Source organism: Streptomyces sp. F63, assembly GCF_018070345.1.
In the GTDB taxonomy this organism is placed as follows: Bacteria; Actinomycetota; Actinomycetes; order Streptomycetales; family Streptomycetaceae; genus Streptomyces.
Genome location: NZ_JAGPXX010000008.1, coordinates 1 through 227,910 on the forward strand (window position 1 = coordinate 1; position 227,910 = coordinate 227,910).

The following is a 227,910-nucleotide window of genomic DNA, read 5'->3' on the forward strand; positions in this document are numbered from 1 at the left end:
GACCCGGACCCCACCCCGACGGACCCCGAGCCCACGCCCACCGACCCCGTGCCCACCCCGACGGACCCCTCCCCCTCGCCGGTGACCGGTGACACCTTCCATCTGCGTCCGGGCGGAGTCCTCGCCACCACCGCGGCCACGGCCCCGGCCACCGACACCCTCGCCTCCGCCGAGGGGGCCAACTACGACGGCATCCCGCACAAGCCGCTGGTCTACGAGGTGCGCAACGTCAACGGCACGCTGAAGGGCGGCGGCGCCTCCACCGACTTCCGCCTCAAGGTCGACGCCGGTGTGTACGTCGGCCTCGGCCAGCAGGTCCGGATCTCCTACGACCTGACCGGCGACGGCTCCTTCGACCGCGTCGAGACGTACCGCTACTTCGCCACCGACCCCCTCCCCGGCTACGAGGACTACACCCCCGCCCGCACCGGACCGCTCTCCTCCTCCGGCACCCTGGGCGACCTCCGGGGAGGGACCGTCCGCGCCGAGGTCTGGAGCGCCATCGGCAACGCCCCGTCCACGCTCCAGGTGGGCACCGGCTCGGTCCTGACCATCCCCTTCCGTTAGGAGCCGGGCCCGGCCGGCGGCGACCCCACGGCCCCGGTCCGGCGGTGAACGTCCGGGATCACCCGGTGTCAGGCGGGTGATCCCGGACGCGATCCGCGTACGGCTCCGCGCCCGGGAACCGCACGCAGCACTTCCGGCTACTCCGCGACCGGCATGACCGCCACACCGAACCCCTTGTAGGTGCCGGGCCGCGTCGTCGCGATCTCCCACCCGGTGGTGGTGGCGAGCATGGCGGCGTGAACCGCCGGCCAGCCATCGGCGGGCCAGAGCGCCTGGGCCAGCCGGCCACAGGCGTCGGCCGTGATCCGGTCAAGGGTGTGGACGTCCACCCCGGGGAACTGCGCGAGGTGCGGGGAGACGCCGGCACGGTGCCGGACGGCTTCCGCGACACACATCGCGGGGGCCGCGATGGTGTAGTCGGGGCGGCTGTGCGCCCGGACGATGTAAGCCGAGAGAAGCCGGTTGCCGGAGCCCGCGGCGGTCAGGGCGTGGTGGTCGAAAATGATGCCCTTGCTCATGCGGCACCCGCGCCCCCGGCTGAGCGCCGAGCCTCGGTGCGGGCGATGCTGGCCGCGATCATGCCCTCGGCCTCGGCGAGTTCCTCGTCGCTGAGGCGGGCGCCTCCGAGAAGATTCTCCTCCGCATAGGCCCGGACTCTTGCCGCTTGCCGGTCACGCTCTATGCGGTAACGCGCGGTTTCGTTGAGCCAGGCGGAGACCGAGGACGTCTGGCCACTGGCCACCAGATCCTGCACCGCGTGCAGAAGTTCGGGATCCAGGGTCACGGAAACGGGCTTCTTCGGCGCCTTCTCGCTCATGACACGATGCTATGCGACCCCCATGTGATTCCCTCGCATGACCGCCGGAGAGGCCGTCGCGCACTCGCCGGGCCCTCGCGCACGTGGCCGGAACGGAGCAGTGTTCCCGGTGCCGTTCGGGTAGGGTGGCCGGCATGTTCGCGCCTTCGAACCAGAACTGGTGGTGGCCCGCTGAGACGGCGGCCCACCTCCTCGCGCGCACCCACTGAACCTCTCACCGCGAAGGCCGCCCCCGGGGCGGCCTTCGGCGTTTCACGGACGGCCGTCCCTCCGCAGCCCACGGAAGGACCGCCCGCCATGGAACGATCACCCCGCGCCGCCCGCACCCCCGCCTCCGCCCTTCCCCCCGCTTCCCCCGGCCCCTCCCCCGCCACTCCGGACCTCGCCGGCTTCCTGGAGTCTCCCGCAGCCGTCGTGGCGCGCCTGCTGAGCCCGGGCGCTCCGCCCTTCGCACTGCTGCGCCGCCGCACACCGGGACGGGACGAGGACGTGGTCGAGGTCCTCACCGGCCCCGTCCAGCACGTCGAGCGGCTGGCCGACATCCCGCTCGGCGTGGGGCCCGCCGGGGACGGAAGCCCCGTCACCGACGCCCTCGCCCTCATTCCCTTCCGCCAGATCCGCGAACGCGGCTTCGACGTGCGGGACGACGGGACGCCGCTGGCCGTCCTCCGCCCCGAGCAGGCCCTCGAACTGCCGCTCGCCGCCCTGCTGGACGCCCTGCCGCGGCATCCGGTGCGGGTGGAGAACGGGGCCTTCGACGTGACCGACGACGCCTACGCGGAGATCGTGGAGCGCGTCGTCCGGGACGAGATCGGCCGCGGCGAGGGCGCCAACTTCGTCATCCGCCGCACCTTCCGCGGTGAGATCCCCGGCTTCGGCCCGGCCGACGCCCTCGCCCTCTTCCGGCGGCTGCTCGCCGGGGAACGCGGCGCCTACTGGACGTACGCCGTGCACACCGGTGAGCGCACCCTGATCGGCGCGAGCCCGGAGGTCCATGTGCGGATGTCCGGCGGGACGGTCGTGATGAACCCCATCAGCGGCACCTACCGCTACCCGCCCGGCGGCCCCGGCCCCGAGAGCCTGCTGGACTTCCTGCACGACCGCAAGGAGGTGGAGGAACTGTCCATGGTCGTGGACGAGGAGCTCAAGATGATGTGCACCGTCGGCGACCGGGGCGGCGCCGTCATCGGGCCGCGGCTGAAGGAGATGGCGCATCTCGCGCACACCGAGTACGAGTTGCGCGGCCGCAGCTCCCGGGACGTCCGGGAGGTGCTGCGGGAGACCATGTTCGCGGCGACGGTCACCGGCTCCCCGGTGCAGAACGCCTGCCGCGTCATCGAACGGCACGAACCCGTCAGCCCGCACGACCCGGACGGCCGCGGGCGCGGCTACTACGCCGGCGCGCTCGCGCTCCTCGGACGGGACGCGGGCGGCGCGCAGACCCTCGACTCCCCCATCCTCATCCGGACCGCCGACATCGCCCCGGACGGCCGGCTGCGGGTGCCGGTCGGCGCCACCCTGGTCCGCGGCTCCGACCCGCGCGGTGAGGTCGCCGAGACGCACGCCAAGGCGGCCGGCGTCCTCGCCGCGCTGGGCGTGCGCCCGGCCCCCGGCGGCCCGGACGGGCCAGGTGAGCCGGGCGGCCCGGGCGGGTCCGCGCCGCCCCGGCTCGCGGACGATCCGCGGGTGCGGGCCGCGCTCGACGCCCGGCGCGCCTCCCTGGCGCCGTTCTGGCTGCGGATGCGGACGGCGGAGGACCCGGCGGCACCCGCCGCCCCGCCCGGCCCCGCCCTCGCCGGACAACACGCCCTGGTCGTCGACGGCGAGGACACCTTCACCGCCATGCTGGCGCACCTGCTGCGCTCCACCGGTCTCGCGGTGACCGTCCGGCGCCACGACGAGCCGGGACTGCGCGAGGCGGCGCTCGCCCACCGCGGCCCGGTGGTCCTCGGCCCCGGCCCGGGCGACCCGACCGACGCGGCCGATCCCAGGATGCGCTTTCTGCGCGCCCTGGCCGCCGGCCTGGTGCGGGACCACCGGCACGGGCTGCTGGGCGTCTGCCTCGGCCATGAACTGCTCGCCGCCGAACTGGGCCTGGAGATCGTGCGGAAGGCCGTGCCGTACCAGGGCGCGCAGGAGCGGATCGACTTCTTCGGCCGCGCGGAGACCGTCGGCTTCTACAACACCTTCACCGCGCGCTGCGGGGCGGCGGAGGCACGGGACCTGGCCCGGCGCCGCGTGGAGCTGAGCCGCGATCCGGTCACCGGCGATGTCCACGCGCTGCGCGGTCCCGGCTTCGCGGGGGTGCAGTTCCACCCGGAGTCGGTGCTGACCCTCGACGGGAGGTCCGTGGTCGGAAGTCTGCTGGCGGCCGTGCGGAGGCGGCCGGGCAGCCCTGCGGACGTATAGGCGGTCGCGGCGCGCCCGCAGCGGTGGGAGCCCCGGTCGCCGCGGCACGCCGGGGCTCGCAGTCCGGCGCCGGCGCGCCGGCTGACCGCGGACGCCGGTCACGGGCACCGCGGTGGCCGCGGTCCCGACCGGTGAGCGGCCGCGGCGGGCGGAGCCGTCCGCCGCACGAACGGCGCCCCCCGCGCCCACCGCGGTCACGCGGTCGCCCCCGCGTCCCGGGGACGGGGGCGGGGGCGGCCGGGGCCCGGCTACTCCTCCGGCTCCGGTTCCTCCTCCCCGGCCTTCCACAGCTCCTCGAACCGCTTGATGCGCCGGGCCACCCGGTCCTCGCGCAGGTCGAGGGTGGTCTTGGCGTTCATCCCGCGCAGGTCCGGTTCGACCTCGTAGGACAGGGAGTGGTCGAAGACGATGAAGTCGTTGGTGGTGTCGATCCCCGCGGTCGGCGGGAGCTCCGACAGGGCGAGGACGCGCACCTCGATACCCAGGCCCTTCTGGTGCTCCACGACTTGCAGCAGTTCCTCGTCGATCTCCTGCGGTGTGTTGACGATGAACAGCCGCCGGATGCTCACCCCGTGCTCGTGGATCGCGTCGCGCTGGGCCCGCAGATAGCGTTGTCCCAGCTCGGTGGGCCAGAAGTCGTGGTCCACGGAGGTGCTGGTGGCGTCGATGGTGCCGGAGGCGCAGTGGGTGAGTGTCACGATCCAGTCGTGGTCCTCCCCGTCGTAGTCGGCGTGCTTCTGGTGGAGGTTGGCCATCAGGGTGCCCAGGCGGGTGACCTCGGCCTGGGCGAACGCCTTCAGGATGTCGGGCCCTTCGGAGCCGACGATCGTGGCGTTGCGCACCAGCCGGGTCACCCCGTCCGCCCGCAGGGCCGAGCCCTCGACCAGGCCGAACAGCTCGGTGGCGTGGTTGATCTTGGCGAAGCCCTCGGCGACCAGCTCCTTCATCTCGGCGTTGTGGCGGGTGAGGCTGTACTCCACGGCACCGAGCCGGCGCTCGAAGTCCACCATGTACTGAACGATCATGGCTGCTCCGGCGACGAAGACGGAGACCGTCAGCTTCCAGACCTCAGGTTGCTCGACGGCGTTGGTCAGGGCGTAGGTGAAACCGCCGATCAACGCGGTGATCAGAGTCTTCAGCAGGAACGGCGGAATGCCGGCCTGCTGCGGCGGGCCCAGGGCGGCCGCAGCGGCCGGTGCTCCCGGTGTTCTCGTCGATGCGTGCATCTGTCGTCCAACTCCCCCGGTCGGGTCCGCGCGTGCCCGCACCCCCGTCAGCGTGCCGTCAGGGCTTCGCGCAGCAACGGAATGGCCTGCAGGGCGAGCTGATCCCTGATGCGCTGGACCAGCGTCCGCCACTGCCGGGTGAATCCGGGCTCCCGCTCAAGCACCTCCCACAGCGGGCCCAGGGTCGTGTCCACTCGTGCTCTCGGCATCCACAGGTGCAACAGATGGTCCACGGCCGGGCGGAGCGCCATCACGGCCTCGTGCCCGTCCACCGATCCGAGCCGGCTGCGCTCGACCATCCGTACGAGGGTCGTGAGCAGCCAGTCGTGCAGGGCCAGGTCCTCGCAGAGTCCCGCGCAGGCGGCCGGTTCGGTGCGCTCCGGCAGCCGCAGTTCCACGGTCCGCAGCCCGTCCTCGGCGAGGGTGAAGCGCTCGATCGACGGTCCGTCGCCGTCCCGGGCCCGTAACGCCGCCCAGCGCAGCCTGGTGCGCCGGGACTTGAAGGGCGGCCGCTGGTCCAGGAGCGGGTGCCGCAGCAGATCGCCCAGGAGCCGTTCGGAGATCGCCCCCAGGTCGAGCTCGCCGGGCAGCCGGCGGTCGGCCAGTACGCCGTCGGCGACGGCCCGCGCCGGCAGCCGGCCCAGGGGCTCCACCACACCGGGCCGGACGAGGTAGTGCCCCCAGGGGCGGCGCGGCTCCGCGCCGCGGCCCGGGCAGCGGAAGTACGCGGTGCTCTGGAGCACCCGGCCCTCGGTGAGCACCGCGCGGGCGGCGACCGTGCCGACGGCCCGCACCCTGGCGCCGGTGGCCGTGGGCAGCCGGCAGTCCACCCCGGTGAGGACGTCCGGGGACACGGCGTGCAGATTGGGGCGCTCGGAGATCCGTACCCGCTCGTCCGCCCGGATGCGGAGCAGTTCGCCCGCGGCCGCCGCGGGCAACGACGCGAAGGTCTGGAGCAGGCAGGTGCGGACCTCGCCACAGACCAGCACGGTCTCCCCGCTGTCTCCGGGCGGCCGCATCTCAGGGCCCCGCGCAGAAGACGTGGGAGACGCGGTCGGCGATCTCGTCCGGGAGCGTGACCTTCTCCCCGGCGGAGCGCTCGGCGACCTGACGGAGCGCCCCGGAGTCCACCTCGATCTGGCCGAGGATGACGCGGACCGCGTGCTCGACCGGCAGGAAGCGGGAGGGCAGCACGGAGCAGGTGCGGTAGGCGGCGAACGGCTGGGCCGCGGGGTTGAGCCGGGTCAGCGGCGCCAGATCGGCCCAGTCCCGCGGATAGCCGCCGTCCGGCCGGGCCCGGGGCTTCAGCACGGGTTCGCCGCGGTGCCGGAGGAGTCCCAGCCGGGCCAGTTGCCAGACGGCGGCGAGGAACGGGCAGGACCAGGTGCGGCGGCCGTCGCGGTCGTCCCACAGTTCGACGTCCATGAAGACGGAGTGGCGGCGGGCGGCGGTCTCCGCCGGTGGCTGCCAAGAGGGCGGAAGGTCGTTGGCCATCGCCTCCAGCCGTTCCACTCCGGGGGTGCGTTCGCCGTTGGCGAGCCAGCCGATCTCCTTCACCGGCGGACGGGAGCCGTCGCTGCCGGGCGGCGGCGACTCGACGAGCCGGTGCTCGACGGCTTCGGCGAGACGTACGCCGTCGGCCACGTCGCAGGCGGATTCACGGGCCAGATAGTCGATGGTCAGCCCGCAGCGCTCGGCCTCGGTCAGCACGAGGGGGACGAGCTCGGCGGGGGAGGAGAAGCGGCTGAAGTAGTCGTCGACGAGGAAGCAGGTGCTGACCCGGGGCCGTGCGCGCCCGCCGTTCGCGGCGGAGGCGCGGACCGCGTCCACCCAGGGCCGCACCTGGCTGAAGTGCTCGCGCAGCCGCTCGGGGCCGGCCTCGAAGTCCTCCATGTACAAGTGGCCGATCTCCAGCGAGACATGGGAGAAGGGCACGGACTGGGTGCGGTGGTCGGCCGTCGTCTCCCGGAAGACCGCGTCCGTCACAGCTGCCCCCACGACGCGTCGTCGGTGAGCTTCCCGGCGAGCTCTTCGAGGGCCTGCAGGGTCTCCATGGTGGCGATCCGGCTGGCGAGGACGTCCTCGTCGGTGATGAGCTGCTCCCGCCACTGCAGGACGGGTTCCAGCGGTACCGAGCCGAGCAGCCGGGTGTAGCCGATGTCGAGGTCCGCGGCGAGCACGTCGAGGTCCTGGTCGCACTTGCGCATCCAGGCGGACTGGGCGGGCGGCACCTGGGACCACAGCGGCGACTCGGGGTCGGGCACCGCGGCCCGGACGAAGCGGATGGCTCCGGTGAGCCGCGCCTCGTCGTGCCCGCGGGCGATGCCGCCGGCGACGATGCCCCGGCCGCCGAAGACCAGTCCGGCGGCGGCGATCACATGCTGGCGGGTCCAGCGGTGGTAGACGAGCCAGCGGGCCGGGACCGAGCGCATCTCACGGCGGGAGGTGGCCTCCAGGGCGAGGTCCACGGCGTAGCTGCGGCCGGCGCTCAGGTCGACCACGACGACGTCGAATTCGCCGTTCAGGCGCAGGAGCAGATCGACGCAGCGGCGCAGGGCGTCCCGGCCGACGGTGAACTCGCCGCCGCTGCGGTCGCCGGGCAGCAGGACGAGGTTGCCGGAGCCGGCCGGACGGTGGCGCAGCACCTCGTGCTCGGTCTCGGCCCAGACGTCGATCCGCACGGGTTCGGTGTTCCGGCCCCGGAGGTACGAGTGGAGTCCGCCGGCCTCGACGCCGCGCAGCGCGCCGGGCACGTCGAAGACGGCGGCGGCCGTGGGGGAACCGAAGTCGAAGTCGAGGTAGCAGACGTCGTCCCCGGCCAGCGCGCGGCGGTAGGCCAGATTCGCGCTGGTGACGGAGCGGCCGGTGCCTCCCTTGTCGGAGGCCGCGAAGACGATCACGGCTCACACTCCCCGGGAGGCCGTCTGCCGGGCCAGGGCCAGGGTGTCGAGTTCGCCGAGGGCCTCCGTGCTGAGCGCGCAGGAGGTGCCGGGCCGTTCATCGAGGATCTGCCGGGCCCGGGCGAGTTTGACCTCGATGCCCTTCAGTGCCATGCCGCGCGATCCGTCGGCCGTGGAGGTGGGTTCCAGCTGCTCGTTGCCGAGCAGGTGGGTGGCCTCGCTGAGCAGATCGCGGGCGAGGGTGGTGAGCGTGGAACTGCGGATCGGCGGCTGGATGTAGAGCTGGCGCGCGGCGACCATGCACTCGGTGACGCGCTCCGTGATGCTCCAGGACATCGCCCAGTTCCGGTCCGGCGAGTCGGGGAAGACGGCGTGGATGTTGTCCCAGAGGCCCGCGGTCTCCCCGCCCCGGATGCGGCGCTGCCACAGATGGTCGAAGATCCGCTCGGCCAGCCGCAGCAGCCGGTCGTGGGAGGAGATGCTGCGGGACAGGGAACACAGCTGGACGGTCCGCTTGAGCAGCTGGGCGGAGAAGTCCGGCATCGACCACTGCATGGGCGGGCCGAGCACCTCACTGCCCTGGAGGGGCATGGCCACACCCGGGTTGTGGAGCTCGACGGCCGAGTCGCCGACCTTCATGCGGCTGGTGATGCGGCCGCGTTCGGCGAGCCGCTGCATGACGTCGACGGTGCGGGTGAGGTCGTCGTCGGTGGCGCGGCGGCGCACCAGGTCGTGGACCAGGATGGCGGCGACCGAGAGCGAGAAGTACTCCGACTCCTGCCGCTGGCCGGTGGTGCGCCAGGGGATGTCCTCCAGTGGCCAGCTGCCGTCCCCGAACCGGGCGATGCCCGACCAGTACTGCTGAGTGATCTCCCACCGGAGCCGCAGCGCCTCGGCGAGACGCTGCTGTTCGGCGTTGAGCAGTCCCAGGGTGAGGGTGCGGTCGGAGAAGAGGTCCTGGATGCCGTCGAGGGCGACGACGGTGAAGTAGAGGTACGGCGTGGGCCGGGCGACGCCGTCGGGCTGCGGCCCGATCTCGCTCTCGGTCTCGACCGGCGGGGCGTCCTTCACGAGGCTCCAGGCCCAGCCGCACTCGAAGAGCTGGGAGTCGTCGTCGAGGCCGTCGGCGACCTCGACACCGAGGGAGATGCTGTCCCGGATCGTGGAGCGCAGTGCCTTGAAGCGGCGCTGGAACTGCTGGGCGGCGATGCGCTCGGAGACGCGTCCCTGTCCGAGGAGCCTGCTGAGGGTGCGGCCCTGGGGGGCCTCGGCATCGAACACGTTGACCGTGAAGGAGCGGAGCAGGCTCACCATCGCGGCGGTGAGCCGGGCCTCGGTGGCGGTTCTGAGTTCCTCGGCCAGTGCCTGCACTTCGGCACGGCGGGGTTTGCTCAGATAGACCTTGATGAAACCGAGGGTGGCCAGGGAGAGCGTGATCGACAGCGAGAAGGAGTCGACGACCCCCAACTGCCTTTGCTGTTCGGTGAGTTCGTCTGCCGGGTTTCGGGGGTCGAAGTAGTGGCCACCGGCGAAGCTGGGCCTCTTGTCGTCGGTGGTGTGCGTGGTCATGAATTCGGCGACAGCCGAAAGGATCTTTGCCGGGATCTCCAGACGGCTGCCCGCGGCCTGCAGGGCCTCCCGGACGTCACGGTCCGTGGTGTCCGGATCGTCCAGGCGGAACGCGGGGAACTCCGTGGCCGGGTACAGGATGCAGAGCAGGCGTTCGGCATCCGCGACCGTGCTGTACCCCCCTGATTTCCCCCAGTCCCATTCCCCGTCCGGGAACGAATAGCGCGCGATGGCCCGCCAGATGTCCAGCAATTGCTGGCGCGGCTTGATCTGCATCCCCCAACCCCTCACCCGGGCCCGCCCCCGTATCGTGTTCACCGGAAAGCGGGCCGCTCTTCACCGATGTGCGCGCGTTCACGCGAAACGATTAAGTGGAACGACGCCGCCCGCAAGCGACGATCATTCCTTTGTAACCCTTGCGCAGGGGGCGGTTTCCGGGGATACCGATACGGGTGATCCGGATTTCGCCGCCGGAAAAGGGAGCCAGCCCCTCCCGTACCTGCTCCTCCTCCACACTGCAGGCCGGGAAGGCCTCTCCGCCGACCGTGTAGCCCGTGGAGCCCTCCATGAAGGCGGCCGCGAACGGCGCCCCCGGAAGCAGGCACTCCGCGAAGCGCCGCACCCCCTCCCGGAACTCGTCGTGGGAGGTCGTCATCGACTCGGCCACGAAGAACATCGTGCCGACGCCCCAGCGCCGCTCCGGGAGATCGAACAGGTTGCCCTGCTTCGGGCGGGCCACCAGCCGCAGCCTCGCCCGGGGATCCTCGATCCCGGTGTACGGCTCCACCTCGCGCAGGACGTCCCAGAAGGCGTCCCAGTTGGCCTCGTAACCGGGGATCTGACGCTCCAGCCACTGCACGTTGGTCTCGGCCCGCTCAAAGAGCGTGACCTCCGAGCACCAGGGGAGCAGCGTGAGCGCGGGGTACAGATTGGCGCCCGACCCGACATCGATCCCGGGCACGGGCCCGGCCGCCGGGTGCAGCCGGAAATGGTCCCGGAAGTGATCCCGGACGATGCGGATGATCTGCTCGTCGTCGGAGCGCAGGTGGCGGTAGTTGTGCTCGACGTACGCGTCGGAATCGAACACGTTCCAGTCGGTCTCGCCATTGAGCTCTTGTGATTTCCCGCGCCCGGGATCAAACGTTCTCAGAACCATCTGCCAAGCGTAGCGAGAAACTCCGGCCCGGTCTTCGCTTTGAACAAGCCATACGGGGTTCGCGGAAGCACGGAACAGGCCCGGCGGGAGCACGGGGGGCGCGTCGGCGCAATGCGGCCTCTGGCCCGTTCCGGCCTTGAACGTCCTGTTCGGGGCCGGAATGCTGGTCTGACCGCCGGCCGTCGGCCACCCCGCCGGAAGGCGCACGCCGTCCAGCCGCGTTCCACCTGCACGGGTGATGACGCGTTGTCCCTGACCTTTTCACCAGGAAGTGGCGCATGACTGCTCTTTCCGGAGATCGATTACCGCTGTCCGCCGTCTCGGCGGTGTCCCTGGCCCCGGAGAGCCGGCCGCCATGGGTGAGAACGATCACCGAGGAGGATCTGCCGCCGCTGTCCCGGCTCGACGAGGACGTCTTCGCCGAACACGCCTACCCCTACTTCGTGCTGCGCCAGCTCTACGACCTGCACGGGGACCAGCTGCTGGTCCTCGACGACGGCGACGCGCTCGTGGGATACGTCCTCGTCGGCACCCAGTCCGACAGGAGCCGCAGCTGGATCCTCGGCCTCGGCATCGAGCGGAGGTCGCGAGGCCGCGGCTTCGGGCGGCAACTGATGGCCGAGGCCCTGCGCCGGCTGCGCGCGGCGGGGGTCGGCGAGGTCCGGCTGACGGTCGAGCCCGCCAACACCGCCGCGGTGGAGCTCTACGAGTCGATGGGTTTCACCCGGCTCGACCACCACGAGAACTACTTCGGCCCCGGCGACGCCCGGCTGGTCATGAGGCTGCCGCTGCGGAGATGACGCGGCGGCGGGGGCGCGCTGCGCCGTGCGCGGTGCGCGCCCCCGCCGTGCGCCGGTGCCGGTGCGCCGTCAGGAGGCGCCGGCCGGCGGCCCGTCCGGGCGGCCCTGCCTGCGGAGCGCCTCGCCGGACTCCTCCCGGGCCCCGCCCCGGCCCTCCTCCGCACGGTCCGGGATCGCCTCCGTCCGCCCGCCGCCCTCCGGGGGCGGGGAGGGCAGGGTGGTCAGCCGGCCGAGCAGGTCGCGGCACGCCTCGTCCTCGGAGAGATACGCGCGCACGTCCTGGTCGCGTGAGCGCTGGCGGAGGCCGACGGCCCAGCCGTCCGGACCGGGCCGCAGGAAGAAGTACGCGTCCGACTGGAACGGGATGTCGTGCACGCCGGGGACGTCGTAGAAGGCGTCCGGGACCCGCTCTTCGCGCAGGGCCCGGACCAGTTCCCGTCTGTCCACGATGCCGTCCTTTCGTCGCGTTCACCCGTTCCGTGCGGTCGTCGGCGTCGGTCGAGCGCCCGGAGCTCTCCCGCGGCCACGAGGTGCGGGACGGGGAGGCCCGGCCCGCACCGGGGGCCGCCGGGCCGCCCGGACCGGGCGCGCCCCCGGGCGGCCTCCACCGTGCCGGACGCCGGGGTGGCGGTGCCGGGCGAGGGGAGCGCCCCGGGGAGGACGGCGAGGAGGTGGCTGCGGTGGCGCATGCGTGTCCCGGTGTGTCATGAGAGGGCCGACACGGGGATACATCGCCGTTTTCACCGGCCGGGCGGGGCACCCCGCACCGGCGTCAACCGGTCGGAGCAGCGCCGCCCCACGGGCGGGCCAAGCCCGCCGGTCCCGGCGGGCCACCCGGACGGGCGCGCCTACCGGCCGGCGCCGCCGGCCCCGCGGGCCCCGGGGACCAGGACGTTCTCGCTGGCGCGGCCGGCCAGGTAGTCGTCGATGTTGGCGACGGTGGTGTCGATGATCTGGGCCGTGGCGTCGCGCGTGTAGTACGCCTGGTGGGAGGTGACCAGGACGTTGCTGAAGGTCATCAGCCGGGCGAGGGTGTCGTCGGTGACCACCTCAAGCGACTTGTCGAGATAGAAGAGCCCGGCCTCGGCCTCGTAGACGTCCAGCCCGACACCCGTGAAGCGGCCCGCCTTCAGCTGCCCGATGAGGGCGCCGGTGTCGACGAGTCCGCCGCGGCTGGTGTTGACCAGGATCGCGTCGTCCTTCATGACGGACAGGCCGTGCCGGTCCAGCAGATGCTCGGTCGCCGGCAGCAGTGGTACGTGGAGGCTGACGAGGTCGGCCTCGGCGAGCAGCTCGGGCAGGTCCCTGCGGTATTCCATGCCGAGTGCGGTGCAGGCGCGGTTCTCCGCGATGTCCCAGCCGAGCAGCCTCATCCCGAAGCCGTGGGCGATCCGTGCGAAACACTCGCCGATCTTGCCGGTGCCGATCACCCCCGCGGTGCGGCCGTGCAGGTCACGGCCCATCAGCCCGTCGAGGCGGAAGTCGAAGTCGCGGGTGCGGGTGGCGGCCCGGACCACGCGCCGGTTGACGGCCATGGCCAGGGTCCAGGCGAACTCGGCCACGGAGTACGGGGAGTAGTGGGAGACCCGCGCGACGGTCATGCCGAGCTCCGCGGCCACGTCGAGGTCGATGTTGTTGAAGCCGGTGGCCCGCTGAGCGATCATCCGGGTCCCGCCCGCAGCGAGGGTGCGCAGCACCCCGGCGTCGAGCTGGGCGTTGACGCTGACGCTGACGATCTCGTGGTCGGCGGCGATGGGGGCGGTGTCCCCGTTGAGGAAGACATCCACGCAGCGGATGCCGTGCCGGCCGGCGAAGGCCCGCTCGATCATCGGCTTCTCGTCGTTCTGGACGCCGAAGGCGAGGATGTCCACGATTCTCCCGGTGCGAGCAGGTAGCGGCCGGCGGCAACGCCCTCGATGCTACAAGCCGTCCGGGGGGCCGGCCGCCCGCCGGGGAGGCGCCGGAGCGGCGGGCCGCGGTGGCGGTCCGCCGCTCCGTCCGGGGCCGGCCCGGTGTCAGCCGAAGAACACGCCCGCCTCGGCGTACAGTTCCGGGCTCACGGTCTTGAGCTTCGCCGTCGCGTCGTGGATGGGGACCCGCACGATGTCGGTGCCGCGCAGGGCGACCATCTTGCCGAAGTCCCCGTCGCGCACGGCGTCGATGGCGTGCAGCCCGAAGCGGGTGGCGAGCCAGCGGTCGTACGCGCTGGGCGTGCCGCCGCGCTGGACATGGCCGAGGACGGTGGTCCGCGCCTCCTGGCCGGTGCGGGCCTCGATCTCCTTGGCCAGCCATTCGCCGACGCCGGAGAGCCGGACGTGGCCGAAGGCGTCCTGCGAGCCGTCCTTGAGGACCATGTCGCCGTCGAGGGGCATGGCGCCCTCGGAGACGACCACGATCGGGGCGTAACGGATCTTGAACCGGGACTCGACCCAGGCGCACACCTTCTCCAGGTCGAAGCGCTGCTCCGGGATGAGGATGACGTTGGCGCCGCCGGCGAGCCCGGAGTGCAGCGCGATCCAGCCGGCGTGACGGCCCATCACCTCCACCACCAGGACCCGCATGTGGGACTCGGCGGTGGTGTGCAGCCGGTCGATCGCCTCGGTGGCGATGTTGACGGCGGTGTCGAAGCCGAAGGTGTAGTCGGTGGCGGAGAGATCGTTGTCGATCGTCTTCGGCACGCCGACGCAGTTGACGCCGTAGTCGTCGGCCAGCCGGGCGGCCACCCCGAGGGTGTCCTCGCCGCCGATGGCGATGAGCGCCTCGACCTCCAGCTTGGCAAGATTCTCCTTGATCCGGCGGATGCCGTGCTCGGCCTTGAGCGGATTGGTCCGCGAGGAGCCGAGAATGGTCCCGCCGCGCGGCAGGATGCCGCGGACCGCCGGGACGTCCAGCGGAACCGTGTCGGCCTCCAGGGGGCCCCGCCAGCCGTCGCGGAACCCGACGAACTCGTACCCGTGGTCCTGGACGCCTTTGCGGACGAGGCCCCGGATCACGGCGTTCAGTCCGGGGCAGTCACCGCCACCGGTCAGTACTCCGACCCGCATGGGATCTTCCCTTCGTGATCATTCTCCGTAGTCGCGCCATTACGCGCACACGGTAGTAGTGATCCAGATCACAGGGGATGGGAGCAATCGGGAGATTTCGCACTTTCACCGGGAGACCGGCCCCCGGCTTCACCCGGATGGCGGGACGGGCCCGGGCGGCACCCGGGACCGGCGGTGAGCTGACGGGCCGTCAGGCGTCGTCGAGGCCGCGCTCGATGGCGTACCGCACCAGCTCCACCCGGTTGTGGAGCTGGAGTTTGCCCAGGGTGTTCTGGACGTGGTTCTGCACCGTGCGGTGCGAGATGACCAGCCGCTCGGCGATCTGCTTGTACGAGAGGCCCTTGGCGACCAGCCGCAGGACCTCCGTCTCCCGGTCCGTCAGCCGGGGGGCGTCCGGAGCGGCGCCGGAAGGCGGCTCCGGTTCCGACGCCAGCCGGCGGTACTCCCCGAGTACCAGCCCGGCCAGACCCGGGGTGAAGACCGGATCGCCGGCGGCGGTCCGGGCCACCGCGTCCAGCAGCTCCGGCGCTCCGGCGGACTTGAGCAGATAGCCGGTGGCGCCGGACTTCACCGCCTCCAGGACGTCCGCGTGCTCGCCGCTGGCGGAGAGCACCAGCACCCGCAGCCCCGGCTGGGAGCCGACGAGCTGCCGGCAGACCTCGACCCCCGGCAGCCCGGGCAGGTTGAGGTCGAGGACCAGGACGTCGGGCCGCGTCGCACGGGCGCGCCGCACCGCCTGCGGGCCGTCCCCGGCGGTGGCGACCACGCTGTACCCGGCCGCCGCCAGGTCGCGCGCGACCGCGTCCCGCCACATCGGGTGGTCGTCGACCACCATCACCGTCACCGGTGCCGGTTCCGTCGTCATCGGTCCTCACTCCCCCGTGCGCTTCGCGGCATCCGCAGTTCCACTTCCGTGCCCTGTCCGGGCGGGGACAGCAGCTCGGCGCTGCCGCCCAGCTCGCGGAGCCGGCCGCGGATGGAGAGAGCGACACCGAGCCGCCCCTCCCGCTCCGCGTCCGCCAGCCGCCCCTCCGGGATGCCCGGGCCGTCGTCCCGGATGGTGACGACCACCTCGTCCGGCTCGTCCTCCAGCAGGATCCACGCCCGCGCCTCCGCGCCCGCGTGACGGTCCACGTTGTCCAGGGCGGCGCCCACGGCGGCGGCCAGTTCCTCCGCCGCGCGGGTCTCCAGCAGGACGGGCGCGCCCGGCTCGGCGAAGGAGACACGGGAACCCGCGCGGGCCGCGAGCAGGGTGCGCAGATCGCAACTGCCCTCCGCCACCCCGGGATCCGGGCCGGCCCCGGCCGCCGGCCCACCGCCGCGGCCACCGCCACCGCCGCGGCCACCGCCACCGCCGCGGCCACCGCCTCCCCCGTCCGCGGACGGGGCGCCTTCCGGGCCCGGGTACGGCTCCGCGGCGCCCCGGGGCGCGTTCGCGGCGGAGCGCCGGGCCGCGGGGACGAGGCCGCCGGCCACCAGGGTGCGCAGCGCCACCTCCTGCTCGCCCGCCATCCGCCCCAGCTCGGCCGCCTCCCCGCCGATCTCCGCACCGCGCCGCTGCACCATCGCGAGCACCTGCAGCACGCTGTCGTGGATGCCGCGGGCCAGCCGCTCCCGTTCGCGGGTGGCGGCGTCGACCTCCAGGGCCCGGGCGAGGGTCCGCTCACTCGCCCGGGCCACCTCCACGACGTAGCCGATGGCGACACTGGCGATCCACACCAGCAGGACGTTGTGCACGGTGTCCTGGGCGGGCGTGCCGCGCTCCACCAGGTTCGCCACGCCGACGACCGCGGAGGCGACCGCGGCCCAGCGCCAGCCGCCTTTCAGGGCGAAGCCCAGCACCGCGCCGGCCGTCCAGATGGACGGCAGGGTGGGGCCGCCCGCGGCGATGCGCTCGGCGGTGTCGACGACGGGCGTCAGCAGGATGCCGCCGACCGCCACGGTCAGGTCGGCGACCAGGAACCGCAGGGTGCAGCGCTCGGCGGAGGAGACCCGGCCCGCGGTCGCCAGCGTCCAGGCGGCGAGTACGGCGAGATAGGCGGCGGCACCGAGCGGGCGGGCGTACTCGTCGTGGTCGTAGCCGAACAGGCCGAGGGCGTAGAGCATGGTCAGCACCCGGTAGCCGGTCAGGGCCCGCCAGAGCGGCTGCTCCACGGACATCCGGGGCCCGCTCCGCCCGGGGGGCCGCCTCTCCCCGGCCGCCGCCCCGCCGCCGGGCCGTACGCGTGACCGCACGCTCGGTGCCATCTCCCCAACCCCCCTCGCCGGGACGGTTTACGTCCCGGAATCCCCCGGTGTGCCGGTCCTCCCGGCTCCCCCGGTCCCTTCCGGCTGTCCCGCCCTCCGGGCGCTCTCCGCGCCGGCCGGCGCCTTCTCCTCGTCCTTCCGCCGCTTCGCCGCCTCGGCGAGCTGCCGCTTGGCGACGTTGGCGTAGACGTCGACGTACTCCTGGCCGGACAGCTTCATGATCTCGTACATGATCTCGTCGGTCACCGAACGGAGGATGAAGCGGTCGTGCTCCATGCCGTGGTAACGGCTGAAGTCCAGCGGCTTCCCGATCCGCATCCCGGGGCGCATCAGCTTCGGTATGACCTTCCCGGGCGGCTGGATCTTCTCCGTGTCGATCATGGCGACGGGGATCACCGGCGCCCCGGTGGCCAGCGCGATCCGCGCGACGCCGGGCTTGCCGCGGTACAGCCGCCCGTCGGGCGAGCGGGTGCCCTCCGGGTATATCCCGAACAGCTCCCCGCGCTCGATCACCCCGACGCCGCTGCGGACCGCCGCCTCCCCCGCGGCGCGGCCGCCCGAGCGGTCCACCGGCAGCTGCCCGACCCCCTTGAAGAAGGCCGCGGTCAGCTTCCCCTTGACGCCCGGGGAGGTGAAGTACTCCGCCTTGGCGATGAAGGTCACCTTCCGGTCCACCATGGCGGGGAAGAAGAAGGAGTCCGAGAAGGAGAGGTGGTTGCTGGCGAGGATCGCCGGGCCCTCCGCCGGGATGTTCTCCAGCCCTTCCGCCCAGGGGCGGAAGGCGAGTTTCAGCGTCCCGCCGATGGACAGCTTCATTGCGCCGTAAAGCAACCGAGGACCTCCTGTGTGTGCGCCACGACTCTAGCCTGCCCCGCGGACGGTCCCGCCCGGAGGCGGCCTTCGGGCCTACCCGGTACCGGCGCCGTCGCGTACGGTGAAAACCGGCCGCGCCACCGGCCCGGCATCACCCGGCAGCCCCTGCCGGACCTCGCGCAACGACGACGAACAGGAGACCTCCGGTGCAGGTCCTCCCCGGAGCCGAACCGTTCCACCACGAGGGCGGGGACATCGGCGTCCTGCTCTGCCACGGCTTCACCGGTTCCCCGCAGTCCATGCGCCCCTGGGCGGATTTCCTCGCCGGGCGCGGATACACGGTGTCCCTGCCGCTGCTGCCCGGCCACGGCACCCGCTGGCAGGACATGCAGCTCACCGGCTGGCAGGACTGGTACGCCGAGGTCGACCGGGCCCTGCGGGGTCTCACCGCCCGGTGCCGGAAGGTCTTCGTCTGCGGCCTCTCCATGGGCGGCGCGCTCGCGCTGCGGCTGGCCGCCCGGCACGGCGACGAGATCAGCGGACTCGTCGTGGTCAACCCGGTGAACCGGGTGCACGGGCTGTCGGCCTACGCGCTGCCCGTCGCCCGGCATCTGGTGCGCACCACCAAGGGCCTGGCGAGCGACATCGCCAAGGGCGGCGTCCAGGAGGCCGCGTACGACCGGGTGCCGCTGCACGCCGCGCACTCGCTGCGCCGCTTCCTGCGGCTGCTCGACGCCGAACTGCCGCAGGTCACCCAGCCGTTGCTGCTGCTGCACAGCCCCCGGGACCATGTGGTCTCCCCGGCCGACTCCGCCCGTGTCCTCAGCCGCGTCTCCTCCACGGACGTCACCGAGACCCTGCTGGAACGCAGCTACCACGTGGCCACCCTCGACTACGACGCCGAGCGCATCTTCCAGGACTCCCACGCCTTCATCGGCCGGCTCGCGGCGGGCGACCCCCAGCGGGAAGGAACGGCGACCGGTGGCTGAGCGCGGTACCAACACGGGCCGCGACGACGGCTCCGGACCGTTCGACGAGGAGGCCGCCTGGGCGGCGATCGTGGCCGGATACGGCGAGGAGCCCGAGTTCCCCGGGGACGACCCGCCCGCGCGCGAACCGGCGCCCGGGCCCGGCGCGCTGCCCGGCTTCCCGGACGCGGAGAAGCCGCTCAAGCCGTTCCCCGCGGACTCCGGGGCGGGGCCGGAGGGGCCGGACCCGGGCGCGGCGGCGACGGCACCCGGCGGGCCCGGGCCGTCCGGGACCGGCCCGGAGAACGGCACGGGGCCGGGGTCCGCACGGCGGGGGCCCGGAGCCGGGGGGACGGATTCCCCGGGGGCGGCGGGTGCCTCCGGACCAGCGGACCCGGCGGATTCCTCCGGAACGGAGGCCACGGGGACCGGAGGATCCGGCTCCACCGGCGTCCGGGGCTCCGGGCCGGCGGACGGGGCGGGCCGGCCGCTGGGGTCGAGCATCGTCTTCCCGGCCGGCATGGGCCCCCGGGACTGGAGCCCGCGGGAGCCCGCCGAGCACGAGGAGGGCTCGGCGGGTGCGGACGAGGAGCACTTCGTCCCGCCCGAGCCGCCGCCCCTCCCGGAGGCCGACACCCCGACCAAGTTCGCCTGGCTCGCGGTGCTCGGCGGTCCCCTGCTGCTGATCGTGACCGTGCTGTTCCAGCAGCCGGTCACCTGGTGGATCGCGGTACTGGGGGTCGGCGGGTTCCTGGGCGGCTTCGCCACCCTCGTCGCCCGCATGCGGGACGACGACGAGGAGGACGACGACCCGGGCCGGGGCGCCGTCGTCTGAGCGCCGGGCCGGGGCACCGGGACCCCCGGGCCCCCGGCCCGGCCGGAAAGCCGGAATCCCCGCGGACGGGTGCCTTCCGTAAACGGCCCGGCGGGCCTACGGTGTTCTCCGAAGGCCTCCGTGCGATCGAGGTGGGTACCTCCGTCGCACGGGGGTCTTCGCCAATGCCGGGGCCGGTCACCGGTGCCGGCCCGGTGCCGGTGCCCCGGGGCCCTGCGCGGCTCTCCGCCCGCGGGCGGGGCGGCGGTCAGGGACGCGCCGGTGAACCACCGCGCCGGGCACCGGCCGGCGCCGCCGGGATCCGGAGGGCGGCCAGAACGGGGAGATGGTCCGTGGCGGCCCCGAGGTCGGCCCGGCGGACACCGGCGAGGCCGTCCGGGACCCCGCAGCCCAGGATCTCCACGCCGTCCGTGGCCAGCACCGCGTCGATGCGCTGGTGCGGGTCGGCGGGGGTCGAGGTGTACTCGCCGCCCCAGGGGGCTTCAGCCCAGGCGTCCCGCAGTCCGCCGGTGAGCCTGCGGAACGCGCGCCCGCCCGGCCGGTCGTTGAGGTCGCCGCCGACGACCGCGTGGGCCACCCCGGCCTCCCGCGCCTGCCGGTCCAGCACCTCCAGCAGCGTGCCGGCCTGTGCCTCGCGTTCGGCCGCCGCCAGGCTGAGATGGCAGCTCGCCGCCACCAGCCGGGCGTCCCCGAACCGCAGCACCGCGGTCGCGAAACCGCGCCGGTGCAGCCCGGGGGTGAGCGGCAGCAGGATGTCCTCGGTGCGCTCCACCCGGGCGCGGAGCGAGGAGAGGATCAACGGGCCGGTGGCCGTGGCCCCGCCCGTCACGTACACCAGCTCCGTGGCGCGGGCGAGCCGTGCCACGGCCTTGCGCCAGCGGAAGAACCGCGGCGCCTCCTGGACCAGGACGAGATCGGGGGCGCAGGCCCGGATCACCCGGGCCAGCGCCTCCTGATCATCGCGCATCGAGCGGATGTTGTAGCTGAGCACCCGGATCACCGCGGAGCCGTCCGGCTCGGTGCGGGAGGCGGGGAGATCCGGATCCGCCCCGCCGTCCGCCGCCGCGCCGCCGGGGCGTGGACCGTGCCCCGCCCCGGCCGGTTCCGCGCCGCCCGGCTCCACCGCGTTCATCCGCCCGGTCCCGCCGCCGGTCAGCCCTGGCGTGCCAGGTCGGCGGCGCCCACCAGACCGGCCTTGCCGCCGAGTTGCGCGGCGAGCACCTGGGCGTGCGGCCGCCACCGGCTGCCGACCAGCCAGCGCCGGAAGGACTTGCGGATCGGGTCCAGGACCAGGTCGCCCTCGTCCGAGACCCCGCCGCCGATGATGAACGCGGACGGGTCGAAGAGCGAGGCCAGATCGGCCAGTCCCGCGCCCGCCCAGCGGGCGAGTTCGCGGAACGAGTCGACGGCGACCGGGTCGCCCCGCCGCGCCGCCTGGCTGACGTGCCGGCCCTCGATGCCCTCCGGCGTCCCGTCGCCGAGGGAGAGCAGGATCTCCGCGTTCTCGGGGGTGGCCGCGGAGCGCTGGCGGGCATAGCGGACGAGGGCGCGCCCGGAGGCGTACTGCTCCCAGCAGCCCTGGCTGCCGCAGCCGCACAGCAGGCCGTCCGGGACGACCCGGACGTGCCCGAACTCCCCCGCGACGCCGAAGCGGCCGCGGCGGAGCTTGTTCCCGATGATGATGCCGCCGCCGAGGCCGGTGCCGAGCGTGATGCAGATGACGTCGTCGTGACCCGCGCCGGCGCCGAACTTGTACTCGCCCCAAGCGGCGGCGTTGGCGTCGTTCTCGACGACGACCGGGAGCCCCACCCGCTGCTCGACCTTGTCCTTGAGCGCCTCGTGACGCCAGTTGATGTTGGGGGCGAAGAGGACGGTGGCCCGCTTGTCGTCGACGTAGCCCGCCGCGCCGATGCCGACGGCCGTGACCTCGTGACCGGTGCTGACCGCGCGGACAGCTTCCGCGATGGCGTCGATGACGCCCTCGGAGGTCGGTGGGGTGGCGACCTTGCACGTCTCGAGAATCGAGCCCTCTTCGTCGACCACGCCAGCTGCGATCTTGGTGCCGCCGATGTCGACGCCGATGGTGAGTCCCATGTGTCCCTCAGTTGTCCGGTCGATCCCCGCTGCGTGACCAACCGTACCGGAGCCGTGGTCAGTCGAGGTCGATGCGCTGACTTCCGGACGGACCCTCGGGACCCTCCCGCCCCTCGGCGGCTCCGGGTTCCTCCCGGTCTCCGGCGGCGGCGGTCCCGGGGGAGGCTTCGCCGCCCCGGGTCCAGCGGCTCTCCTGGCCCTCCACGGCGGAGCGGTAGGCGGCGAGCAGTTCCGAACCGGCGGCGGCGAGGTGGTCGAAGACGTCCGGGTTGCGCTCCACGACCGGCTCCACGGCGGCCCTGGCCCGGTCCACGAGCTGCTGCACGGCGCTCTGCGCGGCCAGACCCGCGACCGGCAGCTGCAGCGAGGAGAGCTTGTCCGCCACGGCGTCGGCCAGCTTGCGCAGTTCCTCGGCGGCGCTGCCGGGCGGCGTGCCGTGCCGGGCGCGGCGGCGCGCCTTCTCGGCGGCGAGGTCCTCGGCACAGGCCGTGGACCAGGCGTCGGCGTCGGCGGCCGGGGCCGGGGCCGGCTCGGTGGCGGGGGCCCCGGCGGACTCGGTGGCCGGGCGCTCGGTGGGATCGCTCATTGCGGGCTCCTGCTGCGGGGTCGGTGGTGCGGCGCCTCGGCGGGCGCCCCCGCCTCCGACGGTACCGGAACCGCCGCCGATGGCCGCCGTCGCGCCGGGAGTCCCGGAGCCGGCGGAGCGGGGCGGCCGGTCACCGGGCGTCCCCGCTCCGGGGGTGCGGGGCTCTGGGGGGCGCGGGGCTCCGGGAGGTGCGGGGCTCAGGGAGGTGCGGGGCTCAGGGGGTGCGGGGCCACAGACCCGGTTCGGGCGCGAAGCGGACGCGCAGCTCGCCCCCGGACAGCCCGGCTCCGGACACGGAGCAGCGGCACAGCGCCGGCGGCAGCGGGACGATCCGGCGGAACGGTCCGGCGGCGACCACGAGTTCGTCCCCGCGCCGCACCAGTTCGACGTCCCCGCGCCCGGCTCCGGGGAGCGGGACGCGCCAGACCAGCACGCCCTCCTCCGCCCGCCGGTCCTCCACGGTCCAGGCCGGGGCGCCCGGCCACGGCGCCGGCGCGGGCGCGGGCGCGCGCTCCGGCTCGGCGGACGGCGCGGCGCCGTGCGGTTCCCCGCCGTACGGGGCCGGGCCCGCGGGTGCGCCGGGACGGTGCGCGGGTGTGCCGGGCGGACGGTCCCCGAGCGCGGCGGCCAGTGCGGTGAGGTCCTCGGGACCACGCGGTTCGCGCCCGAGGTGCGGCAGTTCGTACACGGCCGTGCCGGTCTCCGGGTCCGCCCACTCCTCGTACAGGGCCTTCAGGGCGGTCTGCTGTTCGCCGGAGAGGGCCGCGAGCCAGGGGTCGGCGGAGCCGGTGGGGAGCACCTTGCCGGCGACGACCGCTTCGACGCGGTGGCCGTGCAGGGCCAGCCCCGGACGGAGGCCGCGCAGTGCGTCGGCGGCCGCCGGGCCGGGCTCGGCGACCAGCAGCAGCGTGGTCGTCGGGGCGCTCAGGACCTCCTGTGCGGCGGCGAGTTCGGCCCGGGCACGGTCGGCGGCCCGGTAGAGCCAGGGGGCGGGCATCGGCACCCCGGCGAGCTGGGCGAGCACCGGCCGCAGGGCGCGGGCCGCCTGCCGCCGCGGGGGCAGCAGCCGGGCCAGGTACCAGCTCAGCTGTTCGGGGAGCGCCAGGACGGCCAGCGCCTCCGGGGCGGGCGGCAGGTCGACGACCACCAGGTCCCAGGCGTCCGGGGGCCCGGTCTCCGCCACCGGGCGCTCCCCACCGGACACGGAGGCGGAGCCGCGTACGGAAGCCGGGCCGACGGGAGCGGGGGCGCCGGCCGGGAGGTCACGGATCGCGCGGAGGGCCCGGAGGGCGGCGAGCCGGCCGGTGCCCGGCAGGATCGCGAGCTCGTCCCGGTGCAGCGGGGAGGCTCCCAGCAGGTCGAGTGCCGGTGCCCCGTGCTCCTGAAGGGCGAGGAGGTGCTCCCGCAGGTGCGGCTCCCCCTCGACGCGGGCCGCCCAGAGGCGGGGTGCGGCGGGAACGGGCACGGTCCAGGGGGCGTCCCCGGGGGCGTGCGGAGCCGGGCCGCGCTCCGGAGCGCGCGTGGCCGCGGCGGGCGCTGGGAGCTCGCACCCGAGCACCGCGTCCAGCGGGCCGGGCCCGCCGGTGGTCAGCAGCAGCACGCGCTGCCCGCTCCGGGCCGCGGCGAGGGCGGAGGCCGCCGCGGCGGTGGTGCGGCCCGCCCCGCCGGGGCCGGTCACCAGGACCGTGCGGACGAGGGGGCGCGTCACCTCAGGCCTGCGCGCCGCTCTCGACGCGCTTCTTCAGACCCGCGAGGGCCCGGTCGATGATGACCTTCTCGGCCTTGCGCTTGATCATGCCGAGCATCGGGATCTTGACGTCGACGGTCAGCTGGTACGTGACCTCGGTGCGGGCGCCCCCGTCGACCGGCGTCAGCCGGTAGGTGCCGTCGAGGGAGCGCAGCATCTGCGACTTCACCAGGGTCCAGCTCACCTCGTTCTCGCCGCTCCAGGTGTAGGCGAGGGTGTGGTCGTCCTTGATCGCTCCGGCGTCGAGCACCAGCCGGACCTGCTCCGCCCGGCCCCGGTCGTCCTTGGCCAGCACCTCGGCCTCCTTGACCTCTCCGGTCCACTCCGGGTAGCGGTCGAAGTCGGAGATCACCGACATGACCGCGCCCGGTGCCGCCTCGATCGTGATGTTCGAGCTGGTGTGTTCCGCCATCGCGGTGGCTCCTTCACTGCGGTCGGCTCCGGCCTGCGCCCCTGCCGGTGAAGGCTACCGCGCGCCGTAACCGGCCCCGCCCGGCCCCTCCCGCCGGTTCCGCGCCCCGCTCCGCCTGCCCGGGGACACGGTCCGCGCCGGTCACCACTCCAGGGCCCACGGCGTCCCGGTCGCGGCGAAATGGCCGACGTTGACGCACTCCGTGGCGCCCACGCGCATCCGGCGCACCAGCGGCTGGTGCACATGCCCGAACAGGGCGTAGCGCGGCCGGATGTCGCGGATCGCCTCCAGCAGGGCCGGGCTGCCCCGTTCGAAGCGGCGGGCCACGGTGTCGTAGCAGAGTTCGGGGACCTCCGGCGGGATGTGCGAGCAGAGCACGTCCACCTCGCCGAGCGCGGCGACCTTGGCGGCGTAGGTCTCGTCGTCGATCTCGTACGGGGTGCGCATCGGGCTGCGCAGCCCGCCGCCGACGAAGCCGAAGACGCGGCCGCCGATCTCGGTCCGCTCGCCGTCGAGCACCGTGACCCCGTGCGGGCCCGCGTACTCCGGCCAGAGCGCCGGGATGTCGACATTGCCGTAGGTGGCGTACGTCGGCCGGGGGAAGGCCGCGAACAGCTCGGCGTACTGCTCGCGCACCGCGGACTCGATGACGCGGCGCCGCTCCTCCTCCCCGCCGCCCAGCCCGGCCCACAGCCGGGCGCCGAACTCGCGGGCCTCCCGGTAGCGGCGGTCGGTGCGGAGCCCGACGATGCGCTCGGCGTTCTCCGTTCCGAAAAGCCGCGGAAATATCCCCCTGGAACGATCCGCGTAGTCCAGGAACAGCACGAGGTCGCCGAGACACACCAGGGCGTCCGCCCCGTCCCCCGCCCTGGCCAGGTCCGCGCTGTTCCCGTGTACGTCACTGACCACATGGACTCGCATGCGCCGGACCCTACGCCGTCCGCGGCACGCCGGGGAGACGGCCGCGGCCTGCGGCTCCCGACGGGCGGCGGGGGACCTGGACTACGCTTCGCCCAGCAACCCCGTGCCGCGGTCCGGTAGGTGCGACGCCCTGTGTGACGCATAAAACATCTGGGCGGCCCCCCTATCGGGGAACCAATACCGGTGGGTAACGTCCGGGTCGTCGTCCCCTTCCCCCTGATCAAGGACCGCGGCCGCGGCAGCACGCCGGTTACGACGTGGCAGCACCGGCGCCCGATGAGGAGCAGCAGTCTTGCGTGAGTTCAGCCTTCCGGCCCTGTACGAGGTCCCCGCGGACGGAAACCTGACGGATCTCATCCGACGCAATGCCGCGCTCCATCCCGAGGTGGCCGTTCTCGCGCGCAAGCGGGACGGCCGGTGGGAGGACGTGACCGCGAGGGACTTCCTGGCCGAGGTCCGGGAGACCGCCAAGGGCCTCGTCGCCGCCGGGGTCCGCCCCGGGGACCGTGTCGCCCTGATGTCCCGCACCCGCTACGAGTGGACCCTGCTGGACTTCGCGATCTGGACCGCCGGCGCCGTCAGCGTCCCCGTCTACGAGACCAGTTCCCCCGAGCAGATCGCCTGGATCCTCAGCGACTCCGGCGCCGTGGCCTGCCTCGTCGAGTCCGACGCGCACGCCGGCGCCGTCAACTCCGTCCGGGACCGGCTGCCCGGGCTGCTGCACGTGTGGCAGATCGAGCGCGACGCCGTGGGGCAGCTGCGCGCCGAGGGCACCGGGATCACCGACGCGGAGGTCGACGAACGCGCCTCGCTGGCGGACGCCGACTCCCCCGCCACCATCGTCTACACCTCCGGCACCACCGGCCGCCCCAAGGGCTGCGTGCTCACGCACCGCAACTTCTTCGCCGAGGCCGGCAACGTCGTGGAGCGGCTGCGCCCGCTGTTCCGCACCGGCGAGTGCTCCGTCCTGCTCTTCCTCCCCGTCGCCCACGTCTTCGGCCGGCTGGTCGAGATCGCCGCCGTCCTCGCGCCGATCCGCCTCGGGCACTGCGCCGACATCAAGAACCTCACCGACGAACTCGCCTCCTTCCGGCCGACGATGGTCCTCGGCGTCCCGCGCGTCTTCGAGAAGGTCTACAATTCCGCCCGCGCCAAGGCCCAGGCCGACGGCAAGGGCGGGATCTTCGACAAGGCCGCGGACGCCGCGATCGCCTACAGCCGCGCCCTGGACACCCCCGCCGGCCCCTCCCTCGGCCTGCGGATCAAGCACAGGGCCTTCGACAAGCTCGTCTACAGCAAGCTCCGCTCGGTCCTCGGCGGCCGCGCGCGGCACGCCATCTCCGGCGGTGCCCCGCTCGGCGAACGGCTGGGCCACTTCTACCGCGGCATCGGCTTCACGGTCCTGGAGGGCTACGGCCTCACCGAGTCCTGTGCCGCGACGGCGTTCAACCCCTGGGACCGGCAGAAGATCGGCACGGTCGGCCAGCCGCTGCCCGGTTCCGTCATCCGGATCGCCGACGACGGCGAGGTGCTGCTGCACGGTGAGCACATCTTCTCCGGCTACTGGAACAACGAGGCCGCGACCGGCGAGGCCCTCTCCGACGGCTGGTTCCACACCGGCGACCTCGGCACCCTCGACGAGGACGGCTACCTCGCCATCACCGGCCGGAAGAAGGAGATCATCGTGACGGCCGGCGGCAAGAACGTCGCCCCCGCCGTCATCGAGGACCGCATCCGGGCCCACGCACTGGTCGCCGAGTGCATGGTGGTCGGTGACGGCCGGCCCTTCGTCGGCGCGCTCATCACCCTGGACGAGGACTTCCTGCCGCGCTGGCTGGAGGAGCACGGCAAGCCCGCCGGCAGCACGGCCGCCGAACTGCGGGACGACCCGGAGCTGCTGGCCGCCGTCCAGAAGGCCGTGGACGACGGCAACGCGGCCGTGTCGAAGGCGGAGTCGGTCCGCAAGTTCCGCGTGCTGCCGGCCCAGTTCTCGGAGGAATCCGGGCATGTCACACCGTCCATGAAGCTGAAGCGGGCCGTGGTGGCGAAGGACTTCGCGCACGAGATCGACGCCCTCTACGCGAAGTAGCCTCCGGGCCGGCCCCGCTGTCCGGGCCGGTCACCGTGCGGCCGGACGGGCGGCCCCGGGCTTCCGGGCCGCCCGTCGGCGCGCGGGCGCCTCCCGGCCACGGGGGGGCGGCGGCCGGGAGGGAGCGTCCAGGCCCATCCGCCCGGCACGGCCCGGCACGGTTGCACGGCCCCGGACGCGGCACCGCCGCAGCCGAAGGGACCCCGGGGGTGCGGACGGACCGGCGGCCCCGGCGGCTCGCGGCCCCGGCGGTCCCGGTGCCCGGCGGTCCGGGGCCCCCGCCGTCCGGACGGCGGGCGGCCTCAGAGCAGGGAGGCCAAGCGGTCCGCCAGCAGGTCGCGGCGCCAGCGCTCCTCGATCCAGGCGCGCCCCCGCTCCCCCATCCGCCGCCGCAGCTCCGGATCGCGCAGGAGCGTCACGATCCGCTCCGCCGTGTCCGGCACGGACTCCCCGCGGACCACCCAGCCCGTCTCCCCGTCCAGCACGGCGTCCGGAGCACCGCCCGAGTCCCCCGCCACCACGGGCAGCCCCGTCGCGGAGGCCTCCAGGTAGACGATGCCGAGCCCTTCGACGTCCAGCCCGCCCCGCCGCGTGCGGCACGGCATCGCGAAGACGTCCCCCGCGCCGTAGTGGGCCGGCAGTTCCTCCCAGGGCACCGAGCCGGTGAAGACGACCGAGTCCGCCACCCCGCGGCCGGCCGCGAGCTTCTCCAGTTCCCGGCGGTACGGGCCGCCGCCCACGATCAGCAGCACCGTGTCCGGTACGGCCGCCAGGATCGCCGGCATCGCCCGGATCAGCGTGTCCTGCCCCTTGCGCGGGACGAGCCGCGACACGCACACCACCACGGGCCGGCCGGTGAGCCCCAGCCGCGCCCGCACCTCCTCGCCCCCCGAGCCCGGGTGGAAGGTCTTCTCGTCGACGCCCGGCGGCAGGTGCACCATGCGGTCCGCCGCCTCCGGGGTGAGCGCGGCGGCGATCCGGGAGCGGGTGTACTCCCCCAGATACGTCAACGTGTCGGTGCCCTCGCCGATCCTGCGCAGCAGCCGCCGGGCGGCGGGCAGTTGGGCCCAGCCCGCCTCGTGCCCGTGCGTGGTCGCGACGATGCGGCGGGCACCGGCCCGGCGCAGCGCCGGCGCCATCAGCCCGAGCGGGGCGGCGGCGCCGAACCACACCGAGGAGCAGCCGTGCTCCCGCAGCAGGTCCGCCGCGCGGCGGGTCACGCGCGGGGTGGGCAGCAGCATGCTCGTGCGGTCCCGGACGACGGGGAAGGGCTGCTCCGCGTCGAACCGGGTCACCTCGCTGCCGTCCTTCCAGGTGGAGGCATAGACGACGAGGCGGGCCGGGTCCAGGCGCAGCGCCATGCTGTGCAGAAAGGACTGGATGCCGCCGGGGCGGGGCGGGAAGTCGTTCGTGACGACCAGGGTCTTGTCCATCCCGGCCGACAGTACCGGGTCGCCCGGGGCGGGCTCCGGGGTGCCCGGGAACGGGCTCCGGGCCGGCAGCGCCATACCGCCGAGCCGGCTCCGGGGCCGGTCCCCAGGGCCCCGCCGCACGGCGGTACGGCTTCGCGGCACCGGGCACGGGATCCGCCCGCCCGATGGCCACGGGCGGGCCCGCCCCCCTCTGCGGAACCCCGCTGAGCCGCGGTACCCGCGGGGGGACCCGCTCAGCCGAGCCGGCTCTCCACATACGCGCGCCAGCGCGCCGTGAAGGCGTCGGCGCCGATGCCGAGCCGCTCGCGCAGCGCGGATTCCACGGCCCGGGTGCGGTCGGACCCGGCTTCGCCCACCGCCCGGTAGAAGGAGACCAGCGTCTCCTCCCCCCACTCCTCCGCGATCATCCGGCAGGCGAGCCATCCGGCCTCGTAGGCGCGGGCCAGCCGGCCGGCCTCCCCGGTGAAGGAGAAGTCCTCGTCGTCCGGGAGAGCCACGGGTGCGCGGCCCGCACGGACTTCGCGGGTCAGCTCGGGGGCGATGCGCGGCGCGGAGCGCTCCGTGCCCCGGTAGCCGGCCCAGTCGGCGAAGCCCTCGGAGAGCCACAGCGGTGTCGCCGGCGAGGTGTGGGCGCGGGTGGCGACGTGGGCCGTCTCATGGGTGAGGACCACGTCCTGCCCGGACTCGCCGAGGATGCCGTACGCGTCCGGGTTGACGATGACGCGGTCGGCGGGGCCGCTGCCGGGTGCGCCCCCGGTCCGGCCGGTGGTCACGGCCGCTATGCCGCGGTAGCTCCCCGGCGGATCGCCGAGCAGCTCCGCCATGTCCCCCGGGGAACGCGGAACGAGGACGACGACCCGGCGGGTCCAGACGCCGCGCCAGGCCGCGTCGACGGCGGGCACGGCCCGGTCGGCGGCGCGGGCGATGCCCCGCAGCCGGGCGCGGTCGTGGCCGACACCGAGCACCAGGCTGCGGCTGCCGCGGACGGCCGCGACCCGGCCCTGCTCCCACAGCGGTTCGGGGCCGTCGCCGGCCCGGTGCTCCGCGGCGACGTACCAGCGGCCGCCGCGTTCGGCGAGGGTGAGCCGCTGGTCGGCGGTGGCCGGTCCGGCGTCGTACCCGCCGAGCCGGTAGCTCAGCCGCACCCGGACGGCGAGGCGGCGGCCCTCGCCCGGCGCGGGCCGGAAACCGCCGGTGCCGGTGAGCTCGTACTCCCAGGAGGAGAGGGGGACGTGGGCGAGGTTCCGCAGCACCTCCCGCTGGCGGGCGCGGAGCCGGTGGGCGGAGGGGTCCACATCGGCGAGGAACGCCCGTTCGTCGCGGTCGAGGAGGGCTGCCGCGCGCCGGTCCAGCAGCCGCCGCACGCTCAGGTCGCCGGGGTCGGACCGGCCGCACCCGGGCAGCAGTGCGAGCACCGCCGCGAGCGTCAGTGCGGCGGCGCCCGCCCTTCCGTACCGCCCCGGCAGCACCACGCTCCCGATCGTACGGCCGCGCGCGCACCGCGGAGGCGCCCGGATCCGGGCGCCCTGACGGCGGACCGGGGACGGCGCCGGTCCTCAGACCCGGGTGACGGTGGCGTTCGGCATGAAGCCGACGGGGGCGTAGCGGACGGAGGCGCCGGGATGCGGGGCGTGCACGATCTGGCCATTGCCGACATACATACCGACATGGCTGGCGTCCGCCCGGTACGTGACCAGGTCCCCGGGGCGGGCCTCGCTGAGCGGCACCCGCCGGCCGGCGAACCGCTGCGCCTGGGAGGTGCGCGGAAGGGTCACCCCCGCCCGCTGGTACGACCAGTAGGTGAGCCCGGAGCAGTCGAAGGCTCCGGGGCCCGTGGCGCCCCAGACGTACGGCCGTCCGACGGCCGCCCGGGCCGCGGCCACGGCGGCCGCCGCCCGGGCGGACGCCGCGGTGCCGCCGCCGGGGAACTCCGTGCGGCCGCCGTCGCGGGCGGCCCGCCGGTGCGCCTCCCGCTCCTCGGGGCCGAGGGACTCCAGCAGGCGCTCCGCGCGGGCGAGCCGGGACTCGACCGTCCGCTTGTGGCGGCTGACGGCCTCCCGGCTGCGCTCGGCCTCGGCGAGCCGGGAGGCGGCGCGGGCCCGGTCCTTCCGCAGTGCGGTCTGCTCCCTCCGCAGGGAGCGCAGCTGCCCGGCCTGGCGTTCGCTGATGCGGTTGAGGGTGGCGGCCCTGGCGAGGTACGTGTCCGGATCGGAGGAGAGCAGCAGCCGCACTCCGGGGTCCACGCCGCCGGCACGGTACTGGGCACCGGCGATGGAGCCGAGGATGCCGCGGAGCCGGTTGACCCGTTCCTGGCCGCGGGCCACGCGGTCGGAGAGCCGTTCGGCCTCGGCGCTCAGCCGCCGGTACCGCTCCCCCGCGGCGTGGAACTTCTCCGTGGCCCGCTCGGCCTCGACGTGGAGCCGGCCGACCGCCGACCGCACCTCCTCCGGGGTGTCCCGGGGTTCGGCGGCCGCCGGGGCGATGGAGAGCGCCACGGCGGCCGTCGCCACCGCGGCGGGCAGCATCGTGATGCGGTTGGACTGCGTGAGGCCGGTCCTGCCGGCCCGGCGATGGGATGCCACTGCTGGCTGTGCTCCCTTCCGCTGGAGGTCCCGGAGGCGACCGGGACCGGAGAACTGCGGGCAGAGAGTAACCAGATGACACCGGAGGGTAAAGAGTCCGAATGAGGCCGGAAACGCTCCGTCCCCCCGGAGACGCAGGTCACCGAGGGGACGGAAAGAGCCGGCCGCCGCTCGATTCGCTCGAACGGGCGGTGTGCCGCACTAGCCGATCCGGACCCCGAACTGGAACGGCATGTTGTTGATCGACTCGTAGCGCACATTGGCCCCGGGCTTCGGGGCGTGCAGGATCTGCCCGTTGCCGGCGTAGAGGCCGACATGGTGCAGATCGCCGTAGAAGAAGACCAGGTCGCCCGGTTTGAGGGCGCTCTGGCCGATCCTCGTGCCGTCGTTGGCCTGGGCCTGTGAGGTGCGGGAGATGCCGACACCGGCCTGGGAGTAGGCCCAGGAGGTCAGCCCGGAGCAGTCGAAGGAGCTGGGGCCGGTGGCGCCCCAGACGTACGGTGCGCCGATCTTCGACTGCGCCGCGGAGAGGGCGGCGGCGGCGCGCTGCGACTCCGGGACGTCGCTGCCGAGGTCGACGCGCTGGCCGGCGGTGCGGTTGGCGCGGTCCTCCTTGGCGGCGAGCTCGGCGCGCTCCGCGGCCGTCAGGGTGTTGAGCAGGTCGCGGGCCGTGGCCAGCTTTCCCTGGATCTCGCGCTTCTTCTCGCCCAGCGCCTCGCGGGTGGTGTCGAGATCCTCCAGCTTGCCGGCGGCCTCGGCGCGCTGCTGCTGGAGTGTCCGCTGCTTCTCGGCGATCCGGCTGAGGGCCTCGGCCTGCTTGCCGCTCAGCTGGTTGAGCGTGGAGGCCCGTTCCAGATAGGAGTCCGGGTCGGAGGAGAGCAGCAGCTGCACGGAGGGGTCGATACCGCCGCCCCGGTACTGGGCCGTGGCCATCGCACCGAGGCCGTCGCGCAGGTCGTTCAGGTCCTCCTGGCCGCGGGCCACCTTGTCCTGGAGGTTGGAGACCTCCTTTTCGAGCTTCTCCTGCTTCTCCTTGGCACCGTTGTACTTCTCGGTGGCCATCTCCGCTTCTTCGTACAGCTTGTCGACCTTGGCCTTCACTTCGTTCTTGGAAGGCTGCGGTGCGGCCTGTGCGGCCTGTGAGGTGATGGCGACGGCTGCTGCCGCGGTGGCCGTGAGCACGCTGACGCGTGCGCGGCCCGGCTGCCTGGGTCGACGGTGGGACGCCACGGAGGCGATCTCCTTCTTCCTCCAGCCGCCTGCCGGGAGGACGGGACACGGCCCCGGCTCCGGTGTTCGGCTTCCGGGTCCTGCCCGAACATGCCGGATTCGGCGGTTCCTCCGCGGATATCCCGGATGGATGATCAACCGCGCGAAGGATCGGGCCCGACCTTAGTGACCTTTCCGTGATCGGTTCAAATGGTGATGCGAAAAAATTCCCGCCGAGAAGGTTTTTTTACCCGAAGTCCCACAGCCGGTGACAACGGTTCGACACTGCGTGCCACCCGGGGCCCCCGGAGGATCACCGGGCGACGGCCCACCGGGCCGGATCAGGTGCGCGCGAGCCGCTTCAGCAGCAGCGTCGACGCGACGGGGCGCGCGCCGGCGCGCGCCACTCCGTCCGCCACCTCACGGTCCGCGGAGACCACGACCACCGGGCGCCCCGGCGGCTCGGCGCGCACCAGGCGGCGGATCAGCTCGTCCGCGGTCTGCCCCGGCTTGCTGAACAGCACGCGCACACCGCGCGGCGGGGCCAGCAGCACCGGCGCGGCCAGCTCCGCGCCGTCGAACACACAGGTCATCTCCGCACCGGTCTGCGCGGCCAGCACCGCGAGCCCGCCCAGCAGCCGCAGCCGCTGCTTGTCCAGCGGCATCGTCGGATAGCCGGTCTTGGTGACGTTGTAGCCGTCGACCACCAGATGGGCCTGCGGCAGCGCGAGGAGCTGGTCGAGCAGCGCCGGATCCGTCTCGGAGAGCGCGCGGGTGGCGATGTCCTTCGGTGTCATCCGCCCCGGCTCCACCGCCTCCACGGTGTCCGCGGGGCGCTGCGCCGGGGGTGGCAGGGCCAGCTCGCGGCGGAGCCCCTGAGCCGCGTCCAGCACCGTGTCGAGCAGCAGCCGCACCCGCATGTCCTCGACGCTGCGGCCCTCGCGGACCGCGCGCCGGCCGGCTTCCAGAGCCGACTCGGCCTCCGCGAGCCGGGCCCGCAACCGCCGCGCCTCGCTGTCCGCCGCCGCCTTCTCCGCCGCGGCCGCGGCCCGTACGGCCTCCAGCTCGGCCGCGGCCTTGCGGAGCGCGGCCTCACCGCGCCGCACATCGCTCACCGCGCTGCGCAGCTTCCGGTGGAGGACGTCCGCCTCCTTGCGCGCGCTCTCCAGCTCGGCCCGGGCCCGGTCCGCCTCGGCGCGGGCGGACGAGCGGGCCTCGGCCAGTTCCTCCCGGAGCCGCCGCACCTCGCGGCCGGCCTCCTCCTCGGCCCGCTCGGCCCGGGCGCGCTGCACCTCCTCGCCGGCCGCGGCCACCAGCTTGGCCCAGCCGGCGGGCCGCAGTATGTAGGCCAGCGCGGCCACCTCCGCCGGGTCCGCGGCGGCCGGCGGTGAACCGGACTCCAGGGCCTCCGAGATCTCCGGACGGGTCTCGCGCAGCCGTTCACCGACCCGCTGCCGGAAGAGCGGATGGCTCTCCAGGGCGGCCGCCATGGCGTTGCCCGCGAACTTGGCCCGGCGGCTGGGGGTGAAACGGGCGTACTGCCGCAGCTGGGGCGGCAGTTCCGCCATCGTCAGACTGCCGAAGGCGTCCGCGACGAGGGCGACGACCCGGCGCCGGACACCCTCCGGCAGCGGCCGGTCGAGCACCTCCTCGGCGCCGGGGGACCCGTCCGCGTCCCCGGCGCCGCCGCCCGTGTGCTCCGCCTCCACCACCTGTCGCGCTCCGATCTCAGCCGCTCACACCGGGGCGGTCCACCAGTTCGATCCGGTCCACCGCGTTGCACCAGCGGCAGCGGACCGACTCGATCGTCTCACTGAGCACTTCCCGCTCCTCGACCCTGGGCTCACCCGCCAGGTCCAGATGCACGTACTCGACCGCTCTGCTGGAGCGCGTCACATCGAACCGGGTCAGGTTGCCGCACAGGGTGCAGCGCCACCGGGTCTCGCTCGTCGGCTGGGGAACGCCCATCGTGTCGTCCTCGATCTCTGCGTCTTCTGCGTCGTCTGCACGTTCTGGTCCGCGGTGCGCCGTCGAACTGCGGGTCGCTCTCCCGCAACCCTACGGCCTGCCCCTTGCCGCGCACCGGGGCCCGCCCCGGGACGGGCGCCCGGCGAGGCGTTCCGTCCGCCGGAGCCCGTTACGCGATGATCTGCGCATGCTGAGAAAGGCGCGCGGGCTCCTCGGCGGCGGAACCACCGGCACGGAGACGGGGACCGCCGGGGCACCGGACGGGAGCCCCGCCGTGGTGACCCGCACCCTGATCGCCCTGTGCTGCCTGTTCTTCGTACTCGGGCCGGTCTCCGGGCTCAACCCCGCCCACGGCACCGGCGACCGGCTGGTCACGGCGCAGAACGACCACTTCCGGCGCTGGGGGGTGGTTCCGGCCGAACTGTTCAGCGGCTCGCCGGAGGCCCTGCTCACCCCGCTGACCGCGTTCTTCATCCACGGCGGCTGGCTGCATCTGCTCGGCAACCTGCTCTTCCTCCACGTCTTCGGCCGCATACTGGAGGCCCGGCTGGGCCCGGCGCGTTACCTCCTGCTGCACGCCGGTACGGGCTACCTCGCACTGGCCGCCTTCGCCGCGGCCGACCCGGCCTCCGACCAGCCCCTGGTCGGGGCCTCCGGGGCCGTCTCCGGAGTGCTGGGCGCCTTCCTGCTGCTCTTCCCGCGGGCCAGGGTGACCAGCCTCTTCCCCTTCCTCTTCTTCCTGCCGCTGCGCTTCCCCGCCTGGGTGGTGCTGCCCTTCTGGTTCGCGCTCCAGTGGCTCGCGTCGTACGGCTCGGCGGAGGGCTCCGGAGTGGCCCACCTGGCGCACCTGACCGGCTTCCTGGCCGGCTTCCTCTGGGCGTGGGCCCGTCACGGGGGTGCGGCTAGAGTGAGCAGCGCAGACCGGGCGACCGAGGGAGACAGCCAGCCGTGATCACCGCGATCGTGCTCATCAAGACCAGCGTGGACCGGATCCCGGAGATCGCCGAATCGATCGCCGCCCTGGACAACGTCAGCGAGGTCTACTCCGTCACCGGCATCTACGACCTGGTGGCGATGGTCCGGGTGGCCCGGCACGACGATCTCGCCGATGTGATCCCCGGCCGCATCAACAAGATCGCGGGGGTCGAGGCGACCGACACCCATGTGGCGTTCCGCACCTACTCGCAGCACGACCTGGAGGCCGCGTTCGCCATCGGCCTGGACTCCTGAGAACCGGACGGCTGAAGGGCTCAACGGCCGGCAGCGGACCGCCGCCCGTCCGCGCCGGTCCGCCGGCCCCGGCGGGGACCGGCGGACCGGCGGACCGGCGGATCACGCGTGGCTCGCGGCGACCCAGCGCTCCAGCGTCCGAAGCGCGGCGCCGGAGTCGATCGACTCGGCGGCCCGGGCCATGCCCTGGGTGATCTGCTCGGTGAGCGGCGCGTCCCCCGGGTGAAGGGCGGCCAGGGCGGCGGCCGAGTTCAGCAGCACCGCGTCGCGCACGGGGCCCTTCTCGCCCGCCAGCAGCCGGCGCGCGACATCCGCGTTGTGCGAGGCGTCCGCGCCGCGGAGCGCCTCGACGGGCACCAGCTCGACGCCCACGTCCCGCGGGTCGAAGGACTCCTGACGCACCGTGCCCTCCCGCACCGTCCACACCTGCGAGGTGGCGGTGACCGTCAGCTCGTCCAGCCCGTCGTCGCCCCGGAACACCAGCGCGGAGGAGCCCCGCTCGGCGAGGACGCCCGCCATGATCGGCGCCATCCGGGCACTGGCCACCCCGGTCGCCTGCGCTCCGACGCGGGCCGGGTTGGTCAGCGGACCGAGGAAGTTGAAGGTGGTGGGAATCCCCAGCTCCCGGCGGGCTCCGGCCACGTGACGGAGCGACGGGTGGAACTTCACCGCGAAGCAGAAGGTGATCCCGGCCTCCTCGGCCACCTCGGCCACCCGCTGCGGCGTGAGTTCGAGGTTGACGCCGAGCTTCTCCAGCACGTCGGAGGCGCCGCTCGCCGAGGACGAGGCGCGGTTGCCGTGCTTGACCACCTTGGCACCGGTGCCCGCGACCACGATCGCGGACATGGTGGAGATGTTGACCGTCCGGGCGCGGTCGCCGCCGGTCCCGACGATGTCGACCGTGTCCCCGGGTACCTCGATCAGCCGGGCGTGCCCGTACATGGCGCGGACGAGCCCGGACAGTTCGGCGACCGTCTCCCCCTTGGCGCGCAGCGCGACAGCGAAGCCGGCGATCTGGGCGTCGGTGACCTCCCCCCTCATGATCCGGTCCATGGCCCAGGCGGTGTCGTCCGCGCCGAGGTCCCTGCCGTCGAGCAGCGAGGTCAGCAGGTCGGGCCAGGTGCGGGCCGCCACGCTGCCGCCGCCTGCCGGGGTCACAACGTTCATGGTCCGCTCCTGGAATCCACGGGAAAGGGTGGTGTGGGACCGGCTCGTGGCGGGCCCCGGCCCAGCCTAACGGGGCCGGGCGCCCGGGACGGGGCGGTGCCCGTACTCCGGACAACCCGCTCGCGGGCCCGCCGCCCCCGGCGGATCAGCGCCCCGGCGAACTCCGGGGCCGCCGCGCACAGCCCGAGGGCCCCGGTCCGCCCCCGAGGGGACGGGCCGGGGCCCTGGGCTGTGTGGCGACCGCGGGTGCGGCCTCAGTGGTGGCCGTGGCCGCTCTGGATCTCCTTGAACTCCTCCGAGGTCGCCTTCGGGATCTGGCTGCCCTCTCCGTACCAGCCGCGCGAGAGGCGGGCCCGGAGCTTCTGCCTCCGGGGCACCTTGCGCCGGACGCCGTTCTCATCGACCTCGGGGCCGATCTCCAGCGGCTTGGGCTGCTCGTGCTGGGTCAGAGTGAAGAGCTGCTGCTGCGAGAGCGGCTCGTGCACCTCGACGAACTCGCCGTGCGGCAGGCGCTTGATGATGCCGGCCTCGCGGCCGTGCAGCACCTTGTCCCGGTCCCGGCGCTGGAGGCCGAGACAGATCCGCTTGGTGACGATGAAGACGATCACCGGCACCACGAAGAAGGCGATCCGCACGAACCAGGTGACCGCGTTGATCGACATGTCGAAGTGGATGGCGAAGATGTCGTTGCCGCCGCCCAGCAGCATCACCAGGTACCAGCTGATCCAGGCCGCGCCGATGGCGGTACGCGTCGGGGCGTTCCGCGGCCGGTCCAGGATGTGGTGCTCCCGCTTGTCGCCGGTGACCCAGGACTCGATGAACGGGTAGACCGCGATCACGGTCAGCACCAGCGGGAAGACCACCACCAGCGGGATGGCCACGCCGAGGTTGAGCGTGTAGCCGCCCGGCAGCACGAACTCCCAGGCGGGCATGGCCCGGATCAGTCCCTCGGAGAAGCCCATGTACCAGTCGGGCTGGGCGCCGGTGGACACCTGGTCGGGCCGGTACGGGCCGAGCGCCCAGATCGGGTTGATGGTGAAGAGCGCGGAGAGGACCGCGATCACACCGAAGACCAGGAAGAAGAAGCCACCGGCCTTGGCCATGTAGACCGGCAGCAGCGGCATGCCGACCACGTTGGTGTTCGTCTTGCCGGGGCCCGGGAACTGGGTGTGCTTGTGGTAGAAGACCAGGATCAGGTGCGCCACCAGCAGGCCGAGCATGATGCCCGGCAGCAGCAGGACGTGCGCCGCGAAGAACCGCGGGATCACGTCGGTGCCCGGGAACTCCCCGCCGAACAGGAACATCGACAGGTACGTGCCGACGACCGGCGTCGCCAGGATCGCGCCCTCCATGAACCGGACACCGGTACCGGAGAGCAGGTCGTCCGGGAGCGAGTAGCCGGTGAAGCCGGTGAACATGCCCAGCACGAACAGCAGGAAGCCGAACAGCCAGTTGATCTCACGCGGCTTGCGGAACGCGCCCGTGAAGAACACCCGCATCATGTGCACGAACATGGAGGCCAGGAAGATCAGGGCCGCCCAGTGGTGGATCTGCCGGATCAGCAGACCGCCGCGCACGTCGAAGTTGATGTCGAGGGTGGAGGCGTACGCCTCCGTCATCCGGACGCCCTGCATCGGGACGTAGGCGCCGTGGTACTCCACCTCGGCCATGCTGGGCACGAAGAACAGCGTCAGGTACACACCCGTGAGGATGATGATGATGAAGCTGTAGAGCGCGACCTCGCCCAGCATGAAGGACCAGTGGTCCGGGAAGATCTTGCGCATGTTGGTCTTGGCCAGGGTGTAGATCCCCAGCCGTCCGTCCGCCCAGTCGGCGACCCGCTCTCCCGCGGGCGCCTTGCGCCGGTTGTCGGTCGCCGTACTCATCCGCGCTCCCAGAAACTCGGACCGACGGGCTCCGCGAAGTCACCGAGGGCTTCGAGGTAGCCGTCCTTGTTGACACCGATCCGCAGCTGCGGCAGGGCGTGGCCGGCCGGGCCGAAGATCACTCGTGCGCCGTCGGCCATGTCGAAGGTCGACTGGTGGCAGGGGCAGAGCACGTGGTGAGTGGACTGCTCGTACAGGGTGACCGGGCAGCCGACGTGGGTGCAGATGCGCGAGTAGGCCACGATGCCCTCGTGCGACCAGTCGAGCTCCTGCTTGTCCTTGATGTCCTCGGGCTGGATCCGGACCACCATCACGGCCGCCTTGGCGATCTCCACGTTGAAGTCGTGGTCGTCCTCCTCCAGGCCCTCGGGCTTGACGAAGGTCAGCGAACCGACGGGGATGTCCTCCGGGCGGAGCGGCTCGTTGGTGTTCTGGTTGACGAGCAGCTTCCCCTTGGCCCACAGGGTGTGCCGGAGCTTGTCGCCGGGCAGCGGACCGAGGTCGCGCAGCAGCACGACGCCGGAGAGCGGGACCAGGGCCACCGCGCCGAAGAGGGTGTTGCGGAGCAGCTTCCGCCGGCCGAATCCGGACTCGGCGGCGCCCTGCCGGAAGTCGGCCAGGACCCGTTCCTTGGCCTCGGACTCGGCACCGATCGGGTGCCGCTCGTCAGCGGTCTCCACGTCGGACATCAGCGTCCGGGCCCAGTGGACCGCGCCGGCGCCGATGCAGAACAGCGCGGTGCCGAGGGTGAGGCCCAGGGCGAAGTTCAGCGCGCTGACGTGACCGAACGGGAAGATGTACACGATCTTGTCGATCGGGAACACCACGTAGCTGGCGATGAAGCCGATCGTGGCCAGCATGGAGACGACGAAGAGGAGAGCGACGGTGCGCTCGGAGCGCTTGGCCGCCCGCTCGTCGACATCCTGGATGCGGGGCTGGTGCGGCGGCAGACCCGGGTCCGCGAACGGACTCTCCGCGGTCGCCACCGCGCCCCCGTGAGCCGTCGGCCGCTCACTCGGCAGGGATTCTTGGGACACGTCTTTGTTCGATCCAGTCTCGCTCATGACTTCCTGGCCTTTGCGGTCCGGGCGGCGACCCAGATGGCGACGGCGATCATCGCGCCGAGGCCGAAGGTCCAGGCGAACAGGCCCTCGGTGACCGGACCGAAGCCGCCCAGTTCCAGCCCGCCCGGGTTGGCCGAGTCGTCACTGTTGACCGTGTTGATGTAGGCGATGATGTCCCGCTTGTCCTGCTCGGGCACCGTCGTGTCGGGGAACACGGGCATGGCCTGCGGGCCGGTCAGCATGGCCTCGTACACGTGCTTGTCCGACACGCCGTCGAGATTCGGGGCGAACTTGCCGCCGGTGAGGGCGCCGCCCTGACCGGTGAAGTTGTGGCACTGCGCGCAGTTGGTGCGGAAGAGCTCTCCGCCTTTGGCGATGTCCGCGCCCTCGGGGTTGTACGCCTCCTCGGCCGGCACGGCCGGGCCGGGGCCGAGCGAGGCGATGTACGCGGCCAGCTGGTCGATCTCGGCCTGCGAGTAGACCACCGGCTTCTTCGGCGCCTGGGCGCCCGGCTGCTGCATGGGCATCCGGCCGGTGCCGACCTGGAAGTCGACGGCGGCGGCGCCGACTCCCACGAGGCTCGGGCCGTCGGGGGAGCCCTGCCCGCCCGTGCCATGGCAACTCGCGCAACCGGTGGTATAGAGCTGCTTGCCCTCCTTGATGGCAAGGGACTGAGCGGTGGTGTCGGCCTGGGCCTTGTCCGCGGGTGCGAACGCCGCGTACAGCCCCCCGGTGACCGCCAGCGCGAAGAGTAGGACGACAAGCGCCGCCAGCGGATGGCGCCGTCGTGCGGAGAGCTTTTTCACGGATTACCCCGGTGTCAGGATCTTCTGCGTCGATGCTTCTGGCTTGGTGTGGATGCGGGTCCTTCGGACCGTTTACTTGATCATGTAGATCGTGGCGAAGAGGCCGATCCAGACGACGTCGACGAAGTGCCAGTAGTACGACACGACGATGGCCGACGTGGCCTGCTCGTGGGTGAACCTCTTGGCCGCGTAAGTCCGGGCCAGGACCAGCAGGAAGGCGATGAGACCGCCCGTCACGTGCAGTCCGTGGAAGCCGGTGGTCAGATAGAACACCGAGCCGTACGGGTCCGACGAGAGCGAGAGGCCCTCGTGCTTCACCAGCTCGGTGTACTCGAAGATCTGGCCGCCGATGAAGACGGCGCCCATGATGAAGGTGACCACGAACCACGAGCGGAGCTTCTTCACGTCACCGCGCTCGGCAGCGAAGACGCCGAGCTGGCAGGTGAGGGAGGAGAGCACCAGGATCGTGGTGTTGGCCGCCGCGAACGGGAAGTTGAGTGCCTCCGCCTTTTCCGACCAGAACTCGGCTCCGGTCACCGATCGCAGGGTGAAGTACATCGCGAAGAGGGCCGCGAAGAACATCAGCTCGGAACTCAGCCAGATGATGGTTCCGACGCTGGTGAGGTTCGGTCGATTGACCGACGGGTGCGCGTGCCCGGTGTCTACTGTCGTTGCTGTCGCCACGACCGACATTATGTCGGTCGCTTATCCAGCGCTCACCCCGGGGGGTGCCGTTCGGTGTGTCAAGGCCGTACACGCTGCTCGTACGGCCCAGCCCGGGCGCTCCCCGGGACGGCGGAACGGGGGCCTCCGCAGCACCGGACGGCCCGGTTCCGCGGCCGGGCCGGGGCCGTTCCGCGGCCGGGCCGCCCCGCGGGGAGCCGGTCCGCCCGGCCCCGCCGGGATCGTGGATCCGCCCGCCCCTCCACCACCGGGGCCGCGGCGGAGTAGCATCCGCCGCAACGGCTCCACACAGCCGCCGTGCCGTCCGTACGCCGCAAGCCTGGAGGAACGATGCAGCCGACCGCCACGGTCCTGGTCTACAGCGACAACGCGAGGACGCGCGAGCAGGTACGACTGGCGGCGGGCAAGCGCCCGGCCGCCGACGTGCCGTCGGTGGAATTCGTGGAGTGCGCCACGCTGCCGGCGGTCCTGAGCGCTCTGGAGGCCGGCGGCATCGATGTGTGCGTGCTGGACGGCGAGACGGCGCCCGCGGGCGGCATGGGCGTTTGCCGGCAGATCAAGGACGAGGTCTTCGGCTGCCCGCCCGTCCTGCTGCTGATCGGCCGCCCGCAGGACGCCTGGCTGGCGACCTGGAGCCGGGCCGAGGCCGCGGTGACCCACCCGGTGGACCCGGTGGAGTTCGCCGGCGCCCTGGCGGGCCTGCTGCGCGCCCGGCCCGCCGTGGACGCCTGAGCCCGGGGGCTCACCACTGGGGGCGCAGCCGGGCCGGTTCGGCCGGACCGGCGCCCTCCCGTTCGGCGGGGCCGTGGAGGGCGCTGCCCGCCGACCACTTGGCCCAGTCCAGGTTCCAGTCGCCGAAACCGTTGTCGAAGGGTGTCATCGTCTCGCCCTCGCTGCCGACGACCTTGACGATGTCGCCGAGCCGCACGTGGTCGAAGAACCACTTGGCGTTGGCCATGCTCATGCCCGTGCAGCCGTGGCTGACGTTGGCCGAACCCTGCGAGCCGACGGACCACGGCGCCGCGTGCACGTACTCGCCGCTCCAGGTCACGCGGACGGCCCAGCGCACGGGCAGGTCGTAGGACTCGGCACTCCCCGCCGCGATGCCCACGGTGGTGCCGCGCATCCTGACGAAGGCCTCCTTGGCCAGGACGATCTTGGTGCCGTTGCGGGTCTCGAAGCCGGGCTTGCCCGTGGTGACCGGGATTCTCCGGACGACTCTGCCGTCGCGTTTGAAGGTCAGGGTGTGGGTGCGGGCGTCGGTGATCGCCTCCACCCGGGCACCGGTACGGATCCGCAGCGGCTTGGCGGCGCCGCCCCGGGGCTTCTTCCCCGCCTCGGCGCGGCCCAGGGCGCTGCGGACCTCGATCGTGGCGTGAGCGGGCCAGAAGTCGCGCGGCCGGTAGTGCAGGGTCTTCTCGTCCACCCAGTGCCAGGCGCCGGACACGCGGGGCTTGGAGACGACCTGCAGGGAGCTCTCGACGCGTCCGCGTGCCGCGCGGCCCCGGACGGGGCGGCTGAGTTCGGCGGTGATGGGCTGCCCGACGCCGTACGTGCCGCTCTCCGGGCCCAAGGTGACCCGCAGCCGGCGGTCGGCGGGCGCGGTCTCGAAGTGGATGACGCGCAGGCCCGGAGCCCCGCCTCGGTCCTCGGTGCTCACCCGGAGGGTGTAGCGGACGCCGGCGGTCAGCTGGGAGGTGCTGCGCCAGCGGGTTCCGTCGTCGTTGAGCTCGCCGCGTATTCGGTGGCCGGCGGTGTCGGTGGCGGTCACGTCGGTGATCCTGCCGCCGCCGTCCCTGGCGGCGATCTCCAGCGGCTTGTCGGGGTCGAGGGCGCGTCCCCCGTTCCCGTCGCCGCTGAAGGCTATCCGGTCGGTGGCGTCGTAGGGCTTGGCGGTCAGGGAGGGACCGGAGTCGCCGCAGGCGGCGGTGCCCGTGACCAGCCCGCCTATCAGCAGGCCGCTGCCCAGAACAGTGCGTATGCGCGGGTTGTGGTTCATGTGCCACAAGCTACGAAAACCCGGGCGGTACGGCGCGGCGGATGGGCCAAACGGGTAAGGGCCCGGAAGCGGCTGCTTCCGGGCCCGACCCGTGTGCGCTACGGCGGTGAACTACTGGGTCGCGTTCTCACCGCGGTAGTACTCGAACACCCAGCCGAAGAGTCCGATGAGGATGATCGGCGCCGAGAAGTACAGCAGCCACCAGCCGAAGACGACCCCCAGGAAGGCGAGCGCGGCACCGATGCCCAGCGAGAGCGGCTGCCAGCTGTGCGGGCTGAAGAAGCCCAGTTCCCCGGCGTCGTCCGCCACATCGGCGTCCAGGTTGTCCTGGGCGCCGGTGTCCACACGGCGGGCGGTGAAGGCCAGGTAGAAGCCGACCATGACCGTCAGGCCGAAGGCGAGGAAGAGCGCCGTGGTGCCGGCCGGCTCCCTCGACCAGAGGCCGTAGACCACGGTGACGGTGAGGAAGAAGAGCGACAGCCAGAGGAAGACACGTCCCTGGATCTTCACTTCGCGGCCTCCTTGTCACCGGCAAGGGCCTTGCCGGCCACCGCTTCCCGGGCTTCGAGCTGATCGATCTCCGCGATCTCCGGGTGGTGGAGATCGAAGGCCGGGGATTCGGAGCGGATCCGCGGCAGACTGAGGAAGTTGTGCCGCGGGGGCGGGCAGGACGTCGCCCATTCGAGCGAACGGCCGTAGCCCCAGGGGTCGTCGACATCGACCTTCGGCGCGTACTTGGCCGTCTTCCAGACGTTGTAGAAGAACGGCAGGAGCGACAGGCCGAGCAGGAACGAGGCGATCGTCGAGACCGTGTTCAGCGCGGTGAAGCCGTCCGCCGCGAGGTAGTCCGCGTAACGCCGCGGCATGCCCTCCACGCCCAGCCAGTGCTGCACCAGGAACGTGCCGTGGAAGCCCGCGAACAGCGTCCAGAAGGTGATCTTGCCCAGCCGCTCGTCGAGCATCTTGCCGGTGAACTTCGGCCACCAGAAGTGGAAGCCGGCGAACATCGCGAAGACGACGGTGCCGAAGACGACGTAGTGGAAGTGGGCCACCACGAAGTACGAGTCCGACACGTGGAAGTCCAGCGGCGGCGAGGCCAGGATGACACCGGTCAGACCACCGAACACGAAGGTGATCAGGAAGCCGACCGTCCAGAGCATCGGGGTCTCGAAGCTCAGGCTGCCCTTCCACATGGTGCCGATCCAGTTGAAGAACTTCACACCGGTCGGCACCGCGATCAGCAGTGTCATGAAGGAGAAGAACGGGAGCAGGACGCCGCCCGTGACGTACATGTGGTGCGCCCAGACGGTCACCGAGAGGCCCGCGATCGCCATCGTCGCGGCGATCAGGCCGATGTAACCGAACATCGGCTTGCGGCTGAAGACCGGGATGATCTCCGAGACGATGCCGAAGAACGGCAGGGCGATGATGTACACCTCGGGATGGCCGAAGAACCAGAAGAGGTGCTGCCACAGCAGCGCTCCACCGTTGGCCGCGTCGAAGATGTGCGAGCCGAACTGGCGGTCCGCCTCCAGGGCGAAGAACGCGGCGGCCAGCACCGGGAAGACGATGATCGCCAGCAGTGCCGTCAGCAGCACGTTCCAGGTGAAGATCGGCATCCGGAACATCGTCATGCCGGGAGCGCGCATGCAGATGATCGTGGTGATGAAGTTGACGGAACCGAGGATGGTGCCGAAGCCACCGAGTCCGAGGCCCATGATCCACATGTCGCCGCCGACACCCGGCGACCGAACGGCGTCCGACAGCGGGGTGTAGGCGAACCAGCCGAAGTCCGCGGCGCCCTGCGGGGTGAGGAAGCCGCCCAGCGCGATCAGGGAGCCGAAGAGGTACAGCCAGTACGCGAACATGTTCAGCCGCGGGAACGCCACGTCGGGCGCGCCGATCTGCAGCGGCATGATCCAGTTCGCGAAGCCGGCGAAGAGCGGCGTCGCGAACATCAGCAGCATGATCGTGCCGTGCATCGTGAACGCCTGGTTGAACTGCTCGTTCGAGACGAGCTGCGTGCCCGGGCGGGCGAGTTCGGCGCGCATGATGAGCGCCAGGACACCGCCGACACAGAAGAAGAAGAACGAGGTGGCGAGGTAGAGCGTGCCGATCGTCTTGTGGTCGGTGGTCGTCAGCCACTTCACCACCTGACTGCCGGGGCTCCTGGGGCGCACGGGCGGTGCGGCCTCAGCCGTCGCTGCGGCAGCGGCACCCTGGGGTTCGTTGAGGATGCTCATGGGTTGTTCGTCTCCGCATTCTTGGCGGCATCAGACTGGGTGATACCCGCAGGGATGTAGCCGGTCTGGCCCTTCTCCGCCAGGTCCTTCAGGTGCTGCTGGTAGCGCTCCGGAGAGACGATCTTCACGTTGAAGAGCATCCGGGCGTGGTCGACGCCGCACAGCTCGGCGCACTTGCCCATGTAGGTGCCCTCCTTCTCCGGAGTCACCTGGAAGGTGTTGGTGTGGCCCGGGATGACGTCCTGCTTCATCAGGAACGGCACCACCCAGAAGGAGTGGATGACGTCCCGCGAGGTCAGGATGAACTTGACCGACTCGCCCTTGGGCAGCCACAGGGTGGGGCCGGGGTTGCCGTTCTGGGGGTTGCGGTCGCCGGGGACACCGGCGTCGTAGACGCCCTCGGCGCCCTGCGGGACGCCCTCCAGCTTCTTCTCCGCGATGGAGGAGACCTCCTTGGGCAGCGTGCCGGGCGTCGCCGGGTCGCCGTCCACGTCCTCCATGTAGTTGAAGCCCCAGCTCCACTGGTAGCCCACCACGTTGATGACGTGGTCGGGCTCCTTGGAGGTCTTCAGCAGCTCGCTCTCGTCCCGCGCGGTGAAGTAGAACAGCACGGAGACGATGATCAGCGGGACCACCGTGTAGAGGGCCTCGATCGGCATGTTGTACCGGGTCTGCCGGGGAACCTCGACCTTGGTCCTGGAACGCCGGTGGAAGATGACACTCCACAGGATCAGGCCCCAGACGAGCGCGCCCACGGCGAGCGCGGCGGCCCAGGATCCCTGCCACAGGGAGAGGATCCGCGGCGCCTCTTCTGTGATGGGGGTGGGCATTCCGAGGCGGGGGAAGTCCTCGTATGTGCAACCGGTGGCGGTCACCAGGACCAGGCCCGCGGCAAGCGCCTGCGGCAGCTTCCGCCGCATCGGGCGCCGCGACGAGCGGTCGGAGCCGTTGGGACTCACGTAGCGCCTTCCCGAGAGTCTCGCCCGCCGACCTGCGGCCGTCTCTGCGTTCGGTCGCCGGCCCTTGTCGCGGGCAGGGGTTTGGATGTTTATGCGGACCAAACCCTACTGGACGCCATTTCACGTCGCGCGGGGAGGGTGCCCAACGCGCCGCGCGACTCCCCGAAGGTGGGGAACGCGGCCCTCCGCACCCCCGGAACCAGAGCCTCCGGCCCGTCCCGGGCCCGGGACGGACCCCGCTCGGGCGGCTGTCCGGGACGGGCGTGTCGGGCCCGCCGGGCAGGGGTTAGCGTCGGGGCGTGGCCTACTTCGACTCCGCTTCCTCCGTGCCGCTCCACCCCGTCGCCCGGCAGGCCCTGCTCGCCGCGCTCGACGAGGGCTGGGCCGACCCCGCCCGGCTGCACCGCGAGGGCCGGCGCGCCCGGATGCTGCTCGACGCGGCCCGGGAGACCGCCGCCGAGGCGGCCGGCTGCCGGCCCGACGAACTGGTCTTCACCTCCTCCGGCACGCGCGCCGTGTACGACGGGATCGCCGGCGCCCTCGCGGGCCGGCGGCGCGCCGGGCGGCATCTGCTGGTGTCGGCCGTCGAACACTCCTGCGTCCTCCAGTCGGCCGCCGCCCACGCGGCGGACGGCGGCAGCGTGGAGGAGATCGGCGTGGACCGCACCGGCCGGGTCGACGCCGGCCGCTACGCCGGCGCGCTGCGCCCCGGCACCGCGCTGGCCTGCCTCCAGTCGGCCAATCACGAGGTGGGCACCGAGCAGCCGGTGGCGGAGGTCGCCGAGGCGTGCCGGGCCGCCGGGGTACCGCTGCTGGTGGACGCCGCGCAGTCGCTGCCGTGGGGCCCGGTGGCCGGCGGCTGGTCGCTGCTGACGGCGAGCGCCCACAAGTGGGGCGGGCCGCCCGGGGTCGGGCTGCTGGCCGTACGGAAGGGCGTGCGGTTCGCGCCGCGCGGCCCGGTGGACGAGCGGGAGTCCGGCCGCGCCCCGGGCTTCCCGAACATCCCGGCGGTGCTGGCCGCGGCCGCTTCGCTGCGCGCCGTGCGGCAGGACGCGGAGGGCGAGGCGGCGCGGCTGCGGGCGCTGGTGGACCGGATCCGGGCCCGGGTGCCGGCGCTGGTCCCGGACGTCGAGGTGGTGGGCGATCCGGTGCGGCGGCTGCCGCACCTCGTCACCTTCTCCTGTCTCTATGTCGACGGGGAGGCCCTGCTGCACGGGCTGGACCGGCGGGGCTTCTCCGTCTCCTCGGGTTCGTCCTGCACGGCGAGCACCCTGGTGCCCAGTCATGTGCTGCGTGCCATGGGCGTGTTGTCGGAGGGCAATGTCCGGGTGTCCCTGCCGGCCGGGACCGCCGCGGAGGACGTCGAGCGGTTCCTCGCCGTCCTGCCGGAGACGGTGGCCGAGGTGCGCGGCCGACTGGGCGCCCCCCTGCCGGGGGACGCGGCCGCCGGCTCCCCCGGCATGCCGGCGCCGGAGCGGGCGGCTCCCGCGGCCGCCGCTCCGGAACGCGGAACCGCCGCGGACGGAACCGCCGCGGAGGAACCCGCGCTCACCGTGGACGCCCTGGGGCGGCGGTGCCCGATCCCGGTGATCGAGCTCGCGAAGGTCATCGGGGAGGTCCCCGACGGCGGAGTGGTCGCCGTCCGGGCCGACGACGAGGCGGCGCGGCTCGACATCCCGGCCTGGTGTGCCATGCGCGACCAGGAGTACGTCGGCGAGCGCCCGGCGGAGCGCGGTTCGGTGTACCTGGTGCGCCGCCGGGCGTGACGGGAGCCGGGGCGGCCCGGGAGGGAGCCGGGGCGGCTCAGGCCAGGTGGGTCCGGACCTCGGCCGCCGCCTCGTGGCCGTAGGCCTTGGTGAAGCGGTCCATGAAATGGGCGCGCCGCAGTTCGTACTCCTGGGTGCCGACGGTCTCGATGACGAGGGTCGCCAGCATGCAGCCGATCTGGGCCGCGCGCTCCAGTCCGACGCCCCAGGCGACGCCCGCCAGGAAGCCGGCGCGGAAGGCGTCGCCGACGCCGGTCGGGTCGGCCTTGGTCTCCTCCTCGGCGGTGCCGACCTCGATCGGCTCCTCCCCCGCCCGTTCGATCCGCACGCCGTTGGCCCCGAGGGTGGTGACGCGGGTGCCGACCCGGCCCAGGATCTCCTCGGCGGTCCAGCCGGTCTTGGTCTCGATGAGCCCCTTCTCGTACTCGTTGGCGAAGAGGTAGGTGGCGCCGTCGAGGAGTATCCGGATGTCCTCGCCGGTCATCCGGGCGATCTGCTGGGAGAAGTCGGCGGCGAAGGGGATGTTCCGGGTCCGGCACTCCTCGGTGTGGCGGAGCATCGCCTCGGGGTCGTTCGCCCCGACGAGGACCAGGTCCAGTCCGCCGACCCGGTCGGCGACCGACTTCAGCTCGATGAGGCGGGCCTCGCTCATGGCCCCGGTGTAGAAGGAGCCGATCTGGTTGTGGTCGGTGTCCGTGGTGCAGACGAAGCGGGCGGTGTGCAGCATCTCGGAGATCCGCACGGAGCCGGTGTCCACGCCGTGCCGCTCCAGCCAGGCGCGGTACTCGTCGAAGTCCGGCCCGGCGGCGCCGACGAGGACGGGGCGGACGCCGAGCTGGCCCATGCCGAAGGAGATGTTGGCGCCCACTCCGCCGCGGCGCACCTCCAGGGCGTCGACCAGGAAGGAGAGGGAGACCGTGTGGAGCTGGTCGGCGACCAGCTGGTCGGCGAAGCGGCCGGGGAAGGTCATCAGATGGTCGGTGGCGATGGAGCCGGTGACAGCGATACGCACGGCGGGCTTCTCCTGCGGGCGGCGGAAGGGGACAGCTCACGCTACCCGGTCCGGGCGCCGCGTCCGACCGGGGAAAACTACCCGATAGTAGGGCTTTCTCGACCAGGGGCGGGCTGCATACGGTGCGGGGAGACAGGCGTTCCGCCTGTGCGGTTCACAGCCCGGCCCAGGAGTCGTCATGCCGATCACATCGAACCACCCCGGATCCCCCGCGCTCTCGGCCACCGCGGACCCCACGCCGCTGGAGCTGGACGGCGGCCTGGCCGAGCTGCGCGGCGACTGTTCCCGGATGGTCCCGCACTGGCGGACGGCGGCCGCGGCCGCCGCCGAACCCGTTCCGCCGTCGCGGATCCACGGCATCCGGGTGCCGGCCTCCTCGGCGCGGCTTGTGGACGGAATGTCGGAGTACGGCGACTGAACCCGTCCGGATAACGGAATCCCGGAACCCGAAAAGGGGGAACCGTACGCTCCTCCGCTCCGTCCCATCGGCGTGTCCCGGTCAAGGGGCCCGAGATGAACCGATACGCGGGGGCGGCGCAGGCCGTCGTCCCGCGTCGAGCGGATCGATAGGAGCGATGCGGTGACCACCGAGCGATCCCCGGAGGACGCACCGGAGCAGCACGCCCCGGACAGGCCGCGGCAGCGGCGTTCCACGATCATCGCCGCGTCGGTCGCGGCGGCGGTGCTGCTCCTCGGCGGCGGCGGGGCGTACTGGGCCTCCACCGCGGGCGACGGCGGCGGCGCCCCGGCGGCGGCCGACCCCCCGCCGCTGCGGCTGGACGGATACGGCGAATCGACGGCGGAGGGGCCCGGGATCGCGCCCGGCGAGCCGGACCCCGCCGGCCGGTCCTACGTCGCGAAGGGCGAACTTCCGGACGGTCCGGACACCGCCGCCGTGCACCGGCCGCGGGGAGAGGTCGGCCGTGCCGCCGCGGAGCGGCTGGCGCGGGCCCTGGATGTGCCGGGCCGGGCGCGACTGGCCGGTGACACCTGGACGTTCGGGCCCCTCCGGGACGCGACGGGTCCGAAGCTGGACATCGCCCGGAACGCCCCCGGCACCTGGACGTACCGGCGCTACGGCCCGGGCGGCAGCGACAACTGCGCCGAGGCGCCGACCGCGCCGAAGGACAAGGAGGAGAAGGGGGAGAAGGGGGAGGGCTCCGGCTCGGGCAGTTCCTCCTCCCCCGCGTGCCCCGCCCCGCCCGACCTCAACGGCCGCGGCGAGCCCCTCTCCGCGGCGGAGGCGAAGCGGGCCGCCGGGCCCGTCCTCAAGGCCGCCGGTCTGGCGGACGCCGAACTGGACGCCGGTACCACCATGGGCGCCGTCCGGGTGGTGAACGCGAACCCGGTGGTGGACGGCCTGCCCACCTACGGCTGGCACACCGGCCTGCGGATCGGGCCGGAGGGCGACGTGGTCGGCGGCAGCGGCCATCTGGCCACGCTGGAGAAGGGCCCCGAGTATCCGGTGCTGGGCGCGGAGGAGACGCTGGAGCGGCTCAACCGGTCCGCCGGCGGCGGACGGGTCGGCATCGGCGGCTGTGCGTCGGCGGTGCCGCACGCGGACGGCGCCGAGCCGGCGGGTCCGTCCTGCGATGAGCCCCTCACCGCGCCGAGCACCCTGCCCGCGCCGATACGGTCCGGCCAGGACGACCCGGCGCAGGACGGCCCCGCCCCGGAGCAGGGCTCCGGGGGCGAGGACGCCCCGCGGAGCGACGAGCCGGGGCGGACGAAGCCCGCGAAGCCCGAGCCGGCCGCGGTGCGCGAGGCCGTCTTCGGTTACGCGACGCACTTCGTGGCCGGGAAGCAGGCCCTGGTGCCCGCCTGGCTGTTCGAGGTGGAGGCGCCGGGCGCCGGCGAGGGGGACACCTTCACGGTGACCTATCCGGCGGTGAAGCCGGAGTACATCGCGGGGAACGGCGGCTCCTCCGCCCCCGGGGACGAGCCGACCTCCGGACCCGCCGAACCGGGCGAACCGGGCGGGGACCAGGCCCTCACCCGGGCGGAGAGCTACAGCGCCGACGGCCGGAAGCTGACGGTCCGCTTCTGGGGCGGGGTCTGCACGGACTACGCACTGAAGGCCGAGGCCACCGGGAAGCGGGTCACCATCCGGATCACGGGCACCGAGAAGGAGCCCGGCCGGGCCTGCGTCAAGATCGCGGAGCTGATGGAGGAAACGGCGCAACTGGCGGAGCCCCTGGGCGACCGCCAGGTCGTGGACGCGGCGGACGGCGAGCGGGTCGCGCCGCAGAAGTGAGCCCTCCGGCCTCCCACCGCGGGGACGGGCCGGACACGCCCGAGGCGGCGGACCGTGTGGTCCGCCGCCTCCGGTGTGTCCCGCGTGCGCCGCCGGCCGGCGGCGGCGGTCAGCTGAAGGAGTCGCCGCAGGCGCAGGAACCGGTGGCGTTGGGGTTGTCGATGGTGAAGCCCTGCTTCTCGATGGTGTCGACGAAGTCGATGGAGGCACCGCCCAGGTAGGGAGCGCTCATCCGGTCCGTGACGACCTTGACCCCGTCGAAGTCCTTCACGACGTCGCCGTCGAGGGAACGCTCGTCGAAGAAGAGCTGGTAGCGGAGACCGGAACAGCCACCGGGCTGCACCGCGACCCGCAGCGCGAGGTCGTCGCGGCCTTCCTGCTCCAGAAGGGCCTTGACCTTGCTCGCGGCCGCGTCGGACAGGAGGATGCCGTCGCTCGCGGTGGTCTTCTCGTCCTGAACGGACATCTGCTTCTCTCCCGGGTTGTACGGATCGCTTGCCGTCGGCTCAACCCACGGCGCCCCGGATTCATTCCGGGCGGCGGTGTCGCCTTCACTTCCGCTGTTCATGCTCGCACACCCTCGCGGCGGGGACACAGTTCCGGCGGGCCGCCGGCCGCCGGACGGATGCGTCACATCGACACAAGCGCCATCGTCAAAGTGACGTGAAGCGGTTATGATAGATAGCGTCATTCAGACGAAAAGGGTGTCTGCAGAACAGGAAAAGGTGCGCAGTGACCACCGCTCAGCCTCTCGACGTGTCTCCGACACCGCTCGCTCTCCTCCTGCTCGGCCGCGAGGCCGACGCCCGGAGCGAACGCGGTGTGGAATGCCCCGGCGACCTGCCCGCGCCGTCCGACCCGGACCTCGTGGCCCGCGCCGCGGCGGCCAAGGCGAAGCTCGGGGACAAGGTCTTCGTCCTCGGCCACCACTACCAGCGGGACGAGGTCATCCAGTTCGCCGACGTGACCGGTGACTCCTTCAAGCTCGCCCGGGAGGCCGCCGCCCGGCCCCAGGCGGAGTACATCGTCTTCTGCGGTGTGCACTTCATGGCCGAGTCCGCGGACATCCTGACCGGCGACGCCCAGCAGGTCGTCCTCCCCGACCTCGCCGCCGGCTGCTCGATGGCCGACATGGCCGGCGCCGAGCAGGTCGCCGAGTGCTGGGACGTGCTGACCGACGCGGGCATAGCCGACTCGACCGTGCCCGTGTCGTACATGAACTCCTCCGCCGACATCAAGGCCTTCACCGGGCGCAACGGCGGCACGATCTGCACGTCCTCCAACGCCCGGCGGGCGCTCGAATGGGCCTTCGAGCAGGGCGAACGGGTGCTCTTCCTCCCCGACCAGCACCTCGGCCGCAACACCGCCGTACGGGACCTCGGCCTGTCCCTGGACGACTGCGTGGTCTACAACCCGCACAAGCCCAACGGCGGGCTCACCACCGAGGAACTGCGCGCCGCGAAGATGATCCTGTGGCGCGGCCACTGCTCGGTGCACGGCCGCTTCTCGCTGGACTCGGTCAACGAGGTGCGCGAGCGGGTGCCGGGCGTCAACGTGCTGGTGCACCCGGAGTGCCGCCACGAGGTCGTCGCCGCGGCCGACCACGTCGGGTCGACGGAGTACATCATCAAGACCCTGGAGGCCGCCCCCGCCGGCTCGAAGTGGGCGATCGGCACGGAGCTCAACCTCGTCCGCCGGCTGGCGAACCGTTTCGCCGCCGAGGACAAGCAGATCTCCTTCCTCGACAAGACGGTCTGCTTCTGCTCGACGATGAACCGGATCGACCTGCCGCACCTGGTCTGGGCCCTGGAGTCACTGGCGGACGGCACGGTCGTCAACCGCATCCAGGTGGACCCGGAGACCGAGAAGTACGCGAAGGCCGCGCTGGAGCGGATGCTCGCGCTGCCGTAGCCCGCGGGCAGAGGCGAGGGCCCGTCCCGCACCGGAGAGGTGCGGGACGGGCCCTCGTGCGTCGAACCGGGCGTCGAACCGGGCGTCGGGCGGTGCGTCCTCCGGCGTCAGACGCCGGCCGGTTCGGCCTCCCGGGCGCCGTCCCGCGAGCCGGATCCCTCCTCCCGCCCCCCGGCGGACCGCGCCCGCTTGGCGGCCCGCTTCGCCGCCCGGCGCTCCTTGCGGAGCTCGACCATCGCGTAGAGGGTCGGCACCAGCAGCAGCGTCAGCAGCGTCGAGGTGACCAGGCCGCCGATCACCACCACGGCCAGCGGCTGCGAGACGAACCCGCCGTCGCCGGTGACCGCGAGCGCCATCGGCAGCAGGGCGAAGATCGTGGCGAGCGCCGTCATCAGGATGGGCCGCAGCCGGTGCCGGCCGCCCTCGATCACCGCCTCGACGATCCCGTACCCCCGGGCCCGGTACTGGTTGACGAGGTCGATCAGCACGATGGCGTTGGTGACCACGATGCCGATCAGCATCAGCATGCCGATCAGCGCCGGAACGCCCATCGGGGTGCCGGTCAGCACCAGCAGTCCCAGCGCGCCGGTGGCCGCGAACGGTACGGACACCAGCAGGATCAGCGGCTGGACCAGCGACTTGAACGTCGCCACCAGCAGCAGGAAGACGATCGCGACGGCCGCCAGCATGGCCAGCCCCAGCGCGGAGAACGCCTCGTCCTGGTCCTGCGAGACCCCGCCGATCCCGGCCTCGGCGCCCTCGGGCAGCTCCAGCGCGTCGAGGGTCGTCCGGAGCTCGGCGCTCACCGCCCCCGTGTTGTCGCCGGTCGGCTTGGCGGTGACGGTCGCGGCGCGGGCGCCGTCGATCCGGGTGGTGCCGGCCGGGCCGGGCACCGACTCGATCTCGGCGACCTCCCCGAGCCGCACCGTGCCCGCGGGGGTGGGCAGCCGGAGCTTCCGCAGCCCGGCCTCGGTGGTGACGGGCCGTGCGGACTTCACCACGACGTCGCGTTCGGCGCTGCCGAGCACGGCCGTGCCCGCGGTGGTGCCGCGCACGGCCTGGGTGACCGCCTGGCCGAGCGTGCTCTCCGTGAAGCCGTACGCGGCGGCCTCCGGTTTGGCGGAGACGGAGATCCGGGGCACGGACCGGGAGAGGTCGCTCTGGACGTCCGTGACGCCGTCGAGCTCCGCCACCGCGTCGCGCACCCGGTCGGCCGCCTCGCGCAGCACCCCGGCGTCGGCCGCCTTGACGACGACGCTCAGGTTCTGGTTGCCGAAGCCGTCACCGGCGGAGACGGTGGTCTCCCCGATGCCGTCCCCCAAGTCCGCCAGGCCGCGGCGGATCTCGTCGACGACCGCGGCGGAGCCGTCCGAGTCCTTCAGCCGGACCTGATACGTCGCCTGGTTGGCGTCCCGGCCGCCGCCGAAGGCCGCCATGATGCCGGAGGAGCCGACGGTGACCTGGTGGTCGGCGACCCCGTCGATGCCGTCGAGCATCCGCTCGATCCTCCGGGCGGCCTCGTCCGAGACGGACAGGGCGGTGCCGGGCGGCAGTTCCTGCTTGATCGAGACGGTGTCGGTGTTCCCGGGGTCGAAGAAGTTGGTCTTGAGCAGCGGGGTGATGCCGAAGGTGCCGACGAGCACCACCGCGGCGATCACCAGGCTGGTGACCCGGCGGCGGGTGGCGAAGCGCAGCACCGGCACATAGGCGCGCTGCAGCCGGCTGCCCGCCTCCTTCTCCTCGGCCGCCCGGCGCAGCGCCTCCGGGCCGGGCCCCGCGCCGCCGTCCGCGGCCTCCGGGGCGCGCAGGAACCAGTACGAGAGCACGGGCACGATCGTCAGCGAGACGATCAGCGAGGCGAGCAGGGCGACCGTCACCGTCAGCGAGAACTCGCCGAACAGCGCGCCGACCATGCCGCCGACCAGCCCGACCGGCAGGAACACCGCCACCGTGGTGAGGGTCGAGGAGGTGATGGCCCCGGACACCTCGCGGACCGCGCCGATGATGGCCCGTTCCCGCTCCTCGCCGTAGCCGAGGTGCCGCTTGATGTTCTCCAGGACGACGATCGAGTCGTCGACGACCCGGCCGATGGCGATGGTGAGCGCGCCCAGCGTCAGCATGTTGAGCGACAGGTCACCGGTCCACAGCACCACCAGGGTGACCACCACGGAGAGCGGGATGGACACCGCCGTCACCAGCGTCGAGCGCAGCGACACCAGGAAGACGAGGATGACGAGCACGGCCATGACGAGACCGAGGAGCCCTTCGGTGGTCAGGCTCTCGACGGACTTCGACACCGCGGGGCCCTGGTCGCTGACGACGGCCAGCCCGGCACCGGAGCCCAGGCTGCGCTCCAGCTCGGGGAGTTTCTCCGCCACGGCCTCGGAGATGGCGACGGCGCTGCCGTCCTGGCCCATGGTGAGCACGACGCCGAGGCTGGGCTCGCCGTTGGTGCGGGTGAGCGAGGTGGCCTCGGCCGGCTGCTCCTCGACCTCCGCGACGTCACCGAGGCGGACCGGCTCCGCGGCCCGCTCCGCCCCGGTGGCGCCCGCGGCGCCCGCGGCGGCGGGGCCGCCCTGGCCGCCGGGCGCCGGGGTGAGGCGCAGCTCCTCGATCTCCTCCAGGCTCGTGTACCCTCCGCCGACCCGCACCGTCCGGTTCCTGCCGTCCTCGTCGAACGACCCGGCGGGCATCGTGGCGCCGTTCGCCCGCAGCGCCTGCGTCAGCGCGGCCGTGCTCAGCCCGGCCCGGGCGAGCTTCTTCTCGTCCGGGGTGACGGCGACGATCCGGTCGCGCACGCCCTCCAGGGTGACCCGGCCGACGCCCTCGATGTCCGCCAGCACCGGCAGCACCGAGCGCTCCAGGCGGCCGGCCAGCGCCTGCTGGTCCTCCTCCTCCGAGGTGGCGGCGAGCACGACGGCCGGGATGTCGTCCGTGGAGCCCGCGACGACCTGCGGGTCGACGCCGTCCGGCAGCTGGGCGCGGGCCCGGTTCACGGCCTGCTGGACATCGGCGACGATCCGGTCGGTGCCGTCCCCGTAGTCGAACTGCGCCATGATCACCGCGGAGCCCTCGCCGGCCGTGGAGGTGACGCCGGTGATCCCGTCGACCGCCTGGACGCCGTCCTCCAGGGGGACGACGACCTGCTTCTCCACCACGTCGGGGGCCGCGCCGGGGTACGGGGCGATCACCGACACCATCGGCAGTTCGATCGAGGGCAGCAGCTGCTGCTTGAGCTGGGGTATCGCGATGGTCCCGAAGACCACCGCGACGATCGCCACGAGGGCGACCAGTCCCCGTTGGACGAGGCTGATACGGGACAGCCAGGACATGGGTGCGGATCTCGCTTTCCGGAGGTTCGTCGGTTCCGGCTTTCCCGGGGCACGTCCCGGGAGGGCACGCCGGACGGCGCCGGACGGGCAGGGCCGGCCGGCGGGAGGGGCCTGCGGCCCGTCCCCACGATCCCCCACCGCGGCGGCGGCTTCGTCACCCCTCTGGGCGGTTCCGCCGGCCGCACGTACCACGGACGCAGTACGCGACGCGGCTCCGGCCGGGACCCGCCGCGCGGGTGGGGCCGGGCCCGCGCGCCGGGACGATCCGGGCCGGGGGCGCTACACCCGGGGCCGCACCAGGCCCGACTCATAGGCGATGACGACCAGTTGGGCCCGGTCGCGGGCGCCGAGCTTGGCCATCGCCCGGTTCACGTGGGTCTTCACGGTCAGCGGGCTGACGGTGAGGCGCTCGGCGATCTCGCCGTTCGAAAGACCCGCCGCGACCAGGCCCAGCACCTCCCGCTCCCGGCCGGTGAGGACGTCCAGCCGGCCGGCGCCCCCGTCGCCACCGTCGCCGCCGGCGCGGCCGTCCCGCGCGGGCGGCTCTCCCGGCGGCGCGCCCTGGGAGAGGAAGGAGGCGATGAGGGCGGTGGTCGCCGCCGGCGACAGCAGCGACTCCCCCGCCGCGACGGTGCGGATCGCCGCCAGCAGTTCCTCGGGCTCCGCCCCCTTGCCGAGGAACCCGGACGCACCCGCCCGGAGCGACTCCACCACGTACTCGTCCACCTCGAAGGTCGTCAGCATCACCACCCGTACCCCGGACAGCTCCGGATCGGCGCTGATCAGACGGGTGGCGGCGAGCCCGTCGGTGCCGGGCATCCGGATGTCCATCAGGACGATGTCGGCCCCGAGCTCACCGGCCAGCCGGACGGCCTCCGCGCCGTCGGACGCCTCACCGACGACCTCCATGCCCGGCTCGGAGTCGACGAGGATCCGGAAGGCGCTGCGCAGCAGGGCCTGGTCGTCGGCGAGCAGTACCCGGATGGTCATATGGCCCCTTCTCTCCGGCGCACGCGCCGGCGGGCGGCGTCCGCGGCGGACATCCCGTCGGCGGTGAGCGGCAGGCGCACGTGGACCCGGAAGCCGCCCCCGCGGTGCGGACCGGTCTCGCACACGCCGCCGAGCGCCGTCACCCGCTCCCGCATGCCGAGCAGGCCGTGGCCGCCGGGCGGGGCGGGGGAGGCGGGCTCCCCGCCGCCGGGGCCCGCTCCGCCGGCGCCGGCGGAGCCTGCGCGGCCTGCGCGGCCTGCGCGGCCTGCGCGGCCGGGGGCACCTGCCCCGTCGTCGAGGACGCTGACCTCCAGGACCCCCGCACCCCGCGCTATCCGGATCCGGGCCGCGGCGCCCTCCCCCGCGTGCTTGTGCGTATTGGTCAGCGCCTCCTGCACGACCCGGTAGGCGGTGAGGTCCACCGCGGCGGGCAGTTCCCCGGTCACGGCCGCGGCTTGTTCCGGGCGGCGGCTGAACCACGGGCCGCGCGGCTCGGTGGAGGACACCTCCACGTCCACCGGCAGTCCGGTCCGCACGAAGCCGCCGACCAACTGGTCCAGCACGCCCAGGCCGGGGGCGGGCTCGGTCGGCGCCTCCGGGTCGCCGTACTGCCGGAGCAGGCCGACGGTGGTGCGCAGCTCGTTCAGCGCCGATCGGCTGGCCTCCCGCACGTGAGCCAGCGCCTCCTTGGCCTGGTCGGGGCGGTTGTCCATGACGTGCGCGGCGACCCCGGCCTGCACATTGACCAGGGCGATGTGGTGGGCCACCACGTCGTGCAGCTCTCGGGCGATCCGCATGCGCTCCTCGGCCACCCGGCGGCGGGCCTCCTCCTCGCGGGTGCGCTCGGCCCGTTCGGCGCGCTCCCGGATGGCGTCGACGACGGCGCGGCGGCTGCGGACGGCGTCTCCGGCGGCCGCGGCCATGCCCATCCAGGCCGAGATGGCCAGGTTCTGCTGCCCGTACCAGGGGCGGGGCCCGAACACCGCGGCGGCCGTGGTGAGGGCGAGGACGGCCACGGCCCCGGCCCGCCAGGTCGTCGTACGGTCGGTGCGGGAGCCGACGGTGTACAGGGCGACGGCCGCGGTCAGCGCGATGGGCGTGCCCTCCTCGCCCGGTCCGGTGACCAGTTCGAGGAGGGTGAGCGCACTGGTGGTGACGAGGACCCGGGCCGGCATCCGCCGCCGCAGGATCAGCGCCGAGCAGGAGAGGACCGCGATGAGGACGCTGGAGACCTCGGGGGTGCGGTCCCCGAACCGGGGCTGCTCGTACGGCCTGTGGTCCACCGCCAGGCTGACGAGGACGAGCACGAGCACGACGCCGGCGAGCGCGGCGTCGAACGCGAGAGGGTGCGAGCGCAGCCAGCGCTGCGAGCGGGCCATGCCCGGACCGGCGGCGAGGGTTGTCACAGCAGCACACGGTACGGGGTCCGGCGGCCGCCCGTGACCGGCCCGGCCCCGGGACCCGCAGGTCCGGGGCGCAGCGGCTGGGGGCTGTCCGCCGCGCCCGCCCTCAGCTCGGGATGAGCCCCTCGTCGCCCAGCATCGCCCGGACCTCGTCCAGGGTCGCCTCGGGCGACGGGAGGATCAGCTCGGAGGGCTCCAGGGCGTCGTCCGGCAAGGGCTCCCCGAACTCCCGTACGGCGTCGAGCAGCGCGTGGAGGGTGCGCCGGAAGCCGGGTTCGTCGCCGCCCTCCATCTCCGCGAGCAGCTCGTCGTCCAGCTTGTCGAGCTCGGCGAAGTGGCTGTCGGCCAGCCTCACCTGCCCCTCCCCCATGATCCGTACGATCACGACGACCTCCTCTGCCGCTGGCGGCCCGCCGGGGCCGGTCCGGGTGCCCTGCTTCCGGTGCCCTGCTGTCCGGTGCCCCGCCGCTCAGTGCTTGCCGAAGTCCGGCGGGGACTGCTGCTGATTCTGCGGCTGTCCGCCCTGCGGCGCCTGCTGGGGCTGCGCCTGCGGGGACGGCGTCTGCTGGTCCTGGGCCCGGCCGCTCTCGATGGCCTGCTGCTGGGTGCTGCCACCGGCCAGCTCCGCCTTCATCCGCTGGAGCTCCAGCTCGACGTCCGTGCCGCCGGAGAGCCGGTCCAGCTCGGCCGCGATGTCGTCCTTCGCCATGCCCGTCGGGTCGTCCAGCGCCCCGGAGGCCATCAGCTCGTCGATCGCGCCGGCGCGCGCCTGGAGCTGCGCGGTCTTGTCCTCGGCACGCTGGATCGCGAGGCCGACGTCGCCCATCTCCTCGGAGATGCCGGAGAACGCCTCACCGATCCGGGTCTGCGCCTGGGCGGCGGTGTAGGTGGCCTTGATGGTCTCCTTCCGCGTGCGGAAGGCGTCGACCTTGGCCTGCAGGCGCTGGGCGGCGAGGGTGAGCTTCTCCTCCTCGCTCTGCAGGGTCTGGTGCTGCGTCTCCAGATCCGTCACCTGCTGCTGGAGCGCGGCCCGGCGGGACAGGGCCTCGCGGGCGAGGTCCTCGCGGCCGAGGGCGAGCGCCTTGCGGCCCTGGTCCTCCAACTTGCCCGACTGGTTCTGCAACTGGCCCAGCTGCAGCTCCAGCCGCTTGCGCGAGGTGGCGACGTCCGCGACGCCGCGGCGGACCTTCTGCAGCAGCTCCAGCTGCTTCTGGTACGAGTAGTCGAGGGTCTCGCGCGGGTCCTCCGCCCGGTCCAGGGCTTTGTTGGCCTTCGCGCGGAACATCATCCCCATCCGCTTCATGACACCGCTCATGGGTCTCGCGCGCCCCCTTCTCCGGGCTCGTCCTCGGGCAGTCCTCGGACCCACAGTAAGGGCCCTGCTTCCATTACCGCACTGATCGGCCCCGGATGCGCTCCTCCTGCAGGACGATCACGGGACGGCCTTCTCCGGCGCAGGGAGTAGGCCGTGGCCCCAGGGGTCTGGTACCCCGCCGCCGGCGACCCCCACCGGCCGGTACACCACCCCGCTCCCCGTACCGGGCCCGACCGTTGCGGGATCGTGCCCGGTACGGGTTGGGGTTCCGCCCCGGGAACCCCGTACCCTTGGGTTTCGTGTTCCGTAGCCGTTCCAAGGATGAGCAGGCCGCCACCCCCCGGGTGGCCGCGAGCTCCAAGCAGCCCCGCGACCCGCAGGCCCCCAAGGGCCGGCCCACGCCCAAGCGCGCGGTCGCCCAGTCGCAGCGCCGCACCGTGGCCGCCACTCCGGCCAACCGCAAGGAGGCCGCCAAGCGTGCCCGCGAGGCCCGCCGCGCGGAACTCGCCCGGCAGCGCGAGGCCCTCGCCAGCGGTGACGAGCGCCATCTGCCGGCCCGGGACAAGGGGCCGGTCCGGCGCTTCGCCCGCGACTTCATCGACTCCCGGTTCTGCGTCGCGGAGTTCTTCCTGCCCCTGGCGGTGATCATCCTCATTCTGAGCATGCTCCCGTCGATGCAGGTCAAGAACGCCTCGTTGCTGCTGTGGATGGGCGTCATCGTGATGATCGTGATCGACTCCATCGGCATCGGGGTCCGGCTGCGGAAGCAGCTGGCCGCCCGCTTCCCGGACCAGCCCCGCCGCGGAGCCGTGGCCTACGCCCTGATGCGCAGCCTGCAGATGCGACGACTCCGGCTGCCGAAGCCGCAGGTCAAGCGCGGAGAGCGGCCCTGAGCACGGACAGTGCAGCGGGGGCCGGCCGGACGACGGCGGAGACCGACTGGCAGCCCGAGGGGGCGGCCAACTGGCTCGGCGGTCCGGAGGGGATCCGCACCATCGTCCGCCGGGAGCTCGTGGCCCGGCAGCTGGAGGAGCAGATCGCCGCGCGCTTCCCGGTCGGGCAGCGGCTCCGGGTGCTCGACGTGGGCCTCGGGCACGGCACGCAGGCGCTGCGGCTGGCCCGGGCCGGCCACCGGATCACCGGCCTGGAGTCCCATGCGCCGCTGATCAAGGCCGTGCGCACCGCGCTGGCCGCCGAACCCGAGGGCATACGCGAGCGGTTCAAGCTGATCGAGGGCGACAGCCGCGAGACGGGTGTGCACTTCCTGCCCGGCAGCTTCGACGTGGTGCTCTGCCACGGAGTGCTGATGTACACGGAGCAGCCCGACCCGTTACTCGCCGGCCTCGCCCGGGTGCTGGCACCCGGCGGCCTGCTGTCGCTCCTCGTACGGAACGCCGACGCGCTCGCTATGCGCCCGGGACTGGCGGGTGACTGGGAGACCGCGCTCGCCTCCTTCGGCGCCCTCACCTACGCGACCCGGGCCGGCCGCACCGCCCGCGCCGACCGTCTCGACGCGGTCACCGCCACGCTCTCCGGGATCGGGGCCCCGCTGCAGGCCTGGTTCGGAGTGCGGGTCCTCACCGACCAGGTGGCCGACAACGCGCATCCCGGCAGCGTGCGGGAACTGGAACTCATGCTGGCCGCCGAGGACCGCGCCGGGCGCACCGACCCCTACCGCTCGGTGGCGGCGCTGCTGCATCTGTGCGGAGTCCGCGGCGCGCCGGCCGCGGAAGCGGCGACGGAGGCGTAGGCCGGGCGGACGCGGCACCGGGCGGCGGGGAAACGGGCCCCCGGGGAGCCGGTACGGCTTCGCCCCGCGTGAAAGGGATGGCAGGCTCGTCACTCACCCTCGCCACGCCGGGTGGCCGGGCCGGCCCGCGCGGTCCCGCCGGGGGACGGCGAGCACGGGCCGTCCGGCGCGCCGCCGCTGCGCCCGCCGCCCGCGCCGCCGCCCCGGATCAGCCCTCGGCGGCGCTGAGGCTCATCGGGCCGTAGACCTCCGTGCCGTCCTCGAAGAGGGTCACCTGCTCGGTGCCGCCCTCCAGGAGCTCCTTCCACACTTCGCCGATCCAGGACTCCGCGTCGCCCTGGGTGCTGAACTCGCCCGGCTCGACCGCGGGCACCGTCTCCGTCCCGTCGGACTTCTCGAACCGCCACGTCCACACCATGTACGCCTCCCGGCTGCCGGCTCCTGTGATGAGGTGCTGGGCCCACCCTAGAGGGCGGCGGCGACGGCGCCCTCCGGCGCCCCGGCCGGCCCGCCGCCGGGTGTCCCGCTCCGTCCGGGAGCGGACCGGAGCGCACCGGGGCGCGCCCGGCAGGCCGCGCGCGCCACCGGCCCCGGGACGCGAGACGATCAGGGCGTGGAACTCACTCTCCTCGGCACCGGGGCACCGGGCGGACTGCCGCTCCCGGGCTGCCCCTGCGCGTCCTGCGCGACGGCCGTCCGCGCGGACGCCCGGACCGCCACCTCGGTCTTCGTCGACGGCGCCCTCCTTCTGGACCTGACTCCGGACGCCGTGCCGGCCGCCGCCCGCGCCGGGCACTCCCTGCGGGGCGTACGGCAGGTGCTGCTCTCCTATCCGCGCACCGGCCCGGCCGCCGGGGTGCCCGCCGGGCTGCCCGCTCCCGGGCGGGTGCCGGAGGGCCGCGAGCTGGCGCTGATCAGCGGGCACCGGATCAGGGCGGTCCCGGTGGACGCTCCGGGCACCGGCTACTCGGTGACCGGGCCGGACGGGGACGAACTGCTCTATCTGCCCCCGGGCGCGGCACCGGCGGGCGGCCTGCCGCCGCGGCCGGCCCCGTACGACGTGGTGCTGCTCGACGTGCTGGGCCGGCCCGAGGCGCTGGCCCGGCTGCGGGCGGCCGGGGCGGTCACGGCCGCCACCGACGTGATCGGCGTGCACCTCGGCCACGGGGCCCCGCCGGGTGCCGAGCTGCACCGGCGCCTGGCGGCGGCGGGCGCCCGGACCGTACCGGACGGCACGACACTCGGCGCCCGGGAGCACGCCCCGCCGCCGGGCCCGCCGCGGCGCACCCTCGTGCTGGGCGGCGCCCGGTCCGGCAAATCGGCGGAGGCGGAGCGGCGGCTGGAGTCGTTCCCGGACGTCCTGTACGTGGCGACGGGCGGCACCCGCGACGGCGACCGGGAGTGGGCGGCGCGGGTGGCACTGCACCGCGAGCGCCGGCCGGGCGGCTGGCGGACCACCGAGACCTGCGATCTGGTACCGCTGCTGGCCGGTGACGGCCCTCCGCTGCTGGTCGACTGCCTCGCGCTGTGGCTGACGCACACGATGGACGCGGTGGGGGCCTGGGACGACGAGGTGTGGGCCGCCGGCGGCCGGGGCGCGCTGCGGGAGCGGACGGAGGAACTGGTCTCCGCCGTCCGCTCCGCCCGCCGCACCGTCGTGGCCGTCTCGAACGAGGTGGGATCGGGCGTCGTGCCGGCCACCGCGTCGGGGCGCCGCTTCCGGGACGAACTGGGCCGGCTCAACGCGGCCGTGGCGGCGGAGTGCGAACACGTCCTGCTGGTGGTCGCCGGACAGGCCCTGCCCCTGCGGGGCTGAGGCGCGGAGCCGGTCCCCGCGCGCCTTCCGGGGGCTCCGCACCCGCCCGCCCCCGGAACGCCCGGGCACCGGCGGCCGGCCTCCGGGCCGGGGGACACGGCTCCCGGACCAGTGCGGACCAGCGCCGCTCCCGGCGCAGGCCGCGGCACCGGTCCGCACCGGTCCGGACCGGTCGGCACCGGTCCGGACCGGTCGGCCGGGGCCGTGCCGTCAGCCGTCCGCCGCCCGTACCCCGCCGGTGGCGGAACCTCGCCCCGCGGCGCCCGGGCATGCGCCCGGCAACGGTAGTGTTCGGCGGATGAGCGGTCTGAATCTCGATGACTTCGGCAATCTGATCGAGCGCCCCGACTCCGGGGTACGGCGTGACGCCGAAGAGCGCAGGGAGCGGCTCGCGGTCCGGCCCGGGGCCCTCGGGCGGCTGGACGATCTCGGGGAGTGGCTCGCCGCCGCGCAGCACGCCGTCATCGTCAGGCCGGTCGAACGGCCCCGCGTCGTGCTCTTCGCCGGCGACCACGGGGTGGCCGCGCTGGGCGTCTCCGGCCGCCCCGCCGGCAGCGCGCACCGGCTGGTGCGCGCCGTCCTCGACGGGGAGAGCCCGGCGGCCGTCCTGGCCCGGCGGTTCGGAGCCGGGATACGCGTCGTGGACATGTCGCTGGACTGCGATCCCGGCGCGTTCCCCGAGGAGGTCGTACGCCACCGGGTGCGGCGCGGCTCGGGCCGGATCGACGTCGAGAACGCGCTCACCTCCGAAGAGGCCGAACAGGCGTTCCGTGCCGGGATGGCCGTCGCCGACGAGGAGGCCGACTCCGGCACCGACCTCGTGGTCCTCGGCGACCTCAGCGTCGGCGGTACCACCGCGGCGAGCACCCTCATCGCCGCCCTGTGCGGCACCGACGCCTCCGTGGTGACCGGCCGCGGCGGAGCGGGCATCGACGACCTGGCGTGGATGCGCAAGTGCGCGGCGATCCGGGACGCGCTGCGCCGCGCCCGGCCGGTCCTCGGCGACCAGCTCGCCCTGCTCGCTGCCACGGGCGGCGCGGACCTCACCGCCATGACCGGCTTCCTGCTCCAGTGCGCCGTACGCCGCACCCCGGTGATCCTGGACGGGGTCGTCTCCGCCGCCTGCGCACTGGTCGGGCAGCGCGTGGCCTTCCGGGCTCCGGACTGGTGGCTCGCGGGCCAGGCGAGCGGCGAGCCCGCACAGGAGAAGGCCCTGGACCGGATGGCCATGGACCCGCTGCTGGACCACGGGGTGACGGCGGGTGAGGGCACCGGCGCCCTGCTCGCCCTGCCGATGGTGCAGGCGGCGGCCGCCCTGCTGGCGGAGCTCCCGGAACGGCGCGAGGACCGGCGCGACGCGGCGGACGAGCCAGGGCCCGCCCCGGAGTCCGGGCCGGCCCGGGGAACGGACTCGGGGCCGGGAACGGACTCCGGTCCGGGAACGGACTCCGGTCCGGGAACGGACTCGGCGCCGGCCTCGGAACCGGAGCCCACCACCGCATCGGCCGCCCGGGAGACGCCCGGGGACGGAACAGCCTGACGGACGTCCGGACACCCGGCCTCGGGGCCATCGCTTCCGCCGGGCGGTCACCGGCCCCAGCACGCCCGTACCCGGAGAGAGCCGGGTTCCGGTATCCGGGTCCCTGAACTCCGGGCCCGGGCCCGGGCCCGGCGGCACCGCAACGCCGGAACACCGGGCGGCCGCACGCCGGGGGACGGACACCGGGCGGTGACCCGCACGCCGTCCCTCTTCCCGGCCGGCACGGCCGGCACAGGCGGCACGGGCGGCACAGGCGGCACAGGCGGCACAGGCGGCACAGGCGGCACAGGCGGCACAGGCGGCACAGGCGGCACGGCCGGCACGGCCGGCACGCGGGCAGGCCCGGGCCGCCGCGCCCGCCGCGCCCGCCGCGCGAGGACCCGGCCGGCATCCGCGCGGCACCGCCCATTGGCGGTCGGCGGGGCGCCGGATAACCTGCGCCGCGTGACCGAGCCGACTGCCGACGACCCGAGCCGTGCCGCGCCCCCGGGCGACGGCCCCGCTCCCGTCTCCCCCGCGGGGGGCTCCGCACCACCGGACGGCGAACCCGCCTCCCCGGGCCGGGACCTGCCCGCCGCCCGGGCGGCGGACGGTGCCTCCCGGGACCGGGACCCCACCGCCCCGGGCGAGGGGCTCTCCTCCCCGGCCGCGGAGCCCCGGGACGAGCGCCCCCCGCCGCCGGACGCGGGCCCGGTCCCCCCGGACGGCGGCCCCGCGCCTCCGACCGCCGCGCCTCCGCCCGGAAGGCCCGGGGCCCCCGGTGAGGGCGCGGCCACCCCGGAGGACGCGCTGCGCTTCGCTTTCGGCACGCTGACGGCGCTGCCGGTGCGCGTCACCCGCTGGGACCGGGCGGCGGCGCGGGGCGGCATGGTGTGCGCCCCGGCCGCCGGTGCCGTCCTCGGCCTCTGCGCGGGGCTGCTCGGGGGTGTCCTGCTCCTGCTGGGCGCCGGTCCGCTGCTCGCCGCAGTCGCCGCTGCCGCCGTACCGGCGGCGCTCACCCGCGGGCTGCACCTGGACGGTCTCGCCGACACCGCCGACGGCCTCGGCAGTGGCAGGCCCGCCGGGGAAGCCCTGCGGATCATGAAGCAGCCGGACATCGGCCCGTTCGGGGTCGTCACCCTCGTCCTCCTGCTGTTCGCGCAGACCGCGGCCCTGTCCGAGCTGTACGCGGAGGGCTGGGCGCCGGGCGCGGTCGCCGCCGTCGTGGCCGCGGTGGCCGCACGCGGCGCGCTCACTCTCGCCTCCCGTGCCGGAGTGCCCGCGGCCCGTCCGGGCGGTCTGGGCGCGGCGGTCGCGGGCGCGGTCCCCGTGCGGACGGCGTTCGCGGCGGCGGCCGTCGTCACGGCGGTGTGCGCCGCGGCCGGGGCGGTCCTCGGTCCGTGGGCGGCCGCGCGGACCGCGCTCGCCGTCCTGGCCGGTCTCGGCGCCGCCGAACTCCTGCTCCGCCACTGCCGGTCGCGGTTCGGCGGGGTGACGGGCGACGTCTTCGGCGCCCTCGCCGAGACGGCCGCGACGGCGACCCTGGTCGTGCTCGCCCTCGGCTGAACAACCGTACGGGAGGCGGCTCCCGGGCTCCTGCCCGCCGTTCCCGTCCGGGGCCCCGGGCCGGCCGGCGCCGGTCGCGGTCCGTTCCCCGGCGTATCTGTGTCCGTCGTCACGCCGCCGGACGGCGGGGGCAGACGGCGGAGGCAGACGGCGGAGCCGAAGGACGGAGCCGAGGACGGGCGGTCTCGGAAGAACCGCCCGCGATCCGCCGGGGCGTCAACTGCCGTACGGGGCCCCCGACCCGCACCCGCCCCGTCCCGCGCGGCCGGAGGCCGGGCGGCGGAAGGGCCGGCGGGCCCCGCCCGCCGCGTCCGGGCACTGAACGGGCCGCCCGGTGAGGGCTAGGGTTCCCGGTGAAGCACCCCCCACGCCCGTCCATCGGCGGCCGGCATCCGCCCGCCGCATACGATGCCCCGGGCGCGGCCGGCCCATCCATCGGCCGAGGAACTCAACGGAAGAGAGAGACCCCACCACCGTGACTGCACTGACTCTCAGCACTTCGTCCCCGGCCGCGCTCCGCGCGGACGCCATCGTCGTCGGCGTGGCCAAGGGCGCCAAGGGGCCCGTCCCGGCGGCCGGAGCCGAGGCCGTGGTGAAGGCCTTCGACGGCAAGCTGGCCGCCGTCCTGGAGACGCTCGGCGCCACCGGCGGCGAGGGCGAGGTGACGAAGCTCCCCGCGCCGTCCGGTCTCAAGTCCCCGGTCGTGCTGGCGGTGGGCCTCGGCGACGCCCCGGCCGAGGGCGGCCGCTTCGACGGCGAGGTGCTCCGCCGGGCAGCCGGTTCGGCGGCCCGTGCGCTGGCCGGTGCCAAGAAGGGCGGGTTCGCCCTGCCGGTCGAGGACGCGGACGACGCGGCGGCCGTGGCGGAGGGCGCGCTGCTCGGCGCGTACACCTTCACCGCGTACCGCTCCGCCCCGGCCGGCGGCCGGAAGAAGGACGACAAGAGCACGCCGCTGGCCGAGGTGACCCTGCTGGGCGGCAAGCCGCGCGACAAGGCGTTCAAGGCGGCGGCGGAGCGCGCGACGGCGCTGGCCGCCGAGGTCAACCGGGCGCGCGACCTGGTCAACATGCCGCCCAACGACCTGCACCCGAAGGCGTTCGCGGCGTCCGTGCAGGAGGCCGCCAAGGAGCACGGCCTGAAGGTCGAGGTGCTGGACGAGAAGGCGCTCGCCAAGGGCGGCTACGGCGGCATCCTCGGCGTCGGCAAGGGCTCGGAGAACCCTCCGCGGCTGGTCCGGATCGCGTACACGCACGCCAAGGCCAAGAAGACCCTCGCCCTGGTGGGCAAGGGCATCACCTACGACTCGGGCGGCATCTCCCTCAAGCCGGCCGGCCACAACGAGACGATGAAGTGCGACATGAGCGGTGCGGCCGCCGTGTTCGCCGCCGTCACCGCCGCGGCGCGGCTGGGTGTCGCGGTCAACGTGACCGGCTGGCTGGCGCTGGCCGAGAACATGCCGTCCGGCTCGGCGACCCGTCCCGGCGACGTGCTGCGGATGTACAGCGGCAAGACCGTCGAGGTGCTGAACACCGACGCCGAGGGCCGGCTGGTGCTCGCGGACGCCCTGGCCCGCGCCTCGGAGGAGAAGCCGGACGCGATCGTGGACGTGGCGACGCTGACCGGCGCGATGGTGCTGGCGCTGGGCAACCGCACGTTCGGGATCATGTCGAACGACGACGCCTTCCGCACCTCGCTGCACGAGATCTCCCAGGAGGCGGGCGAGCAGTCCTGGCCGATGCCGATGCCGGCGGAGCTCCGCAAGGGCATGGACTCCCCGGTGGCCGACATCGCCAACATGGGCGAGCGGATGGGCGGCGGGCTCGTCGCCGGTCTCTTCCTGAAGGAGTTCCTGGGCGAGGGCATCACCTGGGCGCACCTGGACATCGCCGGCCCGGCCTTCCACGAGGGCGCCCCGTACGGCTACACCCCCAAGGGCGGCACGGGTTCGGCGGTCCGCACGCTGGTGCGGCTGGCCGAGCGCACCGCGGCGGGCGACCTGGGCTGACGGGCCGGGCCCCGCCGCGGGCCGCCGGAGCTCCGCCGCGGAGCCCCGCCGCGGAGTTCCCGCCCCGTCGCCCGCCGGAGCGCCCGCGCTCCGGGCACCGCCGGCCGCCGCCGGACCCGGAACACCGGTCCGGCGGCGGCCGGTGCCGTTCCGCGGCGGCACCGGGAGGGCGCCCGGACGGCCCGGCCGGGGCCGCCCCCGGCCGTGCCGCGTTCGCCCGTCCGTTCGCCCTGGACGAAATCCCCGGGGGCATTCCCGCGCCCCTCCGGGGCAGATGCGGGGCAACCGACCAGTGTCCACCGGGCCCCGCGGCCCGCCCCCACCGGCCCTACGCGCAAGTAACCTCCTGCCTCGGCCGGACGGGCGTCCCGAGGACCGGCCCCGCGTCCCGTCGGCCGTCAACAAATGCGAAGATGTTGTCTCGGCAGGACAGGGCCCCGGCTCACGTACCGAGCGAGCCACACGGACGGGCTTGAAGAACTCAGCGGCCGAACAACAGCCGCCGCCCGGTCTCGGAAGACCGGCTCCGGCGCACCCATGCATGGAGGACGTGACGTGGCGAACGACGCCAGCACCGTTTTCGACCTAGTGATCCTCGGCGGCGGCAGCGGTGGCTACGCCGCCGCCCTGCGCGGGGCGCAGCTGGGCCTGGACGTCGCACTCATCGAGAAGGACAAGCTCGGCGGCACCTGTCTGCACCGCGGCTGCATCCCCACGAAGGCTCTGCTGCACGCCGGTGAGATCGCCGACCAGGCCCGCGAGGGCGCCCAGTTCGGCGTCCAGACGTCGTTCGACGGCATCGACATGGCGGGCGTGAACAAGTACAAGGACGGTGTGGTCTCCGGCCTCTACAAGGGCCTGCAGGGCCTGGTCGCCTCCCGCAAGGTGACGTATGTCACCGGCGAGGGCCGGCTGTCCTCCCCCACGTCGGTGGACGTGGACGGGCAGCGCTACGAGGGCCGGCACATCCTGCTGGCGACCGGCTCGGTGCCGAAGTCCCTCCCCGGCCTGGAGATCGACGGCAACCGCGTCATCTCCTCCGACCACGCGCTGACCCTGGACCGGGTGCCGAAGTCGGCGGTGGTCCTCGGCGGCGGTGTCATCGGCTGCGAGTTCGCCTCCGCCTGGAAGTCCTTCGGCACCGACGTGACCATCGTCGAGGCCCTCCCCCACCTCGTCCCCGTCGAGGACGAGAACAGCTCCAAGCTGCTGGAGCGGGCCTTCCGCAAGCGCGGCATCACCTTCTCGCTCGGCTCCCGCTTCTCGGGCGTCGAGTACACGAACGACGGGGTGAAGGTCTCCCTGGAGAACGGCAAGACGTTCGAGGCCGAGCTGCTGCTCGTCGCCGTCGGCCGCGGCCCCGTCTCGCAGGGCCTCGGCTACGAGGAGGCCGGGGTCGCCATGGACCGCGGCTACGTCCTCGTCGACGAGTACCTGCGGACCAACGTCCCCACGATCTCCGCCGTCGGCGACCTCATCCCCACCCTCCAGCTGGCGCACGTCGGCTTCGCCGAGGGCATCCTCGTCGCGGAGCGGCTGGCCGGGCTGAAGACCGTGCCGATCGACTACGACGGTGTGCCGCGCGTCACCTACTCCCACCCGGAGGTCGCCTCCGTCGGCGTCACCGAGGCGAAGGCCAAGGAGATGTACGGTGCCGACAAGGTCGTCGCCCTCAAGTACAACCTCGGCGGCAACGGCAAGAGCAAGATCCTGAAGACCGCGGGCGAGATCAAGCTCGTCCAGGTGCGTGACGGCGCCGTGGTCGGCGTCCACATGGTCGGTGACCGGATGGGCGAACTGATCGGGGAAGCGCAGCTGATCTACAACTGGGAGGCGCTGCCGGCCGAGGTCGCCCAGCTGGTCCACGCCCACCCCACGCAGAACGAGGCGCTCGGCGAGGCCCACCTGGCGCTGGCCGGCAAGCCGCTGCACTCCCACGACTGATCCCGGGCGCGCCCACATCCGCACCATTCGATAGGAGCAACCGAAACCATGGCGGTTTCCGTAACCCTCCCGGCGCTCGGCGAGAGCGTGACCGAGGGCACCGTCACCCGATGGCTGAAGGCCGAGGGTGAACGTGTCGAGGCCGACGAGCCGCTGCTCGAGGTCTCGACCGACAAGGTCGACACCGAGATCCCGGCTCCGGCGGCCGGTGTTCTCTCCTCCATCAAGGTCGCCGAGGACGAGACCGTCGAGGTCGGCGCCGAACTGGCCGTCATCGACGACGGTTCCGGCGCCCCCGCCGGGCAGGCCGGGGAGGCGGCGGTGGCCGCCGAGCCCGCCGCCCCGGGCGCCTCCCAGCCCGAGCCCGCCCCGGCCCCGGCCCCGCAGGCCGAGGCCCCGCAGCCGCAGGCCGCTCCGGCGCCGTCCGCCGGGGGCGCCGAGGGCACCCCGGTCACCCTGCCCGCCCTGGGTGAGTCCGTGACCGAGGGCACCGTCACCCGGTGGCTGAAGGAGGTCGGTGAGTCGGTCGAGGCCGACGAGCCGCTGCTGGAGGTCTCGACGGACAAGGTCGACACCGAGATCCCGTCGCCCGCCGCCGGCACCCTGCTGGAGATCGTGGTCGGCGAGGACGAGACGGCCGAGGTCGGCGCCAAGCTGGCCGTCATCGGCGCGGCCGGCCAGGCCCCGGCCGCCGCCCCGGCCCCGGCGCCCGCGCCGGCGCAGGAGGCCCCGAAGCAGGAGGCTCCCGCCCCCGCTCCGGCTCCCGCGCCGGAGCCCGCCCCGGCTCCGGCTCCGCAGGCCCCGCAGGCCCCGGCTCCGCAGCGCGCCGAGGCCCCGGCTCCGGAACCGCAGCCGGCCGCTCCCGTGCCCGCCCCGGCCCCCGCGCCGGCTCCGCGGGCCGCCGCCGAGCCCGGCGGTGAGGGCGCGTACGTCACCCCGCTGGTGCGCAAGCTCGCCGCCGAGCACGGCGTGGACCTGTCCTCGGTGAAGGGCACCGGTGTCGGTGGCCGCATCCGCAAGCAGGACGTCGTCGCCGCCGCCGAGGCCGCCAAGGCCGCGGCTCCGGCCGCCGCCGCGCCGGCCCCGAAGGCCGCCGCGCCGGTGCAGCCGTCCCCGCTGCGCGGCCAGACGGTGAAGATGAGCCGGATCCGCAAGGCCACGGCCAAGCACATGACCGAGTCCCTCAAGGTCTCGGCGCAGCTGACCACCGTGATCGAGGCGGACGTCACCCGTGTCATGCGGCTCCGGGCGCGGGCCAAGGAGCAGTTCCTGGCGCGCGAGGGCGTCAAGCTCTCCCCGATGCCGTTCTTCGTGAAGGCCGTCACCGAGGCGCTGAAGGTCCACCCGGCCGTCAACGCCAAGATCAACGACGACGAGACCATCACTTACCACGACACCGAGAACATCGGTATCGCGGTGGACACGGAGAAGGGCCTCTTCGTCCCGGTCATCGACAACGCGGGCGACCTGAACCTGGCCGGCATCGCCAAGAAGACCGCCGACCTGGCCAACCGCACCCGCAACGGCGGCCTCAAGCCGGACGAGCTCTCGGGCGGCACCTTCACGGTGACCAACACCGGCTCGCGCGGCGCGCTGTTCGACACCCCGATCCTCAACCAGCCGCAGGTCGCGATGCTGGCCATCGGGGCCACCGTCCGGCGTCCGGTCGTGGTGGACACCCCGGAGGGCGAGTCCATCGCCATCCGCGACATGGTCTACCTCGCGCTGACGTACGACCACCGCCTGGTGGACGGCGCCGACGCGGCCCGTTTCCTGGGGACCCTCAAGACCCGCCTGGAAGAAGGCGCGTTCGAGAGCGATCTCGGCCTGTAAGGGCTCCACGGCCCTCCGGCCATGGCACGGCGGCGCCCCCGTCCCGGTCCGTCCGGGCGGGGGCGCCGCCGTTCGCGGTCCCGGGTTCACGGCCCGGGCGCAGGGCCCGGGCGCAGGGCCCGTGACCGCCGGCCGGGAAGCCCCGGCATGATGGCGCCCATGCGCGCCGCCCGCCTGATCCGCATGGTCCTCCTCCTCCAGTCCCGGCCGTCGATGACCGGGGCCGAACTGGCGCGGGAGCTGGAGGTGTCGGAACGCACCGTCACCCGGGACGTGCTGGCGCTCTCGGAGGCGGGGGTCCCCGTCTACGCGGCGCGCGGCCGGGCCGGCGGGTACCGGCTCATCGGCGGCTATCGCACCCGTCTGACCGGTCTCGGCCGTGGGGAGGCGGAGGCGCTGTTCCTCTCGGGAGTGCCCTCCGCGCTCCGCGACATGGGCCTGGCGGACACCGCCTCGGCGGCCCGTCTGAAGGTGACGGCCGCGCTGCTGCCCGAACTGAGCGACACCCCCGCGAGCGCGGCGCAGCGCTTCCACCTGGACGCGCCGGGCTGGTGGCAGGAGCCGGTCACCCCGGACGTGCTCCCCGAGGTCGCGGAGGCGGTGTGGGGCGACCGGCTGCTGACGGCCCGCTACCGGCGGCGGGCGGAGGCCGGCGGCACCGAGGTGCACCGCACTCTGGAACCGTACGGGCTCGTCCTCAAGGCGGGCGTCTGGTACCTGGCGGCCCGGCCGGCGGACGCCGGGGGCCGCTCCCGGCCGGCGGCGGCCGCGGTCCCGGTGCCGGGGAGCCCCGGCGGGCCCGGGAAGACGTCCGGGGGCCGGCGGGACGAAGCCCCGGGGCGGGGCGGCGGCTGCCCCGGCCCCGGTGCAGGACGGTTCCGCGGGGCGGGACGCGAAGCCGGCGCGCCGGACGACGGAGCCCACGAACCGGGGACCGGTGGCGGAGACGGAGGCGGAGGAGACCGGACCGGTGCGGTACCCGGCGCCCGTCCCGGCCGGACGCGGGTCGGGACGCCCCGTGCGGAACCGCGTGCGGAACCGCGTGCGGAACCGGCGGCGGGCCCGGGGGCGGCGCCCGGCGACCGGGCGTACCGGGTGTACCGCGTGGAGCGCTTCGGCTCCGTCACCGTCTCCGGGGAGCGCTTCGTCCGGGACGAGGCGTTCGATCTGCCGGGTTTCTGGCGGGAGCGGGCGGCGGAGTTCGCCCGCGCGATCCTGCGCGACACGGTCGTCGTACGCCTCTCCGCGGCCGGGGCGCGGAAGCTGCCGCACGTCACCGACCGGGCGGCGGCGCGGGAGGGGCTCGCCGCGGCCGGGGAGCCCGACGGGCAGGGGCGGATCACCGTCACCCTGCCCGTGGAGTCGCTCGACGTGGCCCACGACCAACTGCTCGCCCTGGGCCCGGAGGCCGAACTGCTGGAGCCGCCGGAGCTGCGCGCCCGCTGCGCGGAGTCGGCGGCCCGCGCGGCGGCGCTGTACGGCCGGTAGCCGGAAGCCCGGGGCCCCTGACCAGGGACGCCGGGCCGCGGCCCGCAGCTCAGCGGTACTCCGCGTCGTCCGCCTCCCGGCCGCCCAGGGTCACCTCCTTGATGTACCGCCAGGCGTCCGGCCGGGTGCCGTCGGTGTCCGTGAAACCGTAGACGCGGGAGAGCTGCCCGCTGGACAGCGACTGCCCGTTCCAGCGCGCCACCTCCGGATCGGCGGCCAGCGCCGCGACGGCCCGGCCGACGAACACGGGTGACTCCGAGATGGCGAAGCCGGGCTCCTCGGCCACCCCGTCCCGCCAGTTCTCCTCCGTCACGCCGAAGTGGTCGAGCATCTGCTCGGAACGGAGGAAGCCGGGCGTGACGGCGACCGCCGTGCAGCCGTACTCCTTCAGCTCCGTGCCGAGGCCGAGGGCCATCCGCAGGGGCGCGTACTTGGTGAGGTCGTAGTAGAGGCTCTCGCGGTAGTCCCTGTTGGTCTCGGCGGTGCCGTCCGTGATCTCCACCAGCAGCCCGCCCGGGCGGCGGATCAGCAGCGGCAGCGCGTAGTGGCTGGTGACGATGTGGCTCTCGACGCCCAGCCGCAGCATGCGCAGGCCGCGGTCCAGTCCGATCTCCCACATCTTCTTCCCGAAGTCGACCAGGTGTTCGCCGCCCCAGAGGTCGTTGACGAGGACGTCCAGCCGCCCCTGCTCCCGCTCGACGCGCTCGGTCAGCGCGCGGACCTGTTCCCGGTCCAGGTGGTCGGTGGGCACCGCGATGCCCCGGCCGCCCGCGGCGGTCACGAGTTCGGCGGTCTCCTCGATGGTCTCCGGGCGGTCCACCTCGCTGCGCCGCTCCCGAGTGGTGCGGCCGGTCGCATAGACGGTCGCACCCCCGGCCCCCAGTTGTACGGCGATGGCGCGTCCCGCGCCGCGGGTGGCTCCCGCGACGAGCGCCACCCGGCCCGCCAGTCCGCCCTGTTCCTTCACCTGTGCCGTTCCTTCCGCCGTCCGTGCCGTCCGCACGGTTCCGTCTCCCGTGCGCACGGTTCCGTCTCCCGTGCGCACGGCACGACCCTGGCAGGCAATGCGGACATCTTCTGTCGTCTTTTCCGCGGCATCACGGGCGTGTCCCGCTCCGGCCTCCCGCGCCCCCGGCGGTCCCCCGATTTCCGGCTGATCGGCCCGGCTGATAACGACACGGCCGCATGCGGCATGCTGCGCGTGCGCGGCGGGTGGGCAGGGCCGATGCTGGTTCCGTGATGGACGAGACGGAGTTCTGGGCGATCGTCGACAGCTCCCGCGAGGCCGCCGGCGGTGACCCGGTGGAGCAGGCGGACGCACTGGTGCAGCGGCTGGTGCTGCTGGATCCCGAATCGGTCGTGGACTTCGCCCGGCACTTCGAGTCCCGGCTGGCCCGCGCCTACCGCTGGGACCTGTGGGCCGCCGCCCGGCTGCTGCTGGACGACCCCGGCGAAGAGGCGTTCGACGGGTTCCGCTGCTGGCTGATCGGGCAGGGGCGGCAGGTGTTCGAGGGCGCGCTGCACGAGCCGGACGATCTGGCGGAACTGCTGGAGGACTTCGACGACGAACTGGACGGCGACGGGGAGGACCTCGGCTACGCGCCCTACGAGGCGTACGAGCAGCTCACCGCGGTGGAACTGCCGGACCTCGGGCTGCCCGAACAGCCGGCCGAACCCGAGGGCAGCCCTCTCGGCCTGGAGGACCGTGCGGCGCTGGCGGAGCGCTTTCCCGCCCTCGCCGAGCGCTTCCCGCCCGCCCGGTGAGGCGCCGGACCGCCCTGCCCGGCGCCGCCCCGGGCCGTCCGTCCCCGCGCCGCCCTCAGCCCGTCCCGGGCCCCAGGGGGCGCCCCATCAGGACATCGTCGGCGTACTCCCCGTCCAGCAGGAACTCGCCCGGCAGCACACCCTCCACGGCGAACCCCGCGGACTCGTACAGCCGCCGGGCCGGAGTGTTGTGGCCCAGCACCCGCAGCGTGATCCGGACCGCGCCCTGCCGCCGCGCCTCGTCGCAGGCCGCGCCGAGGAGCGCCCGGGCGACCCCCCGGCCGCGCGCCCAGGTGTCGACCGCGAGGCCCTGGATCTGCCGGACGTGGGCGTTGGACGGCAGCCGGGTCGGCGGCACCAGCCGGATGTAGCCGGCGATCCGCGCCTGGATCTCGGCGACGAGCATCTCCTCAGGCCGGTGCGCCGCGTCGAAGAAGGCGGCGCCCGGAGCGGGAGGTTCCGGCTGCACGGAGTGCAGCCGCGACCAGACGCGGCGGTCGAGGTCGCCGAGCGCGGCCCCGTCGACGGGCAGGGCGGGACGGACCGTCACCGGGTGAACCGGACGTATGAGCGGTTCGGGCATGGGCGTCACTGTGCCACCGCCGCCCAATACCCGTCACCACCCGTGCCGCGGGGGCAGGATGGGCTCATGCGTATCGCGATCACCGGCGCCTCCGGCCTCATCGGTTCGGCCCTCCTCCGCTCCCTGCACGCCGAGGGAGGCCACGAGACCGTACGGCTCGTACGCCGGCCTCCCCGGGCACCGGACGAGGCGCGGTGGGACCCGGAGGGCGGTTCCGTGGACACCGGCGGGCTCCGCGGCTGCGACGCCGTGGTGCACCTCGCGGGCGCGGGGGTGGCCGCGCACCGGTGGACGGAGGGCTACAAGAAGACCATCCGGGACAGCCGGGTGCTCGGCACCGCCGCCGTCGCCCGGGCCCTCGCCTCGCTGGACACCCCGCCGCCCGTTCTCGTCTGCGGCAGCGCCATCGGCTACTACGGCGACACCGGCGACCGCGAGACCGACGAGAGCGCGCCGCCCGGTGAGGGCTTCCTCGCCGGGGTCTGCCAGGAATGGGAGGCCGCGGCGGCACCCGCCGAGGAGGCCGGTGTCAGGACGGCGTTCGCCCGGACGGGGCTGGTGGTGGCGCGCGAAGGCGGTGCCTGGGGACGCCTGTTCCCGCTGTTCCGGGCCGGGCTGGGCGGGAGGCTCGGCAACGGCCGGCAGTACTGGAGCTTCATCGCCCTGGAGGACCACATCGCGGCCCTGCGGCACATCATCGCCACCGGCTCCCTCTCCGGACCCGTCAACCTCACCGCGCCCGAGCCCGTCACCAACCGGGAGGTGACGGCGGCGATGGGCCGGGTGCTGCGGCGGCCGACCCTCGCCACCGCCCCCGCACCCGCGCTGCGGCTGGCGCTCGGCGAGTTCGCCGAGGACGTGCTGAGCAGCCAGCGCGTGGTGCCGCGCAGGCTGCTCGACTCCGGTTTCGCCTTCGCCCACCCGACCGTGGAGAGCGCGATCCGCGCCGCGCTGCGCTGACCGGACGGGCCCCCGCCGCCGTACGGGCCCGGTCCGGCCGCTCCGCCGCGGCTCCCGCGGCCCGCACGACGGCACGGTCCGTCATCCCGAGCCGCCGGGCCCCCGGCCCCCCGGTCCTCCGCGCGCCCGGGCCGGCCGCACGACGGCCGCGCCCCCGCGCCACCGGGCGCGGACCGGGCACGGCAGGGGTGGCCCGGAACAGCGGGGGCGCGGCCCCACCCGCCCTCCGCCCACCGGCGCTCTCTCCCCAACGCCCGTGCGCCCGTGCCCGGTTGGTGCGCGACTGTGCCGGACGGCAATCGTTCCTAGGCTCGGGGGGAAGGGGAAACCGGGTATTGCCGTCGCCGGTTGAGGGCATGAGGTCTCCAGCGACCGCAGGTGACCCGGTGAGGGACACAGCCGACCTCGGGGAGGGCACGTGCTCGGCACCGCACACGAGAGCGCCGCGCAGCAGGACGCCGCACAGCAGAACAGCGCGCGGAACCGCAGGGGACGCGGCGGCGCGGACCGGACGGACGTCGTCGTGGTCGGCGCCGGGCTGGCGGGGCTCACGGCGGCGGCCGGGCTCAGCAGCGCGGGCCTGGAGGTGACGGTCCTGGAGGCGGCGCCCCGCATCGGCGGCCGGATGGCCACCGAGGAGGTCGGCGGCTTCCGGCTCGACCGTCCGGGGCGGCTGCTCGATCCCTCCCTGCCGGCGCTGGCGAGCGCCCCCGAACTGGCGGATCTCGTCCTGCGCCCTCTCTCCCCCGGTCTGCTGGTGCACAGCGGGGGCCGCATCCACCGGTACACCGAGCCGCGGACCACGCGGACCACGCGGGGCACCCGGGCCGCTGCCCGGGCACTGGCCGGTGCCGCACGCGCCCCACGCACCCTCCGTGCGCCCCGCGCGCCGCGGGCCGCCCGCGCGAACGCCCTTGACCAGGCCCGCCTCGCCGGGTATCTCACCCGGCTGGCCGGGACCTCCACGGAGCGGCTGCTGGCCCGGCCGGAGCTGCCCGCCGCCGTGTTCCCCGGCAGCCGCGGCCTGCCGTCCCGCACGGTCGACGGCTACCTCCGGCCGCTGCTCACCGCGCTCCTCAACGATCCGGAGCTGACCACCTCCGGCCGCTGCGCCGATCTGGCGCTGCGCGGCTACGCCCGGGGCCGGCTCAGTCTCGTCGAGGGCGGTACGGCCGCCCTGACCGGTCTCCTCGCGGCCGCCCTGCCGCCGGGCACCGTGCGGACCGGGGTGCGGGCCGTGTCCGCCGCCACCAGTTCCGTCACCACCGACACGCAGGGCGAGATCGGCTGCCGCGCCGTCGTCGTGGCCACCGGCGCCCGCGCCGCGGCCGAGCTGCTCCCCGGCCTGCGGCTGCCCGGCTTCCACCCGGTGACCGTGCTGCACCACGCCGCGCCCGAACCGCCGGCGCGGGAGCCGGTGCTCCTCCTCGACGCCGACCGAACCGGGCCGGTGGCGCACTCCGTCGTGGTCAGCGCGGCGGATCCCCGGCGCAGCCCGGCCGGCCGCGCGCTCGTCTCCTCCACGGTCCTCGGCACGGCCGCGGGGGAACCGCCGGCGCTCCTCGACAAGAGCGCCCGTGCGCAGCTCGGTGAGCTCTACGGCACCCCCGCGGAGGACTGGGAGCTCGTCGCCGTCCGGCACGATCCGGAAGCGGTGCCGGCGATGCCCGCGCCGCACGACCACCAGCGGCCGGTCCGCCTGCTGCACGGGCTCTACGTGTGCGGCGACCACCGCGACACGAGCACCGCCCAGGGCGCGTACGGCTCGGGGCGCCGGGCCGCCGCGGCGGTGCTGCGCGACTTCGGCCTCCGCCCCGGCTCCAGCGCCGAACCGGTGGCCTCCGCGGCGTAGTCCCCACCTCCGGGAGGGTGCACCGGCTCGCGGCACGGCGCCCGTGCCCCGGGCTCCCGGCGAGCAGGCCCCTGCTCGCCGCGCTGTCGCGCCGCCCGCGTGCACCCCGAGCGCGGGCGGCGTTCCGCCCTGCGGAGTCCTCCCGGGCCCGAAGGACGGGGGAGACGCCCCCGGCACCGGAACGCCGCGGCTCCCGGCGGCCCCTCCCGGTCACGGCACCGGCGCCTCCGTGACGCCGGGCCGCCGCGCGCCACCGTCGCTCCCACCCGTACCCGGCACCGCGGTCCGCACCACGGAGGCCGGCCCCGGCCGGGGAGGTGTCCGTGCCCCGCCCCCGGCGGATGACGGACGGCGCCCTTCGGCCGGAGGGCCCGGACGGGGCCGTGCGGGAGAGCACCGGCGCGGGCGGCGCTCCGGCCGCCCCCTCCGCCGCCCCCTCCGCCGCGCCCTCCGCCGCGCCCGACGGGCCGGGCTGGACGGGCTGGACGGGCTGGACGGGCTGCGCCGGACGGGCCGCGCCGCGGTCAGAGCGCGGCGACGCGCTCGCGGTAGCCGCGCACCGCCACGGCGTCCTGGAAGGGCTCCAGCCGGCGTTCGAAGTCGCGGACGTACTCCGTGGCGCGCACCGACCGCATCTCCGCCGCCTGCCGGGCGGACTCGGCGCCCAGTGCGCAGGCCTGGTCCAGGTCGCCCAGGCCCAGCCGGGCCGAGGCGAGCACCACCCGGCAGAACAGCCGGCTCCGGGCGTAGCGGGCGTCGCGCAGCTGCAGCGACCGCTCGGCGTGCTGGGCGGCGGCCCGGTACTGGCCGAGGTCCCGGTGGCAGTGCCCGAACTCGTCGGCGAGCTGGGCCTCGTCGAAGAAGCGCGCCCAGTACGGCACCTCGTCGCCCGGCCGGGCCGACTCCAGCGCGCGTTCCGCCCGCGCCAGGGCTCCCGTGCAGGCGCGGACGTCGCCCAGCAGGCCGTGCGCCCGTGCCTCGGCCGCGTGCAGCAGCGACTGCACCACCGGGGGCGCACCGCAGCCCACGCCCTGCTGCGCGACCCGGGCGAGCTGGGCGGCCTCCCGGCCGTGGCCCAGATAGACCGCCTGGCGGCTCATGGTGACCAGGACGTAGCTGCCGTAGACCCGGTCGCCGGCGGCCTGCGAGAGCCGCAGGGCCTGGACGAAGTAGCGCTGGGCGAGGCCGTGCGCCGCGATGTCGTACGAGGTCCAGCCCGCGAGCCGGGTCAGATCGGCCACGGCGCCGAAGAGCTGCCGCCCGGTGGTCTCGCCGTAGGAGCCGCGCAGCATCGGCTCGGCCTCGTGTTCGAGGTAGCGGACCAGGGCCTGCCGGGCGTGGCCGCCGCCGTAGGCGTGGTCGAGCGAGCGGAACAGCTCGCCCACCGAGCGCAGTGCCGCGATGTCGCCCGCGGTCACCCTGGTTCCCGGACCGGGATCGGCCCGCTCACGTCCGCGGAGCGGCGGGGTCCGGCCCGGCGCGGAGACCGTGCGGCCGTCGCTCCCGGCGGGCGATGCGGGGGCCGCGGAGCCGCTGCCGGAGCGGAGGGCGGCGCGGGGCCCCGGGACGGCGCCGGGGCGGAGCCTCGCCGGGCCGGGTCCCGGGCCGGGTCCCGGGCCGGTACGGGGGCCGGGCACGGCGGCGGGGCCCTCGCGGCCCCCGGTTTCCGCGGCCTCCTTCACTCCGGGATGCCGCCCGGAGCGGGCGACCCTCTCGTCCGTCCGCCCGATCAGCCAGTCGCGGCTCGGCACCACCAGCCCGGCCGGGGTGAAGGCGATCTTCCGCAGCTCGGCGTGGCTGCCGGAGTCCTTCCGCCACAGCCCGCTGACGATGTCGACCGCCTCGGCGGGCGTCTCCGCGAACTCGAGGCCGGCGTAGACGGGGGCGCAGGCGTCCAACCCGAGGTCCTGTGCGGTGAGCCGGCGCCCCAGCCGGCGGGTGAACACCTCCGCGATGAGCGCCGGGGTCGTGCCACGCGGTTGCTGGCCGCGCAGCCAGCGGGTCACCGACGTCTTGTCGTAGCGCAGGTCGAGGCCGTGCTCCAGGCCGAGCTGGTCGACCCGGCGGGCCAGTCCCGCGTTGGAGAAGCCGGCCTCGGCGATGAGAGCGGCCAGGCGGCGGTTGGGGATGCGCTGGGGGATGGTCCCGTCACGCAGCCCGGGGGAGGGTCGATCCGTCATCGGTTGTGCGGTCTCCTGCCTTCCGGACCCGTGGGGCGGAGCGGGCGCGACAGGCCCCGGTGCTGTGGCCGGGACGGTTCACCGGCCACAGCACCGGCAGCCCGCGCCCGCCCGATCGCCTTCCTTGGACCGGCGCGAATTTAGCGAGAGACGGGGCGTTTTCGGCCGTCTCGTCGCCTTGTTCATCCGATCGTGTGAGCGGATGCGGCATTCCGGTGCGAACCCCCCGGTAGCCCGCTAGGGAAGCCCGGCGACCGGGAGCCCGCCCGGTCCCGCGGGCCCGGGCCTCCGGCGGCCGGGCGCGGGGCGGTCCCGCTCCGGTCGTACAGTGACGGAGGGCGCCATCAGTGCCGTATCGCTGTTCGAAGAGGAGCCACCGTGAGTGAGCTGCGCTTTGTCCACCTCGGCTTCGGGGCGGACGCCGTCGAGTACCAGTCCGCGTGGCAGGAGCAGCGCCGGGTGCACGCGGCGAGGTTCGCGGACGAGATTCCCGACACCTGTCTGCTGCTGGAACACCAGGCCGTCTACACGGCGGGCCGCCGGACCGAGGACAGTGAGCGCCCGCTCGACGGCACCCCGGTCGTCGACGTCGACCGCGGCGGCAAGATCACCTGGCACGGCCCGGGCCAGCTCGTCGGCTATCCGATCCTGAAACTGCCCCGCCCGGTGGACGTCGTGGCCCACGTGCGCCGCCTGGAGGAGGCGCTGATCCGCGTCTGCGCCGACTTCGGGGTGGAGACCTCCCGGATCGAGGGCCGCAGCGGGGTCTGGGTGCTCGGCGACCCGGCGGACGCCCCGGCGGCCTCCCTCGGCGGGCTCTCGCTGGACTTCGACCCCCGGCTGAACGACGAGCAGTTCGACCCCCGGCTGGCCGGTCCGGAGTACGCGCCGTCGAACGCCGGGCAGCGCGGGGAGGACCGCAAGCTCGCCGCGATCGGCATCCGCGTGGCCAAGGGCGTCACCATGCACGGCTTCGCGCTCAACTGCGAGCCGGACAACACCTCGTTCGACCGGATCGTGCCGTGCGGCATCCGCGACGCGGGCGTCACCTCGCTCTCCGCCGAGCTGGGGCGCACCGTGCCGGTCTCCGAGGTGCTGCCGGTGGTGGAGAAGCGGCTGCGGGAGGTCCTGGAGGCGGCCGAGCCGCTCCCCCGGGCCGTGTGACGCCTCCCCGGTGGGTCCCCCCGGGGGTCCCGTCCGACGCGCTGCCGCGGGCCGGTCCGGCACCCCGCCGGACGCCCCGGCCACGGCGGGAATGCCCGCCCCCGGGCGGGGGTTGGCTCCGGGGGGCCCGCTTCCGCGGCGCACCGGGGGAAGCCGGGAGCGGCGGTGCGGACGGGACCGGGGACCCCGGCGCGGCGGCCGTGGAAAATACGGGCGTACCCTGGTGTTCGCCGAAGATTCGAAAACCTGCGCAAGGCAACGCTGAGAAAAGGGGAGTGCCGGACGTGTCCGCAGTCGCACCCGACGGCCGGAAGATGCTCCGTCTGGAGGTCCGGAACAGCCAGACCCCCATCGAGCGCAAGCCGGAGTGGATCAAGACCCGGGCCAGGATGGGCCCCGAGTACACCGAACTCCAGGGCCTGGTGAAGCGCGAGGGCCTGCACACGGTGTGCCAGGAGGCCGGCTGCCCCAACATCTACGAGTGCTGGGAGGACCGCGAGGCGACCTTCCTCATCGGCGGCGACCAGTGCACCCGGCGCTGCGACTTCTGCCAGATCGACACCGGCAGGCCGCAGGCGCTGGACCGCGACGAGCCCCGGCGCGTGGCCGAGTCCGTGCGCTCCATGGAGCTGAAGTACGCCACGATCACCGGCGTCGCCCGCGACGACCTGGACGACGGCGGCGCCTGGCTCTACGCGGAGACCGTGCGGCAGATCCACGCGCTGATGCCGGGCACCGGTGTCGAGCTGCTGATCCCCGACTTCAACGCGGTCCCCGAGCAGCTCGCCGAGGTCTTCTCCAGCCGCCCCGAGGTGCTCGCGCACAACGTCGAGACGGTCCCCCGGATCTTCAAGCGCATCCGCCCCGGCTTCCGCTACGAGCGCTCCCTCGACGTCATCCGGCAGGCCCGCGCGGACGGGCTGGTCACCAAGTCGAACCTGATCCTGGGCATGGGCGAGGAGCGCGCGGAGATCACCGAGGCGCTGCGGGATCTGCACGATGCGGGCTGCGAGCTCATCACGATCACCCAGTACCTGCGGCCCACGCCGCGGCACCACCCCGTGGTGCGCTGGGTGAAGCCGCAGGAGTTCGTGGAGCTGCAGCAGGAGGCCGAGGACATCGGCTACGCCGGCGTCATGTCCGGCCCGCTCGTCCGCTCCTCGTACCGCGCCGGCCGCCTCTACCGGCAGGCGATGGAGCGGCGCGGCGAGGCACCGGCGCGGGGCGGCGCCGCGGACCGGCAGTCCGCCTGACGGGGCGGGGCGGCCCGGGCCGGCGCCGCCCCGCCGCCCCGGCGCCGATGCCGTGGCCGTGGTTGTGGCCGTGACCGTGGCTGTCCCCAGGACTTCAGCACCGCACACCAGCGTTCCCGATCGCGAAGTCAAGAGGTCGTACGGCACCTCCCGGAGGGCCCCTGCGCCCGCCGCCCGGGGCCACTGTTCGTCCGCTTCGGAACATTGTTTCGCTGCGTTTGACCGATCGGTCACCCCCTGGTAACACCTAGGGATGACGCTGGATTCACGCACCGCGAACGCACACGCGCCGGTCCGGCGCAGCCGCCTTCCCCGCCCGCCGGACCGCTGCCCGCCGCGCCCGCCCGCGTGAACCCCCGGCGCCGCCGCACCGCCCGCGCCACCTCCTCCCGTCCGACGCTCCGAGGGGAAACGAGACCATGCAGGGCTCTCCCGTCCACGCCACCGCGATCCCGTCCGTCACCGGCGCACTGCGGGCCGTGGAGTCCGTCCTTCTGCGCCGCGGCCAGCTCACCGCCCGCCGCAACGCCTGGACCGCCGTCCTGGAGGACCGCCGCCGTGCCAGGGCGCGGTCCGAGGCCGAGCACGTACTGGAGGCCGCGGCGACCGGCGCTCCGCAGGCCACGTAAACTCGGGGGCATGGCGAGGAAGGCAACATCCGAGAACCCCGGGCGGCTCAAGCAGATCGCCCTGACCTACAAGATGACCAAGCGGTCCGACTCCAAGGTCGGACTCGTCCTCGCGGCTGTGGGACTTGTCACCTTCGGTGTCCTCCTCGCGATCGGCTTCCTGATCGGCCACCCGGTGTACCTGGGCATCCTGGGCGCCCTGCTGGCCTTCCTCGCCATGGCGATCGTCTTCGGACGGCGCGCCGAGGCGGCGGCCTTCGGGCAGATGGAGGGCCAGCCGGGGGCGGCCGCGGCGGTCCTGGAGAACGTGAAGCGCGGCTGGACGGTGACGCCCGCGGTGGCGATGAACCGCCAGCAGGACGTCATCCACCGGGCCGTCGGCAAGGCGGGCATCGTGCTGGTGGCCGAGGGCAACCCGAACCGGCTCAAGGGGCTGCTGGCCGCCGAGAAGCGGAAGATGGCCCGCATCGTCTCGGACGTCCCGGTGCACGACGTGACGGTGGGCAACGGCGAGGGCCAGGTGCCGCTGAAGAAGGTCCGCACCCACCTGCTGAAGCTTCCCCGGGTGCTGACCGGCCCGCAGGTCACCACCGTCAACGACCGGCTGCGCGCGATGGGCGACCTGATGAGCAACATGCCGATGCCGAAGGGCCCGCTGCCGAAGGGGATGCGGATGCCCAAGGGCGGCCGGATGCGCTGAGCCGGCGCGCCGCGGCCGTCGTCTCACGCCTCCGGTCGCGCCGGGCGGGCGGCACCGCGCACCGCGGACGCCCGGACCGGGAACGGCCGAAGGGCCCGGATCTCCTGGAAACCCGGGGGATCCGGGCCCTTCGCGTCTCCCGCTCCGGGCTGCTCACCGCCGCCCGGGCCGTCCCCTCGGGCCCGTGCCCCGCCCCGCCGGCCGGGCCCGGAGGCGGACGGTGCCGCCGAGACGGCCGGCGGGGCAGGGCCCGGGACGGCTCGGCAGGCGGTCCCACCGGGCCAGGCCGGGCCGGTGGCCGCCGGTCAGATCCGGACCTGGACCGCCCGTGCGAGGCGGTCGTGGAGGCCGCGGCCGTCGCGGTCCCAGATCAGCGCGGGGATGACCAGCAGAAGCAGCAGCGTCCGCACGACGACCCGTACGGCACCCAGCCGGCCACCGTTCTCGGCGATGACCCGCAGGCCCATCAGCCGCTTGCCGGGCGTGCTCCCGACCGTGGTGACGGTGGTCAGGCTGAGCACCGCGAAGAGGGCGAGCGCCCAGTTGTTCGCGGCCCTGAGCTCGCCGCCGGAGAGCAGCCCGTAGGCGATCAGGACGCAGAGCGCCCAGTCGATGAAGAGCGCGCCGGTCCGGCGCCCCACGCCCGCGACGGAGCCGGGCCCCTCCTTGGGCAGCCCGAGGCGCTCGCCGCGGTAGCCGAAGTCCACACCCATGTCCTCGGCCGCCGCGCGGGGGCCCGAGATCCACGATCCGATTGCCTGCCTGTTGTCCACCCGTCCACGGTACTGCGGAGCTCCGGCGGCCCGGGGACCGCATACGGTCCCCGTCGCGCGGAGCGCGCCGGGAAGGGCGCGCGGCCGCCCCGGCGACGAGCGCGGGCCCGTGTTTCAACAGGCAGAACGGACCACCGGCCGGTTAACCTCGGCGAAACAAACGGGTCACGCTCGGGAAATGCCCCAAACATAAGGTCGATGCCAGCGTGCCACCGCACTGGCCGCGTTTTCAGGCAATCCCGCCACCCCCGGACGGCGGGCTAGGAGGAGTTGCATGTTCCAGAACGCCGACGATGCGAAGAAGTTCATCGCGGACGAGGACGTCAAATTCATCGACGTCCGGTTCTGCGATCTGCCCGGCGTGATGCAGCACTTCACGATCCCGGCCGCGGCTTTCGACCCGGCCGAGGAGCTCGCGTTCGACGGCTCGTCGATCCGCGGCTTCCAGGCGATCCACGAGTCCGACATGGCGCTCCGCGCCGACCTCAGCACGGCTCGTGTCGACCCGTTCCGCCGGGACAAGACGGTCAACATCAACTTCTTCATCCACGACCCGATCACGGGTGAGCAGTACAGCCGCGACCCGCGCAACATCGCGAAGAAGGCCGAGGCGTACCTGGCCTCCACCGGTATCGCCGACACGGCGTTCTTCGGCCCCGAGGCCGAGTTCTACGTCTTCGACAGCGTGCGGTTCAGCACCGCCGCGAACGAGTCCTTCTACCACATCGACTCCGAGGCGGGTGCCTGGAACACGGGTGCGCTGGAGGACAACCGCGGCTACAAGGTCCGCTACAAGGGCGGCTACTTCCCGGCCCCGCCGGTCGACCACTTCGCCGACCTGCGCGCGGAGATCTCCCTGGAGCTGGACAAGGCCGGCCTGCAGGTCGAGCGCCAGCACCACGAGGTCGGCACCGCCGGCCAGGCCGAGATCAACTACAAGTTCAACACGCTGCTCGCCGCGGCCGACGACCTGATGCTCTTCAAGTACATCGTGAAGAACGTCGCCTGGCGGAACGGCAAGACGGCGACCTTCATGCCCAAGCCGATCTTCGGTGACAACGGCTCCGGCATGCACGTCCACCAGTCCCTGTGGTCCGGCGGCGAGCCGCTGTTCTACGACGAGCAGGGCTACGCGGGCCTGTCGGACACCGCCCGCTACTACATCGGCGGCATCCTCAAGCACGCCCCGTCGCTGCTGGCGTTCACCAACCCGACGGTGAACTCCTACCACCGCCTGGTGCCGGGCTTCGAGGCCCCGGTGAACCTGGTCTACTCGCAGCGCAACCGCTCCGCCGCGATGCGCATCCCGATCACGGGCTCCAACCCGAAGGCCAAGCGCGTCGAGTTCCGCGCCCCGGACCCGTCCTCGAACCCGTACCTCGCCTTCTCCGCCCTCCTCCTGGCGGGCCTCGACGGCGTCAAGAACAAGATCGAGCCGGCCGAGCCGATCGACAAGGACCTCTACGAGCTCGCCCCCGACGAGCACGCCAACGTGGCGCAGGTCCCGACCTCCCTCCCCGCGGTCCTCGACGCCCTGGAGGCGGACAACGAGTACCTGCAGGCGGGCGGTGTCTTCACGGCCGACCTGATCGAGACGTGGATCGACTACAAGCGGACCCAGGAGATCGCGCCGATGGCGCTCCGCCCGCACCCCCACGAGTTCGAGATGTACTTCGACATTTAAGATCGTCCCAGGTCAGAGCGGCAAAACGCTCTCCTGGGCCGTCTGTGGGCCGTCGGCGGTGCCGCCCGCGCCGGGATACACGGCCGACGGCCCGTTCTGTCGGGCGTCTCAGGCTGCTGCGGCTGTCGGCCCCCCAGCGCGCGTGTCGGCGCTGAATGCGGCGTCGATGGCCCTGCGTGCCCGGTCCTGGCTGTTCGGCATCAGGTGCGTGTACGTCCGCAGGGTGAAGCCCGGGTCCGAGTGCCCGAGGTACTCGGCAAGGGCCTTGATGTTCTCCCCCGCATCCAGCAGCACCGAGGCGTAGTAGTGCCGCAGCGCGTGCATTCCGTGCTCTCGTGACCGCTTGAAACGCTCTCCCGGCAGACGCTCCGGGATCACACCGGCGGAGACGAGAGCCGGCTTCCAGAGGTACATGTTGAAGTAGTTCCGGTTCACCGCCTTCCGCTCGCGCGAGTAGAACATGAGCGTTGCTGTGACCGGCGGTCCGTCCGGCGTCTTCCAGGGCAACGTCACTTCGATCGGCTGCCGACGAGTGATGTGGTCGGCGAGTGCGTACGACACCGCATTGGGCATCGGCACATCTCGCAGCTTCCCGCCCTTGGGCGGGGCGAACACCATGTGCGAACCGACCAGCTTGACCTGCCGGACGACGTGCACCATTCCCCGGAGGAAATCCACCTCGTCAACGGCGAGCCCAAAAATCTCGCCCTGCCGCAGGCCGCAGCCGGCGCCTACGTCCACCGTCGGGGCGTATGGCCCCGGCAACCCCTCCCGGACGGCGAACACCTGCTCCCGGGTCCACGGCTTCAGCTTCCGGGCATCCAACTTCGGCGCCCGAACGGAACCTGCCCGGCACGGATTACGGGCGATGATCCCGTCATCGACTGCGGCGCCGAACACAGCCGAGACGTTCGCGAAGATCACCCGCTGATAGGAGGAAGCGATGCCTGAGTCCTTCAGGGTGCGTGCCCATGTACGGATGTGGCCGGGCTGAAAGGCACTGATGGAGCGTGATCCGATGTGCGGGAAGGCGTGCAGGCGAAACCTCACCTCCATGGCCACCAGCGTTGACGGGTCAGTCGTCTGCGACGCGAGCCACTGCGTGGCGAACTGCTGGAACGTGACCTTTCCCGCTGAGGGGTCCACGTACTGGCCGCGCGTCATGTCGGCCGCCATCTGGGTCAGCCATGCTTCGGCAAGGCGCTTCTGCTTGTCAGGGAACGACTTGCTGCGCTCAGTGCCGTCCGGCGCCACGTACCGGGCGCGATACCGCATCCCCGTTCCATAGCGACCGGTCTTGATCCGGCGCTCCTTGCCCTCCGGCCCGGTCTGGGTCTTGAACCAGCGGTCTTGGATATGACCTGCCATGTGGCGGTGTTCCTTTCGAGCAGGGCGAGGGAGGGCCGCAGGGAAGCCGGCCCTCCCTCGGGTGCTGGGTGTCAGGCGGCGATTCGGTCGGCGCCTTTGCGTTCAGTGACGTAGGCGCGCACGTCGGCCGGGTCGTACCGAAGGTGCTTGCCGATGCGGAAGCCGGGCGGGCCGGTGCGCTTCTTGCGCCACTGGTAGACGGTTTCGACCGGAACCCCGAACATCGCGGCGATGTCGTCGGGGGTCAGGTATCGGTCAGGGAGGCCGCCTCGGAGGGTGGCCCTGGGATCGCTCACTGAGTGCTCCGAGAGTTGAGTCCGCAGTGCTGTGGAGAGCGGCCTCGCGGCCCAGTTGGTCCGGGCCTTGGCAGCCGTGTCTGTCCGAGGTGTGGGTTTCTGCGTCACAGCGTCACCTGCGTCATCCAGGCGCCTGACCTGCGCATTTTGGGTGACGCAGAGCGCCTTGGGTGCGTCACCGGTGACGCAGGCTGTTCGTCACCGGTGACGCGGGTGACGCGGTGTGACGCAGCCGGGGGCCGTCTGCGTCACGCCTGTATGCGCAGGTCACGCACCGTTTTCGGGGCCGCCGTGACGCAGGTGACGCAGCGGTTCCCTACTTAGGAAAAAAGAGGGGCGTCTGTAGTGGTCGGGGTGCGGCTCAGGACGTGAAGAGGGAGCCGCTTCGCGGCGCGACCTCGCAGGGCGGCGCCGCCGCCGAACAGCAAGAGGAGCACGCCCGGCCGGTGGTGCTCCTCTTCCTGTTCAACCCGGGCGGCCGGTCAGAACGCCTGTTGCTCGTGCGGGGCCGGCCCGGGCGCGCGGGTCATTTCGAGGTAGCGGCCCTCTCTGGTGCGGCCCGAGTCGATGAGGACGCCCCGGGCGGCCAGCGTGGGCTGGAGGCGCTTGAGGCGGTCTGAGAGGACTTTTCCGGTGGTCGGCCATCCTTTGGGCAGGGGGCGGAAGTCCTCGCCCGTGTAGAGGCGGCTGAGGCAGTGCAGCCACTCGGTGGAGGTCATCCGCTGCTCCGCGCCCGGTTCGAGGTCCGAGGCGTGCCGCAGGACGGTCTGCGCGAGCAGGTCGCCCTCGATGACGTCGTCGTTGAGGTCGTCCAGGCTGCGCCGGTAGGCGGCGAGAGCTCCCAGACCGGTGGCGGCGTCGAGTTGCGCGCACAGGTGCGCGAAGTCCGCCATCCGCAGGTCGGTGGGGGTCTCCGCCTTCACCGCGCGGACCTTGACCGTCAGGTCCAGGAGCGAGCCGAGGACGACGGGCAGCGCTTCCGCGTACTCCGCCCACAGCTCCGCCTCGGTACGCCGCACCCGGGGCCGCTCCAGCCGCAGGGGCAGGAGCCGTTCGGCCAGGTCGGGGCGGATCACGCCGACGTCGATACCGGTCAGGAGCAGGGGGCGGCGGTAGCGGGCACGGAAGACGTCCCCATCGGTGAACAGAGCGCGCTTGACGTTCTCCGCCCCGGTGACGATGCAGCACATCGCATCGGACAGGTCCGGGGTCATGTGGCTCAGGTTGTCCAACGCGGTGACCCATCCGGCCGCGACGGCGGCGATCAGGTTCTCCTCATCCTTCGGGGCCCGGCGCAGATCGCCGCTCATGCCCTCGACAATCCGCACCAGCATCCGCCCGCCGGTGGACTTCCCCGAGCCCTGAGGGCCGGTGAGGAAGGGAGCGGGAACGGGCACGGACGGCCCGAGACAGCCGATCAGCCACGCGAGAGCCAGGCACTTGGTCTCGGCACTGGCGAAGTTGCACAGCCTCAGCAACAGGTCGATGCCCTTGCCGTCGGTGTCCTTGGCCGGCAGGGGCAGTTCCCCGGTGAGCTGGGTGCGCCGCCAGCACACCTCACGCGGGTCGGGAGTGACGATGTCCCAGCCGGTGGGGTGGATACGGACCGACTGCCCGTCGGCGCGCCCGAGGTCCAGCCACGTGGCCCCGTCGCATCCGGGCGCCACGCGGATATGGACCGGTTGTACGTCCTCGGTCAGTGCGAGGGCTTCGATCAGGTCCAGGGCTTCCTTGAGCGCGGTGCCGTTGAACACGCCTACTCCGTCGCGGAAGAGTCCGACCATGAGTTCCTGCCGGTGGCTGCCGGTCGTGCCCTGGGAGCGGATCGGGCGGGCCACGGGGTGGCCGTTCTTCTGCGCGTACACGGTCCCATCCGCGGTGCGGAAGTACCGGAAGTGGGCTTGCGCGTAGTCGGTGATGAGCTCACGCGCCGGGGTCTTGTCGTCATCGGACATGGGTCACAGTCCCAACCTGGTGCGGGCGTTCGTCCACGCATCTGCGCAGTGCCGAGGCGATTCGCCCTTGGCCTGCGCAGCGGTGAACAGCCGGGTCATATGGGCGTCGGTGAGGCAGCCGCACCGGCCATGCGTGGACAGCACGGCCAGGAACGTGCGGTAAGCGGTGGCGTGGACCGCGCTGCGAGCCTCGGTGATGCGCTGCTCCGCCATGGCGATGCCACGCTCCAAGTAGGCGGGCGTGCGGTGAGGGCACTCCCCGACTCCTGCGGGCACGGCGACGGCGTGCGGCACCGGCCGGACCAGGGAAGGCTCCTTCACCGTGAGGGCGCGGACGGTGTCCGGCAGGACGGTCATGGTGCCGGTGCCGGGCCCGAGATAGCGGGCGTAGGACATGGTCGACTTGATGTCGACGCCGGGCCGGACCGCGTTGGCCGACCGCATGGTGCCCCGGTAGATCCAGTGCTCTCCGCGCGTCGTCTCCACGGTCCGCGTGCCGGGCAGGGCCTCGCGGGCCCAGTTGACGGCCGCCGCGTCGTCCAGGTCCACCACGGTCAGCCCGGCGGCGCCGGGGTGGTAGGCGACGGTCACGGCCCGCCGCCATGCGGCCATCCACGCCGGGGATGAGAGCACGGCCGGGTCGGTGGTGGCGGCGGCCCACCCGTGGCACGGGGCCGGGCACCGGCACGGGCCCACACTCTTCATGTTCGGCCGACCGCCGCACACGTTGCGCGCGCATGCACGGCAGTTGCCGAACGGCACCTTTCCGGCCCGCAGCGGCAGCACCGGCACCCCGGCGTCCGTCAGGTCTAGCGCCGTTCGCAGGTGGTCCGGTACTCGCCGGACGGGGGCAGGTTGGGTCATGCTGGGAGACCTCCTTGCGTCTCTGTTCGGGATGAGGGGAGCCGGAGCGACCGCGTGTCTTTGCGAGAGGTGCGGTCGCTCCGGGCGGGTCATCGGCCCGTTGGGCGCGAGTCGGTAGGGGTGGACGGGAACAGTGATCGAACCTCCGTCCGGGGCCCGTAGGGAGACGTGCGGATATGAGCCCGTGCCCCCTCTACGGGCCGCTACTTCGCAGGTCAGGGCCCCTCTACCGGGGGTTCTACCGGGGTAGCGGTCCCCCGTTACGTGTGGGGGTGCGGTAGACCCCCGGGCGGTGGGGGTCAGGTAGCGGGCCGGGTAGTGGCGGCGGGCTCTACCGGGGTGGTTCGGGCGGCGAGGAGAAGTTCCTCGGGGACGGCGGCTTCGAGGTCGGAGATGCGGTATCCGGCCCGGTTGACGCCCTTGATCTTGACCTGCTTGGTGGTGCGTTCGACTCCGGCGGCTTCCAGGGCGGCGGCGAGCTTGTCCGCGTCCCAGTCGCCGTAGCGGTTTTCGTCGGCGTTGACGAGCCGGGCCAGCAGGTCGGCGGTGTGCATGCGGTCGGTGTGCCGCATGGCGTCCAGCGCGTCGGAGAGCACGGGCGCGATGGTGTACCCGGCGGCGTCGGCGGCGGCGGTCACGTCGCCGACCGCGTCGCCGGAGAGCTGCCCGACAGCTTCCCGCAGGGCGCGGCCCTTGAGGCACATCGTGTTGAACTCCACCGTTTCCAGCAGGTCGTTCTTCACCGTGGCGAAGGACGCTGGACCGGTGACCAGGACGGTGACGCCCTTGTGGTCCTCCGACAGCAGGGAGGCGTCAGCGCCCATCGCAGCCTTGCCCGCACCGAGCACCATGTCGGAGCTGGTCTTGTCGGTGACCTGCGTACAGGAGCGGATGGTGATGATCTCCCGCAGCTTGGTCGGCACGGACTTGGCGTCAGGCCGCTGGGAGGCGTAGTTGGAGATGAACCCGGCGGCCGGCCCGCGCCGGGCGATGCGTCCGAGGTCGTCCACGACCGCCTCACGTTCCTTGTCGTCCATCGCCAGGAACGCTTCCTGCAGTTCATCGACGGTGAGGAAGACGAAGGGGAGCTGGTACTTCTCCACGATCGCCGGGGTCAGCTTGCCCTCGGGGCAGATGGAGGTGGGCAACGTGCGGAACAGAGCGAACCGCCGTTCCATCTCCGCCAGCAGCTCCTTGAGCATGGCCTTGAACGCCTCGATCGCGTCCTGTTCGGCGCCGAGCACCAGGCGGTGGGCGACGTGCCGCATGCCCATCCAGTCCTGGCCGCCCTTGAAGTCGGCCACGTAGTGCCGGACCCAGGGGTCCAGCAGCCCGGCCGCGGTCATCAGCCGCTGGGTGAAGGTCTTCCCCCGCCGTGGCAGGCCGCCGAAGAACATCGACTGCCACACCACGGGGACGGTCACCCGGTTGCCGCGGGCGTCCTGCCCGAAGGGGATCGGGTCCCAGATGGAGAAGCGCTCCATCTTCGCCAACGGGGAGGGCACCGGAGGGGCGAGGTAGGGGTCGTCGTCGGCCACCCACATCGACACTCGACCGGCGTTGCCGCCCTTGGCGGCCCGCACTCGCGACATGATCACCTGGATTTCGTCCACCCCGAGTTCCTGGGCGAGGACTTCTCGCTTGGCCAGCACATCGGAGGCGGTCTTGCCGCCGCCGCGGGGCATGTCGAAGACGACCGCCCACCCCTTGCCGTCGCGGACCGGGCCCATCACGCAGGTGACCTTGGGTCCCTCGTCCTCGCCCTTGCCGGCCTTGAGGAGACCGGCGGCCCGCAGGGCGTCGTTGAGCTGCTGCGCGGACATGTCGATCCGCAGCGGCGGCGCCGCGGCGTCCAGGAACGGCACGTGCTCCCGCTTGCCAATCACAGCCAGGATGCCCAGCAGCACCGCAGCGGTGGAGATGAGCACGGGCGCCGTCGCGACGCTCAGGGCCATGCCACCGGCCGCCGCGACGGCGACCGCAGAGCCGAACCGCCACCGGCGCGCTTCGGTCCGCGCCCGGTGCGCGGCCTGGTGCGCCAGCGCCACCTCCGGGCTCTCCCCCGCCCTGGCCTTCTCCCGCAAGGACTTGACGGTCAGAGTGTGGTCGGCCGCCGAAAGCACCGGCCACAGCCGGGTACCGGCCCGCCAGGCGCCGCGCCCGGCCAGGACCAGGGTCCGGGCGCCATATTTCGGCAGCCGGATGGAGTGGTAGCGGGCGTGGTAGCCGGACAGCCTGACCAGGGCTCCGGCGTTCGCCCGCAAGGTGGCCGGGGTCCGCAGCCAGGCGGGCAGCACCGGCTCATCGGGCACGGTAAGCCAGTCGGCCAGCGGATTGTCGGGGCGGTCCACCGCTTCCCCAGCGGACGCCGGAGCCCGGTCGGCCGGGGCAGCGGGCTCCTTGACCAGCCGCACGGCCGGACGGCCGGGCCGGTGGTCATCGAGTCGGTGAACGGTGGCAGCCGTGGAGGCGGTGGGCTGCTCCTGGGGGACAGTTTCCGTCATGCTGGCTCTCTCCTGTGTTCGTGATGGGGCACAGCGAGGCCCGGGGCGGGCGTCTTGCCTGGCAGCTGTGCCGCCCGCCCCGGGGGTCTCTACCTGCGTGCGGCTCGCTCGGCGCGGCGCAGCCGGTCCTCGGCGGCCTTCCGGGCCTGCTTCGCGGCGGCACGGCCAGGTCGGGCGGCGCACCGCTCGGCGACGCGCGCGGCGGCCAGTTCTTCCTTCGCGGCCTCCAGCTCCCGTCCCATGGCGAGCCGTTCGCGCAGGGCTCGCTCCTCCGCGGCGGCGTCGATGCGGTCAATCTCGGCGTTGAGCCGCGGGCTCACGGCGTCGGCTACGGCCTGCTTGGTGGTGCGGGCCAGCAGCACGGCCCGGCGGCGGCGCTCGGCCGGGGTGTAGGTGCGTTCGGGCAGCGGCATCGGTCAGCGCTCCTGCGGGGCGGTGGCGAGCCGCGCCCAGACGTCGGCGGCGCGCAGCAGCTCGTCGCGGCGGTAGCGCTCTGAGGGCAGTTCGGCCTTGAGCAGCAGCGCGGCGGCCTTCGCCCGGAAGTCGGCGGGGGTGAGGTCCCGCAGCTGGCGGCCGGTCATGTCCTGGAGGTCGAGGCCGGTGGGCAGTTGGTGGCGGTCCATGGGTGTCCTCTCGGTGGTGGGTCCGGGGCTGTCCCGGCTCCCCGCCCGCCCCGGTGGTGGCCCGGGGCGGACAGGCAGCCGGTCAGCGCTTGGTGCCGCCGTGCCACCGCGAGACCTTGGCGGCGGCCTCGTTGGCGGCGCGGTTGAGCCGCTGGTACTCGGGGGTCTCCTCGCGGATGCCGGCCTTGAACTCGCGGTCGCTGTTCTCGTTGAGCGCCCGGTCCGCGGCACGCAGCGCGGCGATGTCGGCCTTTTCCTCGGGAGTCTTCTTGAACAGGCCCATGGCGAGCTCCTCTCGGGTTGTGGTCCGGGCTGTCCCGGCTCCCCACGGCCCCGGGCTCGGTGTCCCGGGACCGCAGGCAGCTGTCAGCCCTTCCGGCGCTTGAGGTTCTTCGCGGCCTGCGTGCCTTCCGGTCCGCCGACCGCGCGGACGACGGAGACGACCGTCCAGCCGACGACGGCGACCACCAGGGCGGTGACGGCGAGCGTGACCGCCATCGAGGCCAGGGCGGCGGTCAGCAGCGGGCCGAAGACGACCGCCCCCGCGACCGCTCCGGCGCCGATGCCGGCCCCGAGCGCGACCCGCTGCACCGTGCGGTCCGGCGGGGCCTGGTGGACGTGGACGACCTGCGGCACGGGCGTGCCCTGCTGTTCCACGGGGAGCGGCTGCGGGCGGTGCACCGGCAGGTTCTCCGGCGAGTAGCAGCCGCATCCGGCGTGGTGGACGTGCTCGTTCATGAGTCCTCGCATTCGCAGAGACAGCCGGTGCCTGCGCAGCGGCCGCAGTCCTGGCAGGTGTCGCAGGTCCGGCAGTGGTGGCAGCCGCGCGGCACGGGCGGCCAGCACCGGCAGCCGCGGGTGGGCTGCCACGGGTCGGGGGAGCCGAAGATGCCGACCGGGGCGGCGGCCCGCTTCGGGGCACGGCGGGCCGTCACCGGTCGGCCTCCTGGCCCCCGTCGACGATGTGCAGCAGCTCCGAGACGACGACCTCCAGTCGGCCGAGCATCCGGGCCACGTCCCGCTCGCCGCTCGTCCACATGGCCTCGGAGGCGGCCAGGGCCTCCCGGGCCCGCTCCACCGTCCGGCGGTCGGAGTCGTCCAGCTCGATCCGGCTCATGACCGGCCCCCCTCGTTCTCCTCGGGGGCCGGGCGGCGGCTTCGCACCACTTCCCGGCGTAGTTCCGTCGCCTGACGGCGGGACAGGCCGAGACCGTCGCGCAGGGAGTCGATGGTCACCGGGCGGCCGGTGTCCTTGACCGCCTGACGGTTCAACCGGCGGGCCGCCCGCCGCAGCTCGGCAGCGGTCATCCCGCCGGTCATCTCGGTGACCGGCTCGGTGACCACCTGACGGGCCGCCTCGGCGGGCACCGCAGCGGGCAGCTTCGCGGTCACATCCGGGTGCTCCAGCCGGTCCCACATCAGCGGCACCGGCGGCAGCTCGGCGACCGGCGGCATGACCGGCGGCACCGGCCCGTCGTCGGCCCGCTCCACGGTCACCGCGCCGTCCGCCTGGTCCTCGACGTCGACGGGCGCCGACAGCTCCCGGGCCGCGCCGAACATGTCGGCCAGGGCCGCGTCCGCACCGGCGGTCAGCCGCTCCCGCTGCACCGCCACCAGGCGCTCGCCCAGCTCGGCGTCCCCGGTGCCGACCCGGCGGGCCAGCTTCCACGCGGCCAGCTCCGAGCGGCGCCGCATCTTCTCGTCCGGGTGGCCGGCCGCCCGCGCCCGGTGATAGGCGAGCCGCTGCACGGCCTCCGCGTTCCGCCGCTGCGCCTCGGCGTCGACACCGGTCCGGTACACGACGACGCGCCGGGCGAGGAAGCCCAAGCCCTCAGCGGCCACGCACATGCCCATCGGGGACACGCCGTAGATGACCGCTTCGGTGAGGTCGTCGGCAACGGCCAGGCCCACGGCGGAGGCCACCAGCGGCGCCAGCCACAGACCCGCCCGCACCGGGACGGGCGCGGACTGGCCCAGCAGCGTCACGCCGACCATGACCAGGGCCAGGACCAGCGTTGCGCCTTCACCGGCGGCCACCATGCCCGCGGCCGTGGCGGCCCGGCCGAACTCCGCCGTGATGTTGGTGAAGGTGCCCCATGCCCCGGCCGCGCCGGTGCCGAGCATCAGCACCCCGGCCACCGCCAGGACGGTGATCTGACCCCCGGTGAGCGGGGCCCGTGTCGTGTCAGTCATCGGGGGCCTCCTCGATGCGGTAGGCGCGGGCACACAGTGGGCAGCCGTCCGGGGCCCCCAGGACGGGCCGGGAGCCTCCGACCCACCCCGCGGCGGCCACGGCCAGGACGACGGCCGCGGGCTCCCACCGGCGGGCCAGCAGCAGCACGAAGCCGCCGACCAGCGCGACCAGGAGCACCGCGGGTTCGGCCATCACGTGATGCGCGGCCAGGAAGGCGCGGCGGACGGAACGGCGCAGAGCGGTCACCGGGGCACCCCCTGCGGCACGCGGGGTGCGGCGGGCCGCCTCGGCGTAGCCATCACGCGCCATCGCCTGGTAAGTGGGGCGCGTCTCGTGCTCCTGGCCGAGGCGGGCGGAGACACCGGCCAGGGTGTCGGCCCGCTGCTCCTCCTGACGCGCGGCACGGGGGATACGACGGCTCATCGCTGCGCCTCCCCGTGGAGAGCGGCCAGGCGCGCGGCAGCCTCCCGCTGGGCGGCGGCCGCGGCCTCGGCGGCGGCCAGGTCGGCGGCCGCCTGCTGCCGGGCGGCCTCCAACTCGGCGACGGCCTGGTCCTGGGGTCCGTTCATGCCGCACCCCCAGCGGCGCCGGCCGCGCGGTTGGTCAGGGCCCGGCGCGCGGCAAGCACCCGCCGTCGCGCCCGGCGCAGGCGCCGGGCGTCCAACTCGGTCGGGATGCGGTTCAGGAAGGTGATCTGTGCGTCCAGCAGGTCAACCTCCGCCAGGATCAGCGGGAGCTCCTGCTCGATCGCGTCCAGCTCCGGTCCGGTCGGCTCACGCTCGACCAGCCCGGAAGGGGCGGCGGTAACAACCGCCTGACATGCACCGATGTGCTTCATGGGTCGTGATCTCCCTAGCAGGTGGAAACGGCCCGAACAGCGGCTCCCGGGAGGCACCCCGGGAGCCGCGCGCCGTTGAGAGTGAAAGAGCCGCACCCGACGGGTGCGGCTCGGCCGCAGCATGGGCGGCCGGTGCCCCGGGCCGGATTCGATCCGGCGCCCTCACGGCTGACTGCCGGGGCGGTGGCCTCCCCACTGCGGCCTCAAAGGACGCTGCGGAAAGACCGAGTGCGGGGACGCTCATGGTCCCCTCGCGGGCCGCCTTATCGGAGGAGGCGGCAACCTCGTCACGCTGTTGAGTTCTCAAGGAACGGCCGCTTCCTTCCGACCCGTTTCACGGGGCCGTCCGGGCGTCGTTGCAGGCCAAGCAGCCGCAATGAACGCCACCCCGATTGCTTAGGGGGGCTTGCGTCTTTGCTTGATAGGTACCGTAGGCAAACCCCGAGCCGGGCGCAAGCCCCTCTTGCGATAGAGTTGATAGCCCCCCTAGGCGAGGATGAGAGAACAGTGGAAGACGAGATGAAGCGGATCTCCGAGATCGCGGTCCCGGTCGACCGGGCCCGAGCGGCAATCGACCTGATGGCGACCTATCAGGGGCGAGTTACGGAGCTGTCCCGCATCCGACGCGAGGCGATCGAGGAAGCGCAGGCGTCCGGGATGACCCAAACCGAGATCGCCGCGAAGTTGGGCGTCAGCCGCGGGCGGGTCGGGCAACTGGCTTCGGCCGGCCCGCCCCCGGAGCGAGCGTTCTTCGGGACCGACCTGGTCACGGTGTCGCTTGGCGGCAAGCCGGAGGCGGGGAAGGGGCCCGACGAAAACCCCAGTGCGGTCGTGGTCCGGGAGGACCTCGACAACTTCGAGCACCTGCGCAAGTTGCTGGGCGGCATGAAACTCGAAGCTCAGTACGAAGTCATCCCGCCGAACGGCATCGTCAACCTGAACCGTGAGAACCACGTGGTGATCTGCGGCCCCCGGCTGTCACCCATCGTGGCCCAGGTGCTTGAAGGGGACCACAGCCTTCAGTTTGCGAAGGACCGAGCTTGGCACCTGGTGGACCGAAAGGCCGGCCAGGTCTACCGATCCCCGATGGACGAAGACAGCGAGCCCGGAGACTTCGGTTACCTGGGAAGGCTGCCGCGTCTGGACGGCCGGGGCACGTTCCTCTACATCGCCGGTATCCACGCCATCGGCGCCAATGGGGTGGTGCACTACCTGGAGCATCACCTGGCTGAGCTCTACCGGGAAGTTCGGACGAAGCGCTTCTCAACGCTGATTTCCTGCCGCTACAACCCGGACACTCTCGAAGTTCTGGAAAGCCGCAGGGTCACCCCGCTGTACCGACACGAAAGCTGATCATGCGCGTCTGTCTGGATACACAACCCGGGGGGAGCGGCCCCAACGAAGACTGGGTGGCCGGTACACCGAGTCTCGCCGTAGTGCTCGACGGTGTCAGCACGGCAGGCTTGTCGACAGGCTGTGCTCACGGTGTCCCGTGGTACGTCGCTCACCTGGGGGGCTACCTCACGGCCGCGTTGGCGGACCCGAGTCGGCCGCTCTCGGACGCCTTGTCCGAAGCGATCGACCGAGTGACCGCCAAACACCCGATGTGCGACTTGAGCAACCCAGGAACGCCGTCAGCGACGGTGGCGATCCTTCGGCAAGGCGCCACCACCCTTGACCACCTCGTATTGGCAGACTCTCCAATCGTTTTGGACAGCTACGGCGACTACGCGGTCATCACTGACCTTCGCGTGGACGACGTTCTCCCGGAGCTCCAAGCCGAGGTTGCCAGCCACGAGACGCATACGCCGGGGCACCGAGAAGCGCTGCAACGCCTTGTACGCGCACAGAGGGAGGTGCGGAACACGGCAGAGGGCTATTGGGTGGCAGCGAGCACCCCCGAGGCAGCACAGCACGCGGTCACCGGGGCAACTCCGATCGAGGGAACGCGGGCCGCCGCCGTCATGTCGGATGGTGTCTCGCGGCTGGTGACGGAGTACCGCATGGCTGATTGGGCCGACGTCTTCGCCGCTCTCCGTACGGAGGGACCACACGGCCTGATCGCGACGGTACGCAAGACCGAAGCGACCGACCCGACAGGTCGGCGGTGGCCTCGGTACAAGTCAGGGGATGACGCCACGGTTGCCTTCTGCCAGTGGTGACGTAGGCGGGGCCGTCTGTGGGCCGTCGGAGGGCGGCCCAGGGTGACCAACAACGACCACTGACGACCGCCCCCCCCGCTGGTCAGGACGACCTGTCGGGAAAGGCCGCGAGGCAGCAGACACGGCATATCAGTTCTTCGACATCTAGAACGACCGGCCTCACCGGCTTCGGGTTCCGGGACCGCCGTCCGCGCTCTCCGCGCGGGCGGCGGTCCTCGTGTTGGTCCGGTGGCGCGGTGCCCTCGCGCGCGCCGTCACGGTCGTGGGCAAAACCTGAACTGAGAGTGACGTCGCTCACAGTGCCTCCGCGGGCGGGCGGCTCCGGAGGGCGGCGAGGGTCTACCAGATGCGGCGGATGGCGGCGGCCGGCCGCCGGAAGGGCCCTGGTGGAGTCGGTGACACCGTGTGATGGGGGCCGTCGGCGGGGCATTCCGGTTGCCGCCGCGGAACTACCGGTCGGTCACTTGGGGTGGTTTTTTTTCGGAGTGGGCGTCAACGTTCGGCCGTGCGGCTCGATTAGCTGGTCACTGAGAGCGAACACCTCTCCGGCACGGGTCCGGCCCGACCACGACGACGGACACGGGACCGCGGTGCCGGCCGCCCCTCCGAAAGCGAAGCAAGCCGTGAACGAAGTGCTCCTCCATGGACTGGTGCTGGCCACCGCCATGCGCGTGTTCACCCCTGACGCCGCACGTCTCGTACGCCGGGCCCTCGCCGCCGGCGTACGGGTCGGAACCGCCTCCCTGCCCGACCGCCGGCCCCCGCTGCCCGCCGCCCCGGTGCCCGCCCCCGCCGGAGCCGTCAGCCCCTTTCCGGTTCCGGAGCAGGGAGAGCAGCGCGCATGAGTGACGACACGCCTCCATCACACTCCGGCCGCGCCCTGCGGGCCCCGTCCGTGCAACTGCCCCGCGCCTTCTGGGCGCTGCACCGCCAGTACTACCGGCCCTACCAGCGCTACGCCGAGCTCCAGCTGGGCGACCCCGGCGCGGCCACCCGGCTGGTCCACCAGGTGTTCATGGACCTCGCCACCCACTGGGACCAGCTGATGGAGGAGCCCAACCCGGCCGCCTGCGCCTGGTCCCACGTCAAGCAGTGCATCACCGCCGAACTGCGGGGCCGGGAGCCGGCCATGGCGGAGACGGCGGTCTTCAACAGCGTCGCCCGGGTGGCGCTGGAGTCGGTGCGCGAGCAGTTCGCCGCCATGGAGAGCAAGCTCGGTCTGTATCCGGCGATCTCCCGGCTGCCCGACCGGCTGTTCGACGTCATCGTCCTCCGGCACGTCCTCGGCTACCCCTCCGGCCGGACCGCCCACATCATGGGCATCACCGAGGCGACGGTGCGCTCCCATCTGGGTGCCGCCCGCCGGAAGCTCGAACGGGACCTCGGACTCACGCCCACCGGCCAGGAACACCGATGAAGGAGACAGGAACCCCCATGCAGCCGCCCCGCACCCTCGGCGAGCTCCTGGCCGACGCCGAAGTCCTCCGGCACGGCTACGAGGAGGAGGAGATCGCCGCCTCCCGCCGCCGCATCGAGCGCGACATCGCCGAGCTCCACCGCCGCGGCGATTCCCGCGGCCGGCCTGCGGCGCCGGCCGTCCACGGCGGACGCGCCACTCGGCACGGGGCTCAGCGGGCAGCCCCTCCGTGGGCCTCCTCCCGCCACGGGCGGGCCGCCGGCGATCTGCGCCATCTCTCGGCCTACGTCCTCCACACCGCCCATGCCGCCCGGCACATCGGCCGGCTGGCCACCTCCCACCAGCTGGAGCCGGAAGGCGCCCTGATCTTCGCCTGTCTCCTCCACCTCTCGGACCGCGAGGAAGTGGCGGAGTTCCTCTGGCAGTTCTCCGCGGGCGCCGGCAAGACCGTCTCGGCCCTGTGCCTGCATCTGCTCCACCTCCAGCGGGGCGAGCTCCGCGACGCCCGGCACTGGGCCCGCCAGGCGTCCGCTCTGGAGAACCACGCACAGCCGGCCGACGGCGACCCGCGGCCGGACGAGGCCCCCGAGATCCCCGCCTCCCTCATGCTGCTGCGCACCCGGCTGGGCCTGGCCGAGCTCGACCGTGATGTCCCCGGCGGCGGTGCCTCCGGGGTCCACGGCCCCGGCCCCCAGGGCGGACCGGGAAGGTCGGGAGGGAAGCCGGCCGGGCCGGCCCGGCTGTCCCGTTCCCTCACGGCCGCGGTGCAGCGTCTCGTGGCCAGGACGAACCCGTACGAGGGTTCTCTGCCCTGGCCGGACCGGGATCTCGCCCTCCGGCTGGAGCACTGTGGCGTCGCCCCGTAGCGGGACCGCGCCCGCCCCGGGGGAGCCGGGAGAGGCCACGGGGCCGCCACCCCGGGGGCGGGGGTGGCGGCCCCTGGGACCCCCGGAGACGGTGGGGGCCCCGGCCCGTACCTCGGGGCTCCGGCCCGCGGGTTCGTCGGCACCCGCGGGCACCGGCGCCCGAGGACGTCGGTGCGGTCCCGGGGGCGGGCGGACGCCGGCGCGCGGGCGCCGGTCCGCTCACCCCCGCCGCCCGGTCAGCGGAAGAGCCGCAGCGGGACGGCGCGCCCCATGGCGGTGAGTCCCGCGTCGTTGGGGTGGAGGTGGTCGCCGCTGTCGTAGGCCGGGAGCAGGCGCTCCGGGTCCTGCGGGTCGCGGACGGCCCGGTCGAAGTCGATGACGCCGTCGTACGCGCCGCTGGTGCGGATCCAGTGGTTGAGCCGCTGCCGGGCGGCCTCGTTCTCCTCGCTGTAGAAGCCGAGCGTGTCGTTCTTGAACGGGGTGACGGTGCCGCCGTAGATCTTCAGTCCGCGCTCGTGGGCGCGGGCGATGAGCTGGCGGTGGCCGTTGATCAGGTCCTCCGCCGTGACCCGTTCGGACTCGGGGGCGATGGTCCCGGGGTGCCCGAGGTCGTTGACGCCGAGCAGCACCATCGCGTAGCGCGCGCCGGGCTGGGCGAGCACGTCGCGGTCGAAGCGGGCCAGTCCGCTCTCGCCGAAGTAGGCCGCGTACGCCTCCGCCGGGTGTCCCTCCGGCGGGTTGGGGTCGTGGAGGAGCCGGTTGCCGCTGATGCCCTTGTTGACGACGCCGGTGCCGCGCAGGGCCGGGTGCTCCTGGAGGCGCCGGGCGAGGACGTCGGACCAGCGGTTGTTGGCGTCGTCGCTCGTGCCCGCGGTGATGGAGTCACCGAGGGCCACGGCGGTGGCGGGCCGGTGGGCGGCCACGCTGACGCCGGTGAGGAAGTACCAGCGGTCGTGGGGCGCGGCGGCCGCGAGGTGCGTGCGGCCGGTGACGTTGCCGTCGGCGACGTAGTTCGTCTGGTGGGCGAAGGCGGTCACGGTGGAGCCGGGGGTGCGGCGCGGAAGGTGGATGCTGACGACGAGGTCGGTGCCGGCCGGGACCCGCAGCGTCACCGGGTCGCTCAGCAGCGGGGCGCCGGGCGGGACGGTGACGGAGCGCCTGCCGCCGAAGGTGAGCCTCCGGTCGGTGGCGGGGTCGATGGACGATCCCGGCTCCCCGCCGGCCCGGCGGGCGACGCGTGCCTCGCCGATGCGCAGCCGTTCGGTGCCGAACTCGTTGGAGAAGCGGACGCGCAGGGTCTCGCCCGCCCGGCTGACCCGGACGATCTGACGGAGGGTCTGGTCCTCGAAGACGGTGTCGTCCGAGGCCGGGACGGTCGTGGGAGCCGCGCCCCAGGTGCCGGTCCAGGCGGGACCGGTGCGGGCCGGGCCGCTGCCGGCGCCGAGCGGCCCCGGGGTGGTGGCGGGGGCGGCGGGCGCCGAGACCGCCAGCAGGATGCCGGTGAGCAGAGCCACGGCGCCGGCTCGTACCCGGCTCCAGGGTCCGGGGCGGCGGCCACCCCGGGGCCCGGTGGTCCGGGTGCTGGTGTCGTTCATGTCTCTCCAGGGATCGAGCGCGGAACACGGAGCGCGGTGGGCGGACGGCCCGCCGGTCCGCGGGTGGGCGGACGGCGGTCGGATCAGCGGTCAGCCGCGCCGGGCGGGCCGGTCGAAGCGCCAGCCCTCGGAGCGGAGCCTCGGGATGATCCGTTCGACGGCCTCCACGGTCTGGCCGCGGTCGCCGCCGCCGTCGTGGAGAAGAACGACGGCCCCGGGGGTGATGCCTTCCTCCAAACGGCTGACCAGTTCACCGGTGCCCGGCGGGTCCCAGTCCCCGACCGCCAGCCGCCAGCCCAGCGGCTGCATCCCCAGCCCGGCCGCGACCTCGGGGCTCTTGCCCCAACTACCGTACGGGGCACGGAAGTACGGAATACGGGCGCCCGGGGCGGCCCGGCGGATGGCGGCGGAGGTGCGCAGCAGGTCGGCGCGGACCTCCTCCTCGGACCAGGCGCCCATGTCGTCGTGGTGCATGCTGTGGTTGCACAGCGTGTGGCCGCCCGCGACGATCTTCCGTACGAGTTCGGGGTGGGCCTCGACATGGTCGCCCCAGAGGCAGAACACCGCCTTGACGCGCTGCTCGCGCAGCACCTCCAGCAGCCGCGGGGTGTCGGACGGGTTCGGCCCGTCGTCGAACGTCAGGGCGACGCTGTTGCCGCCGTGCCGGGTGGAGTCCACGATCGCCGGGGTGGCCCGGCCGCCGCCCGCCGGGCCGTTGGGCCGGTGGGCCTGCGCGGCCGGCGCGGTGGCCGCGGTCACCGCGGTCACGGCCGCGGCGGCCAGACAGAGTGCGGTCACGAGCGGCAGGGGGCCCGCCGGGCGGCGCCGTGCGCGCGGGCGTCCCGTCCGGCGGGGAACGCCGGGCTTCCGGGTCTCGTTCCGGCCGGGCTCACCGGCCCCGTTCCGGGTCGCGGATCTGGTCATCGCTGACTTCTTTCTGACGCTCCGTGGGCGCGCGGCGGTCTCCCGTGCCGTCCCGGACCGCCCCGGGAGGCGGGCGGGGCGGCAGCGGGACCCAGCTCCATCGGCCCCTGCTCCCCAAACGCCCGGCCAGAGAGCCCTATCGGAAATTTTCCGGAACTCTATGATCGAGCGGGGCAGACCCTAGGAAGGGGTTTTTCCCACGTCAAGGCCCAGGGCACCGGCAGCCTCCCGCCGAGGTGAGCCTTCCGCCCGAAGGGCCAGGTCGCGGGCTGCTGAAAACTTTTCGGCTCCGCCGGCCGGTGCGCGCGGGTGTCGGGCGGCGGAGGCGGTTCTTCCGACGCCCGTCTGATGACCGCGGCGGACCCTCCGTGGCACCGTTCTGGAGGTTCCGCGCGACGCCACCCCCCACCCCCGCGCGGCACGGAGGGATCCAGGGATGCGTTACGCCTTCGACCCGGAACTCGCCGCGGCGGTCGCGATGATGCCGGAAGTCGACATCAGCGATGCGGCCGCGGCCCGTGCCGCGCAGGCGGAGCAACTGGCCGCCGTCGTCGCCGCGGCCGACACCCGCGGCGTCGTGGTCGAGGACATCGCCGTCCCCGGCCCCCGAGGTGCCCCGGACGTGCCGTTGCGGCTGTACCGGCCCCGGGACGCGAGCGGCCCGCTGCCCGTGCTCTACGCGATCCACGGCGGCGGCTTCGTCGTGGGCTCACCCGACGCCGACCACGAGGGCAATCTGCGGTTCTGCCGCGAGCTCGGCGCGCTGGTCGTCTCGCCGGACTACCGGCTGGCCCCCGAACACCCCTTCCCCGCCGGGCTGGAGGACTGCTACGCGGGCCTGGCCTGGCTGGCCGGGAACGCGGCCGAACTCGGCATCCTGCCCGACCGGACGGCGCTCTGGGGCGACAGCGCCGGGGCCTGCCTGGCCGCCGCGCTCACCCTGCTCGCCCACGACCGCGGCGGCCCGGACCTCCGTTTCCAGTGCCTCGCCGCCCCCGCCCTCGACGACCGGCTGCGCACCGCCAGCGCCCGGCTCCACACCGACACCCCCGTGTGGAACCGGCACAACGCGCAGCTGAGCTGGGAGGCGTACCTGGGGCCCGGCACACCGGGCTCCGCGGACGTCTCCCCGTACGCGGCCCCGGCCCGGGCCGGGATCACCCGGCTGGCCGGGCTGCCGCCCGCGCACATCACGGTGATGCAGTTCGACCCGCTGCGGGACGAGGGCATCGACTACGCCCGCTCGCTGCTGGCCGCCGGGGTGCCCACCGAACTGCACGTCCTCCCGGGGACCTTCCACGGGGCCGGCGCGGTCGAGCACGCCGCCGTCATCCGGCGGATCACCGCCGAGGTCACCGCCGTACTCGCCCGGGCTCTGGCCTGATGGGCGGCCGGGCGACGGGCGGCCGGGCGGGAAGCGTCCGGCCGGTCTCCCCGGAGGCCCCGGAGGCCCCGGAGCGCCCGGCTGTCCCGGGGACGGGCGCCGGCGCGTGCGCCGGCACGGCCCGCGCCGCTCACTCCGTGCCGGACAATCGCCAGGCGTACAGCGCCAGATGGGCCCGGAAACGGTCCTCCGGATCGCGCAGCCGCCGGCCCAGCACCTCCTCGACGTGGGCCAGCCGCGCCGCCACGGAGCTGTGGTGCAGGTGGAGTTCCGCGGCGGCCTGCCGCAGCGAGCCGGTGCGGCAGAACGCGGCCAGCGCCGCGATGCCCGTCCCGCCGCCCTCCCCGGCCGCCAGCTCCGCCAGGGCCCGCACCTCCGGCCGGGCGCGCAGCCGATCCGCCGGGATCTCGGCGAGCAGTGCCACGGGACCGAGCGTGTCGTGGTCCGCCACGGCCTCCCCGGGCGGCCCCGAGACCGCGAACCGCAGCGCCACCCGGGCCTGCCGCCAGGAGACGGCGGCGTCGAGAGCACCGGTGAGGCCGCCGACGCCGGCCCGTACGCTCCACGGCGCGCGCTCCGCGGGTCTCCCCGCCGGGCCGGGACCGGCCGGACGGGCACCGGCCGGGCGGGCACCCGCCGGGCGGGCACCCGCCGCTGCCCGCAGCTCCTCCGCGGGTGAGGCGGGGTCACCGTCGGGGCGCTGCACCAGCACCGCGCCCAGCGAGCCCAGCCGCGCGATCCGTACGGAGCTCCGCAGACGGCTCCGCCCGAACAGGGCGACCGTCTCCACCCCGACGTCGGGCCCGGGGCCGGACCCCGGGCCGGCTCCGCTGCCGTGGGCGGGGCCGGGGAGTGCCCCTGCGCCCGGCCGGGCCGGGGCGCCGCCCGCCCCGTTCACGCCCCCCGCGCCGCCCGAGCCGTTCACACGGTCCGCGCCGCTCGCACCGCCGGCCACCGGCAAGCCCCGTCCGCCCGCGGAACCGGGCGCGGCCGCCGGCGCGCCGGCGGCGGCAGGCGCTCCCGGCGTCCCCTCCGCCCCGGTTCCCGCCAGCGCCACCGCCACCACCCGTAGCGGCAGTTCGGGCACCAGACCCAGCAGCCGCAGGGCCCGGGCGCGGTCCTCGACGGCCTCCCGTTCGGAGAGCACCAGTTCGACGAGCGCGGGATCGGCCGTATGCGGTGGCTCGGCCGCGCGGCGCCGTCCGTCCAGCATCCGGGCCGCGATGGCCATCCACTCCAGCACCAATTCGTCGAACGGGCCCGGCGCACCCGGGCGCTCCAGCCAGACCCGCCCGCCGGGTCCGGAGCCGGTGCCGCCGAACAGGGCGCTGCCGGACACTCGTTCGGGCTCGCCCGGGAGCGCGGCTCCCCCGGGCCCGAACCGCACCCTGCGTCCGCCGGTCCGCTCCAGCCCGGCCGGGCACTGCGCGAGTCCGGCGGTGGACCGCACCAGCGACACGGCGTCGGTACCGGCGCTCATCAGCGCCTCGAAATGGGCGATCACCCGCACCGCGGTGGCCGCGTCCGCGTCCAGTGCCGACAAGCGCAGCAGCAAGCCCTTCACAGCCGCAGTCTAGGAAGGAGAACGGCATGCCCGACACCCCCACGTCGCCCGCGGCCCCGTCCCGCGGGGGACCGTTACGCGAGGGACCGGCACGCGAGGGACCGGCACACGGAGAGCCGACGCGGGGACGGCCGGTGCGCGGGGCCTCGCCGCGCACACGGGCCGCCGCCCTGTTCGGCGGAGTCCTGCCGCTGCTGGCGGCCCTGTTCCTCGCCGGCGCCCCCACCGCCGCGGCGGCGCCCACCGCCCCCACCGCGCAGCTCGTCGAGGTGAACGACTTCGGCACCAACCCGACCGGGCTGCGGATGCACCAGTACGTGCCGGACGGTGTCGCGGCCCGGCCGGCCCTGCTGGTCGCCGTGCACTACTGCACCGGCTCCGGACCGGCGTTCCACAACGGCACCGAGTTCAAGTCGCTGGCCGACCGGTACGGCTTCATCATCGTCTACCCGTCCGCCACCCGCAGCGGCCAGTGCTTCGACGTCTCCTCGCAGCAGGCGCTGCGCCGCGACGGCGGCAGCGACCCGGTGGGCATCAAATCCATGATCGACCATGTGAAGCAGCGCAACAACGTTGATCCCGCACGGGTGTTCGTCGTCGGCGCCTCCTCCGGCGCCATGATGACCAATGTCCTGCTCGGCAACTACCCGGACGTGTTCCGGGCCGGCGCCTCCTTCGCGGGCGTACCGCACAGCTGCTTCGCCACCACCGACGGCTCCGGCTGGAACAGCGCCTGCGCCAACGGGCAGATCAACCGGAGCGGGCAGCAGTGGGGCGACCTGGTGCGCGGCGCGTACCCCGGCTACGACGGCCCCCGGCCGCGGGTGCAGATCTGGCACGGCACCCAGGACAACACCCTGCGGTACCCGAACTTCGGGGAGCAGATCAAGCAGTGGACGAACGTCCACGGCGTGAGCGAGAACCCGTCGTCGACCGACCAGCCGCAGTCCGGCTGGACCCGCACCCGCTACGGCGGCACCGGCGACCAGGCTCCCGTCGAGGCGATCAGCATCGCGAACACCGGCCACAACCTGCCGCAGGGCGGACAGGCCGCGCGAGCCGTCACCTTCTTCGGCCTGGACGGCACCGGAGCCACCTCGGCCCGATAGGGCACGGCACCGGAGCCACCTCGGCCCGATAGGGCACGGCACCGGAGCCGCCTCCGCCCGATAGGGCACGGCACCGGAGCCGCCTCCGCCCGATAGGGCACGGCAACCGCACCGCCCCGGTGTGACCGCCGGGGCGACGGAACCGTGCCGCTCGTCTCCCACACACCTCCCTCTCGCCCCCTCGGAGGGGCCTTCTCCGGCCCGGTGCGCGTTGGCAGGATGGCCGTATGACGACCTTCGACCGTCCCGTACCGCCACTGACCGCCGACGAACGCACCGGGCTGGAGGTCTGGCTGGACTTCCAGCGCGAAACGCTTGCCGCCAAGTGCCGCGACCTGACGGAGGAGCAGTTGCGCGAGGCGGCCGTACCTCCGTCGGCCATGACGCTCCTCGGCCTGGTGCGGCACATGGCGGAGGTGGAACGGAACTGGTTCCGGCGCGTCCTGCTCGGCGACGGTGCCCCACCCGTGTTCGGCGGCGCCGCCGATCTCAGCGATACGGACGGCGGCTTCGACCTGAGCGACGGGCTCGGCCGGGACGAGGTCTTCGCCCGCTGGCGCGCGGAGACCGACAACAGCCGGAGGGTCTGCGCGGGCCGCGGCCTGGAGGACACCGGTCTCCTGCCGCCCGGCCCGGGCCCGGTGGACGGTCCCGTCAACCTGCGCTGGATCTACGTCCACATGATCGAGGAGTACGCCCGCCACAACGGCCACGCCGACCTGATCCGCGAACGCGTCGACGGCGTCACGGGAGTGTGACGCCCTCCCCGTCGAGGAGCGGGGATTCCCGGCTCACCCGGGCTGCGGGCCGGCGGCCGGGCTGTTCCTGCCCGATCGGCACCAGCCGGACCGGGACCGGCCCGGACCGGCATCACGCGGGCGGAGTCCTTCTCCCCGGAGGAGACGGTCCGGCGGTCCGGCGGTCCGGCGGACGCGGACCGGTGAGCCCGTGGCCCGGCGAGTGGCCCGGGACTCGGGACCCGGGGATCACCCCCTCCACGCGGTAGTTCCGGCACCCGGCCGCTCCCTCCCCCGGACTCCGCCGGTTCCGGTACGTGGTTCGATACGCCGATGAGCCACGACCACCGCTTCGCGCCCGGCGGGACCCCGCTTCCCCGTATCCGGCCACGGGCCGGCGCCGACCTCGGCCCGTGCGCCCGGCTTCTCGCCGAGATCCACGCGTGCGACGGCTATCCGGTCAACTGGCCGGAGGAACCGACCCGTTGGCTGACACCGTCCGCACTGCTCACGGCCTGGGTGGCGGAGCTGGACGGGCACGTCGCCGGGCACGCCGTCCTCTCCCGCAGCGGGCCGGACGACGCGGCACCGGCGGTGTGGAGCGGACGAGCGGGACGGGACATCTCGGCGACGGCCGTCGTCAGCCGCCTCTTCGTCGCCCCGGCGGCGCGCGGCCGCGGAGTGGGCGCGCTGCTGCTCGGCCGGGCGGCGGAGGAGGCCCGCGCGCGCGGCCTGCACCCCGTCCTCGACGTGCTGGCCTCCGACACCCGGGCCGTGGCCCTGTACGAGCGGCAGGGGTGGCGGTTCCTGGCCGCCGTCCGGCAGCGGTGGTCCCCGGACACAACGGTCACCGTGCGCTGCTACGCGGCCCCTCCGCCCGGGCCCGCGGCCGGGCCCGCGGCCGGTGACCCGCGCGAAGGGCACGGTCCGGCCCCTCTTCGCCGACCGTGATGGCGCCTCCCGCCGGGGCCCGCGCCGGGTGCGGCCGTCAGGTGGTGCGCGGCTCGAGCATGGCGGCCATCGCGGCGACCACCGCCGGAGCGACCCTGTAGTACACCCATGTCCCGCGCCGCTCCGAGGTGAGCAGGCCGGCCTCGCGCAGCTTCTTCAGGTGGTGGGAGACGGTCGGCTGGGAGACGCCGACGTCGGAGATGTCGCAGACGCACGCCTCGCCGCCCGCGCACGAGGCGACCTTGGAGAACAGCCGCAGCCGCACCGGGTCCGCCAGCGCCTTGAACATCGCGGCCATCCGCTCCGCGTCGGCCTGCGACAGCTCCCCGGCCGTGATCGGCGGGCAGCACGGCACCACGGCCCCGGTGTCCAGGACGGGTACTTTGGCGACCTCTGACTTCGACATATGTCTATGTTGACATCCGTCGATGCGACGTGGCAAGCTCCGGACATCGCAAGATATCGACAAACATCGAAGCAGGAGGCCTCGGTGGCCGTCCACGACCGTGGCGACGCATGCACCGCCGCCCGGCCCGGCACGCGGCCCGCCGCGGCCCGTGCCGGCCTCCGGGACAGCTGCGCGCAGGCTCCGCCGCAAGCCCCTCCCGCAAGCCCCTCCGGGCCGCGGCACACCGGCCGCGAAGCCGGCCGTCCCCGCCGGTCCATCGCCACCCGGCGATCCATCACCACCCGCTGACCCGTCAGACACCCACCCCCACCCAGGGAGATCCACCACCATGAGCGAGCAGCAGCTCCCCGTCGTCGTCATCGGAGCCGGCCCCGTGGGCCTGGCCGCAGCCGCCCACCTCGTCGGGCGCGGGATCGACCCCCTGGTCCTGGAGGCCGGGCCGACCGCCGCCTCCACCGTGCGGGAGTGGAGCCACGTACGCCTGTTCTCCCGCTGGGACGAGGTCATCGACACGGCCGCCGAGAAGCTGCTCGCCCCGACCGGCTGGACCCGGCCGGACGCCACGGTCTACCCCACCGGCGGCGACTGGGCCGGGCAGTACCTCCAGCCGCTGGCCGACGCCCTGGGCGACCGCGTCCGCTATGGCACCCGCGTCACCGGGGTCACTCGTGCCGGCCGCGACCGCGTCGTCGACGCCGACCGCGAGTCCCAGCCCTTCGTCCTGCACCTCACCACCCCCGACGGCCGCGAGGAGCGCGTCACCGCCCGTGCCGTCATCGACGCCTCCGGTACCTGGACCACGCCCGGCCCGGCCGGCGCCGGCGGCCTGCCCGCCCTCGGCGAGAGGGCCGCCGCCGACCGCGTGACGTACCGCGTGCCCGACCTCAACGACCCTGACCTGCGGGCCCGCTACGCCGGCAAGCGCACCGCCGTCATCGGCTCCGGCGCCTCCGCCTTCACCGCGCTCGCCGCTCTGGCGGAGCTCGCCCGGGACGAACCGGGGACGCACGCGGTGTGGGTGCTGCGGCGCGGCATCAGCGGTGCCACGTTCGGCGGCGGCGCGGCCGACGAGCTGCCCGCCCGCGGCGCCTTGGGCCTCGCGGCCAAGGCGGCCGTCGACGACGGCCACGCCGACGCCGTCACCGGCTTCCGCACCGAAGCCGTCGAGCGGGACGGCGAGGGACGCCTCGCGCTCGTCGGCGAGGACGGCCGACGGCTCGACCCGGTCGACGAGGTCATCGTCCTGACCGGCTTCCGCCCCGATCTCTCCTTCCTGTCCGAGATCCGCCTCGGCCTGGACGAACGCCTCCAGGCCCCGGTGGCCCTCGCCCCGCTGATCGACCCCAACCAGCACTCCTGCGGCACCGTCTACCCGCACGGCCACCGCGAACTGTCCCACCCCGAGCAGGGCGTCTACCTGGTGGGAATGAAGTCCTACGGCCGCGCCCCCACCTTCCTGGCGATGACCGGCTACGAGCAGGTCCGCTCCATCGCCGCCGCACTCGCGGGCGACCTCGAGTCCGCCGACCGGATCGAACTCACGCTCCCGGAGACGGGGGTGTGCGGAGGCGCGGGCCTGTTCGACGACCCGGCCGCCGGCCAGGAGGAGGGCGGTGGTGGCTGCTGCACCCCGGCACCCGCGGCTCCACCGGCCGAGGCGGGCGCCGGGGCCCCGGCTGCGACTGCGGTTGTGACTGCGGCTGCGGCTCCAGCCACCGCCGCGGCCGACGCCGGTTCACCGTCCGGCGGCTGCTGCTGACCGCACACTGACGGGCATCCAGCCGACGAGGCCGCGACCGGCACGGGGGACCGGCCGCGGCCTCGCGTCGCTTGGCCCGCCCCCGCCCACCTGGGCACCGGGCCACTCCCCCGGCGTGTGGCGGACGGGCAGACGCCAGCGCGCGCATGGACACGAGCGAGCGCCCGGCCACCGCTGGTGCTCCGGTGCCGGGCCCTCGGGGTGTCGGGGGTGGGCCCGGCTAGCCTCGCCGGTTCCGCGCCGCGTACGCGACGAACTCGCCCCACGCGGAGGCGGACAGGGCGAGCTGAGGGCCCTGCACATTCTTGGAGCCCCGGACGTGGACGGTGCCGGGGCAGGCGGCGACCTCTACGCAGTCATCCCCGCTGCCGCCGCTGTGGTTTGACTTGCGCCAGGGGGTGGCGACCTCGACACAGTCGCCGTCACCACCACTGCTATGACTCGATTTGCGCCAGGAGAGGGCGACTTCCACGCAGTCGCCGGAACCACTGCTGCTGTAGCTGCTCTTGAACCAGGCCAGTTCGTTGCTGCTCATACGGCTCCTCGCATCCGCTGCAACAGGCTCACGGAGCCTTTTCCATCGTCCGTGCGGGTACGCGCACGGAGCGTACCGGCCGGGGATCTGGTGAGCGATGAAAACCGCTGGCCAGAAGCGTGCTCCCCCGAGCGGCCGACACCCACGGGAGTGGTCACCGTACGTGTGTTCCTGCGGCGTCGACCGCCCTCCGAAGCCCCGCTACGCGGGCTTCCGGCCGTATTGCCGCGCCTCTCGGCCCACCCGTACATTGGGAGCGCTCCCACACCCCCACCCCCGAGTCGCCGAGCGGCCCGCCCGCACCGGTCCACCGCTCCGCCGACAGCCCTCCGCGGCGGAGACCGACTCCGCGTGCCGCGATGTGCCGTCAGGGACTGAAGGAACGAAGGGAACGCCCCCCATGACCAGAACACGGCACCTGCTCTCCGGCCTGGTCGCCCTTGCGGCGCTGCTCCTCGGCATGGCCTCCACCGCCTCCGCCGCCCATGCCGACTCCGACGCGGCGCCCGTACGCGTCATGCCGCTCGGCGACTCGATCACCGACGGCTTCAACGTGCCCGGCGGATACCGCATCGACCTCTGGCAGAAGCTCGTCGCGGGCGGCCACGAGATCGACTTCGTCGGCTCCCAGGCCAACGGCCCCGGCAACCTCGGCGACCGCGACCACGAGGGCCACTCCGGCTGGACCATCGCCCAGATCGACAGCAACATCACCAACTGGCTGAGGACCTACGACCCCGACACGATCCTGCTGCACATCGGCACCAACGACATGTACGGCGGCGACCCGGGCGGCGCGCCCGCGCGGCTGGCCACGCTGATCGACCGCATCACCGCCCAGGCGCCGGACGCTCACCTCTTCGTGGCGACGATCGTGCCGCTGGCCTGGGGCGACCAGACCGTGCGGACGTTCAACGCGGCCATCCCGGGCATCGTGCAGAGCAGGGCCGACGCCGGGAAGCGGGTCCATCTGGTGGAGATGTACAGCAAGCTGACGACGGCCGACCTGGCCGACGGCGTGCATCCCAACGCCACGGGCTACAGCAAGATGGCCACCGCCTGGTATGAGGCCCTGCTGTCCGTGCCGGACAGCGTCGGCGCCGGCGACGGCGAACCGGCGGACCGGCCGGCGAAGGCGTGCGCCACGGCCGCCGGGTCCTCGGACGACCATGGCGGGGCGGACGCCCGGAGGGAGCTGAGCTGCGCGACCCACTGATCCCGGACTCCTTCGATCGCGGTCTCCACGAGCGCGGTCACCGAGCCCACTCCGGACGGAGCGATGTCCCACCCGGGCATGTCATCCCCCAACTGCCTTGCCGCACGGCTTCGTCCGGCGCACCGATATGCGGCATCCGGGCACACACCGCAGTGAACGGCCGTCTCGCTGAGCGGAGTTGCAGCGGGTGGCGAGAAGAGCGGCCGGAAATCGCCACCCGGCGGCCGCCGGCTCGGTCCCATGGGTGGCACCCGCCGTGCGGCGCCTTCCGTCCGCGCGGCACGGGTGTCCCTGCGGGTCACCGTGCGGACGCCTGTCGGCCCGGCGGCGCTCCGCCGGGCCGGGTGCCCGGCCCCCGCCGGGACGCTCCGGGCGCGGCGCACCTGGCCAGGTCGGCGCGGCGGTGGGGCGTCCGCCCTGGAATCATGGAACCCGTGGGCGCGGGACGCGCGTGCGTGCGAGCAGTGAGCAGCGAGCGGTGAGGAGCCGGTGTGGACGCCGAGGCGTGGGACGAGCGGTATCGCGGCAAGGAGCTGGTGTGGTCGGCCGGGCCCAACCGGTTCGTCGCGGAGGAACTGGCGGATCTGCCGCCGGGGCGGGCGGTGGACCTGGCCGCGGGCGAGGGCCGGAACGCCGTCTGGCTGGCGGAGCAGGGCTGGGACGTGGACGCCGTGGACTTCTCGGCCGTCGCCCTGGAGAAGGCCGAGCAGATGGCCAGGGAGCGCGGTGTGGCGATCCGCACCGTGAGCGCCGATGTGACGGAGGCCGGGAGCGTGCTCGCCCAGGCGCCCCTGTTCGACCTGGCGCTGATCGCCTATCTGCATCTGCCCTGGCCGCGGATGGAGGAGGCTCTCCGGCTGGCGGCGACCTCCGTGCGGCCCGGCGGGACCCTGCTGCTCGTCGGCCACCACGCGGACAACATCGGCCGGGGACACGGCGGTCCGCAGGACCCGGACGTGCTCTACACCGCCGAGCAGGTGGCCGACGCGTGGCAGTCGTACGCGCGGATCCTCAAGGCGGAGGCCGTGGACCGGCCGGTGGAGACGGAGGAGGGGCCGCGCACCGCCATCGACGCGCTGGTGCGGGCGGAACGGACCTGACGGCGGACGGTGGCGGTAGGCGGTAGGTGCAGGTGGTAGGTGGTGGTGGTGGAGGACACTGCGCCCCCGGCCCTCGCCCCGCTCGGCCCCGGACGGCGGAGCCCGGGTCCGCGGCGCCGCCCCGGCGGCCCGGCTCTCCGTCACACCGGCGCCGTGCTGCTGCCGTGCGGCCGAGCCGTGCTGCCGGCTGCGGACGGGCACGAGCCGTGCGGCGGAGTGCGGCGAAACGTGTCCGGTCGGTGGCCGGCGGCCGGTCAGCTCTCGTGGGAACCGGACGCCCGGCCCGTATCGCCGCCGGCCGACGCGTCCGGGCCGTCGGCCGGCCCACCGCCCTCCGGCCCGCCGCCCTCCGGCCCGCCGCGCTCCGGCGCGCCGTTCCCCGTCCCGTCGTCCCCCGTCTCGCCCCGGGTCGCCGCCAGGGACCAGACGATCGAGACGGTGACGGTCAGCACGATGAAGCCGAGGGTGACGGGGATGGGCAGTTTGCCGACCGGGGTCTCCGACAGGATGAGCTTGACCCCGGCGAAGGCGAGCAGCACGGCCAGCCCGTAGTGCAGATAGCGGAAGCGGCGCAGCAGGCCGGCGAGGAGGAAGTACAGGCTGCGCAGGCCCAGAATGGCGAAGGCGTTGGCCGTCCACACCAGGAAGGTGTTCGTGGTGATCGCCAGGATGGCGGCCACCGAGTCGATGGCGAACACCAGGTCGGTGGCTTCGATCGCGACGAGGGCGACGAACAGCAGGGTCACCGCGCGGCGGCCGTTCACCCGGACAACGAACCGGTCACCGTGGAACGCGGGATCGGTCGGCACGATCCGCCGGACGAGACGCACGACCGGATTGCGGTCCGGGTGCACTTCCGTGTTGTGCGAGACGGCCATCTTGTAGCCGGTCCAGATGAGGAACGCGCCGAACACGTAGGCGGTCCAGAAGAAGACCTCCAGCAGTTCGGCACCGACGAAGATGAACACCAGACGGGCCCCGAGCGCGCCGATCACCCCCCAGAACAGGACCTTGTGCTGGTAGGCGTCGGGGACGCCGAAGAACGAGAACACCAGCGCGAAGACGAAGATGTTGTCGACCGACAGGGCTTTCTCGATCAGATAGCCGGCGTAGTAGGTCGTCGCCGCCTCCCCGCCCTGCCAGGCCCACAGGATCAGACCGAAGGCCAGGCCAGCGGCGATCCACCCGGTGCTCCACAGGGCGGCCTCACGGAAGCCGATGACATGGCTGTCGCGGTGCGCGAGCAGGTCGACGGCCAGCATCACCCCGATGGCGGCGGTCAGCGCGGCCCACACCCACAGCGGCGCGGTGAAGGTCAGGTCGTTCATGGCGGTCGGCTCTCCTCGGCCTCTCGGTCGTTCCCCTCGGTCGCTCTGTATTCCCCCGTCGCGGGTCCTCCGGATCCCCGGATCTCCCGGATTCCCGTGAGGACGCGTGGGGGTGACCGCTCGGGTCGGGCCTGCGTGACGAGGGCGGTACGGGCCTCATCGTCACCCGGAGGGCCCGGGCCTCCCCGGTGGATCACCGGCCGTCCGTCCGATGCCGTAACGCCGTGGCGCCCTGCCCCCCCCTCGTGCCCCGGCGCCGCGGGCGTACACCGCCGATGCCTTTCGCACGGTCACGCCCACGGCGTAGCGCCGCGATCCAGTGGCGCGGGCCGCGCCGCGCGCCGAGGAGAGAAGACGGCCTCCCCGCCCGGCTCCCCGCCGCCCCCGTCGCGCGGGCAGCGCTTCGTAGCCCGGACGACACATACGGCGCCGCCCGGACACAGCCGCTTTACACCGGAGCAACTGCCGGGAAACGGCCCGTTGCGATGCTGCCGCCGAGGGGACCGGGACGGGGTGCCCCCGTGCGGAGCCGCGCGGGAGACGCGCTTCCGGGACCCGCACCCGCTGTCGTCCGCACCCGCACCCGCACGAGGGGGACCACGTGACCTTCAAGGCCGAGTACATCTGGATCGACGGGACCGAGCCGACCGCGAAGCTCCGCTCGAAGACGAAGATCCTCGCCGACGGCGCCGAGCCGCCCGTCTGGGGCTTCGACGGGTCCAGCACCAACCAGGCCGAGGGCCACGCCTCGGACCTCGTCCTGCAGCCCGTCTTCTCCTGCCCGGACCCGATCCGCGGCGGTGATGACATCCTCGTCCTGTGCGAGGTGCTGCACACGGACCTGACTCCGCACGCCTCGAACACCCGTGCCCTGCTGCGCCCGGTGGCAGAGAAGTTCGCCGCCCACCAGCCGGTCTTCGGGATCGAGCAGGAGTACACGTTCTTCCAGGGCAGCCGGCCCCTGGGCTTCCCCGAGAACGGCTACCCGGCCCCGCAGGGCGGCTACTACTGCGGTGTCGGCGCCGACGAGATCTTCGGCCGGGAGATCGTCGAGAAGCACCTGGACAACTGCCTGACGGCGGGCCTGGGCATCTCCGGCATCAACGCCGAGGTCATGCCCGGCCAGTGGGAGTTCCAGGTGGGCCCGCTGTCGCCGCTGCAGGTCTCGGACCACATGTGGGTGGCCCGCTGGCTGCTGTACCGCACGGCCGAGGCGTACGGGATCTCCGCGACGCTGGACGCCAAGCCGGCGAAGGGCGACTGGAACGGCGCGGGCGCGCACACCAACTTCTCGACCAGGGCGATGCGCGAGGGCTACGAGCCGATCATCACGGCCTGCGAGGCGCTGGGGGACGGCGACAAGCCGGCCGTGCACGTCAAGCACTACGGCGTCGGCATCGAGGCCCGGCTCACCGGTCTCCACGAGACGGCGCCCTGGAACGAGTACAGCTACGGCGTGTCCGACCGCGGCGCTTCCGTCCGCATCCCGTGGCAGGTCGAGGTGGACCGCAAGGGCTACATCGAGGACCGCCGCCCGAACGCCAACTGCGACCCGTACGTGGTGACCCGGCTCATGGTCGACACCTGCTGCACCGCGCTGGAGAAGGCCGGCCAGGTCTGACACCGACCGGCTCCGGCCCGCCTTCTCCCCGGGGTACGGCGATGGGCGCCCGCAGGCACCGGCGGGCGCCCATCGCGCTGCCGGGGCGGCCCCGGCACCGCCGCGGCGCCGGCAGCAGCCCGCGCGGCGGCCCCGCTTCGTACGCTCCGCCGACGGGCGGTCCGTACGAAGCGGGGTCCTGCGCTCCGGCGCCGGCCGGCCGTGCCGCGGGTCAGGACCGGCCCGCCGCCTCCGCCCGGCGCCGGGCGAGCACCCCGGCGGCCAGGTCCACCGCCAGGAACAGGACCAGCCCCAGCCCGAACAGCGGGACGAACCAGCCGAGCAGCACCGCCGCCACCAGCACCACCAGCGCCCCCGGGGACGCCTTGCGCCAGGCGCCGCGCGGCATCGGCCGGCCGACGCCGAAGCGGGTGGCGCCGCGCGTGGGGCGGCGCTGCCACCACATCCGGTAGCCGTACACGATCAGCACGACCAGCCCCGCCATCAGGGCGATCAGCACCAGCTGGTTGGGCAGCCCCAGGAAGAGGCCCATGTGGGCGTCGATGCCGATCCGGGTCAGCCGGGCGAGCACCGGGTAGTCGGCGAACGCCAGGGTGTCCACGACCTCACCGGTCGCCGGGTGCACGGACACCGAGTCGAAGTGCACCGGCCACTGCTTGTCGTTCTCCGCGACGACGTAGGCGGCCTTCTCGTCGGCCGGCAGGCTGATCACCAGGGACTCCGACACGCCCTGCTCGCGGGCCGTGTCCACGAGCCGGTCCAGACCGATGTCGCCGCCCGCGCCCGGCTGGTGGCCGCCTTCGCCGTGCGCGGCGCCGTGGCCGTCGTGGCCGCCCGTCCCGGTGCCGGCCGCCGGGTCCACGGTGGCGGCGACCGAGGGTGTGGTGGCGCGCAGTTGTTCGCGCAGCAGGGCGACGTTCTCGCCCGCGTAGGTCGACCAGGTCAGCCCGGTCGCGGAGAGGAACAGCAGGCCCAGCAGGGACCAGACCCCGATCGTGCCGTGCCGCGACATCGTGCGCCGCCGCCCCGTCAGCCCCCGCTCGGGCAGCAGCAGACCGCGCGCGCCGCGCGTGGAGCGGCGGCGCCGCAGCCACAGCAGCAGACCGCCGAGCGCGACGACCCACAGCCAGCTCGCGGCCAGTTCGCTGTAGAGCCGCCCCGGTTCGCCCAGGTGCAGATGGCGGTGGAACTCCGATATCCAGGCGCGCACGGGGAGCGCTCCGGAACTGCCGTAGCTGACGAGCTCGCCGCGCACCTCGGCGGTGTACGGGTCGACGAACACGGCCGTCGACTTGCTCTCCCCCAGCTCCGGGGCCTCGAACAGGACCCGGGTGGTGGCCCCGTCCCCGGGGGACGGCCACACCTTGCTGAGCGTACGGCCGGGATACTCCTCAACGGCCGCCCCGACCTGCTGGGACAGCGGAAGGGCGGCCTTGCCCTCGGGCACGGGAACGGTCAGCTCGTCGGCGTAGATCACCTTCTCCAGCGGGTACGAGGCCGCGTACAGCAGCCCGGTCACGGCGGCGATCAACAGGAAGGGCGCGACGAGGAGGCCCGCGTAGAAGTGCATCCGCAGCACGAGCGGGCGCAGGCTGCCCCGGGACGGGGCGGGGGCGCGGGAGGGGGACGGGGACGGGGACGGGATGGTGCCGCCGTCCTGCCGGGCCGCTGCGGGCGGTTCTCCCACCGCCTCGGCGTCGTCCCCGTGAAGTGCGCCGGGCTCGGCGGCGGGGGCGGGACCGGGGGCGGGCGCGGGGGTTCCGGCCTTCGCCGTGGCGGCCGGCGGGGCGGAACCCGCCTCGCCGGTGGCCGCGGTGTCAGCGGCTTGCGCCTGCACGGCCGTTGAGGTGCCCGCGGTGGCCGTGCCGGTGGCCGCGGGAGCGGCGGCCGTGGGGGCCGCCGCGGTGGTCCGGGAGCCGGTGTCCGGCGGAGCGGGCCGGCCGGTGGCCGGCTCGGCGGGATCGTCGATGGACATGGGGGTTGGCCTCACTTCGGGGTCGGCCGCGGGTGCGCGGAGGCGCGCGGGCGCGGCGCGAGGAGCGGAGGGCGGGCAGCCGCCGGCCCGGCGGGGCGCGGTGGGGACCGGCCGGGCCGGTGCCGGAAACACCGGTGCGCGGCCGGCTCGTCGTCCGGCGGGGTCTCCACCGCCGCGGGCCGTACCGGACTGCCCGGAGGAACCGCGGGCCGCCCGGACGGCGGCTCCGCGCAGACGGGGCAGGCCACGTCCCCTGCCTCCCGCACCCGCACGACGGCGCAGCGGCACCAGCGCCCGGAGGTCCCGGCGGCCCGGCGGCCGCTGCGGAACGGGCGGGTGTGACGGGGGCCTGCGGCCGCCGGTACGGCACCGCGCGGTGCACGGCGCGCGGCCGTCAGGCCGGTGTCCCGCCGAGCGCGGCGCGGACGGCGTACGGGGTGGGGTGAGGACGGGGCCGGGTGCGGGGCGGCGGCCCGCGCCGGGAGAGGACGTGTGCCAGCAGGGCACCCCGCAGCCGGAGGGCCGCCTCCCCGTACGGCAGCGGCGGCCGTACCGGGCGCGGAGCGGCCGGGGTTCCGTACCGGGCGGCGCGGAGCAGCGTCCGCAGCGGCATCAGGGCCAGGGAGCCCAGGCAGCGCAGCAGCCGGAAGAAGACGGCCTCGCCCCGCCAGAGCCAGACGGCGCAGCAGAGCGCGGCGAGGAGGTGGGCGGCGAGCATGGCGAGGGTGGCGTGCTCGGAGTGCTCGCCCGGGGCGGCGAGGCCGGTGAACTGCCCCGCCGCGCCACCGTCGTTCCCGGTTCCGCTCGCGCCGGCGCCGGCTTCGGGCAGGGTGCCGACCGGCGTCCGGCGATGGGCCGCCGGGGTGCCGGGGCCGTCGGTGAAGATCAGGTGCAGGACGGCCTGGACGGCCAGCAGGGTGCCGGCGATGGAGAGGACGCCGCGGCGCCGCCCTCCGGCCAGCCAGGCGACGGTTCCGGTGATGCCGATTGCGGCCAGCAGGGCGGGGAGCGGGATGTCGTGACCGGACATCACGGCGTGCCCGGTGGCGGCGAGCACGACGGAGACGGCCGCGAAGAGCGCGGCCCGCAGAAGGCGCGTCAGCGATCTGTCCGCCGTCATGGTGAGATGCATGCTCCCACGCCGCGCCGGGTGGCGGCAGCGGCGACGATCGGCCAACGCCCTTGCGCTTCTCGCGAGTTCACACCTCACCTGCCCCTCCCGGTTCGTTCCTCCGGGGAGGTACGCACAGGACTGCCGGTTGGCTCACCGGGCCTGCGGATTTCCGTACGGATGACCGGCCTGCAGCCGGGGCCCGGTGGCCGAACCGGCACCGAGGAGCGGACCGCACACCGGGCCGAACCGGTACTGACGGGCAAGCCGCACCGCGCCGGGGTGGTGCCAGGTGTACCCGCGTCCGGGTGCGCGGCCCCGTGACCACGGCGCCGGGGTCCGGCGAGACTGAGAGCGCGCCCGGGAGCGGGGCCACGGAGCGATGAGGGGCCGGGAGCCGGGATGGGGAAATCCAGAGAAGCACTACTGGCAGCCGGGCGGGGGCTGTTCGTCGCCGCGGTGTCGCTGGCCGGCTCGATCGCGCTGCTCGTCCTGTCGGTGCTGTCGATCGGCTTCATCAGCCTCGGCGTGGGGGTGCTGACGACACCCGTGGTGCTCGGCGCCGTACGGTCGTTCGCCAACTGGCGGCGGATACTGGGGTACGACTGGGCGGGCGTGCGGACGCCGGCCGCGTACCGGCCGTACCCGCCAAACCCGCGGCCGGGCCTGGTCGGGCAGGCGGAACGGTGCGCGCATCTGCTGCGGGACCCGGCGACCTGGCGTGATCTGCTGTGGCTGCCTGCTGAAGGACCGGGTGTTCGACGCCGGCCAGTTCACGGACGCGGTGCGGCGGGTGGCCGCCGGCGGTACCGCGATGGACCCGCAGGTCATCTCCCAGCTCCTCGCCCGCCGTTCCCGGGACCGGCCGATGGAGAAGCTCACCCCGCGCGAGCGCGAGGTGATGGAGCTGATGGCCCAGGGCCGTTCGAACACGGCCATCGCGGGGCAGCTTGTCGTCACCGAGCGGGCTGTGGCGAAGCACACATCGAATATTTTCGCCAAGCTCGGTCTGGCCCCGTCGGACGACGACAACCGGCGGGTTCTCGCTGTTCTGGCCTATCTGGACCGGGGGGCGCGGGAATGAAGCGCCGGAGCGGGTTTGAACGCGGGAGCGCCGGACTCCGTATCGCTGGCCATGAAGCCCAAGACACACAAGCGTTCCCCTTTGCTGAACAGGACGGCTGGTGCGGCGGCAGCTCTCCTGTTGGGAGGCGGCGGGCTCGCTGCGGTGAACTTCTACGCCTCCGCCGGCACCTCGAACGACGGCGACAGCCGGAAAGGAGCGGTAGCACAACAGGCGTCCACCATCGCCTGTCCGGATGTGGTGGATCGCCTGGAGAAGGTCCCCAGGCAGTCACGGAAGGAAGTCAGCCGTGAGCTGGGGCGGCTCGACGCCCAGATCGGCGCGGCCTACAAGCGGCTCGTGGAGAACCGGCGCGCGGCCGCGCTCGACAAGTCCTGGACCAGGAACGCCGTGCTCGACCCGCTGGCCAGCAAGCGCCGTGCCAGCCTCGACCGCATCAGAATCGCCCTGGAGCGGGCCGGCGTGCGGCAGGCCGGCCTGGAGAAACTCGCCCGCTGCGGCATGAAGGACGGCGGCACGGTCCGCCCGGGCGACGGCCAGCAGGACGGCGGCCAGCAAGGCGGCCAGGACGGCGGCCAGCAGGACGGCCAGAACGGCGGCCAGGGAGACGGCGGCCAGGGTGACGGCGGCGAGGCACCGCCGCCGCAGGTCGGGCCCTCCCCCGAGGACTTCGTGGACATCAACGACGTCCAGCCGAACGTCCAGGAGCCCGAGGCCCAGCAGAACGCGTCCACCGGCGTGTTCAAGACCGACTGCGGCGTCAACGAGAACGGCAAGTTCAACTCGGACAACATCATCGTGGCGCCCGGTGTCGTCAACGCCGCGCACCACATGCACGACTACGTCGGCAACCAGGCCAATGACGCCTTCGCCGTCGACGAGGACCTGGCCCAGGGTGAGACCACCTGCGTCAACCAGGAGGACCAGTCCACGTACTACTGGCCGGTGCTGCGCGACCTGACCGGCGGTGACGAGGCGGACGTCAACACCCCGGGCGGCGGTCTCGACGGCAACGTCGGCAAGATCATCACCCCGGCCGAGGTGACGATGGAGTTCGAGGGCAGCCCGGTCGGCGAGGTCGTGGAGATGCCGCGCTTCCTGCGCATCATCACCGGTGACGCCAAGGCCTTCACCAACGGCACGGACAACGCCAACTCCTCCTGGAGCTGCACCGGCTTCGAGGACCGGCAGATCGCGGACAAGTACCCGCTGTGCCCCGAGGGCAGCCAGGTGGTGCGCAGGTTCGAGTTCCAGAGCTGCTGGGACGGCCAGAACGCCGACAGCGCCAACCACCGCACGCACGTCGACTTCGCCAATGAGGACGGTTCGTGTGACGAGGGCTTCGTGGCCATCCCGAAGCTCGTCCAGCGGATCGTCTACGACGTGCCGGAGGGCACCAACTTCGCCGTGGACACCTTCCCGGAGCAGCTCCACAAGCCCATCACGGACCACGGCGACTTCATCAACGTGTTCTCCGAGAACCTGATGGCGAAGGCCGTGGACTGCATCAACAACGGCCAGGAGTGCACCTGACGGTGCCCTTCCGGCCCCGCCGGACCGCTGATTCGGTGCCCCCGATGACCCGGTCCCACATCACCCAACTCCCCTGACGGACCTCCCCTGTGGCCGTCACGGGGCGGGGGTGCCGGTGAGAACCCACCGGCACCCCCGCCGTCGTCCGTACGCCGCCCGTACCGGCCCCCGGTCCGGGCGGCGGTCCGGGCGGCGGTAGGTGTCCCGGCCGTGCGGTCAGCCGTGGGAACCCTGGTGGCTCCCCTGGTGCGCGTTCCCCCGGGAGTCACCGTGGCCGCCGTCCCCGCCGGAGCCCTCGGAGGCGCCGTCCTCGCCGCCGTGCCCGTCGCCGTGCGCGGGGCCGTGCGAGGCGCCCGTCTCGATGTCGCCGCCGAGCTTGCCGCGCAGGCTCGCCACGACCTCCGGCGAGCCCACGGCGACCCACTTCGGGCCGACCAGATAGGTGCCCCCGTAGCCCTCCGCCTCGGAGAGCCAGTCCTGCTGACCCCGGTGGGTCGCGAAGGTGGCCAGCACATAGCGGCCGTCGCCCTCGCCGCACCGCCCCTGCCGCAGTTCCTCGGCGTCGATCTGCAGATTGGGCTTCTCGCAGCCGGCCTTCCCGGCGAGTTGCTCCACGGTGCCGGTCGCCGTCTCGGGGGCTCCGGCCCGGTCGTCCGCCCCGCCGTCCCCGCCGCCGCAGCCGGCGGTCAGCAGCAGGGCTCCGGCCAGCGCCGGGATGACGGCGGCGGTGCGCACGGCCAAACGCTTCGATGACATCGGTCCTCCGGATGGTGCCGCCCCGCGCAGGGGGCGGCATGGTGACTTCTCGGTGTGTCCCCGGGTACGGCTCACCGCATCGCGCGTCTCATTGCCCGGCCCCGCCCGGCTCGTTAGCGTGCACACCTCACGCATCTGTTGCCACCGCGTTACGCAGAGTGGGGAGCGCTCGTGACCGAACCGACCAGACGGGTCCTGCTGGGAGCCGCCGGTGCCCTGGGCATCGGCACGGCCCTCACCGCCCGCACACCGGCCGCCCGCGCCGCAGCCCCCGCGGACGGACCCCCCTTCGACACCGCCCCCGCCCGCGCGGCGCTGGAGCGCCTGCTGCCGGGCCACGCCGGGCAGTTCCGGTTCCGCCCGCTGGCCGGCGGCCGGGAGCGCTTCCGCGTGACGGGCGCCCCGGGACGCGTGGAGGTGGCGGGCACCAGCCCCGCGGTACTGCTCACGGGGGTCAACTGGTATCTGAAGTACGTCTGCCACGCCCACCTGAGCTGGTCCGGGAACCAGACCGACCTGCCCCGCCGGCTGCCGGCGCCGGACCGCCCGCTGACCCGGTCGGCGACCGTGCCGAACCGATTCGCCCTCAACGACACCCATGACGGCTACACCGCCCCGTACGCCGACTGGCCCCGCTGGGAACGCCTGATCGACATCATGGCGCTGCACGGCTGCAACCAGGTCCTGGTCACCCCGGGCCAGGAAGCCGTCTACCACCGGCTGCTCCGGGACTTCGGCTACGGCGACGAGGAGGCCCGCGCCTGGATTCCCGCGCCCTCCCACCAGCCGTGGTGGCTGCTGCAGAACATGAGCGGCTACGGCGGGCCCGTCAGCCCGGAACTGCTCGCGCGACGCACCGATCTGGGCCGCCGCATCTGCGACCGGATGCGCGAGCTGGGCATGTCCCCGGTGCTCCCCGGCTACTTCGGCACCGTCCCCGACGGCTTCGCCGAGCGCAACGACGGGGCCCGCACCGTCCCGCAGGGCACCTGGGCGGGTCTGAAGCGCCCGGACTGGCTCGACCCGCGCACCGCCGCCTTCCGCGCCGTGGCCGCGTCCTTCTACCGCCATCAGGAGGAACTCCTCGGCGCGGCGGACCATTTCAAGATGGACCTGCTGCACGAGGGCGGCGACCCGGGCGACGTGCCCGTGCCCGAGGCGGCGCGCGCGGTGGAGTCGGCGCTGCGCACCGCCCGCCCCGGCGCCGTCTGGGTCATCCTCGGCTGGCAGGAGAATCCGCGCCGGGAACTCCTCGACGCCCTCGACAAGGAGCGGATGCTCGTCGTCGACGGACTCTCCGACCTGGAACGCGTGACCGACCGCGAGGCCGACTGGGGCGGCACCCCGTACGCCTTCGGCACCATCCCCAACTTCGGCGGGCGCACGACGCTCGGGGCCAAGACCCATCAGTGGGCCGAGCGGTTCACCGTCTGGCGCGACAAGCCGGGCAGCAGGCTCACCGGCACCGCCTACATGGCGGAGGCCGCCGAGCGCGACCCGGCCGCCTTCGAGCTGTTCAGCGAACTGGCCTGGCGCGAGGAGACGGTGGACCGCGACGCCTGGTTCGCCGGGTACGCCGACTTCCGCTACGGAGGACGCGACCGCGAGGCCCGGGCCGCCCTCGCCGCCCTGCGGGACACCGCCTACGCGATCAGCAGCCGCGACGGCCGCCCGCACGACAGCATCTTCGCCGCCCGCCCCAGTCTCACCGCGCGCTCCGGCACCCACTACGCCACCCACATGCCGGCGTTCGACCCCGCCGCTTTCGACGCGGCCTTCGCCGCCCTGCTCGGCGTCCGGCCCGCGCTGCGCGGCTCCGACGCCTACCGGCACGACCTCACCGACCTCGGCCGGCAGGCCCTGGCGAACCGCTCCTGGCAGCTCCTGCCGCAGCTCCGCACCGCCTACGAGCGGGGAGACCGGGAGACCTTCCGGGCCCTGTCCGCGCTGTGGCTGCGGCTGATGCGGCTCAGCGACGAGATGGCGGGCGCCCACCCCCGCTTCCTGCTGGGCCCCTGGCTCGCCGACGCCCGCCGGACGGGCGCGGACGACGCCGAGTCCGACCGGCTCGAACGGACGGCCCGCACGCTCATCACCACGTGGGCCGACCGCCCCACCGCCGACGGCGGACGCCTCGCCAACTACGCCAACCGCGACTGGAACGGCCTCATCGGCGACTTCCACCTGCCCCAGTGGCGGAGCTACCTGGAGGAGCTGGAGAACGCCCTCGCCGAGGACCGCGAGCCCCGCTCCTTCGACTGGTACGCGATCGAGGAGCCCTGGACCCGCGAGCACACGACGTACCCGGAGCGGCCCGTCACCGACGCCCTCCGCACCGCGCGGCGCGTCCACGACGAGCTGGCGCGGGCCCCGTACCAGGGCACCGTCACCGTCTCCGCGGACCCGGCGGCGATCCCGCCCGGCGGCGGCACCGGCCTCACCGCCGCGTTCCGCAACACCAACGGCCTGGCCCCCACCGGCTCCGTCGAGTTCACCCTCACCGGCACCGCCGGCGCACCCGGGGAGAGCGTCACCCTGCCGCCGGTGCCGGCGGGCGGCGAGACCGCGGCCCGCTGGCGGGTGAACGCCCCCGCGGGCCCGCCGGAGCGCCCCCTGGACCCGTTGCCGTACGAGATCGCGGTGCGCTACGGACCGCGCGGCGAGCGGCCGGTGCGCACCACCCATCCCGGTGTGCTGTACGTCGCGAGCCCGCCCGGGGCCGAGTGGCGGACGGTGAACGGGAACACGGCGCTCTTCGGGCAGCTCGGCGACCGCTGGGCCATCGAGGGCGGGGGCGCCGATCTGTGGAAGGCCACGGCCGAGTTCGGGGCCCTCTACCGCCCGGCCGTCCTGGCCGCCGGCACGGCGGTGACCGTCCGCGTCGACAGCCAGGCCGTCACCGGCCCGTGGGCCCGCGCGGGCCTCGTGGTCCGGAACTCCCTGGGGACGGCGGGCTCCCCCGGCTTCCTCAACCTCTCCGTCACGCCCGCCAACGGCGCCGTGCTGTCCTACGACGCCACGGGCGACGGCACCCTCGACACCTACCGCCGCGTCACGGGTATCACCGCCCCGGTGGCTTTGCGCCTGACCCGCACCGGCGAGGACGCGTACACGGGCGAGTACTCGGCGGACGACGGTGCGACCTGGCGCACGGTGGCCACCGTCCGGGTGCCGGGCGCGGCGGCGGGACCGCAGGACGCGGGGATGTTCATGAGCGCGGCCAACGGGGGTGACGGCGGGCGCGGCCTGGTGGAGTTCAGCGGCTGGCGGGCCGGCTGAGCGGAACCGGACCGGACCGGAGGCGGCCGTTCCCGGGTCGTCCGGGAACGGCCGCGCCGTCTCCCCCGGGCCCGGCGACGGCGGCCCCGGCGGGACCCCGTCCGGCGTACGGACTCCCGCCGGCCGTCTCCCGGCTACCGCGCCGGCGCCGCGGCGACGCCTTCCGGAGCCGCCGTGCCCGTCTCCGTCTCCGCCTCCTCGTCCGGCTCCCCGAGGTCGCTCTCCCCGAGCAGATAGGGGTACGGGCAGCTGCGGGGATCGGCCGCGACGCAGGAGTTGCACGGCCGCGAGCGGTCGAGCACGCACTTCGGCACCGGTCTCATTCCGGCTCACCTCCGGCTTCCGCGCCGGCCGGGCCGTCCCCGGCCAGCCGTCGGCACACGCGTTTGAACACCAGGACCGGCACGTAGTGGCGGAGCGGGGCGGAGGCGAAGGCGGCGAACTCCTCCGCCAGCACCGCGTCCAGCACCTCGGGAGGGGTGTCCGGGAAGCGCCGGGCCAGCCGGGCGCCGACGTCCTGGCGTGCGCGGTCCTCCGCGGCCGGTGTCGGCGGTGCCACGGGCCGGGTGTCCCGGCAGTGGCCACCGCCCCCGGCCGGGGCGGCGTACGGCGCGGCCGTGACGGCCGGGGACCCGGTGGGGAGCCACCGGACCGAGCGTCCCGGCCCCGCGGTGCCGCGCGGTTGTTCCCTCATGCCGCCCATTATACCCCCCAGGGTATTCACTCCGCGGCGTCCGCCCTGCCCGCGTCCGACCCACCCCCGGCCTGTGTCCGCGTCCGCGGCGCGTGCTGCGACAGCGTCCCCTCAAGACACTCGCGTCACACGAGTAACAGCCGCCCCGGCCTCCGACCGCCGCGGTCCGCCGTCCGTGCCGCCCGTCACACCTGGCGCCGGGAACACAACACGCAGATAACCGGTCGTTAAGGTAGCCACCATGACGACCGTGGTACGCCGCCGGATGGGTGTCGAAGAGCGGCGGGAACAACTGATCGCCGTGGCGCTGGAGCAGTTCAGCCGCCGCTCGCCCGACGAGGTGTCCATCGACGACATCGCGACGGCCGCCGGCATCTCGCGGCCGCTCGTCTACCACTACTTCCCCGGCAAGCACAGCCTGTACGAGGCGGCGGTCAGCCGGGCCGCGCAGGAACTGGCGCACCGCTTCACCGAACCGCGCGAAGGCCCGCTCGGGGCCCGGATGCTGCGGGTCGTGCACCGCTACTTCGACTTCGTCGACGACCACGGCCCCGGCTTCGCCGCCCTGCTGCGCGGCGGCAGCGCCGTGGGCCCCGAGCGCGCCAACGCCCTCATCGACGACGTCCGCGAGGCCGCCTACCGGCAGATCCTCCTCCACCTGGAGATCGACGAGCCCGGCCCGCGCCTCGGCCTCGTCGTCCGCTCCTGGATCGGTCTCGCCGAGACCACGGCGCTGACCTGGCTCGACGGCTGCGATGTGCCGCGCGGGGAGCTGGAGTTGCAGCTCGCGCACGACTTCCTGGCGCTGGCCGCCGTCACCGCCGCGTACGACGAGGAGACCGCCGGCGTGGTCCGCGCGATCGTCTCCGAGACACCGGCGGACGGCGCCTTCGCCGACTTCCTCGGCCGGCTCGCGGAGTTCGGGCCTCGGCCCGCAGCCTGACCGGGAATCCACCCCAGGTCCGTGTCCGCCGGCGTGCGCTGCCGGTGACGGGGCCCGCGCCGGCCCCGCCCCTGCTGCGGGCCGGCCGACGGAGCTGCGGTTGGGTTGCTCAGATGGTCACGCCCGGCCGCCGCCGGGGCAGTTCGCAGTGCCGCACCGCCTCGGAAGCCAGGGCGATGCCCACGCCCAGGCCGGCGAAGATGCCGCAGCCGACGAACACCGGGGCGGCTCCCCAGGCTCCGATAGCGGCGCCGACCAGCGGGTAGCTGAGGGGGGCGAGGCCGACCATGGTGAGCATGACGACGGAGGTGACCCGGCCGAGATAAGCCGGGTCCGCCGCAGTCTGTATGAGGGCGTTGTCCAGGCTGCCGAAGACACCCGCACACAGTCCGATGACCGCAGCCAGCACCACGGCGAGCCACAGGCTCGGCACCAGGGCGATCGTGGCCGCGCCCGTGCAGCCCACGAGCATCGTCCCTGCCATCGTCAGGCCGGCACGCGGCAGCCAACCGGCGATGGCGAGCAGCGCGGCGCTGGCCGCAGCACCTGCGCTGAAGCTGCTGACGATCCAGCCGTAGCCAGAAGGGCCCCAGCCGCGTTCGGCGTTGAGGAGCACCATGCCGACGTTGAGGGTGCCGGTGAGGCCGAGTTCGAAGATGGCGCCGACGGCGACGAGCGGGCCGATGAGGCGGTGGCGGCGGATGTAGCGCAGGCCGTCGAGCAGCTCCTGCCGCGCGGTGCCGGGCTCCGTCCGCTCCGCGTCGGGCGCCACGAGGGGCCGTATCCGTATCGTCAGCAGGAGCGGCAGGGACAGGGCAATGAGCAGTCCGGCGACGGTGAAGGCGGCCGCGGGTCCGCCGAGTCCCATGGCCAGGCCGCCGATCGGCGGGCCCGCGACCTGGCTGAGACGCGTCGACAGCGTCCGCATGCCGGTGACCCGGGCCAGCTGGTCGGGGGCGGTGATCCGGGGCGGGAGAGCACCGACAGCGGGTACGAACAGCGCGTCGACGGCACCGAAGACGAGCGCCACCGCGACCAGGATCCACAAGGCCGGAGCCGTCAGGGCGATACCGGCGGCCACCGTCAGGATGAGGAGGCAGCGCAGCGTGTCACTGCCGAGGATCACGCGGCGGGGGTCGAACCGGTCGGCCACCACGCCCCCACCGAGCATGAGTAACGCTCGTGGTACTGCCCCGGCGGCCATGACGAGGCCCACTTCGGTAGGACCGGCGGCCTCCTGGGCGGACCAGCCCAGGGCGACGAAGTACACGCTGCCGCCGACGAGGGAGACGGTGTATGCGGTGAGCCAGCGCAGCACGTTGCCGTCGCGGTGGGCCGGTGCGGAGGCGGGTTCGGGCAGGACTCTCTCCGAGGTGGCCATCGTGGGCTCCAGTACGTCGGGAATCCGGCCGAGTCAGGGCCGGAAGGGAAAGCCGTAGAGGTGCACGGACACGTGCTCGCGATCCTCGGTGTCGCCGGCCGCCTTGGCGGCCTTGCCGCGCTCCCGCCAGCGCCGGGCCAGCGCCTCAAGCTCGTCGCTCATCTCGGCGAGTTCGGCCGGGGTGAGGTCGAGCAGCCACTCGGAGCTGAAGGACGCGTCGGTCCACGCCTTCCCCCAGGCGGACTTCTGGTCGAGGTAGGTGCGGTACTGGGCGACGCGGGTGTCGAAGATCCCCCGGGTCACCGCGCCGACGGCGGCGGCGCCCTCGGGTGTGTCCGCGAAGTCCGAGTCGCGAAAGCCCCAGCCCTTTTCGGATGCCACCTGCCACCACCGCTCGCGGCCGTCGGTGCCCCGGCCACTCGTCTGGGTCACGAAGCCGTGCTCGGCCAGCTTGCGCAAGTGGTAGCTGACCAGCGAGGGCGTCTCGTCGACATGCTCGGCGAGCTGAGAAGCGGTCGCGGTGCCCGCGGCGTACAGCAGCCGGTACAGCTGCATCCGCAGCGGATTCATGAACGCCCTCAACCGTGACAGGTCGGTGATCTGCTCAGGCTCGTGCTTCGGTCGCATGCACTCACCGTAGGTATGAAGCGAAAACTTCGCAATAACCGCTTCAGAACTGGGCGAACCAAGCAACCCGGTGCCGTGCGCGGGGGACTTGAAACGGCTCAGCAGTACGAACTGCTGGTACAGGGCCGAGTGCTGCCGCTGCGGCCGCCGCAGGCACAGGGCCGGCACCTGGCCGGCACCTGGCCGGACGGATACGTCGGCCGAACCTGCCCGGACCGCGCCGTCCGGACACGGGGCACCTGCCCGCGCTCCTGAACGAGGCCGGGGTCCCGTCCGCCGTGGCCCGCGGCGCCGCCATCCGGCAGCAACTCCTCGAACTGCCCGCTCCCGTCGTCGCCGGAGATCACGCACGGTCGCCAGCGGGCCGGGTTCCTCGGGGCACTGACGACAGATGGATACAAGAGCCCACCCGTAGGTGTCAGTGCCTCGCGCCCAGGGCATGGTGTGAACGCCGCACCGGCGCTTAACGGGTAGCGCGATGCATCGTCGACAGGTTCGCCGATCCGGCTGCTCCGGACCCGCCGGGCACTTTGCCGGTGCTGCCCACCGCCGCGCTGCCGAGCACTACCCGGCCCGCCCATTCGGGCCGGTGCCGCGGCACCCGCGGCCAGGGACACCGCACGTCCCCGTCCGCTCCCCCGCTCCAGGACGGCCGCGGCACCTGCCTCGCCGGGAACACCGCTCCTCCGACCATCGGCCACCGGGGCCGCTTGGGCGGCGGAACCGCCGTCGGCGGACCCGTTGTCCGGCGAACGCGGACGGACCGCCCGGCGCTCCGTCCCCGAGGAGCGCCGGGCGGTCCGTTCACCGTGCCGTCCGGCCCGTGGAGCCGGCCGGATCAGCGCTGCTGGAACACCGCCACCGTGCGGCCCGGGACCGTGAAGGTGCCCGAGTCCCGCTCGAACGATGCCTTCTTCACCACGGGGTCCGCGCCCCCGGCCTGGACCGGGTGGAGGCCGTAGCCCCGCCCGGCCGCCGGGCTCACCTTCTGCGTCTGTTCCCGCGGGGTGGCGTTGAAGACCACCACCAGGTCGCCGAGGGCCATGGTGATGACGCCCGGTGTCTCCTCCTTGCCGGACAGCGGGAAGGACAGCCGCTCCTGCACGGCCTCCGCCGTGTCCAGGCTGAACACCGGTTCGGTGGTGCGGATCCGCAGGAGGTCCCGGTACGCGGCCGAGGCCCCCTCGATCTCCGGGCAGCCGGGCCGGAACTGCGTCCGGGGCAGCAGCGGCTTGGCGAAGGGCCACTTGTCCTTGTTGTCGGCGGCCGGGGGCAGGCCGCGGCCGAAGCCGTTGCCCTGCTCGCAGTCCCAGTTCAGGACGTTGAACCAGTCGCCGCTGTCGTAGGAGTTGCGGTCCAGCGACTTGGAGCGGAGCAGGTCGCTGCCCGCCTGGGAGAGCGCCGGGCCCTGGGAGAGCGCCGCCGTGGCCATGGAGAGGACCTGCATCCTCGCCCGGTCGGCCGCCGCGGTGTCCGACGGCAGTTTGAACGCCAGGGCGTCGTACAGGGTTTCGTTGTCGTGGGCGTCGGCGTAGGCCAGGGCCTCGCCGGGGGCGGCGGCGTAGCCGGCCGGTGAGCCGTTGTAGTCCACCTCGGAGCCCTTGACCTTCTTCCCCGAGGAGTCGGTGAAGGAGTAGCCGGCGAGGTTGCCGCTCAGCCCGACCTTGATCAGGTCCTGGTAGTGCAGCAGCCGCGCCCTCTGCTCCGCCTCGCTCCCGTTGGCCGCGGAGCCGTTGGGCTCGGTGAAGAGGCCGGAGCCGAAGCCCTGGATGCCGGGGTCGGCGTCGAACGGGCCGCCGCCGCGCACCGCGTCGCGGGCCCGGTCACTGAAGGTGGCGATGCCGGTGCCCGCCATGTTCTTCTGCGTGGCCTGGACGAAGCGGGCGTCGTCGGCGATCTCGCCGAAGTTCCAGCCCTCCCCGTAGAGGATGATTGCCTTGCCGTCCACGCCGTCCTTCTCCACCGTCAGGGCGTCGAGCGCCTTGCGGACGGCGAGCATGTTGGCCTTGGGGTGGTGGCCCATGAGGTCGAAGCGGAAGCCGTCGACCTTGTACTCCTTCGCCCAGGTGACGACGGAGTCCACGACGAGCTTCCCCATCATGGCGTGCTCGGGAGCGGTGTTGGCGCAGCAGGTGGAGGTGGCCACGGAGCCGTCCGCCAGCAGCCGCTGGTAGTAGCCGGGGACGATCCGGTCGAGGACGGACTTGTCGTCCTGGCCGCTGGCCACGGTGTGGTTGTAGACCACGTCCATGACGGTGCGCAGGCCGCTCTCGTTGAGGCTCCGCACCATCTTCCGGAACTCCACGGTCCGGCCGGGGCCGTCCGGGTCACTGGCGTAGCCGCCCTCGGGGACGGTGTAGTGCAGCGGGTCGTAGCCCCAGTTGTAGCCGTCCTTGGCGGCGGCCTTGCCGACGCACTCCTGCTGTTTCTCCGAGTCGGCGGGGAGCGCGGCCAGATCGCAGTCCGGCTCGGTGCGGTCGGACTTGCGTTCGGGGATGGTGCCGATGTCGAAGACGGGCAGCAGGTGGACGTGGGACGTGCCGGCGTCCGCGAGCTTCCGCAGGTGCTTCATGCCGTCCGCGTCGCGGTCGGTGAAGGCCAGATATTCGCCCGGGTGCTCGTTCGTCGGGTCGGCGGCGGAGAAGTCGCGGACGTGCAGCTCCTGGATCTGCGCGTCGCGCAGCGGCACCGCCTCCGGCTTCTTCAGCGCGTCCCAGCCCTCGGGGGCCAGCGCCGGGTCGGCCAGGTCGGTGACCAGGCTCTCCTTCGAATCGGCGGTGAGGGCGGTGGAGTAGGGGTCGGTGACCTTGTTGGTGACGAGCTCCTGGACGCTCGGCGCCCAGACGGTCACGGCGTAGCGGTACGGCTTGCCGCGCCAGTTCTTCTTCCCGTCGGCGCTCCAGACGCCGCTGGCGTCGTCGCGGCGCATCGCGATCGTCTTGCCGTCCAGTTCGAGGGAGACCTCGCGGGCCGTGGGGGCCCAGACGGAGAGCGACGGGGTGCCGTCCGCGGCGAAGACCGGACCGAGGTCCGCCTTCGTGGCCTCCGCCCCGTACAGGTCGTCGAGGACGCCCGGGATCTGCACGCCGGTCGCGGCGAGCAGGGCGCCGGACGCCGAGCGCTGGGTGGCGATCAGCTGGCCGCGCAGGGCCTCGCGCACCCGGTCGCGGTCGCGTTCGTCCACGGCGAACGCCGGGTACCCGGCGAGGTGCGGGTACTTCTCCTTCTGCGCGTCGGTCAGCGCGGCGGGGGCGAGCCGAAGCCACTGCCCCTCGTCGGAGAGGGCGCCGTCCTCGGCGGTGATGCCGCCCCGCGGGTCGTAGACGAGCTGCTGGCTGGTGGCGGCGGTGGCCTTCACCTTCCAGACGACGGTGTCGCGGTCGATCCACTGCGCCTCGGCCTTGGTCAGGTCGAGATCCGGGGCGCCGCCGGTGGCGGGCAGCAGATGGCCCGGCTTGCCGGCGAGCAGCCAGATCTCGTGGCCGTGGGCGGCGAGGTCGAGGGACTGGTCGCTGGGGAGGTCCTTCTCGTCGCCCTTGTGGAGGATGTACGACAGGGAGGTCGCGCCCTCGGCGAGGGGCACCTCGAAGGTGGCGCCGAAGGCGTCCTCGCGGACGGGCTCCAGCGGCTTCGACCACTCGGTGGGCTCGGCCGCGCCGGTCCAGGTGTGCAGGCCCCAGCCGTCGTAGTCGCCGCCGGGGCGCTGGTAGTGGATGACGGCCTTCGTCTTGTCCTGCGGCGGGTAGACGCCGTCGGGGCGGGTGCCGGTGAGGCCGTCGTCGCCCTGTTCGACCCACACCTCGCCCGTCTTCGCCAGGTCGATGGTGCGTTCGGGACCGTCGGCGGTGCCGTCCTTCTCGACGGTGAACTTCAGTTCGGCGGCGCTCTCGTCCTCGCCCAGGGTGATCCAGGCGAAGGCGCCGTACGCGTCGCGGCCGGTGAAGGTGCCGGTGCGCTCGCCGGCCCTGAGCTGCCAGCCGTCGTAGTCGCCGTCGGCGCGGCGGTAGTGGACGACGGCGTAGTCGCGCTCGACGGCGGTGGGCTTGGCCGGTGCCGGGGGCTGTCCGGTGGCGGAGGAGGCGAGGGCGCTCGCGGTGCGGCCCTTGCTGTCCACCACGACGGCCTTGTAGCGCAGGGCGGTTCCGGCGGGGACGGTGTCGTCGATGTGGTGGGTGACCTGGTACGGGGCGTGGTCGGCGCTGCCGAGCACCCGCCACTTGCCGCGGCCGGTCTGGGCGGCGAAGACGACGCGGTTGAGCTGTCCGCCGTCCACATCGGCGGTGAGCTCGACGGTGCCGGTGGCGCCCTCATCCGGGGCCGTGAGGGTCACCGAGGGCTCGGCGGTGGGCGCGGCGAGCGGCTTCGCGGCCTTGAGGACGGTCGCGGAGAGCGCGGGGATCGTGACCTCGATCGTCTTGTCGGCGCCGCTGACCACGCGCGTGTCCTCGTAGCCGCCGGGACCGCCGTGGATCGTGCGGAACGTCATGCGGGCGGAGCCGGTGGGAATCTCGGCGGTCTTCGCCCTGGTGGAGTTGTTGAAGGCGACGACGTACTCGGTCTTCTTCCGGGTGTCCGTCCGCGAGAAGGCGTACACCGACGTGTCGGCGAGGCGTTCCGTCTGGACGCCGTCGCGCAGGGCCGGGTGCTTCTTGGTGAGCCGCGACAGGGCGGCGATCTGCCGGTAGAGCGGGTGCCGGGTGTCGTAGGCGTCCTCGGCGTGGGTGCGGCGGGTGCCGAGCTGGTCGTCGTCGAGGTAGTCGGCGGTCTTCGAGGCGAAGAGGGTCTGCCGGGCGTCCTTGTCGCCGCCCGCGCCGGTGAAGCCCTGCTCGTCGCCGTAGTAGATCACCGGGTTGCCACGGGTGAGGAACATCAGTTCGTTGGCGAGCTTGGCCCGCCGGAGCAGTTCCCGGCCGTCCGCCTCCGGGTTGTCCTTCTTCAGGAAGCTCCCGATGCGGCCCATGTCGTGGTTGCCGAGAAAGGTGACCTGGGAGTACGCGTTGGCGCCGTCGGTGGTGTAGCGGTAGTCCTGCGCGAGGACGTCCGACAGCCCGGAGGCGTCGGCGCCCTGGGAGGCGTAGGCCCGCGCGGCCTCCTGGAAGGGGAAGTCGAGGGTGGAGTCGAGGCGGCCGCGGGTGACGTACGGGGCGGTGACGGCCGGATCGGCGGAGTAGACCTCGCCGAACATGAAGAAGTCGTCGCGGCCGCGCTTCGCCGCGTAGGCGTCGAGGGCGGTGGCCCACTGCGTCCAGAAGTCCAGGTCGACGTGTTTGACGGTGTCGATCCGGAAGCCGTCGATGCGGAAGTCCTTCACCCAGCGCTGGTAGATCTTCTCCATGCCGCGCACGACCTCGGGGCGCTCGGTCCACAGGTCGTCCAGGCCGAAGAAGTCGCCGTACTCGGCGGACTCGCCGGCGAAGGTGGAGTCGCCCCGGTTGTGGTACATCGCCGGGTCGTTGAGCCAGGCGGGGACCTTCTTCTCGCCCTTGGCCGGTACGGGCGTGTAGGGGAAGGCGTCCAGGTCGACGCCCTTGCGCGGCATGCCGTCGCGGTCGTCGAACGGGCGGCCGTCCTTGTCGAGGTACGGGAAGGCGGCCTTCGGCTTGTAGCCGTACTCCTTCTCGGCGTAGTCGACGGTGTCGGCGGTGTGGTTGGTGATGACGTCGAAGTAGACCTTCATGCCCTTGGCGTGGGCCTTGTCGATCAGCTTCGTGAGCTCGGCGTTGGTCCCGAAGTGCGGATCGACCCGGGTGAAGTCGGTGATCCAGTAGCCGTGGTAGCCGGCGGAAGCGTTTTCCCCTTCCCCCTGCACCGGTTTGTTCTTGAAGATCGGCGCCAGCCAGAGGGCGGTGGTGCCGAGGCCCTTGATGTAGTCGAGCTTCTCCGTCAGGCCCTTGAGGTCGCCGCCCTGGTAGAAGCCCTTGTCCGAGGGGTCGAACCCGGTGGCGAGACGGCCGCCGGACAGGCCGCCCTTGTCGTTGGCGCGGCTGCCGCTTGCGAACCGGTCCGGCAGGACGAAGTAGAACTGCTCACGCGACTGGTCGTGGCGCGCGGGCTGCGCCGCCAGCGACCGGTCGGAGGGCGGTTCCGGGGGCGGCGGCGCCGCCGACGCGGGCTGTGCCGCGGGCAGGACCGCCGCGAAGAGCGCCGCGGAGACGGCCGCTGCGGCCGTTCTGCGACGCGGGGTTCCGGTCACGGGTGACATCTCCTCGGGGATGGCGGATGGTGCGGTGGGTGCGGTGGGGATGCGCGGCCCGTGCGGACCCGCGCGGAGCACACCCGGTGGCGGAAGGGGGGCGGCGGCCGGCCGCGGGAGCACGGCGGGGACGGCGGCCGGCGGGGACGGCGGCGGCGGGGCGGCCGCCCGGCTCGTCGGGGAGTACGGGCCGGGCGGCTGTGCCCGCGAGGGGCTGACGGGAGGGGTCAGTCGCGCCAGGTGTCGTTGAGCAGCACGGTGCCGTCACCGCCGACGGTGGCGGTGCGGTTGGCGCCGCTCTCCCAGGTGGCGTTCCCGCCCGCGTCCTTGCGGATGTACTTGTACTCGAAGGAGGTGCCCGCGGGCAGCGGGACGCTCAGCGACCACACCGGGTAGTTCGCCGGGTCGAGCTTGAGCGCGGCCGCCGGGTCCCAGTTGCCGAGTTCGGCGCGGTTGCCCGTGACGTAGATGTTCTGCCCGAGCACGGTGGTGGCGTTGACGTTGAACGACGCGCCCGCGGCCGGCTCCTCGCCTCCGCCGCCGGTGCTGCCGGAGCAGGTGCGGGCCCCGGTGTGCAGGGCGAGGGCGGTGTTGGCGCCGAGGGTGGCGGTGAACTGGCCGGAGCCGTTGACGGTCACCGTGGTGTTGCTCTGGACGTCGCAGTAGTCGCCGGACGGGAGCGAGGTCTGGAAGGTCCGGCTGAGCGGCCCGCCCTCGTGGTTGATGGCGACGTAGGCGCTGCTGCCGCGCCCGAAGGCGATGGCGTCGTTGCCGTTGTCCCACCAGTTGGTGACGGCCGCGTTCCCCGCGGTGTTGCGGAAGGCCACCATGCTCCGGATCTCGCGCCAGTCGTGCTGGCACTTCCAGCCGCCGCTGTAGCAGGCGTTCACCGTGCCGCCGTTGGGCGGTCCGGCGTCCTTGTTGGACCACTCGTAGCCGGAGTGGACGTCGGGGGAACCATACGGCCAGGCGAGCATGAAGACGTTCGCCAGGGTGTAGTTCGCGCCGTCCTTGTAGCTGAGGGTGTCGCCGACGCGCTCGGTGTCGTGGTTGTCGACGAAGACGGCGGACTTGCCGGACTCCATGTAGCCCCAGCTCTCGCCGAAGTTCTTGAGGTGCGCGAGGCTCTCGTTGGTGAACATCCGCTTGAGGTCGCGGGCGTAGCGGAACTCCTGGACGTCACCGGTGCCCAGGTACTCGCTCGGCGAGACGGCCTCGCCGGCGCCGTGGATCGCCTCCTGCTTCCAGTAGGCGTTCGGGTTGGACAGCCGGGACTTGATGTTGGCCAGGTCGGCGGCCGGCATGTGCTTGGCGGCGTCGATACGGAAGCCGTCCACGCCGAGGGAGAGCAGGTCGTTCAGGTAGGCGGCGATGCGGCCGCGGACGTAGTCCTCGCCCGTGTCGAGGTCGGCGAGGCCGACCAGCTCGCAGTGCTGGACGTTGTACCGGTCCCCGTAGTTGTTGATCTCGGAGCGGCAGTCGTCCATGTCCGCGCCCGAGTAGATGCCCGGGTAGTCGTACTTGGTGTACGAGGAGCCGCCGGTGCCGGTGCCGGAGCCGGCCGACATGTGGTTGATGACGCTGTCGGCGACGACCTTGACGCCCGCCGCGTGGCAGGTGTCGACCATGTTCTTGAAGGCGGCCCGGTCCCCCAGCCGACCCGCGATCTTGTAGCTGACGGGCTGGTAGGAGGTCCACCACTGCCCGCCCTGGATGTGTTCCTGCGGGGGCGAGACCTGGACGTAGCCGTAACCGGCCGGGCCGAGGGTCTGGGTGCACTCCTTGGCGACGGAGTCGAACCGCCACTCGAAGAGCACGGCGGTGACCTGTTTGCTGCCGGGGGCTGCCGCCTGGGCCGGGGTGACGGCTGCGGGTGAGGCGAGTCCGGCGGCGGCGCCCGCCACGAGGGCGAGGGCCGCGGCCAGGGGTCGGCGTCTGCTGACGCTACGGGCCATTGCTTCCTCCTGGGTGAGGAAAGGGGTGGGGGAGCCAGCCTCGTGCGGCAACGCGCCATGCCCCTAAGGCCGATGAATGTTCTTGCTGCAAGGAACAACGAGAACTTGGATACCGGACGGTAGGCTCCCGGCACCCCGCGGTCAAGACCCTGGACACAACAGCGTTACAGACCCGAAATCCCGTCACTTCCGGGCGGGTTGAATGCCTGCAAGCTCTTTCGCAAAGCATTGCAGCAGTGTTACGTTCAACGACGACTCCGGCCCGGCCGGCCGGGGGATCCGCAGGGCGGGACCGACCTCCGGGCCGCCCGCCCCCGGACCCCACGCGCCCGTCCGGCCGGGCCGGTTCCAGCGGGCAGCACGGGAATCGGCCCGACGACGGCGCCCGCAACGGCCACCACGTGGCGTGGAGTTGCCCGCCACAGCCGCTCCAGGGCCGCCCTCCGCCCGGCCGGCCCGCGCGGCGGCTCCGCACTTCACCGGCCGTTGCTCGTCCCCGGCGCCGCGATGGTCCGCCCACGCCCCGGCCGCCGCCTCCACGCTGCGTGCCGTCCGGAATGCCGCGCCGGCGCCCGGCTCTGCCGGGTAACATGCACGCCGCCAAGGACTTCCCGCAGGCGCCCGCCCCGGGCCGGAATCCGGTGGAGGAGCCGTGCCACCGCGAGCCGCGCCCGAAGCCGGACCGCACAGTCCGAGCCTCCCGGCCCGCACCCCGGAGATGCCCCCCGGCCGCCGCGTGACGCGCGCGCAGACGTGGGACCGGACGTGACAGCCGGAGACCGGCGGAGGGGAGCCCGGTGGACGAGGACACCTGGGAGCGGCTGCCGGGCACGGTCATCGCCGCGGCCGTCGCGCGGCGCGAGGTGAGCGCGGCCGAGGTGGTGGCCGCGGCGCTGGGCAGGGTGGAGCGGCTGGACCCGGAGTTCCACGCGTTCCTCGACGTCCGGCCCGAGGACGCGCTCGCCCGGGCCCGCGAGGTGGACCGCCGGATCGCCGCCGGCGAACGGCTTCCGCTCGCGGGGGTGCCGATCGGCGTGAAGGGCCGGGGCGGGATGCGGGCCACGGCCGCCCGGCGGCTGGTCGCGGCCGGGTGCGTGCCCGTCGGGGCGACCTCGGTGCCCGGGCCCGGAACCGTATGGCAGACCTGGGGGCAGGGCCGGGCGGGCCGCACCCTCAACCCGTGGCGGCCCGATCGCTCGCCCGGAGGCTCGTCGGCCGGTTCGGCGGTGGCGGTCGCGACGGGCATGGTGCCGCTGGCCACGGGCAGCGACGGGGCCGGCTCGGTGCGGATCCCCGCCGCGTGGTGCGGCGTGACGGGCCTGAAGCTGACGAACGGTCTGCTGCCCACGGCCGACGCGACCGGGCTCGCCGCCCCCGGCGTCCTGACCCGGTGGGCCTCCGACACCGCCGCGTATCTGCGGTGCGTCACGGGCGAGGACGTGAACCCTGGCGCCGGCCCCGACCCCGACCGCAGCCGTGCCGCCGACTCGGACGGCAGCCGTACCGCCGGCCCGGACGGCGGCCAGGCCCCTGGTGGGAGGCGCCCGGCCGCCGTGTGGTCGGACGACCTCGGCTTCGCCGAGCCCGATCCGGAGGTGACGGCCGTCGCCAGAGGGGCGGCGGAGCTGCTGGCCGGGGCAGGCGTCATCCGGCTCGGCGGCCCCGGGGCGGAGCCCCCGCGCCTGCTGGACCCCGCCCCCGCCTGGCTCGCCCTGCGCTCCCCCGCGACCGCTCCGCCCCCGCCCTCGTCCGCCTCCCCGCCCCCGCCCCCGGCTGCCCGGCCGGACGACCCGCGCGCCGTGAACGACCGTCGGCTCGCGGACTTCTTCCGCCGCGCCGACCTGCTGCTCACCCCGGCGACACCCAACCGCCCGCACGGCCACGAAGGCCCGGGCGACCGCTACAGCACCGCGCTCACCTGGGCGTTCAACCTCAGCGGCCACCCGGCGGCGAGCATCCCGGCGGGCCACACGGCCGACGGCTGCCCCGTGGGCCTGCATCTCGTCGCCCGGCACGGCGCGGAGGCCCTGCTGCTGGAGGCCATCCGGGCCGCCGAGGAGCGCTCCGGGGGCCGCACGGCGGCAAGGGTCGCGCACCAGCACCCGTAGCCGCAGACCCAGCAAGGCCCGCCGCAGCGCTGCTTCACTGCGCCCGTGGAGATGTTCCGGCCCGGCCAGGCCGGGGGTCCGCTCCCCAGGGCGCGGGCCGGCTTCCCGGTCCGGCGCCGCTTGCGGACTCCACATGCCCGTCCGGCCGGGCCGGCTCCCTCCCACGGAAGCCATCGTCACGGCGAGCGGCAGAGGCGGACGGCTGGCTGGCCCCGGCGCACCCCGCCCGGCGGCCGGCCTCCCTGTCGTCCGTCGCGGGCGGGGCCGGAGGTGGCCGGCTCGTCCTTCACACATCCCGGTGGCGTACCACGAACACCGCGACGGCCACTGCTGCGGTGGCCCACGCGCCGTAGACGATCCACGCCTCGGTGACGGTCAGCGGATACGCGCCCAGGTTGTGCGCCCGCTCCGGATTCTTCACCAGCCGTTCCCAGGCGCTGAGCGGCATGGCATTGCCGATCTCCTTGACCCAGCGGTAGCGCTCGCCCTGGAACAGCGCCGGTACCAGCAGCAGCAGGGCGATGACGGCGACGATGGAGCCCGCGGCGTGCCGGACGACCGCACCCACCGCCATCCCCACCAGCGCACACAGCGGCGCCAGCAGGGCGGCCGCGGCGACGGCACGCAGTGCGCCCGGCTCTCCCAGCGACAGACCGCCGTGATCCCGGAGCAGCATCTGGGTGACGCCGAAGGAGGTGCCGGAGACCAGCACGCCGAGCGCCAGCATGACCCCTGCCACCACGGCCGTCTTGGCGGCGACCACCGCCTCTCGGCGGGGCACGGCGGCGAAGGTGGTGCGGATCAGCCCGCTGGAGTACTCGCCGAAGACCGCGATCCCTCCCACCGTCGCAGCGATGATCATCAGCAGCTGCCAGGCAGGGTCGACGAACGCCGTGGGCAGGGGATCGAAGACGAACTCCGGGAGGCGGAGCTCCGCCGGTCGCTCCGGCTGGTGCTCCAGCCGGTCCGCGTTGGACGCGGCGGAGTTCACATTGATGCCGATCACGGCCAGCGCGCCGGCGCCGAGCACCCAGTGGGTGGAGCGCAGTGACCAGAGCTTGATCCATTCGGCGGCGAGGAGTTGACGGAACCGGACGGGGCCCGGGCCCGGGAGGCGGACGGGGGCCCTGGCGGGTACGGGGGTCATCGGACGGCTCCAGCGGAGTACTCGACGGTCTCTGCGGTGAGTTCCATGAAGGCCTCCTCCAAAGAGGCCGGGTGCGGGCTGAGTTCGTGCAGCCGCACCCCGTGTGTGAAGGCGAGCTCCCCGATGCGGTCCGCGGGCAGACCGGTGACCGTGTACAGGCCCTCGCCTTCCGCCCGAACCTCCGCGCCCTGGCCCGTCAGCAGTCCGGGAAGGCTGCCCGTATCCGGGGTGCGGACGCTCACCCGCGGCCGCGTGGTGCGGGCCGCGAAGTCCCGCAGGCTCTGCTCCGCGACGAGCCTGCCGCGGCCGATGACGATCAGCTCGTCGGCTGTCTGCTCCATTTCCCGCATCAGATGGCTGGAGACGAGCACGGTGCGGCCCTCGTCCGCCAGTCGCCCGAAGAGGCCGCGCACCCAGCGCACGCCCTCGGGGTCGAGGCCGTTGAGCGGTTCGTCGAAGATCAGTACTGGCGGATCGCCGAGCAGGGCGGCGGCGATACCGAGCCGTTGCCTCATGCCCAGGGAGAACCCGCCGATCCGCCGGCCGGCCGCATCCGCGATGCCGGCCTCCGCCAGAACCTCCGCGACCCGCCCGCGCGGCAGGCCGTTGCTGACCGCCAGCGCCATCAGATGGGCGCGGGCGGAGCGGCCGTCGTGCACATCGTGGGCGTCGAGCAGGGCGCCGACGTGGCGCAGGCCGCGCGGATGGCCGCCGAACGGCTGCCCGTCGACGGTGACGGTGCCGCCGGTGGGCCGGTTCAGCCCGAGAACCATGCGCAGCGTGGTCGTCTTCCCCGCACCGTTCGGGCCCAGGAACCCGGTGACCACGCCCGGGCGCACGGTGAAGGACAGCCGGTCGACGGCGGTGGTCCCGCCGTAGCACTTGGTGAGTTCGGTCGCTTCGATCACGAGGACCACGCTGCCGGACGGAATCCGCCCGGGCATCGGGCCGCCGGCCACAACCGGTGCGTCACCGGTAGCCTCCGGGAGTACGCCCGTGGACCGATGCCGGGTGCGCGCCTGCTGCCTATGATCGGCGCATGACCGCTCCGCCGGACACCCCGCGGCCGCTCATCGCCGAGGTCCTGGCCTGGTGTTCGGGTATCGCCTACGTCGCCCTGGTGTACGTCGTCATGCTGAACACCCGGGAACCGACCGGCATGCGCCTGCTGCCGGTCGCGCTGCTCGCCGTCCTGCTGCTGCCCCTGGTGCCGCGCCGGCCGGTGCCCGCGCTGATGCTGCTGGCCGGCGTCTCCTTCGCCGCGACCGTGCACGCGCAGTCGGTGCTGGCCGCGGGGCAGCACGTCATGGCCGGTATGCCGCCGGCGCGGTCGCAGGCGTGGCAGATCGCGTCCCTGCAGGCAGTCCTCACCGATCTCATCGTGGGATGGACCGCCGCCACCCGGTCGCGGCCGATCACGGTCGTTTCCGCGCTGATGGCGCTCGGCACGCAGATCGCCGGCGCCGCTTACTACCGCGACGGCGATGCGGCGTTCCTGTCCGCCTCGGTCTTCCTGACCCTGCTGGTGGTCACCGCCTGGACGGTCGGCCACTCGGTCGGCGAACGGCGCCGGCACAGCACCGATCTGCGGACGCGCGCCGCCGAACAGGCGGTCGTCGCGGAGCGGCTGCGGATCGCCCGGGAACTGCACGACATGGTGGCGCACAGCATCGGTGTCATCGCCATCCAGGCGGGGGTGGGGCGGCGTGTCATCGAAACGCAGCCGTCGGAGGCGCGCAACGCCCTCGCCGCCATCGAGAACACCAGCCGTGACACCCTGGCGGGTCTGCGCCGCATGCTGGGCGCGCTGCGGCACGTGTCTCCGGGAGACGGTGCGCCCCTCGCGCCGGCACCGGTGCTCGCCGATCTCGAAGAGATGGTGGAGCGGACCGGGGACGCGGGGGTTCGGGTGGACATCGAGTGGCGTGGCGAACGGCGGGCACTGCCGGCCGAGATCGAACTGTCCGCCTACCGCATCATCCAGGAAGCGCTCACCAACGTGGTCCGCCACTCGGGCGCCGACGCCTGCCGGGTGACCATCGACTGCCAGAAGGACCGTCTGTCCCTCGAGATAACCGACGACGGCCGCGGCCCCTCCGACCTGCCCGCTGCGGCCGGCTACGGGCTGACGGGCATGCGGGAGCGAGCGGCACTGCTGAACGGCGAGTTCGCGGCCGGCCCCCGTCAAGAGGGCGGCTTCCGCGTGACCGCACGGCTCCCGCTGCCGGTGGCGGCCCCATGACCCGGGTGCTGCTCACGGACGACCAGCCGCTGGTCCGGCACGGGCTGCGGGTGCTGATCACCGACCGGCCCGGCCTGGAGGTGGCGGGCGAGGCGGCGAACGGCGAGGAGGCGGTGCGGCTCGCGGCGCAACTCGCACCGGATGTGGTGGTGATGGACATCCGGATGCCCGGCATGGACGGCATCGAGGCCACCCGGAGAATCACCGCGGGGTCCGGCACACCACCGAAGGTCCTGATCCTCACCACGTTCGACGACGACGAGTACGTGTACGGCGCGCTCCGCGCAGGGGCGAGCGGCTTCCTCGTCAAGGACATGGACATGGACCAGCTCATCGCCGCGATCGAGGTCGTGGCCGCAGGGGACGCCCTCATCGCCCCCGGCGTGACACGCCGCCTGATCGCCGAGTTCGCAGCCCGCCCCGGCATTTCTCCGCCGCCCCCGCGACCGGTGGCGGGCATCACCGTCCGCGAACGGGAAGTGCTCATCCTGGTCGGCCGCGGACTGTCCAACGGGGAGATCGCCGCGCGGCTGCACATCAGCATGGCCACGGCCAAGGCCCATGTGAGCAGGCTGCTGACCAAGCTGGACGCGCGTGACCGGGTGCAGTTGGTCATCCTGGCGTACGAGCTGGGCCTCGTGACACCGACGTGGGGACAGGGCCGCGGCTAGCACCGTGGCCGGGAAGGCGCACCGGCTCACGGCCCCCGGCACGGACCGGCCCGGGTCGCGGCGCGCCGGAGCCGGTGCCACGGAGTTGTTCCCCTCAGCACCGCCTTTCCTGTCCGATCCGGGCGCCGGAGCACGTCCACCGCCGCCCGCCCCGGTCAAAGGGCATGTCCCGGGCGGTAATTCGGCACGCCCTGCGGTCGCATGGCGGCATGATGGCGCGATGACCGATGATCAGAGGAGCGGTCCGCCGCCGGTTGACGACGAGCGGGCCACGCTGAACGGATTTGTGCAGTACCAGCGGGACACCCTTGCCATGAAGTGCGCGGGGCTCTCCGCGGAGCAGCTCAGGGAGCGGGCCGTGCCGCCGTCGCCGCTCTCCCTGCTGGGGCTGGTGCGGCACATGGCCAACGTGGAGCTCGGCTGGTTCCGCAACGTGGTCAGCGGCGAGGAGGTCCGGGCGTACTGGCCGCGCGGGGACGGCGAGGGTGGAGAGTTCGACGTCGACGCCGCCGACCCGGAGGAGGCGTTCCGCGTCTGGCGGGAGGCGTGCGCGCGGTCGCGCGCCATCGTGGAGGCCGCCGAGTCCCTCGACGTCACCGGCCGCCACCACGGCGAGACCGTCTCGCTCCGCTACATCCTCGCGCACATGATCGAGGAGTACGCCCGCCACAACGGCCACGCCGACTTCCTGCGCGAGCGGATCGACGGAGCGGTCGGCGAGTAGGCGGACGGCGGCCGGAAGGGCGGCGAGTGACCGGAGCGGCGGGCGGCCGGACCGGCGGACGGGCGGGGGTCCATACCGGTCCGGCGCTCAGTGCCGGTCCGGCCGGCCCGCCAGGAGGTTGCCCGCCTTCGCACCGAGGCGGCCCCAGCGGGCGTCGTGCCGCCGGGCCCGCTCGGTGGCCCGGCGTCGGCGGCGCGAGCCCTCGGAGTAGAAGCGGCGGGCCCAGGGCGAGTCGGGGCGGGCGAGGCGCACGGCGGCGGTCCAGGCCACGGGCGGCAGAAAGACCCCGATCACCCCGAGCCGCAGCTTTCCCTTGGCGAAGGCCGTCACGACGATGAGAAAGTGCAGGGCCACGGTGAGGGCCAGCCCCGCCCGGTTGTCCTGCTCCGACTCGCTGACGTCGTCCACGCCCACCGGCAGCGCGCCGAGCAGCACCATGCCGACCGCGGCCGCGGTGAGGGTGACCGCCTCGACGGAGGCGCGGCCCTGCTGGGACCAGTAGACGTCGCTGAGGTAGAGCATCAGCGCGAACTCGTCCATGACCAGGCCCATTCCGGCGCCGAAGACGAGCGCCATCGCCGCCGCGCCGCCGCTCTCGTCCGCGAGGGCGGCCATCCCGAAGCCCCCGATGGCCGCCAGGACGATCCCGGGCACCATGTGGTGGATGTGCACCCGGCCGGTGCTGACGTTGCGGAACGGGCCGCGGCCGGCGCGGATGCTCCGGGTGATGCCGCGGGTGATCAGGAAGACGAGCACGAACCCGGCCAGGCTGAGCAGCAGGGGCAGCTTGCCCGGTTCCACGATGTTCCGATACCACCAGTCCCCCATGGGGCCGCCCTGTTCCGCTGTGCCGCTTTTCCGGCGGATTGATCCGGTCGGCGCTCACGATAATCCCCGGCCGGCCCGGGCGGCGCCCGGCGCGCAAGCGCCCCGGCGCGGAAGCCGGTGACCGGGCCACCGCTGCTGCGGGGCCGGCCGGGGGCTCAGGTCAGCAGCAGGAGGCCGGTCCCGAGCAGCAGCGCCGCGCACGCCGCCGCGGCAAGGACGAAGACGGTGCGCCGGCCGGCTCCGCGGAGGCGCAGAGCGAGGGCCAGCGGGCCCACCGGGGTGGTCTTGTTGTTCACGGTTGTCTCCTTGATCGTCTCGGTGTATCGGAAGGGCGTGGAGCCGGAGGTCAGGGCGTGTCCTGCCGCAGAGCGGACCGCAGCCGGAGCAGTTCGCGGCGATGGGACCGCGCCCGGGCCAGGGCGAGCCCCGCGGCGGTGACGAGGAGGACGCCGACCGGGGCGGTGACCAGTACCCCGGCCGTGCCGGCGCGCACCGCGGCCAGCGCCGTTCCGGCCGCGCCGGTCGCCGCGGCGGCCACGAGCGCGAGCCGGGCCGCCAGGACCCGGTCCCGGGCATAGAGCGGCCGCCGCCTGCTCAGCACCCAGCCGGCGAAGGCCGCCCAGGCCAGCCCGATGGCGATGAGCCCGGCGAAGGCGGCCCGGGTGCGCACGGGCAGCGGATGCGGCTCGGTGGCCCAGAGCACCGCGATCAGTGCCGCGCCGCACCCTCCCGCCAGTCCCACGGCCACGTGACGGATCCGTGACCCCAGGGAGATCTCCGCGGCGAGCGCGCGCCGCAGCTCTTCGGGCACTCCCCGCCGGGCCGCGGGTTCCGGTTCCCTCATCTCTCGTATCCCCTCTCGGCGAGGACGCCGCGCAACATGCGGCGCGCCCGGTGCAGCCTGCTCTTGACCGTGCCGGCCGGTACGCCGAGCACCTGCGCGCAGTCGGCCAGCGGAAGGTCCTGCAGGTGGAACAGGACCAGCACTTCGCGCTCCGGGGGCGGCAGCCCGCCCAGGCCGGCCTCCACCTGCATCGTCGTCAGCAGGCCGCCGAGAGAGTCGTCGACGACGGCGTCCGCTTCCTCCAGGAGGGTTTCCGGCGCCCGGTACGCCTGCCGCAGGTGGTCGGTCACCGCGCGCCGGGCGATGGTGAACAGCCAGGGCGCGAACCGCTCCGGCTGCCGCAGCCGCGGCAGTCCGCGCATCACGGCGACCCACACGTCCTGGGTGAGATCGTCCGTGAGGTGCGGCGATCCGGCCATGGCCCGCACATAGCGCCACAGCGGGCCGTGCCAGGCGCGCACCAGTTCGGGGAACGCCTCCCGTTCCCCGAGCTGGCAGCGCACCACCAGCAGTCCGTCACGCCGCGCGTCGCCGCTCACCGCACCTCCCTCTCCCGTTCTTCCGCGTCCACCGGAACAGTCGGCGCGCGCGGAGAAAAGGTTCACGGCCCGGGTGACCGGCCGGGGGGCACGCTCCGGTGCGCCTTCCCGGGTCTGTGGGGGCGCCCTGCGGGGACGGGACGCGGAGGTGCCGGGGAACGGCCCGGCCGGCTCAGCTCAGGGCGGCGATGACGCGGAAGGAGGCGTCCTGCTTGAAGAGGTTCGAGCCGTCCGGCCGGTCGAGCCTCAGCTGGAAGTCGTGGTGGCGCAGGAAGCGGCCGGGAAAGTTGTACGACTCGAAGGTGATGGCGTCGGCGGCCATGCCCCGGGTGGCGCAGAAGGTGGCGTCCTGGCGGAAGGGGCCGGTGTCCCGCAGGGGGGAGACGCGGATGCGGAAGTCCTGCTGGCGCAGATAATGCCCGGCCGCCGTCTTGAACGAGTAGCACTTGTCGTCCGCGAGGCCCGGCATCACGGTGAAGGTGGCGTCCTGGGCGTCGGCTTCGCCGGCCGGGCCGGAGCTGATCGGGTCGAGGAAGATACCGCCGTTGCGCTGGCGCAGATAGCGGTTGGGGTAGTTGACCGACTGGAACGAGCGGTTCGCCGTCGCGCCCTCCGCGGGCAGTCCGCCCTTCCCGCTGGGGCCCGGTGCCGGGGCGTTGGGCAGGGACGGGGTGGGCCGGGGGCGGGCCCCGGGCGGTGCCGGCGTCCCGGGCGCCGCGCCTGCCCCGCCCGCCGGGCCGTCGTCGCCGTCCGCGCCGATCATGTCCATTCCGAAGAACCACACCGTGCCCGCCAGTGAGGCGGCCAGCAGTCCGGCCAGCAGCAGGACCGGGTTCAGGGGCCAGTCGCGGAGGCGCCATCCGATGCGGCGCACCCGGCGGGCGGGCCGGGCAGCGGTGCCCTCGTCCTCCGGCAGCGGAAGGCCGTACTCCGACAGGTTCGGTGGCGGTCCGCCCGCCCTGCCGCCCTCCTTCCGGCGGCGCCGGCCACGGGCCGCGGGAGGCGGGGGCGGCGGGGGCATCAGGGGCCCGGACCCGTAGAAGGACCCGCCGGAGGCGGCTCCCACCAAGTCGTCGGCGCCCGGCGCGGCCCCCGGTCCCCCGCCGGTCGGGAACGCGCCGGTGTAGCCACCGGCGGGCCACTCCGCTCCGTCCTCCCAGTAGGGGGGCGCCCAAGCGGCCGGGTCCTGACCGGGGCCGTCGTCGCGTGGCGTGTCGGCTGTCATCCCGGGTCCTCCCAAGACTCTCTCTGACCAACGCACAGCCCTTGGGGCGGCAGCCTCCAGCCGGTGGCGGGAGCCCCCGGAGGCGCGGGCGAACGCGCGTCACAGTAGCCCAAATGACCTTCGGGGGAACACACTTCCTCTTCTATAACTGCAGTAAGCAGCGCCCTCGGCCCGGCGCCCGGTCGCGGCCCCGGTCCGGCGGCGCTCAACCGGGAAGGGGTGGCGCTCACCCGAGGGGCGCGGTCAGCTGGAAGGAGATGTCGGCCCGGTAGAGCCCCGAGTGTTCCCACGGGTCGAGCCGCAGTTCGAAGTTGCGGTGCCGGAGAAAGCGGCCGGGCCGGTTGACCGCCTCGAAGGAGACCGATCCGTGCCCGGCGGCCCCCTGGCGCATGCAGAAGGTCGCGTCCTCGCGGAACAGCCGGGAGCCGTCGTTGCCGGCCACCACGGCACGGAAGTCGCGGTGCCGCAGGTAGCGGCCGTCGAGTGTCCGGAAGGAGTGGCAGCGGCCGTCGGCGAGACCGGGGACGAGCGAGAAGGTGGCGTCCCGGGCGGCGCCGGAGGAGCCGACGGGGTCGAGGAAGACCCGGCCGTCGCGGTGACGCACGTACCGGTCCGGGTAGTTGACCGACCTCAGCGAGCGCTCCGATCCGGTCCGCGCCGTGCCACCGCCGCTGATGCTGCCGCGCTCCTCCTTCGCGGCTCCCCCGCCGTCCCCGCCGTCCTCGCCGGCGCGGGAACCGGAGGAGGGGGCCGCGGCACGGGACGGGGAGGGCGCCGGGGATGCCGCGGAGGTGCGCGACGGGCTGGGTGAGGGGGAGGCGGTCTTCCTGGTGCCGGACGGCGAGTTCGAGGGTTCCTCCCCGGCGGCGTTCGGCAGGGACGGGGTGGGCCGGGGGGCGGCGTGCCAGGTCGGGTTGGCCGCGGAGCCGGCCCCCGCATCCGCGGGGCCGCCGCTGCCGCCGAACCACAGGGCCAGGGCCAGCACCGAGCCGATGACGAGACCGGAGACGGCCACCACCGGGACGAACGGCCGCGGCCGCGGGGCGTCCCGCGGCGGGAACGCCGAGCGGAACACCGGGTCGTCCGCGGCGGGCGGCGGCCCGGCGGGCCGGTCACGCCGCCACGGCGGAGGCGCGACCAGCGGCCGGTCGGCGGGCGCGGGCGGCCGTGAGGCGGGCGCGGGCCGCCGGTCGGGCCGGGAGGCGGACGCGGGGGACCCCGGGTCGCCGGCCGCGGGCCCCGCGGAACCCGCGGAACCCGGGCTGCGGCCCGCGGACGCGGCGGGGCCGGGGGGCGGGCCGGCGGCCTCCGCGGTGACGGGGGCCGGGCCGGCCGGGGCGCCGGACCGTGGTTCCGGCACGGGCCCGGGCACGGTTCCGCCGCCGGGCACGGTTCCGCCGCCGGACGGGGTGCCGTCGTCCGGGCCGTCGTCCGGGCCGCTCCCGGTGGCGTTCCCCGCCCGGTGCCCGGTGGCGGGCGGCTGCTCCCCGGCTTCCTCTTCTTCGAGGTACGGCGGTATCCGTACCTCCTGGTCCGGCCCCGGGGTGCCCGGCTCGGGTGTGCCCCGCTCCGGCTCCGTGCCGTCATGGCGTGCTTGGCGGCCGTCTGCCAACGGTGGTTCCTCTCTCGAACCCTTCCGGCGAGCGCACAGCGCGAAGCAGCCCGGATACGGGGCTGGTGGGGGGCGCGTGTGGGAGCGCGCGCCACAGTAGCCGAAACGGCCCGGGGAGCAACACAGTTCGCGGAGGAAGATCCGCAATCGCTTTCGCGGCGGTCCGGCAGGCCGGTGCACGGGCGCACAGGCGCGCGGAGCGGCCGGGGCCCGGGGACGGCCGGGCGGCCCGGGCGGCCGCACACGGCGCCGAGCCCCGCCCGGCGGCAGGCCCGGCAGGCCCGGCAGGCCGGTGCACGGGCGCACAGGCGCGCGGAGCGGGCGGGGGCGCGGTTCAGCCGCCCGGCGTCCCCCTCCGTGCCGGCCCCGTCGAGCCGCGGACGACCAGGTCCGGCTGGAAGACGAACTCCGTGCGCTGCACCGGGTTGCCCTCGATCTCCTCCAGCAGGGCGCCGACCGCCGCCGTCGCCATCGACTGCACCGGCTGCCGCACCGTCGTCAGCGGAGGGTTGGTGAAGGCGATCAGCGGGGTGTCGTCGAAGCCGACCACGGAGATGTCGCCGGGCACGTCCAGCCCGCGCTGCCAGGCGGCCCGGATCACGCCGAGCGCCATCAGGTCGCTGCCGCACACCACGCCCGTGCAGCCCTCGTCGATCAGCGCGCCCGCCGCGGCCTGTCCGCCCTCCAGGCCGAACAGCGTGTGCTGGACGCGCCGTTCGGCCTCCTCGCGGGGCTGCCCCAGGGATTCGCGCAGCTCCGCGACGAACCCCTCGGCCTTGCGCCGGGAGGGAACGAAGCGCTGCGGGCCGACGGCCAGGCCGATCCGTTCGTGCCCCAGCTCCACCAGGTGCCGTACGGCCATGCGGGCCGCCGAGCGGTCGTCGGGAGAGACGAAGGGAGCGGCGATGTGCTCGTTGTAGCCGTTGATGAGGACGAACGGCACGCCGCGCGCCGTCAGCCGGGTGTAGCGGGCGGGATCGGTGGTGGTGTCGGCGTGCAGCCCGGACAGGAAGATGACGCCGGTGACGCCGCGCTCCTCCAGTTGCTCCACCAGTTCGTCCTCGGTGGCCCCGCCGGGCATCTGGGTGCAGAGCACCGGCGTGTAGCCGTACCCGGCCAGGGACTGCTCGATGACCTGCGCGAAGGCCGGGAAGATCGGGTTGGTCAGCTCGGGGATCACGAGTCCGACGAGCCCGGCACTGCGCTGCCGCAGCCGCACCGGGCGTTCGTAGCCGAGGACGTCCAGCGCGGCCAGTACCTTCTGCCGGGTGGCACCGGCCACGCCCGCCTTGCCGTTGAGCACCCGGCTGACGGTCGCCTCGCTGACGGCCGCCTGGGCGGCGATGTCCGCGAGCCGCGGGGCGGCGGGTTCGCCGCCCCGCGGCATGGCCGTGGTCACGTCGTCCACCAGACGGCCGAGTCGGCGGGCAGCACGGCGTCGCCGCCCTCCACGACGGCGCCGTCGCTGGCCAGCAGCACCCGGCCGGGCGCGGGGAGGCGCACGGGCCCGCCGGTGGTGTTGACGGTGCAGACGAAGGCGGTGGCCGGGGCCGCGCCGGTTCCGTCCGCCGGGGCGCGGCGGAAGGCGAGGACGCCCTCGGGCGCGTCCAGCCACTCCACCGCGTCCCCCGCGCCGAGCGCCGGGTGTTCGCGGCGCAGGGCGATCGCGGAGCGGTAGAGCTCCAGGGTGGAGGTCGGGTCGCCGGTCTGGGCCTCGACGCTGTACTTGGCCCAGACGTCGGGCTGCGGCAGCCAGCTCGGGCCGCCGGGCTCGGGCCCGAAGCCGTACGGGGCCTCGGTGCCGGACCACGGGATCGGCACCCGGCAGCCGTCGCGCAGGCCGTCCTGGCCGTTCTCCTTGAAGAAGGAGGGGTCCTGTCGAACCTCGTCGGGCAGGTCGGTGACCTCGGGCAGGCCCAGTTCCTCGCCCTGGTAGACGTACGCGGAACCGGGGAGGGCCAGCATCAGCAGGGCGGCGGCGCGGGCCCGGCGCAGTCCGCGCTCCGGGTCGCCGTCCGCGTAGCGGGTGGTGTGCCGCACGACGTCGTGGTTGGAGAGCACCCAGGTGGTGGGCGCGCCCACGGGCCGCATGGCGTCGAGCGAGTCGTCGACGGCCTCGCGCAGTCCGGCGGCGTTCCATCCGGCGCCCAGGTAGTGGAAGTTGAACGCCTGGTGGAGTTCGTCGGGGCGCAGGTAGAGGGCGGTGCGGTCGGCGCTGGGGGTCCAGGCCTCGGCGACGCCGATGCGCTCGCCCGCGTATTCGTCGAGGACCTTGCGCCAGGAGCGGTAGATCTCGTGGACACCGTCCTGGTCGAAGAACGGCAGCTGCTGGCTGCCGAGGAGCTTCAGCTGCTCGCCGCGGCCCATGTCGGGGAGTCCGTCGGCCTTGACGAGGCCGTGGGCGACGTCGATGCGGAAGCCGTCGGTGCCGAGGTCGAGCCAGAAGCGGAGGATGGAGCGGAACTCGTCCTGGACGGCCGGGTGCTCCCAGTTGAAGTCGGGCTGCTCGGGGGCGAAGAGGTGCAGGTACCACTCGCCCGGGCTGCCGTCGGGTTCGGTGGTGCGGGTCCAGGCGGGGCCGCCGAAGATGGACTCCCAGTCGTTGGGCGGGAGTTCGCCGCCCGTGCCCTTGCCGGGACGGAAGTGGAACCGCTCGCGGAGCGGTGAGCCGGGGCCCTCGCGCAGCGCCTGCCGGAACCAGACGTGCTGGTCGGAGCAGTGGTTGGGCACGAGGTCCACGATGATCCGCAGGCCCAGGGCGTGGGCCTCGCGGATGACCGCGGCGGCGTCGTCGAGGGTGCCGAACATCGGGTCGATGGCGCGGTAGTCGGCCACGTCGTAGCCGGCGTCGGCCTGCGGGGAGGCGTAGAAGGGGCTGAGCCAGACGGCGTCCACGCCCAGCTCGGCGAGGTACGGGAGGCGGGTGCGCACCCCTTCCAGATCGCCCATGCCGTCGCCGTTTCCGTCGGCGAAGCTGCGTGGGTACACCTGGTAGATCACCGCGTCACGCCACCAGCCGGTGCGCTGGTCCGCGGTGGGGGCGGCGGAGCCGGACGGGGGCGTGCCGGTGAGGTCGTGGGTCATGTCATCCCTGAGTCTCGGGGAGCGCGGCGGCCGCGGCGGGGGTGTGGCCGCGGCGGCCGCCGGGTGGCTGGTGGGGGTGGGTAAGCGGCCGGTCCCGGTCACGACTTGGTGGCGCCCGCGGTCAGCCCGGCGACGAGGTGGCGCTGGGCGAAACCGAAGACGATCATGGCGGGCACGGCGATGATCACGGCGGCGGCCGTCATCGATCCCCAGTCGTTGGTGTACTGGTTGACGAAGGTCTGGAGGCCGCCGGCCAGGGTGAGGTTCTCCTCGCCGGTCATGAAGGCCGACGCGTAGGCGACCTCCGCCCAGGCGGTCACGAAGCTGTAGAAGCCGGTGACGGCGATGCCGGGCTTGGCCAGCGGCAGGATCAGCCGCCAGAAGGTGCCGAAGGGGTTGAGCCCGTCGACGCGGCCCGATTCGTCGATGGCGACGGGGATGGTGTCGAAGAAGCCCTTCATCATCCAGGCGCAGAACGGCACGGCGATGGTGAGGTAGGTGATGATCAGGCCGATGGGCTGGTTGAGCAGCCCGAACTGTGCCATGAGGTTGTAGAGCGGCACGATCAGGATCGCCATCGGGAACATCTGTGTGATCAGCAGGGTCCACATCAGCGGGCGCATGCCCGGGAAGCGGAAGCGGCTGACGGCGTAGCCGGTGGTGGCCGAGATGAACACGCCCAGGGCGGTGGTCACCACGACGACCAGCACCGAGTTCCCGAACCAGGTCAGGAAGCGGGTGTCGTTCAGGACGTGGTCGTAGTTGGCGAAGGTGAAGTTCTCCACCAGCGAGGTGGTGAAGGCGTCGCTCTTGGGCTTGAAGGACGTCACCAGCAGCCACAGCGGCGGGAAGACGGCGACGACGGCGGCCAGCAGCAGGCCGGCGTGCAGCCCGAGGGAGGCCAGCGGCCCGCGCTCGCCGCGCCCGCGGACACGGCGGGTGCGGCCGTCGCCGGTACGGCCGTCGCCGTTGCGGACGGCGGCGGCCGGCACCGGGCCGGTGGTGGCGGGGTCGGGCGTCGTGGTGCCCGTGGTGGTTCCGGCGGACTGGGTGGGCTCGGTGGATCCGGTGCTCTTCATGGTCGTCACCACACCTCTCCCTGCTTGCGGAGCGAACGGCGGTAGACCACCGCGAAGGCCGACAGGAGCAGCAGGATGAGCACGCCCCAGGCCGCGGAGGACGCGAAGTCGCGCGGGCTGACGAGGAAGGACAGCCGGTAGGCGTAGGTCACCAGGATCTCGGTGGAGTCGCCCGGGCCGCCCCGGGTGAGCAGGAAGATCACCGGGAACATGTTGAAGGTCCAGATGGTGCTCAGCAGGATCACCGTGCTGCTGACCGAGCGGATGCCGGGCAGCACGACGTTGCGGAACCGCTGCCAGGCGTTCGCGCCGTCCATCTCGGCGGCCTCCAGCAGCTCGGCGGGTATGCCCTGCATGGCACCCAGCATGGCGACGAGCATGAACGGCACGCCGAGCCAGACGTTCACCGCGATCACGGAGATCTTGGCCCAGGTCGGGTCGCCCAGCCACGGGACGCCGTCGATGCCGCCGCCCGCCAGCAGCTCGTTGAGGATGCCGTTCTTCTCGTTGTAGAGCATCCGCCAGGCGAAGACGGACACGAAGGCGGGGATGCCCCAGGGGAGGATCAGCGCCATCCGGTAGGCGGTCCGGCCGCGCACCTTGCGGTTGAGCATGGACGCCAGCACCAGCCCGAGGAGGAAGGTGGTGCCGACGCAGCCCACCGTCCACAGCACGGTCCAGCCGAGCCGGTCCCAGAAGACGCTGCCGGTGAGGATGGCCTGGTAGTTGTCGAGGCCGACGAACTCGTAGCTCGCCTCGATCTCGTTGACGCCGATGGTGCGGGCGACATTGGCCTCGTCCGCGTCGGTCAGCGACAGATAGATGCCGCGGACCAGCGGATAGCCGATGATCACCGCGATGACGGTCACCACGGGGGCCACCATGGCCCAGGCGTACCAGTGGGTGGCCAGGGCGCGGCGCAGCGGGCCCTGGGTCTTGCCGGGTGCTCCGCCGGTTCCGCGGCCGCGGCCGCGGGCGTCTCCGCCCGCGGCCGGTGCCACCGACCGGCCTGTCTCGACAGCCATGGTCGTCGGTCAGCCTCTCCCTGAGTTCTCCCCCGGTCCTACTTGTACTCGCCCTTCTCGAGGAGCTTGGCGTACTCGTCGCCGATCTTCTTGGCGGCGGCCTCGGGCTTGGTCTTGCCGGTCAGCACGTCGGCGAGCTGGACGCGGATGGGCTCGAAGAGGGAGTTGCCCTCGGCGATCCAGGGGCGCTCGACGGCCTTGTCCACGGCGGGCTTGAAGAACTGGACCATCGTGTTGTCCTTGACGGTCTGCTCCTCGTACACCGAGGTGCGGGTCGGGAGCAGGCTCAGCTCCTCGGTGGTGGCCTTCTGGACCTCGGCGGAGCTCATGTACTTGGCGAACTCGTAGGAGGCGTCCAGGTTCTTGGAGCCCGCGTAGACGGAGAGGTTGTGGCCGCCCTGCGGGGCGCCCTGGGCCTCGCTGCCGGCCGGGACGGGGGCGACGCCGAGGTTGTCCTCGTTGCCCTTGAACTCCTTGCCGGCCAGGGTGTCCTCGATGGCCCAGGGGCCGTTGAGCATCATGGCCACCTTGCCGTCCTTGAAGGACTTCTGCATGTTCTCCCAGCCGTCGGTGATGTCCGTCGTCGCGGCCTTGGAGTCCACCAGGTCCTTGATCGTCTCGAACGCCTTGGCGCCGGCGCCGTCGTCGATCGTGATCTTCTTGGCGTCGGCGTCGACCATGTCGCCGCCCTCGCCGTAGAGGAAGGGCAGGAACCAGTAGGGGTCGTCACCGCGCATGTAGAAGGGGGTGACGCCCTCGCCCTGGAACTTCTTGGTGGAGTCCTTGATGTCCTCGACGGACTCGGGGACCTCGACGCCGGCCTTCTTCAGCAGGTCCTTGTTGTAGAAGAGGGCGAGGGTGTCGATGACCTGCGGGACGCCGTAGGTCTTGCCCTCGAACTGGGTGCTGCCCCAGGCCTGGTCGAGGTAGTCGTCCTTGTTGTCGACGGCCGCGGTGTCGTCCAGCGGGGCCAGGTAGCCGAGGTTGGCGAAGTCGGCTACCCAGGCGACCTCGGTGCGCATCACGTCGGGGGCGCCGGAGCCGCCGCCCGCGGCGTTCTTGAACTTGTTGCTCGCCTCACCGAAGGGGACGCTGACGTACTTGACGTCGACCTTGGGGTGCTTCTTCTCGAAGCCCTCGGCGGTCTTCTCGAAGAACGCCTTCTCCGCCTCGTTCGAGGTGTCCCAGAAGGTGACGGTGCCGGAGAGCTCGCCCGAGCCCTTCTTCTCGCCGCTGTTGCCGCTGTCGCTGTCCCCGCCGCACGCGGTCGCCGCCAGGGAGAGCGTCGCGACCAGCGCGGTGGCCGCTATGCCACGCCGCATGGTGTTACTCCTTCATGAGAGCCCGTGATGGCCAGAGGCCCCGGGGGACCTCCTGCCCTGACCGCGCCGTCGCGGCGCCGGGTGTACCGCGAACGTAACAGGGATGCAATGTGGCCGAAAGTCCTTGCGGCAACTTTCTGCAAGGCAGCCGGATCGTTACAGCGGCGTGTCTGCACAGTTGTCGTCCCACCCCTTGACGGGCCTGGCCGGGGGACTTTCGGCCCTGCCGCAAGAATCTGCCGATACTTCCGCAAGAGCTTGCATAGCTGTTACGTTCCAGACGTCAACCACGGAGGGCCGCGGCGCGTTGTCCTCTCCGGCGTCCGTGCCGAGCACCACACCGGCTACCGAAGGGGAACGACGATGACTCAGGAGCTCACGCCCGCCCTCCACGACCGGCCCGCGCCCGCACCCACCCCCGCACCCGGCGCCGCGAGCACCCCGCGCGGCGGCACCGGCCCCGCCGCCCACTGGTGGCGGGACGCCGTGATCTACCAGATCTACGTCCGCTCCTTCGCCGACGGCGACGGCGACGGCATCGGCGACCTGCGCGGCGCCCGGGAGCGGCTGCCGCACGTGGCCCGCCTGGGCGCGGACGCGGTCTGGCTCACCCCCTTCTACCTCTCCCCGCAGGCCGACGGCGGCTACGACGTCACCGACTACCGCGCCGTCGACCCGCTGTTCGGCGACCTCGACGACGCCCGCGAGCTGATCCGCGCCGCCCACGGACTGGGCCTCCGCGTGATCATGGACATCGTCCCCAACCACACCTCCGACCGGCACGCCTGGTTCCGGCAGGCCCTGGGCGAGGGCCCCGGCTCCCCCGCCCGCGACCGCTACTGGTTCCGCCCCGGCCGCGGCAGCGGCGGCGAGCTGCCGCCCAACGACTGGGAGTCCGTCTTCGGCGGCCCCGCCTGGACCCGCACCACCGACCCGGACGGCACCCCCGGCGACTGGTACCTGCACCTCTTCGCCCCCGAGCAGCCCGACCTCAACTGGGGGCACCCGGAGGTCCGCCGCGAGTTCGACGCCATCCTCCGCTTCTGGCTGGACCTGGGCGTGGACGGCTTCCGCATCGACGTCGCCCACGGCCTCGTCAAGGCCGAGGGCCTCCCGGACATCGGCCACGGACAGCAGGCCAGCCTCATCGGCACCCAGAAGCTGCCCTTCTTCGACCAGGACGGCGTCCACGAGATCCACCGCCACTGGCGCCGGCTGCTGGACTCCTACGACGGCGAACGGATCGGCGTGGCCGAGGCCTGGGCCCCGAACTCCGAGCGGCTCGCCCTCTACGTCCGCCCCGACGAGATGCACCAGGCGTTCAACTTCCAGTTCCTGCGCAGCGGCTGGGACGCCGCCGAGATGCGCGCGGTGATCGACTCCTCCCTCGCCGCCACCGCCTCCGTCGGCGCGCCCACCACCTGGGTGCTCTCCAACCACGACGTCGTGCGGCACACCACCCGCTACGCGGACGGCGACCCGGAGCGCGGACTGCGCCGGGCCCGCGCCGCCGCCCTGCTGATGCTCGCGCTGCCCGGCTCCGTCTACGTCTACCAGGGCGAGGAGCTGGGCCTGCCCGAGGTCACCGACCTGCCCGACGAGGTCCGCCAGGACCCCTCCTTCCTCCGCGCCGACGGCCAGGACGGTTTCCGCGACGGCTGCCGGGTGCCGATCCCGTGGTCCGGCACCGAGCCCCCGTACGGCTTCGGGCCCGAGCCCGGCGGGCCGAGCTGGCTGCCGCAGCCCGGCACCTGGGCCGGGCACAGCGCCGAGGCCCAGACCGGCGACCCGACCTCCACCCTGGAGCTCTACCGCTCCGCGATCGCCCTGCGCCGCGAACACCCGGCGCTCGGCGCGGGGGAGACCGTGGAGTGGCTGGACGCACCCGAGGGCGTCCTCGCCTTCCGCCGCGCCCCGGCGGACGGAACCGGCGCGGCTGCCCCGGAGCCGCCCGCCGGAGCCGGCCAGGACGGACCGCGGGGCCCGGTCGTCTGCGTCCTCAACACCCTCGACCGCCCCGTCACCCTGCCCCGGCCCGGCCGGCCCCTGCTGAGCAGCGTCCCGCTCGCCGCCCCCGCCCCGCGCGAGGACGGCGGAACCGTCCGTATTCCGGCCGAATCCTGCGCGTGGTGGGCAATCTGACATGCGACCGGTACAGTCCACCTCTATGACCGCACGGCTAGCCGACATCGCAGCCCAGGCGGGGGTCAGCGAAGCGACAGTCAGCCGCGTGCTCAACGGCAAGCCGGGGGTGGCCGCGGCCACCCGCGAGTCCGTCCTCGCCGCGCTCGACGTCCTGGGCTACGAGCGCCCGGTGCGGCTGCGGCGGCGCAGCGCCGGACTGGTCGGACTGATCACCCCGGAGCTGGACAATCCCATCTTCCCGGCGCTCGCGCAGGTCATCGGGCAGAACCTGACCCGCCAGGGCTACACCCCGGTGCTCGCCACCCAGACACCCGGCGGCTCCACCGAGGACGAGCTCACGGAGATGCTGGTGGAGCGCGGCGTCTCCGGCATCATCTTCGTCTCCGGGCTGCACGCCGACACCTCCGCGGACATGCAGCGGTACGACCAGCTCCGCGGGCAGGGCGTGCCCTTCGTGCTCGTCAACGGCTTCTCCCCGAAAGTGCGCGCCCCCTTCGTCTCGCCCGACGACCGCGCGGCGATGCGGCTGGCCGTGACGCATCTCGCGGCCCTCGGGCACACCCGGATCGGGCTGGCGGTCGGCCCGCGCCGCTTCGTCCCCGTGCTGCGGAAGATCGAAGGATTCCGGCAGGGCATGCGGGAGCAGCTCGGGCTGTCCCCGGAGGAGTCCGACGAACTGGTCGAGCACTCCCTCTACACCCTGGAGGGCGGCCAGGCCGCGGCCGACGCGCTGATCCGGCGCGGCTGCACCGCCGTGATCTGCGCCAGCGACATGATGGCGCTGGGCGCCATCCGCGCCGCCCGGCAGCAGGGCCTCGCCGTCCCCCGCGACGTCTCGGTCGTCGGCTTCGACGACTCCCCGCTGATCGCCTTCACCGACCCGCCGCTGACCACGATCCGCCAGCCGGTCCAGGCCATGGGCCAGGCGGCGGTGCGCGCCCTGCTGGAGGAGATCGGCGGGACCCCGGCCCCGCACAGCGAGTTCATCTTCCTGCCCGAACTGGTGGTCCGCGGCTCGACCGCCGCGGGTCCGCAAGGACAGTCGTCACCGGCCCGGAGGGCACCGGCCGACGTCCCGGCCCGAGGGTGATCGGGAACACTCCGCGGTCTGGCAGACTGTGGCGCGTGGGTGACGTGACAGTGAGGACTCTGGAGAAATCACCGGCCGACACGCGGCCAGCGGCCCAGCCCGGGGGGGAACGCCATTCGATCGGACGCCTCAGGCTGCCGCGACGCCCACGGCTGCGCTTCGAGATCCTGCTCATCGCGGTGAGCTACTGGATCTACTCGGTGATCCGCAACGCCGTCCCGGAGCAGAAGGCCGCGGCCCTGCGCAACGCGGACTGGATATGGCGGGCGGAGCAGGCGGTCGGCATCGCCGTCGAGCAGACCGTCAACCACGCGGTGAACTCGGTGACCTGGCTCATCGTGGGGATGAACTACTACTACGCCACCCTGCACTTCATCGTGACCATCGGCGTGCTGGTGTGGCTCTACCGCTGGCATCCGGGCCGCTACGCCGCGACCCGGCTGGTGCTCTTCCTGACCACCGGCATCGCGCTGCTCGGCTACTACCTCTATCCGCTGGCCCCGCCGCGGCTGGTGCCGGGCGGCGGTTTCGTCGACACGGTCGTCGTCCACGACACCTGGGGCTCGATGGCCTCCGGCAATCTCGCCAGCATGTCCAACCAGTACGCCGCGATGCCGTCCATGCACATCGGCTGGTCGGTGTGGTGCGGGATCACCATCGTGATGCTGGCGCCCGCGCTGTGGGCCAAGGTGCTGGGCGGGCTCTATCCGCCGCTGACCCTGCTCGTCATCGTGGCGACCGCCAACCACTTCTGGCTGGACGCCGTCGGCGGTGTCCTCTGCCTGACCGCCGGCTACGGGTTCTCGTACCTCTGGTACCGCTCGGTCTCCTACCGGCTCCCCCGGCACCCGGCACCGCTCCATGCGGGCTGAGCCCGTCCCGGGGGGCGCACTGCCCTACCGGGTGGTGGCCACCGACCTCGACGGAACCCTGCTCCGCAGCGACCTCACCTTCTCGCTCCGCACCCGGCAGGCACTCAAGCTCGCCACCGGCGCCGGGGCCCGGCATCTCGTCGTCACCGGCCGGCCCGCCTCCTCCTGCCTCCCGTTCCTGCTGGACCTCGGCTACACCGGCCTGGCCGTCTGCGGGCAGGGCGCCCAGCTGTACGACGCCAGCGCCGGCCGGCTGCTGACGACGGCCTCCCTCGACCGGGGGCCGGCCCGCGCCCTGGTCGCCGCGGTCGAGCGGGAACTCGGCCCGCTGGAGCTGGGCGTGGTCACGGCGGCCCCCGGGAACCGGTGTGTGAGCACCGCCGGGTTCTTCGCACCACCGCCACCCGGCAGCGAGACCGTCGCCGAGCGCGAGCTGCTGTGGGCGGAGCCGATCGAGAAGGTCCTGATGCGCCACCGGGAACTGCCCGACGGCACCGTCGCCGAGACCGCCGGGCGGCTGGCGGGCGGCGCGATGACGGTGGTCCATTCGCAGGCCGGCATGGTCGAGCTGCTCCCGCCCGGCACGACGAAGGCGGCCGGACTGGCCGCGGCCGCGGACCTGCTGGGATTCACCTCCGACGACACCATCGCCTTCGGCGACATGCCCAACGACCTGCCGATGCTGCGCTGGGCCGGGCACGGGGTGGCCATGGCGGGCGGCCATCCGGAGCTGCACGCGGCCGCCGACGAGACCGCTCCGGGGAACGACGCGGACGGCGTCGCGGTGGTCCTTGAGCGCCTCTTCGGGGCGTGCGGGGACGGCTCGTGCGGGGACGGCTCGTGCGGGGACGGCTCGTGCGGGGACGGCTCGTGCGGGGGCGGCTCGTGCGGGGGCGGCTCGTGCGGGGGCGGAACGGACCCCGGCCGCGCCGCTCCGGCGGGCCGGCGCCGGGCGGGCCACCCGCCGGGGGCGGGCCCGCGCGGGGTGGCGGGCCACCCGCCGGCCCGGTCCCCGGCACGCCGGGACTGACGGTTCGCCCGGTCCCCCCGCCGGGTGCCTGCGGTGGGCCCGGGCCAGGGTCAGCCCTCGTCGTAGAAGAGGCGTTCCATCACGCCGCGGGCGCGGCGGGTCACGCGGCGGTAGTCGTCGAGGAGCTCCCCGCTGCTGCCGATCTCGTAGCCCAGGTAGCGGCCCACCGCGGCCCGCTCCCGCACCTCCGCGGGGAACGTGTCGCCGGGGCGGCCGCGCACGAGCATGACGGCGTTGCGCAGCCGGGTCGCCAGCAGCCACGCCTCGTCCAGGATCTCCGCGTCCTCCGCCCCGATGAGCCCGGCGGCGCGCGCGGCGCCCAGCGCCTCCCGGGTGCGGGTCGTGCGCAGACCCGGCTCGGACCAGGCGTGCCGGAGCTGGATCAGCTGGACGGTCCACTCGACGTCGGACAGCCCGCCCCGACCGAGCTTGGCGTGGGTGGTGCGGTCGGCGCCGCGCGGCATCCGCTCCTTCTCCATCCTCGCCTTGAGCCGGCGGATCTCGCGGACCATGTGCTCGTCCGGGCCCTCGGCCGGGTAGCGGAGCGGGTCGATCAGTTCGATGAACCGCTCCCCCAGGTCGGCGTCGCCCGCGACCGGCGCCGCCCGGAGCAGCGCCTGGCTCTCCCAGGGCTGCCCCCAGCGCCGGTAGTAGGCGGCGTAGGAGGAGAGGCTGCGCACCAGCGGGCCGCTCTTGCCCTCCGGGCGCAGATCGGCGTCGATGAGCAGCGGTGGGTCGGCGGAGGGCAGTTGCAGCAGCCGGCGCATCTCGTTGGCCACGGCGAAGGCGGCGCGGGCGGCCTCCTCCTCGGGCACGCCCTCGCGCGGCTCGTGGACGAAGAGGACATCGGCGTCGGAACCGTAGTTGAGCTCCTGCCCGCCGAAGCGGCCCATGCCGATGACGGCGAAACGGGTCGGCAGGGTGTCGCCCCACTGGGCGCGGACGGCGGCCCGCAGCGCACCGGCGACGGTGGCGGCGTTGAGGTCGGTGAGGGCGGTGCCGACCCGGTCGACGGTGCCGCCCGGATCGTGCCGGGCGGGGCTCTCCTCGGTGCCGTAGACCCCGATGAGGTCGGCCGCGGCGGTGCGGAACATCTCGCGGCGGCGCACCCCGCGGGCTGCCGTGACCGCCTGCTCGGGGCCGTCGGCGCGGCCCACCGCGGCCAGCACCTCCTGCTCCAGGGCGGCGCGGCCGCGCGGGCGCAGCCCGTCGGGGTCGCCGAGCAGCGCGACGGCCTCGGGGGCCCGCATCAGCAGATCCGGGGCGAGCCGGCCGCCGGACAGCACCCGGGCGAGGTTCTCCGCCGCGGCGCCCTCGTCGCGCAGCAGCCGCAGATACCAGGGGGTGCCGCCGAGAGCGTCGGAGACCTTGCGGAAGTTGAGGAGCCCGGCGTCGGGGTCGGCCGAGTCGGCGAACCAGCCGAGCAGCACCGGCAGCAGGGTGCGCTGGATCGCGGCCTTGCGGCTGACGCCGGAGGCCAGCGCCTCCAGATGGCGCAGGGCGGCGGCCGGGTCGGCGTAGCCGAGGGCCTCCAGGCGCTCCCGGGCCGCCGTCGCGCTGAGCCGGGCCGCGCCGGGCTCCAGCTGCGCGACGGCGTCCAGCAGCGGCCGGTAGAACAGCTTCTCGTGCAGCCGGCGCACCTCGCGGCTGTGCCGCTTCCACTCCCGGCGGAGCGTCACCACCGGTTCCGTGCCCCGGTCCCAGTGGAAGGCCGTGGCCAGTGAGCGGCCGAGGCGGCGGAGGTCGGCCTCGTCCTCGGGGACGAGATGGGTGCGGCGCAGCCGGTGGAGCTGGATGCGGTGCTCCATCGCCCGGAGGAAGCGGTACGCCTCGTCGAGCGCGGCGGCGTCGGCCCGGCCCACGTACCCCCCGGCGGCGAGCGCGGCCAGCGCCTCCAGGGTGGAGCCGCTGCGCAGACCGGTGTCGGCACGGCCGTGGACGAGCTGCAGCAGCTGGACGGCGAACTCGACGTCGCGCAGGCCGCCGGGGCCGAGTTTGAGCTCGCGGTCGATCTGCGCGGCGGGGATGTTCTCCACCACCCGGCGGCGCATCTGCTGCACGTCCGTGACGAAGTTCTCCCGCTCGGCCGCCTGCCAGACCAGCGGGGCGACGGCGTCGCAGTACTCCCGGCCGAGAGCGGCGTCCCCGGCGACCGGACGGGCCTTGAGGAGGGCCTGGAACTCCCAGGTCTTGGCCCAGCGCTGGTAGTAGGCGAGATGGCTGGAGAGGGTGCGGACCAGGGGCCCGTTGCGGCCCTCGGGGCGGAGGTTGGCGTCGACGGGCCAGATGGTGCCCTCGGCGGTGGTGTCGGAACAGAGCCGCATCATGTGCGAGGCGAGCCGGGTGGCGGCGCGCAGCGCCTCCGTCTCCTCCTCGGCGGAGGCCCGGTCGCCGGCGGCCGCCCCGGCCACGAAGATCACGTCCACGTCGGAGACGTAGTTGAGCTCCTGGCCGCCGCACTTGCCCATGGCGATGACGGCCAGCCGGCAGGCGGCCGCGTCCTCGGGGGCGGCGGCCCCGGCGATGCGGAGGGCGGCGCGCAGGGTGGCGGTGGCGAGGTCGGCCAGCTCGGCGGCGGCCTCGGCGACGTCGATGGTCCCGCAGACGTCGCGGGCCGCGATGGTGAGGAGGGAGCGGCGGTAGGCGGCGCGGAGGCTGTCGGCGTCGTCCGCCCCCGACAGATCGTGCTCGAACTCGGCCAGCCCGGGGTGCAGATCGCCGGCGTCGTAGGTGACGAGGGTCTGCCAGTCGAGCGGGTGCCGCACCAGATGGTCGCCGAGCGCCTCGGAGACGCCGAGGACGCGCAGCAGGCGGTCGCGGAACGGCTTGGCGGTGACGAGCGTGTCGAGCAGCGCCCGCACCCGCGGCCCGGGCGCGGGTGCACGGGTCTCCGGGCCCGGACCCCAGGCCGGGGGCCCGGCCGGGCCCCCGGCCTGGGGTCCGGCCTGGGGTCCGGCCTGAGGTCCGGCCTGAGGTCCCTCCTGGGATCCGGCCGGCGGCGTTCCGTAGGGCTCGGCGGAGTCCTCGCCGGAGGGCGTTCCCGGGGCCCCGGCCCGGGCCGCTCGGCCGCTCGCCTCCCGCTGCGCCCCGGCAGGCCCGGCCGCCGCCGTCCCGGAGCTCGCGCCCGGGCTCACTCCGGCGGCCCCGGCCGGGCTCGCGCCGATGCTCTCGGCCGGGCCCCTACCGGAAGCCTCGCCCGCGGCCGCGGCGGAGCTCTCGGCCGAGGGCGCGCCGATGCTCTCGGCCGGGGCCGCGCCGGGGCCCTTCTCCGGGGGCGTTCCGAGGCTTGCCTCCCGGGCCGGACCGGGGCTCGCGTCACGCGCCGCGCCGGGGCCCTCGGCCGGAGCCGCGCCGGGGACGAGCCCCGCACCGGACGGCTCGGGCGTGCCGGGCCGGACCGGTGCTCCGGCCGGGGCCTCCAGTGCGTCGCGCGCGTCGCGCGCGGCCAGCGCCTCGGCCAGGCGGACGAGGGCCCGCAGGGCGAGATCCGGGTCGGCGGTGGCGCCGAGGGCATCGAGGAGGAGCGGGTCGTGCCGCACACCGGCGAGTTCGGGTGCGTCGAGCAGCCGTTCGGCCGTGGCCGGGTCGGAGAACCCCGTCCGCAGCAACCGTCCGAACCTGCTGTTCCGCCGCCCCTGCTGCACGCTGCGCCACCCGTCCTTCACCCACGGCCCGCCCGCCGTGGCCGGCCCGGCGACCAGGGCCGGGCCCCTGGCCGGCCCGCCTGGTTGATCGCCCCGAGCCTATCCGCCCCCACCGCCGCCCGGTACGCCGACAGCCGGGCGGCCGCGGCACTAGTGCCGGCACCGGCACCGGCACCGGCACCGGCACCGGCACGGAGAACGGCCGGACAACCGGAGAGCCGGAAGGCGAACCGGGGACAGCGGAGCCTGCGTTATGTCCCTCCGGTTCAGGTCCGCCCGAGACGCAGGCCGTGCCGCGCGCACCAGTTGGCGAAGTCGCTGCCCCGGCAGGGAAGTCTGGCCTCTTCCAGAACCAGCGCCTCGACAAAACTCTCGGCCGCGGCCACGGTCATCGCGCCCTCCCGGACCAGCAGGGCGAGAAGCCATAACGTCCCGTGGGCTTCGAGGCCGTGAGCCGCCGCGACGCGAAGGGCTTCTCTGTCGTCCGTGATGGCCACGCCGTGGCGTAACGCGGCGCAGGCGAACACACTGGCCTCCCCCTCGTGTCTGCCGTCGGACGCGCCGACTCTGCGCACCCATTCGGTGTACGCCCTCAGAGCATCCAGGGAGTCGAGAGGATCAGCACTCAGCCATTCGGCCTCGAGCGCCCTCCGCAGTGAACCGTGCAAGGGCAGACCGGCCCTCAGCTCGTCCAGGACCACATCGGTGGTCCAGCACTCGAATTCCTTGAGGTAGTCGCCCAGCAGATCGATATTGTCGGCACGCGCCGAGTGATTCAGCAGTGTCGCGTCCAGCACGAGGACGCGGGTGCGGCGTCCGTGCACGTCAGCCGTCCCCGTCGTCATCGTCCGGGGGCAGATCGGCGAGAGACACCTGTCCGTGCATCATCTCCACCGCCCGGGCCCGCGTCACCATTCTCTGCCTGAGAGCGGCGAGCACGGCATCGGCGTACGCGGGAGCGACCTTGACCGCGGACAGGTCGGGTTCCGGCACCCAGCCGAGAGCCTGCAGGAACTCCGCTCGGGTCGGCCTCCGGGCGGTCAGTTCGTTCCGGGAGTCCGAGTCGATCACCTCCGCCCGTTCGGCCTGGATGAGCGCCAGCGTCCAGGACACCCGGTACCGCGCCGCGAGGCCGATGAGCTGTTCCCGTTCCGGGCTGCCTGCGATCCAGCGGCTCTCGATCGCCGCTGTGGGGAGCAGGAGTTCGGCGGCGAACGCTTCGATGGCACGCTCCCGTTCATCCACGGAGGCGTGGACCCCGAGGTCGTTCGAGTAGGCGTCTCCCATGATCAGGTGGCCCAACTCATGGGCGGCGGTGGCGCGGCGGCGCCCCGGATCACCCCGCTCACTGATGACGCACACCGCGATATCGCCGTCGACGAGAGAGGCACCGTCCCCGGGGATGGCCGCGACCAGCGGCCACTGCCCCGCCCGGGCGCAGACCTCGGCCATGGAGCCCAGGGGTTCCCTGGCGTTGCCGAGCCGCTCACGCACCCATCGGGCTGCGGTGCGATAGGCGGAGTTGTCCGGTGCCTTGCCGGGATAGCCCCACAACTCCCGTTCGGGCAGGACACCGAACCCTCTGAGCTGCCGGACGTCTCGGAGCCAGGAACTCAACTGGGCCTCCGTGCGAAAGGCGGACCTCGCCGCGTCGGATTCGTCCTCCTCGGCGAGCGGCTGCCGATGCGACAGGACGGCTACAGGCGCCGCCAGGAAGTGGTCGACCGGTAGTCCCAGGGCATCGGCCAGCTTCGTCAGTTCCAGAGCGCCGATCCTGCGAGTACCACTCTCGATCTTCGAGACGGCCGAACGCTCCAAACCCAGGCGCTCCGCCAACTGCGCCTGCGTGAGCTGGGCGGCCCTCCGAGCCTCTCCCACCCGGGCTCCTATGTCCTGCCAACGCGTCGATGACCCCATGGTGCGATTTTGGCACACCGGCGCCGGAGCCGCTCCGCAAGCGGCATCAGGAACCTCCGGGTCGGGCCGCCCGGACAGTGGTCGGGTGACCGCCATACGCACTGCCGGACAAACAGCGATCGGGCCGACGGTCGCAGACCGTCGGCCCGATCCGCCGGTTCAGCGGGAAACCCGCTCCGGCCTGCTGTTACAGCACCGGCAGCATCTTCCGCAATTCGAAGGCCGTGACCTCGCTGCGGTACTCCTCCCACTCCTGCTTCTTGTTGCGCAGGAAGTGACGCGACCCCGGAGCGACCTCGCGTGATCGACGTCCATGCAGCACTGACAGGCGCCCGAGCCGTCATCGTTGGTCGTCATTGGTCGCCCTGGGCCGCCCTTCGACGGCCCACAGACGGCCCAGCCTGCCGATGGCTGGGCCGGACCCCCTATCCGCTGTGTCCACAGGCCTCACCTGCAACGAGCTCGTGCCGCGTGCCGGCGGCCTGGTCGAGCGTGTGCGCCCGCCCCAATCATGGCCCGCCAGGACGGAGGGGGCCGGGTGTTCTGCCGAGTGTGCGTCTGAGGCGCCCTCTCCGTGCTGACCGTTCGTATCGATGCCGCAGCCATGCCTGCGAACCGTGCGCGGCTTCGTCAAACGCCAGACCGGGCCAGGCAACCAACTCAATGCACAAAACACCTTCCGGACAGAGACGCATGGGATAACATCCACGCAGGCAGCATAGGATGAGATGGGGGCAACAGTGCGCTGGATCTCCGAGGTAAAGATCAGCGGCTTGTTCGGTTACGTTGATCACGACGTAGAGTTCACCAAAGAATCCCCTATCACCATCATTTCAGGCCCCAACGGAATCGGCAAAACGCATTTTCTGCGGCTACTTCACGCGCTCATTTCGCTCGATCTCGATACTCTTGCCTCAGTCGAGTTTGCGGCCATTGAAGTTCGCTTCACCGACAAGTTTACACTCAGAGCCTCGCCGCATTACAAAGAAGGCGAGGTGACAGGATTTCATCTGTCCGTCAAGAGGCCACTGGCGCGTAAGTTTCAGGATATCATTATTCCCTATTCGGGTCGCACCGAGGGAACAGAGGGGCCAGAATGGGCCGTGAGACTCCCCGACGGCAACTGGTTCGATACCCGCATGGACCGACTCATGTCACGCGATGTGGCACGACGTTGGGGCTTGAAAACAAAACCCTCCCCTCAAGCTTTGGTTCGTACCAACGCGTCAATGGTGGAGGTTTACGAGGATGCACGATCAATCCTTGTCGACACTCAGCGCCTTGATGCAGTCCCGATCTATCCAGGTAAAAACCACCGCCCAGCGACAGCCAACACTTCCGGTACCACCGTTACTCGAATCCGGCTCTATATCGACCAGGTCGCGGCGCAACTGGAAGAAGCCCGCCGCCGTTCCCTCAACGAGTCTTTGGATGCCGATCAATCGTTCGCCGCTCGTGTCCTGCAGAAGGCCCGGACAACGATTAATGAGAAAGACCTAAAGGAGAGATACCAGAGAATCGCCGACCAGCATGCTGAACTACATGCAAGCGGTTTGAGTGTCCGTCCCGTTGATGTTCGCTTCCCTGAAGAGAAAACCACACCCACAGAGCGAAGGATCCTCAACGTCTTTCTAGATGACTGGGAGCGCAAGCTCCAGCCCCTGCTACCCATCCATGAGAAGCTGAAATCCTTGCGCCGGATCGTTGAGACCAAGTTCATTGGCAAGGAGATGTTCCTGAGCCCTAGGGGGCAAATCAGGTTTCGCTCCAAAATCAACGGCCGCCCCGTTGCAGTTCACGCCCTATCCTCTGGCGAACAACACCTCCTTGCGGTCTTTAGTATGCTGCTATTCTCCGCCCGTAGCGGATCTCTCGTTTTGATTGACGAGCCCGAGATCTCAATGCACGCCGCATGGAAGCATTCATTCTTGGACGACATTAGCGAAGTTGCTAGGTTGGCGCGTCTTCAGATCGCCCTCGCTACTCACTCAAGCGCGATCATTAACGGCAATTGGGACCTAGTCCGAGAAATTGCAGCTCCCAGCCTTCCCGATGCGAAGCTGGCTGAAGTAGACGCCGATGAGGACTTGGATAGCGAGGTTTAGTGTGGCCGCTTCTCCTTCGCTGAGAGAACTCGATCGACTGGAAGATCGGATTCGACTGCATCGGCAGCGCGACAAGCGCCCCGTGATAATCGTAGAAGGGCCGAGCGATGCTCGGATTCTTCAACGAGCATTCCAAGAAAAAGACATAGCCTATTTCCCCGCAAGCACTCGCAGTTTGGCTCTAGAAGCGGCCGAGAAGTTGGAGGCATGGGCACAGGAGAACTTTGCTTGTGTGGTTGATCGAGACTTCGATGATGCCGTCGAGCATGCCGAGCAAAGACTTCGAACAGTCCATCCATACGAGAACGCCGACATGGAGGCCATGTTGGCCCTTTCAAGGGCCGGCCTTGATCTGCTGCTCGAAGTCGGGAGTTGCGACAAGATCGAGAAGCTTGGCGGAGCACAGAAGGTCTCCTCTCAGCTGATGGGAATCTTGGAACCGGTAACCCGCCTACGCCGAGCAAACGCAGAGAATAGTTGGGGGTTGGCTTTTGATGCCGTCGACTTGTCCAGCAAAATCGACAAGAAGACGATGACGCTCAAAGTTCGATCCTTCTGCAATGCCCTACTCGACAATTCGCGAAACACGCCCGAGTTGTCGACATGTGGCTGGCCGGAGTTGCCCTCTTTGTCGACACTCATGGACCACGCGGAAGGTCGGCAACATGTGACGCGCGAACCAGTGTGCCCGAGAGGATCGAAGCCATATTTCCGCGGGCGGGACTTCCTGCTCGTTCTAGGAGTGGCGCTGTGCGGCTACTGCGGAACTAAACGAGCTCAGAGTGTCACGCAGGATATTCTTGAAGGAGCCCTACGCCTCGCTGGAGCGCATGAGCTCGGCCTCAGCCAATGGGGGCTTGACCTACTTCGCCTCATAGGTGCAATCTGCAACGATTAAGCTGAATTCAGCAGATAGAGAGCCAGATGCTTGTCTCGGCACTCCCCATTTCGGGCAGCCGATTCCTGGCGTCAGGTTGCGGCCTCCGGAACCAGACGGCTCGTGAAGCCGTCGGCAACGAGGTGGCCATACGCTGTCTCAACGTCCGCCGGGACCTCCTGCTGGATCATGAACCCATGGTTCGGATAGATCATGAGTCGCTGCTGCGCTCCGACCAGCATGTCAATGACCAGGCGTTCGTCGCCGATTGAGGCGATGTACTCCGCGAAGCTCATCGACGCGGAAGCGCAGATCCACTTCACATCGGGCCACAGCTTCCGCGCCGTTGCGTACGCTCGCCGCTCCTCGTACGGCTTGCAGACGAGCAGGACAGACGACACTGCAATGCCCCGGTCAGCGAGCAGCGCACGCGAGAACGTGATGTTCTCACCGGTGTTCCGGGCGTTCGGTTCGACAAGGATGGCGTCCGCCGGCACTCCGAGTTCCAGGGCCCGCTCCCGGTAGTGCTCTGCTTCGCCGCGCGGCATCCGGTCACGGGTGGTTCGGCTGGTCGCTCCCGTGAAGACGATCAGGGGAGCCATGCCGTCCCGGTACAGGGCCACCGTGGTGTCGGCGACCCCGAGGTCATGGCTCCCCAGGCCGATGGCGACCGAACACGGGCGTACCTCGTGGCCCATCTGCTGGAAGTCCCAGAGTCGTCGCGCATCCGCCCATGACTGCTGCGAGATCACCTCGCGTCTCCATCTTCCGTTGCCGAGTCGGGCACCTTGAAGTCGTACGTCCAGGAGAAGCGCGCGGCCGCGTGCACGCCCAGCGCGAATTCGACGACCGTGCCGTCGGCCGTGAACGTCGTTCGGTGCAGCTCTACGACCCACTCACCGGGGGCGAGCTGCAGGAGCTGCACTTCGTCAGTGGTGGGCACTCGGGCGAACAGCGTCTCTCGCATGTGGTCGATCTCGTACCCCGCGTCGTACAGCACGCGGAACCCGCCGCCCCTGCCGGCCGGGCCCGGAGTCGGGTCGACAATGCGCGTCCCCTCGACGTGCTCCGGGCGGTAGTAGCTGGTCAGAGTGTGCGTGGGCTGCGCTCCTTCTTTGACCAGGCGCGCGCGAGCGTAGACGTCGGCTCCCTCGGGCAGGCCGTGCGCTGCCGCGACTACCGGTGGCGCAGGGACCTTGCTGACCGTCTGCGTCTGCTCGTTACGCCGGTATGCGCGGCCGGACGCCACCCGGTCCGCGATGAAGGCGACTTCGTCGCCGTCCCTCCACTTGGCTTTGTCGTACCGCTCGATTCCGAGCCGCTTGAGCGGTGGCTGGTCACGTACGACTGTGCCGTGGCCACGGGATGACGTAACCAGCCCCTCGGCTTCCAGCGCCTTGTAGGCCGCATGGACAGTGGACTTGGAGCCTTCGCCGGCCTCCACCAAGTCCCTGATCTGCGGCAACTGCTCACCAGGCGCGTATGCGCCAGACCGGATCTCCTTTGCGATCCGGTCCGCGAGCTCCCGCCACTTCGGTGCCATCAGAACCTCCCGTCGACTTCGACCAGTGGAACACAGTCCCAGGACTGTTGACAGTCCTAGGACTGTGCGCCATCGTCTTCTCAAGCGCTTCGCAGTCCCAGGACTGTATGGCGTTGCGGCCTTCTCTGGGCTGCGCACATGCTCGGGGGGGGACGGGAACGCTGCAATCCGGCTCAAGGCCAGGTGGAACAGGGCTTCGGCCCGTACTGGCGAGGTGGCCCGATGACCGCGGGCAACGGCCAGAGAGTAGGGACGCGATCTCCCTTGCAGGGCTTTGCCCCTGGTGATTTCGGCTGAGAGGAACTCCGGTGTACCGACTACATCGGTGCGCACCGCCGTGCTGGTCCGGCCGGCGGCGCCCGTACGACATTCCCAGTCCGCCCTCAGCCCGACATCGCAGCGCCTGGGTTCTGTCCGGCGGACCACTGACGGAACCATAGCCGGATCGCTGCGGCGGTGACGGTGCTGTGAAAGACGTAGGCCCGCTTGTCGTAACGAGTAGCGACCGAACGGAAATTCTTGAGCCGGTTGATGGTCCTCGACTTCATCGCGGCGCCGGTAGCGGTCTCGGTCGAAACCGGCGGGCCTGCCGCCTTCTCTACCATTGCGTCGGCAGTTGGCCCGTTGATCCTTCGGTTCCGGGATCGTGTGCCGGATGTGGCGTCTTCACAGGTAGCGGCGGTTTCGGCGAGAGCTGTATGCCTGGTCGCCGCTGACGTGGTCGGGCCGGGTCCGGGGTGTCCGCGCCCAGCGGCCTGACGTCGAGTCGACGCCGGCCATCGACAGTCGATCGGGCCCGCGAGGTCAGCGTCGGCCTGGACCGACCGCAGGACCCGGTCCCAGGTGCGGTCCGCCGACCAGCGGCGATGCTGCTCATGGACGGTCTTCCAGGAACCGTGGCGTTCCTGTCACGCCAGGGGACACCGGTGCGGATTCGGAACAGGACCACTCGTGATGCGTCAGATCCCCCCGTCCATGACCCACCAACGAGCGACCGGTCGGAAAGTCACATGATCTGCCGGACAGAACCCAGCCAGGACCTGCCAAAGGCCCGTCCAATCGCTTCACTCCGACATCCACTCCACTTCGAGGAGACCCAGTGACAATCATCGTCGAACAGCCCATGGCGCCGTGGGGCGCCGGCCGCCTTGCGCCGTACCCGACCACCATCCGGCGCCCGCACGCCTCGGTCACCGTCGACCCCGGCACGCAACTCGGCGTGTTCCGCGACCGCGACGGCCTGGTGGTCGACATGGGCGCGCACGGCACCGGTAAGGGCACCGAGACTTCGACCACCACGAACTCGGACTCCAAGAATGACCAGGGGCACGACCAGGACTCCGAGCAGGACTGACGGCATGACCGAGGAGAGGCCGGTCCTGGTGGTCACTGAAGCGGATGACCTGACCGCCGACATGGTGATCAGCGAACTCAACCGGCGGAACATGCCCGTGGTCAGGTTCAATCCCGCGGACATCGGCGTCGGCCTGACGGTCTCGGCTCGGTTCGGCACCTGCCCGGCCTCCATGGCCGGGCAGGTGCGCACCCCGTCGAGGGCCGCCGACCTGACCCGCGTCCGAGCGGCCTACTGGCGCCGCCCTCAGTGGCCGGCCTTCCCGCACCTTGAGCCGGACGATGCCCGGTTCGCGACTGCGCAGGTCCGCTTCGGGCTCGGCGGCACCCTCTACGCGATGGATTGCCCGCTCTGGGTCAATCACCCCCTGCGCATCGCCGCCGCCGACTACAAGCCCGCGCAGCTCGCCCTCGCCCAGCGGCTCGGCTTCGCCGTGCCACCGACTCTGGTGACCAACGACCCGGACGAGGCACGGGAGTTCATCACCAACCAGCGCGACGTGATCTCCAAGACTTTGCGCTGGACCCCGTACACACGGGATGGCGTGCCGGTTACCGGCTGGGCTGATCCGGTGACCGCCGACGAGATCAACGAGAGCGTTCGCATCGCTCCACACCTGTTCCAGACCCGTGTGGACAAAATCGCCGACCTCCGCGTGCTGGTCGTCGGCCGGCACCTGTTCGCCGTACGCATCGGCTCCGGCCTGCTGGACTGGCGCAAGGACTACAGCGCTCTCACCTACACCGTCGAGCACCTTCCCGACCGGGTCGGCAAGGCGCTGCTCCTCTGCCTGGAGTCCCTTGGTCTGGTGTCGGGGAGCTTCGATCTCGCCGTGGACCGGACGGGCAACTACTGGTGGCTGGAGCTGAATCCGAACGGCCAGTGGGGGTGGCTGGAGACGGAGACCGGCCTCCCGATGTCCTCCGCATTCGCCGACCTGCTCACCCAAGGAGAAAGCTCATGACCGACTCCGCGCCCGAGCGCCGCCGCCTCGCCGCACTGCTGGCGCAGAACGGGATCCTCACGTGCCCTTGGCTGCGCGGGGCCGTCGAAGTCGTGCCACGCGAACTGTTCCTCCACCCCGGGGTATTCCTCGACGAGGGCTGCACCTGGCGACCCGTCACGGCTACTGGCACCGAACCGTCCGAGTGGCTCAAGACCGCTTACAGCTACGACACCCTCACCACCCAGCTCGACGGCCATCTGACCGCCGACCAGACCGCCGAACCCGTCGCGGGGGTACCCACCTCCTCCTCCACTACCCCGGCCACGGTGGTCGGAATGATCGAAAGCCTGGGCTTGGAGGCAGGCCATCGCGTACTGGAGATCGGCACGGGCACGGGTTACTCCTCCGCCCTGATGTGCCACTGCCTCGGCGCGGACAACGTGACCACGGTCGAGGTCGACCCGGAAGTGGCGGAACGCGCGGACATCGCGCTGGAGACGCTCGGCTTCTCGGCATGGACCGTCACCGGCGACGGCCTCCTCGGCTTTCCCCGGAACGCGCCGTACGACCGCGTAATCGCCACCTGCGCCGTTCGCCGCATCCCGCACGCCTGGATCCGGCAGACCAAGCCCGGGGGCATCATCCTGAGCACCGTGGGCTCCTGGCCGTACGGGACCGGCCTGGCCAAGGTCACCGTGGACGGCAACGGCAACGCCGAGGGCCGAATCGTCGGCAGGTCTTCGTTCATGCAGGCGCGTTCCCAAGCCGTCGTGCCGGTGGCCGGCGACCTGTCGGCCCGGACGGCCTACGCGGACAGCGAGCGGGAGACGAAGGCGCCCCCGACCCTGCTGGACGACTGGATGCCCGCCTTCCTCGCCCAACTCGCCGCGCCCGGCGCACAGCTCGTCCGTGCCACCCGAAGCGACGGAACCCGCCTGCTCTGCCTCTTCGACCCCGACCGGGAGTCTTTCGCGGAGTTCATCGCCCATGGAGACGGCTGGAGGGTCCGGCAGGGCGGTCCCGTGCCCCTCTGGGACCGGATCGAGGAGGCTCTCGTCGCCTGGGAAGCTGCAGGGCGCCCCGAGACCGACTCCGTTCAGCTCCGCATCACGCAGGCTTCCCACCACTACTGGATCGAGGGAGCACCAGCTCTCAACTGGGAGCACCGTCTCGACCTACGCGAAGAACCGGCCTCCGCGGAGACGAAACCGCGTCGATGAGCAGCCGTCTCCTGGAGGCACCGAAAACCCCGGGCACCGGGACCGAACAAGCTCTGACACTCGGCTCAAGCCGTGAGACGCCGTGGGGCCGACGGTCCGTGACCGTCGGCCCCATGCGCCGGATCAGCGGGAAACCCGCCCTGAACTGCCCTTACAGCACCGGCAGCATCTTCCGCAGTTCGAAGGCCGTGACCTCGCTGCGGTACTCCTCCCACTCCTGCTTCTTGTTGCGCAGGAAGAAGTCGAAGACGTGTTCGCCGAGGGTCTCGGCGACGAGTTCGCTGCGCTGCATCAGGTCGATGGCCTCGCCGAGGTTCTGCGGGAGAGGCTCGATGCCCATGGCGCGGCGTTCGGAGTCGGAGAGGGCCCAGACGTCGTCCTCGGCGCCGGCCGGGAGTTCGTAGCCCTCCTCGATGCCCTTGAGGCCCGCCGCCAGCAGCACGGCGTAGGTGAGGTACGGGTTGGCGCCGGAGTCGATGGAGCGGACCTCGACGCGGGTGGAGCCGGTCTTGCCCGGCTTGTACATCGGGACCCGGATGAGCGCCGAGCGGTTGTTGTGGCCCCAGCAGATGTACGAGGGGGCCTCGCCGCCCGCGCCCGCCGTGCGCTGCGAGCCGCCCCAGATGCGCTTGTAGGAGTTGACCCACTGGTTGGTGACGGCGGAGATCTCCGCGGAGTGCCTGAGCAGGCCCGCGATGAAGGACCGGCCGACCTTGGAGAGCTGGTACTCGGCGCCGGACTCGTGGAAGGCGTTGCGGTCGCCCTCGAAGAGCGACAGGTGGGTGTGCATGCCGGAGCCCGGGTATTCCGAGAAGGGCTTGGGCATGAACGTGGCCTGCACGCCCTGTTCCAGCGCCACCTGCTTCATGATCAGCCGGAACGTCATGATGTTGTCGGCGGTGGAGAGCGCGTCGGCGTAGCGGAGGTCGATCTCCTGCTGGCCGGGGGCGCCCTCGTGGTGGGAGAACTCCACCGAGATGCCCATGGATTCGAGCATGGTGATGGCCTGGCGGCGGAAGTCCATGCCGACGTTCTGCGGGGTGTGGTCGAAGTAGCCGGAGCTGTCGGCGGGGACGGGGCGGGTGCCGTCCACCGGCTTGTTCTTCAGCAGGAAGAACTCGATCTCGGGGTGGGTGTAGAAGGTGAAGCCCAGGTCCGAGGTCTTGGCGAGGATGCGCTTGAGGACGTAGCGCGGGTCGGCGAAGGACGGGGAGCCGTCCGGCATCAGGATGTCGCAGAACATGCGGGCGGTGCCGGGGGCCTCGGCGCGCCAGGGCAGGATCTGGAAGGTGCCCGGATCGGGCTTGGCGATCATGTCGGACTCGTACACCCGGGCGAAGCCCTCGATGGCGGAGCCGTCGAAACCGATCCCCTCGTCGAAGGCCTGCTCGAGTTCGGCGGGTGCGACGGCGACGGACTTCAGGAAGCCCAGCACGTCGGTGAACCACAGCCGCACGAACCGGATGTCGCGCTCCTCCAGCGTCCGGAGCACGAACTCCTGCTGCTTGTCCATCTCTCTCCTTGCGTGGGGATTCCCGGCCGTGGGAGGCCGGGAGGGAACGCGTCCTCCGCCCTGGGAGCCACGAGCAGCGTAGTACGCCGCGGCCCCGGCCCCGGGAAGCGGCCGGGTCCCGGCCGCCGTACGGCTCCGCGGGGCGGGGCGGACGGGCCGTCCCTGCCGGATGGAGGCGTCACACGAGCCATCCTCGCAGGTGGGACACCGTTCCACGAGTCCTCTGCCGGGCGGCTCGAACACGAGTATCCCAACCGGGGATTACCGAGGCGTTTCGCGGCCTCACCGCCCCCGCGCTCGGCCCTGTGAGGCCCGGGCCCCGGCGCGGTCCGCCGTCCCCCGGCACACCGACAGCCCGCCGATGGGGGATGTCGGCGGGCTGTCGGCCTCACAGTGGCTCAGGGGTGCCCGGGTACGGTCGGCGCTCGGGACGGCGCCCCTCCGGGCGGCGCCGGGGCGATGCCCGGGCGGCGCCGGGGCCGGGACCGGGCGCCGGCGGGCGGGGATCAGTGGAAGCTGTGCTCCGCCGCCGGGTACGCGCCGCCGACGACGTCCTCGGCGAACGCCCTGGCGGCGCCGCCCAGCGCCTCGCGCAGCTGGGCGTACTGCTTGACGAAGCGCGGCACCCGGCCGGAGGTCATGCCCGCCATGTCCGTCCACACCAGGACCTGCGCGTCGCACTCGGGGCCCGCCCCGATGCCGACGGTGGGAATGTGCAGGGAGCGGGTGACCTCGGCGGCGAGCTCGGCCGGCACCAGTTCGAGGACGACCGCGAAGGCGCCCGCGTTCTGCACCGCCTTGGCGTCGCGCAGGAGCTGCTGCGCCGCCTCCTCGCCGCGGCCCTGGACCGGGTAGCCGCCGTAGGCGTTGACGGACTGCGGGGTGAGACCGATGTGCGCCATGACGGGGATGCCGGACTGGACCAGCAGCTCGATCTGGTCGGCCGAGCGCTCACCGCCCTCCAGCTTCACCGCGCCCACGCCGGCTTCCTTGACCAGCCGGGTCGCGCTGCGCAGCGCCTGGACGGGGCCCTCCTGGTAGGAGCCGAACGGCAGGTCGCCGACGATCAGCGCCCGCTTGGTGCCCCGGACGACGGCGGCGGACAGCAGGGTGATCTCGTCCATGGTCACCGGCACGGTGGACTCGTAGCCGAGGTGGCAGTTGCCCATCGAGTCGCCGACGAGCATGACGGGGATGCCGGACTCGTCGAACACGGAAGCGGTCATGGCGTCGTAGGCGGTGAGCATCGGCCACTTCTCGCCGCGCTGCTTGGCGGCGGCGATGTCGCGGACGGTGATGCGCCGGTTCCCCGTGCCGCCGTACAGCGTCTTCCCGCTGTCGGCCGTGGGCTGCTTCGGGGCAGGCGCAGGCGAAACATGCGTCATGGCTTCGGCTCCTTGTCGTCTCGAGGCGCCCTGACGGCGTCCCCGGATCACTCCCATGGTGGCACCGGCCGGGCGATCCGGAAAGTGGCGTGCCCCACACCTCGCGCCGCGGGGCCGGAACGGCGGGAAAGCCCGCGGTGGGCCCGGGGGTGATGGCGCCGGATGTCCTGTTTCCGTCACAGCTGCGGGGGCACCGGTACGGTCCGGAACCCCGCGTGCCGCCCCGGACGTCCCCCGTCAGCGAGGCCCGCCGCGCACGGCGGGCAGGTCATACCGATCCCCTAGGGTGCGTACGGCGGGGACGGGCGCGAACGAGGCACGAAGGGCAGCACATGGCGCAGGCGTACATGACGGAGTCGGGAGTCGGCGGCCCGGACCCCGAGGGGACCGGTTCCCGGTTCCGGCGTCTGGCGGCCGCCGCGCGGTTCGGTCCGGGCGCCTGGCGGCGCGGCATCCTGCTGGCGGTCTGCTCCGTCCTGCTCGCGCTGGTGATGGTCTTCCACGCCGAGGTGCCGAACCGCGTCGGCAACCTGGGCAGTCTGCTGGAGACCTTCCTGCCCTGGCTGGGGCTGGCCCTGCCGGTGCTGCTCGCCCTGGGGCTGCTGCGGCGCTCGGCCACGGCGCTGATCGCGCTGCTGCTGCCGCTGGCCGTGTGGCTCAACCTCTTCAGCGCGCTCGTCACCGACAAGGCGGGCACCGGCGGCGAGCTGACGGTGGTCACGCACAACGTCAACGCCGACAATCCCGACCCGGCGGGCACCGCGCGGGAGATCGCCGGCTCCGGCGCCGACGTGGTGGCGCTGCAGGAGCTGAAGCAGGGGGCGGTGCCGGTGTACGAGGAGGGGCTCGCCGCGGAGTACCCCCATCACGCGGTGAAGGGCACGGTCGGGCTCTGGAGCAAGTACCCGCTGTCGAGCGTCCGCGGCGTCGACATCGGCCTGGGCTGGACCCGGGCCATGCGCGGCACGGTCAGCGCGCCGGGCGGGCCGGTCGCCGTCTACGTGGCGCATCTGCCCTCGGTGCGGGTGAAGCTGAACGCCGGGTTCACCGCCGGGCAGCGGGACGACAGCGCGGAGGCCCTGGGCATCGCCATCCGGGACGAGCCGCAGGAGCGGGTGGTCCTGCTCGGGGATCTGAACGGCACGATGAACGACCGCGCGCTGTCCCCGGTCACCTCGCAGATGCGGTCCACGCAGGGCGCGGCGGGCGACGGCTTCGGCTTCAGCTGGCCCGCGTCGTTCCCGATGGCGCGGATCGACCAGATCATGGTGCGCGGGGTGGAGCCGGTCGCGTCCTGGTCGCTGCCGCGGACGGACAGCGACCATCTGCCGGTCGCGGCGTCCGTGGACTTCTGACCGGGGCCGCCGCCCCACGCGCGGACGGCGGCCCCCGAGCGGCTCGACGGGCCCCGCGGCGGGAGCGGCGGGGCAGGGCCGGGGCGCGGTCGCGGTGCCGGGCCCGCCCGGCTCAGCCGGTCTCCTCCCGCCAGCGGTTGGTGATCGGCAGCCGCCGGTCCTTGCCGAAGCCCTTGGCGGAGATCTTGGTGCCCGGCGGGTACTGGCGCCGCTTGTACTCCGCCGCGTCCACCATCCGCAGCACCCGGGCGACCAGCTCCGCGTCGAAGCCCGCGGCGACGATCTCCTCGCGGCCGGCGTCCCGGTCGACGTACAGCTCCAGGATGCGGTCGAGGACGTCGTAGTCCGGCAGGGAGTCGGTGTCCACCTGGCCGGGGCGCAGCTCGGCGCTGGGCGGCTTGCTGATGGAGTTCTCGGGGATCGGCGGGGTCTGGCCGCGCTCCTCGGCGGCCCGGTTGCGCCAGCGCGCGAGGCGGAACACCGAGGTCTTGTAGACGTCCTTGATCGGGCCGTAGGCGCCGACGGAGTCGCCGTAGAGGGTGGAGTAGCCGCAGGCCAGCTCGGACTTGTTGCCCGGCGCCAGGACGATGTGGCCCTCCTGGTTGGAGAGCGCCATCAGCAGGGTGCCGCGCAGCCGGGCCTGGAGGTTCTCCTCCGCGAGGCCGGTGAGTCCCAGCGACTCCATATAGGCGTCGAACATCGGGCCGATCGGGACGGTGCGGAAGGTGAGTCCCGTGCGCTTCGCCAGGTCGGCCGCGTCGCTCCTGGAGTGCTCGGAGGAGTAGCGGGACGGCATGGAGACGCCGTGCACGTTGGCGGCGCCGAGTGCGTCGCAGGCGATGGCGGCGACGAGCGCGGAGTCGATGCCTCCGGAGAGCCCGAGAATGACGCTGCGGAAGCCGTTCTTGGCGACGTAGGCGCGCAGGCCGACGACGAGGGCCGAGTAGACCTCCTCGTCGTCGCCGAGGCGGTCGGCGTAGCCGGCGGTCAGCTCGGGCTCGTAGCGGGGCAGCGGGTCCTCGCTGATGACGGCGTGCTCCACCCGCAGCCCGTCCCCGGCGGTGCCGGAGGGGATCGCGCCGGCGGCGGGCAGGTCGAGGTCGACCAGCACGCAGCCCTCGGAGAACTGCGGGGCGCGGACGATCACTTCGCCGCGGGCGTCCACGACGATGGAGTCGCCGTCGAACACCAGGTCGTCCTGGCCGCCGATCATCGCCAGATAGGCCGTGGTGCAGCCGGCCTCCTGGGCGCGCTTGCGGACCAGTTCCAGGCGGGTGTCGTCCTTCTCCCGCTCGTACGGGGAGGCGTTGACGGAGAGCAGCAGGCCGGCGCCGACCGCACGGGCGGCGGGGACCCGGCCGCCGTCCTGCCAGAGGTCCTCGCAGATGGCGAGGGCCACATCAATGCCGTGTACACGGATGACGGGCAGGGTCTCGCCGGGGACGAAGTAGCGGAACTCGTCGAAGACGCCGTAGTTGGGAAGGTGGTGCTTGGCGTAGGTCAGCACGATCCCGCCGCGGTACAGCACGGCGGCCGCGTTCCGCGGGGCGCCGGCGGGCTGCCCATAGCGCGGCTGCGCCTGCTCGGAGCGGTCCAGGTAGCCGACGACGACGGGCACCTCGCCCAGGCCGCCGGCCTGCAGCCGGGCCGCGAGCGAGGCGAGGGCGGCGCGGCTGGCCTCGACGAACGAGCGGCGCAGCGCCAGGTCCTCGACGGGGTAGCCGGTCAGCGCCATCTCCGGGAACGCCACGAGGTGGGCGCCCTGCTCGACGGAGTGCCGGGTCCAGTTGAGGATCGACTCGGCGTTCGCGGCGAGGTCGCCGACGGTCGAGTCGATCTGATTCAGTGCGAGGCGAAGTTGGGGCACGGCCGCCAGTCTAGTCACGGTAATCGTCTCTCTGACGCGATACGGGCCGGGAGAGGCGCGCTCCACGCCCCTCCCGGCCCCCGTCCACCCGGCCCGGGCCGCTCCAGTACGGTCGGCGCATGAGCACCGCGGCCGTTCCCCGCCACAACCGGGTCAGCCCCGTCTTCCTGGCGCTGGCCGCCGTCATGGCCGTCTCCGGCTGGGCGCTGTGGAGCCCGGACGCGGTACCGGTGCGCACCGGCCTCCTCGTCTTCCTGTTCGTCCTCTCGGGCTGGGTGGTCTCGCTCTCCCTGCACGAGTACGCCCATGCCCGGACGGCCCTGCACAGCGGCGACATCTCCGTCGGCGCCAAGGGGTACCTCACGCTCAACCCGCTGAAGTACAGCCATGCCCTGCTGAGCATCGTGCTGCCGGTGCTCTTCGTGATCGCGGGCGGGATCGGCCTGCCGGGCGGCGCGGTGTTCATCGAGCGGGGCCGGATCCCGGGGCGGCTGCGGCACAGCCTGATCTCGGCGGCCGGGCCGCTCACCAATGTGCTCTTCGCGGTCGCCCTGACCGCCCCGTTCCGGCTGGACGCGCTGGACGGCGTACCGCTCGCCTTCCGCTGCGCCCTCGCCTTCCTGGCGCTGCTCCAGGTGACGGCCGCGGTCCTCAACTTCCTGCCGGTACCGGGCCTGGACGGCTACGGCGTCATCGAGCCCTGGCTGTCGCGGGGAGCCCGGCGGCAGCTGGACCAGGTCGCGCCGTTCGGGCTGCTGGTGGTCTTCGCGCTGCTGTGGGTGCCGGAGGTCAACCGGGTCTTCTTCGGCACGGTGGACGCCCTGCTGGCCGGGCTCGGCGTGAGCGGGTTCGAGACGGCGCTGGGCCTGGAGTGGTTCCGTTTCTGGGAGGGCGAACCGGACGGCGGCTGGTTCCGCTACGAGGAGACCGCACCCCTGGGCTGACCGGCCGGGCGCCCGTGGGCGGCCTCGCCGGCCCGGTGTCGCCTCCTCACCGGGGGGGGTGAGCGCGATGTCGAAGGCGTCCTCGGGGGCGCCGGTCGGCGCCGCCACGGAGTCGCGGAGCACGGCCTCCGCGCCGGGCAGCGTCCCCGGCCGGGTGACCCCCACCACACCGATGGGCGGCTTCCGGCCGTGCTTCCGGCGTTCCGCGTCGACCCGCAGTCCTTCCGTCCGGCCGTCCGGCCGTCCGGCCGTACCGGCCGTACCGGCCGTACCTTCGGCGAGCACGCGGGTCTCACGGCGGCTCGCGAAGCGGCCGGGCCGGGCCGGGCATCCGGCCCGGGAGTCCGGTCCCCGGCCGCGGGCGGTCAGGCGGCGGGGTGCTGCGCCGCCGCGCGCTGGGCCCTGGCCCTGCGGAACTGGAACCAGGCCATGTTGGAGGAGATGCCCGCCATCATGACCCAGAGGATGCCCAGCCAGTTCCCCTCCACGAAGGAGACCACGGCCGCGGCGGTGGCGAGCAGGCAGACGGCGAGCGAGAAGAGGGCGAGGCGGGGCATGGCGGTCGGCTCCTCGGAGGGGCGGGTGCGACGTACCCGGCCATTGTCCCCCACGGCTCCCGGGGCCCCTCTCCCCCGCCCCCTTCGCGGCCCGGCCCTGCCCGGTCCTGCCCGGTCCTGCCCGGTCCTGCCCTGCCCGGCCCTGCCCGGCCGCCGCGCGCCGGACCCCGCCGGTCTCAGATGTCGGTGACCCGCAGGCCGGCGTGGGCCCTGTACCGGCGGTTCACGGAGATCAGGTTGGCGACGAGCGACTCCACCTGGTGGGCGTTGCGCAGCCGGCCCGCGAAGACGCCGCGCATCCCGGGAATGCGTCCCGCCAGGGCCTGCACGATCTCGCAGTCGGCCCGCACCTCGCCGAGCACCATCACATCGGTGTCGATCTTCTCGATCGCCGGGTCCTTCAGAAGGACGGCCGAGAGGTGGTGGAACGCCGCGGTGACCCGGGACTCCGGGAGCAGGGCGGCCGCCTGCTCGGCCGCGCTGCCCTCCTCGGGCCTGAGCGCGTAGGCGCCCTTCTTGTCGAAGCCGAGCGGGTTGACGCAGTCCACGACGAGCTTGCCCGCGAGCTCGCCGCGGAGCTCCGCGAGGGTCGCCGCGTGTCCGTCCCACGGCACCGCGACGATCACGACGTCACTGCGCCGGGCGCACTCGGCGTTGCCCGCGCCCTCGACGCCGTGACCGAGCTCACGGGCGGCGGTCTCCGCCCGCTCGGCGGACCGGGAGCCGATGATCACCTTCTGCCCCGCCCGGGCCAGCCGGTAGGCGAGGCCGCGGCCCTGGTCGCCCGTGCCGCCGAGGACGCCGACCACCAGGCCCGAGACGTCGGGGAGCTCCCAGGGGTCCTTGGCGGGGGCCTTCTGCGCTGCGTCGGTGGAGTTCATGACAGCGATCCTGTCACACCCGTCCCGGCACTTCGACACCCCCGGTTCTCCCCTCCGGGGCCCCCGGGGACCACCTTTTCGGGGGAAGTCCGCCCGGCCGGCGGGCGGAGGGTTCCGCGGCTGGTACAGGATGCGCGCCATGGACGCCGTACGCGTGGCCCTGCTCCGCGAAGTGCTCGCCGGGACCGCCTGGCTGGACGCCACCCGGCGGTTCGCCGGGGCGCTGCGGCACTGTGTCGACCGGCGCGGCGGCGGACTGCTGCTGACGGGCGGCGCGGAGTACGAGCCCTGGCACCTGGCCGCCCACCTCGACGACGAGGCGGCCTGGTCCGGACTGCCGCAGCTCTCTCCCACGCTGGTGCGGCACCGGGTGCGGCCGGGAGAGCCCGCCCACCTGGCGGTCGGGCCCGCCCGGCTGGAGGCGGTGCGGCGGGGCGAGACCCTGCTGGTCGTCACACCGGAAGCACCGGGAGAGCACCTGCTGGAGCGGGTGCGCGGCGCCCGCCGCGCCGGGGCGACCGTGCTGGCCGTGGACGGCGGTGACCGTGACCTGCGGTCGCTGGCGCACGAGACGCTGACCGCCCCGGGCGCCGGGGCGGGGACGGCGGCGGGGACGGTGCCGGCCGCGGTGCTGGGCCTCGACACCGTGCAGCATCTGGTGAGCGCGGCGGCCGGGGAGAACGGTCTGCCCGGGCCGCGCGGCCGGCGCCGCTTCCGGGACCGGCTCTCCCGGCTCGCGGGGGAACTGCTGACCCCGCCACCGGCCCGCTGGTAGACCGCCCGGGCGCCGTCCGCACCGCCCGCACCGTCCGCCGGTCGGGCGCCCGCTCAGCCCCGCCCGGGGCCCGGGCCGTTCGCCGTCCCGTCACCGTCACCGTCACCGTCGCCGTCGTGCCAGCGCGGGTCGGTCTCCCACTCGGTGTTGCGCTCCGCCGCCGTCTCCATCGCGTGCTCGGCCTCGGGCCGGGTCGCGTACGGGCCCATGCGGTCCTTGGCCGGGCACTCGGGCCCCTCCTCGACCTTCCCGTGCTTCAGGCAGTAGTACCACTCACCCGCCTTGCCGGCCGGACGGTTCCTGCTGAACAGCGCCATCGAAGGGCTCCTCTCCTCGCGGCCGCTCCCGGCCGCCGCCGGCGGCCGTCGGGCCGCTCTGCCGCTCATGTTGCCCGAGCGGCCGCGGATACACTCGCTGCATGTCTGGCCAGTCGCTCCTTGTCCCCGGGACGTTGTCCCCCCGCCGTTCCGTGCCCGCCTCCATTCCGCGCCCCGAGTACGTGGGCAAGGACGCCCCCGCCCCGTACACCGGGTCCGAGGTGCAGGACGCCGAAACGATCGAGCGCATGCGGACCGCGGGGCGCATCGCGGCCCGTGCGATGGAGGAGGCCGCCCAGCACATCGCACCGGGTGTCACCACCGATGAACTGGACCGGGTGGCGCACGCGTACATGTGCGACCACGGCGCCTACCCCTCGACGCTCGGCTACCGGGGCTACCCCAAGTCGCTCTGCGCCTCCGTCAACGAGGTCATCTGCCACGGCATCCCCGACTCGACCGTGCTGCGCGACGGGGACATCGTCAATCTCGACGTCACGGCCTACATCGGCGGCGTGCACGGCGACAACAACGCCACCTACCTCTGCGGCGACGTGGACGAGGAGTCCCGGCTGCTGGTGGAGCGAACCCGGGAGGCCCTGAACCGCGCGATCAAGGCGGTGCGGCCCGGCCGGCAGATCAACGTCGTCGGGCGGGTCATCGAGTCCTACGCCAAGCGCTTCGGCTACGGCGTGGTCCGGGACTTCACCGGGCACGGCATCAACAGTTCCTTCCACTCCGGCCTGATCGTCCCGCACTACGACAGCCCGCACGCGACCACGGTGATGCGGCCCGGGATGACCTTCACCATCGAGCCGATGCTGACGCTCGGCACCCACGAGTACGACATGTGGGAGGACGGCTGGACCGTGGTCACCAAGGACCGGAAGCGCACGGCCCAGTTCGAGCACACGCTCGTGGTGACGGAGTCCGGGGCGGAGGTTCTGACGCTGCCCTGAGCCGGTTGCGGCTCCCCCGTCGCGCGCCCCCCCCCCCGCCCCCCCGCGTCCGGATCATCCGAACAGGGCGTCGTGCGCGGCGAACGCCGTGGCGATCTCCGTCTGGGCCCAGTAGCGGTGGTACGTGAACTCCGGCGCGGAGCCGCCGTTCAGGTACTGCTGCACCTTCGGGAAGTCGGGGTCGCTCTCGTAGAAGGAGCGGATCGACAGGAAGGTGGAGTCCGAGTTGATCGCGTCACCGTTGGGCATGGTGCCCGTCCAGCCGCTGGGGACGTAGAGCTTGTCCTCGCCGGAGGTGACCTCGAACCGGTTGTAGTCCTTGCGGACCTCGGGAACGGTGATGCCCAGGTCGTCCTTGTGCGCGAGCATCCCGTCGAGCAGGGCCTCGCCGGCCTCCCTGGCCTCCGCGTCGCCGGAGCCGGCGGCGTAGTACAGCAGGGTCTTGGCGAAGGAGGCGGCCACACCGACGTCGTTGGTGTGGTTCAGGACCTCGACGTGCAGGCCGCTGTTGCTGCCCGGGTTGGAGGCGTTCCAGGTGTCGGGCTGCCCGCTCCACTCCAGGTCGGACGGGATCTGATAGTTGCCCGTGCCGTCGATGGTGGAGTTCTCCAGGGCCCAGTCGACCCACTTGTCCATGATCTTCCCGGCGCGCTCGTCACCGGTCTCGGCGTACAGCTCGGCCGTGCGCTGCAGGCCCCAGACCTGGAAGCCGAACCAGCGGTTGGACGGCGGGTCGTGCCAGACGGGCTGCCAGTCGTAGTACATGCCGTAGAAGGTGGAGGAGTTCGACGGCGGGCTGGCGTACTGGCCGTCCCAGCTGTTGGTGGCACCGCCCGCGATGCCGCCCTCGGCGGACTGCAGCCACTGCAGGAACTCCAGCTGCCGGTCGAGGCTCTTGGCCCAGTCGGCCTGGCCGGAGGAGGACTTCGGCCTCATGTCCGGGTCCTCGGCCAGGGCGTAGGCGGCCATCGGGTTCTGGTAGCCCTGGTGGGCCGCGCCGTCACCGATGCGCCAGGCCCACGGGTACTGGGCGTCCGAGTTGGCGCCGCCCCAGGCGTAGTACCAGGACATCAGGTAGTGGGCGCTGTCCTTGCCGCTGCCCGCGGGGCAGGAGGGGCTGGTGCAGTTGCCGATCTTCTTGAAGTACTTGTCGAACATGGCGTAGCGCAGGTAGTCGCCCATCTTGACGGCCTTGGCCACCACGTCGGAGACCTCGCCGGCCTTGCCCTGCTCCTCGGCGTACTTCTTGGCCTGGTAGGCCACCTGCACCGCACGCGCGTCGGCGTCCGGGGCGTTGGTGTACTTCCACTGCTTGGAGTACGACGCGTCGTCGGTGAAGAGGTCGAGGAAGCCGTTCTCCCCGCCGTGCGCGAAGGTGTCGCAGGAGGGCTGCGTCACCGTCTCCCAGACGGACTCCTGCGAGCCGCGCTGGAAGGTGTTGATGAACGCGGGCGCCGTCTCGCCGTCGCCGCAGAAGCCGAAGCCGTACGTGTTGTCCACGTCCAGCAGCCAGTGCATGCCGTAGATCTCGTCGGTGCCGTAGGCCGACTTGAGCTCGGCGGCGATCGGGTCCCGGCCGACGGAGACGCCGGAGTCGAGCTTCGCCGGGTAGCTGGTCGGGCTCGGGTGCTCGGGCGCGTAGGTGGCCGGCTTGCTCGCGTCGTACGCGGCGTTGGTCGGCTGGTCCTCGGTGCCCGGGACGGCGAACTCCTCCAGCGACGCCCAGGCGTCGTTGAACGGTCCCCAGTCCTCGGTGATCCGGCCGTACTCGGACTCCAGCCACAGGTAGTAGCTGAACGCCTCGGAGGTCGTCTCGTGGCCGTGGTCCGGCGCCTCGACGATCAGCGTCTCGATGGCGTGGTACGGCACCTTCAGGCCGTTGAAGGTGCGGTAGTAGCCGCTCGACGGGTCGTTGATCTTGTTGTACAGGTCGAGGAAGTCCTGCTGGTACTCCGAGGCCTGCGGCGCGATCTCCTGGACCGGCACGGAGCCGGCCTCGTGGCCCGCCGCGGTCGCCTTGAAGACGGCCTTGCCGAGGTCACCGGTGGTGTCCGCGGAGTTGACGGGCACCTGCTGGACGCGGTCCCAGTTCTCCGGCGTGAACGTCAGCTCCGACTTCGCCGCGCTGATGTCCTTGGTACCGGAGGCCCGTTCCAGCGTCACCCGCACGTCCGAGGACGGCTTGGCGGACAGCTTGAGGCCGACGGTGGTCTCCCCGCCCTGCTTCACCTGCCGGGCCACGGGGGAGGCGATCACGGCCGGCTTCTCCAGGACGTTGACCAGGGACGGGTGCGAGCCGGCCGGCTTGCCGTCCTTGCCGTACGCCTTGGCGGTGATGGAGTACTGGCCCTCGGGGGCGTTCTTCCACTCCCCCTCGAAGGGGGCCTCGGTGTCGGTGGCCAGCAGCTTGCTGTCCGCGTAGAACTCGACCTTGGCGACGTCCCCGGTGGTCTTCGCCTTCAGCGGCACGCCCTCCGGGGCCAGCGCGTAGTTGTCCGCGCCCGTCTCGGAGGAGGTGAGCGCGACGCCGATGGCCTTGGCCTCGGCGGATCCGGCGGCCTCGGAGGCAAAGGTCGTCCCCGGCACCACCCCCGCGACGAGAGCGGCGAGGGCGAGTCCTCCCGTGACCGGGCCGGGCCGTAACCTGCGCCGTAGGTGTGATCTCATGGCCTGCTGGTTCCTCTCTGTCACATGGTGTGGGGCCATATGTGGGGGCATGGAGGGATGCTGCGGGGCGGGCAGGGGCACGCCCGTCCGGGGCGTGCCGTCACCCGTGGATCCGGCCCCGTGAGTGGGCTGTGCGGTGCGGTGCGGCCACTCACGGGGCCGGCGATCGTGGGGGCGGAGCGGCCCCGGCGCCGTGGGGTCGGGACGGCGCGGGTGGGGCCGGGGGTGGGGGGTGCGCGGCTCGGATCCGCGGTCGCTCGCACTGTGCCGTCGACAACGGCTTCCCGGGAGCCGGACGGGGGGTGGGGGTGGTCAGCTCTCGGCACGGTGCACTGAAACCGCTTCCAGTGCCGGGACTGTAGCGGTCGCACCGGTCGGTGAAAACCCTTACTCGCCAGTCCAGTTGGACAAAGTGACCGAGCGTGTTCCACACCAGGCCGTTCACCAGCGCTTTTGTTGACACTGCGACGGAAATCTCGCGGCCCGCGCCGCCCGGCCCCCAACCACCGTCTCTGACCTGCGCGTTGAGAAGTGGCCCGCGCCGCTCCTATTGACAGCGCCCTCACCCGCACTCACTCTAAGAGCGCTCCCAGGTCCGATGGGCAACGCAGCCGGCCCGCCGGCAGGCGGGCGCTCCGCCGCCGACGCGAGTCCGGGTGACCGCACCCGGCACGGCGGACGGAGCGGACGGGGAGCGGTTACCCGGCCCGGAGTCCGGCCCTCCGCACACCGGCCGCCCGTACCACCGCACCTCCCCGTACCACCGCACCTCCCCGCACCACGAGCACCGCCCCGCCACCCCGGCACCGCACATCCGCAGCAGCACCCCGCCCCCACCCGCCCCGCACCGCCCGCAAGCAGCACCCCCCACCCGTACCGCCCGCACCGCGAGCACGGAGGCTTGCAGATGACCCCCCACCCGACAGCGGACGGGGGACGGACCGCCGAGACGGCGGCCCCGTCCTCCGTGGCGCTGACGGCAGCCGCGCCGGTCCGGAGCGCCGGCGCACCGGCCGGGGCGGGGCGGCGCGGGTGCGGGTGCGGGGGTCTGCTGCCCCGGCCGGCCCGGCCGCACCGGGAAGCCCCCGTGCGGCGGGGACCGTCCGACCCGAGCTCCGGCACGGCCGCCCCCCGCCCGGCCCGTGCCGGCCCGGGCGGCCGGGCGGCGCGCACCCCGGCCCTTCGCGGCCGGACGCCGGTCACCGTCCCGGCGGGTGCCGCGCCGCCCGCGCCGCCCACCCCGCGGTCTCGGCCCCGCCGGCCGGGACCGCCGTGTCCCCACCTGTCCGTGACGCACCCCCGGTCCGGGACCGCCGGCACCGCCGGCACCGCCGGGCACCGCCGGGCACCGTCGGCAGCGTCCCGGCCACCGCCCCCTCCATGGGCCGGCCCCGCGTTCGCGCGGCGCGCCTCCCTCGCACCCGGCCCGTGTCCGGCGCCCGGCGCCACCCCCCGCCCACCGGAGGCACACCGGCCCCACCGGCCCGCTGCCCTCCGGCCCCCGCACCCTCCGGGAGGGCTCCACGCACCCCCGCTCCTCCGGCTCACGTTCCGCCCCTGACACCCCGGAAGCACTCCGGAACCTCTCCTGGAAGCGCTTCCACGCTGTCTCGCCCCGGGCCGGGACCCTCGTCACCCCACCCCCCATGGAGCTTCACCCATGAAGAAACCCTCCTGCGCGACGACCGGCGCGGCCGTCCTGGCCGTCGCCGCCTTCCTGATACCCGCCCCGGCCGGCGCCGCCGCGGCCGGCCCGGCGGCCGACAGCACGTACTACGTGGATCCCGAGACCCAGTCCGCCACGTGGGTCGCCGCCAACCCCGGTGACTCACGGGCCGCGGTGATCCGGGAGCGGATCGCCTCCGTGGCGCAGGGCCGCTGGTTCACCCGGACCAATACCGACAAGGTGCGCGCCGAGGTCGACGCCTTCGTCGGCGACGCCCAGAGCGCCGGGCAGATCCCGATCATGGTCGTCTACAACATGCCCAACCGCGACTGCGGCGGGGCCAGCAGCGGTGGCGCCGCGAACCACTCCGCGTACCGGCAGTGGGTCGACGAGATCGCCGCCGGCCTGAAGGGGCGCCCGGCCGCGATCGTCGTCGAACCCGATGTCCTGGCCCTGATGTCCAACTGCCAGGACGCCTCCGAACAGCGGGCCACCCAGGAGTCGATGGCCTACGCGGGCAAGGTCCTCAAGGCCGGCTCCGCCGAGGCCAAGGTGTACTTCGACGCCGGGCACTCCCGCTGGCACTCCCCGCAGGAGATGGCCTCCCGGCTGGCCTCCGCGGACATCGCGAACAGCGCCGACGGCATCTCCAGCAATGTGTCCAACTACAACCACACGGCCGACGAGGTGGCCTACAGCCAGGCCGTTCTCAACGCCATCGGCTCGAACGGCCTGACCGCCGTGATCGACACCAGCCGTAACGGCAACGGCCCCGACGCCCGGGGCGAGTGGTGCGACCCGCCCGGCCGGGCCATCGGAACCCCCACGACCGCCGACACCGGCCAGGACCGGATCGACGCCTATCTGTGGGTCAAGCTCCCCGGCGAGGCGGACGGCTGTGCCGCCGCGGCCGGGCAGTTCGTACCGCAGCTCGCCTACGACATGGCCAACGCGGCACCCGCCGCCACTTCTTCTTCCAGGACTGTTTCCGAGGACGGTGCACGATGAGCGAATCCCGAGTCCGCATCTCACCCGTGGCGACGGCCGACCGGGGACTGGCCGGTGTGTTGAACCGCAGCAGCGGCCACGTCCTGGGCCTGTTCCGCATCGTCGTCGGCTTCCTCTTCGCCTGCCACGGCGCCGCGACCCTCTTCGACGTCCTCGGCGGCCCGCACAGCGGTGTGGTGCCCGAGGTCGGGGCCTGGCCGAGCTGGTGGGCCGCGGCGATCCAGCTCGTCGGCGGCGGTCTGGTCATGCTGGGCGCGTGGGCGCGCAGCGCCGCCACCGTGTGCTCGGGGTCCATGGCGTACGCCTACTTCGTCAGCCACCAGGGCGAGGCGCTGTTCCCGCTGCAGAACGGCGGCGAAGCCGCCGCGATGTTCTGCTGGGCCTTTCTGCTGATCGCCGTACTGGGCCCCGGCAGGCTGGCCGTGGACTCCCTTTTCCGCTCCTCGGGCGACGCCGAGCGGGAGAGCGGCGAAAGGAACGCACTCGCGGTGTGAATTCGCGGGACCGCCCGGAGGACCACACGACCCGCATTTCCGCCGCATGAATACCCTGGCTGGTCCGCTGTTCTCCGGTGGCACCGCCAACGGTGTCACCGGAAAAGCGGATGGAAAAGCGGATGGAAAAGCCGTTCGGGGAATCCGGCTCCCCGTAGAAGTACCGGGGCCGGGCCCGTCGTCCGGAGTCCCGGAACCAGTACCCTCCCCGGCCCCGACCCCGTTCCGCCGCTGCGCGGCACCGTCCCGCCGGCCGCCTTCAGGGACCGCCGGGCCCCCGCGCGCGGCGCGATCGGAAGGGGCCGTCCGGACCGCGGCCGACGCCTTCCGCACCGCCCCGCCGGGAGCGGTGATCCGCCGCCCCGGGCGGCTGTGACCAGCCCGGACAGCACGCCCGCGGCACGGAAGGCGGCCGCGGGAGGCCACTCCCGGGCTCCCCGGGCGGGCCGGGCGCCATGCCGGCCGGCCCGCCCGGGGACTCCCTCGACGCCCACCGCCGGCCGTCTCCGCCGCCGGCCTCCGGGCTCCTCCACACGACGCCGTGCGCAGTGCCGGAATGCCCGCCGGCACAGAGGGACCGAGCGGTGCGCACCCCACGCCCGTCATAATGCCGGGGCGTTGTTTCGCCCATGCGGCGGTCATGGAAATTCCATGTGTCAAAGACCTTCTCAGTTTGTCCCGCCACTGGTAGCGTCCTTCGTGTGGGAGCGCTCCCATTGAGCCACGGCGCTTCCCAGTCCCCCACCGTCTCGCGTCGGCCAACGGCGCCGCGAGATGACACCGAATAGGAGCTCAGATGACAACCGATTCCCCAGGCGGAATGCGAAATACGCGCTTCCGTCGCGCCGTTACGGCAGTGAGCGCCATGGCGCTCGCCTCCGGTTTCATGATCGCCGCGGGGAACACGGCGAACGGTGACGAGGCGTCCTCCTCGGCGGCCGCGGCGCGCGTGGACAACCCCTACGAGGGCGCCCAGCTGTACGTGAACGAAGACTGGTCCCGGCAGGCGGCGGCGAGCGGCGGCCAGGCCATCGCCGACGAGCCGACCGCCGTATGGCTGGACCGCATCGAGGCGATCGACTCGGGCTCCGCGGGTGAGAACACCATGGGCCTGCGGGACCACCTCGACGCGGCCCTGGAGCAGGGCGCCAACGCCCTGCAGATGGTCACGTACAACCTCCCCGGCCGGGACTGCGCCGCGCTCGCCTCCAACGGCCAGCTCGGGCCGGAGGAGATCGACAAGTACAAGAACGAGTTCATCGACCCGATCGCGGAGATCCTGTCGGACCCGAAGTACGCCGGCATCCGGATCATCAACGTCGTCGAGATCGACTCGCTGCCCAACCTCATCACCAACGTCGGCAGCCGCGAGACGGCCACCCCCGAGTGCGACGTGATGAAGCAGAACGGCAACTACGTCAAGGGTGTCGGCTACGCGCTCGCCACCCTGGGCGACATCGAGAACGTCTACAACTACATCGACATCGGCCACCACGGCTGGATCGGCTGGGACGACAACTTTGGGCCCACCGCCGAACTGCTGCACGAGGCGGCGACCACCGAGGGCGCCACCGTCGACGACGTCGCGGGCTTCGCCGCCAACACGGCGAACTACGGCGCCACCGAGGAGCCGTACTTCTCGATCGACGACACCGTCGGCGGCAGGCCGATCCGCGAGGGCTCCAAGTGGGTCGACTGGAACCGCTACGTCGACGAGCTGTCCTTCTCGCAGGCGTTCCGCGAGGAAGCCGTCTCCGCGGGCTTCAACAGCGATGTCGGTGTCATCATCGACACCTCCCGCAACGGCTGGGGCGGCTCCGACCGGCCCACCGGCCCGGGTGACAAGAACGGCACCGCCGACGAGTACGTCGACTCCAGCCGCATCGACCGCCGCATCCACCTCGGCAACTGGTGCAACCAGGACGGCGCCGGCCTCGGCGAGCGGCCCACCGCCGCGCCCGCTCCCGGCATCGACGCCTACGCGTGGATCAAGCCTCCGGGCGAGTCGGACGGCTCCAGCGAGGAGATCCCGAACGACGAGGGCAAGGGCTTCGACCGGATGTGCGACCCCACCTACGGGGGGAACCCGCGCAACCAGAACAACCCGTCCGGCGCCAAGGGCGGCGCCCCGGTCTCCGGACACTGGTTCCAGGCCCAGTTCGAGGAGCTCATCGAGAACGCCTACCCGCCGGTCAACTGACCGCGGTCACGCGTGAGCCGAGCGCGGGAGCCCGGTGACCGCCCGGCGGTGACCGCCCGCTTCGGACGAGCAGCCCCGAGGGGCCCGGTACGGCCGACACGGCCGGCCCGGGCCCCTCTTCGTACGCTCCGGCGCTCCCGGACGCCCGCCAGGCCGGGGCCCGGACCGCCTCCGTCCCCGGCTCCGTCCCCGGGAACGGGCGGGAGCGCGGGGGCGGAGCGGCCGGAGAGCCGGGTGGACACCGGGTGGACCGGGTGAACGGGCCGATCCGGGCGAGCGGCGTGGGCCGGAGCAGCGGCGTGGGCCGGAGGAGCCGGATGAGCGCACGAGGCGCGTCTTCCGTACCATTCCACGGCGGCGGATCGCTGCCCGCGCGCGGTCCTCCCGGTCCCGGTCACGGCCGGTCCGCCGGCCGGTCCGTTACCGGCAGAGACCATTGGCCAAGGATAAAGCGGGCAAACGTGAACTGAGTCAAGGATCCCGCTAGCACAGCGTTATGCTTTCGGTATACGGTGAGCGGCAGGTGGCAGCCCGCCATGCCCCACTCCGGCCCCGCGCCCGGGGCCGCCGATCCCCACCCCGCCGGAGAGGCCATGCCCGACACCCCGGAACCCCACGTCTCGGTGACCTTGGCGGAGATCGCAAGAATCGCGGGCGTCGGCCGCGCCGCGGTGAGCAACTGGCGCCGCCGGCACAGCAGTTTCCCCCGCCCGGTGGGCGGCACGGACACCAGCCCCCAGTTCTCGCTCTCCCAGGTCGAGGAGTGGCTGCGTGCCCAGGGCAAGCTCGGCGGGGACGGGGGCGCCCGCGAGCGGCTCTGGCCGCGCTTCGAGGCCCTGGGCGACCGGGAGCTGATGGGCCTGGCGATCGCCGCCGTCGGCGCCCGGGCAGGCGGCGCGGGCGGGCCCGCCGGACCCGCCGCCTCCGGGCCCGTGCACCTGCCCGTCGACGTCGAACTGTCCGGCGCGCAGGAGCAGGCCGTGGAACAGGCCGTGCGACTGGCGGAACAGGACGGCGTGGCGGAGACGTTCGGGTTCCTGCTCGGCCGCTGGCTCGGCACCCACGTACGGCAGATCACCACCACCCCCGAGCCGCTGGCCGCGCTGATGGCGGAGCTCGCCGAGCTGGTCGGCGGCGGACCGGGGGGCGAGCGCAGCGGCGGCGGGCCGTGGACCGTGCTGGACCCCGCGTGCGGCGTCGGCGGACTGCTGACCGCCGCCGTCCACCGGTGGGGGGCGAGCGGTGAACTCCGGCTGTCCGGGCAGGACCACGACCCCGTCCTCGTCGATCTGGCCGCCGCCCGGCTGGCCCTCACCCCCGTACCGGAGCCGGAGGCGGGCCGGGCGGGCGGAGCCCGGCGCGGCAGGAAGGGGGCCGCCGCCCCGGGGCGCCCGCGCACCACCGAGCTGCGGCTCGCGGACTCGCTGCGCGAGGACGGCCCCGCGTTCCGCGGGGAGGCGGACGTCGTGCTGTGCAACCCGCCGTTCAACGAACGCGACTGGGGGCACGCCGAGCTCGCCACCGACCCCCGCTGGGTCTACGGCCATCCGCCCCGGACGGAGCCCGAACTCGCCTGGGTGCAGCACGCGCTGGCCTGCCTGCGGCCGGGCGGCACGGCCGTGCTGTTGCTGCCGCCGGCCGTCGCCTCCCGTCGTGCGGGCCGCCGCATCCGCGCGGCGCTGCTGCGCGCCGGGGCGCTGCGGGCCGTGGTCGCCCTGCCGCCCGGCGCGGCGCCGCCGCACGGCGTGGCGCTGCATCTGTGGGTGCTCCGCTCCCCGGCGGCCCCCGCGGCGGCCGGGACCGATCTGCTCTTCGTCGACGCCGCGCAGAACCAGCCCGGCCGGACGGCCGGTGCTCCGGCGCCCGCGGGCTCCGGCACCGCCGGCACGACCCCGGGGCCCGCGGGCAAGGCAACCCTCGACTGGGCGGTGCTGAGCGCCACCGTGCTCACCGCCGTACGCGCCCACTGCGCCCCGGACGCGGAGCGCGGCGCCGCCGCCGGTCCGGCCGGCCTGCCCGGCACCAAGGCCGTCCCGGTCATCGAACTCCTCGACGAGCAGGTCGATCTGACCCCGGCCCGGCAGGTGCCGGTCGCCGCCCCGGTCGCGGGTCCGGGACTCGGCGAGAGCTGGTCGCGCTTCGACGGCGTGCTGGACGAGCTGCGCGCCGCGGCGGCCGGGCTCTCGCCGCTCTCCCTCTCCCGGGAGGCGGGCGAGAACCCGGCAAGCCAGGGGCCGGCCACGGTCGGCGAGCTGGCCCGCGCCGGGGCGCTGACCGTCCACGCCGGGCAGTCACCGGCGGACGGGGTGGTCCGGGACGCCGCGTCCGCGGCCGTCGACGGCGCCGTTCCGTACCTGACCGTGCAGAACCTCCTGCTCGGCGGCGCGCCGGCCGGCCGGGTCTCCCACGCGGACGCGGCCAAGGGGCGCGAGACGGGCAGCCTCACGGTGACGGAGCCGACCGATGTCGTCGTCATCGGATCGTCACGGGTCTTCAACGCCTGGGTGGACACCGGCGGGCCCACGGTCCTCGGCCCGCAGATCCACGCCCTGCGGGCCGACCCCTCCGTCCTCGACCCGTGGTTCCTCGCGGGCTGCCTGCGCGCCCCGGCCAACGCCCGGCAGGCGGGCACCCACGCCTCCGCCACCTCGCGCATCGACGTGCGCCGCCTTCAGATCCCGCGCCTCCCGCTGGCGGAACAGCGCCGCTACGGCGAGGTCTTCCGCCGCCTCGCCTCCTTCGAGGACCTGCTGCGCGAGGCCCGCGGCCTGGGCACGGAGCTGGCCCGGGGCCTGAGCGACGGCCTCGCCGCGGGCCGCCTGGCGACGGAGAACCGGGGCAGCGGGAACAACTGAGCTCTCTCCGTCGGCACGCCGTCACCACGCCCGCACGGACGCCCGCGGTCCGGCTGCCGCCGCGGGGCCGGCTGCCGCGGGCCGGCGCCGCCCCGGCGATGAACCCCCGAGTGCTCATCGGCGGGACGGCGCCGTGTCTCCCGGCGCCCGGCGCCGGGCGCCCGTACGGGGCCCGGCCGGGGGAGGGCGGCGGGCCCGTACGGGGGCCGTCACTTGACCGAACCGGCCATGACCCCCTGGACGAAGTGCCGCTGGAAGGCGAAGAAGATGGCCACCGGGACGATCAGGGAGAGGAACGCGCCGGGCGCCAGCACCCCGATGTTGCTGCCGAACTGCCGCATCTGCGACTGCAGGGCCACCGTCAGCGGCTGCGACCCGCTGTCGGCGAAGATCAGCGCCACCAGCATGTCGTTCCACACCCACAGGAACTGGAAGATGCCCAGGGAGGCGATCGCCGGCCGTCCCAGGGGCAGCACGAGCCGGGTGAAGATCCGCCATTCGCCGCCGCCGTCCATCCGGGCGGCCTCCAGCATCTCGCGGGGGATCTCCGCGAAGTAGTTGCGCAGCAGGAAGACCGCGAACGGGAGTCCGTAGGCGACGTGGAAGAGGATGACGCCGGGGATGGTGCCGAAGAGCCCGAGCGCTCCGAACATCTTGGCCACCGGCAGCAGGCCCACCTGGACGGGGACGACCAGCATGGCCACGACCACCAGGAAGATCCAGTCCCGGCCGGGGAACTCCAGCCAGGCGAAGGCGTATCCGGCGAGCGCGGCCACCACGATCACCGTGGCGGTCGCGGGGACGGAGATCAGCACCGTGTTCCAGAAGGCGTCGACGATGCCCGAGTCCCGCAGCAGGGCCGTGTAGCCGTCGAGGGAGAGCCGGCCGGGATCGGCGAAGGCGGTCCACCAGCCGCTGGAGGTGTTGTCCTCCTCGGGGCGGAGGGAGGCGACGAGCAGCCCCGCGACGGGGGTGAGCCACACCAGCCCGATGACGGCCAGGAGGAGCTGCACCAGTCCGCCGCGGGTCCGCCCGGCCAGCCGGGAGGCGAGGCCGGGCCGCGGCGGGCCGGCCGTTCCGGCCGCCGGGCCGGCGGCGCGGGGGGTGCCGGATCCCGGGCCGGGCGGGGAGCCCGGCGGGGGGACGGTCCCGGGGCCGGGGGTGACGGTTCCCTGGGCGGTCATGGCTGGCTCCTGCGGAAGCGTCGGATGTTGAAGATCATGGCCGGGGTGACGGTGAGCAGCAGCAGGACGCCCAGTGCGCTGCCGAGGCCCTGGTCGTTGCCGCCGCCGAAGGACACCAGCCACATCTGCATGGCGAGCACGCTCGCCTCCTGCTGGACGGGGCCCGGCGCGATCACGTAGACGAGGTCGAAGACCTTCATCACGTTGATCACCAGCGTGACGAAGACCACCGCCAGGACGGGGGCGAGCAGGGGCACGGTGATCCGGCGGAAGATCTGCCACTCCCCCGCGCCGTCCATCCGGGCGGCCTCCAGGACGTCCCGGGGCATCGCGGAGAGCCCGGCGGCGATCAGCACCATCGCGAATCCGGTCCAGATCCACAGGTAGGCGCCGATGATGGCCGGGGTGATGAGCGCGGGCCCGAGCCAGGCGACGCCGCCGTACGGTTCGGCGAAGTTCTTCGCGGGCAGCCGGAGCCGGTAGTCGCCGGCGGCGAGTCCGGTGAAGCGGTAGGAGCCGTCGGCGGCCGTGGTGGCCGTTCCCGCCACCGTGCCGTCCCGGACCGCCTCGACGGTCATCCCCGGGAGGCCGCGTTCGGCCGGGTCCACCCGGCCGGGCTCGCCGCCCCCGCCGGGGGTGAAGTCGATCCACACGACGCCGCGGAGTTCGTCCCCGGCCGCCGGGGCCGCGGCGGCCTTTCCGGCCGGCCCGGCGTCCTTCGGCAGGTCCTTGGGCGGGACGCCGACGAGGGGCAGGTTCAGCACGCTGCCGGGTGACACCGTCTCCGCAGAGCGGTACGAGCCGCCGGGCCGCTTCGTGAGGACCTCGCCGTCCCGGGCCCGGGCGGTGGGGTATCCGGTGCTCTCGTCGAACATGTCGTGCACGCCGACCGCGACGGCGTTGAGCACGCCGCGCTGCGGGTCCTGTTCGTAGACGACGCGGAAGATGATGCCCGCGGCGAGGAAGGAGATCGCCATGGGCATGAACATCAGCAGTTTGAAGGCGGTGGCCCAGCGGATCTTCTCGGTCAGCACGGCGAGGACGAGGCCGAGGCCGGTCAGCAGCGCCGGGGCGACGACCACCCAGACCGTGCTGTTGCGGATGGCCGTGAGGGTGGCCGGGTCGCGGAACATCTCCGCGTAGTTGTCCGCGCCGACGAAGCGGGTGCCGGAGGCGTCGAAGAGGCTGCGGCCGACGGTGAAGAGGATCGGGTAGGCGACGAGCGCGCCGAGCAGGAGCAGGGCCGGCAGCAGGAAGAGCAGGGCGGTGAGCCGCCTGCGCCGGGTGGCGCGCCGGCGCCCGGCGGGCACGGCGCCGTCCGCCTTCCGGAGCGGCGCCGTGCCTTCGGTGGTGCCGGGCGCCGCGGCGCCCGGCGGGGAGGTGACCGACATGGGGGGTCTCAGTCCTCAGTCCTGGTAGGCCTTGGCCGCGGCGGCTTCGAGCTTCGCCGCCGTCGCCTTCGGGTCGGAGGGGTCGCGCAGGAAGTCCTGGAGCAGCTTCCACTCGCCGACGCCGGCGGTGCCGCCGAAGGCGGCCGGTGCCTGGTCGGACATGTCGAAGCGCACCGTGTCACCGGCTTCGACGAGGGAGGCGGCGATCTCGCGGGTCGTCTCGTCGCGGTACGCCTCGGGCTTCAGGGACTCATTGGGGGAGATGAAGCCGCCCTCCGCCGCCCAGATGCCGGCGGCCTCGGGGGTGGCGAGGAACTCCACGAGCTGCTGGGCGGCCTCCTGGTTCTTGCCGGCCTTGAGCACGGCGGCCGCGTCACCGCCGCCGACGACCGGCGGCTTGCCGCCGCCGACGGCCGGGAAGGGGAAGAACTTCGCGTCCTCGCCGACCTTCTTCTTGTGGTCGCCGGCGACGATGCCGCCGACGAAGTCGCCCTCGTAGACCATGCCCGCCTCGGGCTCGTTGCCGAAGACCTGCTCGACGGACTCGGGGAAGTCGGTGCGCAGGGCGCCCGCGCTGCCGCCGGCGACGAGGTTCTTGTCCTGGAACAGTTCGCCGAGCGTGGTCAGGGCCTTGACGACGCTGGGGTGGGTCCAGGGGATCTCGTGGGCGGCGAGCTTGTCGTAGTTCCCGGGTCCGGCCTGGGAGAGGTAGACGTTCTCGAACCAGTCGGTGAGCGTCCAGCCGTCCTGGCCGGCCACGGAGAAGGCGGGCATGCCGGATTCGGAGAGGGTCTTGCCCGTCTCCAGCAGCTGGTCGTAGCTCTCGGGCGGTTCGACACCGGCCTGGGCGAAGGCGTCGGGGCTGTACCAGACCGTGGACTTGTTGGACGCCTTGAAGTACAGGCCGTAGTAGGTGCCGTTGACGGTGCCGTAGTCCCGCCACACCGGGGCGAAGTGGATGCCGGCCTTCTGGTAGGTCCTGGCGGACAGCTTCCGCAGCCAGCCCTTGTCGGCGAACTGCTGGAGCACGCCGGGCTGGGGGACCATCACCACGTCGGGGGCGTTGCCGCCCTCGATCTTCGTGCCGATGAAGGTGGAGAGGCTGTCGCCGGTGGGGACGAAGCGGGTCTCGGCGCCGGTCTTCTCGGAGAAGGCGTCCAGCACCTTCTGGAAGTTCTTCTGCTCGGTGCCGGTCCACACGCCGGCGACCGTGACCGTCTGTCCCTTGAGCTTCTGGGAGCCGGAGCCGGAGCCGGAGTCCGCGGAGGTGCCGCCGCCGCAGGCGGTGGCGGTGAGGGCGAGGCAGAGCGCCGCCGTGCCGGCCGCCGCCGTGCGCCGGCGTCTCGTGGTGTGGCGCGTGGTGAGGCGCGTGGTGTGGTTCACGGGGTGGTTCCCTTCGTGGAGAGGTCGCTGATCCACCAGGCGGTGGTCGAGCCGGGGAGGATGCCGGCGGGGCAGTCCCCGCTGGCGAGCAGCGGGGTCCCGGGGACGGGAGCCGGTACGGGGTCGAGGCCGAAGTTGACCGCGCACACCAGGCCGTCGCCGCGGACGAACGCGAGGACCTGCGGCGGGGTCTCCAGCCAGTGCAGGCCGCCCCGGCGCAGTTGGGGCAGGGTGCGGCGGAGCTGGAGTCCGTCGCGGTAGAGGTGCCAGAAGGAGCGGGTGTCGGCGAGGGCCCGGTCGGTGGCGTGTTCCGCGAACCATGCGGGCTGCGGCAGCCAGGGGCTGGCCGCGCCCTCGCCCGCGGTGAAGCCGAACGGGGAGGCGTGGCCGGACCAGGGCAGCGGTACCCGGCAGCCGTCGCGGACACGGAGGCGGCTGCCGGTGCGGCGGAAGATGGGGTCGGTGAGGACGTCGTCGGGCAGGTCGACGACCTCGGGGAGGCCGAGTTCCTCGCCCTGGTAGACGTAGGCGGCGCCGGGCAGGGCGAGCATCAGCAGGGCGGCGGCGCGGGCGCGGGCCGGGCCGACGGTGGTGTTCTCGCCGGCGTAGCGGGTGACGGTGCGCACCTGGTCGTGGTTGTTGAGGACCCAGGTGACGGTGGAGCCGGTGCCGGCGATGTCGGTGAGGGCCTCGCCGATGGTCTTCCGGAAGGCGTCGACGTCCCAGTCGGCGCTGAGCAGGTCGAAGAAGAACGCCTGGTGCAGTTCGTCGGGGCGTACGTAGCGGGCGTGTTCGCGGGCCGTGGGCACGGACACCTCGCCGACGAGGAGCCGGTCGAGTCCGTCCCGGGCGGTGTATTCCTCGCAGACCGCGCGCCAGTCGCGCCACACCTGGTGGACCTCGGGCTGGTTCCAGGCGAGGGGGTTGACGGAGTCGCGGGCGCGTTCGTCGGCCTCCGGGTCCGGGGAGTCGGGGAGTTCGGGGTGTTTGAAGAGGCCGGCGGCGACGTCGATGCGGAAGCCGTCGACGCCGCGGTCGAGCCAGAAGCGGAGGATCTCCTCGAAGGAGCGGCCGACCTGCGGGTTGCGCCAGTTGAGGTCGGGCTGCTCGGGGGTGAAGAGGTGGAGGTACCACTGGCCGGGGCGGCCGTCGGGTTCGGTGACGCGGGACCAGGCGGGGCCGCCGAACATGGCGCGCCAGTTGTTGGGCGGCAGTTCGCCGTGCTCGCCGCGCCCGTCGGCGAAGTGGAAGCGGGCGCGGTCGGGGCCGCCGGGGGCGTCCGCGAGGGCGGCGCGGAACCAGGGGTGCTCGCTGGAGCAGTGGTTGGGGACGATGTCGATGACGATCTTGAGGCCGAGCCGGTGGGCGTCGCCGACGAGGCGGTCGAACTCGGCAAGGTCCCCGAAGGTCTCGTCGACGCCGCAGTAGTCCGCCACGTCGTAGCCGTGGTCGTGGTGCGGCGAGGGGTAGAACGGGCTGAGCCAGATGCCGTCCACGCCGAGCTTCTTGAGGTACGGCAGCCCGGCGCGGACGCCGGCGAGGTCCCCGATGCCGTCCCCGGTGCTGTCGAGGAAGCTGCGGACGTAGATCTGGTAGATCACGGCATCCCGCCACCAGTGCGCGGTGGTGGTCGGCGTCGTGGTGAGCATGGCTGTACCCGTTCGCTTGGTCGCTCGGTGGTGCTGCGGCCGCGCTGTTCCGGCGCCGCTGCTATGCATGCATGTTATGTAGGCATGACGAACAGGTGTCAACGAGTGTGCAGCACAAAGCGCCAAGCGATGGGGGTTTTGTTGGCCCACGCGGCAGATGTCCGCACAGGCTTTTACCTAACAGGTAAGTAGGAGCGTGGAGCGTCCTCCCGGAGAGCGACCCGGGAACGGCGCGGTGCGGGCCGTCAGCCCTTGCGGACGATCGCCCGGAGCTCCCGCTCCAGACGCGCCACCCCGGACTCGGGCGTCTCCCGCTGCGCCATCACGTCGTGCACCACGGCCTGGATCGCCAGGTTCACCTGCTCGTAGCGCGGGCTCTTCGGCCGCGGCTTCGCGGCCAGCACGCTCTCGCGGAGCGTCGGCAGATACGGGAACCGCCGCACCAGCGCCGGGTCCTCGTACAGCTCCGCCCACACCGGCGGCAGCGCGCCCTCGGTGAGCACCCGCCGCTGGACCGTCTCACTGGTCAGATAGGCCAGCAGGTCCGCGGCCGACTCCTGGTGGCGGGAGCGGGCGTTGACGGCGAGGTTCGAGCCGCCGAGGATCCCCGCGGCGGGCCCGTCCGGCCCGGGCAGCGGCACCACGCCGAACCGGCCCGCCACCTTCGACGACTTCCCGCCGGCCAGCGCGTGGACGTACGGCCAGTTGCGGAGGAAGAGCAGCCGGCCCTCCTGGAACGACCGCCGGGACTCCTCCTCCTTGTAGGTGAGGGCCTCCCCGGGGATCCATCCCTCCCGCACCCCGTCCGCCAGGAACTTCAGGGCCTTCCGGGCCTCGGGGGAGCCGACCGTGACGCGGGTCCCCTCGCCCGCGAGGATCGAGCCGCCGGCGGACTGCACGGCCTCGGCGGCGTTCACCGTGAGCCCCTCGTACGGCAGGAACTGCCCGGCATAGCCGTCCAAGCCGTACGCGGGGGCGACCGTGCGGGCCAGCCGCTCCAGTTCGTCCCAGGTGCGCGGCGGCTTCTCACCGGCCTTCTCCAGGACGTCCTTGCGGTAGTAGAGCAGGCCGGCGTTGGTCACGTACGGCAGCGCGTGCAGCCGCCCGCCGAAAGTGGCGGTGTCGACCACGGGGGGCAGGAAGCGCTTGACGGGGAAGCGGTCGGCGTTCAGCGGGGCGATCCAGCCGGCCGCGGCGAACTCGGAGGTCCAGGCGACGTCGATGTTGAGGACGTCGTAGCGGTCGCTGCCGGAGCGCAGGCTCGTCGACATCTGGGCCCGCACCTCGTCGGCCGCCTCGGGGAGTTCGACGAGGGTGACCTTCTCGCGCGGGTGCGCGCGGTTCCAGTCCGCCAGAACGCCCCGCAGATAACCGGTGAGATCGCCGCCCGTCACCAGCGTCAGCGGGCCGCGGCCGCCGGAGCCGGCGGCCTGCTCCCCGGCCCCGGCCTGCGGGCCCGCGTAACCGGCGAAGATCACCGCGGCGGCGAGGAGCCCCCTACCCGCGGCCCGCGTCCACCGCATAGGTTCCTCCTTGGCACTCGGCGCCGGCGGCCCGCCCGGCGTCCAACGCCCCTGTATACCCGTTGGGCATACGGGATACTAGGGGTCGCGACAATGTGCTGGGGCGATCGGGCTCACAGCCGGAGCCGGCCCCCTAACGAGCAGGTAACGGCCGGGGAAGGAGGCGGGGGTCCGTGCGTCTGCCCCTCCTGGCACTCCTGGCGAAGGGGCCCGCTCACGGATACGAGCTCAAGCAGGCTCTTGAGAAGCTTCTGGGCGCCGCGTACCCTCAGCCGAACATCGGGCAGATCTACGTCACCCTCGGCAGGCTGGAGAAGGCGGGACTGATCGAGGGCGAGGACGTCGCCCAGACGGCACGGCCGAACAAGCGCATCTACCGGCTCACGCCCGCGGGGCGGGAGGCGGTGGCCGCCTGGTTCGAGGAGCCGACCGCCGAGCCCCGGGTGCGGGACGAGTTCTTCATGAAGCTCGCCCTGGCCCCCGACTCGGGGGTGGCCGACCAGATCGCCCTGATCAACAAGCAGCGGCGCCACTACCTCAACGCCATGCGCGATCTGTCGAAGCTGGCCGCGGCCGAGGACCGGGACAACCGCGTGGCCCAGCTGCTCATCGAGGGCGCGATGCTGCATCTGCAGGCGGATCTCGACTGGTTGGAGCGTTGTCAGGAGGAGCTGGAATGAGCCGCGAGACCCACGGCACGGCTGCCGCCGGGCCCGGCGGGACGGACCCCGCCGACCGGCCGGGCGCGCACGCCGCCGCGGAGCCGCCCCGCACCGGCGAGACCCCCGGGGGCGGTACGGCGCCCGGGGGCGGTACGGCGCCCGGGGGCGGCAGCGGCGGTCCCATCCTGCGCGCGGAGGGCCTGGTCAAGACCCACCGCTCCGACGGCGCTCCGGTCCGGGCCGTCCGCGGCGTCGACCTGAGCGTGGCGCGGGGCGAGTTCCTGGCGGTCACCGGCCCCTCCGGCGCGGGGAAGTCCACACTGCTCCACCTCCTGGGCGGCCTCGACCGGCCGGACGAGGGGCGCATCTGGCTCGACGGCCGCCGGGTGGACGGCTGCAGCGAGGCCCGCTGGGCGGTGCTCCGCCGCCGCGGCATCGGCATCGTCTTCCAGTTCTTCAACCTCGTCTCCCATCTGACGGTGGCCGACAACGTCGAGCTGCCGGCGCTGCTCGCGGGCCGCTCCCCCCGCCGGGCCCGGGAGAGCCGCGCCGAGCTCCTCGCCGACCTCGGTCTGGAGGGCAAGGAGAACAGCACGCCCGGCGAGCTGTCCGGCGGCGAGCAGCAGCGCGTGGCCCTCGCCCGGGCCCTGGTCAACCACCCGGACGTGCTCCTCGCCGACGAACCCGCCGGCAGCCTCGACAGCAAGGGCACCCGCGAGGTGCTGCGGCTGCTCTCCCGTTTCCATGCGCGCGGCCAGACGATCGTGCTCGTCACCCACGACGCCCGGATGGCGAGCGCCGCGGACCGGGTCATCAGCCTCTTCGACGGGCGGATCGCGGACGACGCGGTGCTCGGCGGCGGCGCCGCGCGCACCGGCGGGGTGTCCGGCGTGCTCGAACTGAAGGGCTGAACGGATGCGGGCCACGGTGCGCTGGATACGCGCCGATCTGCGGACGCACCGCGGGGAAGCGCTGTTCCTGGTGCTGGCGACGGCCGGGATCATCGCCTCGCTGCTGCTCGCGGGGGCCTTCCTCACCTACGCCGCCAGTCCCTGGCAGCGGGTCTTCACCCAGTCGTCCGGCGCGCACGTGTGGATCCACACCAGGGTGACGGCAGACGCGGGGACGCTGGCCGGGCTCGACGGTGTACGGGCCGCGTCGGGGCCGTTCCCCACGGCGGGCGTCACCGCCGAGCTGGGGGGCGACCGGGCCGCGGTCCGGCTGCGTGCCGCGGGGGTCCGGCCGCCTGCGGTCGGCCGTCCCCTGCTCGCCTCCGGGCGGTGGCTCGGCCCCGGCAGCCCGGACGGTGTCGTCCTGGAGAGCTCGGTGGCCCGCGCCCTGTGGGCCGAGCCGGGGGACGCGCTGCGGGTCCGCGGCCCGGACGGGACCGTCCGCCGGCTGCGGGTGGTGGGCGTCGCCGACAGCGCGGAGCCGCAGTACGCCCCGGGCGAGAACCCCGGCACCGGCTGGGTGCTCCCGGAGGTGCTGGAGCGTCTCGCGCCGGAGGAGGACGGCCGCGGCCTCGCGGTGGGCCTGCGGCTGGACGACCCGGAGGACACCGACTTCGCCGTCCAGCAGGCCGTCACCGCGCTCGGCGCCGACCAGATCGCCGAGGTGTCCACCTGGAAGCAGGCACGGGCCGAGGCCGTCGGCGGCGACCGGCTCCTCGGGCTGCTGCTGGGCGCGTTCGGGATCGGGGCGCTGCTGTCCGCGGCCCTGGCGGTCGCGGGCGCCGTCGGCACCCGGGTCCACGGCCATCTGCGGGACATCTCCGTCGCCAAGGCCATCGGTTTCACCCCGGCCCAGCTCGTCCGGATGTTCCTGGCCGAGCACCTCGCCCTGGCGGTGGCCGGGGTGGCCGCCGGGGCCCTTCTCACGGAGCTGCTCGGCCCGCGTCTGCCGGGCCGGGCCGGGGAGGCCATGCGGCTGTGGCGGGAACTCCCCGAGCACACCTGGGTCACCCTGGTGACGGCGGCGGGCGCGGTGCTGCTGATCGCCGCCACGACGGCGTCCGCGGCCTGGCGGGCCGGGCGGGTCCCGCCCGTACCGGTGGCGCGCGCGGCGGTCCCGGCGAGCCGCCGGATGTCGGGCACGGCCCGGCGCGCCCTCGGCCTGCGGCTGCCGCCGGCTCTGGTGCTGGGCTGGCGCGGCGCGTTCCAGCGGCCGGGGCGGTCGGCGGCCGCCGTCGGCCGGCTGGCCGTTCCCCTGCTGCTGATCACCGTGGCGCTGAGCGCGTGGAGCACCCTCGACCGGTTCGGGAGCCGTCCGGACGAGGTCGGCCTGGCGGCTTCCCTCGTCGTGCGGGGGGACGGGATGGACGACGGGGAGCTGCAGCGCCGGCTGGCCGCCGAGGACGGGGTGGCCTCGGTGGTTCCCGGGGCGGAGGCCGAGGCGCTCGTACCGGGCCAGACCGGCACGATCACCTTGCGCGGGCTGGGCACGGCCGCCCAGCCGTACCCGTTCTCCGTCGCGGAGGGCCGGGCGCCGCGGGGGCCGGACGAGGCCGTGGCCGGGCAGGGGCTGCTCGACCTGCTGCACGTGGAGGTCGGCGACTGGATCCGCATGACCGTCGGCGGCCGTCCGCAGGTGCTCCACCTGGTCGGCCGCAGCATCGAGCCGGAGGACGGCGGGCGGATCGTCTCCGCCTCCCTCGACACCCTGCGGGAGGGCGGTGTCGCGGACGGCCCGGGCTTCTACCGGCTGGTACCGGCGGACGGCGCGGATCCGGCGGCGCTCGGCGCCCGGCTGTCCCGGGAGGCGGACGGCGGGCTCGACGTGCGGGAGACGGCCAATCCGGCGGACCGGCTGTCGTCCGTGCGCGGCGTGATCGTGGGGCTGGTCGCCGTACTGGCGCTCATCGCCCTCGCCGAGCTGTCGACGACCATCGCCGCGGGTGTGCGGGACCGCCGCCGCGACCTGCTGGCGCTCAAGGCCATCGGGCTGACGCCTCGTCAGATCGTGGCGGTGATCGTGGCGGGCACCGGCTTCACCGCCCTGGCCGCCACCGCCGCCGGCACCCTCCTCGGGACCCTGGCCGCCGGCTGGCTGATCGACCTCCAGGGCGCCGCCTCGGGTATCGGCGCGGGCATCGCCCGGCCGCCGTCACCCGCCGCGCTGGCGCTGACGGGCCTCGCCGTGGTGGCCGGTGCGATCGCCGTCTCGGTCCCGCCCGCCGCCCGCGCCGTACGCCGCCGCCTGGCGGACTCGCTGAGCGACACGCTCTGAGACGCCGGGGGGCCTTCTCAGGACTGCCGCCTGCGCCGCCATGCGTCCTGGAGGGTGGGCACGAGCCCGCGGGGCGCGTACAGCACGGCGGCGATCAGCAGGATCGCGTAGACCGCGTAGGACAGCACCGTGGGCGCGGAATCGGGCATGCCCGGGGAGGTGCCGAGCGCGTTGAGGAGCTGGACGAGGAGGGTGATCACCACGGCCCCGGCAACGGCGCCCCATACGGTGCCCAGCCCGCCGACGACCACCATCACCACGTACGTGATGGAGAGCAGCACCGGAAAGGATCCCGGGGCGACATAGCCGAGGTAGAAGGCGTAGATGCCGCCGGCCAGGCCGGCGAAGGCGGCGGCCTGGGCGAAGACGGTCAGCTTGTACCGGCCGACGGGGACACCGCTCGCGCTCGCCGCGGTCTCGCTGGTGGCCAGCGCGCGCAGACCGCGCCCGCTGCGGGAGTTGACGATGTTCCGGGCCAGCACCACGGTCACGGCGAGCGCCGCCCACGCCACATAGGCGTAGTGGATGTCCTCGGTCAGCGTGAATCCGAACAGCGACATGTCGGGGATGCCCTGCAGGCCGATGGCTCCGCCCGCCCACTCAGCCTCGCCCACCAGGGACACCGTGATCAGCTGGAGGGCGAGCGTGGCGAACGCCAGATGGTGGCCGCGCAGGCGGAGCAGGGGCACACCGACGATCACGGCGAACAGGCCCGCCGCACACGGAGCCGCGGCCAGCGCGAGCAGCGGCGGCACACCGTGGACGGACAGCAGACCCGCGGTGTAGGCACCCACGGCGTAGAAGGAGGCCTGGCCGAGGGAGACCTGCCCGGCGTACCCCATGAGAAGGGACAGTCCGACCACCACCGTGCCGGCGAGGCAGAGCAGGACGTAGACGGACATCTGGCTGTCGTCGAGTGCCGGCGGCAGGGCCAGGGAGACCAGGGCCGCCGGCGCCGCCGGGAGGTGTGCGAGCGGGGGTGCCGGCTTCCGGACGGCTGCCGTGGAGTCCACGGACTCCTCGGTCCGGGTTCGGATTCGATCCTGTATCACGCTGTCTCCTGTACGACGCTTCGGGTGCGGGCGCCCTGCGCGATCATCAGCGCGAGCATCAGGACGAGGGCGACTTCCAGCTGGTAGGCGGCGTTGCCGTAGCCGGCCACCAGGGCCTGGGCGACGCCGAGGAGCAGGCCGCCGGCGAGGCTGAGTCCGATCCGGGCCAGACCGCCGAGGACGGCCGCGGCGAACCCGTTGACGATGAGCACGACATCGGAGTCGAAACTGACCGACTGCATCGGGGTGAGGAGTACCCCGGCCAGACCGCCGAGCGCACCTCCGCACGCGAAGGCCACGAGGCCCATGCGCCGGGTATCGATGCCGACGACGCGCGCCGCGTACGGGTTGGCGGAGCAGGCGGTCAGTGCCTTGCCCAGGTCCGTACGGCTGAAGAAGAGGGCGACCGCGGCGAACACGACCGCGGTGACCCCGATGATCAGCAGGTAGTGGCTCTGTATCCGGGCCCCGAGGAGATGCACGGCACCGGGCACCCCCGCGGAGGACCTGGTCTGGTCACCCCAGATCATGATTTCCACGGCGTACATGAGGACGCCGGCACCGAGCGTGACGATCAGCGCGGACTGCGGGCTCGTGTCCCGGCGGCCGGTGGCGAGGAGTCCCACGAGCAGGCCCGCGACCGCGGCGACGACGACGGCCAGTGCCTCACTCGCGAAGTGCGGCAGTCCGGCGCCGAGCAGGGAGGAGACGGTGAGTCCCGCGATGACGGCGAAGGCCCCCTGCGCGAAGTTCACCACCCGGGTCACCCGGTGGATGACGACGATCCCGCTGCCGACCAGCGCGAATCCGCATCCGGCACCGAGGCCGGTGACGAGGTAGACGAGGAAGTCGTTCACGGCGTGCCTCCGGCGTCGGGGGTGTCGGTGGCCTCGGCGGTGTCCGGGGGGCCGGCGTGACCGCCCAGGTATGCCTGGGCCACGGCGGGGTTCGCGGCCAGTTCGGCGCTGGTCCCTTCCAGCGCGATGCGTCCCGCCTCCATCACGTAGCCGCGCGTGCACAGTTCGAGGGCGAGCCGGGCGTTCTGCTCGATGAGCAGCACGGCGATGCCCTGCTCCCGGTTGAGCTCGGTCAGATGGCCGGCGAGGCCGGCGACGACCAGCGGGGCGAGGCCGAGCGACAGTTCGTCGACCACGAGCACCTGCGGACGGCTCATCAGGGCCCGCCCGACCGCGACCATCTGCTGCTGGCCGCCGGACAGGCTCCCGGCGCTCTGGCGGCGCACCCGTACCAGTTCGGGCAGCAGTTCGTACACCCAGGAGGTGTCCCTCTTGTGGCGGTCGCGCAGCCGCCACGCGCCGAGCCGGAGGTTGTCGTCGACGCTGAGGCCGGCGAACATCTGGCGGCCTTCGGGCACCTGGGCGATCGGGGCGCGCACCACGACGCTTCCCTCCGCCGGGGCGAGCAGGCCGGTGAGGGTGTTGACCAGGGTCGACTTCCCCGCGCCGTTGGGCCCCACCAGCGCGACGGCCTCGCCCGGGGCGACCCGGAGGCTGACCCGGTCCAGAGCCGTCGCGGCCCCGTACCGGACGACCAGGTCGTCGACCTCGACGACGTCGCGGTCGTTCCGGCGGTCTCCGGCCGGTGCGGACCGAGTGGCCGCACCGCGCCCCGTCTGCTGGGTCATGCGGCTTCCTTCCCGAGGTAGGCGGCGACCACCCGCGGGTCGGTGCGTATCTCGCCGGTGGTCCCCTCGGCGATCACCTCGCCGAGATCGAGGACGGTGACCCGGTCGGCGAGGCGGGTGACGAAGGCGACGTCGTGCTCCACGAGGATCATCGTCAGACCTTCGGCGCGCAGGTGCTCGATCAGCACGGCGAGACGTTCGCGTTCCGCCGCGCGCAGCCCGGAAGCCGGTTCGTCCAGGAGGAGCAGCCGCGGATCACCGCACAGGGCGCGGGCGACCTGGAGGACACGCTGCTGTCCCAGCGGGAGGGTCTGCGCCGGGCGGTGGGCCCACGCCGTGAGCCCCACCCGTTCGATCGCCTCCTCGGCACGGGCCCGGATGGCGCGCTCCTCGGCGCGGTGGCGTGGCAGCCTGAGCGATCCCGCGAGGAATCCGGCACGGCCGGTGGAGTGGGCGCCCACCATCACGTTCTCCAGGACGGACATCCCGTGGAACACCCTGGCGCCCTGGAAGACGATGGACACCCCGAGGTGCGCGCGGCGGTGCGGGGAGAGCTGGTCGATGCGCCGCCCGCCCAGCGTGATCTGGCCACGCTGGGCGGGGAGCTGGCCGCTCACCAGGTTGAACAGAGTCGACTTCCCCGCGCCGTTGGGGCCGATCACCGCGCGGACCTCGCCGTGCGCGACCCGGAGATCGACGTCGCGCACGGCGTACACCCCGCCGAAGGAACGGGCGAGTCCGGTGGCGTGGAGAAGCGGACCGGGGCCGGGCTCCGTCACTTCTCGGCGCCCTTCGCGATCTCGTCCTCGGCCCACTCGGTGGGCACGAAGGCGCCGTCCTCGACGGTGTTGACGGAGATGTAGTCGGCGGTGAGGCCGGAGTGGTCCTTCGCGCTGTAGCGGTAAATGCCGTTGGGGGTGGTGAGGGTCATGCCCTCGAGGGCGTCGCGGATCTTCCCGTGGTCGGTGCTGCCGGCCTTCTCGATGGCCGCGACCAGCAGCTGCACCGCGCTGTATCCGTCCTGGGCGAACTGCGGTGGGTTCTCCCCGTACTTCTTCTTGAACGCCTCGGCGAAGTCGACGGCGGTCTTGGTCAGCTTGCTCTCGGGGAGCTTGTCGGCGACGACGCCGACCGAGCTGGCGACGGTGACGCCCTCGGCCGCCTTGCCGGCGGGGCCTGCCCACAGCTTGCTGGCCTGGGCGCCGGTGAGGGTGAGCGGGACGTCGAGGCCGGAGGCCGCGTACTGCTTGGTGATGATGACGCCGGGGGCGCCGGTGGCCCAGACGAGGAGGGCCTGCGCGTCCGTGCCCTTGACGTGGGTGAACATGGAGCTGAAGTCCGTGGCGGTGGTGTGGAAGGTCTCCGTGGCCACCACCTCGACGCCGTACTCGGCGGCGAGTTCCTTCGTTCCCTTGTAGCCGGCGACCGCGTAGGAGCTCTTGGTGTCGTAGGCGACTGCGATCTTCTTGACGCCCGTGGCCTTGTAGTACTGGAGCAGCCGCTCGGCGTAGGTGTGGGAGGTGGCCGGGGCCAGGAAGACGTACGGGTGGATCGGGTCCACCTGCTCGTCCGCCGGCGTCAGGGACAGATAGGGGACCTTCGCCCGGTCCACGACCGGGATGGTGGCGAGCGCGGAGTTGGAGAACGGCGAGCCGATGACGGCGGTCACGTCGTCCTTCATGTCGTTGAAGGCGAGCACCGACTGGTCGGGCTGGCTCTTGTCGTCCTTGACCTGCAGTTCGACCGTGCGACCGAGGATCCCGCCATCGGCGTTGATCTGCTCGACCGCCAGCTCGACCGACTTCTTGTTGTCGGTGCCGAGCGGCTGGTAGTTGCCGGTGAGGGAGGCGATGAGGCCGAGCTTGATCGGACCGTCGTCCTCGGAGGAGGCGGAGGAGGACCCGCAGGCCGTGGCGGTCAGGCTCACGGACAGAACCAGGGCGGCAATGGGCACGAGGGGACGCACGGAATCTCCTGGGGTTGGTCGCGGGGGCTGATCACGGGGGTTTGATGCGCTTCCGGGGCGCTTTGTGCGCACCTCTCGGCGCCGTGGGGGCGAAACTAGGCGCACGTTTGACCGCCGTCAACTAGATGCACAATATTGTTCCCGCCGGTCCGCCGAACGCGCCCCGGCTCGGGAACCCCTCGGAGGCATCACCTTGAACGGCACGCCATGGCCGCCCGGTACCGGGTACGGGCCGTCCCTTCGCCCGCAGTCGCTGATGTTCGGCTTCCTCGGGAGGTGCGTCCTCGGGCGGGACATCTGCGTCTTCTCGGGCAGCATCATCGACGTCTTCGCCCGCCAGGGCGTTTCCGAACAGGCAACCCGCTCGACCCTCACACGCATGGCCAACCGCCAGCTGCTCCGACGCCAGCGGAGGGGCCGCCGGATGTATTTCGGCCTCACCCCGCGTTCCCGGGAGATCCTCGAGGACGGGAAGGAACGCATCTGGAAGATGGGTGCGGTCAACAGGAGCTGGGACGGCACCTGGACGATCCTCGGCTTCTCGCTCCCCGAGTCCTGGCAGCGTCAGCGCCACGACCTGCGGTCGAAGCTGACCTGGGCAGGCTTCGGGCCGGTGCTCGGCGGGCTGTGGATCGCCCCCGGCGAGGTGGACGTCCAGGAGATCGTCACGGGGCTGGGGCTGGAGGCGCACATCAAGGTCTTCCGCGCACGGGCCGATCCCGGCATGAACATCGAAGGAATGATCAAAGACGCCTACAACCTGGAGGAACTGGCCGGCCGGTACCGCGCCTTCCACGATGCATGGGCACATCTGGCCAGCCCGCCCTCCCGGGGCGAGCCCGAAGACCATCTCGCGCTCCAGCTCCGGCTCGAGACCCAGTGGCTCGGGATCATCAGGACCGATCCGCGGCTGCCCGTGCGGCACCTGCCCGTGGACTGGCCCGCGGGCCCCGCCCAGCAGGTGTTCCGGCACGTCCACGCCAGGGTCTCGGGCCCGGCGCGGGAGATGGCGGACCGCATGCTCGACACCGTGCCCGACGAGACGACGGTCTGATGGAACCCACGCGGCGGTCTCCCGACGCGGCGGCCCCGAGCAGCCCCGGCGGCGCCCCTGCCGCCTCCCGCGTGTCCGCGACGCGCAGCCCGGCGGGCAGCCGAACGGCCGGTGGCGGTGCCGCCTCGGGCCCGGGAACACGTCACGCTCCGCGCTGCCCCGCATCTCGACACGGGCAACGGCGTCCTGCACACTGACCGGCGCGGTGAGGAGGCATCCGGTGGGTTTCCGACGGGCACGGCGAACAGGCGGGACGGGAGCGCCGGTGGGGAACGCGGCCGCGGACGGAACCGAGCAGACCGGACGCGAACCGCCGGCGGCGGAGCCGCTCACCCAGGGACGGGGAAGCCGCACGGGTCCGCTCTCCCACAACCCCGGTGCGCAGCACCCCCGGACGGGACAGCCGGGCAGGATCCGCCGCGTCTCCCGGTCCGGCAGCGGGCCCGTACTCGGCCGGGCACTGCAGCTCCTCGGCGCTTTCGGCACGGACCACCCCGAGATGTCGCTGAGCGAGCTGTCCCGGAAGTCCGGCCTTCCGGTGTCGACCGTGCACCGGATGCTGGGCGAGCTGACGGCCTGGGGAGCTCTGGAACGGGGCACGGACGGCCGTTACCGGATCGGCCTGCGGCTGTGGCAGGTCGGCTCGCTGGCGCCGCGCGGCCAGGGACTGCGGGAGCACGCGATGCCGTTCCTGCAGGACCTTTCCCAGATCACCCGCGAGAACGTGCAGTTGGCTGTACGCGAAGGGGCCGAACTCGTCTTCGTCGAGCGCATCGCCGGGTCCGGTGCGGTACCCGTGCTGACCCGCGTGGGCGGGCGGTTCGCCCTGACCGCCACCGGCGTCGGACTGGTGCTGCTCGCCCATGCCCCCGCCGAGGTGCAGGAGCAGGTGCTCACCGGCCCCCTTGAGCACTTCACGCCCCGCACGGTCACCGATCCGCAGACGTTGCGCCGCATGCTGGCCGACATCCGGACCAACGGCTACGCGGTCAGCGAGCGTCAGGTCACGATGGATTCACTGTCGGTCGCCGCCCCGGTGCGCGACGGCGAGAACGCAGTGATCGCCGCCGTGTCACTGGTGGTTCACCACGGCAGCGCCTCACCGCGCGCGCTGGCGCAACTCGTCTGCACCAGCGCCCGGGCCATCTCCCGCGCCATGGCCGCGCCGCGCGCATGACGTCACCGCCCGCTCGGCCTTCCACGCGGGTGACCGCGGGCGCTCTCCCGCGGGTGACCGCGGGCGGCGGAACACCTCTGCCGCCCTCTGCGCCGCACGCACGCACCCACCCGGCGCGGATCCCGACAATGTTTCCCGGCATCCGGAAAGGCCCCTGGGCGACGGAGCCACCCAGCGGGCACCATGAACCAACGATTCACCGTTCGGGCCACTCTTCGCCGCCGGGCCACGCCGGCCGGCGTGCGCGCCGCGGGCCTCGACGACCGCACCGCGCTCGGCCACAGGGAACTGCCGCGTCCCGCCCCTTTGGACTCGCCTGCCCTTGCGGCCCGGACCGGGCCCGCCGAAAGCGGACACCGGACCGGACCCCCTACCTGAAGGGAACAACCATGACCGCTTTTGTGCGCAACCAGTGGTACGTCGCCGCCTACGGCCGCGAGGTCGGGCGCGAACTCCTCGGACGGACCGTGCTGGGTGAGCCGATCCTGCTGTACCGCACCGAGGACGGCCGGGCCGTGGCGCTGTCCGACCGGTGTGTGCACCGCCGGTTCCCCCTGTCCCAGGCACCGAGCCGGCTGGACGGTGACCAAGTGATGTGCGGCTACCACGGCTTCACCTACGGCACCGACGGCCGCTGCGTCTTCGTCCCCGGACAGCAGCGCATCCCGCGCACGGCACGCCTGAAGACCTACCCGCTCGTCGAGCAGGACTCCTTCGTCTGGGTGTGGATCGGCGACCACGAGCCCGGCGGCCTCGTGCCGCCGCGCGCCCCCTGGATGGACTCCCCCGGCTACACCGTCGTGTCCGGGATGGAGCCGATCGACGGCAACTACGGACTACTCGTCGACAACCTCCTGGACCTCTCCCACGAGACCTACCTGCACGGCGGCTACATCGGCACCCCGGAGGTCGCGCAGACGCCCATCACCACCGAGGTCGACGAAGCGGCCGGGATCGTCCACGTGAGCCGGCACATGGACGACGCGGAGTGCCCGCCGTTCTACGCGAAGTCCACCGGCATCGACACCCGGATCACCCGCTGGCAGGACATCGAGTACCACGCCCCGTGCCTGTACCTGCTCCACTCCCGCATCGCCCCCGTCGGCGCCCCCGGTCCCGGCCCGGACGGCAGCGACCCGCACGCCTTCCACGTGGAGGTCGTGTACGGCATCACCCCCTCCACCGAGCGGACCACCTACGACTTCTGGGCGGTCGCCCGCGACTTCGCCCTCGGCGACGAGAAGGTCAGCGAGTTCCTGCACTCCAGCAACCACACCGTCGTCATGCAGGACGTGGTGGCCCTCAACGCGCTGCAGAAGTCCCTGGACACCGAGAAGGCCGGCTACCAGGAACTGAGCATCAACATCGACACCGGCGGCCTCGCCGCCCGGCGGATCCTCGCCCGCCTGGCACAGGCCGGTGCCGACCAGCCGGCCGCGGTGGCCAAGTGAAGGCCCTCCACCCCGCCGCCCTGACGGGCGACGGCGTCTTCCGCATTCACTGGCTGCCGGGCACGGACCGGCTGCTGGCCGTCTGCCACTGCGGCGCCGAGCGGCAGTTCGAGGACCCGGTGGAGGTGTGGGACTGGCTGCTGGGCCATCCCGAAGGCCACCACCCCGGCACCGCCGCCGAGCCCGGCGGCTCCGACCCCACCCGTCCCCGGCCGCATCCCGCCCCGGCCTAGCGGAGGAAGAACGGTGACCACCGTGATCAACCCGGGCGCCTCGGCCGAGGCCGAGGCCGAGCTCGAGCTGACCGTGGCGTGCAAGGAGGCCCTCGCGGAGGGCGTCGTACGCCTGACACTCACGCACCCCGGCGGATCACCACTGCCCGAGTGGACCCCGGGCGCCCACGTCGATCTGCGTCTCGGGCCCGGCCTGGTCCGGCAGTACTCACTGTGCTCCGATCCGGCCGACCGCTCGCGGTGGCAGGTGGCCGTCCTGCGGGAACCGGAAAGCCGTGGCGGCTCGGAACACGTCCACGAACACCTCCGCGAAGGAACCCGGGTGCGGGTCCGCGGGCCGCGCAACCGCTTCCCGCTGGAGGCATCACCCCGGTACCTTTTCATCGCGGGCGGCATCGGCATCACCCCGATCCTCCCCATGATCGCCCAGGCGGAACGGCAGGGAGCCGCCTGGCAGTTGGCCTACGGCGGACGCAGCCGCGCCACGATGGCGTTCCGTGAACAACTCAGGGCCGCGTACGGTGAGTTGGTCACCCTCCACCCCGAGGACGAGTGCGGCGTACTCGACCTGAACGGGCTGCTGGCCACCCCCCGGCAGGACACACTGGTCTACTGCTGCGGGCCCGAGGGTCTGCTGAAGGCCGTGGAACAGCACTGCTCACTCACCTGGCCACCGGGCGTACTGCGCCTGGAGCGGTTCGCTCCCGCGGAACCCGGCCCGCGGGGTCCCGGCGAGACGTTCGAGGTGGAGCTGGCCCGCAGCGGTATCACGGTGTCCGTGCCGCCGGACCGGAGTGTCCTCCGGGCCGTCGAGGAGGCGGGGGTGCCGGTGCTGTCCTCCTGCCGCGAGGGTACCTGCGGCACCTGCGAGACCGCCGTCCTGGACGGGGCCGTGGACCACCGTGACTCCCTGCTCACGCCGGACGAACAGGCCGCCGACGACACCATGTTCATCTGCGTCTCGCGCGCCGCCTGCCCCCGCCTCGTTCTCGATCTCTGACGGCCTGCCGCAGCCGGCGCCGTCGGCGAGAAGCCCGGGGGAACGGCTCTGCGGCGCCGGGCCGTACCGCCCGGCGCCGCACCGTGGTCGCGCCTCCGCCGGAGGGGGCACCCGCGGCACCACGACCGAAAATATTCCGGAAATTATCCTCGCCCCGGGCGGGTGGCGAAGCCCTTCGCACGACACCCCCGCCCACCCGCGGGCAGCCCCCGCCGGGCGGCGGAGCCAGCCGCCGCGACCTCCCCCTCGCTCCACATCCGGCCCGCCCCGCACCACCCAACCCCCGGCAGCACCCACCATCGGCCGCCGCCAACTCCCGTTCCGCACAACCCCCTTGACCCGACCCCGGAACACTCCTATGGTTACCCAGCTCTTACCGGTAACTCCTCCGAAATATTTCGGTAACCCAGTGTGTCGGAGGGCCGTTCGGCGCTCACGCCGTACGCACCCCCCACCTCCACCCCCACACCTGGCACCACCGCGAAGAAGGGACGAGCCGTGACCCCGACCGACACCACCACGCCCCGATCGCCCAGCAGGCTCCGCGGACTCCGCCGGACCCTGCTGTCCGCCCTGCTCGCGGGCGGCATCGCGCTCACCACCGCCCCCGCCGCCACCGCCGGGTCCACCGGCGCCGACCGCGCGCAGGCCACCATCGTCACGTCCACCGGACGCGCCGGAAACTCCGTCGCCTTCACCTTCGACGACGGCCCCGGGGCCAACACCCCGCAGATGCTGGACGTGCTGAGGAAGAACGGCGTGAAGGCCGTCTTCTGCCTCTGGGGCGACCACGTCCGGCAGAACCCGGACATGGTGCGGCGCATCGTCAACGAGGGCCATGTGCTCTGCAACCACTCCATGCAGCACCAGGACATGGGCGGCTGGTCGGCCGACCAGGTCCGGCAGAACCTCGAACAGACCAACAACGCGATCCGGCAGGCCGTGCCGGGTGCCCAGATCCAGTACTACCGGGCCCCGTACGGCAGTTGGGGCCAGTCCGCCGATGTGGCGGCCTCCATGGGCATGACGCCCCTGGGCTGGCGCGCCGACATCGGTGACTGGCAGCCGCCCGGCGCCGACGCCCTCACCCAGCGGCTGCGCCAGGCCGTCACCCAGGGCGCCGTCGTCCTCATGCACGACGGCGGCGGCGACCGCAGCCAGACCGTGACCGCCGTCGACCGGGTCATCCCCGAGTTCAAGGGGCAGGGCTGGAGCTTCGACCTGCCCGCCCGGCAGTAGCCGCCCGCGGGCCGCAGTCGTGCGGCCCCGGCACCGCACGACCCGTGCCCCCCGCCGCCGCACGACCCGCCGCGCACGACCCGCCTCCGCACGACCCGCCGCCGCACGACCCGCCGCCGCGGGAACCGGCCAGGACCAGGCCGCGGTCCCCGCGGCGGCACGCAGGACGGGGGCGGGCCCGGGTCCCGCCCCGGGGCCCCACCCCGGGCGCCGCCCCCCTCTCCTCACCTTCCGAGCCCCACCGCCCCTCCCGGCCACGGCGCTTGCGCCGATCGGTTGTCTCGCGCGGCCGGGCGGAATATCCCCGGCACGGACGGGGCTCACCTCACTAGCGTGAGCCGGGGCCGGCGCGCTCCGCGCCGACTCCGCCGACCCGTCCGCGAAGGAGAGCCGCATGCCGCTGAACCGTGACGAGCGTGAGCAGTTCCTGGCCGAGCCCCATGTCGCCGCCCTGTCCGTGAACGCGGGCAAGGAGGACCGGGCTCCGCTCACCGTGCCGATCTGGTACCAGTACCGCCCGGGCGGCGACATCTGGATCATGACGGGGCTCGGCTCCCGGAAGGAACGGCTCATCACCGGGGCGGGCCGGTTCTGCCTGCTGGTGGACCGCCTCGAACCGACGATCCGTTACGTGTCCGTGGAGGGCCCCGTTGTCTCCACCGCCCCCGCGACGAAGGAGCTGCTGCGGGAGATCTCGGCCCGCTACCTCCCGCCGGAGAAGGTGGACGGCTACGTCGAGTTCGCCTGGCGGGAGCACGGCGAGCAGGTCGTCATCACCATGCGCCCCCAGCGCTGGGTCAGTTCGGACCTGGGCCAGGTCTGAGCCGCGTCCGTCCCGCCGCCCCACCGGGCCGGAGTGCTGCCGTCCGCCGTCTTTCCGGGCGGGTCGGGCCGCGGGTATACCCCACTACCGGGGGCGGCGTGAAAAGGTGGCACGGTGACCCGGGACGAACTCCTGAACGCCTTGGCCGCCCTGCGCCGGGCCCGCATCGGGGCGGTCCGCGCCCCGCACCAACCCCTGTTGCTGCTGTGGCTGTTCGGGCGGTTCGCCGCCACCGGCTCCACCGCGGTCGCCTACGAGGAGGCCGAGGAGCCGGTCAGCCGGCTGATCAACGACTACGGCCCGGCCGTGATGAGCCCCGCCCTCGCCCGGCAGCGGGCGGCGATGCCCTTCGTCCGGCTGGAGCGCACACTGTGGACCCTGCGCGACGGTGACGGACGGCCGGTCGGACCGGACGCACCCGAACGCGGCGCCTGGCTGCGGGAGCACGGCGCCACCGGCCGGCTCCTGCCGGACGTCGAACGGCTGCTCGCGGACCCCGGCACGCTCTCGGCCGCCGCGCGGATCCTGCTGGACGAGCACTTCACGCCGTCCCTGGAGACCGCGATCCGCGCCGGCACGGGCCTCGACGCGTCCGCCGCGAAGGAGGGGACGGAGCTGTGCCTCCCCGCCCCCGCACGCGAGGGGCGCACCGGCGCTCCTGCTCCGCCCGCCCGGCGGGCCGGTTTCGCCGAGGAGGTCCTGCGGGCCTACGCGTACGCCTGCGCGATGTGCGGCTACGACGGCGCGCTGGGCCGCAACCCGGCCGGCCTCGCAGCGGCGCACATCCGCTGGCACAGCCAGGACGGCCCCGACACGGCCGACAACGCGCTCGCCCTCTGCACCCAGCACCACACGCTGTTCGACTACGGCGTCCTCGGTCTGACCGAGGATCTGCGCATCCGGGTCTCCGGCCTCTACACCTGCCGCAGCGAGGCCGGCCGGGCGGTCGACGGCCTCCACGGCCGGCCGCTCGCCGCTCCCCGGCCCGGCTGCCCGGCTCCCGGCCCGCGCCACGTCGCCTGGCACGCGCGGCAGGTCTTCAAGCACACGCCGGAGCGGGCGCCCGGCTCCGTACCGGCCCAGGCGGAGGGCGGCGACCGGTAGGCACCGCCGGCTCCCCGCTCCCCACCGCCGGCCCCGACCCCGCTGCGGCCTACCGCGGCGCGTGCTGTTCGATCTCGGCGAGTTCACCGGCGTCGAAGTCGAGGTTCCCCGCTGCGGCGACGTTGCTCTCCAGTTGCTCCACACTGCTGGCCCCGATCAGGGCAGACGTCACCCTGCCGCCGCGCAGGACCCAGGCGAGGGCCATCTGCGCCAGGCTCTGGCCCCGCCGCTCCGCGATGCGGTGCAGCGCCCGGACCCTGTCCAGGGTGTCCGGGGTGATGCCCTCGGCGGTCAGGAAGGGGCTGGTGCTCGCGGCGCGCGAGCCCTCCGGGATGCCGTTGAGGTAACGGTCCGTCAGCAGACCTTGGGCCAGCGGCGAGAAGGCGATGGAGCCCGCGCCGGCCTCGTCGAGGACGTCGAGCAGGCCGTCCTCCACCCAGCGGTTGAACATCGAGTACGAGGGCTGGTGGATGAGCAGCGGCGTCCCCAGCCCGGCGAGGATGCGGGCGGCTTCCCGGGTCTGCTCCGGCGAGTAGTTGGAGATGCCGGCGTAGAGCGCCTTGCCCTGGCGCACCGCGGAGTCCAGCGCCCCCATGGTCTCCTCCAGCGGGGTGTCCGGGTCGGGACGGTGCGAGTAGAAGATGTCGACGTGGTCGAGGCGCAGGCGGCCGAGGCTCTGGTCCAGGCTGGACAGCAGGCTCTTGCGGGAGCCCCATTCCCCGTACGGGCCGGGCCACATGTGGTAGCCGGCCTTGGAGGAGACGATGATCTCGTCGCGGTAGGGGCGGAAGTCGCGGGCGAAGATCTCGCCGAAGTTGCGCTCGGTCGCGCCGGGCGGAGGGCCGTAGTTGTTGGCGAGATCGAAGTGCGTGACACCCAGGTCGAAGGCGCGGCGCAGGATCGCGCGCTGGGTCTCCAGCGGCTTCTCGTCACCGAAGTTGTGCCACAGCCCGAGGGAGACGGCGGGCAGCTTGAGACCACTGCGGCCGGTCCGGCGGTAGGGCATGGTGTCGTAGCGCTGTCCGGCGGCGACGTGGGTCACGGTGCTCCTCGGTGGGGCGGGCTGGGACGGGGACAGGGAGGCGGAGGACGGGCGGTCCGGACGGCGCACCGCCCCTACCCGTCGGCCGCCGCGCGCCCCGAAGGGCCGGGCCGCACAGGGGTCGGGGCTCTCCGCATCCCGGGTCACCCTAACCGGACGGTGAGCGGAGGGCCGCCGGACCGCGGATCCGGCGGGTACGCGACCGCACCGGCGCGCAACCGCACCCGGTACGCGGACCCACCGGTACGCCGACTCGCCGGCGCGGCCGCTGCCGGAACGCCGCATGGCCGGAACACGCAGCGCAGCCGGCCCGACCGCCTCCGTCCGGTCCGGCGCCGCGCCGCACCGCACCGGGTCCGCACCGCACCGGGTCCGCACCGCAGCGCACCGCACTTGCGCGACCGCGCCGCCGCCCGGCCCGCTCGCGGCAGTCCCCGCCCCGGGCCGTGCGCCACGCCGCACCGTGCCCCTCCGCGGCACCGGCCCGCGCCCGGAACCGCCGTGCCCGCGGCCCCGCCGCCGGTTCCGTTCTGCAACCGCTTCCGGCCCGGACGCCCTTCGCCCGGTCCGGCCGCCCGCGCGGCCCGAGGCCGGGGACCGAACCCACGACGCGCCGCCCCGGCCCCCGCGCGCCCCGCCCCGGACCCGCACTCCGGGCGGGGATCCCCGGCGGGCGGTGAACTCCCTGGCCAGGCGGCGGGCCGGCCCCGGGGAACCGCGACGGAAGCCGGTGCACGCCCGTGCTGACCGCGCCAACGGGGCGGGAATGGCGATGAGTTCGGCGAGCCCGGCATCTTGACGGCGCAACCTCCCGCCCCGAAGATGCGTGGGAGCGCTCCCATACATCTCAGCACTTCCTGCCCACCCCACACGCACGGAAGGACGAGCCGTGACACAGCATCCGCCCCTTGGCCCCCCGCAGAGGGGCCGCCCCCACCGCGGCAGGCGCCGCCTCCTCGGCGCCGTCGCCGTCGCCGGTCTGCTGGGCACCGCCCTGTCGGGGCCCGCCATCGGAGCCGAACCGGGCCCGGAGCTGGTCACGAACGGTGACTTCTCCAACGGCACCACCGGCTGGTGGTTCACCGCCAACCTCCCGGGCTCGGTCGTCGACGGCCGGCTCTGCGCCGAGGTCCCGGCCGGCACCGCCAACCCCTGGGACGCCATCGTCGGCCAGAACGACATCCCCCTGACGGCCGGTGAGAGCTACACCCTCCGCTACACGGCCACCTCCACGGCCCCGGTCACCATCCGCACCAACGTGCAGATGGCGACCGATCCGTACACCGCCGAGCTCAACGCCTCCGACCAGATCGACGAGACCGCGGAGCCCGTCGAGCACGTCTTCACCGCGAACGCCGACAACGAGGCGGCCCAGCTGGCCTTCCAGGTCGGCGGCAGCGAGGAGGCCTACACCTTCTGCGTCGACGACGTCTCGCTGACCGGCGGCGCCGAACCGCCCGCCTACGAGCCGGACACCGGCTCCCCGGTGCGGGTCAACCAGGTCGGCTACCTCACCCACGCGGCGAAGAGCGGCACCGTCGTCACGGACGCCACCAGCCCGCTCGACTGGACCGTCAAGGACGCCGGCGGCAAGCAGGTGGCGGCCGGGAGGACCAAGCCGGCCGGGACCGACCCGACCTCGCGGCAGAACGTCCACACCTTCGACTTCGGCAAGCTCATGAAGGCGGGTGAGGGCTACACCGTCACCATCGGCGAGGACACCAGCGAGCCGTTCGCCATCGGCGACGACCTGTACTCCTCGCTGCGCTCCGACGCGCTGGCGTACTTCTACCACAACCGCAGCGGCATCGAGATCGAGGCGGACCTGGTCGGCGAGGAGTACGCGCGCCCGGCGGGCCACATCGGCGTCGCGCCCAACCAGGGCGACACCGAGGTGCCGTGCCAGGAAGGCGTCTGCGACTACACCCTCGACGTCTCCGGCGGCTGGTACGACGCCGGAGACCACGGCAAGTACGTCGTCAACGGCGGGATCTCCGTCGCCCAGGTGATGGCCAACTACGAGCGCACCCTGCACACCGAGGGCGCGGACGGCGCACCGCTCGGCGACGGCAAGCTGCGGGTGCCCGAGCGGGGCAACGGCGTCCCGGACATCCTGGACGAGGCCCGCTGGCAGATGGACTTCCTGATGAAGATGCAGGTGCCCGAGGGCGAGCAGCTCGCGGGCATGGTGCACCACAAGATCCACGACCAGCAGTGGACCGGTCTGCCGCTGCTGCCGAGTGAGGACCCGCAGCCGCGCGAGCTGCACCCGCCGTCGACCGCCGCCACGCTCAACCTGGCCGCGACCGGCGCGCAGTGCGCCCGCCTCTTCGAGCCGTACGACGAAGAGTTCGCCGCCCAGTGCCTGGAGGCGGCCGAGACCGCCTGGGCCGCGGCGAAGGCCAACCCGGATGTGCTCGCCGACCCGAACGACGGCACCGGCGGCGGCACGTACAGCGACGACAACGTCGCCGACGAGTTCTACTGGGCGGCGGCCGAACTCTTCGTCACCACCGGTGAGGACGGCTACCGGCAGGCCGTGCTCGGCTCCGAGCTGCACGGCGACACCGAGGAGCTGTTCCCGCGCGGCGGCCTGTCCTGGGGCTGGACCGGCGGGCTGGGCTCGCTGACCCTGGCGACCGTCCCGAGCGACCTGACCGCGTCCCAGCTCGCGGGCGTCCGCGCCACGGTGACCGAGGCGGCCGACGGCTACGCCGCCGCCTCCCGCAACTCCGCGTACGGCGTGCCGTACGACCCGGAGGGCAACCAGTACGTCTGGGGCTCCAACAGCCAGGTCCTCAACAACATGATCGTGCTGGCCACCGCCCACGAGCTGACGGGCAGGGCCGGGTACCGCGACGCGGTGCTGCACGGCATGGAGTACCTGCTGGGCCGCAATCCGCTCAACCAGTCCTATGTCACCGGCTACGGCGAGCGGGACTCCCACAACCAGCACCACCGGTTCTGGGCCAACCAGCTCGACCCCTCGCTGCCGAACCCGGCCCCCGGCTCCGTCGCCGGCGGCCCGAACACCGGCATCGAGGACCCGGTGGCCCAGGACAAGCTGGCGGGCTGCGCGCCGGCGATGTGCTACATCGACGACATCGAGTCCTGGGCGACCAACGAGATCACCATCAACTGGAACGCGCCGCTGGCGTGGGTGGCCTCGTACCTGGACGACCAGGGCAGCGGCATCGTCAAGTACGAGGACAACGACGACGGCAAGGGCAAGGGCAAGAAGCACCGCAAGCACGGATGAGCCGGAGCCCCGGCGAGCCCCGGCGAGCCCCGGCGAGCCACGGCGAGCCACGGCGAGCCACGGCGAGCCACGGCGAGTGCTCCGCGGGGAGCCGCCCGCCGGTGAGCCGGGGCAGCGGTGAGCGATGCGACGGAGCGGCCGGGAACACCCGCCTGGTGTGCCCGGCCGCTCTGTTGCGCAGGAGCGTGCCCGGCAGCTCTGTTGCGCAGGAGCGCGGTCCGCCCGGGGCCGCGGGACGGCACCGGCCGCGGCCGCCGGAGGCGCCGCCGCAACGGGCCGCGCACACCGCCCCGTTCAGAACTCTTGACTCCCCGGTTGCCGAGCCTTTACCGTCCGGAGGCCACCTTCCGGAAACTTTCCGGAAACTTCTGGAACGGTTGAACCGACACGGGAGTGCACCAATGAGACCCATCCGCTTCGCCACCGCCGCGCTCGCCACGGCCGCCCTGTCGCTGCCGATGGCCGCGACCTCGGCCGCAGCCGACG

At 73.3% G+C, this 227,910-nt stretch carries 192 protein-coding genes and 5 pseudogenes (1 of these 197 only partly in view); 83 read left to right on the plus strand and 114 right to left on the minus strand.

Annotated elements, in window-relative coordinates:
* Positions 1-567 (plus strand): annotated as a pseudogene (locus tag KBZ10_RS11120) (glycoside hydrolase); the annotation flags it as partial.
* A 137-nt stretch (positions 568-704) separates the two neighbouring features.
* Here the strand turns inward: KBZ10_RS11120 and KBZ10_RS11125 are convergent.
* A complete protein-coding gene (locus tag KBZ10_RS11125) occupies positions 705-1,085 on the minus strand; it encodes a hypothetical protein (RefSeq protein WP_210987400.1) in 381 nt (126 codons plus the stop codon).
* Positions 1,082-1,384, minus strand: coding sequence for a hypothetical protein (locus tag KBZ10_RS11130; protein ID WP_210987401.1), 303 nt, complete (start codon positions 1,382-1,384; stop codon positions 1,082-1,084). The genes KBZ10_RS11125 and KBZ10_RS11130 overlap by 4 nt, the downstream gene beginning before the upstream one ends.
* Positions 1,385-1,518: 134 nt before the next feature.
* Here KBZ10_RS11130 and KBZ10_RS30520 point away from each other — a divergent pair, with 134 nt between their 5' ends.
* The gene (locus tag KBZ10_RS30520) at positions 1,519-1,593 is read left to right on the plus strand and encodes a trp operon leader peptide (RefSeq protein ID WP_374223336.1); all 75 of its coding nucleotides are present in this window, start codon (positions 1,519-1,521) and stop codon (positions 1,591-1,593) included.
* A gap of 88 nt (positions 1,594-1,681) precedes the next feature.
* Positions 1,682-3,793, plus strand: coding sequence for an anthranilate synthase family protein (locus KBZ10_RS11140; RefSeq protein ID WP_210987403.1), 2,112 nt, complete (start codon positions 1,682-1,684; stop codon positions 3,791-3,793).
* 248 nt (positions 3,794-4,041) lie between these two features.
* Here the strand turns inward: KBZ10_RS11140 and KBZ10_RS11145 are convergent, their stop codons facing one another.
* The 6 genes from KBZ10_RS11145 to KBZ10_RS11170 all read right to left on the minus strand — a co-directional run bounded on the left by KBZ10_RS11145 (position 4,042) and on the right by KBZ10_RS11170 (position 10,644).
* Positions 4,042-5,019: a DUF6879 family protein gene (locus tag KBZ10_RS11145; protein ID WP_210987404.1), complete on the minus strand. Its 978-nt coding sequence runs from the start codon at positions 5,017-5,019 to the stop codon at positions 4,042-4,044.
* 47 nt (positions 5,020-5,066) lie between these two features.
* Complete coding sequence (locus tag KBZ10_RS11150) at positions 5,067-6,038, minus strand: SCO2521 family protein (RefSeq protein ID WP_210987405.1); 972 nt, start codon at positions 6,036-6,038, stop codon at positions 5,067-5,069.
* Position 6,039: 1 nt separating this feature from the next.
* Entirely contained in the window at positions 6,040-7,005 is a 966-nt protein-coding gene (locus KBZ10_RS11155) for an SCO2522 family protein (protein WP_210987406.1), read from the minus strand.
* On the minus strand, positions 7,002-7,919 hold the full coding sequence (locus tag KBZ10_RS11160; RefSeq protein ID WP_210987407.1) for an SCO2523 family variant P-loop protein: 918 nt from the start codon (positions 7,917-7,919) through the stop codon (positions 7,002-7,004). The genes KBZ10_RS11155 and KBZ10_RS11160 overlap by 4 nt, the downstream gene beginning before the upstream one ends.
* A 3-nt stretch (positions 7,920-7,922) precedes the next feature.
* The gene (locus KBZ10_RS11165; protein ID WP_210987408.1) at positions 7,923-9,764 is read right to left on the minus strand and encodes an SCO2524 family protein; all 1,842 of its coding nucleotides are present in this window, start codon (positions 9,762-9,764) and stop codon (positions 7,923-7,925) included.
* Between the two features lie 91 nt (positions 9,765-9,855).
* Positions 9,856-10,644, minus strand: coding sequence for an SCO2525 family SAM-dependent methyltransferase (locus KBZ10_RS11170; protein ID WP_210987409.1), 789 nt, complete (start codon positions 10,642-10,644; stop codon positions 9,856-9,858).
* A gap of 278 nt (positions 10,645-10,922) precedes the next feature.
* Between KBZ10_RS11170 and KBZ10_RS11175 the strand changes: the two genes are divergently transcribed.
* On the plus strand, positions 10,923-11,444 hold the full coding sequence (locus tag KBZ10_RS11175) for a GNAT family N-acetyltransferase (protein ID WP_210987410.1): 522 nt from the start codon (positions 10,923-10,925) through the stop codon (positions 11,442-11,444).
* Positions 11,445-11,513: 69 nt separating this feature from the next.
* Here the strand turns inward: KBZ10_RS11175 and KBZ10_RS11180 are convergent, their stop codons facing one another.
* The 6 genes from KBZ10_RS11180 to KBZ10_RS11205 form a co-directional block, all read right to left on the minus strand.
* Positions 11,514-11,891, minus strand: coding sequence for a hypothetical protein (locus KBZ10_RS11180; protein WP_210987411.1), 378 nt, complete (start codon positions 11,889-11,891; stop codon positions 11,514-11,516).
* Positions 11,892-12,292: 401 nt separating this feature from the next.
* A complete protein-coding gene (locus KBZ10_RS11185; protein WP_210987412.1) occupies positions 12,293-13,315 on the minus strand; it encodes a 2-hydroxyacid dehydrogenase in 1,023 nt (340 codons plus the stop codon).
* Positions 13,316-13,459: 144 nt separating this feature from the next.
* A complete protein-coding gene (locus KBZ10_RS11190) occupies positions 13,460-14,488 on the minus strand; it encodes a 6-phosphofructokinase (RefSeq protein WP_210987413.1) in 1,029 nt (342 codons plus the stop codon).
* A 190-nt stretch (positions 14,489-14,678) separates the two neighbouring features.
* A complete protein-coding gene (locus tag KBZ10_RS11195; protein WP_210987414.1) occupies positions 14,679-15,353 on the minus strand; it encodes a response regulator transcription factor in 675 nt (224 codons plus the stop codon).
* Positions 15,350-16,648, minus strand: coding sequence for a MacS family sensor histidine kinase (gene macS / locus KBZ10_RS11200; RefSeq protein ID WP_210987415.1), 1,299 nt, complete (start codon positions 16,646-16,648; stop codon positions 15,350-15,352). The genes KBZ10_RS11195 and macS overlap by 4 nt, the downstream gene beginning before the upstream one ends.
* 114 nt (positions 16,649-16,762) lie before the next feature.
* Positions 16,763-17,566, minus strand: coding sequence for a 1-acyl-sn-glycerol-3-phosphate acyltransferase (locus KBZ10_RS11205; RefSeq protein ID WP_210987416.1), 804 nt, complete (start codon positions 17,564-17,566; stop codon positions 16,763-16,765).
* 188 nt (positions 17,567-17,754) lie between these two features.
* On the opposite strand from KBZ10_RS11205, the gene KBZ10_RS11210 reads away from it, so the two are divergent.
* On the plus strand, positions 17,755-18,537 hold the full coding sequence (locus tag KBZ10_RS11210) for a carboxylesterase (RefSeq protein ID WP_210987417.1): 783 nt from the start codon (positions 17,755-17,757) through the stop codon (positions 18,535-18,537).
* Positions 18,530-19,351, plus strand: a complete 822-nt coding sequence (locus KBZ10_RS11215) for a hypothetical protein (RefSeq protein WP_210987418.1) — start codon at positions 18,530-18,532, stop codon at positions 19,349-19,351. The genes KBZ10_RS11210 and KBZ10_RS11215 overlap by 8 nt, the downstream gene beginning before the upstream one ends.
* Positions 19,352-19,598: 247 nt before the next feature.
* Here KBZ10_RS11215 and KBZ10_RS11220 read toward each other — a convergent pair whose 3' ends face one another.
* The 6 genes from KBZ10_RS11220 to KBZ10_RS11245 all read right to left on the minus strand — a co-directional run bounded on the left by KBZ10_RS11220 (position 19,599) and on the right by KBZ10_RS11245 (position 25,111).
* A complete protein-coding gene (locus KBZ10_RS11220) occupies positions 19,599-20,483 on the minus strand; it encodes an endonuclease/exonuclease/phosphatase family protein (RefSeq protein ID WP_210987419.1) in 885 nt (294 codons plus the stop codon).
* Positions 20,484-20,503: 20 nt separating this feature from the next.
* Positions 20,504-21,445: an ROK family glucokinase gene (locus KBZ10_RS11225; RefSeq protein ID WP_210987420.1), complete on the minus strand. Its 942-nt coding sequence runs from the start codon at positions 21,443-21,445 to the stop codon at positions 20,504-20,506.
* Positions 21,446-21,503: 58 nt separating this feature from the next.
* Positions 21,504-22,031, minus strand: a complete 528-nt coding sequence (locus tag KBZ10_RS11230; RefSeq protein ID WP_210987421.1) for a DUF5304 domain-containing protein — start codon at positions 22,029-22,031, stop codon at positions 21,504-21,506.
* Positions 22,032-22,245: 214 nt separating this feature from the next.
* Positions 22,246-23,739, minus strand: a complete 1,494-nt coding sequence (locus tag KBZ10_RS11235; RefSeq protein WP_210987422.1) for an ArsA family ATPase — start codon at positions 23,737-23,739, stop codon at positions 22,246-22,248.
* Position 23,740: 1 nt separating this feature from the next.
* Complete coding sequence (locus KBZ10_RS11240) at positions 23,741-24,190, minus strand: SRPBCC family protein (protein ID WP_210987423.1); 450 nt, start codon at positions 24,188-24,190, stop codon at positions 23,741-23,743.
* Positions 24,191-24,331: 141 nt separating this feature from the next.
* Positions 24,332-25,111 carry a metallophosphoesterase gene (locus KBZ10_RS11245; RefSeq protein ID WP_210987424.1) on the minus strand — a complete coding sequence of 260 codons (780 nt, stop codon included), beginning with the start codon at positions 25,109-25,111 and terminating at the stop codon, positions 24,332-24,334.
* Between the two features lie 292 nt (positions 25,112-25,403).
* Here KBZ10_RS11245 and KBZ10_RS11250 point away from each other — a divergent pair, with 292 nt between their 5' ends.
* Positions 25,404-27,200, plus strand: a complete 1,797-nt coding sequence (locus KBZ10_RS11250; RefSeq protein WP_210987425.1) for a long-chain fatty acid--CoA ligase — start codon at positions 25,404-25,406, stop codon at positions 27,198-27,200.
* A 302-nt stretch (positions 27,201-27,502) separates the two neighbouring features.
* Here the strand turns inward: KBZ10_RS11250 and KBZ10_RS11255 are convergent, their stop codons facing one another.
* The 6 genes from KBZ10_RS11255 to KBZ10_RS11280 all read right to left on the minus strand — a co-directional run bounded on the left by KBZ10_RS11255 (position 27,503) and on the right by KBZ10_RS11280 (position 34,392).
* Positions 27,503-28,633, minus strand: coding sequence for a glycosyltransferase family 4 protein (locus KBZ10_RS11255; RefSeq protein WP_210987426.1), 1,131 nt, complete (start codon positions 28,631-28,633; stop codon positions 27,503-27,505).
* Between the two features lie 233 nt (positions 28,634-28,866).
* Entirely contained in the window at positions 28,867-30,102 is a 1,236-nt protein-coding gene (locus tag KBZ10_RS11260; RefSeq protein WP_374223337.1) for a hypothetical protein, read from the minus strand.
* A gap of 87 nt (positions 30,103-30,189) precedes the next feature.
* A complete protein-coding gene (locus tag KBZ10_RS11265; RefSeq protein WP_307847345.1) occupies positions 30,190-31,215 on the minus strand; it encodes an NlpC/P60 family protein in 1,026 nt (341 codons plus the stop codon).
* A 201-nt stretch (positions 31,216-31,416) separates the two neighbouring features.
* A complete protein-coding gene (locus KBZ10_RS11270; protein ID WP_210987427.1) occupies positions 31,417-32,445 on the minus strand; it encodes a C40 family peptidase in 1,029 nt (342 codons plus the stop codon).
* A 320-nt stretch (positions 32,446-32,765) separates the two neighbouring features.
* Positions 32,766-34,133 (minus strand): NYN domain-containing protein, encoded by a 1,368-nt coding sequence (locus KBZ10_RS11275; protein ID WP_210987613.1) that lies wholly within the window; start codon positions 34,131-34,133, stop codon positions 32,766-32,768.
* Positions 34,134-34,152: 19 nt separating this feature from the next.
* The gene (locus KBZ10_RS11280) at positions 34,153-34,392 is read right to left on the minus strand and encodes a hypothetical protein (RefSeq protein ID WP_210987428.1); all 240 of its coding nucleotides are present in this window, start codon (positions 34,390-34,392) and stop codon (positions 34,153-34,155) included.
* Between the two features lie 187 nt (positions 34,393-34,579).
* Between KBZ10_RS11280 and KBZ10_RS11285 the strand changes: the two genes are divergently transcribed.
* Positions 34,580-35,344 (plus strand): rhomboid family intramembrane serine protease, encoded by a 765-nt coding sequence (locus KBZ10_RS11285; protein ID WP_210987429.1) that lies wholly within the window; start codon positions 34,580-34,582, stop codon positions 35,342-35,344.
* Positions 35,341-35,622, plus strand: coding sequence for an Lrp/AsnC family transcriptional regulator (locus KBZ10_RS11290; protein WP_210987430.1), 282 nt, complete (start codon positions 35,341-35,343; stop codon positions 35,620-35,622). Before KBZ10_RS11285 ends, KBZ10_RS11290 begins: the two co-directional genes overlap by 4 nt.
* Positions 35,623-35,724: 102 nt before the next feature.
* On the opposite strand, the gene trpD is transcribed toward KBZ10_RS11290, so the two are convergent.
* From trpD to KBZ10_RS11315, 5 genes are all read right to left on the minus strand, one after another.
* Entirely contained in the window at positions 35,725-36,789 is a 1,065-nt protein-coding gene (trpD, locus tag KBZ10_RS11295; protein WP_210987431.1) for an anthranilate phosphoribosyltransferase, read from the minus strand.
* 254 nt (positions 36,790-37,043) lie between these two features.
* Entirely contained in the window at positions 37,044-38,675 is a 1,632-nt protein-coding gene (locus KBZ10_RS11300) for a ubiquinol-cytochrome c reductase cytochrome b subunit (protein WP_210987432.1), read from the minus strand.
* Complete coding sequence (locus tag KBZ10_RS11305; protein WP_210987433.1) at positions 38,672-39,739, minus strand: ubiquinol-cytochrome c reductase iron-sulfur subunit; 1,068 nt, start codon at positions 39,737-39,739, stop codon at positions 38,672-38,674. The genes KBZ10_RS11300 and KBZ10_RS11305 overlap by 4 nt, the downstream gene beginning before the upstream one ends.
* On the minus strand, positions 39,736-40,545 hold the full coding sequence (locus tag KBZ10_RS11310) for a c-type cytochrome (protein ID WP_210987434.1): 810 nt from the start codon (positions 40,543-40,545) through the stop codon (positions 39,736-39,738). The genes KBZ10_RS11305 and KBZ10_RS11310 overlap by 4 nt, the downstream gene beginning before the upstream one ends.
* A 72-nt stretch (positions 40,546-40,617) precedes the next feature.
* A complete protein-coding gene (locus KBZ10_RS11315; RefSeq protein WP_210987435.1) occupies positions 40,618-41,238 on the minus strand; it encodes a heme-copper oxidase subunit III in 621 nt (206 codons plus the stop codon).
* Between the two features lie 321 nt (positions 41,239-41,559).
* On the opposite strand from KBZ10_RS11315, the gene KBZ10_RS11320 reads away from it, so the two are divergent.
* Positions 41,560-41,961 (plus strand): hypothetical protein, encoded by a 402-nt coding sequence (locus KBZ10_RS11320; protein WP_210987436.1) that lies wholly within the window; start codon positions 41,560-41,562, stop codon positions 41,959-41,961.
* Positions 41,962-41,971: 10 nt separating this feature from the next.
* Here the strand turns inward: KBZ10_RS11320 and KBZ10_RS11325 are convergent, their stop codons facing one another.
* The 4 genes from KBZ10_RS11325 to coxB form a co-directional block, all read right to left on the minus strand.
* The gene (locus KBZ10_RS11325; RefSeq protein ID WP_210987437.1) at positions 41,972-43,228 is read right to left on the minus strand and encodes an Ig-like domain-containing protein; all 1,257 of its coding nucleotides are present in this window, start codon (positions 43,226-43,228) and stop codon (positions 41,972-41,974) included.
* A 111-nt stretch (positions 43,229-43,339) separates the two neighbouring features.
* On the minus strand, positions 43,340-43,738 hold the full coding sequence (locus KBZ10_RS11330; RefSeq protein ID WP_210987438.1) for a cytochrome c oxidase subunit 4: 399 nt from the start codon (positions 43,736-43,738) through the stop codon (positions 43,340-43,342).
* Positions 43,735-45,471, minus strand: coding sequence for a cytochrome c oxidase subunit I (gene ctaD / locus KBZ10_RS11335; protein ID WP_210987439.1), 1,737 nt, complete (start codon positions 45,469-45,471; stop codon positions 43,735-43,737). The genes KBZ10_RS11330 and ctaD overlap by 4 nt, the downstream gene beginning before the upstream one ends.
* Complete coding sequence (coxB, locus tag KBZ10_RS11340; RefSeq protein ID WP_210987440.1) at positions 45,468-46,430, minus strand: cytochrome c oxidase subunit II; 963 nt, start codon at positions 46,428-46,430, stop codon at positions 45,468-45,470. Before coxB ends, ctaD begins: the two co-directional genes overlap by 4 nt.
* Before the next feature lie 299 nt (positions 46,431-46,729).
* Here coxB and KBZ10_RS11345 point away from each other — a divergent pair, with 299 nt between their 5' ends.
* The gene (locus KBZ10_RS11345) at positions 46,730-48,196 is read left to right on the plus strand and encodes an aminotransferase class V-fold PLP-dependent enzyme (protein ID WP_210987441.1); all 1,467 of its coding nucleotides are present in this window, start codon (positions 46,730-46,732) and stop codon (positions 48,194-48,196) included.
* A gap of 37 nt (positions 48,197-48,233) precedes the next feature.
* Here KBZ10_RS11345 and KBZ10_RS11350 read toward each other — a convergent pair whose 3' ends face one another.
* Complete coding sequence (locus KBZ10_RS11350; protein ID WP_210987442.1) at positions 48,234-49,208, minus strand: carbohydrate kinase family protein; 975 nt, start codon at positions 49,206-49,208, stop codon at positions 48,234-48,236.
* Positions 49,209-49,386: 178 nt separating this feature from the next.
* On the opposite strand from KBZ10_RS11350, the gene KBZ10_RS11355 reads away from it, so the two are divergent.
* Both KBZ10_RS11355 and KBZ10_RS11360 read left to right on the plus strand, forming a co-directional pair.
* Positions 49,387-49,626: a hypothetical protein gene (locus KBZ10_RS11355; RefSeq protein ID WP_210987443.1), complete on the plus strand. Its 240-nt coding sequence runs from the start codon at positions 49,387-49,389 to the stop codon at positions 49,624-49,626.
* Between the two features lie 162 nt (positions 49,627-49,788).
* Positions 49,789-51,462: a hypothetical protein gene (locus KBZ10_RS11360; RefSeq protein WP_210987444.1), complete on the plus strand. Its 1,674-nt coding sequence runs from the start codon at positions 49,789-49,791 to the stop codon at positions 51,460-51,462.
* 109 nt (positions 51,463-51,571) lie between these two features.
* On the opposite strand, the gene KBZ10_RS11365 is transcribed toward KBZ10_RS11360, so the two are convergent.
* Positions 51,572-51,928 carry an iron-sulfur cluster assembly accessory protein gene (locus KBZ10_RS11365; protein ID WP_030543065.1) on the minus strand — a complete coding sequence of 119 codons (357 nt, stop codon included), beginning with the start codon at positions 51,926-51,928 and terminating at the stop codon, positions 51,572-51,574.
* Between the two features lie 266 nt (positions 51,929-52,194).
* Between KBZ10_RS11365 and nadA the strand changes: the two genes are divergently transcribed.
* Positions 52,195-53,373: a quinolinate synthase NadA gene (gene nadA, locus KBZ10_RS11370; protein ID WP_210987445.1), complete on the plus strand. Its 1,179-nt coding sequence runs from the start codon at positions 52,195-52,197 to the stop codon at positions 53,371-53,373.
* Between the two features lie 107 nt (positions 53,374-53,480).
* On the opposite strand, the gene KBZ10_RS11375 is transcribed toward nadA, so the two are convergent.
* The 5 genes from KBZ10_RS11375 to KBZ10_RS11395 all read right to left on the minus strand — a co-directional run bounded on the left by KBZ10_RS11375 (position 53,481) and on the right by KBZ10_RS11395 (position 60,413).
* Positions 53,481-56,705, minus strand: a complete 3,225-nt coding sequence (locus tag KBZ10_RS11375; protein WP_210987446.1) for an efflux RND transporter permease subunit — start codon at positions 56,703-56,705, stop codon at positions 53,481-53,483.
* 279 nt (positions 56,706-56,984) lie between these two features.
* Positions 56,985-57,695: a response regulator transcription factor gene (locus KBZ10_RS11380; protein ID WP_210987447.1), complete on the minus strand. Its 711-nt coding sequence runs from the start codon at positions 57,693-57,695 to the stop codon at positions 56,985-56,987.
* Complete coding sequence (locus KBZ10_RS11385) at positions 57,692-59,101, minus strand: sensor histidine kinase (protein WP_374223333.1); 1,410 nt, start codon at positions 59,099-59,101, stop codon at positions 57,692-57,694. The genes KBZ10_RS11380 and KBZ10_RS11385 overlap by 4 nt, the downstream gene beginning before the upstream one ends.
* A 103-nt stretch (positions 59,102-59,204) precedes the next feature.
* Positions 59,205-59,483, minus strand: coding sequence for a hypothetical protein (locus tag KBZ10_RS11390; protein ID WP_210987448.1), 279 nt, complete (start codon positions 59,481-59,483; stop codon positions 59,205-59,207).
* Between the two features lie 84 nt (positions 59,484-59,567).
* On the minus strand, positions 59,568-60,413 hold the full coding sequence (locus tag KBZ10_RS11395; protein ID WP_210987449.1) for a PspA/IM30 family protein: 846 nt from the start codon (positions 60,411-60,413) through the stop codon (positions 59,568-59,570).
* Positions 60,414-60,712: 299 nt separating this feature from the next.
* Here KBZ10_RS11395 and KBZ10_RS11400 point away from each other — a divergent pair, with 299 nt between their 5' ends.
* Together KBZ10_RS11400 and KBZ10_RS11405 are read left to right on the plus strand one after the other, a co-directional pair.
* Positions 60,713-61,306 carry a DUF3043 domain-containing protein gene (locus KBZ10_RS11400; protein WP_307847346.1) on the plus strand — a complete coding sequence of 198 codons (594 nt, stop codon included), beginning with the start codon at positions 60,713-60,715 and terminating at the stop codon, positions 61,304-61,306.
* Between the two features lie 119 nt (positions 61,307-61,425).
* Positions 61,426-62,163, plus strand: a complete 738-nt coding sequence (locus KBZ10_RS11405) for a class I SAM-dependent methyltransferase (RefSeq protein ID WP_374223334.1) — start codon at positions 61,426-61,428, stop codon at positions 62,161-62,163.
* A 208-nt stretch (positions 62,164-62,371) separates the two neighbouring features.
* On the opposite strand, the gene KBZ10_RS11410 is transcribed toward KBZ10_RS11405, so the two are convergent.
* Positions 62,372-62,581, minus strand: coding sequence for a hypothetical protein (locus KBZ10_RS11410; protein ID WP_210987451.1), 210 nt, complete (start codon positions 62,579-62,581; stop codon positions 62,372-62,374).
* 195 nt (positions 62,582-62,776) lie between these two features.
* On the opposite strand from KBZ10_RS11410, the gene KBZ10_RS11415 reads away from it, so the two are divergent.
* The 7 genes from KBZ10_RS11415 to KBZ10_RS11445 all read left to right on the plus strand — a co-directional run bounded on the left by KBZ10_RS11415 (position 62,777) and on the right by KBZ10_RS11445 (position 74,334).
* Positions 62,777-63,979: a bifunctional adenosylcobinamide kinase/adenosylcobinamide-phosphate guanylyltransferase gene (locus tag KBZ10_RS11415; RefSeq protein ID WP_210987452.1), complete on the plus strand. Its 1,203-nt coding sequence runs from the start codon at positions 62,777-62,779 to the stop codon at positions 63,977-63,979.
* 298 nt (positions 63,980-64,277) lie between these two features.
* Positions 64,278-65,519, plus strand: a complete 1,242-nt coding sequence (gene cobT, locus KBZ10_RS11420) for a nicotinate-nucleotide--dimethylbenzimidazole phosphoribosyltransferase (RefSeq protein WP_210987453.1) — start codon at positions 64,278-64,280, stop codon at positions 65,517-65,519.
* 789 nt (positions 65,520-66,308) lie between these two features.
* Positions 66,309-67,064: an adenosylcobinamide-GDP ribazoletransferase gene (locus tag KBZ10_RS11425; protein WP_247702233.1), complete on the plus strand. Its 756-nt coding sequence runs from the start codon at positions 66,309-66,311 to the stop codon at positions 67,062-67,064.
* A gap of 475 nt (positions 67,065-67,539) precedes the next feature.
* A complete protein-coding gene (locus KBZ10_RS11430) occupies positions 67,540-69,069 on the plus strand; it encodes a leucyl aminopeptidase (protein ID WP_210987454.1) in 1,530 nt (509 codons plus the stop codon).
* Between the two features lie 555 nt (positions 69,070-69,624).
* Positions 69,625-71,013, plus strand: coding sequence for a dihydrolipoyl dehydrogenase (lpdA, locus tag KBZ10_RS11435; RefSeq protein ID WP_210987455.1), 1,389 nt, complete (start codon positions 69,625-69,627; stop codon positions 71,011-71,013).
* Between the two features lie 48 nt (positions 71,014-71,061).
* Positions 71,062-72,846, plus strand: coding sequence for a 2-oxoglutarate dehydrogenase, E2 component, dihydrolipoamide succinyltransferase (sucB, locus tag KBZ10_RS11440; protein WP_210987456.1), 1,785 nt, complete (start codon positions 71,062-71,064; stop codon positions 72,844-72,846).
* A gap of 159 nt (positions 72,847-73,005) precedes the next feature.
* Positions 73,006-74,334: a YafY family protein gene (locus KBZ10_RS11445; RefSeq protein ID WP_210987457.1), complete on the plus strand. Its 1,329-nt coding sequence runs from the start codon at positions 73,006-73,008 to the stop codon at positions 74,332-74,334.
* A 49-nt stretch (positions 74,335-74,383) separates the two neighbouring features.
* On the opposite strand, the gene KBZ10_RS11450 is transcribed toward KBZ10_RS11445, so the two are convergent.
* On the minus strand, positions 74,384-75,301 hold the full coding sequence (locus tag KBZ10_RS11450) for an SDR family oxidoreductase (RefSeq protein ID WP_210987617.1): 918 nt from the start codon (positions 75,299-75,301) through the stop codon (positions 74,384-74,386).
* Between the two features lie 272 nt (positions 75,302-75,573).
* On the opposite strand from KBZ10_RS11450, the gene KBZ10_RS11455 reads away from it, so the two are divergent.
* Positions 75,574-76,098: a DUF4240 domain-containing protein gene (locus KBZ10_RS11455; RefSeq protein WP_210987618.1), complete on the plus strand. Its 525-nt coding sequence runs from the start codon at positions 75,574-75,576 to the stop codon at positions 76,096-76,098.
* Between the two features lie 55 nt (positions 76,099-76,153).
* Here the strand turns inward: KBZ10_RS11455 and KBZ10_RS11460 are convergent, their stop codons facing one another.
* On the minus strand, positions 76,154-76,681 hold the full coding sequence (locus KBZ10_RS11460) for a GNAT family N-acetyltransferase (RefSeq protein WP_210987458.1): 528 nt from the start codon (positions 76,679-76,681) through the stop codon (positions 76,154-76,156).
* A gap of 66 nt (positions 76,682-76,747) precedes the next feature.
* Here KBZ10_RS11460 and KBZ10_RS11465 point away from each other — a divergent pair, with 66 nt between their 5' ends.
* Positions 76,748-77,641 (plus strand): TIGR01777 family oxidoreductase, encoded by an 894-nt coding sequence (locus KBZ10_RS11465; protein ID WP_210987459.1) that lies wholly within the window; start codon positions 76,748-76,750, stop codon positions 77,639-77,641.
* A gap of 418 nt (positions 77,642-78,059) precedes the next feature.
* Entirely contained in the window at positions 78,060-79,493 is a 1,434-nt protein-coding gene (locus KBZ10_RS11470; protein ID WP_210987460.1) for an FAD-dependent oxidoreductase, read from the plus strand.
* A gap of 524 nt (positions 79,494-80,017) precedes the next feature.
* On the opposite strand, the gene KBZ10_RS11475 is transcribed toward KBZ10_RS11470, so the two are convergent.
* Positions 80,018-81,673 carry a regulator gene (locus tag KBZ10_RS11475; protein WP_210987461.1) on the minus strand — a complete coding sequence of 552 codons (1,656 nt, stop codon included), beginning with the start codon at positions 81,671-81,673 and terminating at the stop codon, positions 80,018-80,020.
* Between the two features lie 378 nt (positions 81,674-82,051).
* On the opposite strand from KBZ10_RS11475, the gene lipB reads away from it, so the two are divergent.
* The 4 genes from lipB (at position 82,052) to KBZ10_RS11495 (ending at position 85,419) form a co-directional block, all read left to right on the plus strand.
* Positions 82,052-82,837, plus strand: coding sequence for a lipoyl(octanoyl) transferase LipB (gene lipB / locus KBZ10_RS11480; RefSeq protein ID WP_210987462.1), 786 nt, complete (start codon positions 82,052-82,054; stop codon positions 82,835-82,837).
* A 284-nt stretch (positions 82,838-83,121) separates the two neighbouring features.
* The gene (gene lipA / locus KBZ10_RS11485; RefSeq protein ID WP_210987463.1) at positions 83,122-84,090 is read left to right on the plus strand and encodes a lipoyl synthase; all 969 of its coding nucleotides are present in this window, start codon (positions 83,122-83,124) and stop codon (positions 84,088-84,090) included.
* 419 nt (positions 84,091-84,509) lie between these two features.
* Positions 84,510-84,719: a hypothetical protein gene (locus KBZ10_RS11490; protein WP_030543089.1), complete on the plus strand. Its 210-nt coding sequence runs from the start codon at positions 84,510-84,512 to the stop codon at positions 84,717-84,719.
* Between the two features lie 10 nt (positions 84,720-84,729).
* Complete coding sequence (locus KBZ10_RS11495; RefSeq protein ID WP_210987464.1) at positions 84,730-85,419, plus strand: DUF4191 domain-containing protein; 690 nt, start codon at positions 84,730-84,732, stop codon at positions 85,417-85,419.
* A gap of 305 nt (positions 85,420-85,724) precedes the next feature.
* On the opposite strand, the gene KBZ10_RS11500 is transcribed toward KBZ10_RS11495, so the two are convergent.
* A complete protein-coding gene (locus KBZ10_RS11500; RefSeq protein ID WP_210987465.1) occupies positions 85,725-86,192 on the minus strand; it encodes an RDD family protein in 468 nt (155 codons plus the stop codon).
* Between the two features lie 274 nt (positions 86,193-86,466).
* Between KBZ10_RS11500 and glnA (KBZ10_RS11505) the strand changes: the two genes are divergently transcribed.
* On the plus strand, positions 86,467-87,876 hold the full coding sequence (gene glnA, locus KBZ10_RS11505; protein ID WP_210987466.1) for a type I glutamate--ammonia ligase: 1,410 nt from the start codon (positions 86,467-86,469) through the stop codon (positions 87,874-87,876).
* Positions 87,877-87,984: 108 nt separating this feature from the next.
* Here glnA (KBZ10_RS11505) and KBZ10_RS11510 read toward each other — a convergent pair whose 3' ends face one another.
* From KBZ10_RS11510 to KBZ10_RS11575, 14 genes are all read right to left on the minus strand, one after another.
* Positions 87,985-89,244 (minus strand): site-specific integrase, encoded by a 1,260-nt coding sequence (locus tag KBZ10_RS11510; protein WP_210987467.1) that lies wholly within the window; start codon positions 89,242-89,244, stop codon positions 87,985-87,987.
* 71 nt (positions 89,245-89,315) lie between these two features.
* Positions 89,316-89,540, minus strand: coding sequence for a helix-turn-helix domain-containing protein (locus KBZ10_RS11515; protein ID WP_307847348.1), 225 nt, complete (start codon positions 89,538-89,540; stop codon positions 89,316-89,318).
* A 482-nt stretch (positions 89,541-90,022) separates the two neighbouring features.
* Positions 90,023-91,495 (minus strand): ATP-binding protein, encoded by a 1,473-nt coding sequence (locus tag KBZ10_RS11520; RefSeq protein ID WP_210987468.1) that lies wholly within the window; start codon positions 91,493-91,495, stop codon positions 90,023-90,025.
* 3 nt (positions 91,496-91,498) lie between these two features.
* Positions 91,499-92,359: a bifunctional DNA primase/polymerase gene (locus KBZ10_RS11525; RefSeq protein ID WP_210987469.1), complete on the minus strand. Its 861-nt coding sequence runs from the start codon at positions 92,357-92,359 to the stop codon at positions 91,499-91,501.
* Positions 92,360-92,658: 299 nt separating this feature from the next.
* Positions 92,659-94,863, minus strand: coding sequence for an FtsK/SpoIIIE domain-containing protein (locus KBZ10_RS11530; RefSeq protein WP_210987470.1), 2,205 nt, complete (start codon positions 94,861-94,863; stop codon positions 92,659-92,661).
* A gap of 89 nt (positions 94,864-94,952) precedes the next feature.
* Positions 94,953-95,276 carry a hypothetical protein gene (locus tag KBZ10_RS11535; protein ID WP_210987471.1) on the minus strand — a complete coding sequence of 108 codons (324 nt, stop codon included), beginning with the start codon at positions 95,274-95,276 and terminating at the stop codon, positions 94,953-94,955.
* A gap of 3 nt (positions 95,277-95,279) precedes the next feature.
* Complete coding sequence (locus KBZ10_RS11540) at positions 95,280-95,486, minus strand: hypothetical protein (protein WP_210987472.1); 207 nt, start codon at positions 95,484-95,486, stop codon at positions 95,280-95,282.
* A gap of 82 nt (positions 95,487-95,568) precedes the next feature.
* Complete coding sequence (locus KBZ10_RS11545) at positions 95,569-95,769, minus strand: hypothetical protein (RefSeq protein ID WP_210987473.1); 201 nt, start codon at positions 95,767-95,769, stop codon at positions 95,569-95,571.
* Positions 95,770-95,852: 83 nt separating this feature from the next.
* Entirely contained in the window at positions 95,853-96,356 is a 504-nt protein-coding gene (locus tag KBZ10_RS11550) for a DUF6251 family protein (protein WP_307847349.1), read from the minus strand.
* 61 nt (positions 96,357-96,417) lie between these two features.
* Positions 96,418-96,603: a hypothetical protein gene (locus tag KBZ10_RS11555; protein ID WP_210987474.1), complete on the minus strand. Its 186-nt coding sequence runs from the start codon at positions 96,601-96,603 to the stop codon at positions 96,418-96,420.
* Positions 96,600-97,679 (minus strand): hypothetical protein, encoded by a 1,080-nt coding sequence (locus KBZ10_RS11560; RefSeq protein WP_210987475.1) that lies wholly within the window; start codon positions 97,677-97,679, stop codon positions 96,600-96,602. The genes KBZ10_RS11555 and KBZ10_RS11560 overlap by 4 nt, the downstream gene beginning before the upstream one ends.
* Positions 97,672-98,103 carry a hypothetical protein gene (locus KBZ10_RS11565; protein ID WP_210987476.1) on the minus strand — a complete coding sequence of 144 codons (432 nt, stop codon included), beginning with the start codon at positions 98,101-98,103 and terminating at the stop codon, positions 97,672-97,674. Before KBZ10_RS11565 ends, KBZ10_RS11560 begins: the two co-directional genes overlap by 8 nt.
* Positions 98,100-98,249: a hypothetical protein gene (locus KBZ10_RS11570; protein ID WP_210987477.1), complete on the minus strand. Its 150-nt coding sequence runs from the start codon at positions 98,247-98,249 to the stop codon at positions 98,100-98,102. Before KBZ10_RS11570 ends, KBZ10_RS11565 begins: the two co-directional genes overlap by 4 nt.
* Positions 98,246-98,518, minus strand: coding sequence for a DUF6284 family protein (locus tag KBZ10_RS11575; protein WP_210987478.1), 273 nt, complete (start codon positions 98,516-98,518; stop codon positions 98,246-98,248). The genes KBZ10_RS11570 and KBZ10_RS11575 overlap by 4 nt, the downstream gene beginning before the upstream one ends.
* A gap of 507 nt (positions 98,519-99,025) precedes the next feature.
* Here KBZ10_RS11575 and KBZ10_RS11580 point away from each other — a divergent pair.
* From KBZ10_RS11580 to KBZ10_RS11600, 5 genes are all read left to right on the plus strand, one after another.
* The gene (locus tag KBZ10_RS11580) at positions 99,026-99,871 is read left to right on the plus strand and encodes a sigma factor-like helix-turn-helix DNA-binding protein (RefSeq protein ID WP_210987479.1); all 846 of its coding nucleotides are present in this window, start codon (positions 99,026-99,028) and stop codon (positions 99,869-99,871) included.
* 233 nt (positions 99,872-100,104) lie between these two features.
* Positions 100,105-100,680, plus strand: coding sequence for a hypothetical protein (locus KBZ10_RS11585; protein ID WP_374223335.1), 576 nt, complete (start codon positions 100,105-100,107; stop codon positions 100,678-100,680).
* A 623-nt stretch (positions 100,681-101,303) separates the two neighbouring features.
* The gene (locus KBZ10_RS11590; protein WP_210987481.1) at positions 101,304-101,525 is read left to right on the plus strand and encodes a hypothetical protein; all 222 of its coding nucleotides are present in this window, start codon (positions 101,304-101,306) and stop codon (positions 101,523-101,525) included.
* Complete coding sequence (locus KBZ10_RS11595) at positions 101,522-102,097, plus strand: sigma-70 family RNA polymerase sigma factor (RefSeq protein WP_210987482.1); 576 nt, start codon at positions 101,522-101,524, stop codon at positions 102,095-102,097. The genes KBZ10_RS11590 and KBZ10_RS11595 overlap by 4 nt, the downstream gene beginning before the upstream one ends.
* Positions 102,094-102,963, plus strand: a complete 870-nt coding sequence (locus tag KBZ10_RS11600) for a hypothetical protein (protein WP_210987483.1) — start codon at positions 102,094-102,096, stop codon at positions 102,961-102,963. Before KBZ10_RS11595 ends, KBZ10_RS11600 begins: the two co-directional genes overlap by 4 nt.
* A 236-nt stretch (positions 102,964-103,199) precedes the next feature.
* Here KBZ10_RS11600 and KBZ10_RS11605 read toward each other — a convergent pair whose 3' ends face one another.
* Together KBZ10_RS11605 and KBZ10_RS11610 are read right to left on the minus strand one after the other, a co-directional pair.
* On the minus strand, positions 103,200-104,558 hold the full coding sequence (locus KBZ10_RS11605; protein ID WP_210987484.1) for an SGNH/GDSL hydrolase family protein: 1,359 nt from the start codon (positions 104,556-104,558) through the stop codon (positions 103,200-103,202).
* Between the two features lie 90 nt (positions 104,559-104,648).
* Positions 104,649-105,356 carry a polysaccharide deacetylase family protein gene (locus KBZ10_RS11610; protein ID WP_210987485.1) on the minus strand — a complete coding sequence of 236 codons (708 nt, stop codon included), beginning with the start codon at positions 105,354-105,356 and terminating at the stop codon, positions 104,649-104,651.
* Positions 105,357-105,918: 562 nt separating this feature from the next.
* Here KBZ10_RS11610 and KBZ10_RS11615 point away from each other — a divergent pair.
* Positions 105,919-106,866 (plus strand): alpha/beta hydrolase, encoded by a 948-nt coding sequence (locus KBZ10_RS11615; protein ID WP_210987486.1) that lies wholly within the window; start codon positions 105,919-105,921, stop codon positions 106,864-106,866.
* Between the two features lie 130 nt (positions 106,867-106,996).
* Here the strand turns inward: KBZ10_RS11615 and KBZ10_RS30030 are convergent, their stop codons facing one another.
* The gene (locus KBZ10_RS30030; RefSeq protein ID WP_307847351.1) at positions 106,997-108,430 is read right to left on the minus strand and encodes a helix-turn-helix domain-containing protein; all 1,434 of its coding nucleotides are present in this window, start codon (positions 108,428-108,430) and stop codon (positions 106,997-106,999) included.
* Between the two features lie 134 nt (positions 108,431-108,564).
* On the opposite strand from KBZ10_RS30030, the gene KBZ10_RS11625 reads away from it, so the two are divergent.
* The 3 genes from KBZ10_RS11625 (at position 108,565) to KBZ10_RS11635 (ending at position 111,227) form a co-directional block, all read left to right on the plus strand.
* Complete coding sequence (locus KBZ10_RS11625; RefSeq protein ID WP_307847353.1) at positions 108,565-109,539, plus strand: PHB depolymerase family esterase; 975 nt, start codon at positions 108,565-108,567, stop codon at positions 109,537-109,539.
* Positions 109,540-109,766: 227 nt separating this feature from the next.
* The gene (locus tag KBZ10_RS11630; RefSeq protein ID WP_210987488.1) at positions 109,767-110,297 is read left to right on the plus strand and encodes a DinB family protein; all 531 of its coding nucleotides are present in this window, start codon (positions 109,767-109,769) and stop codon (positions 110,295-110,297) included.
* A gap of 312 nt (positions 110,298-110,609) precedes the next feature.
* Entirely contained in the window at positions 110,610-111,227 is a 618-nt protein-coding gene (locus KBZ10_RS11635) for a GNAT family N-acetyltransferase (RefSeq protein WP_210987489.1), read from the plus strand.
* A gap of 37 nt (positions 111,228-111,264) precedes the next feature.
* Here the strand turns inward: KBZ10_RS11635 and KBZ10_RS11640 are convergent, their stop codons facing one another.
* On the minus strand, positions 111,265-111,633 hold the full coding sequence (locus KBZ10_RS11640) for a metalloregulator ArsR/SmtB family transcription factor (RefSeq protein ID WP_210987490.1): 369 nt from the start codon (positions 111,631-111,633) through the stop codon (positions 111,265-111,267).
* A gap of 331 nt (positions 111,634-111,964) precedes the next feature.
* On the opposite strand from KBZ10_RS11640, the gene KBZ10_RS11645 reads away from it, so the two are divergent.
* On the plus strand, positions 111,965-113,395 hold the full coding sequence (locus KBZ10_RS11645; protein WP_210987491.1) for an NAD(P)-binding domain-containing protein: 1,431 nt from the start codon (positions 111,965-111,967) through the stop codon (positions 113,393-113,395).
* A 220-nt stretch (positions 113,396-113,615) separates the two neighbouring features.
* On the opposite strand, the gene KBZ10_RS11650 is transcribed toward KBZ10_RS11645, so the two are convergent.
* Positions 113,616-113,930: a DUF397 domain-containing protein gene (locus KBZ10_RS11650; RefSeq protein ID WP_210987492.1), complete on the minus strand. Its 315-nt coding sequence runs from the start codon at positions 113,928-113,930 to the stop codon at positions 113,616-113,618.
* A 400-nt stretch (positions 113,931-114,330) separates the two neighbouring features.
* Here KBZ10_RS11650 and KBZ10_RS11655 point away from each other — a divergent pair, with 400 nt between their 5' ends.
* Positions 114,331-115,146 (plus strand): SGNH/GDSL hydrolase family protein, encoded by an 816-nt coding sequence (locus KBZ10_RS11655; protein ID WP_210987493.1) that lies wholly within the window; start codon positions 114,331-114,333, stop codon positions 115,144-115,146.
* A 491-nt stretch (positions 115,147-115,637) separates the two neighbouring features.
* A complete protein-coding gene (locus KBZ10_RS11660) occupies positions 115,638-116,246 on the plus strand; it encodes a bifunctional 2-polyprenyl-6-hydroxyphenol methylase/3-demethylubiquinol 3-O-methyltransferase UbiG (RefSeq protein ID WP_210987494.1) in 609 nt (202 codons plus the stop codon).
* A 254-nt stretch (positions 116,247-116,500) separates the two neighbouring features.
* On the opposite strand, the gene KBZ10_RS11665 is transcribed toward KBZ10_RS11660, so the two are convergent.
* Complete coding sequence (locus KBZ10_RS11665) at positions 116,501-117,574, minus strand: TerC family protein (RefSeq protein ID WP_210987495.1); 1,074 nt, start codon at positions 117,572-117,574, stop codon at positions 116,501-116,503.
* A 601-nt stretch (positions 117,575-118,175) separates the two neighbouring features.
* On the opposite strand from KBZ10_RS11665, the gene glnII reads away from it, so the two are divergent.
* A complete protein-coding gene (glnII, locus tag KBZ10_RS11670; RefSeq protein WP_210987496.1) occupies positions 118,176-119,195 on the plus strand; it encodes a glutamine synthetase in 1,020 nt (339 codons plus the stop codon).
* A 211-nt stretch (positions 119,196-119,406) separates the two neighbouring features.
* Here glnII and KBZ10_RS11675 read toward each other — a convergent pair whose 3' ends face one another.
* Together KBZ10_RS11675 and KBZ10_RS11680 are read right to left on the minus strand one after the other, a co-directional pair.
* On the minus strand, positions 119,407-121,170 hold the full coding sequence (locus KBZ10_RS11675) for a PepSY domain-containing protein (RefSeq protein ID WP_247702208.1): 1,764 nt from the start codon (positions 121,168-121,170) through the stop codon (positions 119,407-119,409).
* A gap of 394 nt (positions 121,171-121,564) precedes the next feature.
* On the minus strand, positions 121,565-122,290 hold the full coding sequence (locus tag KBZ10_RS11680; protein WP_210987497.1) for a hypothetical protein: 726 nt from the start codon (positions 122,288-122,290) through the stop codon (positions 121,565-121,567).
* Positions 122,291-122,683: 393 nt separating this feature from the next.
* On the opposite strand from KBZ10_RS11680, the pseudogene KBZ10_RS11685 reads away from it, so the two are divergent.
* The 3 genes and pseudogenes from KBZ10_RS11685 to KBZ10_RS11695 form a co-directional block, all read left to right on the plus strand.
* Positions 122,684-122,974, plus strand: a pseudogene (locus KBZ10_RS11685) (sensor histidine kinase); the annotation flags it as partial.
* A 40-nt stretch (positions 122,975-123,014) separates the two neighbouring features.
* Positions 123,015-123,365 (plus strand): annotated as a pseudogene (locus KBZ10_RS11690) (LuxR C-terminal-related transcriptional regulator); the annotation flags it as partial.
* 51 nt (positions 123,366-123,416) lie between these two features.
* Entirely contained in the window at positions 123,417-124,898 is a 1,482-nt protein-coding gene (locus KBZ10_RS11695; protein ID WP_210987498.1) for a DUF1996 domain-containing protein, read from the plus strand.
* A gap of 216 nt (positions 124,899-125,114) precedes the next feature.
* On the opposite strand, the gene KBZ10_RS11700 is transcribed toward KBZ10_RS11695, so the two are convergent.
* A complete protein-coding gene (locus tag KBZ10_RS11700; RefSeq protein WP_247702209.1) occupies positions 125,115-125,654 on the minus strand; it encodes a hypothetical protein in 540 nt (179 codons plus the stop codon).
* 171 nt (positions 125,655-125,825) lie between these two features.
* On the opposite strand from KBZ10_RS11700, the gene KBZ10_RS11705 reads away from it, so the two are divergent.
* Positions 125,826-128,933 (plus strand): alpha-N-acetylglucosaminidase, encoded by a 3,108-nt coding sequence (locus KBZ10_RS11705; protein WP_210987499.1) that lies wholly within the window; start codon positions 125,826-125,828, stop codon positions 128,931-128,933.
* 134 nt (positions 128,934-129,067) lie between these two features.
* Here KBZ10_RS11705 and KBZ10_RS11710 read toward each other — a convergent pair whose 3' ends face one another.
* Together KBZ10_RS11710 and KBZ10_RS11715 are read right to left on the minus strand one after the other, a co-directional pair.
* On the minus strand, positions 129,068-129,256 hold the full coding sequence (locus KBZ10_RS11710) for a hypothetical protein (RefSeq protein WP_210987500.1): 189 nt from the start codon (positions 129,254-129,256) through the stop codon (positions 129,068-129,070).
* Positions 129,253-129,627, minus strand: coding sequence for a three-helix bundle dimerization domain-containing protein (locus KBZ10_RS11715; protein WP_210987501.1), 375 nt, complete (start codon positions 129,625-129,627; stop codon positions 129,253-129,255). Before KBZ10_RS11715 ends, KBZ10_RS11710 begins: the two co-directional genes overlap by 4 nt.
* A gap of 241 nt (positions 129,628-129,868) precedes the next feature.
* Here KBZ10_RS11715 and KBZ10_RS11720 point away from each other — a divergent pair, with 241 nt between their 5' ends.
* Positions 129,869-130,570 (plus strand): TetR/AcrR family transcriptional regulator, encoded by a 702-nt coding sequence (locus KBZ10_RS11720; protein ID WP_210987502.1) that lies wholly within the window; start codon positions 129,869-129,871, stop codon positions 130,568-130,570.
* Between the two features lie 109 nt (positions 130,571-130,679).
* Here the strand turns inward: KBZ10_RS11720 and KBZ10_RS11725 are convergent, their stop codons facing one another.
* The 4 genes from KBZ10_RS11725 to KBZ10_RS11740 form a co-directional block, all read right to left on the minus strand.
* Positions 130,680-131,951, minus strand: coding sequence for an MFS transporter (locus KBZ10_RS11725; protein ID WP_210987503.1), 1,272 nt, complete (start codon positions 131,949-131,951; stop codon positions 130,680-130,682).
* 33 nt (positions 131,952-131,984) lie between these two features.
* The gene (locus KBZ10_RS11730) at positions 131,985-132,578 is read right to left on the minus strand and encodes a helix-turn-helix domain-containing protein (protein ID WP_210987504.1); all 594 of its coding nucleotides are present in this window, start codon (positions 132,576-132,578) and stop codon (positions 131,985-131,987) included.
* A gap of 838 nt (positions 132,579-133,416) precedes the next feature.
* A complete protein-coding gene (pulA, locus tag KBZ10_RS11735) occupies positions 133,417-138,780 on the minus strand; it encodes a pullulanase-type alpha-1,6-glucosidase (protein WP_210987505.1) in 5,364 nt (1,787 codons plus the stop codon).
* A 218-nt stretch (positions 138,781-138,998) separates the two neighbouring features.
* The gene (locus KBZ10_RS11740; protein WP_210987506.1) at positions 138,999-140,726 is read right to left on the minus strand and encodes a carbohydrate-binding module family 20 domain-containing protein; all 1,728 of its coding nucleotides are present in this window, start codon (positions 140,724-140,726) and stop codon (positions 138,999-139,001) included.
* Between the two features lie 797 nt (positions 140,727-141,523).
* On the opposite strand from KBZ10_RS11740, the gene KBZ10_RS11745 reads away from it, so the two are divergent.
* On the plus strand, positions 141,524-142,834 hold the full coding sequence (locus tag KBZ10_RS11745; RefSeq protein ID WP_307847355.1) for an amidase: 1,311 nt from the start codon (positions 141,524-141,526) through the stop codon (positions 142,832-142,834).
* Positions 142,835-143,120: 286 nt separating this feature from the next.
* Here the strand turns inward: KBZ10_RS11745 and KBZ10_RS11750 are convergent, their stop codons facing one another.
* Positions 143,121-143,981, minus strand: coding sequence for an ABC transporter permease (locus KBZ10_RS11750; protein ID WP_210987507.1), 861 nt, complete (start codon positions 143,979-143,981; stop codon positions 143,121-143,123).
* A complete protein-coding gene (locus KBZ10_RS11755) occupies positions 143,978-144,889 on the minus strand; it encodes an ABC transporter ATP-binding protein (protein ID WP_210987508.1) in 912 nt (303 codons plus the stop codon). The genes KBZ10_RS11750 and KBZ10_RS11755 overlap by 4 nt, the downstream gene beginning before the upstream one ends.
* A gap of 131 nt (positions 144,890-145,020) precedes the next feature.
* Between KBZ10_RS11755 and KBZ10_RS11760 the strand changes: the two genes are divergently transcribed.
* The 3 genes from KBZ10_RS11760 (at position 145,021) to KBZ10_RS11770 (ending at position 147,618) form a co-directional block, all read left to right on the plus strand.
* On the plus strand, positions 145,021-146,223 hold the full coding sequence (locus KBZ10_RS11760; protein WP_210987509.1) for a sensor histidine kinase: 1,203 nt from the start codon (positions 145,021-145,023) through the stop codon (positions 146,221-146,223).
* On the plus strand, positions 146,220-146,894 hold the full coding sequence (locus tag KBZ10_RS11765) for a response regulator transcription factor (protein ID WP_210987510.1): 675 nt from the start codon (positions 146,220-146,222) through the stop codon (positions 146,892-146,894). The genes KBZ10_RS11760 and KBZ10_RS11765 overlap by 4 nt, the downstream gene beginning before the upstream one ends.
* Positions 146,895-147,114: 220 nt before the next feature.
* Positions 147,115-147,618 (plus strand): DinB family protein, encoded by a 504-nt coding sequence (locus KBZ10_RS11770; protein ID WP_210987511.1) that lies wholly within the window; start codon positions 147,115-147,117, stop codon positions 147,616-147,618.
* Positions 147,619-147,705: 87 nt separating this feature from the next.
* Here KBZ10_RS11770 and KBZ10_RS11775 read toward each other — a convergent pair whose 3' ends face one another.
* The 11 genes from KBZ10_RS11775 to KBZ10_RS11825 all read right to left on the minus strand — a co-directional run bounded on the left by KBZ10_RS11775 (position 147,706) and on the right by KBZ10_RS11825 (position 159,176).
* Positions 147,706-148,446, minus strand: coding sequence for a hypothetical protein (locus KBZ10_RS11775; protein WP_210987512.1), 741 nt, complete (start codon positions 148,444-148,446; stop codon positions 147,706-147,708).
* A 155-nt stretch (positions 148,447-148,601) separates the two neighbouring features.
* A complete protein-coding gene (locus KBZ10_RS11780) occupies positions 148,602-148,742 on the minus strand; it encodes a hypothetical protein (RefSeq protein WP_210987513.1) in 141 nt (46 codons plus the stop codon).
* Between the two features lie 50 nt (positions 148,743-148,792).
* Positions 148,793-149,290: a transmembrane transport protein gene (locus KBZ10_RS11785; RefSeq protein ID WP_210987514.1), complete on the minus strand. Its 498-nt coding sequence runs from the start codon at positions 149,288-149,290 to the stop codon at positions 148,793-148,795.
* On the minus strand, positions 149,287-149,829 hold the full coding sequence (locus KBZ10_RS11790) for an RNA polymerase sigma factor (RefSeq protein WP_210987515.1): 543 nt from the start codon (positions 149,827-149,829) through the stop codon (positions 149,287-149,289). The genes KBZ10_RS11785 and KBZ10_RS11790 overlap by 4 nt, the downstream gene beginning before the upstream one ends.
* 172 nt (positions 149,830-150,001) lie before the next feature.
* Positions 150,002-151,054 (minus strand): AbfB domain-containing protein, encoded by a 1,053-nt coding sequence (locus tag KBZ10_RS11795; RefSeq protein WP_210987516.1) that lies wholly within the window; start codon positions 151,052-151,054, stop codon positions 150,002-150,004.
* A 226-nt stretch (positions 151,055-151,280) separates the two neighbouring features.
* Entirely contained in the window at positions 151,281-152,666 is a 1,386-nt protein-coding gene (locus tag KBZ10_RS11800) for an AbfB domain-containing protein (protein WP_210987517.1), read from the minus strand.
* Positions 152,667-153,000: 334 nt separating this feature from the next.
* Positions 153,001-154,053, minus strand: a complete 1,053-nt coding sequence (locus tag KBZ10_RS11805) for a LacI family DNA-binding transcriptional regulator (RefSeq protein ID WP_210987625.1) — start codon at positions 154,051-154,053, stop codon at positions 153,001-153,003.
* An 8-nt stretch (positions 154,054-154,061) separates the two neighbouring features.
* Complete coding sequence (locus KBZ10_RS11810; protein ID WP_210987518.1) at positions 154,062-155,750, minus strand: glycoside hydrolase family 13 protein; 1,689 nt, start codon at positions 155,748-155,750, stop codon at positions 154,062-154,064.
* Between the two features lie 98 nt (positions 155,751-155,848).
* Complete coding sequence (locus tag KBZ10_RS11815) at positions 155,849-156,829, minus strand: sugar ABC transporter permease (protein WP_210987626.1); 981 nt, start codon at positions 156,827-156,829, stop codon at positions 155,849-155,851.
* Between the two features lie 5 nt (positions 156,830-156,834).
* On the minus strand, positions 156,835-157,854 hold the full coding sequence (locus KBZ10_RS11820) for a carbohydrate ABC transporter permease (protein WP_210987519.1): 1,020 nt from the start codon (positions 157,852-157,854) through the stop codon (positions 156,835-156,837).
* A 38-nt stretch (positions 157,855-157,892) separates the two neighbouring features.
* Complete coding sequence (locus KBZ10_RS11825) at positions 157,893-159,176, minus strand: extracellular solute-binding protein (RefSeq protein WP_210987520.1); 1,284 nt, start codon at positions 159,174-159,176, stop codon at positions 157,893-157,895.
* Positions 159,177-159,539: 363 nt separating this feature from the next.
* On the opposite strand from KBZ10_RS11825, the gene KBZ10_RS11830 reads away from it, so the two are divergent.
* Genes KBZ10_RS11830 through KBZ10_RS11845 form a run of 4 tightly spaced genes read left to right on the plus strand, consistent with a single transcriptional unit; the run spans position 159,540 to position 164,313 of the window.
* Positions 159,540-161,318 carry a glycoside hydrolase family 13 protein gene (locus KBZ10_RS11830; protein WP_210987521.1) on the plus strand — a complete coding sequence of 593 codons (1,779 nt, stop codon included), beginning with the start codon at positions 159,540-159,542 and terminating at the stop codon, positions 161,316-161,318.
* A 25-nt stretch (positions 161,319-161,343) separates the two neighbouring features.
* Positions 161,344-162,411, plus strand: a complete 1,068-nt coding sequence (locus KBZ10_RS11835; protein ID WP_210987522.1) for a LacI family DNA-binding transcriptional regulator — start codon at positions 161,344-161,346, stop codon at positions 162,409-162,411.
* A 35-nt stretch (positions 162,412-162,446) separates the two neighbouring features.
* Complete coding sequence (locus KBZ10_RS11840; RefSeq protein ID WP_210987523.1) at positions 162,447-163,283, plus strand: phosphatase PAP2 family protein; 837 nt, start codon at positions 162,447-162,449, stop codon at positions 163,281-163,283.
* A complete protein-coding gene (locus tag KBZ10_RS11845; protein WP_210987524.1) occupies positions 163,273-164,313 on the plus strand; it encodes an HAD family hydrolase in 1,041 nt (346 codons plus the stop codon). Before KBZ10_RS11840 ends, KBZ10_RS11845 begins: the two co-directional genes overlap by 11 nt.
* A gap of 50 nt (positions 164,314-164,363) precedes the next feature.
* Here the strand turns inward: KBZ10_RS11845 and KBZ10_RS11850 are convergent, their stop codons facing one another.
* From KBZ10_RS11850 to KBZ10_RS30525, 4 genes and pseudogenes are all read right to left on the minus strand, one after another.
* Positions 164,364-167,921 carry a bifunctional [glutamine synthetase] adenylyltransferase/[glutamine synthetase]-adenylyl-L-tyrosine phosphorylase gene (locus KBZ10_RS11850; RefSeq protein WP_247702211.1) on the minus strand — a complete coding sequence of 1,186 codons (3,558 nt, stop codon included), beginning with the start codon at positions 167,919-167,921 and terminating at the stop codon, positions 164,364-164,366.
* Positions 167,922-168,223: 302 nt separating this feature from the next.
* A complete protein-coding gene (locus KBZ10_RS11860; protein ID WP_210987525.1) occupies positions 168,224-168,754 on the minus strand; it encodes a hypothetical protein in 531 nt (176 codons plus the stop codon).
* Between the two features lie 28 nt (positions 168,755-168,782).
* Entirely contained in the window at positions 168,783-169,835 is a 1,053-nt protein-coding gene (locus KBZ10_RS11865) for an ImmA/IrrE family metallo-endopeptidase (protein ID WP_210987526.1), read from the minus strand.
* 226 nt (positions 169,836-170,061) lie between these two features.
* Positions 170,062-170,148: pseudogene (locus KBZ10_RS30525) on the minus strand (glutamine synthetase); the annotation flags it as partial.
* 466 nt (positions 170,149-170,614) lie between these two features.
* Between KBZ10_RS30525 and KBZ10_RS30285 the strand changes: the two are divergent.
* Positions 170,615-171,979, plus strand: a complete 1,365-nt coding sequence (locus tag KBZ10_RS30285) for an AAA family ATPase (RefSeq protein WP_210987527.1) — start codon at positions 170,615-170,617, stop codon at positions 171,977-171,979.
* Between the two features lies 1 nt (position 171,980).
* Positions 171,981-172,877 carry a DUF4435 domain-containing protein gene (locus tag KBZ10_RS11880; RefSeq protein WP_210987528.1) on the plus strand — a complete coding sequence of 299 codons (897 nt, stop codon included), beginning with the start codon at positions 171,981-171,983 and terminating at the stop codon, positions 172,875-172,877.
* Between the two features lie 71 nt (positions 172,878-172,948).
* Here the strand turns inward: KBZ10_RS11880 and KBZ10_RS11885 are convergent, their stop codons facing one another.
* The 3 genes and pseudogenes from KBZ10_RS11885 to KBZ10_RS29325 form a co-directional block, all read right to left on the minus strand.
* Complete coding sequence (locus KBZ10_RS11885) at positions 172,949-173,608, minus strand: YdcF family protein (protein ID WP_210987529.1); 660 nt, start codon at positions 173,606-173,608, stop codon at positions 172,949-172,951.
* Positions 173,605-174,399 (minus strand): GntR family transcriptional regulator, encoded by a 795-nt coding sequence (locus KBZ10_RS11890; RefSeq protein ID WP_210987530.1) that lies wholly within the window; start codon positions 174,397-174,399, stop codon positions 173,605-173,607. The genes KBZ10_RS11885 and KBZ10_RS11890 overlap by 4 nt, the downstream gene beginning before the upstream one ends.
* A gap of 383 nt (positions 174,400-174,782) precedes the next feature.
* A pseudogene (locus tag KBZ10_RS29325) lies at positions 174,783-175,384 on the minus strand (transposase); the annotation flags it as partial.
* A gap of 138 nt (positions 175,385-175,522) precedes the next feature.
* On the opposite strand from KBZ10_RS29325, the gene tgmA reads away from it, so the two are divergent.
* The 3 genes from tgmA to tgmC are packed head-to-tail and all read left to right on the plus strand — an operon-like array spanning position 175,523 to position 177,919.
* Positions 175,523-175,753: a putative ATP-grasp-modified RiPP gene (gene tgmA / locus KBZ10_RS11900; RefSeq protein WP_210987627.1), complete on the plus strand. Its 231-nt coding sequence runs from the start codon at positions 175,523-175,525 to the stop codon at positions 175,751-175,753.
* A 4-nt stretch (positions 175,754-175,757) separates the two neighbouring features.
* Positions 175,758-176,717: an ATP-grasp ribosomal peptide maturase gene (tgmB, locus tag KBZ10_RS11905; protein ID WP_210987531.1), complete on the plus strand. Its 960-nt coding sequence runs from the start codon at positions 175,758-175,760 to the stop codon at positions 176,715-176,717.
* Positions 176,714-177,919, plus strand: a complete 1,206-nt coding sequence (gene tgmC, locus KBZ10_RS11910; protein ID WP_210987532.1) for an ATP-grasp peptide maturase system methyltransferase — start codon at positions 176,714-176,716, stop codon at positions 177,917-177,919. The genes tgmB and tgmC overlap by 4 nt, the downstream gene beginning before the upstream one ends.
* A 151-nt stretch (positions 177,920-178,070) precedes the next feature.
* On the opposite strand, the gene glnA (KBZ10_RS11915) is transcribed toward tgmC, so the two are convergent.
* Together glnA (KBZ10_RS11915) and panB are read right to left on the minus strand one after the other, a co-directional pair.
* On the minus strand, positions 178,071-179,432 hold the full coding sequence (glnA, locus tag KBZ10_RS11915) for a type I glutamate--ammonia ligase (protein ID WP_210987533.1): 1,362 nt from the start codon (positions 179,430-179,432) through the stop codon (positions 178,071-178,073).
* Between the two features lie 506 nt (positions 179,433-179,938).
* Complete coding sequence (panB, locus tag KBZ10_RS11920; protein ID WP_210987534.1) at positions 179,939-180,817, minus strand: 3-methyl-2-oxobutanoate hydroxymethyltransferase; 879 nt, start codon at positions 180,815-180,817, stop codon at positions 179,939-179,941.
* A gap of 347 nt (positions 180,818-181,164) precedes the next feature.
* Between panB and KBZ10_RS11925 the strand changes: the two genes are divergently transcribed.
* Positions 181,165-182,172 carry an endonuclease/exonuclease/phosphatase family protein gene (locus KBZ10_RS11925; RefSeq protein ID WP_374223338.1) on the plus strand — a complete coding sequence of 336 codons (1,008 nt, stop codon included), beginning with the start codon at positions 181,165-181,167 and terminating at the stop codon, positions 182,170-182,172.
* 112 nt (positions 182,173-182,284) lie between these two features.
* Here KBZ10_RS11925 and KBZ10_RS11930 read toward each other — a convergent pair whose 3' ends face one another.
* Positions 182,285-184,039 (minus strand): NAD+ synthase, encoded by a 1,755-nt coding sequence (locus tag KBZ10_RS11930; protein ID WP_210987536.1) that lies wholly within the window; start codon positions 184,037-184,039, stop codon positions 182,285-182,287.
* 119 nt (positions 184,040-184,158) lie between these two features.
* On the opposite strand from KBZ10_RS11930, the gene KBZ10_RS11935 reads away from it, so the two are divergent.
* Complete coding sequence (locus KBZ10_RS11935; protein WP_210987537.1) at positions 184,159-184,983, plus strand: site-2 protease family protein; 825 nt, start codon at positions 184,159-184,161, stop codon at positions 184,981-184,983.
* A 365-nt stretch (positions 184,984-185,348) separates the two neighbouring features.
* Here the strand turns inward: KBZ10_RS11935 and KBZ10_RS11940 are convergent, their stop codons facing one another.
* Positions 185,349-185,540, minus strand: coding sequence for a hypothetical protein (locus KBZ10_RS11940; RefSeq protein WP_210987538.1), 192 nt, complete (start codon positions 185,538-185,540; stop codon positions 185,349-185,351).
* Positions 185,541-185,716: 176 nt separating this feature from the next.
* A complete protein-coding gene (gene npdG, locus KBZ10_RS11945) occupies positions 185,717-186,421 on the minus strand; it encodes an NADPH-dependent F420 reductase (protein WP_210987539.1) in 705 nt (234 codons plus the stop codon).
* Between the two features lie 139 nt (positions 186,422-186,560).
* Here npdG and KBZ10_RS11950 point away from each other — a divergent pair, with 139 nt between their 5' ends.
* Positions 186,561-187,196 carry a hypothetical protein gene (locus KBZ10_RS11950; protein WP_210987540.1) on the plus strand — a complete coding sequence of 212 codons (636 nt, stop codon included), beginning with the start codon at positions 186,561-186,563 and terminating at the stop codon, positions 187,194-187,196.
* Positions 187,197-187,249: 53 nt separating this feature from the next.
* On the opposite strand, the gene KBZ10_RS11955 is transcribed toward KBZ10_RS11950, so the two are convergent.
* Positions 187,250-187,513, minus strand: a complete 264-nt coding sequence (locus tag KBZ10_RS11955; RefSeq protein ID WP_210987541.1) for a hypothetical protein — start codon at positions 187,511-187,513, stop codon at positions 187,250-187,252.
* Positions 187,514-187,614: 101 nt separating this feature from the next.
* On the opposite strand from KBZ10_RS11955, the gene map reads away from it, so the two are divergent.
* A complete protein-coding gene (gene map, locus KBZ10_RS11960) occupies positions 187,615-188,472 on the plus strand; it encodes a type I methionyl aminopeptidase (RefSeq protein ID WP_210987542.1) in 858 nt (285 codons plus the stop codon).
* Between the two features lie 54 nt (positions 188,473-188,526).
* Here map and KBZ10_RS11965 read toward each other — a convergent pair whose 3' ends face one another.
* Entirely contained in the window at positions 188,527-191,139 is a 2,613-nt protein-coding gene (locus KBZ10_RS11965; protein ID WP_247702213.1) for a glycoside hydrolase family 48 protein, read from the minus strand.
* A 1,660-nt stretch (positions 191,140-192,799) separates the two neighbouring features.
* Here KBZ10_RS11965 and KBZ10_RS11970 point away from each other — a divergent pair.
* From KBZ10_RS11970 to KBZ10_RS11985, 4 genes are all read left to right on the plus strand, one after another.
* Entirely contained in the window at positions 192,800-193,813 is a 1,014-nt protein-coding gene (locus KBZ10_RS11970; RefSeq protein WP_210987543.1) for a glycoside hydrolase family 6 protein, read from the plus strand.
* On the plus strand, positions 193,810-194,307 hold the full coding sequence (locus KBZ10_RS11975; RefSeq protein ID WP_210987544.1) for a DoxX family protein: 498 nt from the start codon (positions 193,810-193,812) through the stop codon (positions 194,305-194,307). Before KBZ10_RS11970 ends, KBZ10_RS11975 begins: the two co-directional genes overlap by 4 nt.
* Before the next feature lie 886 nt (positions 194,308-195,193).
* Complete coding sequence (locus KBZ10_RS11980; protein WP_282107817.1) at positions 195,194-196,507, plus strand: glycoside hydrolase family 6 protein; 1,314 nt, start codon at positions 195,194-195,196, stop codon at positions 196,505-196,507.
* Between the two features lie 593 nt (positions 196,508-197,100).
* A complete protein-coding gene (locus tag KBZ10_RS11985) occupies positions 197,101-199,362 on the plus strand; it encodes an N-6 DNA methylase (RefSeq protein WP_210987546.1) in 2,262 nt (753 codons plus the stop codon).
* A 209-nt stretch (positions 199,363-199,571) separates the two neighbouring features.
* Here the strand turns inward: KBZ10_RS11985 and KBZ10_RS11990 are convergent, their stop codons facing one another.
* From KBZ10_RS11990 to KBZ10_RS12010, 5 genes are all read right to left on the minus strand, one after another.
* A complete protein-coding gene (locus KBZ10_RS11990; protein ID WP_210987547.1) occupies positions 199,572-200,546 on the minus strand; it encodes a carbohydrate ABC transporter permease in 975 nt (324 codons plus the stop codon).
* Complete coding sequence (locus KBZ10_RS11995; RefSeq protein WP_210987548.1) at positions 200,543-201,937, minus strand: carbohydrate ABC transporter permease; 1,395 nt, start codon at positions 201,935-201,937, stop codon at positions 200,543-200,545. The genes KBZ10_RS11990 and KBZ10_RS11995 overlap by 4 nt, the downstream gene beginning before the upstream one ends.
* Before the next feature lie 15 nt (positions 201,938-201,952).
* Positions 201,953-203,320 (minus strand): ABC transporter substrate-binding protein, encoded by a 1,368-nt coding sequence (locus tag KBZ10_RS12000; RefSeq protein ID WP_210987549.1) that lies wholly within the window; start codon positions 203,318-203,320, stop codon positions 201,953-201,955.
* A complete protein-coding gene (locus KBZ10_RS12005; RefSeq protein ID WP_247702214.1) occupies positions 203,317-204,969 on the minus strand; it encodes a glycoside hydrolase family 13 protein in 1,653 nt (550 codons plus the stop codon). The genes KBZ10_RS12000 and KBZ10_RS12005 overlap by 4 nt, the downstream gene beginning before the upstream one ends.
* 245 nt (positions 204,970-205,214) lie before the next feature.
* The gene (locus tag KBZ10_RS12010; RefSeq protein WP_210987551.1) at positions 205,215-206,492 is read right to left on the minus strand and encodes an ABC transporter substrate-binding protein; all 1,278 of its coding nucleotides are present in this window, start codon (positions 206,490-206,492) and stop codon (positions 205,215-205,217) included.
* Positions 206,493-206,665: 173 nt separating this feature from the next.
* Here KBZ10_RS12010 and KBZ10_RS12015 point away from each other — a divergent pair, with 173 nt between their 5' ends.
* The 3 genes from KBZ10_RS12015 to KBZ10_RS12025 are packed head-to-tail and all read left to right on the plus strand — an operon-like array spanning position 206,666 to position 210,379.
* Positions 206,666-207,172, plus strand: coding sequence for a PadR family transcriptional regulator (locus KBZ10_RS12015; RefSeq protein WP_210987552.1), 507 nt, complete (start codon positions 206,666-206,668; stop codon positions 207,170-207,172).
* Positions 207,169-208,065 (plus strand): ABC transporter ATP-binding protein, encoded by an 897-nt coding sequence (locus tag KBZ10_RS12020; protein ID WP_210987553.1) that lies wholly within the window; start codon positions 207,169-207,171, stop codon positions 208,063-208,065. Before KBZ10_RS12015 ends, KBZ10_RS12020 begins: the two co-directional genes overlap by 4 nt.
* Positions 208,066-208,069: 4 nt before the next feature.
* Positions 208,070-210,379, plus strand: a complete 2,310-nt coding sequence (locus tag KBZ10_RS12025) for an ABC transporter permease (RefSeq protein ID WP_210987554.1) — start codon at positions 208,070-208,072, stop codon at positions 210,377-210,379.
* A 17-nt stretch (positions 210,380-210,396) separates the two neighbouring features.
* Here the strand turns inward: KBZ10_RS12025 and KBZ10_RS12030 are convergent, their stop codons facing one another.
* Genes KBZ10_RS12030 through KBZ10_RS12050 form a run of 5 tightly spaced genes read right to left on the minus strand, consistent with a single transcriptional unit; the run spans position 210,397 to position 215,042 of the window.
* The gene (locus KBZ10_RS12030; RefSeq protein WP_210987555.1) at positions 210,397-211,431 is read right to left on the minus strand and encodes a branched-chain amino acid ABC transporter permease; all 1,035 of its coding nucleotides are present in this window, start codon (positions 211,429-211,431) and stop codon (positions 210,397-210,399) included.
* Complete coding sequence (locus tag KBZ10_RS12035; RefSeq protein WP_210987556.1) at positions 211,428-212,288, minus strand: branched-chain amino acid ABC transporter permease; 861 nt, start codon at positions 212,286-212,288, stop codon at positions 211,428-211,430. The genes KBZ10_RS12030 and KBZ10_RS12035 overlap by 4 nt, the downstream gene beginning before the upstream one ends.
* Complete coding sequence (locus KBZ10_RS12040) at positions 212,285-213,076, minus strand: ABC transporter ATP-binding protein (RefSeq protein ID WP_210987557.1); 792 nt, start codon at positions 213,074-213,076, stop codon at positions 212,285-212,287. Before KBZ10_RS12040 ends, KBZ10_RS12035 begins: the two co-directional genes overlap by 4 nt.
* Positions 213,073-213,855 (minus strand): ABC transporter ATP-binding protein, encoded by a 783-nt coding sequence (locus KBZ10_RS12045; protein ID WP_210987558.1) that lies wholly within the window; start codon positions 213,853-213,855, stop codon positions 213,073-213,075. The genes KBZ10_RS12040 and KBZ10_RS12045 overlap by 4 nt, the downstream gene beginning before the upstream one ends.
* Positions 213,852-215,042 carry an ABC transporter substrate-binding protein gene (locus KBZ10_RS12050; RefSeq protein WP_210987559.1) on the minus strand — a complete coding sequence of 397 codons (1,191 nt, stop codon included), beginning with the start codon at positions 215,040-215,042 and terminating at the stop codon, positions 213,852-213,854. The genes KBZ10_RS12045 and KBZ10_RS12050 overlap by 4 nt, the downstream gene beginning before the upstream one ends.
* 193 nt (positions 215,043-215,235) lie before the next feature.
* Here KBZ10_RS12050 and KBZ10_RS12055 point away from each other — a divergent pair, with 193 nt between their 5' ends.
* The 8 genes from KBZ10_RS12055 (at position 215,236) to KBZ10_RS12090 (ending at position 223,123) form a co-directional block, all read left to right on the plus strand.
* The gene (locus KBZ10_RS12055) at positions 215,236-216,096 is read left to right on the plus strand and encodes a PaaX family transcriptional regulator C-terminal domain-containing protein (RefSeq protein WP_282107815.1); all 861 of its coding nucleotides are present in this window, start codon (positions 215,236-215,238) and stop codon (positions 216,094-216,096) included.
* Positions 216,097-216,361: 265 nt separating this feature from the next.
* Positions 216,362-217,273: an IclR family transcriptional regulator gene (locus tag KBZ10_RS12060; protein ID WP_307847360.1), complete on the plus strand. Its 912-nt coding sequence runs from the start codon at positions 216,362-216,364 to the stop codon at positions 217,271-217,273.
* A 389-nt stretch (positions 217,274-217,662) separates the two neighbouring features.
* Entirely contained in the window at positions 217,663-218,724 is a 1,062-nt protein-coding gene (locus KBZ10_RS12065) for an aromatic ring-hydroxylating dioxygenase subunit alpha (protein ID WP_210987560.1), read from the plus strand.
* A complete protein-coding gene (locus tag KBZ10_RS12070; RefSeq protein WP_210987561.1) occupies positions 218,721-218,957 on the plus strand; it encodes a hypothetical protein in 237 nt (78 codons plus the stop codon). The genes KBZ10_RS12065 and KBZ10_RS12070 overlap by 4 nt, the downstream gene beginning before the upstream one ends.
* A 13-nt stretch (positions 218,958-218,970) precedes the next feature.
* Entirely contained in the window at positions 218,971-219,957 is a 987-nt protein-coding gene (locus tag KBZ10_RS12075) for a PDR/VanB family oxidoreductase (protein WP_210987562.1), read from the plus strand.
* Between the two features lie 498 nt (positions 219,958-220,455).
* Positions 220,456-221,196 carry a polysaccharide deacetylase family protein gene (locus tag KBZ10_RS12080; protein ID WP_210987563.1) on the plus strand — a complete coding sequence of 247 codons (741 nt, stop codon included), beginning with the start codon at positions 220,456-220,458 and terminating at the stop codon, positions 221,194-221,196.
* Between the two features lie 394 nt (positions 221,197-221,590).
* A complete protein-coding gene (locus KBZ10_RS12085; RefSeq protein WP_210987564.1) occupies positions 221,591-222,019 on the plus strand; it encodes a pyridoxamine 5'-phosphate oxidase family protein in 429 nt (142 codons plus the stop codon).
* A gap of 114 nt (positions 222,020-222,133) precedes the next feature.
* Positions 222,134-223,123, plus strand: a complete 990-nt coding sequence (locus tag KBZ10_RS12090; protein ID WP_210987565.1) for a phosphorothioated DNA-binding restriction endonuclease — start codon at positions 222,134-222,136, stop codon at positions 223,121-223,123.
* Between the two features lie 49 nt (positions 223,124-223,172).
* Here KBZ10_RS12090 and mgrA read toward each other — a convergent pair whose 3' ends face one another.
* A complete protein-coding gene (gene mgrA, locus KBZ10_RS12095) occupies positions 223,173-224,129 on the minus strand; it encodes an L-glyceraldehyde 3-phosphate reductase (protein ID WP_247702262.1) in 957 nt (318 codons plus the stop codon).
* Positions 224,130-225,144: 1,015 nt separating this feature from the next.
* On the opposite strand from mgrA, the gene KBZ10_RS12100 reads away from it, so the two are divergent.
* Positions 225,145-227,424 carry a glycoside hydrolase family 9 protein gene (locus tag KBZ10_RS12100; RefSeq protein WP_247702263.1) on the plus strand — a complete coding sequence of 760 codons (2,280 nt, stop codon included), beginning with the start codon at positions 225,145-225,147 and terminating at the stop codon, positions 227,422-227,424.
* Positions 227,425-227,825: 401 nt separating this feature from the next.
* Positions 227,826-227,910, plus strand: partial view of an endo-1,4-beta-xylanase gene (locus KBZ10_RS12105; protein ID WP_210987568.1) — the 5' end (the start) only. It continues 1,112 nt past the right edge of the window; the window shows 85 of its 1,197 coding nt (coding positions 1-85); its start codon is at positions 227,826-227,828; its stop codon lies off the right edge, out of view.

What these genes read in the sequence shown, in the direction of transcription:
- KBZ10_RS11255 (WP_210987426.1), bottom strand. Translation starts at nt 28,633, where the DNA reads ATGGACAAGACCCTGGTCGTCACGAACGACTTCCCGCCCCGCCCCGGC.
- KBZ10_RS11750 (WP_210987507.1), bottom strand. Translation starts at nt 143,981, where the DNA reads ATGACCCCCGTACCCGCCAGGGCCCCCGTCCGCCTCCCGGGCCCGGGC.
- KBZ10_RS11980 (WP_282107817.1), top strand. Translation starts at nt 195,194, where the DNA reads ATGATCGCCGCGGGGAACACGGCGAACGGTGACGAGGCGTCCTCCTCG.
- KBZ10_RS11285 (WP_210987429.1), top strand. Translation starts at nt 34,580, where the DNA reads ATGCTGAGAAAGGCGCGCGGGCTCCTCGGCGGCGGAACCACCGGCACG.
- KBZ10_RS11805 (WP_210987625.1), bottom strand. Translation starts at nt 154,053, where the DNA reads ATGCCGCGGGGCGGCGAACCCGCCGCCCCGCGGCTCGCGGACATCGCC.
- ctaD (WP_210987439.1), bottom strand. Translation starts at nt 45,471, where the DNA reads ATGAGCATCCTCAACGAACCCCAGGGTGCCGCTGCCGCAGCGACGGCT.
- KBZ10_RS11245 (WP_210987424.1), bottom strand. Translation starts at nt 25,111, where the DNA reads ATGCGAGTCCATGTGGTCAGTGACGTACACGGGAACAGCGCGGACCTG.
- KBZ10_RS11395 (WP_210987449.1), bottom strand. Translation starts at nt 60,413, where the DNA reads ATGAGCGGTGTCATGAAGCGGATGGGGATGATGTTCCGCGCGAAGGCC.
- KBZ10_RS11545 (WP_210987473.1), bottom strand. Translation starts at nt 95,769, where the DNA reads ATGGGCCTGTTCAAGAAGACTCCCGAGGAAAAGGCCGACATCGCCGCG.
- KBZ10_RS11125 (WP_210987400.1), bottom strand. Translation starts at nt 1,085, where the DNA reads ATGAGCAAGGGCATCATTTTCGACCACCACGCCCTGACCGCCGCGGGC.
- KBZ10_RS11455 (WP_210987618.1), top strand. Translation starts at nt 75,574, where the DNA reads ATGGACGAGACGGAGTTCTGGGCGATCGTCGACAGCTCCCGCGAGGCC.
- KBZ10_RS11600 (WP_210987483.1), top strand. Translation starts at nt 102,094, where the DNA reads ATGAAGGAGACAGGAACCCCCATGCAGCCGCCCCGCACCCTCGGCGAG.
- KBZ10_RS11280 (WP_210987428.1), bottom strand. Translation starts at nt 34,392, where the DNA reads ATGGGCGTTCCCCAGCCGACGAGCGAGACCCGGTGGCGCTGCACCCTG.
- KBZ10_RS11320 (WP_210987436.1), top strand. Translation starts at nt 41,560, where the DNA reads ATGCAGCCGACCGCCACGGTCCTGGTCTACAGCGACAACGCGAGGACG.
- KBZ10_RS11970 (WP_210987543.1), top strand. Translation starts at nt 192,800, where the DNA reads ATGAAGAAACCCTCCTGCGCGACGACCGGCGCGGCCGTCCTGGCCGTC.
- KBZ10_RS11355 (WP_210987443.1), top strand. Translation starts at nt 49,387, where the DNA reads ATGCCGATCACATCGAACCACCCCGGATCCCCCGCGCTCTCGGCCACC.
- KBZ10_RS12025 (WP_210987554.1), top strand. Translation starts at nt 208,070, where the DNA reads ATGCGGGCCACGGTGCGCTGGATACGCGCCGATCTGCGGACGCACCGC.
- KBZ10_RS11635 (WP_210987489.1), top strand. Translation starts at nt 110,610, where the DNA reads ATGAGCCACGACCACCGCTTCGCGCCCGGCGGGACCCCGCTTCCCCGT.
- KBZ10_RS11935 (WP_210987537.1), top strand. Translation starts at nt 184,159, where the DNA reads ATGAGCACCGCGGCCGTTCCCCGCCACAACCGGGTCAGCCCCGTCTTC.
- KBZ10_RS11175 (WP_210987410.1), top strand. Translation starts at nt 10,923, where the DNA reads ATGACTGCTCTTTCCGGAGATCGATTACCGCTGTCCGCCGTCTCGGCG.
- KBZ10_RS11315 (WP_210987435.1), bottom strand. Translation starts at nt 41,238, where the DNA reads ATGTCGGTCGTGGCGACAGCAACGACAGTAGACACCGGGCACGCGCAC.
- KBZ10_RS11720 (WP_210987502.1), top strand. Translation starts at nt 129,869, where the DNA reads ATGACGACCGTGGTACGCCGCCGGATGGGTGTCGAAGAGCGGCGGGAA.
- KBZ10_RS11170 (WP_210987409.1), bottom strand. Translation starts at nt 10,644, where the DNA reads ATGGTTCTGAGAACGTTTGATCCCGGGCGCGGGAAATCACAAGAGCTC.
- KBZ10_RS11535 (WP_210987471.1), bottom strand. Translation starts at nt 95,276, where the DNA reads ATGCCGCTGCCCGAACGCACCTACACCCCGGCCGAGCGCCGCCGCCGG.
- KBZ10_RS11530 (WP_210987470.1), bottom strand. Translation starts at nt 94,863, where the DNA reads ATGACGGAAACTGTCCCCCAGGAGCAGCCCACCGCCTCCACGGCTGCC.
- KBZ10_RS11710 (WP_210987500.1), bottom strand. Translation starts at nt 129,256, where the DNA reads ATGAGACCGGTGCCGAAGTGCGTGCTCGACCGCTCGCGGCCGTGCAAC.
- KBZ10_RS11570 (WP_210987477.1), bottom strand. Translation starts at nt 98,249, where the DNA reads ATGAACGGACCCCAGGACCAGGCCGTCGCCGAGTTGGAGGCCGCCCGG.
- KBZ10_RS11540 (WP_210987472.1), bottom strand. Translation starts at nt 95,486, where the DNA reads ATGGACCGCCACCAACTGCCCACCGGCCTCGACCTCCAGGACATGACC.
- KBZ10_RS11985 (WP_210987546.1), top strand. Translation starts at nt 197,101, where the DNA reads ATGCCCGACACCCCGGAACCCCACGTCTCGGTGACCTTGGCGGAGATC.
- KBZ10_RS11555 (WP_210987474.1), bottom strand. Translation starts at nt 96,603, where the DNA reads ATGAGCCGGATCGAGCTGGACGACTCCGACCGCCGGACGGTGGAGCGG.
- KBZ10_RS11830 (WP_210987521.1), top strand. Translation starts at nt 159,540, where the DNA reads ATGACTCAGGAGCTCACGCCCGCCCTCCACGACCGGCCCGCGCCCGCA.
- KBZ10_RS11655 (WP_210987493.1), top strand. Translation starts at nt 114,331, where the DNA reads ATGACCAGAACACGGCACCTGCTCTCCGGCCTGGTCGCCCTTGCGGCG.
- KBZ10_RS11525 (WP_210987469.1), bottom strand. Translation starts at nt 92,359, where the DNA reads ATGACCCAACCTGCCCCCGTCCGGCGAGTACCGGACCACCTGCGAACG.
- glnA (WP_210987466.1), top strand. Translation starts at nt 86,467, where the DNA reads ATGTTCCAGAACGCCGACGATGCGAAGAAGTTCATCGCGGACGAGGAC.
- KBZ10_RS11940 (WP_210987538.1), bottom strand. Translation starts at nt 185,540, where the DNA reads ATGCCCCGCCTCGCCCTCTTCTCGCTCGCCGTCTGCCTGCTCGCCACC.
- macS (WP_210987415.1), bottom strand. Translation starts at nt 16,648, where the DNA reads ATGTCCGTGGAGCAGCCGCTCTGGCGGGCCCTGACCGGCTACCGGGTG.
- KBZ10_RS11380 (WP_210987447.1), bottom strand. Translation starts at nt 57,695, where the DNA reads ATGACCATCCGGGTACTGCTCGCCGACGACCAGGCCCTGCTGCGCAGC.
- KBZ10_RS11665 (WP_210987495.1), bottom strand. Translation starts at nt 117,574, where the DNA reads ATGAACGACCTGACCTTCACCGCGCCGCTGTGGGTGTGGGCCGCGCTG.
- KBZ10_RS11810 (WP_210987518.1), bottom strand. Translation starts at nt 155,750, where the DNA reads ATGACCCACGACCTCACCGGCACGCCCCCGTCCGGCTCCGCCGCCCCC.
- KBZ10_RS11995 (WP_210987548.1), bottom strand. Translation starts at nt 201,937, where the DNA reads ATGTCGGTCACCTCCCCGCCGGGCGCCGCGGCGCCCGGCACCACCGAA.
- KBZ10_RS11410 (WP_210987451.1), bottom strand. Translation starts at nt 62,581, where the DNA reads ATGGTGTGGACGTGGCGGTTCGAGAAGTCCGACGGGACGGAGACGGTG.
- KBZ10_RS11845 (WP_210987524.1), top strand. Translation starts at nt 163,273, where the DNA reads ATGCGGGCTGAGCCCGTCCCGGGGGGCGCACTGCCCTACCGGGTGGTG.
- mgrA (WP_247702262.1), bottom strand. Translation starts at nt 224,129, where the DNA reads ATGCCCTACCGCCGGACCGGCCGCAGTGGTCTCAAGCTGCCCGCCGTC.
- tgmC (WP_210987532.1), top strand. Translation starts at nt 176,714, where the DNA reads ATGACCGACTCCGCGCCCGAGCGCCGCCGCCTCGCCGCACTGCTGGCG.
- KBZ10_RS11475 (WP_210987461.1), bottom strand. Translation starts at nt 81,673, where the DNA reads ATGACGGATCGACCCTCCCCCGGGCTGCGTGACGGGACCATCCCCCAG.
- KBZ10_RS11680 (WP_210987497.1), bottom strand. Translation starts at nt 122,290, where the DNA reads ATGACGGCGGACAGATCGCTGACGCGCCTTCTGCGGGCCGCGCTCTTC.
- KBZ10_RS11240 (WP_210987423.1), bottom strand. Translation starts at nt 24,190, where the DNA reads ATGGCGGAACACACCAGCTCGAACATCACGATCGAGGCGGCACCGGGC.
- KBZ10_RS12040 (WP_210987557.1), bottom strand. Translation starts at nt 213,076, where the DNA reads ATGACCCAGCAGACGGGGCGCGGTGCGGCCACTCGGTCCGCACCGGCC.
- sucB (WP_210987456.1), top strand. Translation starts at nt 71,062, where the DNA reads ATGGCGGTTTCCGTAACCCTCCCGGCGCTCGGCGAGAGCGTGACCGAG.
- KBZ10_RS11365 (WP_030543065.1), bottom strand. Translation starts at nt 51,928, where the DNA reads ATGTCCGTTCAGGACGAGAAGACCACCGCGAGCGACGGCATCCTCCTG.
- KBZ10_RS11230 (WP_210987421.1), bottom strand. Translation starts at nt 22,031, where the DNA reads ATGAGCGATCCCACCGAGCGCCCGGCCACCGAGTCCGCCGGGGCCCCC.
- KBZ10_RS11770 (WP_210987511.1), top strand. Translation starts at nt 147,115, where the DNA reads ATGACCGATGATCAGAGGAGCGGTCCGCCGCCGGTTGACGACGAGCGG.
- glnA (WP_210987533.1), bottom strand. Translation starts at nt 179,432, where the DNA reads ATGGACAAGCAGCAGGAGTTCGTGCTCCGGACGCTGGAGGAGCGCGAC.
- KBZ10_RS11465 (WP_210987459.1), top strand. Translation starts at nt 76,748, where the DNA reads ATGCGTATCGCGATCACCGGCGCCTCCGGCCTCATCGGTTCGGCCCTC.
- KBZ10_RS11785 (WP_210987514.1), bottom strand. Translation starts at nt 149,290, where the DNA reads ATGAGGGAACCGGAACCCGCGGCCCGGCGGGGAGTGCCCGAAGAGCTG.
- KBZ10_RS11715 (WP_210987501.1), bottom strand. Translation starts at nt 129,627, where the DNA reads ATGAGGGAACAACCGCGCGGCACCGCGGGGCCGGGACGCTCGGTCCGG.
- KBZ10_RS11445 (WP_210987457.1), top strand. Translation starts at nt 73,006, where the DNA reads ATGCGCGCCGCCCGCCTGATCCGCATGGTCCTCCTCCTCCAGTCCCGG.
- KBZ10_RS11300 (WP_210987432.1), bottom strand. Translation starts at nt 38,675, where the DNA reads ATGAGTACGGCGACCGACAACCGGCGCAAGGCGCCCGCGGGAGAGCGG.
- KBZ10_RS11675 (WP_247702208.1), bottom strand. Translation starts at nt 121,170, where the DNA reads ATGTCCATCGACGATCCCGCCGAGCCGGCCACCGGCCGGCCCGCTCCG.
- KBZ10_RS11725 (WP_210987503.1), bottom strand. Translation starts at nt 131,951, where the DNA reads ATGGCCACCTCGGAGAGAGTCCTGCCCGAACCCGCCTCCGCACCGGCC.
- KBZ10_RS11460 (WP_210987458.1), bottom strand. Translation starts at nt 76,681, where the DNA reads ATGCCCGAACCGCTCATACGTCCGGTTCACCCGGTGACGGTCCGTCCC.
- map (WP_210987542.1), top strand. Translation starts at nt 187,615, where the DNA reads ATGTCTGGCCAGTCGCTCCTTGTCCCCGGGACGTTGTCCCCCCGCCGT.
- KBZ10_RS11140 (WP_210987403.1), top strand. Translation starts at nt 1,682, where the DNA reads ATGGAACGATCACCCCGCGCCGCCCGCACCCCCGCCTCCGCCCTTCCC.
- KBZ10_RS12020 (WP_210987553.1), top strand. Translation starts at nt 207,169, where the DNA reads ATGAGCCGCGAGACCCACGGCACGGCTGCCGCCGGGCCCGGCGGGACG.
- KBZ10_RS11950 (WP_210987540.1), top strand. Translation starts at nt 186,561, where the DNA reads ATGGACGCCGTACGCGTGGCCCTGCTCCGCGAAGTGCTCGCCGGGACC.
- KBZ10_RS11510 (WP_210987467.1), bottom strand. Translation starts at nt 89,244, where the DNA reads ATGGCAGGTCATATCCAAGACCGCTGGTTCAAGACCCAGACCGGGCCG.
- KBZ10_RS12005 (WP_247702214.1), bottom strand. Translation starts at nt 204,969, where the DNA reads ATGCTCACCACGACGCCGACCACCACCGCGCACTGGTGGCGGGATGCC.
- KBZ10_RS11700 (WP_247702209.1), bottom strand. Translation starts at nt 125,654, where the DNA reads ATGTCATCGAAGCGTTTGGCCGTGCGCACCGCCGCCGTCATCCCGGCG.
- KBZ10_RS11195 (WP_210987414.1), bottom strand. Translation starts at nt 15,353, where the DNA reads ATGACGACGGAACCGGCACCGGTGACGGTGATGGTGGTCGACGACCAC.
- KBZ10_RS11145 (WP_210987404.1), bottom strand. Translation starts at nt 5,019, where the DNA reads ATGCACGCATCGACGAGAACACCGGGAGCACCGGCCGCTGCGGCCGCC.
- KBZ10_RS11820 (WP_210987519.1), bottom strand. Translation starts at nt 157,854, where the DNA reads ATGGCTGTCGAGACAGGCCGGTCGGTGGCACCGGCCGCGGGCGGAGAC.
- KBZ10_RS11490 (WP_030543089.1), top strand. Translation starts at nt 84,510, where the DNA reads ATGCAGGGCTCTCCCGTCCACGCCACCGCGATCCCGTCCGTCACCGGC.
- KBZ10_RS11605 (WP_210987484.1), bottom strand. Translation starts at nt 104,558, where the DNA reads ATGAACGACACCAGCACCCGGACCACCGGGCCCCGGGGTGGCCGCCGC.
- KBZ10_RS12010 (WP_210987551.1), bottom strand. Translation starts at nt 206,492, where the DNA reads ATGCGGTGGACGCGGGCCGCGGGTAGGGGGCTCCTCGCCGCCGCGGTG.
- KBZ10_RS11325 (WP_210987437.1), bottom strand. Translation starts at nt 43,228, where the DNA reads ATGAACCACAACCCGCGCATACGCACTGTTCTGGGCAGCGGCCTGCTG.
- KBZ10_RS11965 (WP_247702213.1), bottom strand. Translation starts at nt 191,139, where the DNA reads ATGAGATCACACCTACGGCGCAGGTTACGGCCCGGCCCGGTCACGGGA.
- KBZ10_RS11565 (WP_210987476.1), bottom strand. Translation starts at nt 98,103, where the DNA reads ATGAGCCGTCGTATCCCCCGTGCCGCGCGTCAGGAGGAGCAGCGGGCC.
- KBZ10_RS11220 (WP_210987419.1), bottom strand. Translation starts at nt 20,483, where the DNA reads ATGAACGCGGTGGAGCCGGGCGGCGCGGAACCGGCCGGGGCGGGGCAC.
- KBZ10_RS11990 (WP_210987547.1), bottom strand. Translation starts at nt 200,546, where the DNA reads ATGACCGCCCAGGGAACCGTCACCCCCGGCCCCGGGACCGTCCCCCCG.
- panB (WP_210987534.1), bottom strand. Translation starts at nt 180,817, where the DNA reads ATGACGCATGTTTCGCCTGCGCCTGCCCCGAAGCAGCCCACGGCCGAC.
- KBZ10_RS11645 (WP_210987491.1), top strand. Translation starts at nt 111,965, where the DNA reads ATGAGCGAGCAGCAGCTCCCCGTCGTCGTCATCGGAGCCGGCCCCGTG.
- KBZ10_RS11835 (WP_210987522.1), top strand. Translation starts at nt 161,344, where the DNA reads ATGACCGCACGGCTAGCCGACATCGCAGCCCAGGCGGGGGTCAGCGAA.
- KBZ10_RS11130 (WP_210987401.1), bottom strand. Translation starts at nt 1,384, where the DNA reads ATGAGCGAGAAGGCGCCGAAGAAGCCCGTTTCCGTGACCCTGGATCCC.
- tgmB (WP_210987531.1), top strand. Translation starts at nt 175,758, where the DNA reads ATGACCGAGGAGAGGCCGGTCCTGGTGGTCACTGAAGCGGATGACCTG.
- KBZ10_RS11760 (WP_210987509.1), top strand. Translation starts at nt 145,021, where the DNA reads ATGACCGCTCCGCCGGACACCCCGCGGCCGCTCATCGCCGAGGTCCTG.
- KBZ10_RS11815 (WP_210987626.1), bottom strand. Translation starts at nt 156,829, where the DNA reads ATGAAGAGCACCGGATCCACCGAGCCCACCCAGTCCGCCGGAACCACC.
- KBZ10_RS11765 (WP_210987510.1), top strand. Translation starts at nt 146,220, where the DNA reads ATGACCCGGGTGCTGCTCACGGACGACCAGCCGCTGGTCCGGCACGGG.
- KBZ10_RS11730 (WP_210987504.1), bottom strand. Translation starts at nt 132,578, where the DNA reads ATGCGACCGAAGCACGAGCCTGAGCAGATCACCGACCTGTCACGGTTG.
- KBZ10_RS11190 (WP_210987413.1), bottom strand. Translation starts at nt 14,488, where the DNA reads ATGCGGGTCGGAGTACTGACCGGTGGCGGTGACTGCCCCGGACTGAAC.
- KBZ10_RS11560 (WP_210987475.1), bottom strand. Translation starts at nt 97,679, where the DNA reads ATGACTGACACGACACGGGCCCCGCTCACCGGGGGTCAGATCACCGTC.
- tgmA (WP_210987627.1), top strand. Translation starts at nt 175,523, where the DNA reads ATGGCGCCGTGGGGCGCCGGCCGCCTTGCGCCGTACCCGACCACCATC.
- npdG (WP_210987539.1), bottom strand. Translation starts at nt 186,421, where the DNA reads ATGAACTCCACCGACGCAGCGCAGAAGGCCCCCGCCAAGGACCCCTGG.
- pulA (WP_210987505.1), bottom strand. Translation starts at nt 138,780, where the DNA reads ATGTCACCCGTGACCGGAACCCCGCGTCGCAGAACGGCCGCAGCGGCC.
- KBZ10_RS11595 (WP_210987482.1), top strand. Translation starts at nt 101,522, where the DNA reads ATGAGTGACGACACGCCTCCATCACACTCCGGCCGCGCCCTGCGGGCC.
- KBZ10_RS11375 (WP_210987446.1), bottom strand. Translation starts at nt 56,705, where the DNA reads ATGTCCTGGCTGTCCCGTATCAGCCTCGTCCAACGGGGACTGGTCGCC.
- trpD (WP_210987431.1), bottom strand. Translation starts at nt 36,789, where the DNA reads ATGAACGTTGTGACCCCGGCAGGCGGCGGCAGCGTGGCGGCCCGCACC.
- KBZ10_RS11775 (WP_210987512.1), bottom strand. Translation starts at nt 148,446, where the DNA reads ATGGGGGACTGGTGGTATCGGAACATCGTGGAACCGGGCAAGCTGCCC.
- KBZ10_RS11150 (WP_210987405.1), bottom strand. Translation starts at nt 6,038, where the DNA reads ATGCGGCCGCCCGGAGACAGCGGGGAGACCGTGCTGGTCTGTGGCGAG.
- KBZ10_RS11640 (WP_210987490.1), bottom strand. Translation starts at nt 111,633, where the DNA reads ATGTCGAAGTCAGAGGTCGCCAAAGTACCCGTCCTGGACACCGGGGCC.
- KBZ10_RS12085 (WP_210987564.1), top strand. Translation starts at nt 221,591, where the DNA reads ATGCCGCTGAACCGTGACGAGCGTGAGCAGTTCCTGGCCGAGCCCCAT.
- KBZ10_RS11825 (WP_210987520.1), bottom strand. Translation starts at nt 159,176, where the DNA reads ATGCGGCGTGGCATAGCGGCCACCGCGCTGGTCGCGACGCTCTCCCTG.
- KBZ10_RS11925 (WP_374223338.1), top strand. Translation starts at nt 181,165, where the DNA reads ATGACGGAGTCGGGAGTCGGCGGCCCGGACCCCGAGGGGACCGGTTCC.
- KBZ10_RS11615 (WP_210987486.1), top strand. Translation starts at nt 105,919, where the DNA reads ATGCGTTACGCCTTCGACCCGGAACTCGCCGCGGCGGTCGCGATGATG.
- cobT (WP_210987453.1), top strand. Translation starts at nt 64,278, where the DNA reads ATGAGCGGTCTGAATCTCGATGACTTCGGCAATCTGATCGAGCGCCCC.
- KBZ10_RS11695 (WP_210987498.1), top strand. Translation starts at nt 123,417, where the DNA reads ATGAAGCCCAAGACACACAAGCGTTCCCCTTTGCTGAACAGGACGGCT.
- KBZ10_RS11495 (WP_210987464.1), top strand. Translation starts at nt 84,730, where the DNA reads ATGGCGAGGAAGGCAACATCCGAGAACCCCGGGCGGCTCAAGCAGATC.
- KBZ10_RS11975 (WP_210987544.1), top strand. Translation starts at nt 193,810, where the DNA reads ATGAGCGAATCCCGAGTCCGCATCTCACCCGTGGCGACGGCCGACCGG.
- KBZ10_RS12065 (WP_210987560.1), top strand. Translation starts at nt 217,663, where the DNA reads ATGACCGCTTTTGTGCGCAACCAGTGGTACGTCGCCGCCTACGGCCGC.
- KBZ10_RS11225 (WP_210987420.1), bottom strand. Translation starts at nt 21,445, where the DNA reads ATGGGACTCACCATCGGCGTCGACATCGGCGGCACCAAGATCGCAGCT.
- KBZ10_RS11305 (WP_210987433.1), bottom strand. Translation starts at nt 39,739, where the DNA reads ATGAGCGAGACTGGATCGAACAAAGACGTGTCCCAAGAATCCCTGCCG.
- KBZ10_RS11650 (WP_210987492.1), bottom strand. Translation starts at nt 113,930, where the DNA reads ATGAGCAGCAACGAACTGGCCTGGTTCAAGAGCAGCTACAGCAGCAGT.
- KBZ10_RS11520 (WP_210987468.1), bottom strand. Translation starts at nt 91,495, where the DNA reads ATGTCCGATGACGACAAGACCCCGGCGCGTGAGCTCATCACCGACTAC.
- KBZ10_RS11740 (WP_210987506.1), bottom strand. Translation starts at nt 140,726, where the DNA reads ATGGCCCGTAGCGTCAGCAGACGCCGACCCCTGGCCGCGGCCCTCGCC.
- KBZ10_RS11955 (WP_210987541.1), bottom strand. Translation starts at nt 187,513, where the DNA reads ATGGCGCTGTTCAGCAGGAACCGTCCGGCCGGCAAGGCGGGTGAGTGG.
- KBZ10_RS11575 (WP_210987478.1), bottom strand. Translation starts at nt 98,518, where the DNA reads ATGAAGCACATCGGTGCATGTCAGGCGGTTGTTACCGCCGCCCCTTCC.
- KBZ10_RS11795 (WP_210987516.1), bottom strand. Translation starts at nt 151,054, where the DNA reads ATGACAGCCGACACGCCACGCGACGACGGCCCCGGTCAGGACCCGGCC.
- KBZ10_RS11165 (WP_210987408.1), bottom strand. Translation starts at nt 9,764, where the DNA reads ATGCAGATCAAGCCGCGCCAGCAATTGCTGGACATCTGGCGGGCCATC.
- KBZ10_RS11890 (WP_210987530.1), bottom strand. Translation starts at nt 174,399, where the DNA reads ATGGCACCGAAGTGGCGGGAGCTCGCGGACCGGATCGCAAAGGAGATC.
- KBZ10_RS11630 (WP_210987488.1), top strand. Translation starts at nt 109,767, where the DNA reads ATGACGACCTTCGACCGTCCCGTACCGCCACTGACCGCCGACGAACGC.